Origin of the sequence: Pseudoduganella sp. UC29_71 (assembly GCF_042693265.1) — a bacterium.
In the GTDB taxonomy this organism is placed as follows: domain Bacteria; phylum Pseudomonadota; class Gammaproteobacteria; order Burkholderiales; family Burkholderiaceae_D; genus Rugamonas.
Genome location: NZ_CP170549.1, coordinates 3917478 through 4141406, shown reverse-complemented (window position 1 = coordinate 4141406; position 223929 = coordinate 3917478). Strand labels below are relative to the sequence as shown.

Annotated in this window: 205 protein-coding genes, 6 tRNA genes and 4 pseudogenes (2 of these 215 running past the window's edge); 122 read left to right on the top strand and 93 right to left on the bottom strand. The window is 65.3% G+C overall.

The window, feature by feature from the left end; all coding sequences use genetic code 11:
- Positions 1-556: the end of a rhamnogalacturonan lyase B N-terminal domain-containing protein gene (locus ACFJI2_RS18370; RefSeq protein ID WP_377701316.1), read on the top strand. It extends 1124 nt beyond the left edge of the window; the window shows 556 of its 1680 coding nt (coding positions 1125-1680); its start codon lies beyond the left edge, outside the window; it ends in the stop codon at positions 554-556.
- Positions 557-689: 133 nt separating this feature from the next.
- On the opposite strand, the gene uvrB is transcribed toward ACFJI2_RS18370, so the two are convergent.
- A complete protein-coding gene (gene uvrB, locus ACFJI2_RS18365) occupies positions 690-2762 on the bottom strand; it encodes an excinuclease ABC subunit UvrB (RefSeq protein ID WP_377701315.1) in 2073 nt (690 codons plus the stop codon).
- A 110-nt stretch (positions 2763-2872) separates the two neighbouring features.
- On the opposite strand from uvrB, the gene ACFJI2_RS18360 reads away from it, so the two are divergent.
- The 5 genes from ACFJI2_RS18360 to ACFJI2_RS18340 all read left to right on the top strand — a co-directional run bounded on the left by ACFJI2_RS18360 (position 2873) and on the right by ACFJI2_RS18340 (position 5918).
- Positions 2873-4075 carry an amino acid aminotransferase gene (locus ACFJI2_RS18360; protein ID WP_107871119.1) on the top strand — a complete coding sequence of 401 codons (1203 nt, stop codon included), beginning with the start codon at positions 2873-2875 and terminating at the stop codon, positions 4073-4075.
- Positions 4076-4117: 42 nt separating this feature from the next.
- Positions 4118-4193: transfer RNA gene (locus ACFJI2_RS18355), tRNA-Asn, on the top strand.
- Between the two features lie 114 nt (positions 4194-4307).
- Positions 4308-4383 (top strand) — tRNA-Asn (locus ACFJI2_RS18350).
- Positions 4384-4535: 152 nt separating this feature from the next.
- Positions 4536-4685, top strand: coding sequence for a prepilin-type N-terminal cleavage/methylation domain-containing protein (locus tag ACFJI2_RS18345; protein ID WP_377705867.1), 150 nt, complete (start codon positions 4536-4538; stop codon positions 4683-4685).
- Between the two features lie 378 nt (positions 4686-5063).
- Positions 5064-5918 (top strand): hypothetical protein, encoded by an 855-nt coding sequence (locus ACFJI2_RS18340; RefSeq protein ID WP_377701314.1) that lies wholly within the window; start codon positions 5064-5066, stop codon positions 5916-5918.
- Between the two features lie 928 nt (positions 5919-6846).
- On the opposite strand, the gene ACFJI2_RS18335 is transcribed toward ACFJI2_RS18340, so the two are convergent.
- The gene (locus tag ACFJI2_RS18335; protein ID WP_377701313.1) at positions 6847-7902 is read right to left on the bottom strand and encodes a tyrosine-type recombinase/integrase; all 1056 of its coding nucleotides are present in this window, start codon (positions 7900-7902) and stop codon (positions 6847-6849) included.
- A gap of 141 nt (positions 7903-8043) precedes the next feature.
- Positions 8044-8157 carry a DUF4224 domain-containing protein gene (locus ACFJI2_RS18330; RefSeq protein WP_377705866.1) on the bottom strand — a complete coding sequence of 38 codons (114 nt, stop codon included), beginning with the start codon at positions 8155-8157 and terminating at the stop codon, positions 8044-8046.
- Positions 8158-8289: 132 nt separating this feature from the next.
- On the opposite strand from ACFJI2_RS18330, the gene ACFJI2_RS18325 reads away from it, so the two are divergent.
- The gene (locus ACFJI2_RS18325) at positions 8290-8538 is read left to right on the top strand and encodes an XRE family transcriptional regulator (RefSeq protein WP_377701311.1); all 249 of its coding nucleotides are present in this window, start codon (positions 8290-8292) and stop codon (positions 8536-8538) included.
- 247 nt (positions 8539-8785) lie between these two features.
- Here ACFJI2_RS18325 and ACFJI2_RS18320 read toward each other — a convergent pair whose 3' ends face one another.
- Both ACFJI2_RS18320 and ACFJI2_RS18315 read right to left on the bottom strand, forming a co-directional pair.
- Positions 8786-9376, bottom strand: coding sequence for a hypothetical protein (locus ACFJI2_RS18320; RefSeq protein WP_377701310.1), 591 nt, complete (start codon positions 9374-9376; stop codon positions 8786-8788).
- A gap of 11 nt (positions 9377-9387) precedes the next feature.
- Positions 9388-13506: a HigA family addiction module antitoxin gene (locus ACFJI2_RS18315; protein ID WP_377701309.1), complete on the bottom strand. Its 4119-nt coding sequence runs from the start codon at positions 13504-13506 to the stop codon at positions 9388-9390.
- A 478-nt stretch (positions 13507-13984) separates the two neighbouring features.
- On the opposite strand from ACFJI2_RS18315, the gene tnpA (ACFJI2_RS18310) reads away from it, so the two are divergent.
- The 3 genes from tnpA (ACFJI2_RS18310) to tnpC (ACFJI2_RS18300) are packed head-to-tail and all read left to right on the top strand — an operon-like array spanning position 13985 to position 16286.
- Entirely contained in the window at positions 13985-14371 is a 387-nt protein-coding gene (gene tnpA, locus ACFJI2_RS18310; RefSeq protein ID WP_377700832.1) for an IS66-like element accessory protein TnpA, read from the top strand.
- Complete coding sequence (tnpB, locus tag ACFJI2_RS18305) at positions 14368-14715, top strand: IS66 family insertion sequence element accessory protein TnpB (RefSeq protein ID WP_377700833.1); 348 nt, start codon at positions 14368-14370, stop codon at positions 14713-14715. The genes tnpA (ACFJI2_RS18310) and tnpB (ACFJI2_RS18305) overlap by 4 nt, the downstream gene beginning before the upstream one ends.
- Positions 14716-14744: 29 nt before the next feature.
- Entirely contained in the window at positions 14745-16286 is a 1542-nt protein-coding gene (tnpC, locus tag ACFJI2_RS18300; protein WP_377700834.1) for an IS66 family transposase, read from the top strand.
- Between the two features lie 78 nt (positions 16287-16364).
- Here the strand turns inward: tnpC (ACFJI2_RS18300) and ACFJI2_RS18295 are convergent.
- From ACFJI2_RS18295 to ACFJI2_RS18270, 6 genes are all read right to left on the bottom strand, one after another.
- Positions 16365-17482, bottom strand: a protein-coding gene (locus ACFJI2_RS18295) for an IS3 family transposase (protein ID WP_377701308.1) whose coding sequence is annotated in 2 segments (ribosomal slippage) — positions 16365-17236 and positions 17236-17482 — 1119 coding nt in all. Because the reading frame shifts where the segments join, the coding sequence is not laid out codon by codon here.
- 73 nt (positions 17483-17555) lie between these two features.
- Positions 17556-17819 (bottom strand): AVAST type 1 anti-phage system protein Avs1c, encoded by a 264-nt coding sequence (gene avs1c, locus ACFJI2_RS18290; protein WP_377701307.1) that lies wholly within the window; start codon positions 17817-17819, stop codon positions 17556-17558.
- A gap of 16 nt (positions 17820-17835) precedes the next feature.
- Positions 17836-23637 (bottom strand): serine protease, encoded by a 5802-nt coding sequence (locus ACFJI2_RS18285; RefSeq protein WP_377701306.1) that lies wholly within the window; start codon positions 23635-23637, stop codon positions 17836-17838.
- The gene (gene avs1a / locus ACFJI2_RS18280; RefSeq protein WP_377701305.1) at positions 23624-24829 is read right to left on the bottom strand and encodes an AVAST type 1 anti-phage system MBL fold metallo-hydrolase Avs1a; all 1206 of its coding nucleotides are present in this window, start codon (positions 24827-24829) and stop codon (positions 23624-23626) included. The genes ACFJI2_RS18285 and avs1a overlap by 14 nt, the downstream gene beginning before the upstream one ends.
- A gap of 254 nt (positions 24830-25083) precedes the next feature.
- The gene (locus ACFJI2_RS18275; RefSeq protein ID WP_377701304.1) at positions 25084-25977 is read right to left on the bottom strand and encodes a hypothetical protein; all 894 of its coding nucleotides are present in this window, start codon (positions 25975-25977) and stop codon (positions 25084-25086) included.
- A gap of 5 nt (positions 25978-25982) precedes the next feature.
- Positions 25983-26585 (bottom strand): hypothetical protein, encoded by a 603-nt coding sequence (locus ACFJI2_RS18270; RefSeq protein ID WP_377701303.1) that lies wholly within the window; start codon positions 26583-26585, stop codon positions 25983-25985.
- Between the two features lie 246 nt (positions 26586-26831).
- Between ACFJI2_RS18270 and ACFJI2_RS18265 the strand changes: the two genes are divergently transcribed.
- The 4 genes from ACFJI2_RS18265 to ACFJI2_RS18250 all read left to right on the top strand — a co-directional run bounded on the left by ACFJI2_RS18265 (position 26832) and on the right by ACFJI2_RS18250 (position 29275).
- Positions 26832-26925: transfer RNA gene (locus ACFJI2_RS18265), tRNA-Asn, on the top strand.
- A gap of 68 nt (positions 26926-26993) precedes the next feature.
- On the top strand, positions 26994-27974 hold the full coding sequence (locus ACFJI2_RS18260) for a GlxA family transcriptional regulator (protein WP_377701302.1): 981 nt from the start codon (positions 26994-26996) through the stop codon (positions 27972-27974).
- Positions 27975-28083: 109 nt separating this feature from the next.
- The gene (locus ACFJI2_RS18255) at positions 28084-29049 is read left to right on the top strand and encodes an SLAC1 anion channel family protein (RefSeq protein ID WP_377701300.1); all 966 of its coding nucleotides are present in this window, start codon (positions 28084-28086) and stop codon (positions 29047-29049) included.
- A gap of 10 nt (positions 29050-29059) precedes the next feature.
- Positions 29060-29275, top strand: coding sequence for a DUF2783 domain-containing protein (locus ACFJI2_RS18250; protein WP_377701299.1), 216 nt, complete (start codon positions 29060-29062; stop codon positions 29273-29275).
- Between the two features lie 2 nt (positions 29276-29277).
- On the opposite strand, the gene ACFJI2_RS18245 is transcribed toward ACFJI2_RS18250, so the two are convergent.
- Both ACFJI2_RS18245 and ACFJI2_RS18240 read right to left on the bottom strand, forming a co-directional pair.
- Complete coding sequence (locus tag ACFJI2_RS18245) at positions 29278-30150, bottom strand: alpha/beta fold hydrolase (RefSeq protein ID WP_377701298.1); 873 nt, start codon at positions 30148-30150, stop codon at positions 29278-29280.
- 20 nt (positions 30151-30170) lie between these two features.
- A complete protein-coding gene (locus ACFJI2_RS18240) occupies positions 30171-30785 on the bottom strand; it encodes a TetR/AcrR family transcriptional regulator (RefSeq protein WP_377701297.1) in 615 nt (204 codons plus the stop codon).
- A gap of 161 nt (positions 30786-30946) precedes the next feature.
- Here ACFJI2_RS18240 and ACFJI2_RS18235 point away from each other — a divergent pair, with 161 nt between their 5' ends.
- Positions 30947-32029, top strand: coding sequence for a sensor histidine kinase (locus tag ACFJI2_RS18235; protein ID WP_377701296.1), 1083 nt, complete (start codon positions 30947-30949; stop codon positions 32027-32029).
- A 5-nt stretch (positions 32030-32034) separates the two neighbouring features.
- A complete protein-coding gene (locus ACFJI2_RS18230; RefSeq protein ID WP_377701295.1) occupies positions 32035-32844 on the top strand; it encodes a LytR/AlgR family response regulator transcription factor in 810 nt (269 codons plus the stop codon).
- Positions 32845-32855: 11 nt separating this feature from the next.
- Here ACFJI2_RS18230 and ACFJI2_RS18225 read toward each other — a convergent pair whose 3' ends face one another.
- The 6 genes from ACFJI2_RS18225 to ACFJI2_RS18200 form a co-directional block, all read right to left on the bottom strand.
- Positions 32856-33938, bottom strand: a complete 1083-nt coding sequence (locus tag ACFJI2_RS18225; RefSeq protein ID WP_377701294.1) for a hypothetical protein — start codon at positions 33936-33938, stop codon at positions 32856-32858.
- Entirely contained in the window at positions 33935-34675 is a 741-nt protein-coding gene (locus ACFJI2_RS18220; RefSeq protein ID WP_377701293.1) for an outer membrane lipoprotein-sorting protein, read from the bottom strand. Before ACFJI2_RS18220 ends, ACFJI2_RS18225 begins: the two co-directional genes overlap by 4 nt.
- Positions 34668-35909, bottom strand: a complete 1242-nt coding sequence (locus ACFJI2_RS18215; protein ID WP_377701292.1) for an ABC transporter permease — start codon at positions 35907-35909, stop codon at positions 34668-34670. Before ACFJI2_RS18215 ends, ACFJI2_RS18220 begins: the two co-directional genes overlap by 8 nt.
- Positions 35899-36600: an ABC transporter ATP-binding protein gene (locus ACFJI2_RS18210; RefSeq protein WP_377701291.1), complete on the bottom strand. Its 702-nt coding sequence runs from the start codon at positions 36598-36600 to the stop codon at positions 35899-35901. Before ACFJI2_RS18210 ends, ACFJI2_RS18215 begins: the two co-directional genes overlap by 11 nt.
- A complete protein-coding gene (locus ACFJI2_RS18205) occupies positions 36600-37247 on the bottom strand; it encodes a hypothetical protein (protein ID WP_377701290.1) in 648 nt (215 codons plus the stop codon). The genes ACFJI2_RS18210 and ACFJI2_RS18205 overlap by 1 nt, the downstream gene beginning before the upstream one ends.
- Before the next feature lie 120 nt (positions 37248-37367).
- The gene (locus ACFJI2_RS18200) at positions 37368-38003 is read right to left on the bottom strand and encodes a TetR/AcrR family transcriptional regulator C-terminal domain-containing protein (protein WP_377701289.1); all 636 of its coding nucleotides are present in this window, start codon (positions 38001-38003) and stop codon (positions 37368-37370) included.
- 69 nt (positions 38004-38072) lie between these two features.
- On the opposite strand from ACFJI2_RS18200, the gene ACFJI2_RS18195 reads away from it, so the two are divergent.
- Entirely contained in the window at positions 38073-39524 is a 1452-nt protein-coding gene (locus ACFJI2_RS18195; protein ID WP_377701288.1) for an FAD-dependent oxidoreductase, read from the top strand.
- 63 nt (positions 39525-39587) lie between these two features.
- A tRNA-Asn gene (locus ACFJI2_RS18190) sits at positions 39588-39663 on the top strand.
- 169 nt (positions 39664-39832) lie between these two features.
- Here ACFJI2_RS18190 and ACFJI2_RS18185 read toward each other — a convergent pair.
- Positions 39833-40000 carry a hypothetical protein gene (locus tag ACFJI2_RS18185; protein ID WP_377701286.1) on the bottom strand — a complete coding sequence of 56 codons (168 nt, stop codon included), beginning with the start codon at positions 39998-40000 and terminating at the stop codon, positions 39833-39835.
- Positions 39991-40428 (bottom strand): DJ-1/PfpI family protein, encoded by a 438-nt coding sequence (locus ACFJI2_RS18180; protein ID WP_377701285.1) that lies wholly within the window; start codon positions 40426-40428, stop codon positions 39991-39993. The genes ACFJI2_RS18185 and ACFJI2_RS18180 overlap by 10 nt, the downstream gene beginning before the upstream one ends.
- Before the next feature lie 82 nt (positions 40429-40510).
- Between ACFJI2_RS18180 and ACFJI2_RS18175 the strand changes: the two genes are divergently transcribed.
- Entirely contained in the window at positions 40511-41533 is a 1023-nt protein-coding gene (locus ACFJI2_RS18175) for a GlxA family transcriptional regulator (protein WP_377701284.1), read from the top strand.
- A gap of 200 nt (positions 41534-41733) precedes the next feature.
- Here ACFJI2_RS18175 and ACFJI2_RS18170 read toward each other — a convergent pair whose 3' ends face one another.
- Positions 41734-42063, bottom strand: a complete 330-nt coding sequence (locus ACFJI2_RS18170; RefSeq protein ID WP_107980485.1) for a DUF2322 family protein — start codon at positions 42061-42063, stop codon at positions 41734-41736.
- Positions 42064-42368: 305 nt separating this feature from the next.
- On the opposite strand from ACFJI2_RS18170, the gene ACFJI2_RS18165 reads away from it, so the two are divergent.
- Positions 42369-43052: a DUF3334 family protein gene (locus ACFJI2_RS18165; protein ID WP_377705864.1), complete on the top strand. Its 684-nt coding sequence runs from the start codon at positions 42369-42371 to the stop codon at positions 43050-43052.
- 17 nt (positions 43053-43069) lie between these two features.
- Here the strand turns inward: ACFJI2_RS18165 and ACFJI2_RS18160 are convergent, their stop codons facing one another.
- A complete protein-coding gene (locus ACFJI2_RS18160) occupies positions 43070-43987 on the bottom strand; it encodes a hypothetical protein (protein ID WP_377701282.1) in 918 nt (305 codons plus the stop codon).
- Between the two features lie 82 nt (positions 43988-44069).
- Here ACFJI2_RS18160 and ACFJI2_RS18155 point away from each other — a divergent pair, with 82 nt between their 5' ends.
- The 4 genes from ACFJI2_RS18155 (at position 44070) to ACFJI2_RS18140 (ending at position 52256) form a co-directional block, all read left to right on the top strand.
- Entirely contained in the window at positions 44070-47405 is a 3336-nt protein-coding gene (locus tag ACFJI2_RS18155; RefSeq protein ID WP_377701281.1) for a DUF748 domain-containing protein, read from the top strand.
- Positions 47406-47602: 197 nt separating this feature from the next.
- Entirely contained in the window at positions 47603-49822 is a 2220-nt protein-coding gene (locus ACFJI2_RS18150) for a TonB-dependent receptor (protein ID WP_377701280.1), read from the top strand.
- A 79-nt stretch (positions 49823-49901) separates the two neighbouring features.
- A tRNA-Asn gene (locus ACFJI2_RS18145) sits at positions 49902-49977 on the top strand.
- Between the two features lie 80 nt (positions 49978-50057).
- Positions 50058-52256, top strand: a complete 2199-nt coding sequence (locus tag ACFJI2_RS18140; RefSeq protein WP_377701279.1) for an OsmC domain/YcaO domain-containing protein — start codon at positions 50058-50060, stop codon at positions 52254-52256.
- A 15-nt stretch (positions 52257-52271) separates the two neighbouring features.
- On the opposite strand, the gene ACFJI2_RS18135 is transcribed toward ACFJI2_RS18140, so the two are convergent.
- The gene (locus ACFJI2_RS18135; protein ID WP_377701278.1) at positions 52272-52583 is read right to left on the bottom strand and encodes a hypothetical protein; all 312 of its coding nucleotides are present in this window, start codon (positions 52581-52583) and stop codon (positions 52272-52274) included.
- Positions 52584-52694: 111 nt separating this feature from the next.
- Here ACFJI2_RS18135 and ACFJI2_RS18130 point away from each other — a divergent pair, with 111 nt between their 5' ends.
- Entirely contained in the window at positions 52695-54212 is a 1518-nt protein-coding gene (locus ACFJI2_RS18130; RefSeq protein ID WP_377701277.1) for a S8 family serine peptidase, read from the top strand.
- Positions 54213-54276: 64 nt separating this feature from the next.
- A complete protein-coding gene (locus tag ACFJI2_RS18125) occupies positions 54277-54510 on the top strand; it encodes a hypothetical protein (RefSeq protein WP_377701275.1) in 234 nt (77 codons plus the stop codon).
- A gap of 9 nt (positions 54511-54519) precedes the next feature.
- Here ACFJI2_RS18125 and ACFJI2_RS18120 read toward each other — a convergent pair whose 3' ends face one another.
- Complete coding sequence (locus tag ACFJI2_RS18120) at positions 54520-55110, bottom strand: YdeI family protein (protein ID WP_377701274.1); 591 nt, start codon at positions 55108-55110, stop codon at positions 54520-54522.
- Positions 55111-55201: 91 nt separating this feature from the next.
- Between ACFJI2_RS18120 and ACFJI2_RS18115 the strand changes: the two genes are divergently transcribed.
- From ACFJI2_RS18115 to ACFJI2_RS18100, 4 genes are all read left to right on the top strand, one after another.
- Positions 55202-55990, top strand: coding sequence for a substrate-binding periplasmic protein (locus ACFJI2_RS18115; RefSeq protein ID WP_377701273.1), 789 nt, complete (start codon positions 55202-55204; stop codon positions 55988-55990).
- A gap of 41 nt (positions 55991-56031) precedes the next feature.
- Positions 56032-58008 (top strand): DUF6351 family protein, encoded by a 1977-nt coding sequence (locus tag ACFJI2_RS18110; RefSeq protein WP_377701272.1) that lies wholly within the window; start codon positions 56032-56034, stop codon positions 58006-58008.
- A gap of 93 nt (positions 58009-58101) precedes the next feature.
- Positions 58102-59733: a methyl-accepting chemotaxis protein gene (locus ACFJI2_RS18105; RefSeq protein WP_377701271.1), complete on the top strand. Its 1632-nt coding sequence runs from the start codon at positions 58102-58104 to the stop codon at positions 59731-59733.
- Between the two features lie 72 nt (positions 59734-59805).
- Complete coding sequence (locus ACFJI2_RS18100; RefSeq protein WP_377701270.1) at positions 59806-60609, top strand: ParA family protein; 804 nt, start codon at positions 59806-59808, stop codon at positions 60607-60609.
- 40 nt (positions 60610-60649) lie between these two features.
- On the opposite strand, the gene ACFJI2_RS18095 is transcribed toward ACFJI2_RS18100, so the two are convergent.
- The gene (locus ACFJI2_RS18095) at positions 60650-61210 is read right to left on the bottom strand and encodes a citrate/2-methylcitrate synthase (RefSeq protein ID WP_377701269.1); all 561 of its coding nucleotides are present in this window, start codon (positions 61208-61210) and stop codon (positions 60650-60652) included.
- The gene (locus ACFJI2_RS18090; protein WP_377701268.1) at positions 61152-61865 is read right to left on the bottom strand and encodes a citrate synthase; all 714 of its coding nucleotides are present in this window, start codon (positions 61863-61865) and stop codon (positions 61152-61154) included. The genes ACFJI2_RS18095 and ACFJI2_RS18090 overlap by 59 nt, the downstream gene beginning before the upstream one ends.
- Positions 61866-61937: 72 nt before the next feature.
- On the opposite strand from ACFJI2_RS18090, the gene ACFJI2_RS18085 reads away from it, so the two are divergent.
- Genes ACFJI2_RS18085 through ACFJI2_RS18075 form a run of 3 tightly spaced genes read left to right on the top strand, consistent with a single transcriptional unit; the run spans position 61938 to position 64393 of the window.
- Positions 61938-63218, top strand: coding sequence for an MFS transporter (locus ACFJI2_RS18085; RefSeq protein ID WP_377701267.1), 1281 nt, complete (start codon positions 61938-61940; stop codon positions 63216-63218).
- Positions 63219-63242: 24 nt separating this feature from the next.
- Positions 63243-64019, top strand: a complete 777-nt coding sequence (locus ACFJI2_RS18080; RefSeq protein WP_377701266.1) for an alpha/beta fold hydrolase — start codon at positions 63243-63245, stop codon at positions 64017-64019.
- On the top strand, positions 64016-64393 hold the full coding sequence (locus tag ACFJI2_RS18075; protein ID WP_377701265.1) for a VOC family protein: 378 nt from the start codon (positions 64016-64018) through the stop codon (positions 64391-64393). Before ACFJI2_RS18080 ends, ACFJI2_RS18075 begins: the two co-directional genes overlap by 4 nt.
- 33 nt (positions 64394-64426) lie before the next feature.
- Here the strand turns inward: ACFJI2_RS18075 and ACFJI2_RS18070 are convergent, their stop codons facing one another.
- Positions 64427-65260 (bottom strand): hypothetical protein, encoded by an 834-nt coding sequence (locus ACFJI2_RS18070; RefSeq protein ID WP_377701263.1) that lies wholly within the window; start codon positions 65258-65260, stop codon positions 64427-64429.
- 129 nt (positions 65261-65389) lie between these two features.
- On the opposite strand from ACFJI2_RS18070, the gene ACFJI2_RS18065 reads away from it, so the two are divergent.
- From ACFJI2_RS18065 to ACFJI2_RS18050, 4 genes are all read left to right on the top strand, one after another.
- The gene (locus tag ACFJI2_RS18065; protein ID WP_377701262.1) at positions 65390-66142 is read left to right on the top strand and encodes a M15 family metallopeptidase; all 753 of its coding nucleotides are present in this window, start codon (positions 65390-65392) and stop codon (positions 66140-66142) included.
- Between the two features lie 83 nt (positions 66143-66225).
- The gene (gene tssM, locus ACFJI2_RS18060) at positions 66226-70095 is read left to right on the top strand and encodes a type VI secretion system membrane subunit TssM (RefSeq protein WP_377705863.1); all 3870 of its coding nucleotides are present in this window, start codon (positions 66226-66228) and stop codon (positions 70093-70095) included.
- Positions 70092-71087 carry a type VI secretion system-associated protein TagF gene (tagF, locus tag ACFJI2_RS18055; RefSeq protein WP_377701261.1) on the top strand — a complete coding sequence of 332 codons (996 nt, stop codon included), beginning with the start codon at positions 70092-70094 and terminating at the stop codon, positions 71085-71087. Before tssM ends, tagF begins: the two co-directional genes overlap by 4 nt.
- Before the next feature lie 10 nt (positions 71088-71097).
- Complete coding sequence (locus tag ACFJI2_RS18050) at positions 71098-71895, top strand: OmpA family protein (RefSeq protein ID WP_377701260.1); 798 nt, start codon at positions 71098-71100, stop codon at positions 71893-71895.
- Between the two features lie 6 nt (positions 71896-71901).
- On the opposite strand, the gene icmH is transcribed toward ACFJI2_RS18050, so the two are convergent.
- The 3 genes from icmH to tssJ are packed head-to-tail and all read right to left on the bottom strand — an operon-like array spanning position 71902 to position 74593.
- Positions 71902-72681 (bottom strand): type IVB secretion system protein IcmH/DotU, encoded by a 780-nt coding sequence (gene icmH, locus ACFJI2_RS18045; RefSeq protein ID WP_377701259.1) that lies wholly within the window; start codon positions 72679-72681, stop codon positions 71902-71904.
- Positions 72678-74024, bottom strand: coding sequence for a type VI secretion system baseplate subunit TssK (gene tssK / locus ACFJI2_RS18040; RefSeq protein WP_377701258.1), 1347 nt, complete (start codon positions 74022-74024; stop codon positions 72678-72680). The genes icmH and tssK overlap by 4 nt, the downstream gene beginning before the upstream one ends.
- Before the next feature lie 20 nt (positions 74025-74044).
- A complete protein-coding gene (gene tssJ, locus ACFJI2_RS18035) occupies positions 74045-74593 on the bottom strand; it encodes a type VI secretion system lipoprotein TssJ (RefSeq protein WP_377701257.1) in 549 nt (182 codons plus the stop codon).
- A 180-nt stretch (positions 74594-74773) separates the two neighbouring features.
- Between tssJ and ACFJI2_RS18030 the strand changes: the two genes are divergently transcribed.
- From ACFJI2_RS18030 to ACFJI2_RS17990, 9 genes are all read left to right on the top strand, one after another.
- Positions 74774-75346: a tetratricopeptide repeat protein gene (locus tag ACFJI2_RS18030; RefSeq protein ID WP_377701255.1), complete on the top strand. Its 573-nt coding sequence runs from the start codon at positions 74774-74776 to the stop codon at positions 75344-75346.
- A gap of 18 nt (positions 75347-75364) precedes the next feature.
- Positions 75365-75868, top strand: coding sequence for a type VI secretion system contractile sheath small subunit (gene tssB, locus ACFJI2_RS18025; RefSeq protein WP_377701254.1), 504 nt, complete (start codon positions 75365-75367; stop codon positions 75866-75868).
- A gap of 1 nt (position 75869) precedes the next feature.
- Complete coding sequence (tssC, locus tag ACFJI2_RS18020) at positions 75870-77360, top strand: type VI secretion system contractile sheath large subunit (protein ID WP_377701253.1); 1491 nt, start codon at positions 75870-75872, stop codon at positions 77358-77360.
- Between the two features lie 20 nt (positions 77361-77380).
- The gene (locus ACFJI2_RS18015; RefSeq protein WP_377701252.1) at positions 77381-77872 is read left to right on the top strand and encodes an Hcp family type VI secretion system effector; all 492 of its coding nucleotides are present in this window, start codon (positions 77381-77383) and stop codon (positions 77870-77872) included.
- A 62-nt stretch (positions 77873-77934) separates the two neighbouring features.
- Positions 77935-78399, top strand: coding sequence for a type VI secretion system baseplate subunit TssE (tssE, locus tag ACFJI2_RS18010; RefSeq protein ID WP_377701251.1), 465 nt, complete (start codon positions 77935-77937; stop codon positions 78397-78399).
- Positions 78396-81011 (top strand): type VI secretion system ATPase TssH, encoded by a 2616-nt coding sequence (gene tssH, locus ACFJI2_RS18005; RefSeq protein WP_377701250.1) that lies wholly within the window; start codon positions 78396-78398, stop codon positions 81009-81011. The genes tssE and tssH overlap by 4 nt, the downstream gene beginning before the upstream one ends.
- Positions 81012-81022: 11 nt before the next feature.
- On the top strand, positions 81023-82096 hold the full coding sequence (tssA, locus tag ACFJI2_RS18000; RefSeq protein WP_377701249.1) for a type VI secretion system protein TssA: 1074 nt from the start codon (positions 81023-81025) through the stop codon (positions 82094-82096).
- Between the two features lie 90 nt (positions 82097-82186).
- Complete coding sequence (locus ACFJI2_RS17995; RefSeq protein WP_377701248.1) at positions 82187-83815, top strand: methyl-accepting chemotaxis protein; 1629 nt, start codon at positions 82187-82189, stop codon at positions 83813-83815.
- A 58-nt stretch (positions 83816-83873) separates the two neighbouring features.
- A complete protein-coding gene (locus ACFJI2_RS17990; protein ID WP_377701247.1) occupies positions 83874-84503 on the top strand; it encodes a tRNA-uridine aminocarboxypropyltransferase in 630 nt (209 codons plus the stop codon).
- Here the strand turns inward: ACFJI2_RS17990 and ACFJI2_RS17985 are convergent.
- From ACFJI2_RS17985 to ACFJI2_RS17965, 5 genes and pseudogenes are all read right to left on the bottom strand, one after another.
- The gene (locus tag ACFJI2_RS17985; protein WP_377701246.1) at positions 84496-87381 is read right to left on the bottom strand and encodes an Hsp70 family protein; all 2886 of its coding nucleotides are present in this window, start codon (positions 87379-87381) and stop codon (positions 84496-84498) included. The two genes, ACFJI2_RS17990 and ACFJI2_RS17985, sit on opposite strands and share 8 nt — an antisense overlap.
- Positions 87382-87397: 16 nt before the next feature.
- The gene (locus ACFJI2_RS17980; protein WP_377701245.1) at positions 87398-89314 is read right to left on the bottom strand and encodes an Hsp70 family protein; all 1917 of its coding nucleotides are present in this window, start codon (positions 89312-89314) and stop codon (positions 87398-87400) included.
- Positions 89311-89934, bottom strand: coding sequence for a DUF2760 domain-containing protein (locus ACFJI2_RS17975; protein WP_377701244.1), 624 nt, complete (start codon positions 89932-89934; stop codon positions 89311-89313). The genes ACFJI2_RS17980 and ACFJI2_RS17975 overlap by 4 nt, the downstream gene beginning before the upstream one ends.
- A 249-nt stretch (positions 89935-90183) precedes the next feature.
- The gene (locus ACFJI2_RS17970; protein WP_377705862.1) at positions 90184-91617 is read right to left on the bottom strand and encodes a methyl-accepting chemotaxis protein; all 1434 of its coding nucleotides are present in this window, start codon (positions 91615-91617) and stop codon (positions 90184-90186) included.
- A pseudogene (locus ACFJI2_RS17965) lies at positions 91600-92364 on the bottom strand (MCP four helix bundle domain-containing protein); the annotation flags it as partial. The gene ACFJI2_RS17970 and the pseudogene ACFJI2_RS17965, both read right to left, overlap by 18 nt.
- A 140-nt stretch (positions 92365-92504) precedes the next feature.
- Here ACFJI2_RS17965 and ACFJI2_RS17960 point away from each other — a divergent pair.
- Positions 92505-93593: pseudogene (locus tag ACFJI2_RS17960) on the top strand (PA0069 family radical SAM protein); the annotation flags it as partial.
- Between the two features lie 132 nt (positions 93594-93725).
- Here the strand turns inward: ACFJI2_RS17960 and ACFJI2_RS17955 are convergent.
- Together ACFJI2_RS17955 and ACFJI2_RS17950 are read right to left on the bottom strand one after the other, a co-directional pair.
- Entirely contained in the window at positions 93726-94316 is a 591-nt protein-coding gene (locus ACFJI2_RS17955; RefSeq protein ID WP_377705861.1) for a gamma-glutamylcyclotransferase, read from the bottom strand.
- Positions 94317-94365: 49 nt separating this feature from the next.
- Positions 94366-94980 carry an FMN-dependent NADH-azoreductase gene (locus ACFJI2_RS17950; protein ID WP_377701243.1) on the bottom strand — a complete coding sequence of 205 codons (615 nt, stop codon included), beginning with the start codon at positions 94978-94980 and terminating at the stop codon, positions 94366-94368.
- Between the two features lie 112 nt (positions 94981-95092).
- Here ACFJI2_RS17950 and ACFJI2_RS17945 point away from each other — a divergent pair, with 112 nt between their 5' ends.
- Positions 95093-96007 carry a LysR substrate-binding domain-containing protein gene (locus tag ACFJI2_RS17945; protein ID WP_107871009.1) on the top strand — a complete coding sequence of 305 codons (915 nt, stop codon included), beginning with the start codon at positions 95093-95095 and terminating at the stop codon, positions 96005-96007.
- A gap of 15 nt (positions 96008-96022) precedes the next feature.
- On the opposite strand, the gene ACFJI2_RS17940 is transcribed toward ACFJI2_RS17945, so the two are convergent.
- The gene (locus tag ACFJI2_RS17940; protein WP_377701242.1) at positions 96023-96916 is read right to left on the bottom strand and encodes a LysR family transcriptional regulator; all 894 of its coding nucleotides are present in this window, start codon (positions 96914-96916) and stop codon (positions 96023-96025) included.
- An 88-nt stretch (positions 96917-97004) separates the two neighbouring features.
- Between ACFJI2_RS17940 and ACFJI2_RS17935 the strand changes: the two genes are divergently transcribed.
- Genes ACFJI2_RS17935 through maiA form a run of 3 tightly spaced genes read left to right on the top strand, consistent with a single transcriptional unit; the run spans position 97005 to position 99220 of the window.
- Complete coding sequence (locus ACFJI2_RS17935) at positions 97005-97541, top strand: VOC family protein (RefSeq protein ID WP_377701241.1); 537 nt, start codon at positions 97005-97007, stop codon at positions 97539-97541.
- A 3-nt stretch (positions 97542-97544) separates the two neighbouring features.
- Positions 97545-98579 carry a fumarylacetoacetate hydrolase family protein gene (locus ACFJI2_RS17930; RefSeq protein ID WP_377701240.1) on the top strand — a complete coding sequence of 345 codons (1035 nt, stop codon included), beginning with the start codon at positions 97545-97547 and terminating at the stop codon, positions 98577-98579.
- Complete coding sequence (gene maiA, locus ACFJI2_RS17925; protein ID WP_377701239.1) at positions 98576-99220, top strand: maleylacetoacetate isomerase; 645 nt, start codon at positions 98576-98578, stop codon at positions 99218-99220. The genes ACFJI2_RS17930 and maiA overlap by 4 nt, the downstream gene beginning before the upstream one ends.
- 3 nt (positions 99221-99223) lie before the next feature.
- Here maiA and ACFJI2_RS17920 read toward each other — a convergent pair whose 3' ends face one another.
- From ACFJI2_RS17920 to ACFJI2_RS17895, 6 genes are all read right to left on the bottom strand, one after another.
- On the bottom strand, positions 99224-100810 hold the full coding sequence (locus ACFJI2_RS17920; RefSeq protein ID WP_377701238.1) for a diguanylate cyclase: 1587 nt from the start codon (positions 100808-100810) through the stop codon (positions 99224-99226).
- A 217-nt stretch (positions 100811-101027) separates the two neighbouring features.
- Positions 101028-102206, bottom strand: coding sequence for an ABC transporter permease (locus ACFJI2_RS17915; RefSeq protein WP_377701237.1), 1179 nt, complete (start codon positions 102204-102206; stop codon positions 101028-101030).
- Positions 102206-103363, bottom strand: a complete 1158-nt coding sequence (locus tag ACFJI2_RS17910) for an ABC transporter permease (RefSeq protein ID WP_377701236.1) — start codon at positions 103361-103363, stop codon at positions 102206-102208. Before ACFJI2_RS17910 ends, ACFJI2_RS17915 begins: the two co-directional genes overlap by 1 nt.
- 12 nt (positions 103364-103375) lie before the next feature.
- Positions 103376-104074 carry an ABC transporter ATP-binding protein gene (locus ACFJI2_RS17905; RefSeq protein WP_377701235.1) on the bottom strand — a complete coding sequence of 233 codons (699 nt, stop codon included), beginning with the start codon at positions 104072-104074 and terminating at the stop codon, positions 103376-103378.
- Positions 104071-105294 carry an efflux RND transporter periplasmic adaptor subunit gene (locus ACFJI2_RS17900; protein WP_377701234.1) on the bottom strand — a complete coding sequence of 408 codons (1224 nt, stop codon included), beginning with the start codon at positions 105292-105294 and terminating at the stop codon, positions 104071-104073. Before ACFJI2_RS17900 ends, ACFJI2_RS17905 begins: the two co-directional genes overlap by 4 nt.
- Positions 105295-105399: 105 nt before the next feature.
- A complete protein-coding gene (locus tag ACFJI2_RS17895) occupies positions 105400-106344 on the bottom strand; it encodes a LysR family transcriptional regulator ArgP (RefSeq protein ID WP_377701233.1) in 945 nt (314 codons plus the stop codon).
- A gap of 112 nt (positions 106345-106456) precedes the next feature.
- Here ACFJI2_RS17895 and ACFJI2_RS17890 point away from each other — a divergent pair, with 112 nt between their 5' ends.
- The 13 genes from ACFJI2_RS17890 to ACFJI2_RS17830 all read left to right on the top strand — a co-directional run bounded on the left by ACFJI2_RS17890 (position 106457) and on the right by ACFJI2_RS17830 (position 116212).
- Complete coding sequence (locus ACFJI2_RS17890) at positions 106457-107068, top strand: LysE/ArgO family amino acid transporter (protein ID WP_377701232.1); 612 nt, start codon at positions 106457-106459, stop codon at positions 107066-107068.
- A gap of 50 nt (positions 107069-107118) precedes the next feature.
- Complete coding sequence (locus ACFJI2_RS17885) at positions 107119-107895, top strand: uracil-DNA glycosylase family protein (RefSeq protein ID WP_377701231.1); 777 nt, start codon at positions 107119-107121, stop codon at positions 107893-107895.
- A 131-nt stretch (positions 107896-108026) separates the two neighbouring features.
- Positions 108027-108500, top strand: coding sequence for a Fe-S cluster assembly transcriptional regulator IscR (gene iscR / locus ACFJI2_RS17880; RefSeq protein ID WP_056405225.1), 474 nt, complete (start codon positions 108027-108029; stop codon positions 108498-108500).
- Positions 108501-108525: 25 nt separating this feature from the next.
- Positions 108526-109791: an IscS subfamily cysteine desulfurase gene (locus tag ACFJI2_RS17875; protein ID WP_107870983.1), complete on the top strand. Its 1266-nt coding sequence runs from the start codon at positions 108526-108528 to the stop codon at positions 109789-109791.
- A gap of 24 nt (positions 109792-109815) precedes the next feature.
- Positions 109816-110217 (top strand): Fe-S cluster assembly scaffold IscU, encoded by a 402-nt coding sequence (gene iscU, locus ACFJI2_RS17870; protein ID WP_107870981.1) that lies wholly within the window; start codon positions 109816-109818, stop codon positions 110215-110217.
- 15 nt (positions 110218-110232) lie between these two features.
- The gene (gene iscA, locus ACFJI2_RS17865) at positions 110233-110556 is read left to right on the top strand and encodes an iron-sulfur cluster assembly protein IscA (RefSeq protein ID WP_107870979.1); all 324 of its coding nucleotides are present in this window, start codon (positions 110233-110235) and stop codon (positions 110554-110556) included.
- A gap of 26 nt (positions 110557-110582) precedes the next feature.
- A complete protein-coding gene (hscB, locus tag ACFJI2_RS17860; protein WP_107870977.1) occupies positions 110583-111098 on the top strand; it encodes a Fe-S protein assembly co-chaperone HscB in 516 nt (171 codons plus the stop codon).
- 14 nt (positions 111099-111112) lie between these two features.
- Entirely contained in the window at positions 111113-112993 is a 1881-nt protein-coding gene (gene hscA / locus ACFJI2_RS17855) for a Fe-S protein assembly chaperone HscA (RefSeq protein ID WP_377701230.1), read from the top strand.
- A gap of 14 nt (positions 112994-113007) precedes the next feature.
- Positions 113008-113349, top strand: coding sequence for an ISC system 2Fe-2S type ferredoxin (gene fdx, locus ACFJI2_RS17850; protein WP_056405212.1), 342 nt, complete (start codon positions 113008-113010; stop codon positions 113347-113349).
- Positions 113350-113359: 10 nt separating this feature from the next.
- A complete protein-coding gene (gene iscX, locus ACFJI2_RS17845) occupies positions 113360-113554 on the top strand; it encodes a Fe-S cluster assembly protein IscX (RefSeq protein WP_377705860.1) in 195 nt (64 codons plus the stop codon).
- Entirely contained in the window at positions 113541-114449 is a 909-nt protein-coding gene (locus ACFJI2_RS17840) for a class I SAM-dependent methyltransferase (protein ID WP_377701229.1), read from the top strand. The genes iscX and ACFJI2_RS17840 overlap by 14 nt, the downstream gene beginning before the upstream one ends.
- Before the next feature lie 18 nt (positions 114450-114467).
- Entirely contained in the window at positions 114468-115487 is a 1020-nt protein-coding gene (ltaE, locus tag ACFJI2_RS17835; protein WP_377701228.1) for a low-specificity L-threonine aldolase, read from the top strand.
- Positions 115484-116212, top strand: coding sequence for an rRNA pseudouridine synthase (locus tag ACFJI2_RS17830; protein WP_377701227.1), 729 nt, complete (start codon positions 115484-115486; stop codon positions 116210-116212). The genes ltaE and ACFJI2_RS17830 overlap by 4 nt, the downstream gene beginning before the upstream one ends.
- 9 nt (positions 116213-116221) lie before the next feature.
- Here ACFJI2_RS17830 and ACFJI2_RS17825 read toward each other — a convergent pair whose 3' ends face one another.
- The 4 genes from ACFJI2_RS17825 to ACFJI2_RS17810 all read right to left on the bottom strand — a co-directional run bounded on the left by ACFJI2_RS17825 (position 116222) and on the right by ACFJI2_RS17810 (position 118445).
- Positions 116222-116764, bottom strand: coding sequence for an RDD family protein (locus tag ACFJI2_RS17825; RefSeq protein ID WP_377701226.1), 543 nt, complete (start codon positions 116762-116764; stop codon positions 116222-116224).
- Between the two features lie 150 nt (positions 116765-116914).
- Positions 116915-117475, bottom strand: coding sequence for a DUF3106 domain-containing protein (locus ACFJI2_RS17820; protein WP_377701225.1), 561 nt, complete (start codon positions 117473-117475; stop codon positions 116915-116917).
- A 2-nt stretch (positions 117476-117477) separates the two neighbouring features.
- Positions 117478-117879: a DUF3619 family protein gene (locus tag ACFJI2_RS17815; protein WP_377701224.1), complete on the bottom strand. Its 402-nt coding sequence runs from the start codon at positions 117877-117879 to the stop codon at positions 117478-117480.
- Positions 117876-118445 carry an RNA polymerase sigma factor gene (locus ACFJI2_RS17810; RefSeq protein ID WP_107980529.1) on the bottom strand — a complete coding sequence of 190 codons (570 nt, stop codon included), beginning with the start codon at positions 118443-118445 and terminating at the stop codon, positions 117876-117878. The genes ACFJI2_RS17815 and ACFJI2_RS17810 overlap by 4 nt, the downstream gene beginning before the upstream one ends.
- A 481-nt stretch (positions 118446-118926) precedes the next feature.
- Between ACFJI2_RS17810 and ACFJI2_RS17805 the strand changes: the two genes are divergently transcribed.
- The 4 genes from ACFJI2_RS17805 (at position 118927) to ACFJI2_RS17790 (ending at position 124363) form a co-directional block, all read left to right on the top strand.
- Positions 118927-120654: an acetolactate synthase 3 catalytic subunit gene (locus ACFJI2_RS17805; RefSeq protein ID WP_377701222.1), complete on the top strand. Its 1728-nt coding sequence runs from the start codon at positions 118927-118929 to the stop codon at positions 120652-120654.
- On the top strand, positions 120654-121145 hold the full coding sequence (ilvN, locus tag ACFJI2_RS17800; RefSeq protein ID WP_055935546.1) for an acetolactate synthase small subunit: 492 nt from the start codon (positions 120654-120656) through the stop codon (positions 121143-121145). The genes ACFJI2_RS17805 and ilvN overlap by 1 nt, the downstream gene beginning before the upstream one ends.
- Positions 121146-121194: 49 nt before the next feature.
- A complete protein-coding gene (gene ilvC, locus ACFJI2_RS17795; RefSeq protein WP_056405196.1) occupies positions 121195-122211 on the top strand; it encodes a ketol-acid reductoisomerase in 1017 nt (338 codons plus the stop codon).
- 349 nt (positions 122212-122560) lie between these two features.
- A complete protein-coding gene (locus ACFJI2_RS17790) occupies positions 122561-124363 on the top strand; it encodes a putative bifunctional diguanylate cyclase/phosphodiesterase (protein WP_377701221.1) in 1803 nt (600 codons plus the stop codon).
- On the opposite strand, the gene ACFJI2_RS17785 is transcribed toward ACFJI2_RS17790, so the two are convergent.
- The gene (locus tag ACFJI2_RS17785) at positions 124360-124776 is read right to left on the bottom strand and encodes a YidB family protein (RefSeq protein WP_377701219.1); all 417 of its coding nucleotides are present in this window, start codon (positions 124774-124776) and stop codon (positions 124360-124362) included. The two genes, ACFJI2_RS17790 and ACFJI2_RS17785, sit on opposite strands and share 4 nt — an antisense overlap.
- A gap of 148 nt (positions 124777-124924) precedes the next feature.
- Between ACFJI2_RS17785 and ACFJI2_RS17780 the strand changes: the two genes are divergently transcribed.
- The 3 genes from ACFJI2_RS17780 (at position 124925) to ACFJI2_RS17770 (ending at position 128242) form a co-directional block, all read left to right on the top strand.
- Entirely contained in the window at positions 124925-125686 is a 762-nt protein-coding gene (locus ACFJI2_RS17780; protein ID WP_107870951.1) for an SIMPL domain-containing protein, read from the top strand.
- An 85-nt stretch (positions 125687-125771) separates the two neighbouring features.
- Complete coding sequence (gene pssA, locus ACFJI2_RS17775) at positions 125772-126650, top strand: CDP-diacylglycerol--serine O-phosphatidyltransferase (RefSeq protein ID WP_377701218.1); 879 nt, start codon at positions 125772-125774, stop codon at positions 126648-126650.
- Positions 126651-126694: 44 nt separating this feature from the next.
- Entirely contained in the window at positions 126695-128242 is a 1548-nt protein-coding gene (locus ACFJI2_RS17770) for a 2-isopropylmalate synthase (protein ID WP_377701217.1), read from the top strand.
- A gap of 169 nt (positions 128243-128411) precedes the next feature.
- On the opposite strand, the gene bamE is transcribed toward ACFJI2_RS17770, so the two are convergent.
- On the bottom strand, positions 128412-128906 hold the full coding sequence (gene bamE / locus ACFJI2_RS17765; protein WP_377701216.1) for an outer membrane protein assembly factor BamE: 495 nt from the start codon (positions 128904-128906) through the stop codon (positions 128412-128414).
- A gap of 146 nt (positions 128907-129052) precedes the next feature.
- Between bamE and rpsO the strand changes: the two genes are divergently transcribed.
- Both rpsO and pnp read left to right on the top strand, forming a co-directional pair.
- Positions 129053-129322, top strand: a complete 270-nt coding sequence (gene rpsO / locus ACFJI2_RS17760) for a 30S ribosomal protein S15 (protein ID WP_093556317.1) — start codon at positions 129053-129055, stop codon at positions 129320-129322.
- 221 nt (positions 129323-129543) lie between these two features.
- Positions 129544-131670, top strand: a complete 2127-nt coding sequence (gene pnp / locus ACFJI2_RS17755; RefSeq protein WP_377701215.1) for a polyribonucleotide nucleotidyltransferase — start codon at positions 129544-129546, stop codon at positions 131668-131670.
- Between the two features lie 127 nt (positions 131671-131797).
- Here the strand turns inward: pnp and ACFJI2_RS17750 are convergent, their stop codons facing one another.
- Both ACFJI2_RS17750 and ACFJI2_RS17745 read right to left on the bottom strand, forming a co-directional pair.
- Positions 131798-131998: a YbdD/YjiX family protein gene (locus ACFJI2_RS17750; protein WP_056405157.1), complete on the bottom strand. Its 201-nt coding sequence runs from the start codon at positions 131996-131998 to the stop codon at positions 131798-131800.
- Entirely contained in the window at positions 131998-134058 is a 2061-nt protein-coding gene (locus ACFJI2_RS17745) for a carbon starvation CstA family protein (protein WP_107870941.1), read from the bottom strand. The genes ACFJI2_RS17750 and ACFJI2_RS17745 overlap by 1 nt, the downstream gene beginning before the upstream one ends.
- A 257-nt stretch (positions 134059-134315) precedes the next feature.
- On the opposite strand from ACFJI2_RS17745, the gene ACFJI2_RS17740 reads away from it, so the two are divergent.
- From ACFJI2_RS17740 to tnpC (ACFJI2_RS17700), 9 genes and pseudogenes are all read left to right on the top strand, one after another.
- Entirely contained in the window at positions 134316-135683 is a 1368-nt protein-coding gene (locus tag ACFJI2_RS17740) for a cache domain-containing protein (RefSeq protein WP_377701212.1), read from the top strand.
- 4 nt (positions 135684-135687) lie between these two features.
- Positions 135688-136308: a response regulator transcription factor gene (locus tag ACFJI2_RS17735; protein WP_377701211.1), complete on the top strand. Its 621-nt coding sequence runs from the start codon at positions 135688-135690 to the stop codon at positions 136306-136308.
- Positions 136309-136510: 202 nt separating this feature from the next.
- Positions 136511-137686 (top strand): EAL and HDOD domain-containing protein, encoded by a 1176-nt coding sequence (locus ACFJI2_RS17730; RefSeq protein WP_377701209.1) that lies wholly within the window; start codon positions 136511-136513, stop codon positions 137684-137686.
- A 2-nt stretch (positions 137687-137688) separates the two neighbouring features.
- A pseudogene (locus ACFJI2_RS17725) lies at positions 137689-139718 on the top strand (putative bifunctional diguanylate cyclase/phosphodiesterase).
- Positions 139719-139740: 22 nt separating this feature from the next.
- Positions 139741-139830 (top strand) — tRNA-Ser (locus tag ACFJI2_RS17720).
- 167 nt (positions 139831-139997) lie between these two features.
- Positions 139998-140345, top strand: coding sequence for an Arm DNA-binding domain-containing protein (locus ACFJI2_RS17715; RefSeq protein WP_377701208.1), 348 nt, complete (start codon positions 139998-140000; stop codon positions 140343-140345).
- A 39-nt stretch (positions 140346-140384) separates the two neighbouring features.
- Complete coding sequence (gene tnpA / locus ACFJI2_RS17710; RefSeq protein ID WP_377701207.1) at positions 140385-140678, top strand: IS66 family insertion sequence element accessory protein TnpA; 294 nt, start codon at positions 140385-140387, stop codon at positions 140676-140678.
- On the top strand, positions 140678-141019 hold the full coding sequence (gene tnpB, locus ACFJI2_RS17705; protein ID WP_228892417.1) for an IS66 family insertion sequence element accessory protein TnpB: 342 nt from the start codon (positions 140678-140680) through the stop codon (positions 141017-141019). The genes tnpA (ACFJI2_RS17710) and tnpB (ACFJI2_RS17705) overlap by 1 nt, the downstream gene beginning before the upstream one ends.
- Positions 141020-141049: 30 nt before the next feature.
- The gene (gene tnpC / locus ACFJI2_RS17700; protein ID WP_377701206.1) at positions 141050-142531 is read left to right on the top strand and encodes an IS66 family transposase; all 1482 of its coding nucleotides are present in this window, start codon (positions 141050-141052) and stop codon (positions 142529-142531) included.
- Positions 142532-142533: 2 nt separating this feature from the next.
- Here tnpC (ACFJI2_RS17700) and ACFJI2_RS17695 read toward each other — a convergent pair whose 3' ends face one another.
- The 4 genes from ACFJI2_RS17695 to ACFJI2_RS17680 all read right to left on the bottom strand — a co-directional run bounded on the left by ACFJI2_RS17695 (position 142534) and on the right by ACFJI2_RS17680 (position 147287).
- Entirely contained in the window at positions 142534-143697 is a 1164-nt protein-coding gene (locus tag ACFJI2_RS17695; protein WP_377701205.1) for an IS4 family transposase, read from the bottom strand.
- Positions 143698-143850: 153 nt separating this feature from the next.
- On the bottom strand, positions 143851-145884 hold the full coding sequence (locus ACFJI2_RS17690) for a hypothetical protein (protein ID WP_377701204.1): 2034 nt from the start codon (positions 145882-145884) through the stop codon (positions 143851-143853).
- Positions 145877-146269 carry a GtrA family protein gene (locus ACFJI2_RS17685; protein WP_377701203.1) on the bottom strand — a complete coding sequence of 131 codons (393 nt, stop codon included), beginning with the start codon at positions 146267-146269 and terminating at the stop codon, positions 145877-145879. Before ACFJI2_RS17685 ends, ACFJI2_RS17690 begins: the two co-directional genes overlap by 8 nt.
- The gene (locus ACFJI2_RS17680; protein WP_377701202.1) at positions 146259-147287 is read right to left on the bottom strand and encodes a glycosyltransferase; all 1029 of its coding nucleotides are present in this window, start codon (positions 147285-147287) and stop codon (positions 146259-146261) included. Before ACFJI2_RS17680 ends, ACFJI2_RS17685 begins: the two co-directional genes overlap by 11 nt.
- Positions 147288-147441: 154 nt before the next feature.
- Between ACFJI2_RS17680 and ACFJI2_RS17675 the strand changes: the two genes are divergently transcribed.
- Positions 147442-150072 carry a glycosyl hydrolase 115 family protein gene (locus ACFJI2_RS17675; protein WP_377701201.1) on the top strand — a complete coding sequence of 877 codons (2631 nt, stop codon included), beginning with the start codon at positions 147442-147444 and terminating at the stop codon, positions 150070-150072.
- Positions 149993-150409: a hypothetical protein gene (locus ACFJI2_RS17670; protein ID WP_377701200.1), complete on the top strand. Its 417-nt coding sequence runs from the start codon at positions 149993-149995 to the stop codon at positions 150407-150409. Before ACFJI2_RS17675 ends, ACFJI2_RS17670 begins: the two co-directional genes overlap by 80 nt.
- Before the next feature lie 81 nt (positions 150410-150490).
- On the opposite strand, the gene ACFJI2_RS17665 is transcribed toward ACFJI2_RS17670, so the two are convergent.
- Together ACFJI2_RS17665 and ACFJI2_RS17660 are read right to left on the bottom strand one after the other, a co-directional pair.
- Complete coding sequence (locus ACFJI2_RS17665; RefSeq protein ID WP_377701198.1) at positions 150491-151009, bottom strand: pyridoxamine 5'-phosphate oxidase family protein; 519 nt, start codon at positions 151007-151009, stop codon at positions 150491-150493.
- Between the two features lie 102 nt (positions 151010-151111).
- Positions 151112-151555 (bottom strand): hypothetical protein, encoded by a 444-nt coding sequence (locus ACFJI2_RS17660; RefSeq protein ID WP_377701197.1) that lies wholly within the window; start codon positions 151553-151555, stop codon positions 151112-151114.
- A 121-nt stretch (positions 151556-151676) separates the two neighbouring features.
- Between ACFJI2_RS17660 and ACFJI2_RS17655 the strand changes: the two genes are divergently transcribed.
- The 3 genes from ACFJI2_RS17655 (at position 151677) to ACFJI2_RS17645 (ending at position 155581) form a co-directional block, all read left to right on the top strand.
- Positions 151677-152681, top strand: a complete 1005-nt coding sequence (locus ACFJI2_RS17655) for a 2-hydroxyacid dehydrogenase (RefSeq protein WP_377701196.1) — start codon at positions 151677-151679, stop codon at positions 152679-152681.
- Positions 152682-152777: 96 nt separating this feature from the next.
- Positions 152778-153392 carry a biliverdin-producing heme oxygenase gene (locus ACFJI2_RS17650; RefSeq protein WP_377701195.1) on the top strand — a complete coding sequence of 205 codons (615 nt, stop codon included), beginning with the start codon at positions 152778-152780 and terminating at the stop codon, positions 153390-153392.
- Complete coding sequence (locus ACFJI2_RS17645; protein WP_377701194.1) at positions 153389-155581, top strand: ATP-binding protein; 2193 nt, start codon at positions 153389-153391, stop codon at positions 155579-155581. The genes ACFJI2_RS17650 and ACFJI2_RS17645 overlap by 4 nt, the downstream gene beginning before the upstream one ends.
- Before the next feature lie 49 nt (positions 155582-155630).
- Here the strand turns inward: ACFJI2_RS17645 and ACFJI2_RS17640 are convergent, their stop codons facing one another.
- Positions 155631-157646 (bottom strand): methyl-accepting chemotaxis protein, encoded by a 2016-nt coding sequence (locus ACFJI2_RS17640; RefSeq protein ID WP_377701193.1) that lies wholly within the window; start codon positions 157644-157646, stop codon positions 155631-155633.
- Positions 157647-157769: 123 nt separating this feature from the next.
- Positions 157770-158477: an XRE family transcriptional regulator gene (locus ACFJI2_RS17635; RefSeq protein ID WP_377701192.1), complete on the bottom strand. Its 708-nt coding sequence runs from the start codon at positions 158475-158477 to the stop codon at positions 157770-157772.
- A 162-nt stretch (positions 158478-158639) separates the two neighbouring features.
- Between ACFJI2_RS17635 and ACFJI2_RS17630 the strand changes: the two genes are divergently transcribed.
- Both ACFJI2_RS17630 and ACFJI2_RS17625 read left to right on the top strand, forming a co-directional pair.
- Positions 158640-158939, top strand: coding sequence for a hypothetical protein (locus tag ACFJI2_RS17630; RefSeq protein ID WP_377701191.1), 300 nt, complete (start codon positions 158640-158642; stop codon positions 158937-158939).
- Between the two features lie 181 nt (positions 158940-159120).
- A complete protein-coding gene (locus ACFJI2_RS17625) occupies positions 159121-159651 on the top strand; it encodes a hypothetical protein (RefSeq protein WP_377701189.1) in 531 nt (176 codons plus the stop codon).
- A 38-nt stretch (positions 159652-159689) separates the two neighbouring features.
- Here ACFJI2_RS17625 and ACFJI2_RS17620 read toward each other — a convergent pair whose 3' ends face one another.
- Positions 159690-160715, bottom strand: coding sequence for a zinc-binding alcohol dehydrogenase family protein (locus tag ACFJI2_RS17620; RefSeq protein ID WP_377701188.1), 1026 nt, complete (start codon positions 160713-160715; stop codon positions 159690-159692).
- 92 nt (positions 160716-160807) lie between these two features.
- Here ACFJI2_RS17620 and ACFJI2_RS17615 point away from each other — a divergent pair, with 92 nt between their 5' ends.
- Positions 160808-161716 (top strand): LysR family transcriptional regulator, encoded by a 909-nt coding sequence (locus tag ACFJI2_RS17615; protein ID WP_377701187.1) that lies wholly within the window; start codon positions 160808-160810, stop codon positions 161714-161716.
- On the opposite strand, the gene ACFJI2_RS17610 is transcribed toward ACFJI2_RS17615, so the two are convergent.
- Complete coding sequence (locus ACFJI2_RS17610; RefSeq protein ID WP_056405072.1) at positions 161717-161941, bottom strand: hypothetical protein; 225 nt, start codon at positions 161939-161941, stop codon at positions 161717-161719.
- A gap of 219 nt (positions 161942-162160) precedes the next feature.
- Here ACFJI2_RS17610 and ACFJI2_RS17605 point away from each other — a divergent pair, with 219 nt between their 5' ends.
- Genes ACFJI2_RS17605 through ACFJI2_RS17590 form a run of 4 tightly spaced genes read left to right on the top strand, consistent with a single transcriptional unit; the run spans position 162161 to position 165707 of the window.
- Complete coding sequence (locus tag ACFJI2_RS17605; RefSeq protein ID WP_377701186.1) at positions 162161-163225, top strand: catalase family protein; 1065 nt, start codon at positions 162161-162163, stop codon at positions 163223-163225.
- Entirely contained in the window at positions 163222-163965 is a 744-nt protein-coding gene (locus ACFJI2_RS17600) for a phosphatase PAP2 family protein (RefSeq protein WP_377701185.1), read from the top strand. The genes ACFJI2_RS17605 and ACFJI2_RS17600 overlap by 4 nt, the downstream gene beginning before the upstream one ends.
- Positions 163966-163967: 2 nt before the next feature.
- On the top strand, positions 163968-164870 hold the full coding sequence (locus ACFJI2_RS17595) for a diacylglycerol/lipid kinase family protein (RefSeq protein WP_377701184.1): 903 nt from the start codon (positions 163968-163970) through the stop codon (positions 164868-164870).
- 12 nt (positions 164871-164882) lie between these two features.
- Positions 164883-165707, top strand: coding sequence for a metallophosphoesterase family protein (locus tag ACFJI2_RS17590; protein ID WP_377701183.1), 825 nt, complete (start codon positions 164883-164885; stop codon positions 165705-165707).
- Between the two features lies 1 nt (position 165708).
- Here the strand turns inward: ACFJI2_RS17590 and ACFJI2_RS17585 are convergent, their stop codons facing one another.
- The gene (locus ACFJI2_RS17585; protein WP_377701181.1) at positions 165709-167859 is read right to left on the bottom strand and encodes a TonB-dependent receptor; all 2151 of its coding nucleotides are present in this window, start codon (positions 167857-167859) and stop codon (positions 165709-165711) included.
- A 202-nt stretch (positions 167860-168061) separates the two neighbouring features.
- Here ACFJI2_RS17585 and ACFJI2_RS17580 point away from each other — a divergent pair, with 202 nt between their 5' ends.
- Genes ACFJI2_RS17580 through ACFJI2_RS17555 form a run of 6 tightly spaced genes read left to right on the top strand, consistent with a single transcriptional unit; the run spans position 168062 to position 176413 of the window.
- Complete coding sequence (locus ACFJI2_RS17580; protein ID WP_377701180.1) at positions 168062-169270, top strand: acetyl-CoA carboxylase biotin carboxylase subunit family protein; 1209 nt, start codon at positions 168062-168064, stop codon at positions 169268-169270.
- Entirely contained in the window at positions 169267-171138 is a 1872-nt protein-coding gene (locus tag ACFJI2_RS17575; RefSeq protein ID WP_377701179.1) for an IucA/IucC family protein, read from the top strand. The genes ACFJI2_RS17580 and ACFJI2_RS17575 overlap by 4 nt, the downstream gene beginning before the upstream one ends.
- The gene (locus ACFJI2_RS17570) at positions 171135-172478 is read left to right on the top strand and encodes an MFS transporter (protein WP_377701178.1); all 1344 of its coding nucleotides are present in this window, start codon (positions 171135-171137) and stop codon (positions 172476-172478) included. The genes ACFJI2_RS17575 and ACFJI2_RS17570 overlap by 4 nt, the downstream gene beginning before the upstream one ends.
- A complete protein-coding gene (locus ACFJI2_RS17565; protein WP_377701177.1) occupies positions 172475-174364 on the top strand; it encodes an IucA/IucC family protein in 1890 nt (629 codons plus the stop codon). The genes ACFJI2_RS17570 and ACFJI2_RS17565 overlap by 4 nt, the downstream gene beginning before the upstream one ends.
- The gene (locus ACFJI2_RS17560) at positions 174355-175620 is read left to right on the top strand and encodes a type III PLP-dependent enzyme (RefSeq protein ID WP_377701176.1); all 1266 of its coding nucleotides are present in this window, start codon (positions 174355-174357) and stop codon (positions 175618-175620) included. Before ACFJI2_RS17565 ends, ACFJI2_RS17560 begins: the two co-directional genes overlap by 10 nt.
- Complete coding sequence (locus tag ACFJI2_RS17555) at positions 175607-176413, top strand: HpcH/HpaI aldolase/citrate lyase family protein (RefSeq protein ID WP_377701175.1); 807 nt, start codon at positions 175607-175609, stop codon at positions 176411-176413. Before ACFJI2_RS17560 ends, ACFJI2_RS17555 begins: the two co-directional genes overlap by 14 nt.
- Here ACFJI2_RS17555 and cls read toward each other — a convergent pair.
- The 3 genes and pseudogenes from cls to ACFJI2_RS17540 form a co-directional block, all read right to left on the bottom strand.
- On the bottom strand, positions 176401-177795 hold the full coding sequence (cls, locus tag ACFJI2_RS17550; RefSeq protein WP_377701173.1) for a cardiolipin synthase: 1395 nt from the start codon (positions 177793-177795) through the stop codon (positions 176401-176403). The genes ACFJI2_RS17555 and cls overlap by 13 nt on opposite strands.
- A 3-nt stretch (positions 177796-177798) precedes the next feature.
- A complete protein-coding gene (locus ACFJI2_RS17545) occupies positions 177799-179814 on the bottom strand; it encodes a site-specific recombinase (RefSeq protein WP_377701172.1) in 2016 nt (671 codons plus the stop codon).
- Between the two features lie 133 nt (positions 179815-179947).
- A pseudogene (locus tag ACFJI2_RS17540) lies at positions 179948-181247 on the bottom strand (acetyl-CoA hydrolase/transferase family protein).
- A 146-nt stretch (positions 181248-181393) separates the two neighbouring features.
- On the opposite strand from ACFJI2_RS17540, the gene ACFJI2_RS17535 reads away from it, so the two are divergent.
- Positions 181394-182467, top strand: a complete 1074-nt coding sequence (locus ACFJI2_RS17535; RefSeq protein ID WP_377701171.1) for a porin — start codon at positions 181394-181396, stop codon at positions 182465-182467.
- 51 nt (positions 182468-182518) lie between these two features.
- Complete coding sequence (locus tag ACFJI2_RS17530) at positions 182519-183355, top strand: branched-chain amino acid aminotransferase (RefSeq protein ID WP_377705859.1); 837 nt, start codon at positions 182519-182521, stop codon at positions 183353-183355.
- On the opposite strand, the gene ACFJI2_RS17525 is transcribed toward ACFJI2_RS17530, so the two are convergent.
- The 4 genes from ACFJI2_RS17525 to ACFJI2_RS17510 all read right to left on the bottom strand — a co-directional run bounded on the left by ACFJI2_RS17525 (position 183356) and on the right by ACFJI2_RS17510 (position 185597).
- Positions 183356-183904: a DUF3617 domain-containing protein gene (locus ACFJI2_RS17525; RefSeq protein ID WP_377701170.1), complete on the bottom strand. Its 549-nt coding sequence runs from the start codon at positions 183902-183904 to the stop codon at positions 183356-183358.
- Between the two features lie 37 nt (positions 183905-183941).
- Positions 183942-184583 (bottom strand): OmpA family protein, encoded by a 642-nt coding sequence (locus ACFJI2_RS17520; protein WP_377705858.1) that lies wholly within the window; start codon positions 184581-184583, stop codon positions 183942-183944.
- A 63-nt stretch (positions 184584-184646) separates the two neighbouring features.
- A complete protein-coding gene (locus tag ACFJI2_RS17515) occupies positions 184647-184793 on the bottom strand; it encodes a lmo0937 family membrane protein (RefSeq protein WP_107870886.1) in 147 nt (48 codons plus the stop codon).
- A gap of 102 nt (positions 184794-184895) precedes the next feature.
- Positions 184896-185597, bottom strand: a complete 702-nt coding sequence (locus tag ACFJI2_RS17510) for a glycine zipper 2TM domain-containing protein (RefSeq protein WP_377701169.1) — start codon at positions 185595-185597, stop codon at positions 184896-184898.
- Between the two features lie 142 nt (positions 185598-185739).
- Between ACFJI2_RS17510 and ACFJI2_RS17505 the strand changes: the two genes are divergently transcribed.
- On the top strand, positions 185740-186483 hold the full coding sequence (locus ACFJI2_RS17505; protein ID WP_377701168.1) for a Crp/Fnr family transcriptional regulator: 744 nt from the start codon (positions 185740-185742) through the stop codon (positions 186481-186483).
- 46 nt (positions 186484-186529) lie between these two features.
- Here ACFJI2_RS17505 and ACFJI2_RS17500 read toward each other — a convergent pair whose 3' ends face one another.
- The 3 genes from ACFJI2_RS17500 to ACFJI2_RS17490 form a co-directional block, all read right to left on the bottom strand.
- Positions 186530-186742 (bottom strand): glycine zipper 2TM domain-containing protein, encoded by a 213-nt coding sequence (locus ACFJI2_RS17500; RefSeq protein WP_377701166.1) that lies wholly within the window; start codon positions 186740-186742, stop codon positions 186530-186532.
- An 11-nt stretch (positions 186743-186753) separates the two neighbouring features.
- A complete protein-coding gene (locus ACFJI2_RS17495) occupies positions 186754-187065 on the bottom strand; it encodes a BON domain-containing protein (protein WP_377701165.1) in 312 nt (103 codons plus the stop codon).
- A 99-nt stretch (positions 187066-187164) separates the two neighbouring features.
- The gene (locus tag ACFJI2_RS17490) at positions 187165-189222 is read right to left on the bottom strand and encodes an AsmA family protein (RefSeq protein WP_377701164.1); all 2058 of its coding nucleotides are present in this window, start codon (positions 189220-189222) and stop codon (positions 187165-187167) included.
- A 132-nt stretch (positions 189223-189354) separates the two neighbouring features.
- Here ACFJI2_RS17490 and ACFJI2_RS17485 point away from each other — a divergent pair, with 132 nt between their 5' ends.
- Genes ACFJI2_RS17485 through ACFJI2_RS17460 form a run of 6 tightly spaced genes read left to right on the top strand, consistent with a single transcriptional unit; the run spans position 189355 to position 192464 of the window.
- On the top strand, positions 189355-189747 hold the full coding sequence (locus ACFJI2_RS17485) for a DUF4398 domain-containing protein (protein ID WP_377701163.1): 393 nt from the start codon (positions 189355-189357) through the stop codon (positions 189745-189747).
- A gap of 15 nt (positions 189748-189762) precedes the next feature.
- Positions 189763-190674 (top strand): OmpA family protein, encoded by a 912-nt coding sequence (locus ACFJI2_RS17480; protein WP_377701162.1) that lies wholly within the window; start codon positions 189763-189765, stop codon positions 190672-190674.
- A gap of 21 nt (positions 190675-190695) precedes the next feature.
- Positions 190696-191232 (top strand): ferritin-like domain-containing protein, encoded by a 537-nt coding sequence (locus ACFJI2_RS17475; protein WP_107980551.1) that lies wholly within the window; start codon positions 190696-190698, stop codon positions 191230-191232.
- A 55-nt stretch (positions 191233-191287) separates the two neighbouring features.
- Positions 191288-191590: a YqjD family protein gene (locus ACFJI2_RS17470; RefSeq protein ID WP_057155779.1), complete on the top strand. Its 303-nt coding sequence runs from the start codon at positions 191288-191290 to the stop codon at positions 191588-191590.
- A gap of 21 nt (positions 191591-191611) precedes the next feature.
- Entirely contained in the window at positions 191612-191992 is a 381-nt protein-coding gene (locus tag ACFJI2_RS17465) for a phage holin family protein (protein ID WP_377701161.1), read from the top strand.
- Between the two features lie 40 nt (positions 191993-192032).
- Positions 192033-192464 (top strand): hypothetical protein, encoded by a 432-nt coding sequence (locus tag ACFJI2_RS17460; RefSeq protein WP_377701159.1) that lies wholly within the window; start codon positions 192033-192035, stop codon positions 192462-192464.
- Positions 192465-192526: 62 nt separating this feature from the next.
- Here the strand turns inward: ACFJI2_RS17460 and ACFJI2_RS17455 are convergent, their stop codons facing one another.
- From ACFJI2_RS17455 to ACFJI2_RS17445, 3 genes are read right to left on the bottom strand one after another with little or no spacing between them, the layout of a single operon-like run.
- Entirely contained in the window at positions 192527-192877 is a 351-nt protein-coding gene (locus ACFJI2_RS17455) for a hypothetical protein (protein ID WP_377701158.1), read from the bottom strand.
- Positions 192878-192893: 16 nt separating this feature from the next.
- Entirely contained in the window at positions 192894-193046 is a 153-nt protein-coding gene (locus tag ACFJI2_RS17450; RefSeq protein ID WP_082551849.1) for a DUF3309 domain-containing protein, read from the bottom strand.
- Positions 193047-193094: 48 nt separating this feature from the next.
- A complete protein-coding gene (locus ACFJI2_RS17445) occupies positions 193095-193538 on the bottom strand; it encodes a glycine zipper 2TM domain-containing protein (RefSeq protein ID WP_107870865.1) in 444 nt (147 codons plus the stop codon).
- 205 nt (positions 193539-193743) lie between these two features.
- Here ACFJI2_RS17445 and ACFJI2_RS17440 point away from each other — a divergent pair, with 205 nt between their 5' ends.
- The 3 genes from ACFJI2_RS17440 (at position 193744) to ACFJI2_RS17430 (ending at position 196053) form a co-directional block, all read left to right on the top strand.
- Positions 193744-194058, top strand: a complete 315-nt coding sequence (locus ACFJI2_RS17440) for a BON domain-containing protein (RefSeq protein ID WP_107870863.1) — start codon at positions 193744-193746, stop codon at positions 194056-194058.
- A 54-nt stretch (positions 194059-194112) separates the two neighbouring features.
- On the top strand, positions 194113-195354 hold the full coding sequence (locus ACFJI2_RS17435) for an AI-2E family transporter (RefSeq protein ID WP_377701157.1): 1242 nt from the start codon (positions 194113-194115) through the stop codon (positions 195352-195354).
- Between the two features lie 180 nt (positions 195355-195534).
- A complete protein-coding gene (locus ACFJI2_RS17430) occupies positions 195535-196053 on the top strand; it encodes a hypothetical protein (protein WP_377701156.1) in 519 nt (172 codons plus the stop codon).
- Positions 196054-196064: 11 nt separating this feature from the next.
- Here the strand turns inward: ACFJI2_RS17430 and ACFJI2_RS17425 are convergent, their stop codons facing one another.
- The 3 genes from ACFJI2_RS17425 to ACFJI2_RS17415 form a co-directional block, all read right to left on the bottom strand.
- Positions 196065-196961, bottom strand: a complete 897-nt coding sequence (locus ACFJI2_RS17425; protein ID WP_377701155.1) for a YihY/virulence factor BrkB family protein — start codon at positions 196959-196961, stop codon at positions 196065-196067.
- Positions 196962-197035: 74 nt separating this feature from the next.
- Positions 197036-198079: an OmpA family protein gene (locus tag ACFJI2_RS17420; RefSeq protein ID WP_377701154.1), complete on the bottom strand. Its 1044-nt coding sequence runs from the start codon at positions 198077-198079 to the stop codon at positions 197036-197038.
- Between the two features lie 287 nt (positions 198080-198366).
- Entirely contained in the window at positions 198367-198621 is a 255-nt protein-coding gene (locus ACFJI2_RS17415; protein WP_377701153.1) for a hypothetical protein, read from the bottom strand.
- A gap of 246 nt (positions 198622-198867) precedes the next feature.
- Between ACFJI2_RS17415 and ACFJI2_RS17410 the strand changes: the two genes are divergently transcribed.
- The 3 genes from ACFJI2_RS17410 (at position 198868) to ACFJI2_RS17400 (ending at position 201934) form a co-directional block, all read left to right on the top strand.
- Positions 198868-199485, top strand: a complete 618-nt coding sequence (locus ACFJI2_RS17410) for a winged helix-turn-helix domain-containing protein (protein ID WP_377701152.1) — start codon at positions 198868-198870, stop codon at positions 199483-199485.
- Between the two features lie 151 nt (positions 199486-199636).
- Complete coding sequence (locus tag ACFJI2_RS17405; RefSeq protein WP_377701151.1) at positions 199637-200551, top strand: zinc-dependent peptidase; 915 nt, start codon at positions 199637-199639, stop codon at positions 200549-200551.
- Between the two features lie 99 nt (positions 200552-200650).
- Entirely contained in the window at positions 200651-201934 is a 1284-nt protein-coding gene (locus ACFJI2_RS17400; RefSeq protein ID WP_377701150.1) for an ATP-binding protein, read from the top strand.
- Between the two features lie 12 nt (positions 201935-201946).
- On the opposite strand, the gene ACFJI2_RS17395 is transcribed toward ACFJI2_RS17400, so the two are convergent.
- The 6 genes from ACFJI2_RS17395 to ACFJI2_RS17370 are packed head-to-tail and all read right to left on the bottom strand — an operon-like array spanning position 201947 to position 209020.
- Entirely contained in the window at positions 201947-202471 is a 525-nt protein-coding gene (locus tag ACFJI2_RS17395; RefSeq protein ID WP_377701149.1) for a response regulator, read from the bottom strand.
- Entirely contained in the window at positions 202468-203799 is a 1332-nt protein-coding gene (locus ACFJI2_RS17390) for an HD domain-containing phosphohydrolase (RefSeq protein ID WP_377701147.1), read from the bottom strand. The genes ACFJI2_RS17395 and ACFJI2_RS17390 overlap by 4 nt, the downstream gene beginning before the upstream one ends.
- A gap of 11 nt (positions 203800-203810) precedes the next feature.
- Entirely contained in the window at positions 203811-205274 is a 1464-nt protein-coding gene (locus tag ACFJI2_RS17385; RefSeq protein ID WP_377701146.1) for an ATP-binding protein, read from the bottom strand.
- A 22-nt stretch (positions 205275-205296) separates the two neighbouring features.
- Positions 205297-206136, bottom strand: a complete 840-nt coding sequence (locus ACFJI2_RS17380) for an HDOD domain-containing protein (protein WP_377701145.1) — start codon at positions 206134-206136, stop codon at positions 205297-205299.
- On the bottom strand, positions 206133-206465 hold the full coding sequence (locus ACFJI2_RS17375; RefSeq protein ID WP_377701144.1) for a hypothetical protein: 333 nt from the start codon (positions 206463-206465) through the stop codon (positions 206133-206135). Before ACFJI2_RS17375 ends, ACFJI2_RS17380 begins: the two co-directional genes overlap by 4 nt.
- Positions 206462-209020: an EAL domain-containing protein gene (locus ACFJI2_RS17370; RefSeq protein WP_377701143.1), complete on the bottom strand. Its 2559-nt coding sequence runs from the start codon at positions 209018-209020 to the stop codon at positions 206462-206464. The genes ACFJI2_RS17375 and ACFJI2_RS17370 overlap by 4 nt, the downstream gene beginning before the upstream one ends.
- Positions 209021-209421: 401 nt before the next feature.
- Between ACFJI2_RS17370 and ACFJI2_RS17365 the strand changes: the two genes are divergently transcribed.
- Entirely contained in the window at positions 209422-209781 is a 360-nt protein-coding gene (locus tag ACFJI2_RS17365) for a hypothetical protein (RefSeq protein WP_377701141.1), read from the top strand.
- A gap of 46 nt (positions 209782-209827) precedes the next feature.
- Here the strand turns inward: ACFJI2_RS17365 and ACFJI2_RS17360 are convergent, their stop codons facing one another.
- From ACFJI2_RS17360 to ACFJI2_RS17335, 6 genes are all read right to left on the bottom strand, one after another.
- Positions 209828-210709 (bottom strand): universal stress protein, encoded by an 882-nt coding sequence (locus ACFJI2_RS17360; protein WP_377701140.1) that lies wholly within the window; start codon positions 210707-210709, stop codon positions 209828-209830.
- 47 nt (positions 210710-210756) lie between these two features.
- Positions 210757-211314: a hypothetical protein gene (locus ACFJI2_RS17355; protein WP_377701139.1), complete on the bottom strand. Its 558-nt coding sequence runs from the start codon at positions 211312-211314 to the stop codon at positions 210757-210759.
- 10 nt (positions 211315-211324) lie between these two features.
- On the bottom strand, positions 211325-212209 hold the full coding sequence (locus ACFJI2_RS17350) for a hypothetical protein (RefSeq protein WP_377701138.1): 885 nt from the start codon (positions 212207-212209) through the stop codon (positions 211325-211327).
- 60 nt (positions 212210-212269) lie between these two features.
- Entirely contained in the window at positions 212270-213061 is a 792-nt protein-coding gene (gene hyi / locus ACFJI2_RS17345; protein WP_377701137.1) for a hydroxypyruvate isomerase, read from the bottom strand.
- A gap of 71 nt (positions 213062-213132) precedes the next feature.
- Positions 213133-214542: a DEAD/DEAH box helicase gene (locus ACFJI2_RS17340; protein WP_377701136.1), complete on the bottom strand. Its 1410-nt coding sequence runs from the start codon at positions 214540-214542 to the stop codon at positions 213133-213135.
- 229 nt (positions 214543-214771) lie between these two features.
- Complete coding sequence (locus tag ACFJI2_RS17335; protein WP_107870831.1) at positions 214772-215554, bottom strand: inositol monophosphatase family protein; 783 nt, start codon at positions 215552-215554, stop codon at positions 214772-214774.
- 169 nt (positions 215555-215723) lie between these two features.
- Here ACFJI2_RS17335 and ACFJI2_RS17330 point away from each other — a divergent pair, with 169 nt between their 5' ends.
- Positions 215724-216491 (top strand): RNA methyltransferase, encoded by a 768-nt coding sequence (locus ACFJI2_RS17330; RefSeq protein ID WP_377701135.1) that lies wholly within the window; start codon positions 215724-215726, stop codon positions 216489-216491.
- A 12-nt stretch (positions 216492-216503) separates the two neighbouring features.
- Here ACFJI2_RS17330 and ACFJI2_RS17325 read toward each other — a convergent pair whose 3' ends face one another.
- Entirely contained in the window at positions 216504-217202 is a 699-nt protein-coding gene (locus ACFJI2_RS17325) for a hypothetical protein (protein ID WP_377701134.1), read from the bottom strand.
- A gap of 167 nt (positions 217203-217369) precedes the next feature.
- Between ACFJI2_RS17325 and ACFJI2_RS17320 the strand changes: the two genes are divergently transcribed.
- From ACFJI2_RS17320 to ACFJI2_RS17300, 5 genes are all read left to right on the top strand, one after another.
- The gene (locus ACFJI2_RS17320; RefSeq protein ID WP_377701133.1) at positions 217370-217888 is read left to right on the top strand and encodes a hypothetical protein; all 519 of its coding nucleotides are present in this window, start codon (positions 217370-217372) and stop codon (positions 217886-217888) included.
- Positions 217888-219657 carry a GMC family oxidoreductase N-terminal domain-containing protein gene (locus ACFJI2_RS17315; protein ID WP_377701132.1) on the top strand — a complete coding sequence of 590 codons (1770 nt, stop codon included), beginning with the start codon at positions 217888-217890 and terminating at the stop codon, positions 219655-219657. Before ACFJI2_RS17320 ends, ACFJI2_RS17315 begins: the two co-directional genes overlap by 1 nt.
- Positions 219658-219664: 7 nt before the next feature.
- Positions 219665-220624: an esterase/lipase family protein gene (locus tag ACFJI2_RS17310; RefSeq protein WP_377701131.1), complete on the top strand. Its 960-nt coding sequence runs from the start codon at positions 219665-219667 to the stop codon at positions 220622-220624.
- An 83-nt stretch (positions 220625-220707) separates the two neighbouring features.
- Positions 220708-221889: an ATP-binding protein gene (locus ACFJI2_RS17305; RefSeq protein ID WP_377705857.1), complete on the top strand. Its 1182-nt coding sequence runs from the start codon at positions 220708-220710 to the stop codon at positions 221887-221889.
- A gap of 26 nt (positions 221890-221915) precedes the next feature.
- A protein-coding gene (locus tag ACFJI2_RS17300; RefSeq protein ID WP_377701129.1) for an EAL domain-containing protein crosses the window boundary here: on the top strand, positions 221916-223929 show its 5' portion. Its footprint extends 1622 nt past the window's final position; 2014 of the gene's 3636 nt are visible here — the first part of the coding sequence; it begins with the start codon at positions 221916-221918; its stop codon lies beyond the right edge, outside the window.

Sequence of the window (223929 nt, the reverse complement as noted above, 5' to 3'; positions counted from 1 at the left end):
CGCCGTCACCGGCGACCCGGCGGCCAAGACGGCGCTGTGGCGCATCGGGAAATGGGATGGTTCGCCCAAGGAGTTCCTGAACGGGGACAAGATCAACGCCATGCATCCGTCGGATACGCGCATGGCTTTCTGGACGCCGGCCGACTACATCGTCGGCACTTCGTCGGCGGCGACCGGCTTCCCGGCCTATCAGTGGAAGGGCGTGAATGGTGCGGTGAACGTGCGCTTCAACCTGACGGCGGCGCAGGTGGTGGCTAGCTCCACCTACCAGCTGCGAGTGGGCATTACGGCGGCGTATGCGGGCGCGCGGCCGCAGATTACGGTGAACGGATGGGTGTCGTCGGTGCCGGCGTCCTCGTCGCAGCCGGACAGCCGCAGCCTGACGGTGGGGACCTACCGGGGCAACAACGCGCTGTTCACCTACACGATACCGGTGGCGAACCTGGTGGTGGGGCAGAACATCCTGACGCTGGCGCCAGCCAGCGGCAGTTCGGGCACCACCTATCTCAGCCCGGGGTATGCATATGATGCGGTGGATTTGATCAAGACGCCGTGATGCTTGGCGGGTTACGCACTCCGTGCTAACCCGCCCTACGGGCCAACGATCCCCACGGCCCCTCCCGACGATTTCCACGATACCTGGAGGGGCTCGTAGGGCGGGTTAGGCGGCACGCCGTAACCCGCCGGCCTTACGCGACGTTGTCCGCGCCCGGCGCGCCGAACAGCTGCTGCTTGAGCACATGCAGCTGGTCGCGCACCTGCGCGGCTTTTTCGAACTCGAGGTTCTTCGCGTGGTCCAGCATGGCCTTCTCCAGGCGCTTGATCTCCTTGCTGACCTGCTTCTCGCTCATGGACTCGTACTTGGCCGCTTCCTGCGCCACTTCCAGCTGTTCGCGCGCGTCCTGCGGGCTGTAGACGCCGTCGATCATGTCCTTGATCACCTTGTGCACGCCGCGCGGCACGATGCCGTTGGCCGCGTTGAAGGCGATCTGCTTGTTGCGGCGGCGCTCGGTCTCGCCGATGGCGCGCTCCATCGAGTCGGTCATGCGGTCCGCATACAGCAGCGCCACGCCGTTCAGGTTACGCGCCGCCCGGCCTATGGTCTGGATCAGCGAGCGCTCGGAACGCAGGAAGCCTTCCTTGTCCGCGTCCAGGATGGCCACCAGCGACACCTCCGGCAAGTCCAGGCCCTCGCGCAGCAGGTTGATCCCGACCAGCACGTCGAAGGTGCCGATGCGCAGGTCGCGCAGGATTTCCACGCGCTCCACCGTCTCGATGTCGCTGTGCAGGTAGCGCACCTTGATGCCGTGGTCGCCCAAGTACTCGGTGAGCTGCTCGGCCATGCGCTTGGTCAGCGTGGTCACCAGCACGCGCTCGTTCTTGGCGATGCGGTCCTGGATCTCGGACATCAGGTCATCCACCTGCGTGCGGGCCGGGCGCACGATGACCATCGGGTCCACCAGGCCGGTCGGGCGCACCACCTGTTCCACCACCTGGTCGGCGCGCTTGTTTTCGTAGTCGGCCGGCGTGGCCGAGACGAACACGGTCTGCCGCATCTTCGATTCGAATTCCTCGAACTTCAGCGGCCGGTTGTCCAGCGCCGACGGCAGGCGGAAGCCGTAGTCCACCAGGTTGGTCTTGCGCGAGCGGTCGCCGTTGTACATCGCCGAGAGCTGGCCGATCAGCACGTGCGATTCGTCCAGGAACATCAGCGCGTCCGGCGGCAAATAGTCCACCAGCGTTGGCGGCGGCTGGCCGGGCAGGGCGCCGCTCAGGTGGCGCGAGTAGTTCTCGATGCCCTTGGTGAAGCCGATTTCGGCCATCATCTCCAGGTCGAAGCGGGTGCGCTGTTCCAGGCGCTGCTCTTCAATGAGCTTGTTCTCCTTGCGGAAGAATTCCAGGCGGTCGCGCAGCTCTTCCTTGATGGTCTCGATGGCGCGCAGCACGGTGGAGCGCGGCGTCACGTAGTGCGAACCCGGATAGACGGTGAAGCGCGGGATCTTCTGCCGCACGCGGCCGGTCAGCGGGTCGAACAGCTGGATCGATTCCAGCTCGTCGTCCCACATTTCCAGGCGCACCGCCAGCTCGGCGTGTTCGGCCGGGAAGATGTCGATGGTGTCGCCGCGCACGCGGAAGGTGCCGCGCCCGAAGTCCACTTCGTTGCGGGTGTACTGCATCTGGATCAGGCGCGCGATGATGTCGCGCTGGGCCACGCGGTCCTTCTGGCGCAGCGTCAAGATCATCTGGTGGTATTCGTTCGGATTACCGATACCGTAAATGGCCGACACGGTGGCCACGATGACCACGTCGCGCCGCTCCATCAGCGACTTGGTGCACGACAGGCGCATCTGCTCGATGTGCTCATTGATGGACGAGTCCTTTTCAATGAACAGGTCGCGCTGCGGCACATAGGCTTCCGGCTGGTAGTAATCGTAGTAGGACACGAAATACTCGACCGCGTTCTCGGGGAAAAATTCGCGGAACTCGCTGTAGAGCTGCGCGGCCAGCGTTTTGTTGGGCGCGAACACGATGGCGGGACGGCCCATGCGGGCGATCACGTTGGCCATGGTGTAGGTCTTGCCGGAACCGGTCACGCCGAGCAGCGTCTGGAAGAACAAACCGTCGCCGATGCCCTCGCACAAACTGTCGATCGCGGTCGGCTGGTCGCCTGCCGGAGGGAAGGGCTGGTGCAGCTTGAAGGGCGAATCCGGGAAGGTGACGACGGTGGGTGCTGCAGAATTATTAGGTTGCGTATCAGCCATGAGGTCAGACCTTTGATAGAATATGCGATTGTTGGCGCTTAAAACCGGATTTTGTTCGGGCGCTGACACGTATCCGCTGCGAACCGCTTCTAATCGAATCCAATCTTATCATGACGAACCCTTCCGTTTTCAGCGCCATCGAGATGGCCCCGCGCGACCCGATCCTCGGCATTACCGAGGCCTTCAATGCAGACACCAACCCCGCCAAGATCAACCTGGGCGTGGGCGTCTATTATGACAACAATGGCAAGGTTCCGCTGCTGTCGTGCGTGCAGAAGGCGGAAGCGGCGCTGATCCAGCAACCTGCTCCGCGCACCTATCTGCCGATCGAAGGCCTGGCCGCTTACGACAAGGCTGTGCAAGAGCTGGTATTTGGTGCCGACAGCGCCGTAATTCAAGAGAAGCGTGCCGTCACCGTGCAAGCCATCGGCGGCACCGGCGCGCTGAAAATCGGCGCCGACTTCCTGCAGCGCTTCGCGCCGGGCGCGCAAGTCTACATCAGCGATCCGAGCTGGGAAAACCACCGCGCGCTGTTCGAAAGCGCCGGCTTCAAGGTCAACAACTACACCTACTACGACGCGGGCACCCACGGCGTGAACTTCGCCGGCATGCTGGCCGACATCAAGGCCATGCCGGCCGGCTCCATCGTGCTGCTGCACGCCTGCTGCCACAACCCGACCGGTGCCGACCTGACCTCGGCCCAGTGGGACGAGATCATCGCCGTCGTCGCCGCCAACGGCCTGGTGCCGTTCCTGGACATGGCTTACCAGGGCTTCGGCTCCGGCATCGCCGAAGACGGCGCCGTGGTGCGCCGCTTCGCCGCCACCGGCGGTCCGCTGCTGGTGTCGAACTCCTTCTCCAAGTCGTTCTCGCTGTACGGCGAGCGCGTGGGGGCGCTGAGCGTGGTGGCCGCATCGGCCGACGAAGCCGCGCGCCTGATGTCGCAGCTCAAGCGCGTGGTGCGCACCAACTACTCCAACCCGCCAGTGCACGGCGGCAAGGTGGTGGCCACCGTGCTGACCACGCCGGAACTGCGCCAGCTGTGGGAAGACGAGCTGGCCGGCATGCGTGTGCGCATCAAGGAAATGCGTGATGCTTTCGTCAAGAAACTGAAGGAAAAAGCGCCCGCGCACGACTTCGAATTCGTGCGCGAGCAGGTGGGCATGTTCTCCTACTCGGGCCTGACCAAGGCGCAAGTGGACGCGCTGCGCGCCGAATCGATCTACGCCGTGGACACCGGCCGCATCTGCGTGGCCGCGCTGAACTCGACCAATATCGACAAGGTGGTTGACGCCATCGCCAAAGTCCTCTAAAATCTTGTTTCTTCGAGCTCAGCACCAGCTAGGCTCGATTGATCCCTGATAGCTCAGTCGGTAGAGCGACGGACTGTTAATCCGCAGGTCCCTGGTTCGAGTCCAGGTCGGGGAGCCAGAATACGAAAACCCAGTGAGCAATCACTGGGTTTTTTCATTTCCGCGCGTATGAAGGACGTTTCTCGCGGGCACTTGTGAGTTCCGCGCGGCGCGTATATAATCCTGCCTCTAATCCCTGATAGCTCAGTCGGTAGAGCGACGGACTGTTAATCCGCAGGTCCCTGGTTCGAGTCCAGGTCGGGGAGCCAGTATTCATACGGCCTCGTGAGAGATCACGGGGCCGTTTTAATTGGTTTATTCCCCAGATATTCCCCACGTGGGGAATATTCGTCCGAAAATCTCCCTGCGCTGCCCAGAGCTCCATACCAATTCCCTTGCCGTACCGCCCGTTCTGAGTACGATGTGTCGAATTAGTTTCGCCCCCTCCACCATGGTCACCCCAGTTCGCCCAGTCCGCCACGCCCGGACTTCCGCCTTCACTCTCGTCGAGCTCGTCGTCGTCATCGCGATCCTTGCCATACTCGGTACGATTGGATTCCTCTCGGTTTGAGGATATTCGAGCCGTGCCCGCGACTCGGGCCGCACGGCGGACGTCGCGCAACTCGCGAAGTCCCTCGATCTCGCGATCATATCGTCAGGGACCTACCCGCAGCCCGACAACTATTTCACCACAACCTATTCCGGTGCTGCCGTCTGGTACCAGGGAACGGCGAGTAACGGCGTCATCCAGAAGCTCCATACGAGCATCTCCGGCGGCGGGCTCGACAGTCGGCCGACGGACCCGCTCAGGGGAACGGACTTCGCATACTCCATCCTCGCGTTCGGCAAGGCCTACCAGATCAAGACGGACTACGAGGGCGATCCGCTCGCGTCGGGAGGATTCGTCCAGTCCGCGTATGCCGCACCGGGCAATCCGACCGTCGCCTACGTGCGCGGCAACTACGGCGGGCTCGCGGCGAAGACCCAGACCGGAGGGTGGACCTACGTCCTCGCGCTGCCCTCGATAGTGACGAACACGGGTTCCGCCGGGCAGTCCATCGAGATTTCCGCGAACCTTCTTTCCGGAACGCTGCTGTTCAACGGGAAGAACCTCACGGGGGCCAGCTCGTTCAATCCCAACGTAGTCGTCTTCTCGGGATCGGCGTTGCCGACGAGCGACAGCGGATCGGCGATCACGAACCTGGCGGGAAACCTGAAAGCCACGTATTCCGGTTCCGATCTCGCGGGCTACGGGCCGATACAGTCGCTCGTTTCCACTCCTTCTGGAGGACTCGGGAACATCGGTACGACGCTTATCACCGGGCAACTTGGAGGAACAGCCACCTCAAACGGTTCGGGCAACCAGAACGGCCCGGATACCACTCCCCCAGCCGGTGGGGATTTCACCATGCCTGGAATTTCGACTTCCACCAACATCACCCTCTCGATCACGTGTCCTACCGATGCTGCTGGGAGCGTGCCCATCCAGATGGCATACGGGAACTCGGGAAGCCCGACGAACTGGACATCGTGCAACAGCAGCGCCTCGCATACCCTCACCGCAGGCGACGGGACCAAAACGGTGTACGTTCGCTTTCGGGACAGCCTTTCCAACACGACTGCCGACATAAGCAAGACAACCACTCTCAATACTTTGCCAGTCGGCTCCAGCATCGGGGTGACTCTCGCAGTAGCCGCCTACCGGCAGTTCCAAACGGACAACGGTTACTCCACTACCGCCCAATGGTACAGTGGAACCTACACCACAAGCACCACGTACAGCGCCGGACAGGTCTGCAACTGACTCTACTGCTATACGGACGGCGGCGTCTGGCTTATCGGAAGCGCGAACTTCGTCTGCAAGGCCTGGGGATTCAAGGGGGCGATAACGGGCACCGAAGGCACCACACCGGCGAACACGACGTACCGCATCCCGAGCTCCAACCTCGACACTGCTGGGCAGTACCTGGATCAAACGGTCTGAATAACCACGAAAAACCTGAGTACCGTGACCTGCGTGCAGTAGCGGGAGACGACAAAGGCGGCGGTCTCCTTGTCCCTGCTTCCAATGGTGGAGGCAGAGGTCAAGGAGATCAACCGAGTTGAGTACGTTACTTTTCCCGCTCGGGCAGTGCTGCATCACGCCCGGAGCGCAGAGGAAGCTGGAGTCCATAAACGCCGTCCCGCTGGAGCTGCTCAGGCGGCACCAGTCCGGCGATTGGGCTGGGATGGACAGGAGCGACCAGGCAGCGAACCGTAGGGCCGTCAAGGACGGTTCCCGCGTGTTCTCCGCCTACCAGTTGACTGACGCCGTCCGCGTCTACGTCATTACCGAAGTCGACAGGTCGTCAACGACGATCCTGCTGCCGAGCGAGTACTGATGGAATTGCCGGCTCCTATGGGGCGGTTTTTGCGAAGGGCATTGACAATAATCAAGGCGCGCGCGATATGCCTCCAGCAGAATTGATACATGTCAAAAGGAGTGGGAATTGCCATCACAGGTAGCGCCAAGCGTCCAGGCCAGAGCATTGTCTGCAAGCGAGATGCGCGCGAGGATGATCGCGGTCGGACTCGCGTTGCGGGATACGCACGGAACCGCCTTCGCCGCCGAGTTCCTGGCCCAGAACGGATTGGACCGGGAATCCGCGCTGAGAGTACTGCGGTGCCCGGTCTGTTGCCAGTAGGCTTGCTTAGCAGCGTACCAAGCTCCTGAACTCCCGCACGAACCCGATTCACCTCGCGCTGGCAGCGACGGTTTCGATACCGGCTTTGCCGTCCGGGATCTCGCGCATGTTCGGCATCGCCACGTCCGGCAGGCGCGCCTTGATGTAGATTTCGGTAGTAGTCACGCTGTCGTGGCCCAGGAGGTGCTGGATACGTTCCAGAGGCACGCCCGCGCGGTACATGTCGGTCGCGCCCTTGCCCTTGATATCGTACAGGCCGAAGTCGGCGAGGCCGACCTTCTTCACGTACCGCCGGAACATGGCGGCGATGCCCGAGTACGTGTACTTCTTACCGGCGCGCGTGTGGACGAACGTGGGCCACACCGTGCTTTCGCGCAAGTGCTCGTCCACTACCGCCTCCAGGTCGCCCGCGAGCACGATGTCTACGGTCTTGCCGGTCTTGCCTTGGCTGACACGCAGCACGCGCACTTCGCGCCCTTCGTGCTGCACCTTTTTGATGTTGGAAATTCCCGCCTTCAGCAGGTCCTCCGGGCGCTGGCAGGTGCGGTAGATCAGCGTCATCATGCGCTTGACGGAAGGCTCGGCCTTCGCGAGGACCGTCTGGTACTCGTGGTCCTCGATCATTCGCTCGCGGGCTTTTTCCGCGTTGCGGCGCACTCCACGGCAGGGATTAAAATCTACCATGCCCTTTTCCATCGCTTTCGTGTAGACGTGCGACAGGAGGGCCTTCTCGCGGTTGGCGCGAACCGGAGCGTCCTTGCCCCTTGTATCGCGGTAGGTGGCGACGTGGTGGGGCTTCAGCTGCGAGTAGGGGATGTGTCCAAGCCCACGCTTGAGATACTCCGATTCCTTCTGGTTATCTGCGAACGTCCTTGGTGACTTATTTGGCGCGATGTTGACCATGTACCAGTCGATCAGGGAGCTTACGGTACCGAGCTCCTCAGCCGGTTTCACAATGGACGCCCACTTGCGCATTGCTTCGCCATAGTCGCGGCCGAGCGAAACCTTCTTCCCTTCGCGCGGCACGTACCGGAACGCCCCGTGGTGCTCATACACGCGGGGCGGGAGGTCATGCTTGCTGAATATTTTGCGGTGGCGTCCCATGTTCTGAAAACTAGTAATTATGGTTTCGTCGTAGTGCTTCTGTGTTGACCTGCCAATCGTCGCCCGCTGTCGGTTCCGGTTGCCCGGCGTTTCGCCGAGTACCAGCCGTCTCTCGAAGTAGGCGGTAGCGACTTTCGGAAGTCAGTCGGCCCCGATTTCGTACGACCATTTTTGGCGGTCGAGCCAGCGAATCTGCGCGGCAGGTTGGGTGCGACCCGTGAGGGAGGCCAGTTCGGTTGCGGTGAGTGTCAGCATGCTTAAGATGAAATTCATTTAAAGTGAAGTATATTCATTTTAAATGTGTTTGCAAATCAAAAACTCATCTTAGGTGAAGGTTTTTCATCTTGAATGAATTGACTTCGGGCACTGCGGCCTATAATGCGAGTCATGACCTACGACGAACTCCAACGACACATTGGCAAAGCGGGCCTCAAATCGAATGAGTTTGCGCGCCTGGTCGGAATGAATCCGATCTCAGTTAGCAACATGCGCAAGCGGAGCGAGGTCTCTCAGCACGTGGCCGTGGTTGCTGTGCTCCTCGGAGAGATGGCAGAGCGGGGGATCGACTTCCGCGAGGTACTGTCGCGCGCTGGAATTGCTCCGCTGGAAAAGAGCGATGTCGGGACCGGTGACTAGTGAAAAGGGCGCCATCTGCGTTTCGTATGCTGATTGCGCTTAACTAACCTACCACCGACCTTACATGGGCACCTATACCGACCTCGCCGTGGCTGGCTATTCGCTCTTGAGCAGCAAGAGCGCCGTAGTGGCGGAAGCGGTGACCGTCTTTCGCGAAAGCGACCGGAGGACCTTCCTGCGGCAGATGGGCGTTACGAAACCCGCAGCGAGCTCAGCTTTGGGGCGACGGTCTAGCCGGTGCTGGCGCTTAAGGCGCGGCAAGTTGGATCGAATAGACTTGTGCTTGTTTGCCGTTTTCGTAGCGCTCGATGTTCGCAATGCCTTGATGGGCATCTAGTTCTATATACATTCCAATCAAATATCCGCATACGTACGGCCGGACCGTCTGCTGTTCATCTAGAGCTTTGTCGGCTGGGCCTGTCATCGCGCAAAGTCGTCGTCGGTCGCTCTGCTTTTCATGATCTGGCCTGTCTGCTTTTTTCATCTCGATTGCGATCAGGTTGTCCTGATCTGGAATCGAACCTCGGCTGTGCAAGATCAGGTCACTGTGGATAAACGCTTCTTCTGCATTCCCAATGAGAATTCTTTTTCTATTCCCACCTGATTGACGGTTGTACTCCGCGTCGGCACGGTACCCAGTCAAACCTGCGTCATGCGCACGCCGTTCAAGATAGATCGAGAAACGCTGGCAGTTATTGCGCTCGCTGACTTGGTCGAGAATGGCTTCAGCTTCCATTTTGAAAAAGTCGCTTATCGACTGTTCGAGAACGAGATCGAGAGTTTCTTGGATTGTCATCATTTTGTAGGTGGGAAGGGTAAGGAATGCACTTTGCTGCAAGTTCCTTTTTGTTATCGTAGCCGTCGGTTGATTTTTTCCTCGGTATCTTCGCGCACGGCTTCCCTCTCGTATGTGTCCGTCAATTTCATGAGGAGCTCTGAGGCGACGTATGGGGATGACACTCTGATTTGGTGCGCCCACTTCCTGTACTTGTCTGCGATTTGGCGCTCCTGGTCGCCCCCCGGGCCTCGGGCATGAACGCCCCTCGAGTTGTACACACCGGTGTGAGCTCCGCTCATCATGTCCTCGGACTGGATGTCTTCCATGACAGCTCTGACGGGCTCGCATGGCCAGACTCCGTCCTTCCCGACCGGCGCACCCGCAAGAAGCTTTCCGATGACAATATCAGCAATCTCTCCTCGCGAAAGGTCGGAGCATGATTGGCGTACTGTCGCGGTCCACTTCGTAAGGCGCTTTACGTCGATTTCGCCGTCGTCGCCCGTGCCTGGAATGCGTTTGAGAGCCTCTATGAGCTTGTAGCCGCGCTCTGCCATCAATTTGGCATTGCCAGCTTCAATCTTGAATTCAGGCGGGTCCTCGCTCCTGTCCTTGCGTTTATAGGTCCATACGATGGCTTGGACCAGCACCTCCGGGTGGTCTTCGATGTAGCGCTCGAGATTTGGGATCGCGGATTCTGCGCGCCGATCCCATGCGCGGTCCAGTACCTCGATATATGCGAACTCGAGGCCTGCCTTCTGCTCCAGCGACAGCTCGGATGTATCGTTAATGCATTTGAAGGCCCGCTCGACGTAGTAATGCTCCAGCAGGTACTCGCCCGGCTTGTCATCCCCCTCCTGCGCCATCGCCGTTAGCAGTTGGAAAAGCGTTCGCACAGGCAGCTTCGAGGGGTGGTTCTTGGCGAGTGCGAATGCGGCACGTGGGCGTCGTGCCCTCATGAGCATGTCTACGGCTTTCGCCAACGCTGACGGTGAGTCGTGGATCCAGCCGGGTACTATGTCCTTCCAGTAGCGTTCTTCGGCTTCTTTGCCGAGCTTGCCGACGAGCGACCAGGTTGACTCGTTGAACGGCGCGAGCATCATGAGCTGGACAGCATTCTCGCTGCCAAGCACAGCAATGGCGGAATTCAGGAACGCTTCTCGTTTGGCATCATCGGGCACTGCCCCAAGAATGCCCTGGATTAGCCATTCCGCCGCACGAGCGGAAGGCTCGCTCTCCTTTCTGCGCTCGAAGGCCTGTGAGACGATGGTGAGCATCTCCTTTTCAGTCAATATTCCGTCGTTCAGAATTGCTCCTATGGTTCCCGCTGCGCCGCTGCGGATAGCAAGGTTCAGCAATCCTGCGATGTCCAGGTTTTCGTGGATTTCCTTTAGTGCTCCTGCTCGATTTGCTCGAATCCGCTTGTCGCGCTCTTCGTAGTCGGTGTTGTCGATGTCCTCTATTTCGTCGGCCGATTCTTCGATCCACGGCGCTCTGAACATCCACGCGTGCTTATCCAGGAGGTTGCTCGGCTCGAGCGCGTCGTAGACGTCTTTCGCCGCCGTTGCGAACCCAACGGTCTTACCGCTTTTCTTCGCGCGCAGCGCTGCTGAGCGCGACAGCGTTGAGACGCGGATCTTTTCGCGCAGAGAAACTTTGTCGCTGTCACTTGCCCCGACTGCCCATGCCTTAATCAGCTGCCATACGCGCTCTTGGTCTGCGTCGGGCAGGTCGTATAGCCGGTCAATAAGATCGCAGAGCATGGCTAAGGTGTATTCGTCTCTCGTCAGTGCGAGCTCGATCATTGCTCCAACAAATGCCATGACAGGTCCCCAGGTTTGAAATGGCTCTCCAAAACCATATCCGTCTGAACGCCAAGTCGGCTTGTGGCTGTGGTCGCCAACACGGTGCCGGTCCCCGAACTGGGATACGCAAAGCGTCCACGCAACGTCTGGGAACCGGTCGAAAAGGGTTCTTACCAAGCCGAGCCGCTCGTCGTGTCCCGCCGCAGTTTGAGGCATCCAGGAGCGGAAGATGGCGGCGAGTGAATGTGCAGGTTTGTTCACCCAGTTGTCGTTGATTTCGATCTGCGCGAGCCTCGCAAGGATCAACGCTGCGCGGGGCAGGGTGTCTGGGTTCCATGACAGGCCCTCCAGCGCCCAGAGGAGGCCGGTGCGGCTCGGACTGCCGAAGACGCCTGAACCCGCCGGACGAAGCAGCCCGAAAACAGCCGGTTCATCGGTCTTGAGGTCGCGTTCGATAACAGAGAGGAACTCGGTTGGTGCCGCTTCCGCGTAGAGAGGTAGGTCTCGGTCGTTCGCTTCAAGTGTGCGGGTGGTCAGCGGATCGCTGAGAAGTTCGCGTACTACAAGAGTTGCTTCGAGCTCAGTGTCTATTCCCAAGCGTCCTTTGAAGAGACTGACGCCGTGGACCGAAAGGAGGACGAGTGTTTCGCAGATGCCTTGGCGGAACGCAGCGGAGAATTCTCGCGTTTTGCCGTGGATGCTGGCGGCCCAGCGCTGCTCTTCATCCAGATCCAAGGACGGGTCATCCTCTCCGAGGACCATCCGTGCGACTTCGAAGTAGCGCTCCAGATCTTCGCGGGTCACGAATCGGGCGATTGCGTAGAGCAGGTCGATTTTGGATACGACGCCACGGTAGGTTCCGATGGACCAGAGCGGCGCGTCGTTCAGCTGGACAAGCCGTTGGCAGTCCTTTTCCAGTTCTTCGGGTTTGCGGTCGCCAGCCAGCAGGGAAAGGCCGATCTTATCGGTTTCGTTGGTTGAGTTCCACGCACCGACCAGCATGAACGCAACGAGGTTTTCAGGCGCATGCTGCTGCGTTGCCCAAACAGGCGTCCGCACGGCTTCGACTGTTGCGAGTCTGCGGCGCAGGACAGTCAGTGATCTGCCCGACTCGTTGGCAAGTCCCTTGACTTCGTCTTTGTTCCGGCCGGAGGCCTTGAGGGAGGATTCGAAAGTGTCGAAGCTTACCGGCTCAAGAACGATGTCCGGTTCTGCGTTGACTGAATTCCTTGGGTAGACGACGATGGAGTGCATTTGCTGCGCGTAGGTGGCGAATTCCAGTTCGACGTCCCGTGTATGAATGACCGGAATCAAGGCCCGCGCGCCCTCAGCCAATCTTGGCAGGACGCCTGGTCTGTCGAAAACCAAAGTCCTGAACCGGAACGCTTCCAGCTCCGCTCCTCCATCAGCGCCCAAGCACTGAGCAACAAAGGCAAGGGCTTCGTCCGTGGAATCCGCCGCGATTACGAGCGGTCCCGACGATTGCTTTGACAGGTATGAACTGAACTTCCGCTTCGCTTCCTCAATCGCAGAACTGAACAGCGAGCCTGGGAGCGGCGGATTCGCCACGTTCGCCCAGTCGGCCCAGCTCTTGTCCAGGGAGCGTACTTCATGGGCGGGGATTTTCGTTTCGTTCGCGAACCACGCCTGCGCCGGTATTGACTGTTCCAGCCACTGTTCCAGATTGTTCGCATCGTAAGCCCGGACGTCTTTCCAGTCTCCTGCGGCCCTTTTCTCGCCTACCCATTTGTCCTTGCCATCCCACCTGCGCGGAGTAACGAAGACGAATTCCATATTCGCGCGCTCGGCTGGGGCCGTCGCTTTGACGCTCTTCGTATAGTCCTTTTCGGCCTTGGCCCGGGGATCTTCATTGGTGCCGAACTCCCATCCGGAGTGCCCTGTCGGTACCCATGCCGTTCCTTCGCTCGCCCGGACAGTGCCGTCCCAGCCAGGGCGCTCAGCATCATCGTTGCCGGGGAAATCTACCAACGTAAGTCCGCTTCCAGTCGAATGAACCAGGGTCCTGAGGAGAACGGCGAACCTACTCCGAGCTGCGATGTTGTGGGTCGCCCAGTTCTCGATGTCGTTTGCCTTGATAGCGAGGAACGGCGGGACGTATGCCTTTGCGTTTGCTGGGGCGGCTTTCTGCTTAGCCTTAAAGGCGTCAAACTGCGCTTGCATCTCTAGCAGGTCCTTCCTTGGGTAACCGAAGGCCTTCTCAATTCGCGTCGCCATGTCGGCAGAAAGAGATGCTTTTCCGTTGAGCAGATTGGAGAGCGCAGGGCGACCGACGCCGATAAGCTCGGCAGCTTTGGTGACGGACATTTTCGCTGGGAAAACATCTTTTTTGATGCGCTCGCCAGGGTGGAGGACTTCGTTTGTGCTCATATTTGGAATCTTGGCTAAGTGATTTTGGTTGGCTAAGGCCAGCAAGTGGATGATACTGTATTGTGTAGCGCTACACAATACGAATTTTCAGCTTGAAATCAAGAAAATCTGAAAACACCAAAAATCTGATCGTCTGCGACCCTGGTTGCCATGCGGCAATGTGATACTCTGTCCGTCACTTTGATGACACTGAAAGGGTATGCGGACGTGGATACGGCACGCGACAAGGCGACTAGGGAATTCGTTGAGGCAGAAGAACTGTGGACCATAGATACCGTGGACAAGGACGGCTACATTTGCTTTGGCTGCGAAACGCAGGTTCACCTGAATCGCCACGACTCTGCTAGACACCCGCGAGCCGTTCAAAATACCTTCGCTCAAACTCTGCGTAAGCGTCTTCCCAGCGCCGTCTGGACTGCCTGACCAGCGTAATCCATGATCGAATTTTGGCACAGCGTTGTGCCCACAATTTTCGATTATGGACACAAATTTTCAACCGATCATTTCCAAGAATCCACGCGGCCACTACCGCCAGCACCCGCTCGAGTTCAAGCGCGCATTGGTGGCGCTGTCGCTGGAGCCGGGCGCTTCGGTCGCGCGCATCGCGCGCGAGCACGGCGTCAACGCTAACCAGGTGTTCAGCTGGCGCCGTCTCTATGAGCAAGGGCGCCTCGGCGTGCCTGCGTTAATGCGGGATGATGGCTTGTTGCCGGTGGTGCTGGCGCCAACGGCGCCTGCTCCGAATAACGACACCTCCGACGCCAGCGGCATTATCGTGTTGGAGTTGGGCCAGGTCCGCGTGCGGATCGAAGGCCAGCCCAATGCCGCTGCGCTGGCGCAAGTGTTGGATCGGGTTCTACGATGATCGGCCTGCCCGCTGGCACCAAGGTCTGGCTCGCCGCCGGCACCACCGACATGCGCTCCGGCTTCAATGGGCTGGCTGCCAAAGTGCAGACGGCGCTGGAGGAAGATCCGTTCAGCGGGCACGTTTTCGTGTTTCGTGGCCGGCGCGGCGATCTCATCAAATTACTGTGGTGGACCGGTGACGGGCTGTGCCTGCTGGCCAAGCGGCTGGAGCGTGGCCGCTTCATCTGGCCGCAGGCCAGCAACGGCTCGGTGGCGTTGACGCAGGCGCAGCTGTCGATGCTGCTCGAGGGCATAGACTGGCGGCGCCCCGAGCGAACTTGGAAACCAACCTCGGCCTTGTAAACGTGATACGCCTCGCGTAAACTCGGCGCATGCTCAGCCCAGCCGACCTGCCCAACGAAATCGCCGCCTTGAAGGCGCTGCTGCTCGCTCAAAACGAGGTGGTGGAAGGTCTGCGCGAACAACTGAACACGCGCGCCGTCGAGATCGAACACCTCAAGCTGCAGATCGCGAAGTTGCGGCGCATGCAGTTCGGCCGCAAGTCGGAAAAGCTGGACCACCAGATCGAGCAGCTGGAATTGCAACTGGAAGACCTGCAGGCCGACGAGGCCGAGGCGGCGCGCGAGATGCCGGCGGCCGACCAGGCGCCGCGCAAAAAATCGGTGCGTCGGCCTCTGCCCGATCACCTGCCGCGTGACGAGAAGGTCTATGCGCCAGCGGCCGACGCCTGCCCGGCCTGCGGTGGCGGCCTGCGGCCGCTGGGCGAAGACGTGGCCGAGCAACTGGATTTCGTGCCGGCCAGCTTCCGCGTGATCCGCCATGTGCGTCCCAAGCTTGCTTGTTCCTGCTGCGATGCGATCGTCCAGGCACCGGCACCGAGCCGGCCGATTGAGCGCGGCATTGCCGGTCCCGGCCTGCTGGCCCACATCCTGGTGGCGAAATTTGCCGATCACCTGCCGCTGTATCGCCAGTCGGTCATTTATGCCCGTGAGGGCGTCGACCTTGACCGCGCCCTGTTGGCGAGCTGGGTCGGTTCGGCCAGCGCACTGCTGCGTCCGTTAGTTGACGCCGTTCGGCGCCACGTGCTGGCAGCGTCGAAGCTGCATGCCGACGACACCCCGATCCCTGTGCTGGCGCCCGGCAACGGAAAAACCAAGACGGCGCGCTTGTGGACCTACGTGCGTGACGACCGGCCTTCGGGCGACACCGCACCGCCAGCAGTCTGGTTTGCGTACACGCCCGACCGCAAGGGCATTCATCCGCAGACCCACCTGGCCAAGTTCGAAGGCGTGCTGCAAGCCGATGCGTATGCTGGCTTCAATGCCTTGTTTGAAAATGGAACGATCCGCGAAGCCGCCTGCTGGGCGCACGCGCGACGCAAGTTCCATGACCTGCACGCGGCGCGACCGACGGCGCTGACCACCGAGGCATTGCGCCGGATCGCCGAGCTCTATGTGATCGAGGCAGATATCCGAGGCAAACCTCCCGACGAACGAAGGCAGGTTCGGCAAGCCCGCTCGCGCCCGCTACTCGATGACCTGGAACACTGGCTGCGCACCACGCTCGATACGCTGTCGCGCAAGTCCGACACTGCGGCGGCGATCCTGTACGCGCTCAAACTCTGGCCGGCGCTGCTGCGCTATTGCGATGACGGCGCCATCGAGATCGACAACTCGGCGGCCGAGCGCGCCTTGCGTGGCGTAGCGATAGGCCGCCGCAACTACCTGTTTGCCGGCGCCGACAGCGGCGGCGAGCGCGCTGCCGCGATCTACTCGTTGATCGGGACGGCCAAGCTGAACGGTGTCGACCCCGAAGCTTGGTTGCGCCATGTGCTGACGCATATCGCCGATCATCCCGTCAACCGGGTTGATGAATTCTTGCCGTGGAACTGCGGCCTGCCAGCAGCCCTCTGAGATTACGCCGCTTCCCAGCGGTGTGATGCCATCATCGATCAAATTGCCAAGGCACTCAAGACGGCGCTGAGCGGACGCTTACAACTCTGCCGGCGAAAGCTTGTCATTAAAGCCGTGACGGCGCTTCGGATTGTAGAACATCTCGATGTAGTCGAAGATATCCTGCTTAGCATCGTCCCTGGTCGCATAGATCTTGCGCTTGATGCGCTCGCGCTTCAATAGCTGGAAGAAGCTTTCAGCACAAGCATTGTCGTGACAGTTTCCACGCCGGCTCATGCTCGGCTCAAGCCGGTGCTCAGTCAAAAAGTCGCGCCAGTCTTTGCTGGTGAACTGCGTGCCCTGATCCGAATGAACCATCACAGGATCTGCGGGCTTACGCCGCCAAACCGCCATCAGCAGCGCATTCATCGCCAGCTCAGTATCAATCCGTGAACGCATCGACCACCCGACGACCTGACGTGAAAACAGGTCGAGTACCACTGCCAGGTATAGCCAGCCTTCATGGGTTCGAATGTAGGTTATGTCCGTCACCCAGACCCGGTTTGGCTCAAGCACGTCAAATTGCCGCTGCAGATGATTTGGCGCTACTACTGATGGCACGCCGCCACCTTTCCACTTGCGCTTGCCGTATCCGGTCTGCGAGCGCAAGCCCGCTGAGCGCATGATGCGGTGAACGCGATTGATCCCGCATCGTTCTCCCAAGTCTCGCAGATCCTCGGACACCTTGCGGTAGCCGTAGACCGCGCCGCTTTCCAGCCATGATTGTTTAATGTGACCGAGCAGGCGCTTGTCCTCCTTGGCCCGCTTGCTTTCCGGCTGAAGGCACCATGCATAGAAACCGCTGGGATGAACTCCCATCATCTTGCACAAGCGCCGCACCGGAAATTCGTCCTGTACTTCCTGAATGAAGGCGTACCTTACCCGGACGTCTTGGCAAAGTACACCGCGGCCTTTTTCAAGATGTCACGCTCCTCGGTCACGCGCTTCAGCTCGGCCTTGAGTCGCCGCATCTCGTCAGACTGCGCGTCTTGGGCTTTGCGCTCCACCTCTGGCACGCCATACCGTTTTGTCCACGCATAGATGCTGTGAATGCTGACGCCAAGCCTTTCAGCGACCTCGGCCGCTGGGTGCCCGCGCTCAACAACCTGCTTGATCGCAGCGACCTTAAATTCTTCCGTATACCGCTTCCCGCTCATTATTTCTCCTTTGCCTAAATTATGGCTCAGGAGTGTCTACAATGGTCGTGGCGATTCAAAACCAACTGCCGCACTACTCTTCGTCTGCTGATGCATCGGCATTTCCTGCCGGGTTGGCAAACTCTTCCTGGAATTGGACCATCATGTTTGCTTGCAAACGGGTAGATTCGTCCACGGACAGGAAGTCAATTCGTCCGTTCGGTAGCATCCGAACTCGTTGCAGACCATCAATACCGCGAACTACGTTCGATGAATAGTACATTTTTCCCTGCCGAAGCTGTTCTCGAAGCAGATGCAGTCTCCGTTCGAATTCGGCGCGCGTCTGTGGGGATTTCATTGGCTTAATCATGGTGCTAGTTTAACCTGTTCAAATTGTGGTCGATCACAAGGACAGGTTTATGATCGACCATTACGGTCCAGACTAGAGAGCTTCCAGTCGGAAGTTTTACGGCTTCTTTGCGGATCCCGAGCATGCATCCCTCGTTTTCAGGCTTGCCGACATCTTGGACCTCAAATGAGCGCCCGTTCCTCCAAATCTTTTGAATGATAGCGCTGCCAGCCGCGCCGACGATACTCATGAAGGAAGGTGAAGGGACTGCTGGCGGGAACGTGCCGAACAAGGCCTGCACCGGAATCGGCCTTAAGCAGGTCGGGCCAACGACATCGCCAAGTTCGTCAAGGTCGGGATCGTCCGTTGCATGGAATCTTGCGTGAACGGTGGCTGCGTAAGCGCGCTTCTTTTCGGACGCGTGCAAGATTAACGTAGCGAACACTTCGATCAATTGTGATGTGCCGTCGGTCGCATCAGCGACGAATTCGCAGTAGTTCAGGAAGTAGGTATCGCCACTGCCAATCAGGTCGCTGAGGTTTCCGCTTCCACTGGCCGCAGCTACAATCCGTTTTCCGAGCGAAGCAAATCCTACCTCCAACTTCCGTTCGGGGGCACTTGGACTGTAGATCCTTAGTATGGCTCCAATTTGCTCGATGTTGCGCTGTGAGGCATACGGGAACAGGGCGCACGCGAGCGCGTGACGAACCAGACCGGACCAGCGGTTGAGTACCCTCCGGTTCGGTTCGCGGAACGACAGGGACACCGCATTTTCCAATTCCCACGCTTCCTGAATTGACCGGGGGGCGCAGAAATGGCTGAGGAGCTCTTCTGTCCGCGCAAGCGTTTCGCCCGTCAATGCGCCGAGTTCTTCAAGTTCGCGCAACTCGATCCCCATGCATTGAGCCCAACCGGGAATGTAAGGGGACTGTCCCGTCTCGTCCAATTCCACCGCTCCCGGCCTGAGCCCCCCATTTATTGATTCCGCGACCTGCTTAGCGCTGCCGTCGCTTCCTGCGGCACGGGTGGCTAGCCTTAGCAGAACGGAGAGACGTCCGACGTGCTTGCAGCCGGATGCCGCTGCGAATATGTCGACGTTGTTCGACAATCGGTTCCAGATCTCCTGCGGGCTCCGCTTGGACATCACGTCAATCGCACCTGCAACGACGTCCCCTCGGTATCCGGGCGCCATGGAGAAGGCCTCCTTAGCGGCCAGCACGAAGAACCTGTCTTCTGCTTCCAAGAGCCAGAGCGTTGCGGCAGCGGCGCGCTCACGTCGAAGCCACTGGGGATGTTCTAGCGTCCACAGGAGCAATTCGAATAAGGCCTCGTCGGCATTCAGGCCATTCGCATTTGATAGGAATTCAAACAGCTTGGTTTCGTGCTCGGAGTCGCCAGCCAATATTCCGACATGCTGCAACGTGTTATTCCACAGCGAGGCGGCATTCGCAGTTGACAGGACTCTTCCGATTTTTTGGAGCAGGTGGTCTGCGATCTGCCATTTGTCCGCATGGCGTTCGTTCTCTATAAGCACTCCGTAGCTTCCGACCAGATCGGCCTCGCCCGCGTTTCCCGCGAACAGGATCTCTTCGGCGCGCGTAGCCGTTGCTGAAAGGTTTCCCCAAATCCCCCAATCGCCGTCCTGAAACTCCCGGAGTGTCGCCACCGCTTCTTTTCGCGCGGCGGTGAAATTCTTCCGTTTGACATGCCCTTCGGCTACTTCCAGCTTGGCTCGTGCGGACTGCATCGCCGACTGTCGGCCGAAAACTCCCGGCATGAAGAATTCTTCGGCCGCGTTGCTTCCGGTTTCTGGTGCCGCTTCGTGGACTTGGGCCACTTCGCCTTCCGGTTCGTTCTTTGCTTTATTTCCTAGAATTGAATCGATCTCTGCCTGGAATTCCGGACGGTCGCTTTGGGAGACATCAGTAGCTAAAATGAGGGCCAAGCGTTCGCGCATTTCGCCTTGTTCCGCCTCATCGGTCCCTTGCCTTATCGCGTTCGCGAATGCGGCTGCGTAATCCTTGATATGCCTCTTGTCGCCGCAAAGGAAGACCTGGAGTAGCGCGAATCGCAGACGCCAACCGGCAGCAGGTGAATTGTTCACGATGGAAAGCATGGACTGTTGCTCGTCAAGTGCTCCGCCCGGATGCCTTGATCCCAACTTGGCGCTGATTCTGTCAGCTACGCCCTGTTCCATATCCTGTAGGAGTTCGTCGGCGTTGCCACAAGACTGTCGTTGGAAGTACCGTCGGGCCAGATCATGCAGGTCGCGGCGACACAGTTCGCCAATGAATTCGGATTTGGCATGCCTAGCAAACCGTTGGAAGGTTAGCTCTCCTGAGGCGCGCTCCAGGAATCCAGCAACTTTGGGGAGCGCCAGCGTCTCGACGTCCGCTAGGGGAAGATGGCGAAGCGCGGTGGTGAGAAGGCCGAACTGGTCCTCCTTGTACCAGGTAGGGCCCATGGAAACTGAAAGGACGTGGCGGTATATTTGCTCGGCTTCTTCATGTGCCCCGACGCTTGCGAAGATCGGGATTAGCTTCAGCAACTCCGGCACGAGTTCGTGGCGGTTCTCGACGCCTGCGATCACGAAGTCTCGCAAGGCGAGCATGACTTCGTACCGAGCGTCACTTAAAGCCGCATTCGCGTCTTCCATCATCGAGCTGCGCAAGATTTCAGCGGTTGCTGCCCGAAAGCCCTCGGAGTAGAGGCCCAGTTGTTTCGACATTCGTGGCTGAAGGCCCAGTAGGAATGTCGGCAGCTCTTCTGGATAGCAGTCGCGCAGGATTATGGTTACGCGCTGGTATATGATTCCGAAGACGCTTTCAGGAATCGCGTAGCTGTTTTGCCACGTGACGCGTTCGCCGAGCGTGAAGTCCAGCTGGCCAACGACGTTCGACTTCATGATCGCCAGGACCTCTTCGGAAAGCGATTTGTCCGCGTCTGCAAGCGCTCTTCTGGCTTTTCCCTCGCATATGGCGACCGTGCGGATCAATCGGGACAGGCAATCGGCCCAGTCTTCAGTGCCAAACGGCCTAGCCAACGGAACGTCGGCATTCGTCTGCAAGAAGCCTCTTATCGTCCACTGGTTCAGCGCTAGGTGGATGGCGCTGAAATCGACATCAACGCCGTTGCTTTTCACGAAGGGAATTTCGGCTTCTTGATCGATGGATACCCGTTCCGACAATCGCAGTGCTAGGTCGGACGGTGCGCCGAGCTCGATCAGAACGCCCAGTGTCCCTTCGTGGTACTTGACGTCGGGTTCGACTTCGTCGAGAAGTTTGGAGAAGTCCTCGAATAGATTTCTTAGCGGTACGCTGCGTTCACGCGTTCCGAATTTTTCGGCGTACTCCCGGTAGTCGAGAAGTGCGAGTGCGAGAAGGGTAAGGTGCTCCCTGGGCGAGACGAGGGCGGGGTCGCGCGACTTCAACGTGTCAACCGAGGTGTACACGCCAGCGTGGTACAGGTATGCGCCAACCGGAACGGACCTGATCGTCGATAGGTAGAATTCCGTTGCCTCGACGTCCTCGCCGAGAACCGCTTCTATTTGCTCGGCCGCATGTCGCAGGATTCCTGCAAAGAGCTTTCCTCTGTGCGTGCCGTCGGACCAGTTCGCGTGAATCGGCATCAGGAGCTCAAGGCGCGTTTGCGTAACGAACTCCTCCAGAGTGAACCCCTCGGTTTTCGCGAATCGGTACTCCTGCAGGGCCTGGCTTAACGCCCTCAGTAGGTCGAATACTTCGTCTTGAAATCCGCCTTCAATGAGGAGGTAGGAGAGATGCAATCCTTCCTCGAGAGATATTATTGGCCTATTGAACCTGATCGCGTGCCCGATCGCATCCTGCGGCCTTTTGAGTGCGGTCATCGCCTCCGCAACGAGAAAGGCGCTCTTGGCAAAAAGAGTGTTGTAACGGAATTCCACTCGCTGCTGAAGCAGGAGTAGCCTGAAAACGTTTGGCGCGTCTGAAAGGGCGATTGCTGCGGAGAGGCAGTCCTTCAGGTCAAGCATTAGGGTGTCTGGATTTACTCCGATCTCGACGCAGTTGTCGATCCATTCCTGAGCGCATAGCGCAACGGCTTCGGACTTCAGTCTCTCTGCGGAACGAAGGAGGTGAAAGACCACGTTTGAAGCGCAGTATCTCAACCCCATGTTTTGCGTGCAGTACCGCCCGATCTTCTCGTGAACGCTGCTGTCTATGGCCGAGGTTTTCGCGCGGATGAAATCCGAAAACGAGGCATGGTAAATCTCAGTCGAGTCGGGAGCTGCGAGCAAGTGGCGAATCCTGCTCATCGTAGGGACGAACACTGCGTGCTCGGTCGGTGTCAGGGCATTTACGAGGTCTGCGCTTGGCATGCCCCACCGCAAGCGCGATACGAGTCCGAGCAAGTTCAGGGCGTCGGAGTCAGTCAGGAGCGAGCCCCAAAGCGATTCGTAGTACTCTTCAATCGCCCCTCGCAGCACGGGGAAATCCGATAGATCCTGATCGTCGCTTTCGTTTGCGAACTCGATCAAATACCTCAAATATAGAGGATGTCCATTAGACTTCTGGCAAATTGTCGAAATCAGCTTCGGCGTCCTACGCTCTTCTTTGAGAACTTTCCCGCAATAGCTTGCGCATTCGCCGTCGGTAAGCTTAGGCAGTTGAACGATCTTTTCCTGCCGGAGGTATCCAGTTAGCGGACCAGAAAGTTGGCTCGAATTCGGGGCGGTGAAGACGACCGTCAAGCCTGCGGGTAGTGAGCGTGGCAAAAGCCCGATTAGCTTTACCAGCGCGTCCCGATCAGCCAGTAGCCCTTCGTTCAATCCATCTATGAAAATTACGCCTGGCTTGCCGTGCCTCTTGCAGTGATCCGAAAATGCTTTCAGTAGCCTTCCCGTCTCCTCCACAAGTAGCGAGTAGCTTTTCTCCTCTATTCTCGATGGCCGCCCGCTAACCGCGCTTGAAATCGACGATGAGAGCCAATCGAAGAAATATTCGGGTTGCGCGAGTACCACGGGTGCTGGCCCTATCCCAGAATGCCCACCGAAGCTGTAGGTCCCTAGCGTGAGGAACCTGTCTGAGCGAGACTTGAACCTCTTGCAAAATGTGGATTTGCCGATCCCATGAGCGCCTTCCAAGAAAATGTATTGGCCAGGGGAGCTAGAGACAAGGTCCTCAAAGTCAGTTTGGAATTCACGACGCGCGGCAATCGCACCGATGCCTGGTTCGGTTGCGACAGAGTGTTCCGGTCCTGCCGTTGGAACTGAGTTCTCGGCAAAGAAAGATGTCAGAGCCTTGATACTGATCGCGCCGACTCCTCCACCTAGTCGCAGCCGGAGTACCCCTACGCACAAGCCATCGGCGACCACAGGCGCGCCTGAGAGGCCCTCGTAGGAATCGAGCTGGATCGCGGCAGATACGCCCAGGTCCAAGTCCATTTTAAGAGTCGGCGCGTCCAGGACCTGAACGATTTCACCCGAGGCGCGGTAGCCGACCGACCCTCTGATCAGTGGGAAGCCATAGCTTTGCCAGCCGCCACCCGCGCGCGGAAGTACGGAGGAAAGGTTCAATGCCGGTATGTCAGCTTTATCTGCGATAGACAGCAAGCAGGTATCGAGTTCCTCATTGACGGCCAAGATCTGGGCGGTCAGTTCCAGCTTTCCGGACGTTCTAGTGAACGCGACGGAAATGGCCGTTCCCAATTCAATCGCATCTACGACACAGTGCCTTGCGGTCAGGAGGACGGAATCGGCAACTAGAAATGCGGTCCCATATGTTTTTCCGCATGTTGTCTGGCAAGTGGCGTCTTTAATTTGAGTATCAATCATGGTCTTAGGTAATGCCAATATCTATCCAGCCATTGCTGTTTTCGTGCACGACGAACGCCGCGCCAGCCCGGGATCTATAGTTCGCGATTTGTCGGGACTCAGGCGTGGAATAGCTGAAATGTAGGTGCCGGACGAACGAGCATGGCCTGTCGACGATTTCGCGCAACAGGGGAAGGTCCGGGTGATTGTGCTTTGCCCCGTTCGTTGAAATCAGGTAGATTGGGGAATCGATCATGCCAAGCAGCTTGCAACTCGTGTTGCGCATGCTGCCGTGATGCGAGATTTTGATGGCGTCGAATACCTGCGGCAGCGCGGTTGGGGCACGCTTTTCAATGGCTTCCTCAATGTCCTCCGCCCAAGAATCTCCCAAGAACAAGATGTTCGACGTCGATGTTTCGATGCCCACGGCAATCGAACTCCCATTGTTGAGTGAATCGTCTGGAACGTAGGCTTCTTTCAAAGAATTGTCTGCGCTCCGCGAATGTCCAGTCTCAGTTAAGGTGGTCCGCATTGATGCTTTGTCTGCAGCGCTGAGGAACTCGAACGCATCGTCATACTTCTCTCCTTCGAGTACGTTTCCGATCAACCCAAGTCCTCGCAATTCAGTGATCCACTGTTCTCTCAGCGCCGAGAGGCGTTCTGGTTTGGGGGCAGGTACGCTAACTCGGGCATTTGATCTCAAAGCGAAATCGCTGGCGTTCGAATTAATGGCGTGGTGTCCGGCGGATCCGTTCCAGGAATAGCCGCCCTTCAAAAGCAGGGCGGCCAGCGAACTCCCTTGTCTTGCGCCAATTTCCTCATCGGGCCTAAGTGAGCCATTTGATAGCGCAAAGCCCCGCTTACAGATGTCATCGATTAGCTGGTCGTCATCTGTGGACAGATTTCTTTTCGTTCTGATCGACGGGGAAGGAATGGAGCGTAAGCTGTTATGCCACACCTGCTCGACTTTTATGATTTTTGGGGTTCCTGAAGGGCCGTTTTGCTCGAAGAATTTTATCAGCCCAGAAATGTGGTCGGCATCGATGTGCGTCGCGATAACCAGGTCCAGCGAACGGCCTTTTCTTGCCATCGCGATCAACTCAGTGCGGAGCTCGTTCTGGAAGGTGGAGGCAAACCCGCCGTCGATGAGAACTGCGAAGCCATCTGGATCCTCATCCCGTAGGAGGAACGCATCGCCGTAGGAAGCGGCGAACATTTTCAATTGTGGCATATGTGTCCGGAGATGAGTTGAGATAAGTGCAAGTTTTTGCGCGGTATGAGATTAACTAGCAGTTCACAAAAGTCGAGTCTTACATACTAATAACTATTTCGGAACAGAAACTCTCGAATGTACACAGTTAGCGTCGGAATGTGCAGATTGATCGCACCTGATTTCAAGTGCGATGATTCCGAGGCAAGAAGCGCAAGCCGGTTGCGCTAGGCGAGCGGAAATACTTCCGTGAAGAGATTCTTGGCTTCCGGAATTTAGATATTTATCTGTTCTTGCGGAAGTTCCGGAGGCGGTGGGACACTGAAGATGAACTGGAGGTGCGGTACTACAACTTCTGGCTTGGACTTGCAGCAACAGCCGAACTCGTTGCCTGATCCGCATGGGCAGCGGGCACTCGGCGGATGGTGCGACAGTGACGACTGCTGTATGGTCCGGGTCTGGTCTTCTGTGTACCAGCCGTGGTAGGGCGATGCCAGGCGGTCGATAGCGAATCTCGGATGAGCGTAATCGTAATGGTCCCTCGGCCCACTCCCGTTTTCGGACGCCAGGAACCCTACCGAATACTTTTGGACAGGGTTCTCCACGGCAGATATCGAGAGGAACTCGCACTTGGTGACGATGTGATAGCACTGCTCGCCGTCGTAGATCTGCCCCTTCTCGTGGCCGCACGGATTGCGCAGGGATACCTTGGTATCGCAAATACTGCACTCGACGCGCTGCTTGAGGATCTCCGGACTGAAGAAGATCTTGTACGGATAGAGTGACTGCCACCGCTCGACCATGTCGCGTATGTAACCGATGCGGTGCCGATCCGGCGGCCGCACGGCGAAGTGCCGTTCCAGCGAGGCAATCGTTATCTCGCATTCCTCAAGCTTGCACCAGGCATCGTAGAATCTGTGCTCTTTCATCAGCTCGAACGCATTTTCGAAGATGAGCTGGGAGTGGGAGATGGCCTCAGCTATCCAGAATCGCTTCGCCTCTTCCTGGTCGCCTGCCTCCACAGCGGCAGCTTTCGATTCCGCTATCCGCGACGCGAACCTGGGATTCCTTGCGGCGGGATTAGGCGTTTCCGGGCGTTCGAGCAGGCTGAGTGCCTCGCTCGCCGACAGGATCGAGTCGCGGGACATTGGAACGTTTTCGCTGTTCATGCTATCTACTGCTTCTTGCGGTCGTTCGAAGGAACCTGCCCGTTGGCGCTCGCCTTTGAGGATGCCGGAATACGCGGCGTGCTGTTTGCCTTAGTCGCAGGCCCCAGTGCAGCGCATTCTCGGGAAAGCTGTCCGACCTTGTCGGCCATCTGGTTGAAATCCTTGGCATCGCCTTTGAAGTTCACTTTCATCGAGCGGCATTGCTGATCTTCGACGATCAGGTTCATCTCCACACTGTCGCCAGGCTTGGCCTTGAGTACGTCGTATAGATAGTTCGTCAGCAAGCCAACCACCAGTGGAGCAATCAGGTAGCTGACGATGATCGTGCTGAAGCGGAATTCCGCGCTATGAAGCATCAGCTCGACGAACTCGTCGTCGTCGGCGAGCACTTCCAAGCTCGCTTTGCCAGATAGGGCCTTGCCGAGAAATCGCGCGACGGCAATGGTATCTTGGTGGAACGCGAATGGAATTCCTTCCCGGAAGTCCTTGAGGGGCACTATTAGAATATCTGCTGCCGCAACCTCGTCTGCGTTCTTGCTGGCGAGGCCCTGGCTCAGCCAGAATGGACGGTCTTGCTCGGAAGCGCTAATTTCAACAGGGCTTATCATTGAGATCTCTCTGGAATTTGCATTTTGGAAACGATTTCAACTCATAATAAGGACATGTGCTGGGATTTCAAGTGCTCGTTGGCTTGCGTCAGGCTCGGAACTCGACTTGCCTATGACGTTCTTGTAGTCCTTAACCGTGGCCGAGGCATTTTTTGGCAGCTATAGACGTGGGGAATATTCTGAGGGAAGCTTAGGATCTCCCGGGCAAGAAAATGCTAGAATTCGGAGAAATATTCCCCACGGATTTCGCTGAGAGCCAGCATTCATGCGGGTTTGCGGCGAAAAGGCTGGCGGACTGTTAATCCGCAGGTCCCTGGTTCGAGTCCAGGTCGGGGAGCCAGAATTCTTGCAAAGCCCAGCCCTTACCGGTTGGGCTTTTTGCATTGTTCCTTTCGTTGAGGGCAGCTGATGAAGATGACGCTGGTGGTGCTGGATGGCGTGCAGGCGCTGGACGTGGCGGGTCCGCTGGATGTGTTCGCCGAGGCGAACCGCCTGCTGCCGGAAAAAGATCATTACCAGATCACGCTGGTGGGCGGGCGCCCGGACAGCGTGCTGTGCTCCAGCGGCATAGAGTTCAAGGTCCATTGCGACTACCCGAACTTCAACGCCGACAGCGACCTGCTGCTGGTGGCCGGCGGCCCGCGCTATCCCGAGTACCAGCCCGAGCCGGCCTTCCTGGCATGGCTGAATGAGCGCGTGCGCAACGTGGGCCGCTTCGGCGCCGTGTGCAACGGCGTGTTCCTGCTGGCGCACGCCGGCTTGGTCGCGGGCCGCGAGATCACCACGCACTGGGACCACGCCGAACGCCTGTCCATGCAGTTCCCGGACGCGAACGTGAGGCCGGACAAGATCTTCGTCCGCGATGGCAACCTGTTCACGTGCGGCGGCGTCTCGGCCGGCATCGACCTGTGCCTGGCGCTGATCGCGGAGGACTGGGGCCACGAGCTGGCCATGAAAGTGGCCAAGCGCCTCATCGTCTACATCCGCCGTGACGGCGGGCAGTCGCAGTACAGCCCCTATCTTGCCGTCGGTCCGGACGAGGACTCGCTGGTGTCGAAGGTGCTGCGCTACGTGACCGACCATATCAGCGACGCGCTCACCATCGAGGACATCGCGGACGCGGTGGGCGTGAGCCGCCGCACCTTCTCGCGCGCCTTTGCCAAGCATGCCAATGTGACGCCGTCAGTGTTTGTGGACCAGGTGCGCATCGACTTCGCGCGCAAGCTGCTGGAGGAAACCGACGTGCCGCTCAAAACGGTGGCGTTCCGATGCGGTTTTCATAACGCCACGCAGATGCGGATGAGCTTTTCGCGCCAGATGGGCACCACGCCCAAGCAGTACCGCGAGCGTTTCCGCACCGGCGCCGACGAGGATGCGGCAGCCGAATAGCCGCTTTTGGGACAAGCGGTGCGGGTTTTGGGTCAACTGCGGCTACCCCTCATCCCGGGCCGCAATCGCTCATGCACAATGCCTCCACGTTATCTCAACTGGAGTCATCATGGAATCCGCCCAAGCACGTCCATCCATCCGATATTTACCCGTCAGCCTGTTCGGCTCAGTGATGAGCATCGCCGGCCTGTCGCTGGCCTGGCGCCTGGCCAGCAAGGCTTATGGCGCCGATATCGCCGTCTCGAATGCCATCGGCGCCGTTGCGCTGATCGTGTTCGTCGTATTGAGCCTCTCCTACCTGGGCAAGCTGCTTCGGCATCCCGAGCTGGTACGCGATGAGTTTGCGCATCCGGTAATCGGCAGCTTCTTTGGCACCGTCGGCATCAGCATCCTGCTGCTCTCCAGCGTGATCGGCGCGTACAGCGCGGACCTGCAACTGGTGGTGTGGGGCGTAGGCGCCGCGGTGACGCTGGCGCTGGCCGTGGTCATGATTTCGCGCCTCCTGAACGGCAACGCTGCGGCGGCAAGCGCCGTGCCCGCGTGGCTGATCGCCGGCGTGGGCAGCCTGGATATCGTCGTCACTGGCGGCGCCTTCACGTCCGAGTGGACGCACGAAGTGAACCTGCTGGCGGCAGCCGTGGGCGGCGTCAGCGCCGTGGTGTTTTTCATCCTGATCTTCTCGCGCCTGGTGCACCACTCGCCGCTGGCGGACGGCATGCGTCCGTCGAAGATGATCCTGGTGGCGCCGTTCGCCGTGGGCTTCATCGCCTACGTGAACCTGGTGCAAAAGGTGGACATGTTCGCGGCGCTGCTGTTCTATTTCGGCCTGTTCCTGTTCGTGATCGTCTGCTACCGCCTGGCCTCGAAACCGGCGCCGTTCTCGCCTTCGTGGTGGGCCATCGGCTTCCCGATGGCGGCGCTGTGCAACTCGGCGCTGATTTATTCCGGTTCGGCCGGCGGCAAGGGCCTCGGCGCCATCGCCATGGTGCTGCTGTTCTTGCTGACAGTGTCGGTTGCCGTGCTGGCTGTCCGCACCGTGTACGCGCTGGCCACCGGCCGCATCCTGACGGCGTGAGGCAGCGATGATGAACACACCTTTAACGCTGGGCTCCAATCTCGACAACTTCGACGACTTCTACGACATGCTGAGCGATTCGCACAACGGCCTGGATGAAGGCCAAAGCAAAATGCTGAACGCCCAGCTGATCCTGCTGCTGTCCAACCACATCGGCGACCTGGCCGTGCTGCGCCAGGCCTTCGCGATGGCGCGCATCAACGTGGAAAGGACGTTGCAGCGCTGAGCTTATGCGCATGCATCCGTTGTTGCCCGTTGCGCCAGCCATTCGCTCACCAGCGGCCACAGCGCCGTTTCCTGGTGCGGCTTGAAGAAGCCGAAGTGGCCGATGCGGCGCTGCCCGAACTGCTGCGGGGCGATGACGCGGTAATCCACTGGTGCCGTGCGGTAGGCGTCGTGCAGCATGCGCGAGCCGGCTTCGAGCAGCAGCTCGTCGTCGCTGAAGGTCAGGGCCAGCACCGGGTACGGCGCGCGGGCGTAGGCTTCGCGCGCGCCGGGTTCGCCGGTCAGCAGATAATCGGGCGTGAGGCACCAGCTGCGCCATTGCTCCATGGCGCCGCGCGGGATATCGCCGAGTATGCCGATGCGGCGGCCGGGGAAGTAGCCGAACAGGCGGCACAGCAGCGGCGTGAGCACATGCCACAGCAGCGGCGCCTGGCGCCGCACGGCGGGCTGGTTGTGCCGCACCGCGCCGCTGCCGACCGCGATGTTGACCAGGCCCGTCACCCGCGCCGCCGACGGCAGCAGCGGGGCGGTTTGGCCGCCCAGGCTGTGGCCCAGCACGAACAGCGGCAGGCCTTCCTGCGCACGGCTCGCATGCAGCACCACGGCGTCATAGTCGCGTGCCACCCAGTCCGAGATGTCCGCTTTGCAGCCGCGCATGGCGCCGTTGCGCGATTCGCCCATGCCCCGGTAATCGAAGGTCCAGGTGCGGTAGCCCTGGCGCGCGAGGAAAGCGGCAAAGTCCGCGTAGAAGGACTGCGGCACCGCCATCGCCGGTGCGATTACCACGGTGGCGCGGGGCGCCTGCTGCGGCTCGTGGCAGTAGGCGGCCAGCGCGTGGCCGTCGTGGGCTTGCAGGAGGTGGCGGGTGCGTGTCATGTGCGGTTCCGTGGTTTGGACTACCAGCTGCGGGAAGGCTCGGCGGCCAGGCTGCGCCAGGCGGCGCCGGCCAGTTCATCGATGGCGCTGCGCGGGTCCAGCTTCACGCGGCCGCTGAGCCAGTGGCGGGCCAGTTCCTGCGCGGGGCCAAGCAGCAGCGGGGCGTACAGTTCGTGCGGCAGGCGCCGCAGGATGCCTTGCTTGAACCAGGGCTTGAGCAGGTCGAGCAAGGTCTTGAAGTGGCCGGCGGTCAGTTCCCGCACGTCCTGTTCGTGCGCGGGCGCCACCGCCTGGCGCCGCGAGAACAGGAAGCGCGCCAGTTCCGGGTTGGCCGTTACCCATTCAAGATGGGTGGCGATCATGGCGTGGATGGCGCGCTCGGCGTCCTCCGCCTGCGCGGTGCGCTCGATGAGCTGCGCCCAGTAGTCGTCCAGTCCCTGCATGAACAGCGCGGCGGCGATGCCTTCCTTGGTGCCGAAATGGTGATAGATGCTGCCCACCGACGCCTGGCTGCGCTGGCGGATGTCGTCGATGGTCGCGGCCTCGATGCCTTTTTCGGCGAAGACGGCGAGGGCGGCGGACAGGATGGCCGACTTGCGCTCTGTTGCGGCGGTCATGGATGGAATGGTATTCATGGCTAGAATATTGTTCTAGAATTTAATTCTAGTCAAGCGCGGCGCTGTTTCGCTCCGGCCGTGCCGGGTTTCACGCCGCGCCAGGGCGTTTTCGTCGCACCGGGGTTGCCAATTGCGCAATGTGCCGGGACAATGCGCCATCGTCCCCAAGTTGCGCCGCCATGTCCACTACCGCCATTGCCGAAGTCAGGCCCGGTTTCCCGTTTCGCCGCCTGGCCACAGACTGCCTGTACGCGCAGGGCCTGAACCTGTTCTGCGGCCTGGCCACCACGTATTTGCTGGGCATGGGCGGCGGCCTCCTGGCCAACTGGCTGATCTCCGCCTGCATCGGCACCATTGCCTGCCTGATGATAGACGGCACGCGGCTGGCGCTGTGGGGCGAGCATCGGCGCCCGAAGTGGCTGCCGTTCCTGCTCGTGGTGGGCGTTTCCGTGCCGGTTGCGCAGACGCTGGGCCTGCGGCTGGGCGGCTGGCTGCTCGGCTATTCGATGGGCAGTTGGAGCAGCAGCATCGGCACCAGCTTGTCTGCCGGCTTGATGGTGTTCACCTTGCTGGCGGCAGCCGCCGCCACCGTCTTCTTTACGAGCCGCGACCGCGTGCTGCGCGCCGAAGCCGCGCTGGCGCAGGAGCGCGCCCGCGCCGAGACCGTGGCGCGCCAGGCGCTGCAGGCGCAGCTGCAATCGCTGCAGGCGCAGATCGAGCCGCACATGCTGTTCAACACGCTGGCCAACCTGCAGGGGCTGATCGCCATCGACCCGCCGCGTGCGCAGGAGATGCTGGAGCAGTTGATCCAGTATCTGCGCGCCACGCTCACGTCGTCGCGCGCCGAGAGCACCACGCTGGCGCAGGAGTTCGCGCTGATGGAGGCCTATCTCGGGCTGATGCGCATCCGCATGGGTGAGCGCCTGAGCTATGCATTCACGCTGCCGTCCGCGCTGCGGGACATGGCTGTGCCGCCCATGCTGCTGCAGCCGCTGGTGGAGAACGCCATCGCCCATGGCCTGGAGCCGAAGATTGAAGGCGGCCATCTGGCCGTGGCGGCGCAGCTGGACGCAGGCGTGCTGTCGCTGACGGTGCAGGACAATGGCCGTGGCCCGGACGCCGGCCCCGGCAAGGACGGCACCAACGTTGGCCTGGCCAACACGCGCGAGCGCCTGCACGCCCTGTACGGCGAGCGCGCCACGCTGACACTGGAACCTGCGGCGCCGCAAGGCGCCATTGCCCGTATTACTCTCCCTGCCTGATCACCATGACCATACGCGTACTCATCGCCGAAGACGAACCTATCCTGGCCGCCACGCTGGCGCATGCGCTGAAGCGCCTGTGGCCTGAAGCTGAACTGGTCGCCACTTGCCCGCACGGCGCGGATGCACTGGACAAGGCGCTGGCGCTGCAGCCGGACGTGCTGTTCCTCGACATAAAAATGCCGGGCAAGACCGGGCTGGAGGCGGCGGAGGAACTGGCGGAGCAGTGGACTGGCGCCAGGCCTTTTCCGCAGATCGTGTTCGTCACTGCCTACGATGAGTACGCGGTGCAGGCTTTCGAACGCGAGGCGGCCGATTACGTGCTGAAGCCGATCAGCGATGCGCGGCTGGGCAAGACCATCGAGCGTCTGAAGGGGCGGCTGGCGGCGCCGCAGCAGCAAGGCGGCATGGAAGCGCTGCTGGGGCAGATGCGGGCCTTGCTGCCGTCCTTGCAGGGCGGTGCGGCCGCAGCGCCGTCAGCGCCTGTCGAGCGCCTGAGCGTAATCCGCGCGGCCGTGGGCAACCAGGTGCGCATGATACCTGTCGGTGACGTGGTGTACTTCGAGGCGCTGGACAAGTACGTCAACGTGGTCACGCACGACAGCGAGGCGCTGATACGCATGAGCCTCAAGGAGCTGCTGCCGCAACTGGACGACAAGCTGTTCTGGCAGGTCCATCGCGGCACCATCGTCAATTCGGCCTGCGTGCTGAGCGCGGTGCGCGACGAGGCGGGCAAGCTGTCGCTGATGTTGAAGCATCGCGCCGAACGCGTGCGAGTCAGCCCGCTGTACGCGCACCTGTTCCGGCAGATGTAGGCAGCGCTGCATCAGTACGCATACTGCGCGGCCGCCACGGCGATGCTGCGCACCTTGCTGCCGGCGATGCCGCCGTAGCGGCGCACGCCCGCGCTGAACAGCCACGGGCCAGGCTTCCACGACACGCCCACGCTGGCGATCTTGCTGCCGTTCTGCGGCTGCCAGAGGACATCTGCCGATACGTCGAAGTCGCCGCTGTCTTGCGCGGCGCGCAACAGCAGATTTTGCTGCTGCTGCGCGCTCGCGGTGCGGTCCAGCCACGCTTCGCCCAGCACCGAGAATTTGGCTTCATTGGTCCAGGTAAAGCCGGCCAGCGCCTTGCCGCCGCCGTTGTTGCCGGCGCTGCGCTGCCAGTGCGGGGCAGCGGTGCGGCTGACAAGCCAGACGTCATGCCGCTGCTGGAGCAGGACAGAGCCATGCAGTTCGAATTCCGGCGAAGCGACCTGCGAGAACGAGACGCCGCCTTCCACGCCGTTGCGCGACGAGATTCGCAGCACCGCGTATTCGTCGCGCGCGCCGTGCTGGCGGTACAGGCGCACGGCCAGCGAACCGTCGTCGCGCGGCTGGTCCTGGCGGCTGCGGCCCGGGTTGGACAGGACTACCGTCAGGGCGCGGTCGGCGTCGAAGGCTTCCCATGCCAGCATGGGTACGCCTTCCAGCGTGACTGGATTGATTGCGCGCCGGTCTTCCTGCTGCACTACGTCCAGCGGGCGGAAGGCGTAACCCACGTCCCAGCTCATGACCTTTTTGCCGGCAGTGAGGAAGCCCGCGCCCAGCGGGCGCTCCAGCGACAGCTCGTTGATCGTGATGCCGCCTCCATTGCCGCCTCCGTTACCGCCGCCGCTGTCTTTGCGCGCGGTGAGCACGCCGCGCACGGCGGTCCGCCAGGGGGCGTTGTATTGCCAGCGCAGTTCGGCATGCTCGAATGTGCGGCCGCTGCGGCCGCTGCGGCCGATGTAATCATCGCCGGCGTCGAGCGACTCGGCTTGGACGCGCAGGTTCAGCGTGGCGCCTTCCTGTGCGGCGGCCGTGGCGGTGTACAGGCAAGCACTCGCGCATGCCGCCGCCAGCGTGCGTGCGAGTGCGCGCATCATGGCGCCACGTCGTTGCGGCTCAGGTACATGGGATTGAACAGTTCGTCGCCGAACTGGCGCGGCTTGTTGCTCTGCACGTGGACCTGCGTTTCGCGGCTGGTCTGGATCTCGTCGATCAACGTCATGCGCGTGACGGAGGTGCGGCCGTTGCGCGTTTCCACACCGTAGCGGGCCTGCTTGATCTTGCGGTCCGAGGCCGCGAACAGGTCGGCATGCACCGGCCGGTAGTCGCTCTTGGCCACGTGGAGCACCACGCGCTGGTAGCTGATGGATTTGCGCAGCGCCGCCAGGGCGAGTTCCAGGCACAGTACGCCGTCCACCTCCAGCTCGCGCACCACGGCGCCGCTGTAGTCCCCGGCCCAGGTCATGTTGGCAATGTCACCGGTGGACGCTTCGCCCAGCAGTTTTTGCATCGGCGTGATGCGCAGCGGACGCGCGCTGCCGGGAACCAGCAGCCAGAAGTCGTCGCCGGACATCAGCACCTTCTGGCCTGCTTCGCCGGGAGAGCGCGACAGCACCAGCGACTTGCCGCCGGGGCGCACCAGCACCTGGTAGCGTTTCTCCTTGTCCGGCTTGCCGTCCTTGAAGGTCTGCACCAGCGTGTCCAGCTGCGCCGAGGCGTCCGGCAGGCGGAAGGAATCTGCCTTCTTCAGTATGGCCTCCACGTCCGCCGCAGCGGCGTGGCTGGCGTGGCCGGCTGCTGCCAGCAGCGCGGCAATGATAAGTTGCTTAAACATGGGCGAGCGCCTCCACAACGGATTGACGTGCAGCCTTGCGGCTGATGAACCACGAGGCTGCAGCCGACAGCAGAGCGACCGCCAGCACCGTGCCCGCATACATGGACGCCGATACCGATACCATCAGCGGATAGCCGTTGCTGCGGCCGGGCGGCGGCGGCATCTGGATGCCGGCCAGCAGCAGGAACAGCGCCACGCCGCCGGCCAGCAGCATGCCTGCCAGTGCGCCGCCGCTGCCCAGTGCCAGCCCCTCCAGCGTGAACACGCGCATCACTTCGCCCGGCGTGGCGCCCATGGCGCGCAAGGTGCCGATTTCGCGCGTGCGCTCCAGCACAGCCATGGCCAGCGTGTTCGTGACGGAGAACAGCACGATCACCAGCACGATGGCGCCGAGGAAGCCGAAGATGCGGTCGTACAGGCCCTTCACGCTCTGGTAAAACACTGCCTGCTGCAGCCAGGTGCGCACTTCCAATGCACGGCCATTCCCGGCGCCGGCTTCGCGCAGGGCGGCGGCGCTGGCGTCCGTGAGCGCGATATCGTCCAGGTAGACGCTCAGCGTGCTCACCTTGTTGGTCAGCAGCAGCGCCTGCGCGGTAGCCAGGTCCACCATGGCCAGCCGCTTGTCGATGTCGGAGATGCCGGTGCTGACGATGCCGGTAACGTTCACGTCCACCGCATTCAGGCTGCCGTTCACGGTGGTGGCCATCAGCGTGAGCACGCTGCCCGGCCGTGCGTTCAGTATCCTGGCCAGGCCTTTGCCGATCACCATGCCCGGGCCTTTGCCGGGCGCCTGGTTGTCCAGCAGCTCGCCCGCTTCGCGCTTCATGAACGGGCCTTTCACCAGGAATTCCTGCGCAGCGTCCACGCCTGTGCCGAGGAAAATTTCGCTCTTGTCGCCATTGCTGACCAGCCCCGAAAACTGCAGGCGGGGCAGCACCCGCTTGACTTCCGGCCGCGCCAGCAAGCGATGCGTGAGCGCCGCGGCGTCCTGCAAGCCATGCTCCAGCGGCATGTTCTCCACGCCGTCGAAGTGGCCGCGCGCGGCCAGCACCAGGTGACCTGTGTCGCGTGCGCTGGCTTCGGCCAGCGACTCGTAGGTGTACAGCGCAAAGCCGCCACCCAGCAGCGCGGCCGCCGTGCCGGTGGCGGTGATGGCCAGTGTGACCAGCGAGCGGCGCCGGTTGCGCATGGCGTTCTTCAGCGCCATCGACAGCCATTTGAATTTAGTGAGCATGGCGGTCTCCTGGCAGCAGCACGCCGTCCGCCAGCGCCAGCGCGCGGTCGCAGTGGCGCATCATGCGTTCGTCGTGGGTGGCCACCAGGAAGGTGGTGCCGTGTTCGCGCGCCAGTTCCTTCATCAGGCCGACAATTTGCGCGGCGGTGGCTGCGTCCAGGTTGGCGGTGGGTTCGTCCGCGATAACGAGCTGCGGCTGCTTGACCACGGCGCGCGCAATCGCCACGCGCTGGCGCTGGCCGCCCGACAGCTGGTCCGGACGGTGCTTGCCCAGCCCATCCAGGCCCACGCGCGCCAGCGCGGCATGAACGCGGCGCGAACGCTCGACAGCGGGCACGCCCAGCAGGTACAGCGGGAAATCCACGTTGTCATAGGCGCTCATCACCGGCACCAGGTTAAAGCTTTGGAACACAAACCCTATGGTCTGGCGGCGCAACAGCGTTTTGCGTGCCTCGTCCGCTGCCAGCAGCGGCTGGCCCGCGTACAGCAGTTCGCCGCAGTCGGCCTGGTCCAGCAGGCCGCACAGGTTGAGCAGCGTGCTCTTGCCGCTGCCGGACGGGCCGGTGATGGCAGCGATTTCGCCGCGCACGACGGCCAGTTCCACGTTGCGCAGCGCATGCACCGTATTGCCGCCCAGGGTGTAGGACTTGCCTACGCCGCGTAGCGACATCAAGGGTTCGGAGGCGCGCATCACTGGCCCAGCTCTTTCAGGCGCGCAGCAGCCTTGGCCGCCTCCGGCGACTGCGGCGCGGCATCCGCCAGTTGGCGCAGATAGCCGGCTTCGTCGGCACTGCGTTTGTCGGCAGCGGCCTGTTTGGCGGCCAGCGCGAGCAGGCGTGCGCGCAGCGGGGCGGGGGACTGGGCGAACACGGGGGACTTCAGCGCCGCGTCCAGCGCGCGCAGGCCGCTGGCGCGGCGGTTCATGAAGTCCGGCAGGGCCAGCAGGGCGCTGGCGGCGACCAGGCGCGTTTCCACGCTTTCGGGCGCGCCGCCGAACAGCACCTCGTCATGCGCCGGCGTGAGCTGGGCCAGCGCCTTTTCGATGGCGTCCGCGCCGCTTTCGGCGAACTTCATCTTGTTCCAGGGAAGCAGCGCATCGCGTCCCTTGAGCGTGGTGGCGGCGCCGTCGTAGGCGGCCAGCAGCGGGTGGCCGGGATGGCTGGCGGCCAGGGACTGGAAGGCGGCTGCCGCCGCGTCGCGCGCGCCATTGTCGCCTGCGGCGCCGGCCTGGAACTGCTGGCGGGCCTGGACGAAGCCGGCGGGCGCCATTTCCTGGGGCGCGGCGGAAGCCAGCAGGCAGGCGCCGCCCAGCAGCATGGCGAGGATGGTTCGTTTCATGGTGTGCTCCGGTGGTTGATCGATAGCGTCAGGCTAAGGATCAATCGGAGCGGCAGCCACCGGCTTGCGACGAAACAGGGTTTGGCGGCGCCGAAACGGGCAGGGCGCGGCGCCGGATTGTCAGGCCTCGGCGGCGATGCGGGCGGTCAGGCCCGCGATCATGGTCTCCATGCCGAAGACGAAGCGGGCGTCGAAATCCGGATCGAAAATGTGTTCGCGCGCCCCTGTCAGGTGCGGGAACATGGCGTGCTTGCTGGCGAAGTCGGCGCCGCGCCGCAGCAGCTCCCTGGCGTCCATCTGTTCCGGCGACACGCCGCTTTCTTCAATCACGAAGCCGAGGATGAAGTACATGATGCCGAACGCGCCCCATGAGGCGGTGCGCGGATGGGCGCCGCCCTCGTGCAGGGGCGCCATCATGGCCTCGCCCACGCGCATCACGTTTTCGGACACCACATAGGTGCCGGCGAATACGCGCGCTCCGTCGCGCCGCGCCAGCAAGGCCCGCCGTACTTCACCCGCTACCGCCATGAGTCTCTGCTGCCAGTTCTCCGCGTTTGGCACGTTGCGCGCCACGTCCTGCATCAGCGCATCCGCCATGCCGTCCAGGAGCACCTGCTTGCTGGCGAAGTGCCAATACAGCGAGGCGGCCTTGATCTCCAGCGCATCCGCCAGGCGGCGCATCGTCAGGCCGTCCAGGCCCGTTTCATCCAGCAGGTCAAGCGCCTTGGCGATCACCGCGTTTTTTTGTATGGCCATTTTTTTCTTTACACCGTTTGTCTAACGGTGTTAGTTTACTATACCTAACGTTGTTAGATTGGAGAAAATATGAAGCTGGAGGCGGATGTGATCGTGGTGGGCGGCGGCCCTGTGGGGCTGACTCTGGCCTGCGAATTGCGGCTGGCGGGGCTGGACGTATTGCTGCTTGAGCGGCGCGCCGAGCGCGTGTCCAACTCGCGCGGCATGGGCATGCACGGGCGCACGCTGGAGATGCTGGGCTTGCGCGGGCTGGCGCCGCGCTTCCGTGAGCGCGCGCTCCCGTTCAGCATCGGCCATTTCGCCGTGCTGGACACGCGGCTGGATTTTTCCGTGCTGGACCCGCAGTACGGCGTGAACCTGGTGATACCGCAGTCGGTCACCGAAGAGCTGCTGGAGGCGCGCGCCGCGGAACTGGGCGTGCGCCTCCAGCGCGGCGCACTGGCGCGCGAGCTGTGGCAGGACGAGGATGGCGTATCCATTGCCGGCGACATCGGCGGCGCAGCCTTCACCGCGCGCGCCGCCTGGCTGGTGGGCGCGGACGGCGGCCGCAGCCTGGTGCGCCGGCAGGCCGGCATTGCATTCGAGGGCCACGCGGCCTCCGTGCACTCGATGCTGGGCGACGTGCGCCTCGGCGCGCCGTTGCCGGGCAAGGCCCACACGGTGGTCAACCAGGCCGGCGTGCTGATGGTGGTGCCGCTGGGCGACGGCGCCTACCACCGCCTCATCTTGATCGACGCGCAGCGCTGCCGCGAACCGTCGCAGCAACCCGCGACTCTGGAAGAGCTGGCCGAAGGCGCATGCCGCGTCGCCGGCTACGACCTGCAGTTGTCGGACGCGGTGTGGCTGTCGCGCTTTTCGGACGAGACGCGGCTGGCCGCGCAGTACCGCAAAGGCCGTGTGCTGCTGGCAGGCGACGCCGCGCACATCCACATGCCGGCCGGCGGTCAGGGTATGAATGTCGGCATGCAGGACGCGTTCAACCTGGGCTGGAAACTGGCCAGCGTGGCGAAAGGGGAGGCCGATGTGGCGCTGCTGGACAGCTACGACAGCGAACGCCGCGCCGTCGGCCAGCAGCTGCTCGCTAACACCATGGCCCAGACCGCGCTGCTGACAGCCTTCGACACGCGCGGCCTGGCGCTGCGCCAGCTGATGAACGGCCTGCTGCGCGATCCAGCGACGAACCGCGCGCTGGCGCTGGAAGTATCAGGCTTCGGCATTGCCTATCCGGCCAGCCTGTCCATGGCCCCGGGCGGCTGGCGCCTGCTGCAAGAATGGACCGGCGCGCGCGTGCCGGACTGGCCGCTGCAACTGGAGAGCGGCGAGCAAGTGCAACTGCACACGCGGCTGCATGGCGGCCGCTGGCTCTACTTGCGCCTGCGCGACGATGCCCCGGCCGGCGTGGACGTGCCGGGCAGCCTGCAAACGGTGCGCGCCGCGCTTGGCCAGCCGCTGCCCGGCCTGGACGGTGCAGCCGCGCTGCTGGTACGCCCGGACGGCTACGCCGACTACGCGCTGGCCTGATCGAAAAAATTTGGACCGGCTCTGGTCAATTCGAAATCCCGCGTATATAATTCGGGCCTCAATTCCCTGATAGCTCAGTCGGTAGAGCGACGGACTGTTAATCCGCAGGTCCCTGGTTCGAGTCCAGGTCGGGGAGCCAGAATACAAAAGGGTCCGTGTTTTTCACGGGCCCTTTTTTCATTGCCTCTGGCAATTGTGTCGTGCTCAAGTACCAGCGGCGCGTGACCAAGCTGACGCAAAGCACCGTGACGCTGCGCGAGCCGATCCCCGCCGCCCAGTTCGGAAGAAATGGTGCGGCACGGACGTTTTCATGGCTGACCCCAGTCGTAGTCCATGTGGCGCGCGGTGGCGAGCGCCAGCTCGCGTCCCGCCAGCCGCTCGACCAGGTGCAGCGACAGGTCGCCGCCGGCCGTGACACCGCCGGCGGCGACGATGGCGCCATTGTCGACCAGGAGCCGCTTACCCTCTATACGCAACTCGGGAAACGCGGGGGGGGCGCCCCGGCCGCGCGCTGCTGCGCTGGTACCTGCTGGCCGTCGAGCAGCCCGGCCTGCGTGAGCAGGAAGGCGCCGGTGCCGATTGCGGCAACCAGTTCGCAGTCGCGGGCGACGCGGGCGATCCAGGCGGTGACGTCGGGCCTGGCCAGTTCGGCGTCGATGACGCCGCCGGGAACGATCAGCAAGTCGATGTCGGCGCCGCCGAAGTCGGCCTCGGGGAAAATGGTCAGGCCGGCGCGTGCGCGCAACAGCGCCGACGTGCGGCCGATCGTGCGAACCCGGAACGGCGGCGCGTCCGGCTTCGTCTTGGCGCTGACGCGCGTGGCGCAGGTGAATACCTCATAGGGGCCGGTGACGTCGAGAACCTCGACGTTGTCATAAACATAGATGCCGATGGAGCGGGTCATGCGTGCCTCCTGAAACCAAAGGCGGTATCTTCCCATTTCCGCGCTTGACACACATGACATCGATGGTTGAATATCTGCCAATATGCACGCCGCTCAATATCCCAACCCAGATTCCGCCCCGGCGCCCGCCATCGACGTGTGGCTGCTGGTGCTGCCGCGCTTCGCGCTGCTCGACGCCACCGGCCCGGCGCAGGTGTTCTCCACCGCAAACGACGAGGCGCGCGACGCGGGCCTGGCCGCGCCGTACGCAATACGTATGGTGTCGCCCGGCGGCGGCCTTATCGCTTCCGCCGCCGGGGTAAGCGTGCTGACCGAGCCGCTGCCCACCGGCCGCCTGGCCGGATCGACTCTGATTATGGTGGGCGGACGCGGCCTGGAAGACGGCAGCAGCCCTGCGCTGACGCCGGACGTCGTGCGCTGGGTGGCCGACGCCGGCGGCGGGGCGAATGCCGTCGCGCGCTGCTGCTCGGTGTGCACCGGCGCCTTCCTGATGGCGCGCAGCGGATTGCTGGACGGGCGCCGCGCTGTCACCCACTGGCAGGACGCGGCGCAGCTGCAGGCCCAGTTCCCGGCCATCACCGTGCAGGAAGACGCCATCTATATTAAGGACGGCCCTATATATACGTCTGCTGGCATCGCCGCCGGCATCGATCTGGCGCTCAGCCTGGTCGGCGAGGACATGGGCCGCCCCTTCGCGCTGCGCGTGGCCAAGCGGATGGTGGTGTTTCTCAAACGCCCCGGCGGCCAGCGCCAGTTCAGCTCCGAATTGCTGGCGCAGGCCGATCCGCAGGGCTTGCACGGCCAGCTGACGGCGTGGTTGCGTCCGCGCCTGAAGCAGGCAATCGATGTCGACCAGATGGCCGCCGCGTTTGCGCTTTCGGTTCGCTCACTGCACCGCAAGCTGCAGCAGGAGGCGGGCGTGTCGCCGGCGCAGTTGCTGCTGCGGCTGCGCATGGAGCGCGCCTGCGCGCTGCTCGAGCAGGGCGGCATGACGGTCAAGCGGGCCGCCGGCCAAAGCGGCTTTGGCAGCGAATACAATCTGCGGCGCGCGTTCGCCGCGCAGCTGGGCGTGGTGCCCAGCGAATACCAGGCGCGCTTTGGTTGATACGGCAAGCGTGCGCATACGCCGTCGGCTGCTGCCGCTACTTGCTGCGGCTGTTCGGGGGCGCGGTCTTCGGCGACCGGGGCGTGCGCCTGGAGGGCAACAGGATCGATGCCGGGACAGATGGCCGCTGAACAAGCCGGAGCATCTGCTGCGATTGGGGAGGAGGAGCCGGCGGCAGGCGCCGGCTGCCAAGGCCTGGCTTACAGACTTTTCACCTGCAGGGTGTGCTCTGCCGTTTTAATGTTCAACAGGCGGTCGATGTTGGGATGGTTTCCCGGGTTGGCGCGGGCATCCAGGGTGTGCTCCGCGTAAATCTTCAGGCCCAGTTCCGCTGCTTCCGGGGTAATCGCGCCGAACGTTTCGCCCAGCCAGCGATAAACCCGGAGCGATCCCGCCTGGCCCGGTTTGTTTTCGATCTTTGCCACTGGCGTGCCCGACGGGTCGACAAGCTCGATTGCTGCAACCGCATCGCTTGCGGGAAGCAGGGAGAGGTTGTCGGAGAATTTATCGCTGAAGTTTGGTAGTTGCATAGGTACTCTTGCAAGGTTTGGTGTGGTTAAACCCGTATTGTCACAGGTTTTGGCGCCGGCGCACATTCCCCTAGACAACGCCGCCTTCCCCAGCCAGGTTGCCTGCTACATATTGACAATCGGAAATTCTACAAAAAAGTACTATTAATCAACTATTGCTGTGAGTTTCCCCTACGCCGTGCACATTATGGCAACGGCAATTGCCGCAGATGGCTGAATGAGGTGGACGGCTGCAGCACCGGCCAGTATCCTTGCGATATGTACACGCGGGCAGCGCCCGCGAATGGAAAACAAAAGGGATGAAGATGGTAACGGATGAGAAGGTTGTATATGGCACCGAGGACTTGCTGACCAGTCTGTGCGACTCGGTCACGCGCGTGCTGAACATCGCCACGCAGAGCACGGTGCACTATTCTGCGATGGTGCAGCGGATTACCAAAGTGGGCCTGAAGCCGGACATCGGCTGCTTCGTGCTGTTCGACGGCGGCTTTACCGGCCTGGTAGTGCTGAACTTCGGCAAGGATACGGCCATGGAGCTGTACGAGCGTTACATGCTGCACATGGGGATGCCCAAGTCCGAGCTGGCCGGCTCGCACACGTCGGACGAAGTGTCGAACATCCTGGGTGAGCTGATGAACCAGATCGTGGGCGACTTCACCGGCAAGATCCGCCGCGAGCTGCAGACCAACATCACGCAGAACCAGCCGAAAATGCTGGTGCTGACCAAGCAGGTGATGCTGAACGTGGACACGCCGCTGGACCGTCCCGAAATGCGCCGCGTGTCGTTCTACACCGAGAAGAACAATGTGTTCTACCTGGAGCTGGCGATCGACCGCACGGAGTTCATCCGCCTGCACGAATTCGACGCGATGGAAGCGCCGGACCCGGACGAGCTGATGGACATGGACCACTCCAGCCCATCTTCGGACAGCTCCTCGGCAGCGTCGCAGGAAGACAACGACGAGCTGCTCAAGTCTCTGGGCATGTAAGCTGCCAGGCTGCCGCCTCAGCGCGGCAGCAGCGCCGGGCAGAAGCCGTGGCGCGCTTCAAAGGGATTGAGCCACAATTCCTTGCGCCCGAACAGGGCGGGATCGAGCTGCCTGTTGGGCAGCTCGAAGCGTTTACGGGTGCACAGTTTGGCGCGCCGCAGGTCGTTGCGGTGGTAGTCCAGCACCAGCCGCTCCAGCGAGCCGTCCTTCAGCAACGCCTCCATGCCGGCCGTGATGCGGCGGTGCAGCCGCGTTTCGCCCGGCGCCACGAAGAACAGCGACGGAATCTGGTCGTGCAGCAGCAGGGTTTCTTCCACGGCCAGTGCGGGATAGTCCTGCTTGTGCGTGTCGTATTCGGCGAAGATTTCGTTCACGCCGCGCGGCAGGTAGTCGAAGCGGCCCGCCATCAGCATCTGGAACAGGCCGTTGTAGCTGCTGCCGGTCACCACGGACAGGTGCGCCTCCTTCAGCGATTCCAGCGTGGCCCAGGCGCTGCCGCTGCCCGCCCTCAGGCGGGCCAGCTGGCCCAGCGTGTGGGCGGCGCGCAGCGCGGGCTGGGTCTTGGCATCGATCAGGAAGATGCGCCAGGATTGCAGGCCCATGTCGATGGGGATGGGCACCGGCTTCAGTTCGCGCATCCAGTTGGCCGTTGCGGGATAGGCAGTGAGGTTGACCAGCTTGCCGTCCTTGAGCGCTTCGAACAGGCGCGGACGCTCCATGTGCACCGCTGCGTGGCGGATCTCGTAGGGACCGAATTCGGGCACCGTGCGCTGCAGGACGGCGTTCAACAGCGCATTCGCGTATTCTCGCCGCCGGTCTGCCTTGGACACCGGCTGGTCGAATATGACGATATCGGTGGCTGCAGCCTGGCCGGCCGCCAGCAGGGCTGCGGCCAGCGCGGCGCGAATGCAAAGGCGGGCTATCGGTTTCAACATGGCGCCAAGATACTGCATCATCGCGTGACCGTCCACAAATGCAAACTATCAATACCACAGCAGTTTGGCTAAACTAAGTTCTATGAAGAAAACAACATTAATTCGCGTCGTGCCGGCCGTTGCCGCCGGCGCCGTGGCGCTGTATGCCGGTATCGGCTTCCTGGCGCTGCCTGCCATTGTTAAAAGCCAGGCGCAGCAATTCACCGCCGACAAGCTGCACCGCCAGCTCACCATCGACGAGGTGAAGTTCAATCCCTTCACGCTGGCGATGGAGATACATGGCTTCAAACTGATGGAGCCGCACGGCGGCGCTGTCTTCGCCAGTTTCAATGCGCTGTCGCTGGATCTGGCGGGCGAGTCGATCTGGCGCATGGCGCCGGTGGTGCAGCAGGTGCGGCTGGATCAGCCATACGTGCACCTGGTGCGCACGGACGCCAATCACTACAGCATAGACGACATCATTGCGCTGGCCGCGAGCCAGCCGCCATCGCCGGAACCGGCGCGCTATGCGGTCAATAATATCCAGCTCGAAGGAGGGCGCATCGCCTTCGAGGACAGGCCGGCGCAAGCCACGCATGCGGTGGAGGGGCTGAAGCTGGGCGTGCCTTTCGTGTCGTCCATGCCGGCCGACGTGCAGGTGTTCGTCGAACCTTTGCTGAGTGCGAAGATCAATGGCGCGCCCTTGCTCCTGAAAGGCAAGGCACGTCCGTTCGGCGAGTCGAAGGAAGTGCTGGTGGAGCTGAACCTGGATGACGTGGCGCTGCCGCGCTATCTGGAGTATTTGCCGGGCAAGCCGAATTTCAAGCTGCCCAGTGCGTCGCTTAGCACGCGGCTGACGGCGAGCTTTGTGCAGCCCAAGGACAAGGCGGCTGCGCTGATCATACGCGGCGACGCCAGCCTGAAGAACCTGGCGCTGACGCAGCCGGACGGCAAGCCTATGCTGAAGCTGGCCGCGCTGGATGCCAAGCTGGCCAGTCTGGATATATTCGCGGGCCGCTACGATCTGGCGCGCGTGGCTTTCGATGGGCTGGACGTGGACGTGGCGCGCGACCGCAAGGGGCAGCTAAATGTTGGGCAGTTGATGCAGCCCGCCGCTGCGCCGGCCGTGGCGTCGGCCGCTGCGCCGGCACGCGCGCCGTCGGCCGCGCCGCCGGCGGCTGCAGCGACAGCTGCGACGAAGCCCGCGCCAGCGTCGGCGGGCACGCTGGTGTCGCTGAAAGAGCTGGAGCTCACCAATTCGTCGCTGCGGTATGCGGACGACACGCCGCAAGGCGCGACCAAGGCCGGCGTGGAAAAATTCGCCTTGTCAGTGCGCGGCATCGTGGCGGATACGGGCAAGAAAACCGTGGCCATCGGCGAAGTTGCATCGTCCAGCGCGAACATCGCTTACACGCAGGGCAAGCGCGTTGAAGCCGATGCTGCGCCAGCTGCCGCCAAACCCGCCGCGAAGGCAGCGGACGATGCGCCTTACCTGGTGACTGTCGGCCGCCTGAACGTCCAGGACTGGGCCGTGCGCGTGGAGGACCGCAGCCATGCCGAGCCTTCCATCTTTGCGCTCTCGCCGGTGAGCCTGGCGGTGGAGGGCTATTCCACGGCCCCGGCCAGCCGCAGCAAGCTGGATCTGAAAGCCGCTGTCAACAAGAACGGCCAGTTGGGCATCTCCGGTACGCTGGGGCTGGAGCCGTTCAACGCCGACCTGGCGCTGGACCTGAAAAATATCGGCATGCTGCCGCTGCAGCCTTACGCCACCGACTACGTGAACTTGCGCTTCACACAGGCGGCCGTCAGTACCAAGGGCAAGCTGTCGCTGGAGACCGGCAAGGACGGTGCGCTGAAGGGCGGCTTCAAAGGGGACGCCAGCGTGAACAACCTGGCCACGGTGGATAAGACCAGCTCCAATGACTTCCTGAGCTGGAAGGCGCTGTCCTTCGGCGGCATGGACGTGAAGCTGCAACCGTTCGCCATGAGCGTGGACAAGGTGGCGCTCAGCGACTTTTTCGCCCGTGTGATTATCGACCCCACCGGCCGGCTCAATGTGCAGGACATCAAGCGCAGCGCCGCCAATGAGGACCGCAGCCTGACCGAAGCCGGCTCGCGCGCGAAGGACGCCATCGCACAGGCCAAGGCGGCCAAGCTGGCCAAGGCGGACAAGGCGGACAAGGCCGCCGCGCGGCCCGCCGCCGGGGCAGGCGTTGCCGCCGGCCCGGCCGCGTCCGCCGTTGCCGCCGCACCGGCAGGCGATGCGGCGCCGCTGCCGCCTATCCGCATCGGCCAGCTTGTATTGTCCGGCGGGCGCGTGCGCTTCACGGACAACTTCATCAAGCCCAACTACACCGCCAACCTGAAAGGCATAGGCGGCACCGTCTCCGGCCTGTCGTCGGACGCGAACAGCAACGCCAATGTCTCCCTGCGCGGTGAAGTGAACAGCGCACCGCTGCTGATCTCCGGCCGCATCAACCCGCTCAAGCGTGACCTGTCGCTGGACCTGAAGGCGGAAGTGCGCGGCATGGAGCTGGCCTCCCTGTCCACTTATGCCGACAAATACGTCGGCTACGGTATCGAGAAAGGCAAGCTGACCTTCGAAGTGGCCTACCAGCTGGAAAACCGCGCCCTGAAAGCCGAAAACCGCCTGGTGCTGGACCAGCTCACCTTCGGCAGCGAAAGCACCAACCCGCAAGCGACCAAGCTGCCCGTGGGCCTGGCCGTGGCGCTGCTGAGCGACCGCAATGGCGTCATCGACATCAACGTGCCGATTGGCGGCTCGCTGGACGATCCCGAGTTCTCGGTTGGCGGCATCATCCTCAAGATCATTGGCAACGCCATCGTCAAGACGGTGACCGCGCCGTTCGCGCTCATCGGCTCCCTGTTCGGCGGCGGCGAGGAGCTATCCAAGCTGGACTTCGACGCCGGCCGCGCCAGCCTGCTGCCCGCCAGCGAAACGCGGCTGCGTTCCCTGTCCAAGGCGCTGACTGAGCGTCCCGGCCTCAAGCTCGACATCACCGGCCGCGTCGATCCTGCCGCCGACCTGGAAGCGCTCAAGCATGTCGTCATCGAACGCAAAGTGCGCCAGCTCAAAACGCGCGACCTGCAAGCGCGCGGCGCTTTGCCTGAAGGCGGCGTGGAAGTGAGCAAGGAGGAGTACCCGGCGCTGCTGGCGCGCGTGTACAAGGACGAGACCTTCGCCAAGCCGAAAAACGCCATCGGCCTGCAAAAAACGCTGCCGCCGGAAGAAATGGAAAAGCTCATGCTGGCCAATTCCACCGTCTCCGACGCCGACGTGCTGGCCCTGGGCGCGCGCCGCGCCCAAGCCGCCAAAGAGTGGCTCACCACCACTGGCGCGGTGCCGGCCGAACGCATATTCATCGTCACGGCGAAGGCGTCTCCGTCATTCTGCGGCGTGGATTTTGCCCTGCGTTGAAAATGGTGCATAACACATATCATGAAAAAAATGTTGTTCGCATCGATATAGGACATATATAATTCGCGCACTTTGATGCAAGGTGTTGGGGCCGCGCCACTAGCGCGGCCTTTTGCATTTTGCGCAACATAACACTCCCTACAAGGGAGGGGCGGAGGCACTCTCTCTAACCAAGCACGACCCAGACAGGAATGTGAATGATTAAGATGTCCAAGATGCAGAAGCGTTTTTCCCGCACCGGCGGCGCCGTACTGGCGCTGAGCGCACTGGTGCCAGCCGGTGCCGCCATGGCCCAATCGGCTGATGCACAGCCAGCGCAAGCCGGCCAGCTGGAGACGGTCACCGTCACCGCGCAGCGCCGTACCGAAAACATCCGCGACGTGCCGGTATCGGTGTCCTCGCTGAAGGATGAGAAACTGGACGTGATCCTGTCCGGCGGCCAGGACATCCGCGTGCTGGCAGGCAAGGTGCCCAGCCTGAACGTGGAATCGTCCACCGGCCGTGTGTTCCCGCGCTTCTACATCCGCGGCTATGGCAACGCCGACTTCAGCACCTTCGCATCGCAGCCCGTGTCGCTGATCTATGACGACGTGGTGCAGGAAAACCCTATCCTCAAGGGTTACCCCATGTTCGACCTGGCCAACGTGGAAGTGCTGCGCGGCCCGCAGGGCACGCTGTTCGGCCGCAACACCCCGGCCGGCGTGGTCAAGTTCGAATCCGCCAAGCCTAGCCTGAAAGGCATCGAAGGCTACTACAACCTGTCCTACGCCACCCACGGCACCACCAACGTGGAAGGCGCAGTCAACATCCCCCTGTCGAACGAATGGGCGGCGCGCGTATCCACGCTACGCCAACACCGCGACGACTACGTATCGAACGCCTTCACCGGCGAGAACGACTCGATGGAAGGCTACAACGAGCATGCCGAACGCGTGCAAGTGCTGTACAAGCCGAACGCCGACTTCAACGCGCTGTTCAATGTGCACCAGCGCGTGACCTCCGGCAGCTCGCGCCTGTTCCGCGCCAATATCATCAAGAAGGGCACCAACGACCTGGTTGATGGTTTCGACGCCGACAAGATCTACACCAACGGCCAGAACTTCCAGAACCTGAAAACCACCGGCGGCAATGTGCGCCTGAGCTGGGACCTGGGCGCCGTCAAGCTGTACTCGATCACCGGCTACGAAGCCATCAACGAATACCTGAGCCGTGGCGATATCGACGGCGGCAATCCGGGCAACGCGCCGGCCGTGCCGTTCCAGGTGGAGACCGCAGGCAGCATTCCGGACCTGAAGCAGTACTCGCAAGAGTTCCGCGTGGAGTCGAAAAACGCCGGCCCGCTGAACTGGCAGGCAGGCGTCTACTACTTCAATGAAGACGCCACCGGCGGCACCGACAACTTCAACACCGCCGGCGTGCGCACCACCCGCGTCACCAGCCAGCAGAAGAACACCGCCTGGGCAGCCTTCGGTTCCGTGAACTACGCGGTGAACGACCAGTTCACCGTGCGCGGCGGCGTGCGCTACACCAAGGACAAGAAGGACTTCAACACGCTGGAAGCAATCAACACCGTGCTGGTTGGCCCATCGTCGGTTGGCGTTAGCAAGGACAAGATCAACTGGGACCTGAGCGGCACCTACGCGCTGAACAAGGACGTGAGCGTCTATGGCCGCGTGGCCACCGGCTTCCGCGCTCCGAGTATCGCCGCCGCTTCGACCTCGGTGCCGATCACCGTGGCCGATGCTGAAACCATCACCTCGGTGGAAGCCGGCGTGAAGGCCGACCTGCTGAACCGCCGCGCGCGCGCTTCGCTGAGCGTGTACCAGTACGACGTGAAGAACCAGCAGCTGACCGTCGTTGGCGGCAACTCCAACGTCAATAAGCTGATCAACGCGGCCAAGACCAAGGGCCACGGCGTGGAAGGCGAGATCGAAGGCTTCATCACCAACCAGTTCAAGGTTGCGCTGAGCGGTTCGTACAACTTCACCGAGATCAACGATCCTTCGCTGTCGGTGAACAAGTGCGCGCAATGCACGGTGACCGATCCGATCAACGCCGCAGGCCGCGTGGTCATCGACGGCAACGCGCTGCCGCAAGCGCCGAAGTGGATCTTCAACGCCAGCGCGCGCTACAACTGGCCGCTGGCTGAAGGCAACCTGTTCGTGCTGACCGACTGGTCCTACCGCAGCAAGGTGAACTTCTTCCTGTACGAAGCCAAAGAGTTCACCGGCAAGCCGCTGACCGAAGGCGGCGTGCGCGTCGGCTACAACTGGGCGGGCGGCAAGTATGAAGTGGCAGCGTTCGGCCGCAACATCACCGACACCCAGCGCATCACCGGCGCCATCGACTTCAACAACCTGACCGGCTTCATCAACGAGCCGCGCCAGTGGGGCGTGCAGTTCAAGGGCAGCTTCTAAAGGGAGCGCCGGCGCCGGGGGAATATTTTCATCCGGCGCTGGACAGCCTGACCGAGGCTCACTATAATATGGCCTCTTTTCCCTGATAGCTCAGTCGGTAGAGCGACGGACTGTTAATCCGCAGGTCCCTGGTTCGAGTCCAGGTCGGGGAGCCAGAATGCAAAGGCCTTGTGCGCAATCACAAGGCCTTTTTTGCATGGTTAATCCATGCTGCCCCCTTATTTGGAACCATGCCATGGAAATCAAAGTCAACTTCCTGGACAAACTCCGCCTCGAAGCCAAGTTCGACGACTTCACCGTGATTGCCGATCAGCCCATCCGCTACAAGGGCGACGGCTCGGCGCCCGGCCCGTTCGACTATTTCCTGGCATCGTCCGCCCTGTGCGCGGCCTACTTCGTCAAGCTGTATTGCAACACTCGCAATATTCCGACCGAGAACATCCGCCTGTCGCAGAACAACATCGTCGACCCGGAAAACCGCTACCAGCAGATTTTCAAGATCCAGGTGGAGCTGCCGGAGGATATCTCGGAGAAGGACCGCCAGGGCATCCTGCGCTCCATCGACCGCTGCACGGTGAAGAAAGTGGTGCAGGCCGGACCCGAGTTCGTGATCGAGGAAGTGGCCAACCTGGACGCCGATGCGCAGGCGCTGCTGATGGTGAACCCATCGTCCGAAGCGAGCACCTACATCGTGGGCAAGGACCTGCCGCTGGAGCAGACCATCGCCAATATGTCGACCGTGCTGGCGAACCTGGGCATCAAGATTGAAATCGCCTCGTGGCGCAATATCGTGCCCAATGTGTGGTCGCTGCACATCCGCGACGCGCATTCGCCGATGTGCTTCACCAACGGCAAGGGCGCAACCAAGGAAAGCGCGCTGGCCTCGGCGCTGGGCGAGTACATCGAACGCCTGAACAACAACCACTTCTACGCCGGCGCGTACTGGGGTGAAGACATCGCCAACGCGGAGTTCGTGCATTACCCGAACGAGCGCTGGTTCAAGCCCGGCAAGAAGGACGCGCTGCCGGCCGAGATCCTGGATGAGTACTGCCTGGAGATCTACAATGCCGACCGCGAACTGCGCGGCTCGCATCTGTACGACACCAATTCCGGCAACACGGAGCGCGGCATCTGCTCGCTGCCGTACGTGCGCCTGTCGGACGGCGAGACGGTGTACTTCCCGTCCAACCTGGTGGAGAACCTCTTCGTCAGCAACGGCATGAGCGCCGGTAACACGCTGGCCGAAGCGCAGGTGCAGTGCCTGTCGGAGATCTTCGAGCGTGCCGTGAAGCGCGAAATCCTGGAAGGCGAAATCGCCCTGCCGGACGTGCCGCAGGAAGTGCTGGCGAAATACCCCGGCATCGTGGCCGGCATCCAGGGCCTGGAAGAGCAGGGTTTCCCGGTGCTGGTAAAGGATGCGTCGCTGGGCGGCGCCTATCCCGTCATGTGCGTAACCCTGATGAACCCGCGCACCGGCGGCGTGTTTGCTTCCTTCGGCGCACATCCAAGCTTCGAAGTGGCGCTGGAGCGCAGCCTGACCGAATTGCTGCAGGGCCGCAGCTTCGAAGGCCTGAACGATCTGCCCCAGCCTACCTTCGCCAGCAACGCGGTGACCGAGCCGAACAACTTCGTCGAGCACTTCATCGATTCCAGCGGCATCGTGTCGTGGCGCTTCTTCAGCGCCAAGGCGGACTACGATTTCGTGGAATGGGACTTCTCCGGCCAGGGCGAAAACTCCAATGCGGAAGAGGCGGCCACCTTGTTCGGCATCCTCGAAGCCATGGGCAAAGAGGCCTACATGGCCGTGTACGACCAGCTGGGCGCCATCGCCTGCCGCATCCTGGTGCCGGGCTATTCGGAAGTGTATCCGATAGAGGACCTGGTCTGGGACAACACCAACAAGGCGCTGCTGTTCCGCGCCGACATCCTGAACCTGCACCGCCTGGACGACGACAGCCTGGAATCCCTGTTGGACCGCCTGGAGAACAACGAGCTGGATGACTACGGCGACATCGCCACCCTGATCGGCGTGGAATTCGACGAGAACACGGAGTGGGGCCAGCTGACGGTGCTGGAACTGAAGCTGCTGATCAACCTCGCCCTGCAGCAGTTCGAAGAAGCGCACGAACTGGTGGGCGCCTTCCTGCAGTACAACGACAACACGGTCGAGCGCCGGCTGTTCTACCAGGCCCTGAACGTGGTGCTGGAAGTGGAGCTGGACGACGAGCTGGAACTGGAAGACTACGTAGGCAACTTCCGCCGCATGTTCGGCAACCCGCGCATGGACGCGGCGCTGGGCTCGATGGACGGCAGCGTGCGTTTCCACGGCCTGACGCCAACCAGCATGAAGCTGGAAGGCCTGGACCGCCACGAGCGCCTCATCGACAGCTACAAGAAGCTCCACGCCGCCCGTGCCAGGGCTGGTGCAAACTGAAGCCGCCGACAGGCCTTACTTGGCGGGCTTGGGCGGCGTGCGGGGCTTGCCGTCCACGTAGAGCGTGCGGGTGGCGCCTTTGATGACGTATTTGACTTCGGCATTGCGCGGCACGGGGCCATAGGACTGGCCGTTCACATAGACGACGCCGTCCTTCAATTCCACTTTGTCGTCCAGGACGGTGGCGATGGCTGCGCTGCCGCGCAAGGTGCCGACGGCCTGGCCGTCGGTGATGCTGACGGAGCTGCTGTTGCTGTCGGCCAGAGCGAAGGAAGGTTGCGTCAGCAATGCGGCCAGCAGGGGCAGGATGCGGAGGGTGTGTTGCATGGCTTTTCGGTCAAAGTGGCTATTGTGTCATCAACTATACACCAGGAAAGGTAATATTCGTGGAGCTCCAATCCACTGATTTCACCGATCCACTCAAGGGGGTATATCGCTATGGCTGTCAAACCGTCCAACGTCCAACGCTATGTGCTGATGCCGAAGCGCGGCTTGTATTCGCCGGCACTGAAGCTGACCGCGTCCAGCGAGGAGAAATTCGCCAACGCGCTGTTCGTGCGCACCGGGCTGTCCAGCAAAGCCAGGGCCGCCAGGCCGAAGGCCGTAAAGGTCGTGCATTCGCTTGCGGAGACGGGGCCGAAGCTGGTGGAGCTGAGCGACGCGGAGGCGACTGCGCTGAAAGCCAGCAATGCGGGCATCAAGCTGGTGCCGGAGGTACTCTACTATCCCGCGCGCAGCCCCAGATGGGAAATCCTGAAGCGCGCCAGCGGCAAGGCGGCGGTTGGCGCGGCCGCCGGCATTAGCCTCAAGGTGGCCGATGCGGTCAGCGGCAAGCCGGTGAAGGGCGCGACGGTGGTGGCGTTTACGGACTTTGCCGCCGGAGTGGGGCAGCAGGGCACGACGAATGCCAAAGGCGTGGTTAGCCTCAAATTCACGACGACCAGCAAGAAGCTGGAACTGTTGCTGATCTATGGGCCGGCCGGTTACTGGGGCTTGTGCGAACGCGCGGTGACGATCAGGACCGGCCAGGTAAAGAGGATCGCGGCAGTCGATCTGGGCGTGCCGGATTACCTGGACTCGCTGTACGGCGCCCACCAACGCAACGCGGGCGCCGGCGTGCGCGTCGGCGTTATCGACACCGGCGTCGATGGTGAGCATCCCGACCTGGAGGTGGCCGGCGGGGCGGCCTTTGTCGCCGACGAGAAGGACGCCGGAGGCTGGGGGCCGGCCGGGCAGGAGGGTGAACACGGCACGCACGTGGCCGGCATCGTCGGCGCGCGCGGCGAGCGGCCCCGCGGCAAGCAGGGCGTTGCGCCGGGCGTGACGCTGTTCAGCTACCGTGTGTTTCCGAATGCGGGCGGCGGCGCCAGCAACTACGATATCCTGCGCGCCATCGAGCAGGGCGTGGCGGACCAGTGCGACCTGCTGAACCTCAGCCTGGGCGGCGACACGCCCGACGAAGCGGTGCGCGACGCCATCAAGGCCGCGTTCGACCAGGGCACTTTATGCATCGTGGCGGCGGGGAACGATGGGCGCCAGCCGGTGTCCTATCCCGCCGCGTGGGGCGAGTCCGTCGCGGTGTCGGCCGCCGGCAGGCAGGGCACCTTCCCGGCCGGCTCAACGGAGCAATTGGATATTGCGCCGCCCGCTGCCACCAGCAACAAGGACGTCTTCATTGCGCAGTTTTCCAATATCGGCCCCGAAATAGACTTGACCGGGCCGGGCGTCGGCATCGTGTCCACGCTGCCGGGCAAGGGGTACGGCGTGATGAGCGGCACCTCGATGGCTTGCCCCGCTGCCACCGGCGCGGCCGCCGCGCTGCTCTCGGCTCAGCCGCAAGTGCTGGCGATGCCGCGCGATGGCCAGCGCACCACGGCCATGCTCGCGGTGATCAACGCGGCAGCCAAGCCGCTGGGCTTCCCCAAGGACCTCGAGGGGCTGGGCATGCTGCCCTGAGTTTGCCCTGAGCCTGCCGTGGGGCGTCGCCGGCGCCCTGCGGCGCGCGTGCTATATTGAAGCCATGAGCCAGGTGATATTCAGACGGACCAATGCTGCGGCGGTTTCCGCCGAGGAGGCGCTTGCCTTGCTCGGCGCCGTGCCGCAGGGGCGCGTCCTTCACCACAGCGGGAACAACATCCTGGCCGATATCGCGGACGAACACATGGCCGCGCTGCAGGAGAAACTGGCGGGCTGGATCGTGGCGCCGCAGAGGGAACGGATCGCCGTGCCGGACACCCGCCGGCACATCAGCTAACTCCCGGCGTCAATCCTTCAGGCCCTTGCCGGCCAGGATATGGGGTATGCATTGCTCCACCCGCGCGCTGCGGGTCCTGGATTGCTTGGCGCTGGCGAAGTGCAGCAGGTAGGCGCGCTGCCGTCCCGGCGTCAGCGCTTCGAACGCTTCCTGCAATTGCGGCAAGTCGTCCAGCTTTGCCTGGAATTCCTCGGGCATGTCGAAGTCCGCCGTCTCCTTGAACTCCACCTGCAGGCCGGCTTTTTCCACGCCGATGGCTTCCTGGATGTAGGCTTTCACCACGGCCTTCAACTCGTCCACCTGGCTGGCGCTGGTGAAACGGATCTGGCGCGCGGCCTGCACGTTTTTGGTCTGCTGGACCAGCACGCCTTCCTCATCCTTGAGCAGCGCGCCCTTGAAAAACAGGATGGCGCAGTATTCCTTGAACGTATGGAGCAGGACGATGTTGGCGTCGTTGAGGGTGTAGCAGGGCACGCCCCATTTCAGCTCTTCGTTCAGTTCGCAGTCCAGCGCAATGGCGCGCATGTTGCGCACGGCGGCCTGCCATGGGCCGGCTTTGTCCACGTACGCGTCTACCTTGGGATTCGTGTTTTTCTTCATAGTCAGCAGTCCTTTTGGAAAGCGATACAGCCAGCAGGAAAGGGTTGCCAATATAGCACAGCCAGGGGCTACCCAAGCATGTGGTTATGCTATGCTGGCGTATCAACAGACCGCCGCCCAGCCGATGAAATTCGTCCTGATATTCGTTCTCAGCAGCCTGATGGCGTACGCGGTGCAGGCGGCCGGGGTGACGCTCTGCGTCAGCGATCGTCCGGCCGCGCCGCTGACTTTCCCGGACCACGAAGGCCAGGCGCAATACCTGGCGCGGCAGGCCATGCGTGCGGCCGGCGTGGAGCCCAGCTTTGTGGTGCTGCCGTGGCGGCGCTGCATCGAGTCGGTGCGGGCGGGGCAGGTGGCCGGCGTGCTTGGCGTGCAGGCTTTTCAGACTTATAAGGACTTCGTCCGCTTCCCGCTCAGGAACGGCTTGCCGGACCGCGCCTTTTCCGTGGGCGTGGACACCTGGGTGGTGGTCACGCCCTCCGGTAGCGGCGTGCGCTGGGACGGCAAGGCATTGCATGGCGTGACGACGCCGATTTCCTATCCGGCCGGCGTCAACGTCGTCCGGCAGACGCTGGACGATCTCAACATCCGTAACGTGGACAGCGCCAGGACGGCGCTGCAGTTGATGCAGATGCTGAAGGCGCAGCGCCTGCAGGCTGTGGTGATGCGCGAATCGGACGCCAAGGGCTTCCTCGCGCAGGACGAGTTCAAGTCATTGCAGATCCTGGCGCCGGTGTTCCTGGTGTCGGATGCCTATCTGGTGTTCAGCAACGGCTATGCGCAGGCCTATCCCGGCCTGGTGGCGCAGGCCTGGGAAGCGATACGGCGCATCCGCGCCAGCCGCGAATGGGCGGAGCTGGCGCCGGCCCTGGCGAAATAGCGGGGGCTGGCGCAGCGCAGACAAGCGGAAGGAGGCAAGCCATGGCAGACCGGAAATGCTGGAGCACCCGCGCGGCGGCGAATGTGACAGCGCTGACAGCGCTGATGGTACTGATGGTACTGATGGTACTGATGGCGCTGACGGCGGCGCCGACGGCACTGGCTGCGGCAGGGCAGGCCTCGCCGCCGCAGCAGCAACCCTTCATTTGCCGCACCGAGGAAGCTGGCCTGGGCCAGCCGCTGGTGGACAACCAGCAGGGCATAGGCCATCCGGTATTCGACGCGGACCGCAAGCTGCTGGGCCACAGCCAGCACTGCAACGTCGCCACCCGCGTGCTGCACTTCTACTACAACGGCAGCCGCTTGAAGGCCTACGACGCGGCCGATCCGCCATCCGACCTGCGCACCATCACCGTGAACGGCGCCAAAGTGCCCTTCGTGGTGCGGGTGGAAGTGGGCAGCATCAACCGCTTCCTGTACACCATCGCCATGCTGGAACCGGCCGCGTGGAACCGCAAGCTGGTGTACTGGATGCGCGGCGGCGTCGGCATCGGCCACCAGCAGGGCATCCCGATGTGGGTGAACGAGCGCCTGAACAGCTCCGAGCGCGTGCTGATGCCCAAGCTGCTGGAGCAGGGCTACGCGGTGGCCAGTTCGTCCGGCAACGAGACAGGTGTGCACTACAACATGGTACTGGCGGCGCAGACCGCCTTGCTGACCAAGGCGCGCTTCATCGAGGCCTATGGCAAGCCGCAGTTCACCATCGGCATAGGCGGTTCCGGCGGCGCGGTGCAGCAATATATGTTCGCGCAAAACCAGCCCGGCCTGCTGGACGCAGGCATCGCCATCCAGTCCTATCCCGACATGGTGACGCAGACGATACCGATCTCCGACTGCCCGCTGCTGGGCCAGTACTTCAAGGAAGAGGTGGAACGCAATCCCGCCTCGATGTGGGCCAAGTGGCGCAACCAGGCGCTGATCGAAGGCATGAACGCCACCGACGCGTCCACCGAATGCATCGCGGGCTGGCGCATGGCGATGGCGACCGTGCTTAATCCCGTCTGGCGGGACCCGAAGTTCGACGCCGGGGCCAGGCAGTATGGCTATCCTTCCAATGTTTTCGCCAATGTGAAATGGACGCATTGGAACGACCTGGCCGACGTGTACGGCGCCGACGCCAACGGCTACGCGCCCATCCCGCTGGACAACGTGGGCGTGCAGTACGGCCTGGCCGCGCTGGCCCAGGGCCGCATCAGCGTGGATGAATTCTTGCGCATCAACGCCTGCGTGGGCGGCTGGAAGGAGCAGGCCGACTTCGTCACCTGGGACAAGGATGGCGACCCCTTCGACAGCCGCAACATGAAGCGCAGCGCCAGCTGCCGCGATCCGTCCGGCACGCCGTCGCCGCGCCGCGCGGGCGATGTAGCGGCCATGCACAAGGCATACGCATCCGGCCATGTGTTCACGGGCGAGCGCCTGGGCATGCCGGTGATCGACTTGCGGCCCTACCTGGAGCCCAAGCTGGACATGCACAACGCGCGCCAGTCCTTCTCGGTGCGCCAGCGCTTGCTGGACGCCAACCCGGCCGAGGCCAGGAAGCAGGTGATCTGGTTCACCAGGCTGGACGAAGACCTGAGCGCGCGCGTGATGGAAGCCTTGCCGGTGCTGGAGCGCCACCTTGCCGGCGGCGCCGCGCCGGCGGACTTCACGGACCGCTGCTACGACAGCGGCAATACGCTCATCGCCGCCGGCCCTTCTGTATGGGACGGCATCCTGGATGCGAAGCCGCCCGGCGCCTGCACCAGGGCTTACCCGATTTTCAGCAGTCCACGCATGGTGGCCGGCGGCTCCATCAAGGGAGACGTATTCAAGTGCGCGCTGAAGCCGGTGGAGGCGGCGCTGGCGGACGGCACCTACGCGGCGGGCGTGCAGTTCTCCACGGAGCAGGCGGCATGGCTGCGGCGCATCTTCCCGCAGGGCGTGTGCGACTACACGAGAAAGGACGCCGGGCGGCCGTGACCATCCCCCGCCCCGGGGATGTACCAAAGTACAGGTTACAAGGATTGCCAGCCTGCTTACAGTGTCCCTTTGGCCGTCCATAAGAGGGGATACATGAAACTCCATACTTTGTCGCTGAGGCGGACCATTTGCCTGTTCCTGGCGGTGATGGCGGTTCTCGCCTGCCTGACCTTGTGGGGGCTGCTGCAGGTAACGCGCGCGCAGGGCGACGTCAGTGCCGCCACGGCGGCGCGCTACCAGTCCTATCTGCTGGCCGACGAGCTGCGCCAAAGCTCGGACGACCTGACCCGGCTGGCGCGCACCTATGTGGTGACCGGCGACCCGTCGTTTGAACGGCAGTACGGCGAGATTCTCGACATCCGCAACGGCAGCAAGCCGCGCCCCAAGGACTACGAGCGCATCTACTGGGACTTCGTGGCGGCGGGCCAGCTTAAGCCCAGCCCGGACACGGCGGCCGTGCCTTTGCTCACGCTGATGAAGAAGGCCGGCTTTTCGGATCGGGAACTGGCCAAGCTCAGCGAGGCAGCCGCCAATTCGGACGAACTGGTGAAGGCGGAGACCGTGGCGATGAATGCGGTCAAGGGCCTGTATGACGACGGCGCCGGCCACTTCACGAAGAAGGGCGAACCCAATCCCGAACTGGCGCGCCGTCTGACGCATGACGCGGCTTACCACCAGAACAAGGCCAAGATCATGCGCCCGGTGAACGAGTTCCTGGCGCTGCTGGACCAGCGTACCGGCAACGCGGTGCGCGAGGCGGAAGCGGCGGCGAGCCGCGCGCTCGACATCACCCTGGGCTTGTTGGCGTTTTCGCTGCTGGTATCGGCGCTGGCCATGTATCTCCTGTACCACAGCCTGATGCGCCAGCTGGGCGGCGAGCCGGCCTACACGGCGGACATCGTGCGCGAGATCGCGGACGGCAACCTGGGCGTGACGATGAGCTTGCGCCGCGGCGACCGGGGCAGCCTGCTGCACGCCATGCAGGGCATGGTGGGCAAGCTGTCCAGCGTGCTGGGCGAGGTGTCGGGCAGCGCACAGGCGCTTACGCGGGCGTCGGAGGAGATCAGCGGCACTTCGCTGTCGCTGTCGCGCTCGGCCAGCCAGCAGGCCGCCAGCGTGGAGCAGACCAGCGCCTCGGTGGAGCAGATGACGGCGTCGGTGTCGCAGAACACGGAGAACGCCAAGGTGACCGATTCGATCGCGGCGCAAGCGGCCAAGGAAGCGGCCGAGGGCGGGCAGGCGGTCAAGTCCACCGTGGTGGCCATGAGGCAGATCGCGCAGAAGATCGTTATCATCGACGATATCGCCTACCAGACCAATCTGCTGGCCCTGAACGCGGCCATCGAGGCTGCGCGCGCCGGGGAGCATGGCAAGGGCTTCGCGGTGGTGGCGTCCGAGGTGCGCAAGCTGGCCGAGCGCAGCCAGGTGGCGGCGCAGGAGATCGGCGAGGTGGCGGCCAGCAGCGTGGCGCTGGCCGAGCGCGCGGGCAGCCTGCTGGACCAGATGGTGCCCAATATTAAGCGCACCTCGGACCTGGTGCAGGAGATCACGGCGGCGTCCGAAGAACAGAACGCCGGCCTGGCGCAGATCAACCAGGCGGTGGGCCAGCTGAGCGAAACCACGCAGCACAACGCTGCCGGTTCCGAGGAATTGGCCTCCACGGCGGAGGAGATGAGCGCGCGCGCAGAGGAGCTTCAGTCGGCGGTGGCATTCTTCAAGGTGTAGGTCCGGGGCTCCAAGTTGGCAATCTGCTAAAATTGTGTCATCCCCCTCGCAGACCCAACGTACGGAGCAGGAATGAAACGTGTGATATTCAACCAGAAGGGCGGCGTCGGGAAATCGACCATCGCCGTGAATCTCGCCGCCATTGCGGCGTACCATGGCAAGAAGACGCTGCTGATCGACATCGACCCGCAATGCAATTCGAGCCGCTATCTGCTGGGCGACGCGGCCAAGGAGATCGAGCCTACCGTGGCTGGCTACTTCGAGCAGACGCTGAACTTCATGGTGTTCTCGCTGTCGGCGCGCGGTTATGTGCATGAGACGCGCTTTGAGAACCTGTCGCTGATGCCTTCGCATCCCGAGATCGGCGAACTGCAGTCCAAGCTGGAGTCGCGCCACAAGATCTACAAGCTGCGCGACGCGCTCAATGAGCTGTCCAAGGAATTTGACGAGATCATCATCGATACGCCGCCAGCTTATAACTTCTTTACGCAATCGGCGCTGATTGCGGCGGACAGCTGCCTGATCCCGTTCGACTGCGACGACTTTTCACGCCAGGCCTTGTACACGCTGATGAACAACGTCAGCGAGATCAAGGCGGACCATAATCCGGCGCTGGAAATCGAAGGCATCATCGTGAACCAGTTCCAGCCGCGCGCCAATCTGCCGCAGCGCATGGTGGACGAGCTGCTGGCCGAAGGGCTGCCGGTGCTGCAGAACAAGCTGTCCAGCTCCATCAAGGTGCGCGAGTCGCACGAGCGCTGCCTGCCGATGATACACCTGGACAGCCGCCACAAGCTGTCGCAGGAGTTCCTTGCGCTGTACGAAGAGCTCGAATTCGCGCAACAGAACCAGGCCAAGGCGCGCAAGCGCGGCTGACCGGCGCCATGGCCGGCGCGGTGGCCGACGTCGGGCCGCGTCAGGCCGCGCCGAATTCGCCGATATAGCGGGCGCGCGGCCGTATCATGCCGCCGTCCGCCGCCTGTTCGGCCGCATGCGCCAGCCAGCCGGCCGAACGCGCCAGCGCGAACAGCACGATGCCGCTGTGCGGCGGCAGGTCCAGCGCCAGTTCCAGCGCCGCCAGCGCGAAGTCCGAATTCGGCTCGGCGCCTTCGATGGCTGCCGCGCGGGCGGCGAGCGCCAGCACGCCTGCGGCTTGCGGCATGGGGCTCATCATCTGCAGCAGCAGCGCGGCGCGCGGGTCGCCATGCGGATACAGCGGATGGCCGAAGCCGGGCCGCATCGGCTGCAGGGCCGGCGCGTCCGCGCCGTTCAACTGCGCCACGATGACTTCCTTGGCCAGCAGGTAATGGCCGCCGTGTTCGCGGCCCGACAGCGCGGCCAGTCCCGCGCACAGCACGGCGGGCAGCGCGGCGCCGGTGGAAGCCACGCAGCGAACCGTGAAGGCGGAGTTGTTCAGCTCATGGTCCGCCATCAGCACGAGCGCGGCGCGCAGCAGCTCCTTTCCCGGCCCGTCCACGCGCCATGCGCGCGCTACCTGCTCGTGCAGCGGGGCGTTCGTCACCTCGACGTCCAGCAGCAAGCCGGCGAGCATGCGCATCAGCTGCGCCGGCGGCACGGGCGGCATGGGCGGTACGGACCGCGTGCCTGCCAGGCCGCACCGGCTGCAGCGCCAGCACCGGCAGGAAGGCCATGGCGCGCTCCAGCGGCGGCATCTTGCTGGCCAGCGCCGCGGCGGCAGCGGGCAGCCGCGGCAGGCCGTCCGGCGCAGCCGCAGCCGCAGTAGCATCGGCAGCCGCGGCCGTATCCACAATCGCATCCGCAGGCACAGCGTCGCCCCACAGAATGGCAGCAGCCTGCTCCAGCGTGGCGCCGGCCGCCAGCACGCTGCTGTCGCGGCCCCGGTAGTACAGCTTCCCATCCGCAATCAGCGATATGCGCGACTCCAGCACCGGCACGCCCCAGCTCATGGCGGCGGCAACCGCGTGTCCCGCGCGCTTGCCGTCCGCCTTGCGTGCGGCCAGGCGCAGCACGTCCTCGCGCGCATAGCGCTTGCTGCGCGCCTTGCCGTCCGCAATGGAAGCAAGCAGGCCACGGCTGACGTAGGCATACAGCGTTGCCGCCGATACGCCCAGTATGGCCGCCGCTTCCTTGGACGAGAGTTCTTTCTTCATGCGCAGCTTTATTTATGTTGATTGCCGGAGTCAAGATTGACGCTGTTTGCATGCGCCGCATAGACTCATTGTATGCACAAGAACACACCACTCGCAATGCCGTCCGCGCCGCCGGCGCACCGCAAGGTTCCCATGCTGCAGCCGCTGCGGCACCGGCGATATCGCCAGCTCTGGCTGGCCAACCTGCTGTCCAACCTCGGTACATGGACGCAAACCTTCGCCGCCGCCTGGCTGGTGGCGACCATGGCGCCCTCCGCGCAGACATCGGCGCTGGTACCTGCTGCCAGCTACGCCCCGATGCTGCTATTCGGCCTGCTGGCCGGCGTGGTAGCGGACGCGGTGCCGCGTCCCAGGCTGCTGTTCGCGGCGAACCTTTTCATGGCGCTGGCGGCGGCCGGCATGGCGGCGCTGGCCGCCAGCGGCGCGGCTTCGCCGGCTGCGGTGCTGGCGCTGATCTTCATGATGGGCACCGGATCCGCCTTCATGTGGCCGGCGTGGCAGGCCGCCATGTCCGGGCTGGTGCAGCCGGAGGAAGTGGAAGCTGCGGCCACGCTGAATAACCTGAGCTTCAACTTTGCCGCCACGGCCGGCCCCGCGCTGGGCGGCGTGCTGTTCCTGTGGGTGGGCGCGGCGCCGCTGTTCCTGTTCAATGCCTTATCCTTCGGCGGCCTGCTGCTGGTGTACCTGGACTGGATGCGCGGCAAGCCGGAGGCTGCCCCGGCGCCGGCTGCTGCGCCGCGCGGCGGCATCAGCTGGCACGGTTTCCGCGCCGGCCTGGCGGCGGCATTCGGCTCGGCCGCTTACCGCCGCCTGCTGCGGCACACAGTCTGCGTCTTTGGCGCCGCCATTGCCTACACCGCGCTGCTGCCGCTATTTGTGCGCGACGTGCTGCGCCGCGAGGCGGGCGCATTTGGCACGCTGATGGCTTGCGTCGGCATCGGCGCGGTACTGGCCGCCTTCCTGCTGCCGGAGTTGCGGGCGCGCTTCGAGCGGCGCCATGTGCTGGCCGGCGCCGTGGCATGGTTCGGCGCCATACTGCTGGTGCTGCCGCACGTGCGGCTGTGGCCCGTGCTCATGGCGATGTCGGCGTTTGGCGGCGTGGCCTGGTCGGCCATGGTGACGACGCTGAACAGCACCGCGCAGTCGTCTTTCCCCAGCGAAGTGCGGGCGCGCACGCTGTCCGTCTACCTGATGACCATGGCGCTGGGGCAGACCGCGGGCAGCCTGCTGTGGGGCGCAGTCTCGGAACTGGCCGGCGTGCCGCGCGCGATGATGCTGGCCGGCGGCTGCCTGCTGTTGTACGCGCTGTTGCTCGCGCGCCGGCGCACCGGGGCGCAGCAGTGTAATCTGTAGGCTGACACAAGGAAGGAGAGGGCGATGGCAATGCTGGAACTGGCCGAAGGGGGCCAGCTGTATTACGAATGGATCGCCGCCGGCGGCGACGCTGCCCACAGGCCGGTGCTGGTGTTCCTGCACGAAGGGCTGGGCTGCGCCGCAATGTGGAAGGATTTTCCTGCGCGGCTATGCGCGCTCGCCGGCTGCGATGGCCTGGTCTACGACCGGCGCGGCTACGGCCAGTCTGATGCGTTGCGCGGCAGCCGCAGCGTGCACTACCTGCACCGCTACGCGCTGGAGGAACTGCCGCAGGTACTGGCGCTGCTGGAGCGGCGGCCCTACGTGCTGGTCGGCCATTCGGACGGTGGCAGCATCGCACTGATCCATGCGGCGGACGACCCGCCAGGCCTGCTGGGCGTGGCCACCGAGGCGGCGCACGTGTTCGTGGAGGACGTGACGCTGGCCGGCATCCGCGTGGCACGGGAAGTCTACGACGCGGGCAAGCTGCGTGGCCTGTCGCGCTACCACGGCGGGAAGACGGACCAGATTTTTGGTGCCTGGGCCGACACCTGGCTGCGGCCGGCGTTCAGCCGCTGGAATATCGAGTACCTGCTGCCGTCGATTGCCTGCCCGGTACTGGCCCTGCAGGGCAGCGGCGACCAGTACGGCACTGAAGCGCAGCTCGACGCCATCGCAGCGCAGGCGCCGCGTGCGCGCCGGTCCATGTTGCCGGACTGCGGCCACACGCCGCACCTGGAGCAGCCGGAGCTGGTACTCGGGGCGATATCGGAATTCCTGAAAGAGCTGGAGGTGACATGATAGACCGCCTGGACCATCTGGTGCTGACCACCCGCGAGCGTGAACGCTGCATCGATTTCTACACCCGCGTGCTGGGGATGCAGCTGGAGACTTTCGGCGCGGGCCGTGTGGCGTTCAAGTACGGGGTACAGAAAATCAACCTGCACGAGTACGGCAAGGAGTTCTTGCCGAAAGCCGCCCAGCCGACGCCTGGCTCGCTGGACCTGTGCTTTATCGCGTCGATTCCGCTCGATGAGGTGATCGCCCGGCTGCGACACCTTGGCGTGCCAATCGAAGAGGGACCGGTGGCGCGCACGGGCGCCAACTGGCCGATCCGTTCGGTGTACCTGCGCGACCCCGACCAGAACCTGATCGAGATTTCCGAACGCGCCTGACCATTGGCCTGACCATTGCGGCGCAGCCGGCCCTCAGTCGCTGACCGGCGAACGGCAGGCCGCTTCGTGCAGCCACAGCCCGTTGCAGATGCGCGCGCGGCACAATCCCGCCTCGGCGCCGCCCAGGCGCTGGCAGCGGCGCAGCAGCGCATCCGTGCTGTCGCCATCGGTGCGCTCCACCACGTCGCGGGTATGCAGGATGGCCGATGGCTGGGCGCCGCTGTGGGCCACCAGCGCTGCCAGCAGCGTCACGTCGCTGTCCTGCTGCGTGGCGGCGGCGACGCGGGTTGGTCCTGCCGCTGCGCGGAACACTGGACGCGGCCGCGCTTGCAAATTGCGTTCCGCATGCATTGCCGGACGCGCCTGTATGGAGGCTTGCGGCGCAGCAGCCACCCCCGTAGTCGTTGCCGCGAGTGCCGCCGCTGCCGGCGGCGCCTTGGCTTGGGCGGCGGGCGGCGCGGCGCCGACTTTGGCGTTTTGCGCCGGCACCGCGGCGATGTCCGAGGCGCTCTGTTTGTGCCGGGCTGCCGCGATGGCCGGCAATGGCTCATTGACGATGGCGGCCGCGCGCCGCTCAACTTCTTCCTGCTCGGCCACCAGCGGAAGCTGCGGTGCGCTTGGCGCCAACGGCTGGCTGTAGCGGGCCGGCGCCATGCCGACGTAGCTGATGCTGGCTATGCCCGCCGCAACAACGGCGGCCAAGGTCAATAGCAGCACAAGCTGGCCGGGACGCAGCCGCGCGAGGCGCGCTCCCGGCGTACTGGCCTTGCCGCTGAGTTCCAGGCTGGCCAGGATGCGCCGGCTGCCATCCGCCGGCTGCGCGGCGGAGAACAGTTCCGGCTTTTGCGGTGGCGTGGATTTGTTCAATCTATCCTCCCAAGGTTTGATCTGCTTCGGAACGGCGCGCCGGCGGGCGGCATACGATGGTGCGATTCCGGTACTGCACGCCATCCAGTGTGCGGCCAGCGGCCCGGCCACGCTTTGACGGAGCGCACTATGCTTGTCGTTTCCTTGTCGCTGTTGTTTTTGTTCGTCTGTGTGGGCGGATGGTTGCTCCTGTTCCCCGCCGGGCGCGATGCCTTGGCAGGCGTGGCCTGGCCGCGCTGCCGCGCCGTATTGCGCAAGCGGCAGGCATGGCTGCTGGCGGGCGGCGCGCTGCTGCTGGTCATGCCCGCCATGCTGGCGCTGGTGGCCAGCCGGCGCCTGGCCTTGCCGGCCTTCGAGGCCGACGGGCACGCGGTCAACGTCCAGGTGGCCGATCTGCTCAAGGGCGAGCAGCTGGTGCCGCCGCCATCCCTGCCGCCGCTGGCCTTCACCACCGTGGAAGTGATGCGCGTGCGGCCCTTGCTGGCCGGCGCCAGCCGCAGCTGGCAACTGCTCAATCCCGACTTCGAACAGCGGCTGCTGCTGGTGTTCCGCATCATGAAAGAGCGCCACGGCTACGATATGGCGCTGCTCGAGGGCTACCGCAGCCCGGAGCGCCAGGACCTGCTGGCCAGCGCCGGCGCCAGCGTCAGCAACGCGCGCGCCTTCCAGAGCTACCACCAGTTCGGCCTGGCCGCCGACTGCGCTTTCCTGCGCGACGGCATACTGGTGATCTCCGAAAAGGACCCCTGGGCCATGCGCGGCTACCGCCTGTACGGCGAGGCCGCCGAAGCCGCCGGCCTGACCTGGGGCGGCCGCTGGACCATGATGGACTTCGGCCACACCGAACTGCGCCTGCCGGGAGCGAGGCAACGCAAACGCTGAGGCTTGTTCTGCCTCAAGAATGCATTGCGGGGCCGGTGGCACCATAGTTCGGGTCTGCCGACTGGCGCCACGGAGCTATCATGATGCGACGAACCTGGCTGTTCCTGACCGACTCCCGCAACCTCACCATCGCCGGCTTTGTCGCCATGGCCGCGCTGTTCTATCTCGGCGCCGAGCTGTTGGAACTGGCGCTGGTCTGGGCCGTCGCGGCGCTGGCCGCCGCCGTGCTGGCGTGGCTGCTGGTGCGCTGGCTGCGCCGGCGCCACGCGGCGCGCGCTGCCGCCGGGCTGGAAGCGGCCATGGCGCCCACAACAGCGCCCAACGCAGCGCCCTACACAGCGTCGGCCGCCGACGGCGCCAGCAGGCACGAAGTGGAAGCCATCCGCAGCGGCATGCTGGCGGCCATTGCTACCATCAAGGGCTCGAAGCTCGGCCGCATGCCGGGCTCGCGCGCCCTGTACGAGCTGCCGTGGTACATGATCATCGGGAATCCGTCCGCCGGCAAGAGCAGCGCCATCACCAACTCCGGCCTGCAATTCCCGTTCGCCGATGCACGCGTCGTGCACGGCGTGGGCGGCACCCGCAACTGCGACTGGTTCTTCACCGCCGACGGCATTGTGCTGGACACCGCCGGCCGCTACGCGGTGGAGGACGAGCACCTGGACGAGTGGCGCGGTTTCCTGGACCTGCTGAAGAAGCACCGCAAGCGTGCGCCGGTGAACGGCATCATCGTGGCGGTCAGCATCGCGGAGCTGCGCAGCGATCCGGACGGGGCGCTGAAGCTGGCGCGCAGCCTGCGCAAGCGCGTGCAGGACCTGATCGAGCGGCTGGAAGTATTCGCGCCGGTGTATGTGCTTTTCACCAAGGCCGACCTGATCGCGGGTTTTGCCGACTTCTTCGGCCAGTGCGAACGCAGCGAGCGCGAACGCGTGTGGGGCGCCACCATGCCCTACAAGCGCAAGGCCGGCAGCGAGGAGCTGCTGGCCTTCTTCGACCAGGGCTTCGACGAGCTGCACGCGGGCCTGGTGGACATGAGCATGGCCAATATGGCGCAGCCGCGCCGCACCCGCATGGCGCCGGGCGTATTCACCTTCCCGATGGAGTTCGCCTCGATGCGCGCGCCGCTGCGGGCCTTCCTGGCCACGCTGTTCGAAGAAAACCCTTTCCAGTTCAAGCCCGTCTTCAGGGGCTTCTACTTCACCAGCGCCTTGCAGGAGGGGCAGCCGGTCAGCGCACAGTCGCAGCGCATTGCGGAGCGCTTCGAGCTGGCGCTCAAGCCCGAGCACGAGGCGGCGGCGCCCATGCCTTACGGCGCCGCTGGCGGCTACTTCTTGCTCAAGCTGTTTCGCGACGTGGTGTTCGCGGACAAGGCGCTGGTGTCGCAATACGCCAGCCGCACCAGCACGCAACTCAGATACGCGGCCTTCTTCGGCGCGGTGCTGCTTCTGGGCGGCGCGCTGGGCGGCTGGACCTGGTCCTACATGGGCAACCGCCAGCTGGCGGCCAATGTGCAGGCCGACCTGGACAAGGTGGTGAAGCTGCAGGACAAGCGGCTGGACCTGCAGTCGCGCCTCGAAGCGCTGGAGATCCTGCAAGACCGGATCGAACAGCTGGAGAAATTCGGGCGCGACCGCCCCTGGTCGCTGGGCATGGGCTTGTACCAGGGCGGCCTGCTCGAACGCAAACTGCGCGAGGAATACTACGCGGGCGTGAAGGAGGTGATGGTCAAGCCGGTGGCCGCCAGCCTGGAGGCGCTGCTGTTCGAAATGAATGCCAATGCGGACCAGCTTGCGCCTCCCGGCGCGGCTGGCGCGCCGCCCGCCCCCGCGCCGCGCCAGTACGCCGACGCCAACCCCCTCAACGTGGAAGACGCTTACAATGCCTTGAAGACCTACCTCATGCTGGCCGATACTTCGCGCGCCGAAGCCGGCCATCTGAACGACCAGCTCACGCGCTACTGGCGCGGCTGGCTGGAGGCGAACCGCGGCCCCATGCCGCGCGAGCAGATGATACGCAGCGCCGAGCGGCTGCTGACCTACTACCTGGCGCAGTCGGGCGATCCTTCCTGGCCGCGCATCGAACAGAAGCTCGCGCTGGTCGACCAGGCCCGCGAAAACCTGCGCCGCGTGGTGCGCGGCATGCCCGCCCGCGACCGCGTGTACGCCGACATCAAGGCCCGCGCCGGCACGCGCTTCCCGGCCATGACGGTAGTGCGCATCGTCGGCGAGCCGGACCAGGCGCTGCTGGCCGGCAGCCACGCCATTCCCGGCGCCTTCACCCGCGAAGCATGGGAAAAGTACGTGCAAGGCGCTTTCCGCGATGCCGCCAGCCGTGAACTGCAAAGCACCGACTGGGTGCTGAAGACGGCCAGCAGGGATGACCTGACATTGGAAGGCAGCCCGGAGCAAATCCAGAAAAACCTGGTCGAGATGTACAAGGCCGACTACGCCAAGGAATGGCAGAAGTTCGTGCAGGGCGTGGCCGTGGCGGAGCTGGGCGGTTTCAACGGCGCGGTGGCGGCCATGAACCGGCTGGGCGACCCGCAGTCCTCGCCCATCATCAAGCTGCTCCATACCATCAACGAGCAGACTTCCTGGGACAACCCCACGCTGGCGAACGCGGAAGCGGAGAAGGCGCAGCGCGGCTTTACCGAGTGGATCAAGCACACCTTGCTGCGCCGCTCGCCGGCGCCGGTGACGGTGCAGCTGGACCCGGCGCGCTTCGAGCGGCCCATGGGCGCGGTAGGCCGCGAGTTCGCTGCCGTGGCCAAGCTGGTGTCGGTCAAGGACAAGGATGCCACGCTGCTGCGCGGCTACATGGATACCCTGTCGCGCCTGCGCACGCGGCTCAACATGCTGAAGAACCAGGGCGACCCCGGCCCCGGCGCGCGCCAGCTCATGCAGCAGACGCTGGAAGGCACAGGCTCCGAACTGGCCGACGCGCTGCGCTTTGTGGACGAGCAGATGCTGACCGGGATGACGGATTCGCAAAAGCGCGCGATACGTCCCATCCTGGTGCGCCCGCTGATGCAGACTTTCGCCGTCATCATCGGCCCGGCCGAGGCCGAGATCAACAAGACCTGGATGGCGCAGGTCTATGAACCGTTCCAGCGCGCGCTGGCTGCCAAATACCCGTTCGCGCCAGCCGCGAAGATAGAGGCCAGCACTGCCGAGATAGGCCAGTTCTTCGGGCCGGACGGCCTGGTGGCCAAGTTCGTCAACTCCGCCATGGGGCCGCTGGTGGTGCGGCGCGGCGACGTACTGGCGCCGCGCACCTGGGCCGACATGGGCATTGCGCTGTCGCCGCAAGCCGTGGCCCGCTTCCCCGGCTGGATCGCGCCGCTGGGGGCGGGCGGCATTGCCACCGCGTCGGCCGCCGCGCAAACCGTGTTCCAGATCCAGCCGCAGCCGGCGCCTGGCACGCTGGAATACACCGTGGAGATAGACGGCCAGCAGCTGCGCTACCGGAACACGCCTGCGCAGTGGACCAGCATGGTCCATCCCAGCCCGCAGGGCGTGCCTGGCGCGCGCATTACCGCGGTGGCGTTCGATGGCCGCAGCGTGGAGCTGTTCAACGAACCGGGCCAGTTCGGCCTGAAGCGCATGATTGACGCCGCCGCGCGCAGGCGCAAGGAAGAGGGCGTGCACGAGCTGCGCTGGACCAGCGGCGGCATCAGCGTGGCGCTGGACCTGAAGATCACCAGCAGCCCGGAAGCCAGCGGCAGCGGCGCCGCGCCGCAGGACCAGGGATTCCGGGGCATGACGCTGCCGGAGTCCATCGTCGGCGGACCGCCTGCAGCGGGCGACCCGCCAGGGCTGCCGCGAGCACCGCAAGTGCCGCAAAATCCGCAAAATCCGCAAAATCCGCAAAATCCGCAAGTACCGCAAAATCCGCAAGTACCGCAGCGCGGCCAGGCGGCCCTGGCCGCGCTGCCGCAGGGAGCGGCGCGATGAACCGCGCGGCCGCAGGCGGCATGCCCCAGCTGGCGCGCGTGGGCTACTTCGGAAAGATCCCCGCGCGCAGCGACTTTATCAAGGCCGGCGACAACCACGCGCTGGCCGAACTGCTCGACGGCTGGCTGGCCGACACCATGACGGCGCTGACGGCCGAACCGCGCTGGAAGCTGCATTACGACGCCATGCGTCCGCTGCATTTCGCCTTCGTGGGCACCCGCAGCAAGCGCGCCATTGCCGGCCACCTGGTCGCCAGCAGCGACCAGTCGCAGCGGCGCTTCCCCTTCCTGGCCATGAGCGCGCTGGAGATCGACGACCCGGCCGCCTTCCTGAAGCACGGTCCGATCGCGCTGGCCCCGTTCTGGGCCGCGCTGGCCGGCAGCACGGCGGCGGTCACGCTGGCCATGCATCCGGCGCCGCAGCTGCATGCCCTGTCCAGCACCGCGCTGGAAATCGATCCGCATGATGCGGCACATGGTGCCGCGCTGGACGACTTCCTTGGCCGCACCACGCTGGCGGGACTGGAGGCCATGCTGGCGCAGGAAGGCAGCCGCATCTCGGTGCGCCAGGCCATACTGGCGGTGGGCCTGTTGCTGCAACCGTTCGGCTGGAGCGGCAGCACGCGCCTGGACCGCAGCCTGGCGCTGCCGCTGCCGCGCGATCCCTTGCACCGCCCGGCCGCCGCCGCGCTGTGGCTGTCGCTGGCGGAGCCCTTCCTGCGCCAGGCGGACGTGGAACTGGCCTTGCTGCTGTGCGAGCAGGCCGGCCGTCCCATGCTGGTGCTGGGCTTCGATGGCGCGTCGCCCGCCACGCTGCGCGGCGTCATCGATCCGCAGTTCGCTGACGCGCAGCAGATCACCTTTGACAGCACCGGCTGGGTGGACGACATGATCAGCGCCGACCACAAAGTGCTGCGCCTGTCGGCCTGCCTGGAGCAGGACCGGCTCACGCTGCAGTCGGCCTGCGCGCTGTTCCACGAAACCTTCCTGTGAGGAGCAAGCCATGCGTTATCTCAAGGCCGCATCGCAGTGCGCCGCCGGCGCCGTCATCGCCGTCACCGCAGTCACCGGCGCGCAGGCCCAGAATCCCATGCCGGCCACACCCAAGCCGGGCCAGGTGGTGGTCACCGGCACCGTGCCCGATGAGGCCAGCAAGGCCGCCATGCTGCACCGGCTGCGCGAGCTGTACGGCGCCGACCGCGTGGTGGACCAGATCGGCATCGGCAACGTAGCGCTGCCGCCCAACTGGAGCGGCTATGTGCAGAAGCTGCTCGGTCCCAACCTGAAGCTGATCAGCAAGGGCGAGCTGAAGGTGGAGGGCAACAACGTCACTTTGCGCGGCGAAGTGGCCAACGAGGCGCTGCGCCAGCAGATTGCCGGCGACGCCGCCACCAGCCTTAATCCCACCTACACGGTCAACAACGGCCTGCGCGTGAGTGCGGCCGAACAGGAGCTGCTGGACGCCACGCTGGCCAAGCGCATCATCGAATTCGAAAGCGGGCAGGCCGCGATAAGGCCGTCGGGCAAGGACATCCTGGACGAGATGGCCGCCGCGCTGCAGAAGGTGAAAGGCAAGAAGGTGGAAGTGATCGGCCACACGGACAACGTCGGCCTGCGCGACAGCAACGTGGCGCTCAGCCTGGCGCGCGCCGAGGCGGTGCGGGCCTACCTGGCGCAGAAGGGCATCAGCCCGGACATGATTTCCGTGTCCGGCCATGGACCGGACCGGCCGGTGGCCGACAACGCGGCCAGCGACGGCCGCGCGCGCAACCGCCGTATCGAGTTCCGCATCGCCCAGTAGCGCAGTTCACGGCAGCGTAACGCTGAGGCTGGCCGGGCGCGGCGCCAGCTGCACCAGGCCGGCGTAGCCCGCCATGCCTTGCCGGGTAGCGCTGTCCAGCGACGACTTCATGCCCACGTAGACGCTCAGCGCGGCCAGCGCGAACACGGCGGACAACGCCCATAGCGGCACGTCGCTGCGCAGCTTGTGCGCCACCTGGTCCGGCCGCTCGGCGCGCGGCGCGAAACCCCGGCTCTTGCCTTTGATGTGGGCGATCTCGTCGCCCAGGCGCGCGGTCAGGCAGGCCAGCCTGTCGCTGCTGTCCAGCGCATATTTGCCCTTGAAGCCGAGCAGCAGGCACAGATGAAACACCTGCAGCGCCTGCAGCCGCGCGCCGCCTTTGCCGCGCAGCTCGTCGAGCCGGTCGAAGAAGTGCTCCCCGGCGAGCTGGTCGCCAAATACGGTGAGCTGCAAGGGGCGGCGCTCCCACGGCTCGCGGATCGGAAAGCCGGACGCCAGGATGATCTCGTCCAGCGCGGCGCAGTAGGCGTACTTGGCCGCTTCGATATCCTCGCCGTGCGCGCGCAAGCGCCGCGCCTCGGCCTCGAAGCCGTTCAGGAAACCCGACACCTTCTCCGCGAACTCGTGCTCGCCCGGCGGCGCGGAGCCGTTCTTCAGCATGAATAGCACGTAAAAGCCTTCGTGCATCAGGTCCACCAGCGACTCGATGCGTGGACCGGCGGCGGGCGCGCCGGCGCGGTTGCCGAGCAGGGATGGCGCGGCGCGCCGTTCAATTTGCGCCGTCATGCCGTCACCGCGATCAGTTCGAGGCGCAGGTCGCGGATACCGGCCGGCACATAGATGGAAATCGACTGCGCTTTCAGCATCTGCTCGTACAGCACGCCCTTGTTCTCGAGGACGAAGTAGCAGGTGTCGGGCCGCACCGGGATGGCTGCGGGCACCTGCGGCGCATGCGACAGCTTCACGCCCGGCATGGCGGACAGCACGCACTGGTCCACGTCGTCCGGCGCGCCGGCCTTGATGCGCAGTGGCGCCACTTCCACCAGCTCCAGCGCCGGCATGGCCGCGCCGATGGCCAGGTAGAGCGTGGTCTTGTGGTCGATCTTGCCCGAGTCCAGCTTGCCCCTGTGATAGCAGGGTTTTTCCTCGGCCAGCGCTATCGAGAAGTAGCGCGCGGAGATCACGGTGTCCAGCAGTTCGCGCACGATGCCGTCCAGTTGCGCGAAGCAGGGGCCGGGCTGTTCGTGCTGGTAGGACGGCAGGTTGGCCAAGGTGTAGGCCTTGGAATAGGTCATCAGCGCACCGGCCAGGCCCAGCATGGCTTCGAACAGGCGCTCGGGATGCAGCGCAGGATGGCGCAGGTAGTGCATCAGCGTGGCGCTGGCGGTGCTGACGGTGTGCAGCAGCCAGAAGGCCGACACGTCGCCGGAGCGGAATTCGATCACGTTGCGGCTGGGTTCGCGCATATGCCCCAGCAGCGCGTTCACCTTGGCCTGCAGCGCATCCATCAGCTGCTCCAGCTGGGTCTTCAGGCGCGGCGCGCCCGCCACCGACAGGCTGGGCGGGATGAACGAGGGATCGGGCTCGAAACCGCCCGAGACGATGCGGCGCAGCCGTATCAGCGGGAAGCATTCGTAGCCGCCGCGCGGCTCCTGGTCGGACACCAGCCGCACCGCCTTGCGCAGATAACTCAACTCGGCAGGCGCCGCCTGGGTGTAGATGTCGGCGGTAGTGCGTTCGGCCTGCGCATAGCGCGCGCCGTGCTGCTGCGCGCCGGGCGGTGCGCAGTTGCTGCCGTCCGGCGCCAGCGAGGGCAGGGCGGCGTAGTAGGTGACTTCCTGCACGCTGGGCGGCAGCGCGCCCAGGTCCACCGCCGGCGGCAGCGGATCGCTGGCGGGAGCGTCGCTCAATTCGCCGTCGCGGAAAATCGCCGACAGCGCATGCAGGCGCAAGATATTGGCCTGCAGGGCCGGCATGTCCCACTCCACCGCCAGCACGCCCCACAGGTAGGGCTGCAGCGCCTGCGCGGTGAGCTGCAAGCGCGTTTCGTGGTAGCGGTCCTGCTGCTGGAAGTGCTGCGGGCGCAGGAACAGGCCTTCGCCCCAAAGTATCTTTGCCGCGGTACCCATGGGTTCTCCCTTTGATGAGGTTAAGGCTGGCAGCGCGTGCCGGCCAATGGCTGGCCCGGCACGCTGAGCGCGCAGGCGTGCAGGCCGATGGTGATGCCGTTCTTTTCCGCGTCGGCGGCGGAGAAGGCGGCGCGCCAGCGCTGCGGCGCCGGCTTGCGGAACAGCGCCACCACGCCGATATGCGTCGCCTCGCGGCTCACGCTCTCTACCGCCTCGTAGCGCTGGCCGGGGATCAGCTGGACTTCCTTGACTTCCACCAGGTCCGCGCCCAGCAGCTCGCGCTCGGTCTGCGGGTTGAGCAAGCCGCTGTAGCTGGCGCGCTCGAAGGCGGCGCTCTGGCGCAGCTTGTAGATGCGCGCCGACAGCGCCAGCGGCTGGCCGTCGCCGCCTGCGTTCAGGTTGCCGCTCGCATGCAGGCGTATCGCCACCTGGCGCGGCGGCTTCTGGAAGTCGGGAAGTTCGGGAGGCTTGCGCAGGCCGGCCAGCTCCATGGCGGCGCCGGCGATGCCGCCGGCTGCGCAGCCGGTCAGGGCGAGGGCGGACATCGTGGCAGCTGCAGCGTGCTTCATTGGCGGCTTCCTTGGCGTTGGAGTCCGTCCATTAAATCCAAGCGCCGCCTGCGCGTGTTTGAGGCGGCGCAAGCTGCGCGGCATGGCGCCGCCCGCGCAAGCGCGGGCTTTGCGGAATCGCAATCGCCGTTGTCAATCTTGCCTCAATAATGGCCTCCACCCGCACCGAAGGAGACCATCATGAAGCCCGCAACCTGTTTCCCCTGCCTTGCCTGCGCACTGCTGCTGTCTGGCTGCGCCACCGACGGACCGCTCGTGCGGCCCGAGAAGACCGCCACCATTTCGCTGGACAGCGCGCTGGCCGAGGCGAGCCGCGCGGCGGCGTCGGGCCAGCAGGACAAGGCCCTGACCCTGCTGCGCAGCGCGGCCAGCAGCTACCCGGCCGAGAAGGGGCCGTGGCTGTCGATGGCGCAGATGAAGTTCGACCGCGCCAGCTACGGCGAAGCCATCCTCCATGCGCAGGAAGCCTTGCAGCGCGATCCCGGCGACCAGGTCGGCAACAGCATCATCGCCGTGAGCGGCTTGCGCCTGTCGACCAAGGCGCTGGCGGACCTGAGCCAGCAGAACAACCTGAGCGGCTCGCTGCGCAGCGAAGCCAGGGACCTGGCGCGCGTGCTGCGCACCAGCATCGGCGAGGATGTGCTGGTGCCGACTGCGGCCGCGCCCAAGCCGGTCCGCCCGCGCGCCGCACCGGCCGCCAAAGCTGCCGCGTCGTCATCGTCTTCCACCGACCCGTTCGGCTCGCTCAAATAACCGTGAAGGAGTAACAAGATGGCCAGTGGCGACAGCGTCCAGAAACGGCTGGGCAAGGTGCGCGCACCGCGCGTGCAGATGAGCTATGACGTCGAGATCGGCGATGCCATGGAAAACAAGGAGCTGCCCTTCGTGGTCGGCGTGGTGGGTGACTTCGGCGGCAACGCGGAGACGGCGCACAAGCGCCTGAAGGACCGCAAGTTCGTCAACATCGACGGCGACAATTTCGACGAGGTGCTGGCCGGCGTGGCGCCGGTGGCGCGCTTCCAGGTGTCCAACGAGCTGGCCGGCGGCGGCGAGTTCCCGGTCGAACTGCAGTTCCGCGCCATGTCCGACTTCCGGCCCGAGTCGGTGGTGCGCCAGGTCGAGCCGCTCAGCCGCCTGCTGGACGCGCGCAGCAAGCTGGCCGACCTGCGCAACAAGCTGGCCGGCAACGACAGGCTGGAAGACATCCTGACCAATGTGCTCAACAACACGGCCCAGCTGACCAGCCTGGCCGCACCCGCGGACAAGGAGGACTGACATGTCGGCACAACTGGACCAACTGCAGACCGCACCGGCAGGCGCCGCACGGGCTGCCACCCTGCTCGATGAAATCGTCGAACAAAGCAAGGTGGCCAAGTCCAGCGTGGAGCATGAACGCGCCAAGGACATCATCGCCGAACTGGTGAACCAGGTACTGGAAGGCAGTATGCCGGTGTCGCACAACCTGAGCGGCACGCTGGACGCGCGCGTGGCGGAACTGGACGCGATGATCTCGAAGCAGCTCAGCGCCATCATGCACGCGCCGGCCTTCCAGAAACTGGAGCAGAGCTGGACCGGCCTGCACTACCTGGTGAAAAATTCCGGCACCGGCCAGAACCTGAAGATCCGCATGCTCAACGCCACCAAGCGCGAACTGGTGAAGGACTTCCAGAGCGCGCTGGAATTCGACCAGAGCACCATGTTCAAGAAGGTCTACGAGGAAGAATTCGGCACTTTCGGCGGCGCGCCGTACGCGGCCTTGCTGGGCGACTTCGAAATTTCGCGCCAGCCTGAGGACATGTACTTCGTCGAGCAGATGTCGCATGTGGCGGCCGCCGCGCACGCGCCCTTCATCAGCGCCGCCTCGCCCGAGCTGTTTGGCCTGGAAAGCTACGGCGAGCTGGGCAAGCCGCGCGACCTGGCCAAGGTGTTCGACACCGTGGAATACGCCAAGTGGAAGGCCTTCCGCGAATCGGAAGACTCGCGCTACGTCGGCCTGACCCTGCCGCGCTTCCTCGGCCGCCTGCCGTTCAACCCGGTGGACGGCAACACCGTCGAAGGCTTCAACTTCGTCGAGGAGGTGGACGGCACCGACCACCACAAGTACCTGTGGTGCAACGCCGCCTACGCCTTCGGCGCCAAGCTGACCAGGGCCTTTGGCGAGTACGGCTGGTGCGCGGCGATACGCGGCGTGGAGGGCGGCGGCCTGGTGGACGACCTGCCGACCCACACCTTCAAGACCGACGAGGGCGAAGTGGCGCTCAAGTGCCCCACCGAGGTGGCCATCACGGACCGCCGCGAAAAGGAGCTGAGCGACCTCGGCTTCATCTCCCTGGTCCATTGCAAGAACACCGCCTATGCCGCCTTCTTCGGCGCCCAGTCCGCGCAGAAGGCGCGCAAGTACAGCTCGGAGGCGGCCAACGCCAATGCCGTGCTGTCGTCCCAGCTGCAGTACATCTTCGCCGTCTCGCGCATCGCCCACTACATGAAGGCCATGATGCGCGACAAGGTGGGCAGTTTCGCCGCCGCCGCCAACGTCGAGGACTTCCTGAACCGCTGGCTGATGAAGTACGTGCTGCTGGACGATAACGCCAGCCAGGACCAGAAAGCGCGCTTCCCGCTGCGCGAAGCGTCGGTGCAGGTGCACGAGGTGCCGGGACGGCCGGGCGTGTACCGCGCCGTGTCCTTCCTGCGCCCGCACTTCCAGCTCGACGAACTCTCCGTTTCCCTCCGACTGGTCGCGGAGTTGCCTCAACCGACCAACTACTAAACCCAACCTAGGAGCATGCAATGGCAATCGACGTCTATCTGTACATTGATGGCATCAAGGGCGAATCGGCGGATGACCGCCACAAGGACTGGATCGAATGCAAATCGGTCAATTTCGGCGTGGAGCAACCCAAGTCCGCCACCGCCTCCACCGGCGGCGGCCACACGGCCGAACGCTGCGAGCACCGCGACATCGTTATCTCCAAGCTGGCCGACCTGGCCTCGCCCATCCTGCTGCAAACCTGCGCGGCCGGCCGCACCATCCCCAAGGCCAAGTTCGAATTCATGCGGGCCGACGCGCAGGGCGAGCGCGTGAAGTACTTCGAGATCGAAATCGAGAACGTGCTGATCGGCGCGGTGGCGCCGTCGGTGGAGGAGGGCGACATCCTCACCGAGGAAGTGGGGTTCAAGTTCTCCAAGGTGCGCTGGAAGTACACGCAGCAGAAGATCTCCGGCGGAGCGGGAGGCAACACCTCCGGCGGCTGGGACCTGTCCGCCAACCGCATCGCCTGATCCATTAGTGCGCAGCATGCCGCAGTGGGGCCACTGCGGTATTTTTTTTGAGAGGAGCAGCCATGAACGGTTTTGTTCCCGGCCTGATGGACCGCCTGCTGGGCGCGCGCAGCCAGGCCGGCGCGGGCTTGACCATCGCGCAGCTGAAAGACGCCGTCGCGCGCGACCTGGAAGATTTGCTGAACACGCGGACGGCACTGCCCGAGACGCTGCTGGCGGCCTATCCCGAGTGCGCCGGCTCCATTGTCAACTACGGCCTGGTGGACTTCGCCGGCATGTGCCTGAGCAGCAGCGAAGACCGCGCCCGCATCTGCGCCAGCCTGAAGGCGGCCATCGAGCGCCACGAGCCGCGCCTGCGGCAAGTGCAGGCCCGCATCGAGCAGCAGGCCGGCAGCATCAACCGCGTGAGCTTCGTCATCAGCGGCGTGCTGGCGGTCCTTTCCGCATTCGAACCCGTCAATTTCGACGCCGTACTGCAGCCGTCCACGCTGCACTACGCCATCCACCACAGCGGAGCACAGGCATGAGCATCAACCTGAAGACCCTGATCGCAAAACTGAACGACACCACGCGCCTGGCCGCCACGCGCGCCGCCAGCATCTGCGTCGGCCTGGGGCAATACGAGGTCGACGTCGAACACCTGTTCCTGGCGCTGCTGGAGCAGGAGCAGAGCGACTTCGTGCTGATCGCCCGCAAGTGCGGCATCAGCCTGGAGGCGCTGGACGGCGACCTGCGCAACGAGATCGCCCGCTTCAAGAACGGCAGTGCGCGCACGCCGGTATTCTCCCGGCATTTGCCGGTGCTGCTGGAGCACGCGTGGCTGATCGCCTCGCTGTCGCTGCCGCAGCCGGACCTGATACGCAGCGGCCACCTGCTGCTGGCCTTGCTCACCGAGCCGGACCTGTCGCAGCTGGCGGCGCGCGGCTCCAGGCTGTTCGCGCGCTTCCCGGTCGACGAGCTTAAACACAATATGGAGAAGTTCACGCGCGGCTCGCAGGAGGAGCACGCCGCCGCGGAGCCGGGCGTGCCCGACGGCGGCGATCCGGTGCAGCAGCTCGGCGTGAAGACGCCCGCGCTGGACCAGTACACCACTAGCCTCACCCGGCAGGCGCGCGAGGGCAAGCTCGACCCGGTGATCGGGCGCGAGACCGAAATCCGCCAGGCCATGGATATCCTGTTGCGGCGCCGCCAGAACAATCCCATCCTCACCGGCGAGGCCGGCGTGGGCAAGACCGCCGTGGTGGAGGGCCTGGCCTTGCGCATCGCGGCCGGCGCCGTGCCGGAGGTGCTGCGCGGCGTGGAGATCCACGCGCTGGACATGGGATTGCTGCAGGCCGGCGCCAGCGTCAAGGGCGAGTTCGAGAACCGGCTCAAGAACGTCATCGACGAAGTGCGCAAGAGCCCGCACGCCATCGTGCTGTTCATCGACGAAGCGCACACCATGATAGGCGCCGGCGGCCAGGCCGGCCAGAACGACGCGGCCAACCTGCTCAAGCCGGCCCTGGCGCGCGGCGAATTGCGCACCATCGCCGCCACCACCTGGAGCGAATACAAAAAGTACTTCGAGAAGGACGCCGCGCTGGCGCGCCGCTTCCAGGTGGTGAAGGTAGAGGAGCCCGGCGAGGAAATCGCCTGCGCCATGCTGCGCGCCATGGCGCCGCTGATGGAGAAGCATTTCGGCATCCGCATCAACGACGAGGCGGTGGTGGCGGCGGTTAGCCTGTCGCACCGCTACATCAGCGGCCGCCAGCTGCCGGACAAGGCGGTCAGCGTGCTCGATACCGCCTGCGCCCGGGTGGCGCTTGGCCGCAGCGCCGCGCCGCAGCTGGTGGAGCAGGCGCAAAAGCGCGTGGAACGCATCGGCTACGAGATTGCCGCGCTGGAGCGGGAGGAGGGCGGCGACGGCCGCCACGGCGCGCGGCTGCGCGAGCTGCGCGTGGCGCGCGAAACGCTGCAGCAGGAATACCGCAAGCACAGCGAGCGCTGGGAGCGCGAGAAGGCGCTGCACGCGGCCATGGAGGTGCAGCGCAACAGCTACCCGCCGGTGGGCGGCGGCGTCAGCATGGCGGCGCTCGAAGAGGAACTGGCCTCCTTGCAGGGTGGCGAACCGATGGTGACGCAGCTGGTGGATGCGCACACGGTGGCCGGCATCGTCTCCGGCTGGACCGGCATCCCGCTGGGAAAAATGGTGCGCGACGAGATCCGCGCCGTGCAGAAGCTGGAGGACGCGCTGCGGGCGCGCATCCTTGGCCAGCGGCATGCGGTGGCGGCCGTGGCCCAGCGCGTGCGCACCGCGCGCGCCAACCTGAACGACCCGGACAAGCCCAAGGGCGTGTTCCTGTTCACCGGCCCGTCCGGCGTGGGCAAGACGGAGATGGCGCTGGCCCTGGCCGACCTGCTGTACGGCGGCGAGCGCAAACTCATCACCATCAACATGAGCGAGTACCAGGAGGCGCACAGCGTCTCCGGCCTGAAAGGTTCGCCGCCCGGCTACGTCGGCTACGGCGAAGGCGGCGTGCTGACTGAGGCGGTGCGGCGCGCGCCCTACAGCGTGGTGCTGCTCGACGAAATCGAGAAGGCGCACCCGGACGTGGCCGAGCTGTTCTTCCAGGTGTTCGACAAGGGCGTGCTGGACGACGCCGAAGGGCGCGAGATCGACTTCCGTAACACCATCATCATCGCCACTTCGAACGTGGCGTCCGCCGCCATCATGCAGGCTTGCCTGAACAAGCCGGCCGCCGAGCGTCCGGCGCCGGCCGAGCTGGAGCAACTGGCCCGGCCGCAGCTGATGAAGCATTTCAAGCCCGCCTTCCTCGGGCGCATGCAGCTGGTGCCGTTCTATCCGCTCCCGGACGAGGTGCTGGCCCGCATCATCGCGCTCAAGCTGGACCGCATCGGCCAGCGCATCCGCGCCGCGCACCAGGCTGAATTCAGCTATGACGAGGCCCTGGTGACGGCGGTGCTGGCGCGCTGCACCGAGGTCGATTCCGGCGCCCGCAATGTGGACCACATCCTGAACGGCACCTTGCTGCCGGCGATCTCGGAGGCGGTCTTGGCGCGCATGGCGGACGGCGTGGCCATCGCCAGCATCAAGGCAGGCGCGAGCCGCCAGGGACAGTTCAAATACACCATTAAATAGGAGACGCGCCCATGTTCAATATCGCGCAACTGCTGCAGCCCATCAGCGCCTCGCATGCCTGCGGCGAAGACATTTCCTTCAGCAGCGAGGTCGATGAAATCGTCCGCGCGCGGCTGGCGGACGACCCCACGCTGGACCAGGGCGCGTGGGTGACGGCGCTGAAGGAGGCCGACTGGGCCTTCGTGGCGCAGCGCAGCGCCGCGCTGATCGAAGGCCGCAGCAAGGACCTGCGGCTGGCCGTGTGGCTGGCCGAGGCGCACACCCGGACGCGCGGCTTCCGTGGCCTGGGCGACGGCTACGCTTTGCTGGCGGGCCTGTGCGCACGCTATTGGGACGGACTGCATCCCGCCATCGAAGACGGCGACACCGAGCAGCGCGTCGGCAATCTGTACTGGCTGCTGGCGCGCACGCCGCGGCTGGTGAAGGAAATCGCGGTGACGGAGCGCGGCGCCGTCTCCATGGCCAGCTTCGATGCCGCGCGCCAGCGCCTGAATGCGGCCAGCGCGGCCGCCGCCGAGAACGCGGGCTGGGGCACGCAAGCCGTGGCGCCGGCGGAAGGGCCGGGGCTGGCCGAACTGGACGCCGAGCGGCGCCGCAACTCGCCCCAGTTCAACGACGGCCTGCTGGCAGACGCGCGCTACTGCTTGGCGTCGCTGCAGGAACTGGAGCGCGCGGTCGATGCGCACCTGGGGGCGGACGGGCCGGGCTTCGGCGCGGCGCGCGAAGCGCTGCTGAACGCCATCGACTTCATCGAACCGCTGGCCACGCCGCCCGGCGCGGACGAGGACGGGGCGCAGCGCACCGCGCAGGGCGACGGGGCGCTGGCGGACGAGGGCAACGCCGCCGGTGGCCGCCGCGCAACAGCCGGCCCGCTGCAGAATCGCGCGCAGGCGCTGGCCCAGTTGCGGCTGGTGGCGGAATTTTTCCGCCGCACCGAGCCTCACAGTCCGGTGGCTTATCTGGCCGAGAAGGCCGCAGGCTGGGGCGAACTGCCGCTGCACCTGTGGCTGCGTGCCGTGCTGAAGGAGCCCGGCGCCGTTGCGCAGATGGACGAATTGCTGGGGGTTGCCACGCCGGAGGCTTAAAATATTGCTTTCAGTAAATTCTTGCATTCCAATAGAATTGCGCTCAGACTGCCAAAAAAAGCATTAAAAATTCGGCACGAGGAGACCGGGATGAAGAATCTGAAGATCGGCGTCAGGCTGGGCCTGGGGTTTACCGTAGTGCTGTTGCTTTTGACGGCACTCACCATAATCGGCATCCTGCGCATGCAGCAAGCCAGCGCCATGACCGATGCGCTGCTGCGCGACCACGTGCGGGTGGAGCGGATGGTGGCCGAGTGGCAGAAGGTGGTGGAGGTGAATGCGGCGCGCACCACCGCCGCCTGGAAGGTGCAGGACCCGGCCGACCAGAAAGGCTTCGAGCAGCAGATGGCGCAGGCATCGGGCCGCGCCACCGAATTGCAGGACTCCCTCGGCACCATCCTGCAGGACCCGGACGGCAAGGCCGAGCACGCGGCCATCCTGGCGGCGCGCAAAGCCTATGTGGACGCGCGCAAGGCCGTCTTCAAGGCCAAGGCGGACGGCGACCTGGAAACGGGCAAGCGCATCTTCGAGAAGGACATGGAGGGCAACCGCGTGGTCTACCTCGCCGCGCTGCAGAAGCTGGCCGACACGCAGAAGCGCCAGCTCGATGAGATGGCGGCGAAAATCCAGCAGGGCTACGAGAGCGGACGCAATATGCTCATCATGCTGGGCCTGGCGGCGGTAGCGATGGGCGTCGGCTTTGCCTGGTACATCACGCACACCATCACGCGGCCGATCAGCGAGGCGGTGAAGGTCGCCGAATCGGTATCCTCGGGGGACCTGACCAGCGACATCGTGGTGCAGTCGTCGGACGAAACCGGCCAGCTGATGCACGCGCTGAAGAATATGAACACCAACCTGGTCAACATCGTCGGCCAGGTGCGGGGCGGCACCGACAACATGGCCGAGGCGTCCAGCGAGATCGCGGCCGGGAATATGGATCTGTCGGCGCGCACCGAGGAGCAGGCCAGTTCGCTGGAGGAGACCGCGTCGTCGATGGAGCAGCTGACGGCCACCGTCAAGATCAACGCCGAGAATGCGCGCCAGGCTTGCAAGCTGGCGGTGAACGCATCCGAAATCGCCAGCCAGGGCGGGGCGGTGGTGTCCGAAGTGGTGACGACCATGGGGTCGATCAACGACTCGTCGCGCAAGATTGTGGACATCATCAGCGTGATCGACGGTATCGCCTTCCAGACCAATATCCTGGCGCTGAACGCGGCGGTGGAGGCGGCACGCGCCGGCGAGCAGGGCAGGGGCTTTGCCGTGGTGGCGTCGGAAGTGCGCACGCTGGCGCAGCGTTCGGCGTCGGCGGCCAAGGAGATCAAGGCGCTGATCGACACCTCGGTGCACCAGGTGGAGGCGGGCACGGGACTGGTGGACAAGGCGGGGCGCACCATGAACGATATCGTGGCCAGCATTGCGAAGGTGTCCGGCATCATGACCGAGATTGCGGACGCCAGCGAGGAACAGCGCGTCGGCATCGAGCAGGTGAATTTCGCCATCACGCAGATGGACCAGGTGACGCAGCAGAATGCGGCGCTCGTGGAGCAGGCCGCCGCTGCGGCAGCGGCCATGCAGGAACAGTCGGCGCAGCTGGCGCAGTCGGTCAGCGTGTTCAAGCTGACCGAGATGCAGATGCGCGACTTGCCCGGCAAGGCGCTGCCCGGCCGGCCTGCGCGGCGCGCGGTGGCCGGACGCGAACTGGCGCGCCTCGCGTAGCGGGGCGTCTAGGCGCTGGCCGCTGGCGCCCCGGCCGCTGCTGCGGCTACAATCGTGCATGTCCCAACCTAACAAACGCCCTATGTGCGCGGCCTGCCTGCGGCCGCAGGCTAGCTGCATCTGCTGCTGGGCGGCGCCCATCGCCAGTGCTGCGGAAGTGCTGATACTCCAGCATCCCATGGAAGTGGCGAACGCCAAGAACAGCGCGCGGCTGCTGCATCTTTGCCTGCCGAACAGCCGCCTGGAAGTAGGAGAGTCGTTCGATCCTCAACGCCTGGAGGCCATGCTGGCCGGACCGCGCCGCCCGCTGCTGCTGTACCCTGACACGCCAGGCGACGCCTCCATGGGCATCGCGCCCGCGCCGCCGTTCGACCCGTCGTGCGCCGCCGAACCGTCCGCATTGCTTCTGGTCGTGCTGGACGCGACCTGGCGCAAGAGCCGCAAGATGCTGTACCTGAATCCCGCCTTGCAGCGCCTGCCACGCCTGCCGCTGCGCGATACGCCTGCGTCGCACTACCTGATCCGCAAGGCGCATGCGCCGGACCAGCTGTCCACGCTGGAGGCCACCACGTACGCGCTGGCCCAGCTGGAAGGCGATGCGGAAAAATTTGCGCCGCTGATTGCCGCTTTCGACGGCTTCGTGGCGCAGCAGCAGGGCTACGCGCGAGCAGGCCGCTCGCTCAGCTGAGCAGCTTCAGTCCCGGCGGCAGCGCCTCGCCCAGCATGCGCTTCTCCATCGCCTGGTCGAGCTGCACAACTTCCCGCACCATGGCGCTCCACGCGGCGGGCGCGCGCGACGCTTCCATGCGCTGCAGGACTTGCTGGCGCAAGTCTTCGCTGATGTCGCGCGTGCGGTCGCCCGTCATGCGCGCCAGGTGGGCGGCGGCGAAGCCTGCCGGTTCCACCTTCTTCCAGTCCAGCGCCAGTAGCACCGCCAGCCACCGTTCCACCGCCTCCACCGGCGCCACGTCGTGCGCGCTGCCGTGGAAGGGATGGCGCGCGCCCACGCGGCCCAGCGCCCACAGGAAGCGGCCCAGCGCCGCCTCGGCCTTGTCGGCCCTGACCGCCGTGGCGGGCGCGAGCTCCTGCACTTGCCCGAGCAGCCATTCGCCGATCTCGCCCTTGTAGGCGGAAGGAATGCGCTCCAGCGACGCGCCCAGGCGCAGCATGTCTTCCTCGCTGCCGTTGACCAGCGTGACGGGACGGCGCCCGCGCTCCTGCCCGTCGGCTTGCAGGTTGAAGGCAAAATCGTCCAGCAGGCGCAGTTGCTGCGTGGCGTCCAGGCCGCCGGACACGCGGCGCCACAAGGTCCACCATTCCGAGCAGGCCTGGCTGTCCTTGTGGTATTGCAGGCCGGTGTCGAACATGGCCCACAGCTGTTCGATGCGCCATTCATCCAGCGCGTGGCCGAAACCGGGGCGCAGGCAGTAGCCGGCCAGGTTCAGCCACGCGCGTTCGTGTTCGGCCGAGCGGCGCCGGCCCTTGGCGCGCTGCAGCAGCGCGTCGAACAGGTGGCGCAGCAGCGGCGTGGGCCACGACTCGCGCGCACCCAGCAAGTGGTCGAGCTGGCGGCCCAGCTGGCGCACTTCCTTGCTCTCCACCTGCTGCGCGCGGCTGCCGAAGATGCGGTCGATTTTCTCCAGCGCGTCCTTGTAGCGGGGCGGCAGGATGATTTCGTCGGCATCGTCTCCGGTGTCGGGGGCGCCGTGGTCGCGCAGCTGGAATTCGAGCAGCCAGCGTTGCGGCTTGCCGTCTTCGTTGGCCACGCAGTGCACTTCCAGCGTGCCCACTTCGCTCAGCGAAGCGGCCAGCTGCACAGGGATCTCCTTGCGCGCGGCCGTATCGCCGCTGTCGCGCAGGACGGCGGCGATGGGCGGCAGGCGCACGAAGGACGCGGGATCGAGTTCCACCAGCTCGCCGGCGCGCGGCGGGGTGCCGGCATCGGCGGTCGAGGAGACGATGTGGAAGCGCACGGGCCGGCCGAGGCGCAGCGCGAAAGTGCGTTCGGCAAGGCGGACTTCGCTGCCCGTTTCTGCGCCGCGCGGCAGGATGCAGACGGCGCGGCGGCCGCCTTGCCCGGCTTCGCCGTCCAGCAGCAGGTAGTAGGAGCGCGGGGAGCCGCCGCCGATGGTGGGCGCGCGGCCTTGCTTGCCGATGGCGTAGGCCACGCCGCCGCGCGCCACCGCCACGTCCGGGTTATCGTTGTGCAGCACCTGCACCGGCGCGCCGCGCCAGGCGGACAGCGTGGCTTCCAGGCGCTTGGCCAGCGCGTCGGCGCGGAACACGCCGCCGTTCAGCAGCAGCGTGTCCGGTACCGGGAGCGCGCCGCGCGGCAGATCGCCGCCAGCGAGGTCCGGGGCGGCGGACGCTGCTTCGCCCAGCGCTTCGCGGGCGGCCGCGGCGTGCTCGTGCAGGAAGCTGGACAGGTGGCGCGTGATGGCCGCGTCGCTGGCGTAGGGCAGGCCGAATTCCACGATGCCGCCGCGCGTGCGCTTGGCTTCCTCGTGCGCGCCACCCATCGGGAAGAAGCCGTCCACCACCATGCGCTCCACTTCGCCGCGCGTCAGTTCCACCGTGCGGGAGTCGCCGATCAGCTTCGATCCCGTGCCCAGCATGGTGACGGCCACGCTGTCCGGCGCGTCGGCCGCCAGCAGCTGCTCCTTGGCGGCGCGGCAGCGCTCGGTGAGCTGCGCCATGCGCGCCGCCGACAGGCGCACCGCAGGCGTGGCGCCCTCGTCGCTGCCCGCCAGCCGCGCTTCAACCAGGCGCGCCAGCGCCAGGTCCATATTGTCGCCGCCGAGGATCAGGTGGTTGCCCACGCCGATGCGCGTCAGCAGCGGGTCGCCGCCGCCGGCTGGCAGCTCCACCTTGATCAGGCTGAAGTCGGTGGTGCCGCCGCCCACGTCGCACACCAGCACCAGCCGCGTGCGCGCCAGGTCCTGCGCCAGCGTAGTGCGGTGCCGGTACAGCCAGTCGTAGAACGCGGCCTGCGGTTCCTCCAGCAGCCGCAGCTTTGGCAGGCCCGCCATGCGCGCCGCCTCCAGCGTGAGCGCGCGCGCGCCTTCGTCGAAAGACGCCGGGATTGTCAGCACGATCTGCTGCTGTTCCAGCGGATGCTTGGGGAAGCGCTGGTTCCACGCAGTCCGCAGATGCGCCAGGTAGCCGGCGCTGGCCGCCACCGGCGATACCTTGGCCACGTCGGCCTCCGCGCCCCATGGCAGGATGGCGGCCATGCGGTCCACGTTCGGATGCGACAGCCAGCTCTTGGCGCTGGCCACCAGCCGTCCCGGCACCTGCGCGCCCAGCTGGCGCGCCAGCCGGCCGCCCGCCACTTCGGCCACGCCAGCCACGTCCGGCTCGCGCCACGGCAGCTGCAATTCCCCGGCAGCCAGCTCGCCCTCGGCCGGGTGGTAGCGCAGCGACGGCAGCAATGGCGCCGTGCCCACTTCGCCCGGCGCCACCAGCTGGTCGATGTCGAACAGCCTGACGTCGTCCGAGCCGGGGGCGCAGTAAGCCAGCACCGTGTTGGTGGTGCCAAGGTCGATGCTGACGAGGTATTGCTTCATGCGGTGGTGCGGCGCGTTACCCGGCGGCGGCCGCGCGCACGTCGAACTCCACCTTCCAGCGCTGGCCGCCGTTTGGCCCACCCTCGTTGGAGACGGCCAGCAGCTCCAGCGTGCCCGATTCGGTGGCTTGCGCGTGCAGGCGCACCTGTACCACGTCGCCCGGCTGGCGGCCTTCCGGCGACAGCGTCATCTGGATCGCGTTCAGTTCCTGCAGTTCTTCCGGCGCCCAGAAGTCCAGCATGTCGCCGATCCGGTCCTGGCGGCGGGTGGAGGAACCGAAGAAGCGGAAGTCCACCGGCTCGCCGACCACCAGGCCGAACTCCTGGCCCGGCAGTTCCATCTCGCTGCCTTCTTCCATGCCGAACGGCGCCACGCACAGGGCCTGGATAGGCGGCTCCATGCCCGGAATGGCCGGCATGGACGACTCCACCGCCACGTAATACGAACGCGCCGTGCCGCCGCGAATGCGCACGCCGCTGCCACGGCGTACGTAGCTGTAGTACGCGGCGCCGCGCGCCACGGCCAGGTCCAGGTCCGCGCCGCCCAGCATGCGCGCAGCTTCCGCGCCTTCCAGGTACAGCCAGTCGTTGATGGTGTCCATCACGCGCTGGGCCAGCAGCTCGGACTTGAACACGCCGCCGTTGAACAGCACGGCGGTCGGATGCAGGAAGGTGACGTTGGCGTCTGCCACGTTTGCGTCCTGCTTGCCTTCGTAGCCTTGCAGCTCGCTGGTGGCGCCCAGCTGGCGCGCCAGGAAGGACGCCAGGTGGCGCGTCACGGCCGCGTCCTGCGCGTACGGCAGGCCAAGCTGCGTCAGGCCGGCACGGGTGCGCACGGCGGGGCGGGCCGACGCTTCCACTTGCGGGAAGAAGCCGTCCAGGATGAAGGTCGTCACCTCGGCGCGCGTCAGTTCGGTGCGGATGGAGCCGCCAATCAGCTTCGAGCCGCGGCTCGGCACCACGATGGGCCAGCTCTCCACGCTGGCGTCGGCCAGCAGGGCTTCCTTGGCGGCGCGGCAGCCGTAGGTCAGCGCGCGCAGTTGCCACGCATCGAGCTGCGTGCCATTGGCGGCCAGCTTGCGCGCCACCAGGTGGGCCAGCGCCAGGTCCATGTTGTCGCCGCCCAGCAGGATGTGGTCGCCCACGGCCACGCGGTGCGGTTCCAGCACGCCGTCGCGTTCCAGCACGGCGATCAGCGAAAAGTCGCTGGTGCCGCCGCCCACGTCCACCACCAGGATGATGTCGCCCGGCTTGACTTCCTTGCGCCAGCGGCCTTCGCTGCCCTGAATCCAGCTGTACAGCGCCGCTTGCGGTTCTTCCAGCAGCGTCAGGCCCTCATAGCCTGCGGCCCTGGCCGCGTCGGCGGTCAGCTCGCGCGCGGCCGGGTCGAAGGACGCGGGGATGGTCACCGTGACGGCTTGCTGCGTGAACGGCGCCTCCGGATGCGCGCTGTCCCAGGCCTGGCGCAGGTGCGACAGGTAGCGGGTCGATGCCTCCAGCGGCGAGACGCGCGTCACTTCTTCCGGCGCGTCGTTCGGCAGGATGGCGGCGCGGCGGTCCACGCCGGGGTGGCACAGCCAGCTCTTGGCGCTGGACACCAGGCGGATCGGCGTGGTGGCGCCGCGGCTGCGCGCCATTTCGCCGGCCACGGCGGATGGCTGCGACCCTTCGCCGCCGGCCTGCCAGGGCAGCGACAGCTGGCCGGGCGCCATTTCGTCCGGGTGCGGCAGGTACAGGAAGGACGGCAGCAGCGGCAGCTCTTCCACGGTGCCGGGTGCGGTCAGCTGCGGCACGCCAAGCACGGATTGCGCGGTTTTCTCGCCGTCGCTTGCCTGCAGGTCCACATAGGACAGCGCGCTGTGGGTGGTGCCAAGGTCGATGCCGATGGCGTAGCGCGGGGTGCTGCTCACCGGGTTGTTCAGATTATCGCTCACAGTTCCACCTCCGCCGGGGCCAGTACCTTGGCGTCATGCGCTTCGGCCAGTTTCGGCAGGCGCACGCTGGTGGCGCGCCAGCCGCGGTGGCTCAGGCTGCCCTTGAACGGGGCCTTGCCCACCACGTTGCCGGTCAGGCGCACGGCGGCCGCGTCGAAGCCTTCTTCCAGCGTCACACGCGTGCCTTCGGCTTCGGCGCGCACCGGCTCGATGGTGAAGTGCTCGCGCAGCACCTTGGCGCAGCCTTCGTGCACCACGCGCGCGGCGGCGCCGATGTCGGCGTCGGCGTAGGCGCTCAGGTTTTCCTGAGTGAAGTCGATCAGGCGCGCTTCGCGCTGCAGCAGGCTAAGCAGCTGCAGCGCGGCGTCCGGCGTGGCTTCGCGCAGGATCACCGGGGCCGGCGGCGCGGTCGGCGCGGCGGTCGGTGCCGGCGTAGGGGCGGCGGTCGGGGCCGCAGTGGGTGCCGAAGCCGGTGCCGCAGCGGCGGCGCCGGCCACGCGCGAATTGATGCGCTGCAGGCGGGCGGCGAACTGCGGGTCCGACAGCGTGCGGAAGAAGGTGCCGAAGGCGAGCGCGATGCGCGCGCCGAGCGAAGGCAGATTGTTGTTCGTATTGGTCATGATGTGGTCAATTCGGGTCAAAAAGCAGCCCGCCGCAGCAGGGAGCGCGGCCATGGGCTGGCGGTGTTGGTGACATCGGATAGCGTGCGCGGCGCGTGGGCGCCGGGCGCACGGCACCTGGGACAGTGCGCATGATACCAGTTAGCGGCCCGGCAGCGAAACTCCGCGCCGCCGCGCGCGACGCGGAAAGAGGGGAGACGCGGAAAGAGGGGGCGGGGCCGGCACAGGCATGCAGCCCCGGTGCGGCTCCTAGAAGCGCACGAACTCGGCCTCGTCCAGTTCCTCGCCGGCCGGGGCCGTCGCAGTGTAGACATCGCGGTTGCGCATCATCTTGACGGCCGCCGGCTTGCGCGCCGGCGGCGCCTGGGTGGGCCGCCGCTGCGGCGTGGCGTTCACCTTGAAGAAGCCCATGGTCTGCTGGAGCTGCTCGGCCTGGCTGCTCATTTCCTCTGCCGTGGCGGCCAGCTCCTCCGAGCTGCTGGCGTTCTGCTGGGTAGTCTGGCTGAGCTGGTTCACCGCCGAATTGATCTGCGCCACCCCGGCCGACTGCTCCTCGGACGCGGCCGCAATCTCCTGCACCAGTCCCGAAGTCTTCTTGATGTTGGGCACCATCTGTTCCAGCAGGATGCCGGCCCGCTCGGCCAGCTCCACGCTGCTGGTGGCCACTTCGCCGATCTCCTGCGCCGCCACCTGGCTGCGCTCGGCCAGCTTGCGCACCTCGGCCGCCACCACGGCAAAGCCCTTGCCGTGCTCGCCCGCGCGCGCCGCCTCGATGGCCGCGTTCAGCGCCAGCAGATTGGTCTGGTAGGCGATGTCGTCGATGATGCCGATCTTGCGCGCGATCTGCTTCATCGCCGCCACCGTCGCGTCCACCGCCTCGCCGCCCTCGGTGGCTTCCTGCGATGCCTTGGCCGCCATGCCGTCCGTGGCCTTGGCGTTGTCGGTATTCTGCGCGATGGAAGACGTCATCTGCTCGATGGACGCGCTGGTTTCCTCCACGCTGGCAGCCTGCTCGCTGGACGCCTGCGACAACGCCTGCGCCGTGGCGCTCACTTCTTCCGACGCGCTGGCCAGCGAATGGGCGCCGGAATTGACTTCCGTGACCACTTGCAGCAGCTTGGCCATGGTGTTGTTGGCGTATTCCTTCAGCTCCGCGAAGCTGCCTTCGTACTGCTTGTCGATGGTCTTGCTCAAGTCGCCTTCGGCCAGCGCACCCATCACGCGCACCACGTCCGCGATGCTGGCGCCGGTGGTGGCCATGAGCCGGTTCAGGCCTTCGCCCAGCGCCTGCTGGAAGCCTTGCAGCCCGGCCAGTTCCACGCGCGCTTCGAAGTCGCCCCGGTTGGCCGCCGCTACCACGCGCTGCTGGCCGTCTATCACCTGGCCCAGCTTCTCCACCGTGTTGTTGGCGTAGCGCTTCAGTTCGTCGAACGCGCCCTCGTAGGGCTTTGTGATGGTCTTGCTCAAGTCGCCTTCCGACAGCGCGCCCATCACCCGCACCACGTCGTCTATGCTGGCGCCGGTGGTGGCCATCAGCTGGTTTAGGCCTTCGCCCAGCTCCTTCTGGAAGCCGTGCAGCCCGTTCAGGTCGATGCGGCTGTCGAAGTTGCCGCGGTTGGCCGCTTCCACAGCCTTTTTCTGGCCGGTGATGACCTGGTTCAGCTTGGCCACCAGGTTGCGCATGGCGCGCAGCAGCTGGCCGGTTTCATCCTTCGAGCTGTCGTCGATGTCGATCGACAGGTCGCCCCCTTCCAGGCGCTCGGCCACTTGCACCGCTTGCCGGATGGGGCGCACGATGCTGAGCGTGATCCAGGCCGCGATGGCCACCGCCAGCACCATCGCCACTGCCGACAGCACGATCACCAGCCAGCGCGTGGACTCATAGGTGGCGGCGGCGTCGTCGGCGGCCTTGTCCATCAGTTCGCCCTGCGATTTGGCCAGCGCATCGAGCGCCAGCCAGAACGTGTCGTTGGTCGGCACGAAGTCGTTCTTCAGATAGTCGATGGCCGCCTTGCGGTCCGACTTCACCAGCGCGTAGAAGGGCTCGTATTTGGCGGCCACCAGGTCGCGCTTGTCGATGATGGTTTTGTACATCTGCTTGCCGGCATCCGTGCTCAGCAGTTTTTGCACCTTGCCCAGCCCTTCGGTCATTTCGTTGCGGTTGGCATCGACCAGGCGCCGGTATTTGTCCACTTCGGCATCGCTGGTGGAGAGCAGGATGTTGCGCATCTGGCGCGCGTTGTCCATGCTGTTCTTTAACACCTCGTTGATCAGCACGACCTTGGCGTAATGCTCCTCGTAGATAACGCGGGTGCTTTCGTTGATGGTGCCCATGCGCTGGACACTAATAATGGACAAAATGAGCAGCAGCACAACGACGCTGCCGAATCCTACACCGAGGCGGGTGGCGATCTTCAGGTTTTTCAGCATGGGAATTTCCTGTCGGATAATCGGGTGACCTGATGGATTATGCGCTGCCGGTTCGCGGACAATTCTCTCCAATAATCACTGTTGCGAAGATGCGCCATGAGGCTTAGAATACTGTATATGCGTACAGTATCGAGGTAGCCATGGACGACGACGATTTTGAAGGGCAAGCCATGCTGCCCCCGGCGCCGCTGCGCGCGCAGAAAGGGCGCGGCGCGGTCAGCAATTTGCAGGGCCGCTACGAGGTGCATGGCCGCGAGCAGTTCGACGACGGCTGGGAGCATGAGGAGGGCGATGAACCGCGCATGTGGAAAACCCACGTCACCGACGAACTCGCCAAGACCATTCTCACCCGCAACAGTTCGCCGGACATTCCGTTCGACGTGTCGCTCAATCCCTACCGGGGCTGCGAGCACGGCTGCATTTATTGCTTTGCGCGGCCCACGCACAGCTACCTGGGCCTGTCGCCCGGGATGGACTTCGAGAGCAAGATTTTCGCCAAGGTGAACGCGCCCGAGCTGCTGCGCCAGGAGCTGGCGCGGCCGTCCTACGTGCCCGAGCCGATCGCGCTCGGCGTCAATACGGATGCCTACCAGCCCTGCGAGCGCAGCCTGCGCATCACGCGGCGGGTGCTGGAAGTGCTGCACGAATGCCAGCATCCGGTCGGGCTGATCACCAAGTCCTCGCTGATCGAGCGCGACATCGACCTGCTGGCGGACATGGCGTCCCGCGGGCAAGCCTCGGCCGCCATCACCATCACCACGCTGGACCCGGCCATCGCGCGCACGCTGGAGCCGCGCGCGTCGGCCCCGGCGCGGCGGCTGCGCACCATCCGCATGCTGGCGGACGCAGGCATTCCGGTGGGCGTCAGCATTGCGCCGGTGATCCCCTTCGTCACCGAGCCGGACCTGGAGCGCGTCATGGAAGCGGCCTTCGAGGCGGGCGCCATGCACGCCAACTACATCGTGCTGCGGCTGCCGTGGGAAGTGAGCCCGCTGTTCCAGCAATGGCTGGAGGCGCACTTCCCGGACCGCGCCCAGCGCGTGATGAACCGCGTGCGCGACATGCGCGGCGGCAAGGACTATGACAGCGACTTCGGCAAGCGCATGAAAGGCGAGGGCGTGTGGGCCGACCTGATCCGCCAGCGCGCCGAAAAAGCCATCCGCCGCTTTGGCATGGAAAAGCGCGGCAGCCGCTTTCCGCCAGCTAGACGCCAGCCAGTTCAAGCGCCCCCTGGTCGTCCCGCCCCTCGGCGCCAAAGCCAAGGCCGCCGCAGCGGCAGGGCAGATGGATCTGTTCTGATTTCTGATGCCACTGCGGGCGGAGGCGGGCGGCGCGGTGTTTCCTGCTTCGTCCTCGATGCGCTAGATGGTTTTTTTGCCGCTGGCGAGCAGTTCGAGCAGGTATTGCTCGATAGTGAAGACGTGGGCGTCGTGCTTGCCGAGCTCGCGCAGGGCGATGGCCAGGTGGGTCAGGTAGTCGCTGTTGGGGCCGCTGGGGCCGGCGGAGCGGGCGATGTGGCGGGCGATTTCTTCTTCGCTCGCTTCGCCCAGGAAGGCTTCGTTGTCCTCGCGCGCCACGTACACCACGCCTTCGGCCGCGTCGCCGGCGATGTCGTCGAACGCCATGTCCACCGCCACCCGCAGGTAGCCGTTTTTTTCCCGGTAGTCCAGGTGCTCGAACACTTCCGGCGTGATCAGGTAGGCCATGCCGTGGCAGACGGCGCCCGCGTCCGGAATGATGGTGACCACGCGCCCCGGCGCGGCCGGCGTGCCGCGATGGTCGTGCGAACCTTGCCAGAAGCGCCGCGACCAGCCAACGATATTGGCCGGCCGCCGCTGCAGATAGGGGAAGTCCGCCTTGTAGATCAGCGAACCATAGCCGAACACCCACACGCTGTGGTGCCCGGCGAACTTGTCCATCTGCCGGTTGATCTCGATAGTGTTGGCTGACATGGCCGAATTATAGCGAACAGTGCCGCCCCGCTGCAGCGTTGTAGCGCTATCAGACCGCGCGCAGGCTGGCTGCCTGGCGCAGCGCGCCCTGGATCGCTTGCGCGCGCAGTTCGGCGCCCAGCGCAATGCCCTCGGCGCGCACCACGTCCACTTGCTCCACGCCCATGATGGCGAACACCGCCTTCAAATAGGCTTCCTGATGGTCGGCCAGCATCTCGTGCGGCTGCCCGCCGCGCGTGGACACCAGCACCACCCGCTTGCCTTTGGCCAGCCCCACTGTGCGGCCGTCCGCGTCCACGTCGAAAGTGCGGCCCTGCAGCAGCACGCGGTCCAGCCAGGCCTTCAGCGTCGATGGCACGGACAGGTTGAACATCGGCGCGCCCAGCACTAGCACGTCCGCCGCCAGGAACTCCGCCAGCAGCGACTCGGTCAGCAGCGCTTCCGCGCTGAGCTCGGCGTTCATTGGCAGCGCCGTGTTCCATTCCGAGCGCATCACTTGCATCAACGGCCCGTTCACGTGCGACAGCGGCGCGGCCGACAGGTCGCGGTAGACCACGCACGCGTCCGCGCTGCCTGTGCACAATGCCTCAACTGCGGCGGCGCTCAGTTGGCGGGAAGCGGAGTTATCGCCCAGGCAAGCGGAATCGATGTGCAAGATATTCATGATGAACGCAATAAAAAAACGGATGCGGGCAGGGTATACCTGCAACAATCGCCGCGGAAGAGGGGATAATGCAAATCACTTTTGCAAATTTAGAATAATCAGGCTTTACAAAATGGCAGCGGATAACCTCAACGACATGTATCTCTTCGCTAAAGTTGTCGAACATGGCGGCTACAGCGCGGCGGCAGTGGCCTTGGGCATGCAGGCGTCCAAGCTCAGCAGGCACATAGTTGCCCTAGAAAAAGACCTTGGCGTGCGTTTGCTGAACCGCACCACGCGTCGTATTTCCGTCACAGAAGCCGGCCAGACCTACTACCGGCACTGCGCCGCCGTGGTGGCCGAGGCGCAGGCGGCGCGCGACGCCATCGAACGCACCCGCTCCACGCCGCAGGGCCTGGTGCGCCTGAGTGCGCCGCTCGGCCTGCTGCAAAACGGCGTCGGCTGCATCATTGCCAAGTATCTGGCCGCCAATCCGCTGGTGCGCATCGCCATCGACGCCACCAACCGCCGGGTGGACGTGATCGAGGAAGGCATCGACATCGCGCTGCGGGTGCGCACGCCGCCGCTGGACGACAGCGACCTGGCCGTGCGCGTGCTGGCGCGGTCCGAGCCCATCCTGGTGGCCAGCCCGCGCCTGTTCGAGCAGCTGCCGCGCCCGGCGGACGCTGCGGCCCTGGCGCACATCCCGACGCTGGCCATGGCGCGCCCGGGCGACAAATTCGTGTGGAACTTCATCAATGTGGCCGGTGCCAGCGTCAGCGTCACGCACGCGCCGCGCATGGTGACGGACGACATGCCCACGCTTAAGCTGGCGGCCATCGACGGCCTGGGCGTGGCGCAGCTGCCGCAGGCGCAGGTCCAGGCCGACCTCGACAGCGGCCAGCTGGAACGCGTGCTGCCGCAGCTGAATTTCCCTTTCCGCCTGGTGCACGCGGTGTTCCCGTCGCGCCGTGGGCTGGTGCCGGCGGTGCGCGGCTTGCTGGACGAGCTGGTGCTGGGCTACCAGAACAACTGCTGCCTGGCCTGAGCCAGGCCGGGTTGATCAAGACTGCGGAATGTTCCACTCGTGCGCCTGCACGAACTGGAACAGGAAATCGGCAAAGCTCTGCGCCGCCGGCGACAGCGAGCGCGCGCTCTTGGTGTAGACGAAGAAGCGCCGCGTCAGCTCCGGTTCGCGCAGCAATCGCATCTGCAGGCCGTACAGCTTCACCATCGGCGCCGCGTAGGGCAGGCAGGCCGTCACGCCCAGGCCCGCGTTCACCATGGCCAGCGCGGTGGTCATGAAGGTCACTTCATTGTAGGGATTGAGCGCCACGTCGCGCAGCAGGCGCTCGGTGAACTGGCCCTGCAGCGCGATGAGCGGATGCTGGTTGACGTCGCCCCACGTCACGCTGTCCTTGCCCGCCAGCGGATGGCCCACCGGTAGCACCAGCACGAACGGCATCTCGAACAGCAGCTGCGCCGCGATCTCGGCCGCCGGATCGCGCTCGGGGCCGATGCCGAAGTCCACCTCGCCGCTGAACACGCGGCCGGACACGTTCTCCACCGGGCAGTCCACCAGCATCACCTGCACCGCCGGGTAGGCCGCGCGGTAAGCGGCGATCACCTCCGGCAGCAGGGTGCAGGCCATCATCTGCGGCGCCGCCACGCGCACCGTGCCCTTCTTCAGCGCCTTGCGGTTGGCGATATCGGCCATCGCGCCATCGAGGTCCTGCAGCATCTTGTCGAACAGCGGATACAGCTCGCGCCCCAGCTCGGACAGCTGCGCGCGCCGCGTGTTGCGCTCCACCACCTTCACGCCCAGCGTCTGCTCCAGCTCCTTGATCTGGCCGCTCAGCGACGATTGCGTCAGGTTCAGGTACTCGGCCGCCAGCGTGAAGCTGCCGGTCCTGGCGATGGCGACGAGGGCGCGCATCTGGCGCAATGTAGGACTCATAGGGAAATCCGATAAATCGATTGAAAAATACCGTTTGTATGATATCTGATTCTGGATTCTAATACCGTTATATCCTCGGGAGACCACCATGAAAATCAAGCAAATCCATCACGTCGCCTACCGCTGCAAGGACGCCAAGCAAACCGTCGAGTGGTACGTCAAGCACCTGAACATGGACTTCGTGCTGGCCATCGCCGAAGACGAGGTGCCGTCCACCAAGGCGCCGGACCCTTACATGCACGTGTTCCTGGACGCCGGCCACGGCAATGTGCTGGCCTTCTTCGAGCTGCCCACCCAGCCGGAAATGGACCGCGACCACAACACGCCGGCCTGGGTGCAGCACCTGGCCATGGAAGTGGACACCATGGACGAGCTGCTGGAGGCGAAGGCGCGCCTGAGCGCCGCCGGCATCGACGTGATCGGCCCCGTCAACCACACCATCTTCAAGTCGATCTACTTCTTCGACCCGAACGGCCACCGCCTGGAGCTGTCCGTCAACACCGGCACCCCGGAAATGATGCGCAAGCTGGACGAGGTCAAATGGGAAATGCTGGAAGAATGGTCGAAAACCAAAAAGGCGCCCAAGCACGCAGCCTGGATGCACGCCCCCGCCACCGGAGAATAAGCAATGAAATTAGCCACCCTGAAAAATGGCAGCCGTGACGGCACCCTGGTCGTCGTCAGCCGCAACCTGCAGCAGTGCGTCAGCGCGGCCGGCATCGCGCCCACCCTGCAAGCGGCGCTGGACAACTGGGACTTCAGCGCGCCGCAGCTGGCCGCGCTGTACGCCGCCCTGAACGAAGGCCGCGCGGCCGATGCGCAGCCCTTCGACCAAGCGGCCTGCCACTCGCCGCTGCCGCGCGCCTACCAGTGGGCTGATGGCTCGGCCTACATCAACCACGTGGAGCTGGTGCGCAAGGCGCGCAACGCCGACGTGCCGGCCTCCTTCTACACCGACCCGCTGATGTACCAGGGCGGCTCGGACAGCTTCGTCGGCCCGCGCGACGGTATCTACGCGCTGTCGGAAGACTGGGGTATCGACCTGGAAGCCGAAGTGGCGGTCATCACCGGCGACGTGAAGATGGGCGCCAGCGACGCCGACGCGGCGAAGGCCATCCGCCTGGTGATGCTGGTGAACGACGTATCGCTGCGCAACCTGATCCCCAACGAGCTGGCCAAGGGCTTCGGCTTCTTCAACTCCAAGCCGGCCAGCGCCTTCTCGCCGGTGGCCGTCACGCCGGACGAACTGGGCGCGCACTGGGCCGGCAACAAGCTGCACCTGCCGCTGACCGTGCACCTGAATGCGCAGCCGTTCGGCAAGCCGAACGCCGGCGAAGACATGACCTTCAGCTTCGCCCAGCTGGTGGCGCACGCCGCCAAGACGCGCGAGCTGGCGGCCGGCACCATCATCGGTTCCGGCACCGTTTCCAACAAGCAGGGCAGCCTGCACGGCTCCAGCATCGCCAACGGCGGCGTGGGCTACTGCTGCCTGGCCGAAGTGCGCATGTACGAAACCATCGAAGGCGGCAAGCCGGCCACCGGCTTCCTCAAGTTCGGCGACAGCGTGCGCATCGAGATGTTCGACGCGCACGGCGCCAGCATCTTCGGCGCCATCGACCAGACCGTGGCGCACTACAGCGAGCGCCGGGAGCAGGGCGCATGAAGCTCTATACCTACTTCCGCAGCTCGGCCGCCTACCGCGTCCGCATTGCGCTGAACCTGAAGGGGCTGCCGTACGAGGCGGTGCCGGTGCACCTGCTGCGCGGCGGCGGCGAGCAGCTGGGACAGGCTTACCGCGAAGTGAATCCGGGCGCGCTGCTGCCTGCGCTGGACGACGAGGGCACGCTGGTGACGCAGTCGCTGGCCATCATGGAATACCTGGAGGAGCAGCATCCGCAAGTGCCGTTGCTGCCCGCCGACGCGGCGGGGCGCGCCCGCGTGCGCGCGCTGGCCATGACCATCGCCTGCGACACGCATCCGCTCAGCAATCTGCGCGTGCTGAGGTACCTGGTGCACACGCTCAAGCTGGACGAGGCGGCCAAGCTGGACTGGATAAGGCACTGGATGCGCCTGGGCCTGGCCACGTTCGAGGCGCACCTGGCGCGCGACAGCGCCACCGGCCGCTTCTGCCACGGCGACACGCCGACCATCGCGGACTGCTGCCTGGTGCCGCAGGTGTTCAATGCGGAGCGCTTTGAAGTGGACCTGGAGCCGTACCCGAACGTCGCGCGCATCGCCGCCAATTGCGCCGCGCTGCCGGCGTTCCAGGCCGCGCACCCTGCGCAGCAGCCGGACGCGGAGTAGCCGTCACCCGGCCCCCAGCACCACCCGGTCCCTGCCTTCCTTCTTTGCCCGGTACAGCGCCTTGTCGGCCCGCACCAGCAAGGAGGAGGCCGAGTCCGGCGCATCCTGCGGATACGAAGCCGCCACCCCCACGCTGATGGTCATGGAAATCTGCAGCCCGCCATCGACTTCAATGCGCAACTGCGACACCGTCTCGCGCAGCCGCTCGGCCGCGCCGCCCGCCGTCTCCAGCGACGCCTCCGGCATCAGCAGCACGAACTCCTCACCGCCGAAGCGCGCCGCCAGGTCGATGCTGCGCATGCCCGCCGACAGCGCGCCCGCCACCGCCACGATGGCCTGGTCGCCCGCGTCGTGCCCGTAGGTGTCGTTGATGCGCTTGAAGTGGTCGATGTCCACCATCAGCAGCGCCAGCGGATGCTTGTAGCGGCGCGCGCGGTCCAGCTCCTTGGCGATCTGCTCGGTCATCCTGCGCCGGTTGGCGATGCCGGTCAGCGGGTCGGTGGTGGCCAGCTGTTCCAGCTTGGTGTTCACCATCAGCAGCTCCAGCGTGCGCTGCAGCACCCGGTCTTCCAGGTTGTTGCGTTCGTCGTTCAGCGCCGCCAGCGCGTTGCGGCGCGAGCGCAGCACGTGCACCAGCACCGTGATCAGTACGCCTTCCAGCAGGATCAGCGTGCCGCCCACGATGATCTGCCAGCGGTACAGCTCCCACACGCCCACCTCGCGGTTGCGCAGCAGCGCTTCGGACGGCAGGTTGCGCAGCTGGTGCCGCTCGGCGGTCGGGTAGTCGAAGATGTAGCGCTGCACGCCGCTCAGGTCGGCCGGCTGTCCGTGCAGGATGCGCGCGATCACGCGCCCGATGGCTTCGCCGCTCAGCACATAGCCGCCCACAATGCCCGGCAATACCAGCGATTCCACATGCGTGAAGATGGGGGCCGGCGACACGGCCGCCAGCTTGCGCGTCACGTCGGACGGAAAACCCTTGGCGCCGGTGCTGTCGCGGTAGGTGGCGAACAGCAGGATGGCGGTGTCGCCGCCCAGCATGCCGGCGCGCCGGTACAGGTCAGCGAAGCTCTGCTGGTCCCAGTAGTCGAAAGTGATCTGCTTGCTGTATGGACGCGACGCGGCGCGCACGCCGGCGATCCACTCCTGCACGCGCGGCGTCTGGTCGCCCACCACCACGATGCGCTTGACGTTGGGCGCCACCAGCGGTATCACGCCCAGCATGCGGCCGTAGTCCGGCGCCAGCTCCAGCGCCTCGCCGTCGCCCGGGCGCCAGTTGCGGCGGCCGTGGTTCACGTAATAGCGCGGCACGCCGGGGAACAGTTCCGGGTGGCTGTTCAGGAAGCCGGCCGCCAGGTAGTTTTCAGTAACGATGGCATCCAGCTTGACGTTGGCGTACTTGATGCGCAGATACGGCTCCATGCTGTCCAGGGAGGCCTGTTCGCCCACGCGGATCGAGTCGAAGCGCTCTTCGAAGATGTCGGGCACGTCGCCCCAGCGCTTGCTGGCCAGTTCGTCGTACAGGCCTTTATGCACCAGCTGCTGCCATACCGAGGCCGAGTCGGAGCCCAGCGAGTACAGCACCAGCACCTTGCGCGCCTCGGCTGCGCGGGCCGGGCCGGCGCCAAGCAGGCCTAGCAGGACAATCAGGCAGACGGCTAGCCATGCCGCCGGCGCGCTGGAACGGCGGCGTAATGGCAGAGGGAGGCCGGGAGCGGCATGACAGGATGGCTGCGAGTGCATAGGCTGGCGGCGGTGGTCGCGCCGAGTCTTTTCTTGTGACCAACATAGTGTGACACAAAGTAGCTTACGCTGCGCGCAAAGCGTCCACGATTTTCATGCGCGCGGCGCGTACGGCGGGCAGGAAACCGCCGATGAAACCCATCACCAGCGCGAACAGCAAGGTCTTGACGACGATGGCGCCGTTCAGGCGGAAGCCGAACGCCAGTTCCGAGAAGGACTGGAAGTTGGTGGTGGAGAAGGACAGGAACTGCATGAAGGAGGCGAACACCAGCCCCACGGCGCCGCCTGCCACCGCCAGCAGCATGGACTCGGCCAGGAAAGCGGCCAGGATGTTGCGTCGCTGGTAGCCCAGCGCGCGCAGCGTGCCGATTTCGCCGGTGCGGTTGGCCACGGACGCGTACATGGTGATGGCCGCGCCTATCATGGCGCCGATCGAAAAGATGATGGACAGGGTCAGCCCCAGGATGCTGATGAAGGTGGACAGCGCGCGCGACTGGTCTGAATAGAAGGTCTGCTCGCGCTTGGCCTCCAGCGTCAGGCGCTGGTCCGATTCGATCTCCTGCTTGAAGCGCTCGAACAGTGCGCTGTCGGCCAGGCGCAGCACCATGGACGAGTAGCCGTTGCGGCGGAAGGCCTGCATCAGCTGGTCCGCGTCGCCCCAGATCTCCGAATCGAAGCCGCTGTTGCCCGCGTCGAACAGGCCCACCACGGTCCATTCGCGCTGGCCGAAGCGCAGCTTCTCGCCGATGCCGGCGCCGGCGAAACGCTTGGCGATGCTGGCGCCGGCCACGATTTCGGACGCGCCGGGCCGGAACATGCGGCCGGCGCTCAGCTTCACCTGCGGCCGCAGCACCAGGCCGCGCTGGTCTATGCCGCGTATCACCACGTTGGACGGCTTGTCCGGGTTGCCTCTACTGTTGCGCTTGAGCAGCGAGATCAGCACCACCGTCTCCTTCGACAGCATGGGCTGGCCGTCCGCACCTGTCGCTATGGCCGCGTTGCTGGCGGCGATGTTGGCCTGCACGCGGTCCACGCCGCTCTGCACTTCGCTCTCCGCCGAGCGCCGTATCAGGATCACGTTGTCGTATTCGCCGGTGGTGACCAGCGTGGTGCGCAGGCCCTCGTCCAGCATCAGCACCGTGGCGAACACGAACACCACCAGCGCCAGCCCGCTGGCCGTCAGCACGGTGGTCAGGCGCCGCGCCCACAGGTTGCGCGCGATGTAGGAGAGGGGAATGCGCATTAGCCTATGCTCCTCAGCCCCTCGACGATGTTGACGCGCACCGCGCGGAGGGTGGGCGCGACACCGGCCACCAGGCCGATCAGCAAGGCCGCCAGCGCCTGCAGCAGCAGGGTGAGCGGCGCCACCTGGAACACCGGGAACATGGTGCCCATGGCGGAACCGATGATGGCAGCCAGCGGAAACAGCAGGGCAACGCCGAGCGCGGCGCCGAACAGGGACAGCAGCAGCGATTCGCCGAAGATCAGCGCCGCCAGGTAGCCGGGACCGAAGCCCAGCACCTTCAGCGTGGCGTATTCGCCCAGCCGTTCGCGTGCGCTCATGGCCATGGTGTTGGCCATCACCGCCATGATGATGACGATGACCACGAAGGACACGACCCGCACCGCCACCACGATGGCTTCGGACATCGACACGAAGCCGAGCTGGAAGGCCTTCTCGGTTTCAGTGAGCGTTTCGGCCAGCGAGTTGCGGAACTGGCTGTCGATCACATTGGAGACGGCGGCCGCGTCCTCGGCGCGCGCGATGCGCACAATGTACACGCCCACCTGGTTGGCGCGGCGCGGATAGAGCTTCTTCAGGCCTTCGTTCACATAGTCCCAGTGGAAGAACATGGTGGCGGTGTTGGTCGAGTCCTGCCTGCCGTCGTAGATGCCGCGTATCACGAAGTCCCACTGGCCCGGATAGATGGTGCCCTTGATGGGAATGGTGTCGCCCACTTTGAAGCCGTACTGCCTGGCCAGCTTGCGGCCGACGATGGCGCCCTTGCGGTCGCGCAGGAAGGCGGCGCGCTCCTCCTCGGGCAGCAGGTAGTCGGGGTAGATGTCCAGGTAGCTCTGGCCGGAGATGGCGAACTGCGCGAAGAAGTTCTTCGGGTCCTTGTACACGCCGCCGAACCAGTTGGCGTAGCCCACGCCGGTCACGCCCTCCACGGCGCGGATGCGGGCCTGGTAGGCCAGCGGCAGCGGGAACACCAGCGAGGTGGCGTTGCGCGTGACCAGCGTGGTGTTGGAGGCGCCCTCGGCGCCCGCGTACCACGCGTCCACCACCGTCTGCAGCAGGCCGAAGGACAGCGTGGCCACCACCAGGCCGAGCACCGTGAGCGCCGTGCGCAGCTTGTGGCGCAGGGCGTTCTTGGCAATCAGCTTGAGCAGGTACATGGCGCGTTTTGCCTAGGCCGGTGCGGCGATCAGCTCACCTTTTTCAAGGTGGATCAGCGTGCTCGCCTGCTGCGCCGCGTGCGCGTCGTGCGTGACCATGATGATGGTCTTGCCCAGTTCGCGGTTCAGCTGCTGCATCAGCGCCAGCACTTCGGCGGCGGACTGGCGGTCCAGGTCTCCGGTGGGTTCGTCGGCTACGATCAGCGTCGGGTCGGTGACGATGGCGCGCGCGATGGCCACGCGCTGCTGCTGGCCCCCGGACAGCTCGTTGGGCGTGTGATCCATGCGGTCCGACAGACCCACCATCGACAGCGTCAGCTCCACGCGCTCGCGCCGCTCGCGGCGGGACAGGGGCGTGAGCAGCAGCGGCAGCTCCACGTTTTCAAAGGCGGACAGCACCGGCATCAGGTTGTAGAACTGGAAGATGAAGCCGACGTTGGCCGCGCGCCAGTGCGCCAGGTCGGATTCCGACATGGACGCGATGTCCAGCCCGTCCACGCGCAGCAGGCCGGAGTCCGGCTTGTCGATCCCGGCGATCAGGTTCAGCAGGGTGCTCTTGCCGGAGCCGGATGGTCCCATCAGCGCCGTGAAATCGCCGGCCTGGATGTCGAGCGTGATGTCGGTCAGCACCGGCACGTGCTGGCCGCCGCGCTGGTAGGATTTGACCAGGTGCTCGATCTGCACCAGCGGTGCGCTGCCGGGCGCCGTCATTTCTTCGCCACGCTGACGGGCTGGCCGTCGTGCAGCCTGGCGTCCGGGTTGGACACCACCTTGTCGCCCGGCTTCACGCCTGTCACTTCCACCAGCTCGCCCACCTTGCGGCCGCTGGTCACGGGCGTCTGGCGCACTTTGCCGTCCGCCACCACGAACAGCACCGGCTTGCCGTCGCGCGTGGCGATGGCGCTGGGCTGCACGGCCGTCACCGGCGCCTTGTCCCCGGCCGGCACCGGCTTGGACAGGAAGGCCACCTTGGCGCTCATGTCGGGCAGCACGCGCGCGTCGCGCTCGACGAAGCGCACCTTGACCAGCAAGGTGGCCTTGCTGCGGTCCACGGTCGGCACCATGCGCGACACCACGCCGGCCAGGCGCAGCTCGGGGAAGGCGTCAAGCTGGATCTCGGCCGGCTGGTCCACCTTGATCTTCGACAGGCTCGATTCGGACACGTCCGCCTCCACCTCCAGCGTGTCCATGTCGGCGATGGTGACCACGGCGCCCTTGCTGTCGGCCGCCGAGGAGAACGGCGTGATGTTGTCGCCCACGTTCGCGCTCTTGGTGAGGATGACGCCGTCGAACGGGGCGCGGATCACCGTCTGGTCCAGTGCCACCTGGGCCGACTGCGCATTGGCCTGCGCGGCGGCGATGGCCGCGCGCTGCGCCGCGACAGCCGCCCTGGCCTTGTTGTAGCGCGCCTGCGCGGCGTCGTAGCTGGCCGCCGCGATGAACTTCTGCCCCAGCAGTTCGCCGGCGCGCTTGAAAGCCTGCTGCGCGTCCTGCAGCTCGGCCTGGCCCTGCTCGAGGTTGGCCTGCGCCACCTTGATGTTGGCCTGCGCCTGGCCCAGCGTGGCGCTCACGTCGCGGTTCTCCAGCCGGGCGACGACTTCGTCCTTTTTCACGCGCGAGCCTTCCAGCACGCCCAGCCACTCCAGCCGCCCGGTGGCCTTGGACGACAGCGCCGCCTTGCGCTGCGCCACCACGTAGCCGGTGGCGTTGAGCAGCGTGTAGTTCTGCGATGGCCAGGCCTGCGACACCGTCACCGTCTCCACCTCCGCCTTGCCGCCGGCCTGGCGGCTGACGACGGCAGCGGCGGCGGCCAGCGCCAGCACCGCCAGCCCGATCTTGATCCACTTGCGGCGGCGCGCGCGCTGCCCCGGCACTTGCGCCTGGGCGCCGCGCTCTATCTTCAGTCTGGAAAGGTCGGAAGGAGTGGACATTGCTTGCCTCGTCGGTCGAATTGTTGTCAGTATAGCCAGTTGGCGGCGGCGCGTGCCGGTATGCGCGTCGCAACGCCCGTACCGGGGCCGGGCAGCCGGCTGAGGCTAGGCGCGGGGCCGGGCTTGCTGGGCTGGTTGGGTGTGATGGCGCGCCGGCGGCGAGGATAGCAGGCTGCGCCGGCCGGCTTCCAGGATCGCCGCGCTGAGTCGTTCCAGCCGGGGCGATTGCACACGCCAGGTGTGCCAGTACAGCGCCACATCGGTGTGCTTGCCGGGCGCCAGATCGATCAGGGCGCCGCTGGCGAGGCGGTCGCCGAACTGCTGCTCGGCCACCATGCCGTAGCCCATGCCCAGGTCTATGCAGCGCAGGAAGCTTTCGTTGGCGGGAATGTAGTGGCAGGGATGGCTGCCCGGCAGCAGCCCGAATTCGCGCTGCATGAAGTTGGCCTGCAGCAGGTCCTTGCGGTCGAATACCATCATCGGCGCCTTCAGCGCGGCCTGGCGGCCCAGCCCGTCCGGGAACCAGCGCGCGGCGAACGCGGGCGTGGCCATCATGCGGTAGCGCATCACGCCCAGCGGCTGGGCCACGCAGCCGCGCATGGCTTGCGCCTCGGTGGAGATGGCCGCCAGCGCCTGGCCGCGCTCCATCAGCGTGTAGGTGTGGTCCTGGTCGTCCAGCGACAGGTCGAGCAGGATGTTTTCCGCGATCAGGAAAGGCGCCAGGCCGGGCAGCAGCCAGGTGCCCAGCGTGTCGTTGTTGACGGCCAGCGACACGCTGAGCGGGCGCGCGTCGTCTTCCTGCAGGCCAGACAGGAACTCCTCTTCCAGCAGCTTGCTGCGGCGCAGGTATTGCACCAGCCTCTGGCCGGCGCTGGTGGGGCGGCACGGCCGGCTGCGTATCACCAGCGGCGTGCCCAGCGCCACCTCCATCGCGCTGACCCGCTGCGACACGGCCGAGGCGGACACGTGCAGCAGCGCGGCGGCCTGCTCGAAGCTGCCGGTGTCGATGATGGCCAGCAGGGCTTCGGCCTGGCGGGTGTCGGGCAGCATGGCGTCCTCCAGATTAGCAATTCTTAAGTATCCTGAACAATATTAATCCAGCTTCATCTAATGCGGCAAGCCGGGGAAAATGGCCACATCTCCACTCAACAGCGAGCTTGCCATGTTCACTCCGCACGTCTTCCTCAACGGCATGGGCCTGGGCGCCAGCCTGATCATGGCCATCGGCGCCCAGAATGCCCATGTATTGCGGGTCGGCGTGCGGCGCCAGCACGTGGCGGCCACGGTCGCCATCTGCATCCTGATCGACGTGGTGCTGATCGCGGCCGGGGTGGCCGGCATGGGGGCGCTGATCCAGGAGTCGCCGCTGCTGATGGGCCTGGCGCGCTGGGGCGGGGCGGCCTTCCTCGTGTGGTACGGCTTGCGCAGCTGGGCCTCGATGCTGCGCGCGGATGCGCTGGAGGTGAAGCAGGGCGCTGTGCCGCCCAGCCTGCAGCGCGCGCTGGTCAGCGTGCTGGCCCTGTCGCTGCTCAACCCGCACGTCTACCTGGACACGCTGGTGCTGCTCGGCACGCTGGGCGGCAACTACCCGCAGCACCAGCGCGCCAGTTTCGCGGTCGGCGCCATGACAGCCTCGCTGCTGTGGTTCACAGCCCTGGGCTTTGGCGCCAGCCGCCTGTCCGAGGTGTTCCAGCGCCCGCTGGTATGGAAAGGCATCGAAGCGCTGACCGGGTTCATCATGCTGGCGCTGGCGGCGGGCTTGATCATGGGCTGAATCGGCCGGCCGCAAGCGCGGTTTGCGGCGCTGCGGTAAAATCTTGCCCCATGCCTAATACACCGCCCCTCCCAGCCCCGATACTGCAAGCGCTGGACCGTGCAGACGCCTCCTGGCGCCCGGTCCTGCTGCGCGGCCTGGCAGCGATGGCGGCGGCCGATCCGGCCTATCTGCCGGCCCTCGCCGAAGATCAGTACCTGCCCACCGAACTGCGCCTGTTTGCCGCCTTCCAGCTGCCGCTGGAGCAGGTGCGCTACGTGCTGGTGGGAGAGGGGCCATACCCGCGCGCGGAAAGCGCCACCGGCGTCTGCTTCATGGACGGCGCCGTCAAGGGGCTGTGGTCGGACGAGCAGGGCGGCGGCCTGTCCAAGCCGGTCAACAAGGCCACCTCGCTGCGCAATTTCATGAAAATGCTGCTGGTGGCGGATGGCCAGCTGACGGCCGACAATACCGCCGGCGCCGCCCTGGCGGCCGTGGCCGCGCAGTCGCGCCATGCCCCCGGCGCCACCCAGACGCTGGCTGAAATCCAGCACAAGCTCACCGCGCACGGCTTTTTGCTGCTGAACGCGTCGCTGGTGTTCCGCCCCCATGTTGCTCCCGCGAAAGACGCCAAGGCCTGGCTGCCCTTCTTCGAGACCGTGATTGCCGCCTTGCAGCCGTCCCGGCCGACGCTGGTGTTGTGGGGGAAGATCGCCGAGCAGCTGAACCGCTTGCCGGTGGTGCAGGCGTTGCCGCAGATCGTGGCCGAGCACCCGTATAACCTGTCATTTATCGGCAACCGCGATATGCACGCCCTGTTCGGGCCGCTGCGGCTGCTGCGCGCCTGAGGGGCAAGCAAGGTGCTTGCCAGGGGTGCCTGACAAAATTGGTCAAGTTTGGTATACTTGACTAAATCGTTCAACTAATCCGCGTTTTGATTGGTTGAAAGGAACGATATTTTAACCGAACCGAGGTTGTGATGCGTCTGACCACCAAAGGCCGTTTTGCAGTGACTGCGATGATCGATCTGGCTTTGCGCCAAGGCAAAGGCCCGGTCACGCTGTCCGGCATCTCGCAGCGCCAGGCGATTTCGCTGTCTTATCTGGAGCAGCTGTTCGGCAAGCTGCGCCGCCACGAGATCGTTGAATCGATCCGCGGCCCCGGCGGCGGCTACAGCCTGGCCCGCCGCGCCGACAAAGTGACGGTGGCCGACATCATCATCGCCGTCGACGAACCGCTGGACGCCACCCAGTGCGGCGGCAAGGAAAACTGCCACGGGGCGGACGCCGCCACCGGCGCGCGGTGCATGACCCACGAACTGTGGGCCACGCTGAATGAAAAAATGGTCGATTACCTGGACTCCGTATCGCTGCAGGATCTGGTCGATCAACAGAGACAAAAACATGCCGAGCAGGCCGTGGTGGTAATGCACCGCAACGCTGCAGTTGGTTAATAGATACGCAGATTGGAGTAATTAGATGAACGCCCCAGAAAAAAACGTCGCCCAGGTAGCACCGGTTGAATTCAAGACCGCGCCGCACTTCCCGATCTACATGGATTACTCGGCCACCACGCCGATCGACCCGCGCGTGGCCGACATGATGATCCCTTACCTGCGCGAGCAGTTCGGCAACCCCGCCTCCCGCAGCCATATGTACGGCTGGACCGCTGAAAAAGCGGTGGAAGAGGCGCGCGGCCACGTGGCGGCGCTGGTCAATGCCGACCCGCGCGAAATCATCTGGACTTCCGGCGCCACCGAGTCGAACAACCTGGCCATCAAGGGCGCGGCGCAGTTCTACAAGACCAAGGGCAAGCACATCATCACCGTCAAGACCGAGCACAAGGCTGTGCTGGACACGGTGCGCGAACTGGAACGCGTGGGCTTCGAGGCCACCTATCTGGAGCCGCAGGACAACGGCCTGATCACCATCGCCCAGCTGGAAGCGGCGATTCGCCCGGACACCATCCTGGTCTCGGTCATGCTGGTCAATAACGAAATCGGCGTGATCCAGCCTATCGACGAGATCGGCGCGCTGTGCCGCTCGAAAGGCATCATCTTCCACTGCGACGCCGCGCAAGCGACCGGCAAGGTGGCGATCGACCTGCAAAAGACCAAGGTCGACCTGATGACCTTCACCGCCCACAAGACCTACGGCCCGAAAGGCATCGGCGCGCTGTACGTCTGCCGCAAGCCGCGCGTGCGCATCGAAGCGCAAATGCACGGCGGCGGCCACGAGCGCGGCCTGCGCTCCGGCACCCTGCCTACCCACCAGATCGTCGGCATGGGCGAAGCGTTCCGCCTGGCCAAAGTGGAAATGGACAGCGAAATCGCCCGCATCAAGGCGCTGCGCGACCGCCTGGCCGCCGGCCTGCAGGAAATTGAAGAAACTTACATCAACGGCGACATGGAACACCGCGTGCCGCACAACCTGAACGTGAGTTTCAACTACGTGGAGGGCGAATCGCTGATCATGGCCGTGAAGGACCTGGCCGTGTCGTCCGGTTCGGCCTGCACCTCGGCATCGCTGGAGCCGTCCTACGTGCTGCGCGCCCTGGGCCGCAGCGACGAACTGGCGCACAGCTCGATCCGCTTTACCATCGGCCGTTTCACCACCGAGAAGGACATCGACTTTGCGGTGGAACTGATGAAGTCCAAGGTCGGCAAGCTGCGCGAACTGTCGCCGCTGTGGGACATGTTCAAGGAAGGGATCGACATCAATTCGATCCAATGGGCAGCGCACTAATTTAAAGATTACAGGAGCATCAAAATGGCATACTCGGAAAAAGTGTTGGACCACTACGAAAATCCACGCAACGTCGGCGCCTTTGAAAAGGGCGACGAATCGGTCGGCACCGGCATGGTCGGCGCGCCTGCCTGCGGCGACGTAATGAAGCTGCAGATCAAGGTCGGCGCCGATGGCCTGATCGAAGATGCGAAATTCAAGACCTACGGCTGCGGCTCGGCGATTGCCTCGTCGTCGCTGGTGACCGAATGGGTCAAGGGCAAGACCCTGGACGAGGCGCTGGCCATCAAGAACACCGCCATCGCCGAAGAACTGGCCCTGCCGCCGGTGAAGATCCACTGCTCCATCCTGGCCGAAGACGCCATCAAGGCGGCAGTGGAAGACTACAAGGCAAAACACTCGGCACCAGCGGCAGCAGCGGCCTAAGCGCCGGAGGACAGCATGGCAATTACCCTGACCGAAAAAGCGGCCAAGCACATCAACCGTTACATCGAACGCCGCGGCAAAGGCATCGGCCTGCGCTTCGGCGTGCGCACCACGGGCTGCTCCGGTCTGGCCTACAAGCTGGAATACGTGGACGAAGTGTCGGACGAGGACAGCGTGTTCGAGTCGCACGGCGTGAAGGTGTTCGTCGATCCGAAAAGCCTGCCGTACATCGACGGCACCGAGCTGGACTTCGCGCGCGAAGGCCTGAACGAGGGCTTCAAGTTCAATAACCCGAACGAAAAAGACGCTTGCGGCTGCGGCGAAAGCTTCCGTATCTAAACCCGCAGTTTTCTTAGTAATGCGCCGTGCAAAACCACTTCGAACTCTTCCACCTGCCGCAGCAGTTCGCCGTCGATACGGGGGCGCTTGACAGCGCCTACCGCGACGTCCAGAGCCGCGTCCACCCCGACCGTTTCATCAATGCCACCGACGCCGAAAAGCGCGTCGCCATGCAATGGGCCACGCGGGCCAACGAAGCCTACCAGACCCTGAAGAACCCGCAGAAGCGCGCGCAATACCTGTGCGAGCTCAATGGCGTGGACCTGCAGACCGAGTCGAACACGGCCATGCCGGCGGCCTTCCTCATGCAGCAGATGGAATGGCGCGAAGAGCTCGACGACGCGCGCAGCGGCAAGGACCTGGAACTGCTGGAAAAGCTCGACAGCCAGCTGCGCGCCGCGCGCAAGCAGCAGCTGCAGGCCATCGAAGCCCACATCACGGCAGGCGATTTCCACGCCGCCGCGCAAGGCGTGCGCGCGCTGATGTTCCTCGAAAAATTCGGCGAAGAAGTCCGCTTCGCCTTTGATGCGCTCGAAGCGTAAGAAGCAAATACAACATGGCACTACTGCAGATTTCCGAACCCGGCATGTCGACCGCGCCGCACCAGCACCGGCTGGCGGTGGGTATCGACCTGGGCACCACCAATTCACTGGTGGCCACCGTGCGCAACAGCATTCCCGAAGTGCTGAACGACGAAGACGGCCGCCCGCTGCTGCCGTCCGTGGTGCGCTACCTGCCGAACGGCCACGCCAACATCGGCTACAAGGCCCAGGCCGCGCAGACCACCGACCCGAAGAACACCATCGTGTCCGTCAAGCGCTTCATGGGCCGCGGCCTGAAGGACATCGCCTACGCCGAGAACCTGCCGTACGACTTCGTCGATGAGCCCGGCATGGTGCAGCTGCGTACCGTGGCCGGCGTGAAGTCGCCGGTGGAGACTTCGGCGCAAATCCTGGCCACGCTGCGCCAGCGCGCCGAAGACTCGCTGGGCGACGATCTGGTAGGGGCCGTGATCACCGTGCCAGCCTATTTCGACGACGCGCAGCGCCAGGCCACCAAGGACGCGGCCCAGCTGGCCGGCCTGAACGTGCTGCGCCTGCTGAGCGAGCCAACCGCCGCTGCCATCGCCTATGGCCTGGACAACGGCTCCGAAGGCATCTTCGCCGTGTACGATCTGGGCGGCGGCACCTTCGACATTTCTATCCTGAAGCTGTCCAAGGGCGTGTTCGAAGTGCTGTCCACCGGCGGCGACTCCGCGCTGGGCGGCGACGACTTCGACCACCGCCTGTTCTGCTGGATACACGAGCAGGAAAAGCTGGCCCCGCTGTCCGACGAGGACACCGCCGTGCTGATGGTGAAGGCGCGCGAAGCGAAGGAACTGCTGTCCACCAAGTCCGAAGTGACGGTGGACGCCATCCTCGGCTCGGGCGAGGAAGTGCACCTGAAAGTGACCGCCGAGACCTTCGCCGAGATCACCAAGCACCTGGTCGGCAAGACCATGAACGCCATCAAGAAAGCGCTGCGCGACGCCAATGTGGACGCGGACGACGTGGACGGCGTGGTGATGGTGGGCGGCGCAACCCGCATGCCGCACGTGCAGCGCGCCGTGAGCGAGTACTTCCACACCATCCCGCACGCGAACATCGACCCGGACAAGGTGGTGGCGCTGGGCGCCGCCATCCAGGCCAATCTGCTGGCCGGCAACCGCGCGCCGGGCGACGACTGGCTGCTGCTGGACGTGATCCCGCTGTCGCTGGGCATCGAGACCATGGGCGGCCTGGTCGAGAAGATCATCCCGCGCAACTCCACCATTCCCTGCGCCCGCGCGCAGGAGTTCACCACCTTCAAGGACGGCCAGACCGCCCTGGCCGTGCACGTGCTGCAGGGCGAGCGCGAGCTGGTGACGGACTGCCGTTCGCTGGCGCGCTTCGAGCTGCGCGGCATTCCGCCGATGGCGGCCGGCGCGGCGCGCATCCGCATCACCTACCAGGTCGATGCGGACGGCCTGCTGTCCGTGTCGGCGCGCGAGCTGCGCTCCGGCGTGGAAGCGTCGATCTCGGTCAAGCCCTCCTACGGCCTGGGCGACGACGACGTGGCGCGCATGCTGCAGGATTCCTACAAGTCCGCCGATGTGGACATGAAGGCCCGCGCGCTGCGTGAAGAACAGGTGGAAGCCGAGCGCATCCTGCTGGCCACGCAGTCCGCGCTGGATGAAGACGCCGCGCTGCTGGACGACGCCGAGCGCGCCGACGTGGATGCGCTGATGGCGCAGACCCGCGCTGTGCTGGAGCAGTCCGTGGCGGGCACGGTGGACCACCAGGCCGTCAAGCTGGCCGTGGAAGCCCTGGCGCGCGGCACCGAAGAATTCGCATCGCGCCGCATGGACCGCAGCGTGCGCAGCGCACTGGCCGGCAAGTCGCTGGACCAGGTAGTTTAAAGTTAAGGATCGCAATGCCTCAAATCGTATTCCTCCCCCACGCCAAGCTGTGCCCTGAAGGCGCCGTCGTCGAAGCTCCCGCCGGCAAAACCCTGTGCGACGTCATGCTGGAAAATGACATCCACATCGAACACGCCTGCGAGAAGAGCTGCGCCTGCACCACTTGCCACGTGCTGGTGCGCGAGGGCTTCAACTCGCTGAGCGAAGCCAGCGAAACCGAAGAAGACCTGCTGGACAAGGCCTGGGGCCTGGAAGCGGTGTCGCGCCTGTCGTGCCAGGCGGTGGTGGCGGACGAAGACCTGGTGGTCGAGATCCCGAAATACACCATCAACCACGCCAGCGAAGGCGGACACTGAGGAGCGCATGATGAAATGGAGTGACATCACGGCCATCGCCGAAGCGCTGTACGACAAATACCCCGAGATCGACCCGATCACCATCCGCTTCACCGACCTGCACAACTGGGTGGTGGACCTGGAAGGTTTCGACGACGACCACACCCGTGGCGGCGAAAAGGTGTTGGAAGCGATCCAGCAGGCGTGGATCGATGAAGCAGCCTAAGACCGCCAAGACGGCACCGCTGGGCGACACCGTCACGGCGGCGGCCAACCTGCCCGAGATCCGCGAAGGCCAGTCCGTCGCGCTGCTGCAGGAACTGCACATCCTCACGCGGGACGGCAAGCTGAACCAGGACAGCCGGCGCAAGCTCAAGCAGGTCTACCACCTGTACCAGTTCATCGAGCCGCTGCTGAAGGAAGTGCAGGCCCAGGAGGGGAAACTGCGTCCCGGCGTGTCGCTGGTTGACCACGGCGCCGGCAAGTCCTACCTCGGCTTCATCGTCTACGACCTGTTCTTCAAGCACCTTGACGACGGCTCGCACATCTACGGCATCGAAACGCGCGCCGAGCTGGTGGCGCGCTCGCAGGAACTGGCGGCCAAGTTCGGCTTCAAGGGCATGTCCTTCCTGCCGCTGTCCGTGGCCGAGTCGACCGAGTCGAAAGAGCTGCCCGAGCAGATCGACATCGTCACCGCGCTCCACGCCTGCAACACCGCCACCGACGACGCCATCGCCTTCGCGCTGAAGAAGAAGGCCAAGTTCATGGTGCTGGTGCCGTGCTGCCAGGCCGAAGTGGCCTCGGTGCTGAAGAAGAACAAGGCCAGGCAGCTGAAAAGCCCGCTGACCGAGATCTGGCGCCATCCGATCCACACGCGCGAATTCGGCAGCCAGGTCACCAATGTGCTGCGCTGTTTGCAGCTGGAGGCGCATGGCTACCACGTCAACGTGACGGAGCTGGTGGGCTGGGAGCACTCGATGAAGAATGAGCTCATCATCGCCAGCTACAAAAACCTGCCGCGCCGCCGTCCGACGGAGCGCTTGCAGGAGGTGATGGAGGCGCTGGGACTGGAAGAAATGGGCAATCGCTTCTTTGCGGAGCAGTTAGCCAAAGCTGAATAAACGGAAAAGGGCGGGAACATGAGTGAGCAGTGGATAGACCTGCGCAGTGACACCGTAACCCGCCCCAGCCCCGCCATGCTGGACGCGATGCGCGCCGCCGATACCGGCGACGACGTCTACGGCGACGACCCCACCGTCAACCTGCTGCAGGACACCGCCGCCGAGCTGTTCGGCTTCGAGGCGGCCCTGTACGCGCCGTCCGGCACCCAGTCCAATCTGATCGCACTGCTGGCCCATTGCGGGCGCGGCGACGAATACATCGTCGGCCAGGAAGCGCACACCTACCGCTACGAAGGCGGCGGCGCGGCGGTCCTCGGCAGCATCCAGCCGCAGCCCTTGCCCAACCAGGCCGACGGCAGCATCGCCATCGCCGACATCGAAGCCAACATCAAGCCGGACGACGTGCACTTCGCCCGTTCGCGCCTGCTGGCGCTGGAAAACACCATCGGCGGCCGCGTGCTGCCGGCGGACTACGTCGCGCGGGCCACCGCCTACGCGCACCAGCGCGGCCTGGCCACCCACCTGGACGGCGCCCGCATCTGCAACGCCGCCGTGCAGCAGGGCATCAGCCTGCGCGACGCGGTGCAGGGTTTCGACAGCGTGTCCGTCTGCCTTTCCAAAGGCCTGGGTGCGCCGGTCGGCTCGGTGCTGTGCGGCTCGCGCGCACTGGTCGAGCAGGGCAAGCGCTGGCGCAAGATGCTGGGCGGCGGCATGCGCCAGGCCGGCGTGATCGCCGCTGCGGGCCTGTACGCGCTGCGTCACAACGTCGAGCGCCTGGCGGACGACCACGCCAACGCCGCCTTCCTGGCCGCCGAACTGGCGAACATCCCCGGCCTGAAAGTCAGCACGCCGCAAACCAACATCTTCTACGTGGACGTGCCGCCGCAGCACACGGCTGGCCTGAACGCTGCCCTGGCGGCGGAGCAGATCCGCGTCTCCATGGCGCCGCGCCTGCGCCTCGTCACCCATCTCGATGCGCCGCGCGCCGGCCTCGAACGCACGGCCGCCGTTTTCGCGGCCTATTTCAGCAAGCTATGACAGAACAAGACAACACCGTCCGCCTCGCCAAGCGCGTGGCGGACATGCTCCCATGCTCGCGCCGCGAGGCCGAGCTGTATATCGAAGGCGCTTTCGTCCGCGTGGACGGCGAACTGGTTGAAGAACCCGGCGCGCGCGTGGCGCCGGAACAGACCGTGGAGCTGGCCAAGGACGCCACGCTGCTGGAGATCGCACCCGTCACCATCCTGCTGAACAAGCCGGCCGGCATCAGTGCCGGCATCGACAAGGACGGCCCTCCGGTATTCGGCCTGCTGAGCGAGGCCACGCGCACCGAGGCCGCGCGCGGCGAGCGCTTCCTCAAGCGCCACCTGGCGAACCTGTCGCTGGAGTCGCCGCTGGACACCATGGCCAGCGGCCTGGTGGTGCTGACGCAGGACTTCCGCATCACGCGCAAGCTGGGCGAAGGCCTGGAGCAGGAAATCATCGTGGAAGTGGAGGGCAGCATGGCCGACAACGGCCTGACCCTGCTGAACCACGGTCTGCCTTACAACGGCAAGCCGCTGCCGCCGATCAAGGTCAGCTGGCAAAACGAAAAGCGCCTGCGCTTCGCGCTGAAGTCGCCCAAGCCGGGCCAGATCCAGCACATGTGCAAACTGGTGGGCCTGAAGGTGGTGGCCATGAAGCGCATCCGCATCGGCCGCATCGCCATGTCCAGCCTGCCGGTCGGCGAATGGCGCTACCTGCAGGGCTTCGAACGTTTCTGACAGGCGCGGTTAGCCCGCTTGTACCGTGGCGGTCTTTTTCTCGGGCTTGGGCAGCTGGACCAGGCGGGTGCCGGCCAGGCGGTCGTGCAGGAACTGGCGGTCCTTGCCGAGGAAGGCCGTCAGCGCCCATGCCAGGATGCCGACGCCGATGGCGTTCAGCGCCTGCCAGCGGGTCAGGCCGAAGGCGTAGTCCACCACCAGCGCGGGCAGCACCCAGCCCCAGCTCAGCAGGTAGCGCAGCGCGGCGATTTTCGGCGGCACGTGGGCGTGGCCCGGCATCACCACCTTGATGCGCCAGGTGCGCATGGCCAGTGTCTGGCCCTCGCGCACCCATTGGTGGATGAAGTAGGCGCCCAGCACCAGGAAGGCCAGCATCTGGCGCATGTGCTCGGCCACCGGCGTGTGCGACGCGCCGGAGACGATTTCAAAAATCAGGAAGGGCAGGAACAGCACCGCGAACGCCAGCAGCAGTTCGTACACCATGGAGATCAGGCGGCGCTTGACCGTCGGTACCGGCTGGTCGGCCACGGCGGCCGTGGCGTTATTTGACATTGGCAGGCGCGGGCTGGCTGGACGGGGTGCTGCCGGGCGGAGAGGCCGGCGCGGCGGCGGGCACAGCGCCGGGCGCAACGTTCGATGCGCCGGGAACGGCTGCGGGCGCACCCGCTGCCGGTACGGCCGCGCCGGGGGCGGCGGCCGGAGTCACGCCGGGCGCGCCCGGTATCGCTGCCGTGCCGGGAGGACGGGACTTGACCGGCGCCACCACCGGCGCCTTGCTTTGCGTCGGCGTCGGCGGATTGGCGACCTGTTTCTTGGGCGCCTTGTCGGCCAGCTGTTTCTTCTTCTCTTCCGGCAGTTGCTGGTACTGCTCCCACTGGGCCGATTTCTGGCCCGGGTGATCTTCTGCGAGCGGGCGAAATTCTCGCGCACCTGGCGGCGCTGTTCCGGGGTCAGGCGCAGCCAGTCGCGCATGCGCTCGTGTACGCGCTGCTGCTCGTCCGGCTTCATGGAGGCGAAGCGGTTGGCGATTTCCAGCCATTTCTGCTTGCGCAGGCCTTCCAGCTTGTTCCACTCGCCCGACAGCGGCTCGAGCGCGCGCTGCTGCGCGGGCGTGAGGTCTTTCCATAGCGGTTTTTGCAGCGCGATGGGCGCGACGGCATGCTTGCCGGGGGCGGCGGCAGGGGCTGCGGCAGGCGCGCCGCCTTGCGCAGCGGCCAGCGCAGTCCAGCCTAGCAGGAGGGCGGAAACAATCTTACGCGCCATCCTTATTGCTCGCGATTCTCAAGATAAGCGTTGAAGCCATGGTCCAGGTAGGCCGACAGCGGCAGTTCGTCCGACAGCACGGCCGCGTCCAGCTCGGCCAGTTCGGCGATGCGCTGCTGTTCTTCGTACTGGTACACGCCCACCATGCCGGCCACCAGGATCAGCATCGGCACGGCCACGCGCATGCGGCCCAGCCAGCTGAACGGGCTGCTGAGGAAGCCGCCGGCGCCGGCCGTAGCCAGCTCGGACTGGGTCACGCGCACCGGCACGTGCGCCTTCTTGCGCGCCAGCGCGGCCTTGCGGGCGGCGGCCAGGCGGTCGGTGGTCGAAGCCGGCAGGTCGTCCAGCTTCTCGTTGAGTGCGTGGCGCACCCGATAGGCAAAGTTCAGATCGTCGGTATTCATAATTTAATTCCCTTGGCTTTGAGCGCTTCCGCGAGAGTGTGAGTTGCTCGTGAGCAATGTGTTTTCACGCTCCCTTCGGAACATCCCATCGCTTCGGCCGTCTCGGCCACGTCCAGATCATGTAAGTAACGCATAAGGAAGGCTTCCCGTTGACGCGCGGGCAGTTTTTGCACTTCATCATCGATGGCGCTCAGCACCTGCATGCGCTCGACCTTGTCGGCGCTCGACTCGGCCGCCTCGGTGCCCTGTTCGGCCTCGTAGGACTCCAGGATGTCGAAGTCCTCGTGCTCGTCGGCCGACGAACTCATGCCGGAAAACAGGCTGACCCAGGTGTTGCGCACCTTTTCGCGCCGGAAATAGTCGAGGATGGTGGTTTGCAGGATGCGCTGGAACAGCATCGGCAGCTCGGCGGCCGGCTTGTCGCCGTATTTTTCGGCCAGCTTGATCATCGCATCCTGCACGATGTCCAGGGCGCTCTCATCCTTGCGGACCGCGTAGACGGCTTGTTTAAAGGCGCGCCGCTCGACGTTTTCGAGAAAATCCGATAGTTCTTTGTCTGTTGCCATGCGTCGGGGAGCGTACTGCGGGGGAGATGAACAGGCTGCATCCTAGCAAAAAACGGGCCTTTCCGCTTGTTTTTGATATTTGCAAACAGGGAAATGCACCAGTTTGGCATCCAAATTGAATGTTACTCACAATTTTACTTGACCAATTTGGTGCGGCGCAGTAACGTATAGATCGCTTCGCACACCACGAAGCCCTTGGTTTTGTCCGGCAGCACACAACGCTGTCACCGACATCGCCCGCTTTCATTTGTCAGCAGTTTGCTCTAACCCGCGCCACAAGCGCGAGAGGTATGCACAACCGCGGCAGACACTCCGGCCAAACGAGTTGCGTTTAGCGCCACTTTGCACCGTATCTATGGGTACGGGAAGAAGTGCCGTGACCGCAGAAAGAAGGGACGCCAGGAGAACTGCCCCGCATTGCATAGCTTCGCCAGGAAAGAGCATCCGATCAATCTCCTATGGACCTTGAAAGGAATGTTTCATGAACACCGAAGCAAATGCACCCATCACGGGCGCAGAGATACTCGTTCGCTGTTTAGCTGAGGAAGGCGTAGAACACGTCTTTGGCTACCCAGGCGGCGCAGTGCTCTACATCTACGACGCCATCTTCAAGCAGGACAAATTCCAGCACGTTCTCGTCCGTCACGAGCAGGCCGCTATCCATGCCGCCGACGCGTATTCGCGTTGCTCGCAAAAAGTCGGCGTGGCGCTGGTAACTTCCGGCCCAGGTGTGACCAATGCCGTCACCGGCCTGTCCACCGCCTACATGGATTCCATTCCCATGGTCGTGATCTCGGGCCAGGTGCCCAGCCACGCCATCGGCCAGGACGCCTTCCAGGAATGCGACACCGTGGGCATCACCCGCCCCGTGGTCAAGCACAACTTCCTGGTCAAGGATGTGAAAGACCTGGCGGAAACCGTCAAGAAAGCATTCTTTATCGCCCGCACCGGCCGTCCCGGTCCCGTGCTGGTCGATATCCCGAAAGACATCAGCATGCACAAGGCGCCGTTCTCCTATCCCAAGGAGATCGAAATGCGCTCGTACAAGCCGGTGGACAAGGGCCACTCCGGCCAGATCCGCAAGGCCGTGCAACTGCTGCTGCAAGCCGAACGCCCGATGATCTACACCGGCGGCGGCGTGATCCTGGCCAATGCCGCACCGGAGCTGAACAAGCTGGTCGACAAGCTGGGCTTCCCGGTCACCAACACGCTGATGGGCCTGGGCGCCTACCGCGCCACCGATGAGAAATTCATCGGCATGCCCGGCATGCACGGCACCTACGAAGCGAACATGGCGATGCAGAACTGCGACGTGCTGATCGCCATCGGCGCCCGCTTCGACGACCGCGTGATCGGCAACCCGAAGCACTTCGCCACCAACCCGCGCAAGATCATCCACGTGGACATCGACCCCTCGTCGATCTCCAAGCGCGTCAAGGTCGATATTCCCATCGTCGGCAACGTCAAGGACGTGCTGGTCGAATTCCTGGCCCAGCTGGACGCCACCGACCAGAAGCCGAACCTGCCCGCCGTGAGCAACTGGTGGAAGCAGATCAATGAATGGCGCGGCAAGGACTGCCTGAAGTACAGCAGCTCGGACCTGGTCATCAAGCCGCAGGACGTGGTCGAGAAGCTGTGGCAAGTCACCGGCGGCGACGCCTACGTCACCTCCGACGTCGGCCAGCACCAGATGTGGGCTGCGCAGTACTACAAGTTCGACAAGCCGCGCCGCTGGATCAATTCCGGCGGCCTGGGCACCATGGGTGTGGGCCTGCCGTACGCCATGGGCGTGCAGATGGCCAATCCGGACGCCACCGTCGCCTGCATCACCGGCGAGGGCTCGATCCAGATGAACATCCAGGAACTGGCGACCTGCAAGCAGTACCACCTGACGCCGAAGATCATCCTGTTGAACAACCGCTTCCTGGGCATGGTGCGCCAGTGGCAGCAGATCGACTACGGTTCGCGCTACTCCGAGTCCTATATGGATTCGCTGCCGGACTTCGAGAAGCTGGCCGAGGCCTATGGCCACGTCGGCATGCGCATTGAAAAGCCGGGCGACGTCGAGAACGCGCTCAAGGATGCCTTCCGGATGAAGGACAAGCTGGTCTTCATGAATTTCATTACCGACCAGAGCGAAAATGTGTGGCCGATGGTGAAGGCAGGCAAAGGCCTCTCCGAAATGCTGCTGGGTTCGGAGGATCTGTAATGCGACATATTATTTCTGTACTGCTGGAAAACGAAGCCGGCGCGCTGTCCCGCGTGGTGGGCCTGTTCTCGGCCCGCGGCTACAACATCGAAACCCTGACCGTGGCGCCGACCGAGGACGCGACCCTGTCGCGCATGACCATCGTCACCACCGGCTCGGACGACATCATCGAGCAGATCACCAAGCACCTCAATCGCCTGATTGAAGTGGTCAAGGTGGTCGACCTGACCGAAGGCCAGCACATCGAGCGCGAGCTGATGCTGATCAAGGTGAGGGCGGTGGGCAAGGAGCGCGAGGAAATGAAGCGCACCGCCGATATTTTCCGTGGCCGCATCATCGACGTCACCGAAAAGACCTACACCATTGAGCTGACGGGCGCCAAGAGCAAGCTGGACGCCTTCATCGATGCCATCGACCGCACCTCGATCCTGGAAACCGTCCGTACCGGCGGCTCGGGCATCGGACGCGGCGAACGCATCCTCAAAGTTTAAATTTTTAGTATTACCGAATATTTACCGAATATCTCACCAAGGAATGACCATGAAAGTTTTCTACGACAAAGACGCCGACATCTCCCTGATCAAGGGCAAAAACGTAGCCATCATCGGCTACGGCTCGCAGGGCCATGCCCACGCGCAAAACCTGACCGACTCCGGCGTGAACGTCACCGTCGGCCTGCGCAAGGGCGGCGCCTCCTGGCAGAAAGTGGAAGCGGCCGGCATCAAGGTTGCTGAAGTAAACGACGCCGTCAAAGCGGCCGACGTCATCATGATTCTGCTGCCGGACGAAAACATCGCGCAGGTTTACAACGAAAACGTGGCGCCGCACGCCAAGCAGGGCGCCGTGCTGGCCTTCGCGCACGGCTTCAACGTGCACTACGGCCAAGTCGTGCCGCGCGCCGACCTGGACGTGATCATGGTTGCGCCCAAGGCCCCGGGCCACACCGTGCGCGGCACCTACCGCCAGGGTGGCGGCGTGCCGCACCTGATCGCCGTGTACCAGGACAAGTCCGGCAACGCGCGCGACATCGCCCTGTCCTACGCTTCGGCCAACGGCGGCGGCAAGGCCGGCATCATCGAAACCAACTTCCGCGAAGAGACCGAGACCGACCTGTTCGGTGAGCAGGCTGTCCTGTGCGGCGGCGCGGTCGAGCTGATCAAGGCCGGCTTCGAAACCCTGACCGAAGCGGGCTACGCGCCGGAAATGGCTTACTTCGAGTGCCTGCACGAGCTGAAGCTGATCGTCGACCTGATCTACGAAGGCGGCATCGCCAACATGAACTACTCGATCTCGAACAACGCCGAATACGGCGAGTACGTGACCGGCCCGAAAGTGGTGACCTCGGCCACCAAGGAAGCGATGCGCCAGTGCCTGAAGGACATCCAGACCGGCGAATACGCCAAGAGCTTCATCCTGGAAAACAAGGCCGGCGCACCGACCCTGATTTCCCGCCGCCGCCTGACCGCCGAGCACCCGATCGAAGAAGTGGGCGCCAAGCTGCGCGCGATGATGCCTTGGATTGCGAAAAACAAGCTGGTGGACCAGTCGAAAAACTAAAGCCAACGCGGGCGCGAGCCCGCGCGCTTCCAGCCCGCCCGCGCAAGCCGGCGGGCTTTTTTTTATGCTTGACGTCAGCGCCGCGCGCTGCAGTGCGCGCCGGCCTGGCGGCGCAGCTGGCCGGTACAACAAGTTCACCGCTGTCCTGCACAATTCGTCCTGGCTTCCGGGCGGATTGTGCTATGCTACTGTCAAGTAAGTCATCGTTCCTCCGAGCCTCACTCCCGCTCACGCTTGTTGATTTCCGTGCCGCCCCGGCACGCGCCAGTGCCCAGTCCCGCATTGCTCATATTGATTCCCCGCCCGCAGCCTTGCCGCGTGCGCCGTATCGACACTGACCGGACCAGCCATGCCCTTTTCCAATTCGAATAACGAGGCCAGCCGCCTCGACGCCCTGTACAAACTGAAACTGCTCGACACCCCGCCGAGCGAAGCCCTGGACCGCATCACGCGCATGGCCGCGCGCGTGTTCGGCCTGCCCATCGCGGCCGTGTCGCTGACCGACGTGGACCGCCAGTGGTTCAAGTCGCGCGTGGGCGTGGAGCACGAATCCATCCCGCGCATGAAAGCGCCGTGCGCCGAAGTGAGCGAGACCTCGGGCGTGCTGGTGATCGCCGACCTGCTGGAAGACCACTGCTACCGCGACAGCGTCCTGGCCGCCAGCGGCGTGCGCTACTACGCCGGCGCGCCGCTGATCACCGCCGACGGCCACTGCCTGGGCGCCATCTGCGTGCTGGGCCTGGCGCCGCGCGCCACCACGCAGGAAGAAATCGCCTACCTGTGCGACCTGGCCGCCATGGTGATGGCGCACATCGAACTGCGGCACGCGGTGGGCCGTGTCGACGCGCTCAGCGGCCTGCCCAACCGCAACCAGTTCATCGAGGATTTCGAGGACATGCAGCGCGACAGCCCGCCGGACGAATTGCGCCTGGCCGTGGTGGTCAACCTGGCCACCCCCGAGCAGCTGGACAGCGCGGCGCGCGTGAAAAGTTCGTCCTACCTGGACGAACTGGTGATGGAAGCGGCCAACTGGATGCGCGCCCAGATGGAGCCGGGCCGCCGCATCTACCACGTGGGCGACGCGCAGTTTGCGCTGTTCGCGCCCGCCTGCCTCACGGTCGAGGAATACCTGCCCAAGCTGCGCGAGAAGCTGCGCCGCGCGGCCGGCCTCGCCAGCTCCCGCCACATTGCCACGCCGTCGGTGGGCGTGGCGCCGTTCGTGCTGGGCGGCGCCAGTTGCCTGGACGTGCTGCGCACGGCGCAAAGCGCGGCGCACGACGCCATCGTCCAGCCCGACCGCATCGCCGTCTATTCGCGCAGCGAGGACGCGGCCTGCCAGCGCCGCTTCCTGCTGCTCAACGAATTTGGCGGTGCGCTGGAAAGCGGTGGCCAGCTGCGCCTGGTGTTCCAGCCGCGCGTGGACCTGGAAAGCGGCGCCTGCGTGGGCGCCGAGGCGTTGCTGCGCTGGACCCACCCGGAGCTGGGCACCCTGTCGCCGGGCGAATTCATCCCGGTGATCGAGCGCTCGGGCCTGGCGCAAGCGGCCACGGCCTGGGTGCTGAATGCGGCGCTGCGCCAGCAGCGGCTGTGGCGCCACGCCGGACTGGATCTGCAGCTGTCGGTCAACGTGTCGCCCGCCAACCTGCTGGAGCCGGACTTTGTGGCGCGGGTGGAGCACGGCTTGCACATGTACGATCTGCCGGCTTCCTGCCTGGAGCTGGAGATCACCGAAAGCGCCATCATGGCGCATCCCGAGCGCGCACACGCCACGCTGGAAGCCATCGCCGAGATCGGTGTGCGCCTTGCTATCGACGATTTCGGCACCGGCTACAGCAGCCTGTCCTATTTGCAGAGCATGCCGGCCGACGTGGTCAAGATCGACCAGTCCTTCATCATCGGACTGGAGGGCGACAAGCGCAAGCAGTCACTGGTGAGCACCATGATCTCGCTGACGCGCGACCTGGGCCACCGCGTGGTCGCCGAGGGCGTGGAGTGCGGCGAAGTGCACACCTTCCTGAAGCTGGCCGGCTGCGACGAAGCGCAAGGCTATCTGTTCGCGCGGCCGCTGGAGGCGGCCAGCTTCCAGGCCTGGTGCGGCGCCGGCGGCGCCACGTCCGCCAGCCAGCGCCGCATGCTGCGCGCGTTCGTTTAGCCGAACAGCTTGCCCTTCAGCAGGCTGATGCCTTGCGCCACCATGTCGTCCTGCGGCACGGCGCCGTGCGGCGTCAGCTGGTCGATGATTTGCGGCAGCAGCTGGGCCAGGCCGGTGCTGGCATGCTCCGGCGCCAGGCCGGCCTGCTGGGCGATCTGCGCCAGCTGATCGCTGCCCAGCGCATCGCTGATCTGGTTGCCGGACACGGCCTGGTTCTCGCCCGTGCCCACCCACGACGCCACCTGGTCGCCCAAGCCGCTGGCCTGCAGCTTCTGCAACAGGCCCTGCAGTCCGCCGGCCTGGTCGATCAGGCCGATGACGCTGCTGACCAGGTCGCCCTGCGGCACCGCGTCCTGTTTTTGCGCGCCCAATGAGCCGAGCACTTGTCCTGCGAGTTGATCGAGTAGTCCCATGTCGTTCTCCCGGTTGGCCGCGCAATCGCGTTGTTTATATTATCACGAAGAAAAAAGTCGGCCCTGTTACAAACGCTCACTTAGTTGTGCTGGGAGCATCGTCAATTTCGGTTAAAGTTGCTTCACGATTTAACCAAGGAGCAACAAAATGACCGCCAAGAAGACCATCCTCGCCGCCGCCATGCTGATCCTGGGCGCCGCCGCCCAGGCGCAAGCCCAGCAGACCCCGACCAGCGGCACCCTGGTCATCGTTCCGGCCCAGGGCGAAGTGCGCGCCAATAACGACCAGGCCGTCGCCACGCTGGCCATCGAAGAGCAGGACAAGGACAAGGCCGCCGCCGCCTCGCGCGTGAACCAGAAAATGAAGCAGGGCCTGGACATCGTGAAGAAGGAAGACCCGCAAGCCAGCCTGAAAACCCAGGGCTACTACACCTACCCGGTGTACCCGGAAGACCGTCCCATCGCCCCCGGCGCCGCACCCAAGCCGCGCGTGCCGACCGCCTGGCGCGTGGGCCAGTACCTGCAAGTGACCACCACCAACCTGGACAAGCTGCCGAAAACCGTGGCCGCCGCCCAGAAGGTGCTGACCCTGAACAACCTGAACTTCGGCCTGTCGCCGGCCGCCACCAGGAAGCTGGACGAGCAGCGCATCGCCGCGACGTACCAGAACCTGAACGAGCGCATCGCCGCCATCGCCAACGCCATGGGCCGCAAGGTGAGCGACGCCACGCTGGACACGGTGGACTTCGAAGGCTCCGGCGCCTACGCCCGCGAAGCCATGGCCGCGCCTGCGCCCATGATGATGATGCGCGGCAAAGCGATGGACAGCGCCGAAGTGTCCGAGCCGAGTTTCGAGCCGGGCGAGACCACGCTGGAAATGCGCGTGGTGGGCAAAGTGAAATTCAAGTAAGCGACACTTCATTTCTTTTGCTGCGGTGTCCCTTATATAATAGGGCCGAACATTGATATCACCGCAGCACTAGAAATGGAACCCAATGGCAAATTTCCCCCGTCGCAGACCTAAAACCGGCGTAGCACAGGCCAAGCCCAAGAACTCGCGTCTAGCCCGGTTCGCGCGCAAGGCCCGTGGCGAAAGCGAAGGCGGCGTTGCCCGCCCGCGTTCGCGCGGCATCTACCTGCTGCCCAACGCCTTCACGACGGGAGCGCTGTTCTGCGGTTTCTACGCCATCGTCATGGCCATGAACCAGCGTTTCGAGCACGCCGCCTGGGCCATCTTCATCGCCATGGTGCTGGATGGCCTGGACGGCCGCATCGCCCGCCTGACCAATACCCAAAGCGAGTTCGGCGCCCAGTACGACTCCCTGTCGGACATGGTGTCCTTCGGCGCCGCCCCGGCGCTGGTGATCTATGAATGGTCGCTGCGCGGCATGGGCAAGCTGGGCTGGATCGCCGCCTTCGTCTACTGCGCCGGCGCCGCGCTGCGCCTGGCGCGCTTCAACACCAATATCGAAGTGGTGGACAAGCGCTTCTTCCAGGGCTTGCCCAGCCCGGCCGCCGCCGCCATCGTGGGCGGCTTCGTGCTGCTGATGGTGGACCTGGAAGTGCCCGGCCTGCAGCTGGCCTGGACCTCGTTCGCCATCGCCCTGTTCGCCGGCCTGACCATGGTCACCAACGTGCCGTTCTACAGCTTCAAGGACGTCAACTTCCGCAAGTCCGTGCCCTTCATCGCCGTGTTCCTGATCGCACTGTTCTTCGCGCTGGTATCGATCGACCCGCCGAAAGTGCTGTTCCCGCTATTCATCGTGTACGGCCTGTCCGGCTACCTGGTGTTCTTCTGGCGCCTGGCCAAGGGCAAGCCGGTGAGCATCATCCAGACCGACGAAGAACCGGTCGACGAGAGCGAACGCCGCTAGCTAGCCCGGAGGCGGTTCCACCCCAGCCATAAGGAGATATCGTTATGAGCCTTAGCAACCGCCTCATCATTTTCGACACCACCCTGCGCGACGGCGAACAATCGCCGGGCGCCTCCATGACGCGCGAAGAGAAGCTGCGCATCGCCAAGCAGCTGGAACGGCTGAAGGTGGACGTCATTGAGGCCGGCTTCGCCGCCGCTTCGCAGGGCGACTTCGAATCCATCAAGGCCATCGCCTCGCACGTGCGCGAATCCACCGTGTGCTCGCTGTCGCGCGCCAACGACCGCGACATCGCCCGCGCCGCCGAGGCGCTGGCGCCGGCCGAGCGCAAGCGCATCCACACCTTCATCGCCACCTCGCCGCTGCACATGCAGATGAAGCTGCGCATGGAGCCCGAACAGGTGCTCGAGCAGGCCAAACTGGCCGTGCGCTACGCCCGCAACCACACCGACGACATTGAATTCAGCCCCGAGGATGGCAGCCGCTCGGAAGAAGACTTCCTGTGCCGCGTGCTGGAAGGCGTGATCGCCGAGGGCGCCACCACCATCAACTTCCCGGACACGGTGGGCTACGCCGTGCCGGAAATGTTCGGCGCCACCATCAAGCGGCTGCGCGAGCGCATCCCCAATTCGGACAAGGCCGTGTGGTCCGTGCACTGCCACAACGACCTCGGGCTGGCGGTAGCCAACTCGCTGGCCGGCGTGATGATAGGCGGCGCGCGCCAGATCGAATGCACCATCAACGGCCTGGGCGAGCGGGCCGGCAACACCGCGCTGGAAGAAGTCGTGATGGCGCTGCGCACGCGGCAAGCCTATTACAACCTGACGGTGGGCATCGACACCACGCAGATCGTGGCTGCCTCCAAGATGGTGTCGCAGATCACCGGCTTCGCGGTGCAGCCCAACAAGGCCGTGGTGGGCGCCAACGCCTTCGCGCACGCCTCCGGCATCCACCAGGACGGCATCCTGAAGGCGCGCGAAACCTACGAAATCATGCGCGCCGAAGACGTGGGCTGGACCGCCAACAAGATCGTGCTGGGCAAGCTGTCCGGCCGCAACGCCTTCAAGCAGCGGCTGCAGGAACTGGGCATCGAGATGGATTCCGAAGCCGAAGTGAACGCCGCCTTTGGCCGCTTCAAGGAGCTGGCCGACCGCAAATCCGAAATCTTCGACGAAGACATCATGGCGCTGGTGGCCGACGAGGAAGTGGCCCAGGAAAACGAATACTACCGCTACGTATCGCTGGCGCAGCGCTCCGAGACCGGCGAGACGCCGACCGCGAAGGTAGTGTTCTCCATGGACGGCAAGGAATACAGCTGCGACGGGCAGGGCGACGGGCCGGTGGACGCCATGGTCAACGCCATCGAAAGCCAGGCCAAGAGCGGCGCCGAGCTGGTGCTGTTCTCGATCAACGCCATCAGCACCGGCACCCAGTCGCAGGGCGAAGTGACGATGCGGCTCTCGAACGCCGGGCGCATCGTCAACGGCGTCGGCTCCGACCCCGACATCGTGGTCGCCTCGGCCAAGGCCTACCTGTCCGGCCTCAACAAGCTCCACTCCAAGATCGAGCGCGTCAACCCCCAAACCGAATAATATTGGGGTCAGGTCCGGCATCGCGCCATCTGTAACAATGGGGTCAGATCCGGCATCACGCCATTTGGCGCGATGCCGGATCTGACCCCGCGCGCTTTTGGCGTGATGCCGGACCTGACCCCGTAGGGTTGTAGGTGACCCCGTAGGGTTAGGACCTGACCCCGTAGGGTTAGCGGAAGAAGCGCGGCTTTTCTTCGTAGGCGGGATCGGGGCCGGCCATCATTTCGCGCACGATGCCGGCTTGGTCGAAATGTACGTGCATCATGGAGTTCCACACGCCGGACTGCTTGTAGCGGTAGGACCAGACCGTCAGGTCGCGCAGCGCCAGGTAGCTCGTTTCGGCCGGGTGGCCTATGGTGCGCAGCACGTCGTCGCGCGTGGCGATGCCCACTTTCAGCGTGGCGAACTTTTCGTCCGTCAGCACCTGCTCGTAGGATTTCAAGCCGCCGTCCGGCCCGAAGCGCGCCATGTACGCGTACTGGCCGAAGGGCTGGGTGGTGTATTCGAGCACCGTGTCGCCACCGGCGACGTAGACGGCGTTGGGCTGGCCCAGCTTGGCTTTGACCGCGTCCATGCGCTCGCCGAAGGCCGGCGGCGGGCCGCCCAGGCCGGCGCATGCTGCCAGCAGCAGCGGCAATATTGTTGCAATGATCAGTTTTTTCATCGTTCTCACCTGTGCTTGGGTAATTGTAGCCATGCCCGCCTAATTCCGTTATACTCGCGGGTCTGGTCTTTGGATCAGTATATTTTTAATCGTAATCACGGTGCGCAGGGTTCAGACTCCGCATACCGCATGTGAAAGGTAATATCATGACCGTAGAAAACATCAACAAAGCCGCGATCATCGCGGACAACGCACGTGGCCAGAACGACACCGGCTCCCCAGAAGTTCAAGTTGCGCTGCTGACCGCACGCATCAACGAACTGAACGGTCACTTCAAAGCCCACAGCAAAGATCACCACAGCCGTCGTGGCCTGATCATGATGGTTAACCGTCGTAAATCCCTGCTGGCTTACCTGAAAAACAAAGATGCAACCCGTTACCGCGATCTGATCGCTAAACTGGGCCTGCGTAAGTAATCTTTGTACGTCCCGGCTCGAGCCAAATGCCTGCGTCAGTTCTCTGCCGCGGGCATTTTGTCATTCTGAGCCGGACAAACGGCAATATTCGGGCAATCCGGCAGTACCTGCAACATGAGTAACAGCAATAAAAGCAGTAAAGGCGGCGGCCCCGGCCGCTGTCTGTGGTGAGGTGAACGACAGCTCCTGAAAATCTGTCGGCAAATAGAAAGGGATTACCCATGTTTAACAAAGTTACGAAAACCTTCCAGTACGGCCAACACACCGTGACCCTGGAAACCGGCGAGATCGCTCGCCAGGCATCCGGCGCGGTGATGGTGTCGATCGAAGACACCGTCGTGCTGGCAACCGTGGTGGCACGCAAAGATGCCAAGCCTGGCCAGGACTTCTTCCCGCTGACCGTTGACTACCTCGAAAAGACCTACGCAGCCGGTAAAATCCCGGGTGGCTTCTTCAAGCGCGAAGGCCGTCCTTCCGAAAAAGAAACGCTGACTTCCCGCCTGATCGACCGTCCTATCCGTCCGCTGTTCCCGGAAGGCTACATGAACGAAGTGCAGGTGATCATTCACGTGCTGTCGGTCAACCCTGAAATCGATCCTGACATCGCTTCGATGATCGGCGCCTCCGCTGCCCTGTGCGTAGCCGGCGTACCGTTCAACGGCCCGATTGGCGCGGCCCGCGTGGGTTACGCCAATGGCCAGTACATCCTGAACCCGACCACCACCCAGCTGAAGACCTCGCAGATGGACCTGGTTGTGGCCGGTACCGAAACCGCCGTGCTGATGGTGGAATCGGAAGCGCAGCAGCTGTCCGAAGAAATCATGCTGGGCGCCGTGGTCTATGGCCACACCGAAATGAAAGCCGTGATCGACGCGATCCACGAGCTGGTGCGCGACGGCGGCAAGCCGGAAGTCGAGTGGGCGCCTGCGCCGAAGAACGAAGCGCTGATCGCCAAGGTTGCGCAATTCGCTGAAGCGAAAATCCGCGCCGCCTACCAGACCAAGGACAAGCAAGCCCGTACCGACAAGCTGCGCGCCATGTCCGCTGAAGTGGTGGCCGACCTGGCTGCCGACGCGGCGGCCAACGGCGTGGATGCGCCGGACAGCGTCGAAGTGGGCAACATCCTGTTCGACATGGAAGCCAAGGTTGTGCGTTCGCAGATCCTGGAAGGCGAGCCACGCATTGACGGCCGCGATACCCGCACCGTGCGTCCGATCGCGATCCGCACCTCGGTGCTGCCGCGCACCCACGGTTCGGCGCTGTTCACCCGCGGCGAAACCCAGGCGCTGGTCGTCGCAACGCTGGGCACCGCCCGCGATTCGCAGAAGATCGACGCGCTGATGGGCGAGTACACCGACGACTTCATGCTGCACTACAACATGCCTCCGTTCGCCACCGGCGAAACCGGCCGCGTCGGTACGCCGAAGCGCCGCGAAGTGGGCCACGGCCGCCTGGCCAAGCGCGCGCTGATCGCCGCGCTGCCGGCAGCTGACGAGTTCAGCTACTCGGTGCGCCTGGTGTCCGAGATCACCGAATCGAACGGTTCCTCGTCGATGGCTTCCGTCTGCGGCGGCTGCCTGGCACTGATGGACGCCGGCGTGCCGATGAAAGCGCACGTGGCCGGTATCGCCATGGGCCTGATCAAGGAAGGCGGCCGTTTCGCCGTGCTGTCCGACATCCTGGGCGACGAAGACCACCTGGGCGACATGGACTTCAAGGTAGCCGGTACCGCCAATGGCATTACCGCGCTGCAGATGGACATCAAGATCCAGGGCATCACCAAGGAAATCATGCAAGTGGCGCTGGCGCAAGCCAAGGAAGGCCGCGAGCACATCCTGGGCGAAATGCAGAAGGCCATGCCGCACGTGAAGACCGAGCTGTCGGACTTCGCACCGCGCCTGATCACCATCAAGATCAACCCAGAGAAGATCCGTGACGTGATCGGCAAGGGCGGCGCCGTGATCCGCGCGCTGACCGAAGAAACCGGCACCCAGATCGACATCAGCGACGAAGGCGTGGTCACCATCGCTTCCGTTGACGCTGCCGCCGGCCAGGAAGCCAAGCGCCGCATCGAAGAGCTGACTGCGTCGGTCGAAGTGGGCAAGACCTACGACGGCACCGTGCTCAAGCTGCTGGACTTCGGCGCCATCGTCCAGGTCATGCCAGGCAAGGACGGCCTGCTGCACATCTCGCAGATCGCCAACGAGCGCGTGAACGCCGTTGCCGACTACCTGAAAGAAGGCCAGCAAGTGCGCGTCAAGGTTCTGGAAACCGACGACCGCGGCCGCCTGAAGCTGTCGATGAAAGCCGCCGCCGAAGAAGGCGCAGCGCCAGCCGCCGCGCAGTAATCGAGGTCTAGCTTCACCGAAAACCGCCAGCGCGCAAGCCTGGCGGTTTTTTTATGCCCGCTACCTTGACGACGCCCGGACGTAAAAAAGCCCCGTGGGGAGCACGGGGCTTTTGGGGGACGGAAGCTTAGCAGCAGCCGCCGCGCTTGCCGGCGCCGCCGTAGCGCGCTTCCTGGCGCTCGCGGAAGAACTCCTCGTAGCTCATCATGGGCAGATCCGGATGGGTCTTTTCATGGTGCGCCACGTAGGTGTCGTATTCGGGCAGGCCCACCATCAGGCGCATGCTCTGCCCGAGGTAGCGGCCGGCCTGGACCAGTTCCTGGAACATTATTGCACCGCTGGCATGAGCTGCACCGGGCTTTCCTGCACGGTGGGCTTGGCGTTGGCACGCGCGATCAGCGCGGTGCGCACGCCGAACACCAGCACGCTCAGCACCACGATCATGAAGAAGCCCGCCAGCGACGCGTCCAGATAGTCGTTGAAGACGATCTGCTGCATCTGCGCCATGGACTTGGCCGGCGCCAGCACCTTCTCGTCCGCGATGGCGGCCGAGTACTTCGCGGCGTGGGCCAGGAAGCCGATCTTCGGATTGGCGTCGAAGATCTTCTGCCAGCCGGCGGTCAGGGTGCACAGCAGCAGCCACACGGTCGGCACCATGGTCACCCAGGCGAAGCGGGCGCGCTTCATCTTGAACAGCACGCAGGTCGCCAGGATCAGCGCGATACCGGCCAGCATCTGGTTGGCGATGCCGAACAGCGGCCACAGGGTGTTGATGCCGCCCAGCGGATCGACCACGCCCTGGTACAGGAAGTAGCCCCATGCGGCCACGCACAGCGCGGTGGCCAGCAGGCCGGCGACCACGTTCTTGGAATCCTTCATCGACGGCACCATGGCGCCCAGCAAGTCCTGCAGCATGTAACGGCCGGCGCGGGTGCCCGCGTCCACGGCGGTCAGGATGAACAGCGCTTCGAACAGGATGGCGAAGTGGTACCAGAAGGCCATCATGGCCTTGCCGCCGATGACGTTTGACAGGATGTGGGCCATGCCCACGGCCAGCGTCGGCGCGCCGCCGGCACGCGAGATGATGGAGTGCTCGCCCACGTCCTTGGCGGTCTGCACCAGCACGTCCGGCGTGATGTGGAAGCCCCAGCCGGAGATCACGGCGGCGGCCGCTTCAGGCGTGGTGCCCAGCAGCGCGGCCGGCGCGTTCATGGCGAAGTAGATGCCCGGATCGATGGTGGACGCGGCCACCAGCGCCATGATGGCGACGAACGATTCCATCAGCATGGCGCCGTAGCCGATAAAGCGGGCGTGGGCTTCGTTCTCGATCATCTTCGGCGTGGTGCCGGACGAGATCAGCGCGTGGAAGCCGGACACGGCGCCGCAGGCGATGGTGATGAACAGGAAGGGGAACAGGTTGCCCGACCAGACCGGGCCGGTGCCGTCGATGAACTTGGTCACGGCGGGCATTTGCAGGTAAGGAGCGACGATCACGATACCCAGTGCCAGGCCGACGATGGTGCCGATCTTGAGGAAGGTGGACAGGTAGTCGCGCGGCGCCAGCAGCAGCCACACGGGCAGCACGGAGGCGATGAAGCCGTAGCCGATCAGCATCCAGGTCAGTTCGGTGCCGGTGTAGTTGAACATCGGCGCCAGGGCGGGGTTCTCCTGCACGTACTGGCCGCCGACGATGGCCAGCATCAGCAGCACGAAGCCGATGATGGACACTTCGCCGATGCGGCCCACGCGGATGTAGCGCGAATACACGCCCATGAACAGCGCGATAGGAATGGTGGCCATGACGGTGAAGCTGCCCCACGGCGAGCCGGTCAGCGCTTTCACCACGATCAGCGCCAGCACCGCCAGGATGATGACCATGATCATGAAGGTGCCCAGCAGCGCGATATTGCCCGGGATCGGGCCGAGCTCGGACTTGATCAGGTCGCCCAGCGAGCGGCCGTCGCGGCGCATGGAAATGAACAGCACCATGAAGTCCTGCACGGCGCCGGCGAACACCACGCCGGCCAGGATCCACAGCATGCCCGGCAGATAGCCCATCTGCGCGGCCAGCACGGGGCCGACCAGCGGGCCGGCGCCGGCGATGGCGGCGAAATGGTGGCCGAACAGCACGTATTTATTGGTGGGGACGTGGTCCAGGCCGTCGTTGAACTTGTAGGCCGGGGTCATGCGGTTCTTGTCCAGGCTCATCACTTCCTTGGCGATGAACAGGCTGTAGAAGCGGTAGGCGATCAGGTAGATGCAGACCGCCGCGATGACGATCCAGATGGCGCTGATGGCTTCGCCGCGCTTGAGCGCGACAACGCCGAGGGCGCCTGCGCCGGCCAGCGACAGAGCCGCCCAGCCGAGCTTGCGTAGGAGTGCTTGCATGGTTTTCCTCCGAGAAAATAACTATAGTTTTCGTAGGGCGGGTGAGCTTGCGTAACCCGCCATGAGCCGCCGAGACGCATGGCGGGTTACGGCTGTGCCTAACCCGCCCTACGATGCCTTTCCGGCTTATGGCTAGTATTCAGCAAGCGAATATCTGCCACAAGCGCAGCAATACGCAGATAGACTACGTATTACTACGGAGCGCGGAGCGGCGCGCGCCACGTACAATCCGCCTCATCCCACCTTGGAACCCAGACATGAAGCTGCGCCAAAAAGTCATTTTCCTGGCCATCACGCCGCTGATCCTGGCGCTGTGCGCCATTGCGCTGGCGGTGCGGCACCAGGCCAACGTGCTGGCCCAGCAGCAGCGCGACACCATCCAGCAAGCCTACCTGGCCAGCAAGGAGGCCGAGCTGGAACACTACGTGACGCTGGCCACGCACTCCATCTCGCGCCTGTACAAGGCCGGCGTGAAGGACCAGGCCAGCATGGACGAGGCCAAGCGCATCCTCGGCTCGCTCAGCTTCGGTGATGACGGTTATTTCTTCATCTATGATCTGAAAGGCAACTCCCTGATGCATCCGCGCCAGCCCGAGCTGGTGGGGCAGAACCTGTGGGAGCTGAAGGACCAGAACGGCACGCCCACCATCCAGCGCCTGCTCAAGCGTGCGCAGTCGGGCGGCGGCTACGAGCGCTACTACTGGGTCAAGCCGTCCAGCCACAAGCCGGCGCCCAAGCTGGGCTATGTGATCCTGCTGAAGGACTGGGGCTGGATGCTGGGCACCGGTATCTACCTGGACGATGTGGACCGCGCGCTGGAAAAAGTGGACACCCAGCAGCGCGCCAACATCCAGAACACCATGCTGTGGATTACCGGCATCGCCATTATGGCCGCGCTGGTGGTGGCGGGCGCGGGCGTGGCGCTGAACATCAGCGAGCTGCGCGTGGCCGACGCCAAGCTGAAGGCGCTGGCGCAGCGCGTGGTGGAGTCGCAGGAGGAGGAGCGGGCGCGCCTGTCGCGCGACCTGCACGACGGCATTTCGCAGTGGCTGGTGTCGATCAAGCTGCAGATCGAGGCCGGCATCATCCGGCTCGGCCACGTGCAGGCTCGGCCGGATCAGTGCGCGGCGGCGCAGGGCGTGTTCGAGCACGCCGCCGAGCAGCTCAACAACGTGCTGGGCGAGGTGCGCCGCATCTCGCACAACCTGCGCCCGGCGCTGCTGGACGACCTGGGCCTGGCCGCCGCCCTGAGCCACCTGGCCGAGGAATTCCGCCTCAGCAGCGAGGTGCCGATCGACTTCTCCGCCGAGGGCAGCACCGAGGACTTGCCGGAAGTGGCGAACACCGTGCTGTTCCGCATCGCCCAGGAAGCGCTGACCAATATCGAGCGGCATGCCGGCGCCAGCCATATTGACATCCGCCTGACCGGCGCCGAGCGCGCCGTCACCTTGCGCATCAGCGACAACGGCCACGGCTTCGACGCCGACGGCATTGCCGTCCACCCCAAGCGCGGCATCGGCTTACGCAATATGATGGAGCGCATGGAAGCGATCGGCGGCCAGTTTTCCATCTCCTCCTCGTCGGCAGGCACCGTGCTGCTGGCCCATGTTTCGAACGAAGGTTAATGCAATGACGATCAAGATCCTGCTGGTGGACGACCACCCCCTCGTGCGCGACGGCCTGCGCGCCCGCCTGGAAGCCATGCCGCAGTTCGAGGTGGTGGCCGAGGCGGGCGGCGCCCAGGAGGCGCTGGAGCAGGCGCGCCACTGCGACATCGACCTGGTGCTGATGGATATAAATATGCGCGGCGGCAACGGCATCGAAGCGACGGCGCAGTTCAGCGAGCAGTTCCCCGAGATTGCCGTGCTGATCCTGTCCATGCACGACAAGCTGGAGTACGTGTCGCAAGCCATCCAGGCCGGCGCGCGCGGCTACGTGCTCAAGGACGCGCCCGGCAAGGACATCGTGGTGGCCATCGAAACGGTGATGTCGGGAGGCATTTATTACAGCGCCGCGCTGGCCCGCCAGCTGGCCAAGCCGCAGAACCTGGACGCCCAGCTCACTTCGCGCGAGCACGAGGTACTGCTGCACATCGCCAACGGCCAGTCCAACAAGCAGATCGCGCGCGACCTGGACCTGTCGGTGCGCACCGTGGAAACCCACCGCCTCAATATCAAGCGCAAGCTCGGCATTGAAGGGCAGGCCGAACTCATACGCTACGCCGTGCAGTTTGCCAACGGCACGCCGTGACGCCAGGCCCTGTCGGGCCGGTGCAACAATGTCACGATCAGAGCGCGCACTCTAGCGTACAGGACGTGTCCAATCAGCAATTTCTGCTATATTCCTGCTCCCGAGCAACGGGAAATGCGAACTGTTGCTAATTGGCGTTATAGAATTGCTTTGAATCAATATTTGTTCTACTATTGCACGCACTACCCACGCCGAGATACTGATGTCCTTGTCTGAAGCAAGCCCATTTCCTCTGGTGGGCCTCACTGCGGTGTCCAACGCTCAAAATGAGTGGGTGGCCCTGTCGTTTCAAATTTCCGCCGTACCCAATGAGACCCAGCTGGCCACGCTGCAAAACGTGTTCAGCTATCCCGACATGGACGCCGCGCTGGCGCCGCTGGACTATCTCGTCAGCATAGACCGCCTTCAGCAATACGATCCCGGCCAACTGGCCTTCCTGCCCCCGGCGCGCACCGTGCTGCGCATACCGGCCGAGGCCTGCGCCGAGCCGGAAGTGCAGGCCAGGTGCAAGCAGCTGGCCGACGCCGGCTATCGCCTGATGGTGGACGGCGAAGCGGGCATGGACGCCGGCAAGTGCGCAATCCGCAGCCTGGCGTTCGACTGCCGCGAGACGCTGCCCAGCGAACTGACCATGCTCACCATGGCTGGCCCGCACCTGGCGCTGAACGTGGACACGCCGGCCCGGCTGCAAGGCTGCCGCGCGGCCGGCTTCACGCTGTTTTGCGGCGACTACGTGCGCCACCCGCAGCGCGAAAGCAGCGCCGCCGACGGCACTTCGCGCAAGCGCCTGCTGGCGCTGCTCGGCCTGCTGGCGCGCGACGCCGATTCGCGCGAACTGGAAATCCTGCTCAAGCAAGACCCGGCGCTGGCCTACCACCTGCTCAAGGTGGTGAACTCGGCCGCGTTCGCGCCCAAGGCGCCCATCCACAGCTTCGGCCAGGCCATCAACGTGCTGGGCCGGCGCCAGCTGCAGCGCTGGCTGCAGCTGCTGCTGTACGCGCGCCAGCAGGACGACGGCGGCGCCAACGCGCTGCTGCCGCTGGCGGCGGTGCGCGCGGCGCGCATGGAAGCGCTGGCCAAGGCGCGCGGCGGCGACCGCGACCAGCAGGACATGGCCTTCGTGGCCGGCGTGTTCTCGCTGCTGGACGTGCTGCTGGACATGCCGATGACGGAAATCGTCAGCGCGCTCAGCCTGGACCTGGACGTGGTGATGGCGCTGCTGGACCGCGCCGGTCCGATGGGCGACATGCTCAAGCTGGTGGAACAGGACATGCCCGACACCAGCGCGCTGCGCGACCTGGGCATCGACCACGAAACGCACTGGCGCAGCCTGCTGCAGGCCTGCCACTGGGCCATCCAGGTGAGCAGGAACCTATAGCCATGCTGGCCCACCCGGTCTCCGACTTCCTGGGCAGCAGTGCGGCCCTGTGCGACGCGGTGCTGCGCTTGCGCGGCGCGGCCCTGACGGAAGAACTGGGCCGCATCGCGCGCGGCGTGGTGCACTCGCCGCAAGGGCGCTACCTGCCGGCCGGCGTGGAAGGCGAGCCCTGGCCGGGCGGCCTGGTGCAGGAGATCCGCTTCGACAACCAGTACTTCGGCCGCTTTGAAGTGTCCGGCCGCGACGACTACACGGACGCCGAGCGCCAGCACCTGGCCAGCCTGGCCGCGCTGGCCGCCAGCGTGCTGCAAGTGCATTCCATCGCCCAGCGCAGCACGCACGCCTACGTGCAGGTGGAAGCGCAACTGCAGCACCAGGCCCAGATCCTCGACCAGATCCACGAATCCGTGCTGACGATGGACATGAACGGCTTCATCACCAGCTGGAACAAGGGCGCCGAGCGCCTGTTCGGCTACACGCCGGTGGAAGCGGTGGGGCGCAGCATCCTGTTCCTGTACGACGACGAGGACGTCGGCTTCGCCGACTCCTTCCTTGAGCATGGCGGGCGGCTGATGGAGGTGCGGCGCAAAAAGAAGTCCGGCGAGGTGTTCTGGGCCAGCCTGTCGTTATCCACGCTGCACGACATGGACGGCCGGGCCACCGGCATGATCGCCTACCTGACCGACATCACCGAACGCAAGCTGGCCGAAGAACGCATCCACCACCTGGCCTACTACGACGCGCTGACCGGCCTGCCCAACCGCACGCTGCTGACCAAGCTGGTGGACCAGGCGCTGACCGTGGCCCAGCGCAGCAAGCTGCACGGCTGCGTGCTGTTCATCGACCTGAACCGCTTCAAGCTGATCAACGACACGCTGGGCCGGCGCATCGGCGACGCGCTGCTGAAAGAAGCGGCCGCGCGTTTTCGCGTGGTGCTGCGCGACCAGGACCTGGTGGCGCGGCTGGGCGGGGACGAGTTCGCCGTCGGCCTGTTCGACATCGGCCAGCACTACGAAGCGAGCCGGGTGGCGCACAAGCTGCTGGCCGCGCTGAACGAACCGTTCCTGGTGGACGGGCACGATCTGCGGGTGGGCGCCAGCATCGGCATCAGCGTCTATCCGCAGGATGGCGCCGACGCCGAAACCCTGCTGCGCCTGGCCGACATCGCCATGTACCGCGCCAAGCAGGGCGGCGACTCGGACGCCGAGCACGTAGCCTTCTACAGCCGCGACATGAACCAGGGCATGCAGGAGCGCATGCGCATCGAATCCGGCCTGCGCCAGGCGCTGGGCAGCGGGCAGCTTGAGCTGCACTACCAGCCCAAGTTCTCCATCGCCGACAGCAAGATCATCGGCGCCGAAGCGCTGGTGCGCTGGCGCCATCCCGAGCGCGGCCTGGTGCCGCCGGCCGATTCATCCCGCTGGCCGAGGCCACCGGGCTGGTGGTGCAAGTAGGCGAATGGGTGCTGGAAGCGGCCTGCGCGCAAGCGCAAGCCTGGAAAGAGGCCGGCCTGCCGCCGATCCGCCTGGCCGTCAACGTCTCCGCGCGCGAATTCACGTCGGCCCTGCCGGGCCGCGTGAAAGAGACGCTGGCGCGCTACGGGCTTGAACCGTCCTGGCTGGAGCTGGAAATCACCGAAAGCACGCTGATGCACAACATCGACCGCGTGATCGGCATCATGGACCGCATTACCGCGCTGGGCGTAACCCTGTCGCTGGACGACTTCGGCACCGGCTACTCCAGCCTGTCCTACCTGAAGCGCTTCCCGATCGACACCCTGAAGATAGACCGCTCCTTCACCACCGGGATTCCGACCGACGCCAGCGACTGCGCCATCGCCAGCACCATCATCAGCATCGCCCAGCAGCTCAACCACAAAGTGATTGCCGAAGGCGTGGAGACGGTCGAGCAGCTCGCCTTCCTGAAGGACAGCGGCTGCGACGAAGTGCAAGGCTACCTGTTCTCCAAGCCGCTGCCAGCGGCCGAATTTGAAAAAGCGCTAAGGGAAGACTGGCTGGCGGAAGGGCCGTAATTCTGTATAATGCTGCCACTCAGGAAGCGTGGCCGAGTGGTTGAAGGCAGCAGTCTTGAAAACTGCCGACGGGTTAAACCGTTCGTGAGTTCGAATCTCACCGCTTCCGCCAAAAATAGGTATCGAGCAGTTCCAGCAAGTCCCGAAGCCCGCTGTTCTCACTATGAGTCAGCGGGTTTTTTCGTTCCGGGGCGTGCCATGAAGCACATTGACAGCCCGGATTTTTGGGGGGGCATCGTTGGGGGCATTATTTGATGCCCCCAAAACGGATGCCCCCAAATGCCAAAACTGATCGTTCCCCTGACTGATGTCCAGATCCGCAACGCGAAGCCGAAGGAAAAACCCTACAAGCTGTCGGACGGTGGCGGCCTGTACCTGGAGGTAATGCCGACAGGCGCCAAGTTGTGGCGCATGAAGGTCCGTCAGGCCAATGGTAAAGAGTCGCGGCTGTCGTTCGGAGCCTATCCGGAAGTGCCGCTATTGGATGCCAGGGGAGAGCGGACCAAGGCGAAGAAACAGCAGGCGGCAGGCGAAGACCCTGCGCAAAACAAGCGTATCGAGAAACTGCAGCGACGCACCGCGGCGGCCAATAGTAAGCGGCCAGCGCACCCACCTATGAATCCGTGAATCCCCAGTCCAAACTCCGTATTTTATTTGGAGATGAGGATGGTGAACACCGAACGAGAAGCAGTGTGGCAAGAGCGTGTTGCGCACTGGCGAGCAAGCGGTCTGTCGCAGCGCGCCTTCGCCCTGCGGGAGGGGTACCCAGTACGGCAAATGGGTTACTGGGTTCGCCGACTGCGCGGGTCGCCGGCCGCGCCCGGGCTGCTGCCGGTGCGAGTTGCGCCAGCGTCGCCGGTGCCCGTCGCGATCAGGCTGGTCAACGAGCGCGGTTGGACGCTGAGCTTGCCGAACGATGTGCCGTCCAGCTGGCTGGCCGAATTGCTGCGAGCGCTGTGATGGAACTGTCGGCCGATGCGATCTGGCTGGCGACGGCGGCGGTGGACATGCGCACCGGCATCGACGGCCTGTCCCTGCATGTGCAGCAGGCGCTGGGGCGCCCGCCGTGCGACGGCACGGCCTACGTGTTCGCCAATCGCCGCCGCACGCGCCTCAAGCTGGTGTGCTGGGACGGCACCGGTGTCTGGATGTGCCTGCGCCGCCTGCACCGTGGCCAGTTCGTCTGGCCGCAGGCGGACGACGCGTGCTGGCAGATGAGCGCCGAGCAATGGCGCTGGCTGGTCGCGGGCGTAGACTGGCAGCGCCTGTCGGCACCCGCGCCGGCCCAGTGGCGCTTGTAAACATAGGCCGCCGCCTGTAAACTGCGCAGCATGAACCCGCTCGACGACCTTGCCCGCACCGACATCGACCCAGCGCTGCTGGCGCAGGTGCAGGCGCTGTTCGCCCAGCAGCAGGCCAGGTTGGCGGAGAAGGACTTCAAGATCACCGCGCTGACGCACGAGCTGGCCTACTACCGGCGCATCCGCTTCGGCAAGGCCAGCGAGGCGCTTGTCGGCGAGCAGCGCCTGCTGTTCGAGGAAACGGTCGACATGGACCTGGCCGCCATCGAGGAAGAGCTCGAGGGGCAGGCGCCGGCCAAGCGGCAGCGCCAGCGCGCCGGCCGGCAGCCGTTGCCGCCCGAGCTGCCGCGCATCGAGCACCGCCATGAGCCGGCATCGTGCCAGTGCGGCCGGTGCGGGGCCGACCTGGTCAAGATCGGCGAGGACGTCAGCGAGCAACTGGACGTGGAACCCGCGCGCTTTTTCGTGCATCGCCACATCCGTCCCCAATATGCCTGCCGTCCCTGCGAGACCGTGACGGCAGCGCCGATCCCGGCCTGCTGGCGTGGATCGCGGCCTGCAAATACCTCGACCATTTGCCCCCTGTACCGGATCGAGCAGATCGCGGCCCGCCAGGGCGTGCCGTTGGCGCGCTCGACCCTGGCCGAGTGGATCGGCCGCGTCGGCGTGGCCTTGCAGCCGCTGGCCGACCGGCTCGCCGAACTGCTGCGGCAACAGGCCTGCCTGCATGCCGACGAGACGCCGGTGCGCCAACTCGACCCCGGCAGCGGCAAGACCCGGCACGCCTACCTGTGGGCCTACCGCTCCGGCGTGCACGACGCCGGTCCGCCCATCGTCGTGTTCGACTACCAGACCAGCCGGGCCGGCGCGCACGCGCGCGCCTTCCTGCACGGCTGGCGCGGCCACCTGATGGTGGACGACTATGTCGGCTACAAGGCGCTGTTCACCGACGGTCCAACTGAACTGGCCTGCCTGGCGCATATCCGGCGCAAGTTCTTTGACGTGCACGCCGCCAGCGGCAGCCCCGTCGCCGAGGAGGCGCTGGGCCGCATCGCGGCGCTGTACGCGATTGAGCAACAAGGCGCCGGACTCGATCCGCCGCAGCGGCTGGCGTTGCGCCAGCGCCAGGCCGTGCCGGCGCTGGGCGAGCTGCACGCCTGGTTGCTGGCGACCCAACGCAACGTCGCCGCCGGCAGCAGCACGGCCAAGGCCATCGACCACGCGCTCAAGCGCTGGCCGGCGCTGGTGCGCTACGCCGAGTCCGGCAGTCTGCCGATCGACAACAATCCGGTCGAGAACGCCATCCGTCCCATTGCCATCGGCAAGAAGAACTGGCTGTTCACCGGTTCGGAGCGGGCCGGCCGCCGCGCCGCCGCCATCCAGAGCTTGTTCGCCACCGCCAAGCTGAACGGACTCGATCCGTTGCGCTGGCTGTCCAGCGTACTGGAACGTCTCCCGACGTGCCCTAACAGCCAGCTCGATACGCTGCTGCCATTTCCGAACTCTACGTAGTCCTAAACCCGCTGAACAGGTGGGACGGCTGGATGCTTACTGATGAAGCTCACCTCCGATGGCTCGCACTTGGCGACTAGTGCCGCCTTGGCGATTTCCAGTCGAATCAGATTGTATGCAGTCAGCGTGCCCCATATTTCCTGATACACGCCTTCGACCGTCTTTGATCGCAAGGTGAACGCCGTGCCCAGCATGGTCTGTTTGAGCTCGCGGTAACTGGTTTCGATGCCCCAGCGTCGTTTATAGCAGGCCGCCATGTCGGCAGCGCGATAGCGCCGACGGTCGCGTAGCGAAGTAAGCAGGATCCTTTTGCGCGCCTGTTGGTCAACCACTGTGATGGCGCGCGCTTCCCAGAACTCCGGCAATGCCGGACACTTGACGCGCGCTTGTGGTGATACCCGCATGCGCACGATGGCGTCGTGCTCATCGCCCTCGATCACCTCCCACTTGGTGTTGGATTTGGCGGGGATGAGGAAATGGCGGTTCTCGGCCCCGGTCGTCACAGCGCACAGAATTTCGGCCGCCAGAAAGCCCTTGTCAAATATGGTGAGCGAATCAGCCGGAATATGGGGTACCAGCTCTTTAGCATAGACCATCTCGTTGCTTGCGTAAGGCCCAAACGCGGCGTTGCGAATCAAGTGGGTGGGGAGCGCGGTCAGCGTTACGCCGCGTACTTGCGGATAGCCGGCCACAGTGTCGCCGGCGTAATTTTGCGCACCGAAATGGACCCTGTTATCCGCTGTGTCGTGGGTGCGCAAGGTCGTGCCGTCCATAGCGAACAACTGGAGCCCCTTGAATACATAGGCCCGGCGATCTTGCTCGCACCAGGCTTGCGCCGAGCGCTCGAACAACCATTGCAGTGGCTCGGCCCCGAGGCGCTGACGCGCCTGGGCCGCCGCACTTTTACTCACAAAAGGCGCTTGCGCGTCCGGCAATGCCAAGCCCAAGTCGTCAAGTACCTCGCCTATGGATTTGTGCCGGTACAGCGCCAGAGCGATGATCAACCACACCACTTGCTCGGCTGGCAACCGACGCTGGCGGATGCTCACCGCGTGTGTGCAGACAACCGCTTCTTCGATCCAATCATAGGGTAAATGCTGCCCAAGCCGCCGCCAATCGGGGCACTCTAAACCATCGGCGAGGAAATGAACGGCGTCATCTAGCATTGCGACGCAGGTTAACAGCGATTTGCAATGTTTACAACCACAAAATAAAAATGCCGCTCAGTCTTAACTGAACGGCATTAGCCCACCGGGCGGTTTTTTTCATGGGCGGACGCGGTGAAATTCGAGCGCACCGCGCGCAGCGCCGTGCACCTGCTAGGGCAGGGCCGGCGGCGGGCAGTTGTCGCAGGCGTAGCGCGCGATACGCAATCCTTCAATGGCCAGCCTGGTTGTCGGATATGCCACGGTGCGGACCTCGAGGCGGCCCGGGACAGCGCCGCGTTCGATAGTGATGTTGCCGGTGACGCGCCCGCTCTTGTCGAGCGTACCCTTGATCGAGCCGCTGCCTAGGGTGCGCAGCTTGGCGGTGCTCAGGACCACGACTTCCCATTCGCCTACCGTCGTGCCCGGGGCTGCGCCGCCCCGGTAATCCAGCGCGAACAGGTATTTGCCGGGTGCGAGATCGACGTAGGGGCCGAAGGTCAGGAAGCCGGAACTGGCTTCTGCGCGGTTTTGAATGGCGCAGTCGGCGGTTTTCACTCCGGTCAGCGTGGACAGTTCGCAACCCTTCCAGCTGAAGTTGTTCGCCAGGGTGGCCCACACGGGCTTGCCGATCCAGATGCTCTCCTCGTCCATTGCATACAACCGGCGCCCGCCGTTGCGGGCCAGCGCGGCTTCGATGGCCTTGTCGGCCTTGTCACCCTTGAGGTAATACAGCACCTCATGACCGGGATTGAACAGACTCCTGCGCGACAGCCAATAGTCGGGCACCACGCTATCATTATCTTGCAGTACGAGGGTGCCGGCAGCGATGCCCGGTACGGTCGCGTTCAAGCTGTGCATGCGCCAGAAGTCGCCGCCGAACACTTCGTGGATTTTAAGCTGCTCCGCCAGCGCGCGCAGGTGACCATTGATAGGCGGTGCGATGCGCAGTTCGATCATGCGCGGACTCAGGCCGCGGAAATGGCTCAGCGTGGCGAACCAGAATGACGGCAGCAGCGCGGCAATGGCGAGCAGCGCCACCAGCCGCGCGCGCGTGCGCACGAACTTGCTGGCAAGGCCATAGACGAAGAGGATGAAGCTCAGGCGCAGCAGGGCGCCGGCCCAGAGGATATGGCGCGCGGTGTCCGGCTTGAGCGTGGCCACTGCGATGGAGCCGATAAGGACGCCGAGCAGGGCGATGGCCGCGGTGAAATCGTCAGCGGCGCCAGCAAGGCCGGCTGGCGCCTGGCGGACGCGCGCAAACAGCGCATTGGCGCGCCAGGCAGCGTAGCCGCATATGGCGAGCAGGTAGGCCAGGCCGGCGGCGTAGAGCAGGAAGCTCGCCGCGCGCAGCGGATTGGCGGCGAAGATATTCACCGACGAGATGGCGCCCAGCATTTCCAGGCTGATCTGCTGCAAGGTCAGGATGATGTCGCCGATGCTGCGGAAGGTCATCGTGCCCAGCAAGTTCAGGCCGAGCGGACGGCTGGCCATCAATGCGCGGTTGGTCACGACGCCGATAACGAGGGCCAGCAGCAGCAGGCCGGCGACGCGCCGGGCGGTCGCGGCGCCGCCATAGACAAACACGCCAATCGACAGCGGCAGCAAGACGAGCAGGGCGCGGATCGGCGCCTCGGCCGACATCAGGAAGATGCACAGCGCCGCCAGCGCCAGCGCGCCGGCCTGACGGCGCGTGCAATAGATTGCCGTCGCCAGGGCCGCGCCGGCGGAGAGCACGACGTTCGACAGGTGCGATTGCTGGCCGAGAATGTAGTCGTGGTCCCAGACGCCCATCGGTATCATGAACAGCACTGTGACCACGGATGCCTTGAGCCTGTCGTGCGTATAGGCGCGCAGCATTGCATAGAGCACCAGGCTCCAAAACGCGATCGACAGCGCCGAGCCGATGATGAAGGCCTGATAGCCGGCGGCGCCGCCGAGCAAGGCGAGCGCAATGAAGGGACTGGAGCGGAACAGGATCAGCTGGTTGCCGTAGCCGAAATCAGTAGGCAGCAGGCTGTGCTGGTCGATCATGGCCTTTGCCAGCACCTGCATGGCGGCCGCGTCGGCATGGAAGTCGCGCGCGAAGAACCAACGGTGATGGACGTAGCCGATGAGGAAGGTGATGAGAGCCACCAGGGTGGGAGCGATAAAACGGGAGGCGCGCGTGGCAGCAGCGGACATGAAGGGATGCATGGGTTCAGGCAAGGTCGTCGCCGCGACGGTCCGCGAACACGACATGTTTGTTAATGAGGTAGAAGGTGACCGTGTAGGCCGCCATGGCGCATAGCTGAGCGAGCTCGGCACGTAGGCCAAGCGCGCCGTGCGCCAGGCGCAGCACGCCGCTGTTGACGGCAAAGGCGACGGCGAAACCGGCAAAGAATTTGAGCGCGGCCGCGCGCGTAGGCACGCTGTCCTTGAACACGAAGGCGCGGTTGAGGACGAAGGCGACCACTAGGCCGGCCGCGTAGCTGAGCACATTGGCGACGGCGATGTCCAGGCCGGCCAGGCGCAGGGCGCCGAGGAAAACCAGGTAGCCGGTGAGGCTGTTGACGACACCGGCGATCAGGTAGCGTACCAGCTCAGCCGACACGCGTGGTCCCGGCGCCGGTAAGGCGTACCACCGGGCTGCGCGAGACCGTAGGGGGCGCCTCGTCGAATCCGATGTATTCGTTGGACACATACAGCGGGCGGTTCTTGATCTCATTGTAGATGCGGCCCACATATTCACCGAGCACGCCGACCGAGATGAGCTGCACGCCGCCGATGAACAGCACGGCGATCAAGGTTCCGGCCCAGCCGGCCACCCATTGGGTGGTCAGCAGGCGCACGCCAGCCACGTAAAACACGCCGGCTAGTGCCAGCAGAGCTGAGAAGAAGCCCAGGCCGATCGACAGCTGCAGCGGTTTGGTCGAGAAGGAGAGGATGCCGTCGACAGCAAAGCGCAACATCTTCAGCAATGGATACTTGCTGACCCCGGCGAAGCGCTCGGCCCGGCTGTACGGCAGCGAGGTCTGCTTGAAGCCGACCCAGCTGACCATGCCGCGCACGAAGCGGTCGCGTTCGGGCATGGCGCGCAGGGTATCGACCACCGCGCGGCTCATCAGGCGGAAGTCGCCGGTATCAACCGGAATCGGCGTGTCGGACAGTTTGTTGAGCACGCGGTAGAACGCGCGGGCCGTGGCCAGCTTGAAGGCTGATTCGCCCTGGCGCTCGGTGCGCGTGCCATAGACGACGTCATAGCCCTCGCGCCACTTGGCGATCATTTGATAGATCACTTCTGGCGGGTCCTGGAGGTCGGCGTCAATCAGCACAACCGCGTCGCCGCGCGCTGCGTCGATCCCGGCCGTGACCGCAATCTGGTGGCCGAAATTGCGTGCGAAACCGATGATTTTGAAGCGGCTGTCGTCCGCAGCCACATCCTTGAGCAGGGCACGGGTGGCGTCTCTACTGCCATCGTCGACGCAGATCAGTTCTACGTCCAGGTCGATCAAGTCCGCGCAGAACGCTTTCAGACGCGCGACGGTTTCGCCGATGACTTCCTCTTCGTTGTAGCAGGGAATAACAACGGAGAGCAGTTGGCGCTTGGGAATGGCGTGTCTGGAGTCCATGTGGTGATAGTTGAAAATTAACCATGTATACTAACACAGCAATATTTGCCCAGCGTTTACCCATGGCGGAAAGATTGACACCGCCACAATTGCGAACTAGGATGATTGCGCTACCAAAAAATGATAAAAAATGTTAGAGACAGAGGGGGACTCGATGAATGAACGAATCAGCGCGGCATCACGGCACCTACTTGCCACGCTCACGCGGTGGGCCACGCTGCAGCGCAATCGCGTGTCGCTGCTGGCAGCGCTGCTTTGCCTGCAGGCGGCAACCGGGGCCCAGGCCCTGGGCACCGGCAGCTTCGTGCGCATGGATGGCGGCGCCGGGGTCGTGTTGGCAGCTGACGGGCGCGCGGCCCCGCTCCTTGTGTCGTCTGGCGACTTCGCTGGCGTGCTGCGCGCGGCGCGCGACCTGCAGCGCGATATCGGCAAGGTCAGCGGCGCCACGCCAGCGTGGCGTACCGGTGCCGCGCCCATGGCGGGCGACGTCATCATCGCCGGCACGCTGGGCCGGCACCCGCTGATCGACCGGCTGTCGAAGGAAGGGAAAATCGACGCGGCCCACCTTGCCGGACAGTGGGAAGGCTTCCTGATCCAGGCCGTCGCCGACCCCATGCCCGGCGTCAAGCGCGCGCTGGTCATTGCCGGCAGCGACAAGCGCGGCACGATCTACGGCCTGTACACGCTGTCCGAACAGATCGGCGTCTCGCCGTGGCACTGGTGGGCGGACGTGCCGATCCCCAGCCACCGCGCCCTCAGCGTGCCGCTCGCCACGCGCGTGACGGACAAGCCGGTCGTCCAATACCGCGGCATTTTCCTGAACGACGAGGCGCCCGCGCTGACCAATTGGGCGAAGGAACGCTTTGGTGGTTTCAACCGGCAGTTCTACGAAAAACTGTTCGAGCTGATGTTGCGCTTGCGCGCCAACTACCTGTGGCCGGCGATGTGGTACTCGTCGTTCTATGACGACGACCAGGGCAACGGCGAACTGGCGGACATGATGGGCATCGTGATGGGCACGTCGCACCATGAGCCGATGATGCGTGCCCAGCAGGAGTGGCACCGTCATGGCAAGGGAGCCTGGGACTACCAGCACAATGGCGCGACGCTGCGCGAATTCTGGGCTGGCGGCTTGCGCAACACGCGCAACTATGAAAGCGTGATCACGATGGCCATGCGCGGCGATGGCGATGAGCCGATGTCGGAGAGCGCCAACGTGGGGCTGCTGGAACGCATCGTGTCCGACCAGCGCGACCTGATACGCCAAGAATGGCAGCGCGAGCCGGAAACGGTTCCCCAGCTGTGGGCCTTGTACAAGGAGGTGCAGGACTACTACGAAAAGGGCATGCGCGTGCCGGACGACATGCTGCTGCTCTGGTGCGACGACAACTGGGGCAATATCCGCCGCCTGCCGACGGCCGAGGAGCGCAAGCGCAGCGGCGGGGCCGGCGTGTACTATCACTTCGATTACGTGGGCGTGCCGCGCTCCTACAAGTGGCTGAATGTGACGCAGATCGGCAAGGTGTGGGAGCAGATGAACCTGGCCAACGAGTACGGTGCGAACCGCATGTGGATCGCCAACGTGGGCGACCTGAAGCCGATGGAAGTGCCGACCGAATTCTTCCTGGCCTATGCGTGGAATCCGGCGGCGTGGCCGGCCGAAGGGCTGCCCGGCTATCTGCGGCAGTGGGCCGCGCGCGAATTCGGTACGCAGCACGCCGACCGGATTGCCGCCATTGTCGACAGATACACCCGCTACAACGCCCGCCGCCGGCCGGAACAGCTGGCGGCGGATACGTACAGCCTCGTGAACTACGACGAGGCCGAAGGCGTGCTTGCCGACTACACCGCGCTGGCGGACGAGGCGCAGCGCATCGGGAAAGCGCTGCCGAAAGCGATGCGCGACGCGTACTTCCAGCTTGTCGAGTATCCGGTGCGTGCCTCGGCCAACGCGCTCGACCTGTACGTGTCGGCCGGCCGCAACCAGCTGTATGCGCGGCAGGGACGGGTCAGCACGAACGACATGGCGGCGCGGGTGCGCAGGCTGTTCCAGCACGACGCCGAGCTGGCGCGCCAGTACCAGCAAGGCATCAGCGGGGGCAAGTGGAACCACATGATGTCGCAGACGCGCTTCGGCTACACGAACTGGGATCAGCCCTACCGCGACGTCATGCCAGCCGTATCGGAACTGCGCATTCCCGAGCCGGGCCAGCTGGCGGCGCCAAACGGCATCCATCCGTCGGACCGCATGGGCGTGGCGGTGGACGGCAACCCTGTCGCGTGGCCTGTCTTTCCGATCCGCCAGCTGGTGCTGCCGGCGCTGGACCGCTACGAACGCAAGCCCAGGCATATCGAGCTGTTTAACCGCAGCGGCACGCCGTTCGACTACACGATCTCCACCAGCCAGCCGTGGCTGAAGATCAGCCACCCGGCCGGGCGGGTGAGCAAGGACCAGCGGATCGCCGTGGACGTGGACTGGGAGGCCGTGCCGCCCGGGGTCACGGAGGCCGAACTGACCGTGCGCGGCCCGGACAAGGCCAATGTCGTTGTCAAGGTGCCGGTGCATGCGCGCGCGGAGCGGGTGGCGGGCTATGTGGAAACAGGCGGCGTGGTCGCCATCGAAGCCGAGCACTACACCCGCGCGCTGGCGCCGGCGGGGGCGGCGCTGGCAGACAATTCCCGGCTACGGCCGCACGCTGTCCGGTGTGACGGCGATGCCAGGCGCGGCGCCGGCCCTCTCGCTACAGGACGGCATGCGCCTGGAGTACGACGTGCATCTGTTTAGCGCCGGCGAGGTGAAGCTCCATGCGGTCCTGTCGCCGACGCAGAAATTCCTGCCGGGCAGCGGCTTTCGCTATGCGGTGTCGATTGACGATGGGCCGCCGCAGGTAGTGAACGTACACGCGGACCAGAGCGAGGATTATTGGCGCCGCATCGTGTCGGACGGGGTGGCGGAGTTCGTCACCACGCACAAGCTTGAGCAGGCCGGCAAGCATACGGTGAAGTTCTGGTCGCTGGACCCCGGACTGGTGCTGCAGCGGCTCGTGGTCGACGCCGGAGGATTGCGGCCAAGTTATCTGGGGCCGCCGGAAAGTCCGCGGGTCGTGCCGGGCAAGACCTGAAGCGCGCGGCGCGAGAGCCTGCTGTACCGCTTCCTGCCGGAAGCCATCGCAGCCATCGCAGCCATCGAAACCCACCGCTGGCTACAGCCGTATCGTCCCTTCGATGGAGTCGTCCAGCGTTTGCCCGGTGACGGCGCCGAGCAGCATCTTGGCGCCGGCCACGGCGCCGCCGTGCTTGTTGTCCCAATAGTAGCCTGTCACCGGCCGCACCTGGATCACCGTGATGCGCGGGTCGTTCTCGCCTTCGGTGAACCAGGTCTTCAGCATGAAATTCCACAGTTCCTTGATCATCGCCGGGTCGCGCGAGATCACCGCATGGCCGTCGAAATACAGGAAGCCCGAATGGTGCGAGGCCTGAAAGTACAGCCGCACGGCAGGGTTGGCGGCGATGTCCTGGTTGTGGTGGCTGTCGTCGGCGCTGAGGAACCACAGGTTGCCCGCCTCGTCGACTTTTAGCGGGCTCATGGGGATGACGCGGTTGGCCGTGCAGAAGAAGCCAGCCTTGGCTTCCTCGGCAATGTCCTTGATGCGCTTGACGGCATCGCTGCCCGTCAGGTCTTGGCGGTTGTGTTCCGGCTGGTTGCGGTTGATACTGTCCATGGGATTCTCCTGAAAGCGCCGGGGCCGTATGCCTCGGCTGTTCAGGACAGATGCTAGGCGCGATTGCGCCGCGGGACTGTGTGCTGCCTAACCTTGCGCGGCTCAGTAATCGAACTTCGTGCTGCGCGCGTTCTTGTTCAGCTTGGCCGCGCGCGCCGCTTCGGCTTCGGCCTCGCGCGCCGCCTTTTCGGCCTGCTTGGCCTGGCGTGCTTCGTCCGCCTGCTGCTTGCGCACCGCATACTGCTCGTCCAGCCGGCGCTGGCTGCGCAGGCGCTCCAGGCAATCCTGGAAAAAGCTGATCCGCTGCAGCATGGCCACCAGCCACACGATGCCGATGACGATCAGCACCAGCGTATAGCCGCTTTGCCAGGCGGCGAAATTCTGGTCCAGCGCGGGGAAGATGGGGCGGGCACGTTCCAGGCACACCTGGCCGAACAGCGACAGGCAGGCGGCCAGCAGGCCCAGTACGACGGTTTGCGCGATCTGCCAGCCGGTGGTTTTCAGCCGCTGGTCCAGCATGGATTGGGTGTCTGATGCGTAAGTCATGGCGGGTGATTCGGTACTAAGATTGCTGCATACAGTGCAAGCGTGATTATCCCATTATTTTTCCTAAAAGAAAACTAAGTTGCCGTAATGAACTTAACAATTCACCGATCTGGAGCAATATATGAAAGTCGCCGTCTTCAGCGCGCAGCCCTACGACCGCCGTTTTCTGGATGAGGCATGGGCGCGCCGCCAAGCCGGCGCGTCGATAACACTGCAATATTTCACCGAGGCGCTGTCGCTGGCGTCGTACTCCCTGGCCCGGGAGTGCGGTGCCGTGTGCGTATTTGTCAACGATGTGCTGGATGCCGAGGTGCTGGCGGCGCTGGCAGGGCAGGGCGTGCGCGCCGTGCTGCTGCGTTGCGCCGGCTATAACAATGTGGACCTGGCGGCCGCTGCGCGGCTGGGCCTGTTCGTGGCGCGCGTGCCGGCGTACTCGCCGGAGGCGGTGGCCGAGTTCACGCTGGCGCTGGTGCTCACCCTGAACCGCCACACGCACCGCGCCTACGCCCGTGTGCGCGAGGGCAACTTCGCGCTGGACGGGCTGCTGGGCAGCAATCTGCACGGCAAGACCGTGGGCCTGGTGGGGCTGGGCAGGATCGGCCTGGCGGCCGCGCGCATCTTCCACGGCTTCGGCTGCCGCGTGCTGGGCCATGATCCGGCGCCGCCCGCTGCGTTCGGTGCGCTGGGCGTGCAGGCGGCGCTGCCGGCGCTGCTGGCCGACGCCGACATCGTGTCGCTGCACTGCCCGCTGCTGCCGTCCACGCATCACCTGATCGACGCGGCTGCCCTGGCGCGGATGAAGCCGGGGGCGATGCTGGTAAACACCTCGCGCGGCGGCCTGCTCGATACCTGCGCCGTCATCGACGCGCTCAAGTCGCGCCGCTTGGGCGCGCTGGCGATCGATGTCTACGAGCAGGAAAGCGAATTGTTCTTTCGTGACCACTCAGCCGAGATCATCGCCGACGACGTGTTCCAGCGGCTGCTGACTTTCCCCAATGTGCTGGTGACCGGCCATCAGGGTTTCTTCACTGCCGAGGCGCTGCGTGAAATCGCCGAGACCACGCTGGATAACCTCGATCGCTACATCCAGGGCAGCCCTTGCGCAAACGTCTGCTTGCCTGCCTGACGCCAGGCGTTAGCGAACTTCCGCAACCGGTGAGCCATTTAGTTGCCTGATCCACACGTGCTTCTACATTTCGCAGGCCTGCATTAAAATGAGGCAATGATTTCTTTACAAGATGATGTCCTGGCCGCCTTGCGAGGCGCGACGGCCAGCCGCCACGCGTTGCTGGACCAGGCAATGCCGCTGGCTCGGCCTGCGCCGACGCTGGGCGACTACCGTGAGCATCTGTGCCTGCTGCGGCCCTGGCTGGCGAGCATTGCGCACGCGGCCGGGCGTCACGGCGACGGTCCGCAGGACCCGCGCCTGCTGGCGCAGGTGGACCGCTTGCCTCCGATCGACGCCGATCTTGCCGACCTTGCCAACCTGGACGACGTGTCCGGCTGTGCAGTGCGCAGCACGCTCACGCGCGCGGTATTCCCGGGCCTGGACGGCGGCGCCCCATGGCGCTGGGGCGTGGCCTACGTGGCCGAAGGATCCCAGCTTGGCGGCGCCGTGCTGTACCGCCGCCTGGCCGCCAGCCTGGCGCCGCATCCGTTGCGCTATCTGCAGGGGGAGGGGCCGCCTGGGCCGCGCTGGCAACAGTTCCTGTCGCGCCTGCGCGCCGAAGTGTCCGCTGGCGCCGACATCGCACAGGCCTGCGCCGGCGCCTGCGCTGCGTTCGATGCATTGATCGCGCATTTGCCGCAGCAAGCCCGGCAAGAGGAGGCCGCTTGACGGCGCCTGTCGATCTGGCCAACTGCGCCAGTGAACCGATCCACATCCCCGGCAGCATCCAGCCGCAGGGCGCGCTGCTGGCTTTCGATCTGCAAGGCCGGCTGGCTGCCTGGAGCGCCAATGCCGCCGCGCTGCTGGGCGTGGCGCCTGCGGCCGGTGCGTCCTTCGCCAGCCTGGGCCTGGACGAGGCCGTGAACGCCTTGCTGCGCGCGGCCCTGGCCGACCAGGCCGACGGCGCCACGCCGCCCGCCATGGCCGACGTGGCCTGCGCCGGCCATACCTTCGACTGCGTGGTGCACGGCTATGGCCAGCGCGTGATTGCCGAATTCGAATTGCGCCACGCGCCCAGCAATGAAGTGGCCGCGTTTGCGCTGCGCGCGCATGCCGCCATCGGCCAATTGAAGCGCCAGAAGTCGCTGGTGGCGCTGATGCAGCTGGTGGCTGAGCAGGTGCGCGAGATCACCGGTTTCGACCGCGTCATGGGCTACCGCTTCCGCCATGACGACAGTGGCGACGTGGTGGCCGAAGCCGTACGCGGGGACTTGCCGCGCTACCTGGGCCAGCGCTACCCGGCCGGCGACATTCCGGCGCAGGCGCGCCGCCTGTACACCATCAACACGCTGCGCCTGATCGCGGACGTGGGCTATGAGCCGGTGCCGCTGCTCGGCGCCGGCGGCGCGGGCGCACAGGCGCCGCTGGACCTGAGCCACAGCATCCTGCGCAGCGTGTCGCCCATCCACATCGAGTACCTGCAGAACATGGGCGTGGGCGCCTCCATGAGCGTGTCCATCGTCGTCAACGGCCGCTTGTGGGGCCTGGTGGCCTGCCACCATATGGCGCCGCGCCAGGTGCCGTATTCGGTGCGCATGGCGTGCGACGTGCTGGCCCAGGTGCTGGCCGCGCACGTGCAGAGCACCGATGCGCGCGAGCGCAGCGATCTCACCGAGCGCGGCGCGGCCTTGCGCACGGAGCTGATCGAAACGCTGCTGCACGAAGACGACGTGCTGCTGGCGCTGCAGCGCCATGCACCGGCCTTGTGCGAGGTGCTGGAGGCGGGCGCGCTGGTGTTTGCGCAGCATGGCAAGATGCTGGTCTACAGCGGCGACGGCAATCCGGTCGACGAGGCGCTGGCCGCCCGCATGCTGGCCTCGCTGCCCCCGGAAGGCACGCAGCTGGTGCAGCGCAACGGCGTGGCCGACTGGCCGGATGAGCTGAGCGGCAAGACCGGCCGCTGGGTCGGCATGCTGGCGCTGCATTTCGATCCGGCGTCCGGCGGCTGGTTGCTGGCATTGCGCCCGGAACAGGTGCAGACGGTGCGCTGGGGCGGCCGTCCGGACAAGACGCTGAGCTTCGGTCCCAACGGCTTGCGCCTGACGCCGCGCGGGTCCTTCGATGAATGGGTGGACCTGGTGCATGGCAGCGCCGAGCCATGGCAGGACGGCCATTTGCTGGTGGCCGAACAGCTGCTGGCGGAAATGCACCGCGCCTGCATGGCGCGCCACGCCGAGCTGGAGCGCGCCCGCATGCAGCTGCTGGCGATGCTGGGGCACGACCTGCGCGACCCGCTGCAATCGATCACCATGGCGGCCAACGTGCTGCAGCAAGGCGCGCAGCCGCACCAGCTGGGCCAGCGCATCCAGCGCTCCAGCGGCCGCATGCAGCGCCTGATCAGCCAGGTGCTCGACATGAGCCGCCTCGATAGCGGCATGGGACTGGGCATGCGCCTGCGCGAAGCGGACCTGAGCCGCCTGCTGGAAGACTTGCTGGACGAGTCGCGCCTGGCCCATCCCGGCGTGCTCTACGAGGTGGACATTGCGCCGGCAGTGACGGCCGAAGTGGACGCCGACCGCCTGGAGCAGGTGGTCAGCAATTTGCTGAGCAACGCGCGCCACCACGGCATGGCCGGCATGCCGGTGCGCGTGGCCCTGGCGCTGGACGGCGAGCAGGTGACGATCTCGGTGCGCAACCATGGCGCGCAGCTGTCCGCGGAAACCGAGGCGCTGCTGTTCAATCCATTCAAGCGCATCTCGCTGCAGAACCCGAACAACCGCACCGGCATGGGGCTGGGCCTGTACATCGCCTCGCGCATCGCCGAGGAGCATCGCGGCAGCATTGCGTACCGCTACGAGGCGCCGCACGTGGTGTTCAGCGTCGGCTTGCCGCGCAAGGGCAGTACGCCGGCGGAGTAAGCCGCTGTTCAGGCCCGATTGCGGGCAGGAACAACGCGGTCCGCGACAATCAGACGGTCCTGGCGTGTTTGACCAGCGCCAGTTTGCGCGCAACCGGACGGGCGGACGTGCGCGGCGCGGGTGCCGCGTCGTGGTCATGCAGCGTAAATACCGACACCGCCTCGGACAGCGCGCCCGCCTGCTGCCGCAAGCTTTCCGACGCGGCGGCGGCTTGCTCCACCAGTGCCGCGTTCTGCTGCGTCATCTCGTCGATTTGCGTGATCGCCTGGTTCACCTGCTCGATGCCCGAACTCTGTTCCTGCGCCGCGTGCACGATGTCGGACATGATGGTGGTGATGCGCCGCACGCTGTCCACCACCTCGCTCATGGCCTTGCCGGCGTCCGCCGCCAGCGCGTTGCCCGCGTCCACCTTCTGCACGCTGTCGTTGATCAGGTCCTTGATCTCCCTGGCCGCGCTGGCGCTGCGCTGCGCCAGGTTGCGCACCTCGGACGCCACCACCGCAAAGCCGCGCCCTTGTTCGCCGGCGCGCGCCGCCTCCACGGCCGCGTTGAGCGCCAGGATATTGGTCTGGAAAGCGATGCCGTCGATGACGCCGATGATGTCGACGATCTTGCGCGAGCTGTCGTTGATCGCGCCCATGGTCTGCACGACCTCCGCCACCACCCGGCCGCCCTTGCTGGCCACGGCCGTGGCGCTGCTCACCAGCACGTCGGCCTGGCGCGCGTTGTCCGCGCTCTGGCGCACGGTGGAGGTGATCTGCTCCATGGAGGCGGCGGTTTCCTCCAGGTTGGAGGCCTGCGCCTCGGTGCGCGAGGACAGGTCGGAATTGCCGCTGGCGATGTCGTTCGATGCGTTGCCTATGGTGTCTATGCTGCCGCGTACCCGGCCCACGATGCCGACCAGGCTGTCGTTCATGTCCTTCAGCGCGCGCATCAGCTGCGCCGTTTCGCTGCGGCCTTCCAGCTTGAACTGCGCGGTCAGGTCGCCCTGCGCGATGCGCTGCGAGATCTGCACCGCCTCGTCGAGCGGCGCGCTGACGGAGCGCGCGACCATGCGCGCGATCAGGCCGGCCAGCAGGATCAGGCCCAGCATCGACCCTATCATGATCCAGCGCGTGCTGCGCAGGCTGGCCACCTTGGCCGCCAGCATCGCTTCCAGTTCTTTGCTGGCCACCTGGTTGGCTGTGAATTGCGCGTCGATGGCCCTGGTGGTCTGCGCGACGTAGTCGGTGCCGGGATAGCTGAGCGTTTCGGCGCGCACGATGTGTTCGGTGGCCAGCTGCATGGCCTGTTGCGCCAGCTCCTGGGCTTCTTTCCACTGCGCGCCCACCTTGCGCTGCACCTCCGGATTGGCCGCCACCGATTTGTTGAAGGCGGTGGCAGTCTGGGTCAGCCTGTCGTTGACGCGCGCGACAATGGCGGCCAGCGCCATGCGGTCTTCCGGCGCGGCCTCCTGCTTGGCCAGCAGGCCCGCGCCCTTGGCGCGCATCTTGCCGGTTTCCTCGGTCAGGTAGGGGAGCTGGTAATACATGGACTGGATCAGCTGGTAGCTGTCCAGGTCGGGGTCCAGGCTCAGGCCGAACTGGTCGCCGATCAGGTCGTTCACGATCAGCAGCTTGGGCACCAGCGCCGTGTGCGCGGCATAGCTGTCGGGCACCGAGATGCTGCGGTTCGCCACCTGCGCGCGCAGCGCGGTCCACTCGCGCCTGGGGGCGTCCCACGCCTGCTCGATGTTCTTGTTGTTGAGGCTGCGGATGATGGCGTCCATCCTGTCGTAAGCCTCGTCCGCTTCGCGCTGCTTGGCGTCGCGCTTCTCCTGCGATCCCGCCACGCCGCCCAGCACCAGCGCGGCCAGGCCGCGGTGCTGCTGCGTGGTCTGTATCACCTTCAGGATGGCGGCGGTGGGCGCCAGGCCGGCCGTTTCGGACAGCGCCGCATCGAGCGTCTTATCCGCTTCGCTCAGGTAGAGCGCGGTCGGTATGCCGGCGAGCAGCAGGGCGATTACGCTGAGGATGATGAATTTCTGCCAAAGCAGCAGCCTGTCGAGCCACGAATGAACGTTCACGATGTATCCCCCTACGGTATGCTGCTTTTTTAGGCGCAACTCTTTGAATTGATTCTATGCCTATTTCTTTAGGAAGACGAGCAAGGTGTTGTTTGTCTGGCTGACAGGTACGGTCAGGTACGGTCAGATACGGTCGCTCTCCTTGCGCACCACGCGCCCGATGATGATGCAATCGGTGCCGCGGCACACTTTGCGGTGGTATTTGCGCTGGTCCGGATTGTCGGAGGTCAGCCACCACTGGCCGGCATCGCGCGACAGGCGCTTGACCACAGGCTCGCCTTCGTAGTTCACCGCGAACACCACGCCATCCACCGGCTTGTTGTCGGCCGTGTTGATGATCACCAGGTCATCCTCGAACAGCGACGGTTCCATGCTCTCGCCGCGCACCTTGATGCCGATCAGCCGTTCCGGGTTGTAGCCGTTGCGGTCGGCCCAGTGGCGCGGCACGCTCAGCGTGCTGCCGTCGTGCGTTTCCGGCTCCACCGCGAAGCCGGTGATGCCGGCCGACAGGCGCAGCTTGACCTTCTGGATCTGGTAAAAGCGCGCGTCGTCCTCCGGCGCGACCACCACCGGCGTGTATTGCGCGGGCAGCACTCCGGCCGGCGGCGCGCCGCGCTCGCGCTGGCCGATGCCCTCGTGCAGCCATTCAAACGTGACGTTCAAGGCGGCCGCCAGCTGCACCAGCGTGTGCGCTTCCGGCCCCTTCTTGCCCACCCCGTTGAGGATGCGGTTGATGGTGGGTTGCGGCACGCCGGAAGCGCGCGCGAGCGCGCTCTGCGATTCGTAACCCGCTGCTTTCATGGCTGATTCCAGCCGGCTAGAGATATCCATGGTCACACTATACATCCGCGTATAGGTTGGCGCAATATTTATCCATTCGCGTATTGATGGCCTATCCATTCTCGTATATATTGGGTTCACTGAGCGGGCTGAGCAAAGAGTGTCGGGATGGGCTGAGCCAGGCTGGGTCAACTTCTCTTGAAAGGAATTTCTATGGCGGAACCCGTCATTTCAACCGCGTCGGTGGTGATCGCCGCCGGCACGATCACGCTGAGCGGTTCGGTATTCGGCGTGCAGTACGACGCTTTGCTGGCCGGCTTTATGGGTGGTCTGGTGTCGTTGTTGTACTTGCCGCCCATGTCGGCTTGGAAGATGGCGGGCAGTGTGGGCTGTTCGGCCCTGGTCGCCGGATTTTTCGCGCCCGTGATCGCAGTGGCGGCGCTCCATTATCTGCCGTGGCTGCATAGCGTGGGGACTTCATGCGCCTCGCCGGCGGCGCCGCGCTCGGGATAGCCGCGCAGGTGCTGATTCCAGCGGGCATGAAGCGCTTGCGGTCGTATGTGGGGGGGCAATGAACTGACAGCATGGCGTTTGCGCTGGATCAAAGCCGGCGGCGCGCCGGTCTCAAGTGCGCTGGCTATACTGGGTTCACTGGCGGGCGCGCGGGGCGCCGCCGTTTTCGGAGGCTGCCATCATGCGTCCGCACCCGGTGAACAACGGCATCTGGGCGATGCTGTCGAAAATCAAGAAGATGGAACAGCGGCTGCGCTCGGCGGGGCTGCCCATGGTGCTGGCGCGCCTGCCTTACTGGCTGCTGGCGCTGCAGTACTGCTACAGCATGCAGTCCAAGATGGCGCGCATCGAGAAGATCGCGCTGCGCATCCGCGCCTGGCTGGCGTCGGTGCAGGAGCTGTCCGCCAGGGAGGAGGCCAGGACCGAGCTGCTCGATGTCCGCCAGGACATGCGCGACGATATCGAATGCACCAAGCGCACCCTGTGGGATTTGCGCGAGATCTGCATCGACGTGACGCGGCTCTTCAGCACCGTGGGCTACAGCTCGCGGCGGCTGGCGCGGCTGCAGGAGCAGTTGGTCAAGCTGCTGTCGGATTCCTACGAGTCGGCCACGCAGCTGCAGCAGCTGCTGGCCGAGCATGACGCGGCGGCGCTGGCGCTGCTGCGCGAGATGCAGGCGCCGGAGCGGCGGGTTACGGCGCGGGGCGCCTAACCCGCCCTACGTAGCTCAGCCGTCTTTGTGCCGGACCGTCAGAACCCTTCCAGCACGATCTTGCCCTTGGCGCGGTTGCTTTCGATCAGGGCGTGCGCGCGCTTCAGGTTGGCGGCGTTGATGCTGCCGTAGCGCTCGCCCAGCGTGGTCTTCAGCACGCCGCTGTCCACCAGCTGCGACACGTCGTTCAGCAGGGCATGCTGCTGCGCCATGTCGTCGGTCTCGAACATCGCGCGGGTGAACATGAATTCCCAGTGCAGTGACACGCTCTTGCGCTTGAGCTTGCTCACATCCAGCTGGCCCGGGTCGTCGATCAGCCCCAGCTTGCCTTGCGGCGCAATCAGCTCGGCAATGGCGGCAAAGTGCTTGTCGGTCTGGTTCAGCGCGGCCACGTAGTTCACCGGCGGCAGGCCGAGGCGCTTGATTTCCTCGTCCAGCGGCTTGCTGTGGTCGATCACGTGGTGCGCACCCAGCTGTTTCACCCATTCGGCCGTGTCCGGGCGCGAGGCGGTGGCGATGATGGTCAGCCCGGTCAGCTGGCGCGCCAGCTGTACCAGGATGGAACCGACGCCGCCCGCCGCGCCGATCACCAGCAGCGATTTGCCGGCCGCGCTCTTGTCGCCGCCCAAGGCCCGGCTGACCCCAAGGCGCTCGAACAGCAGTTCCCACGCGGTGATGGCGGTCAGCGGCAGGGCGGCGGCCTTGCCGAAATCCAGATTCTTCGGCTTGTAGCCGACAATCCGCTCGTCCACCAGGTGCAGTTCGCTGTTGGTGCCGGCGCGGGTCAGCGAACCGGCGTACCAGACTTCGTCGCCGGGCTTGAACAAAGTTACGTCAGGTCCGACCGCCTTGACCACGCCGGCGGCGTCCCAGCCGATCACTTTCAATTCGCCGTCCGCCGGGGCCACGTTCTTGCGGATCTTGGTGTCGACCGGATTGACGGACACGGCCTTCACTTCGACCAGCAGATCGCGCCCGGTGGCCTTCGGTTCGGGGAGTTCAACGTCGATCAGCGCGTCGGCATGGTCGATGGGGTGGGAGGCGCGGTAGGCGACTGCTTTCATGGGGAAACTCCTGAATGGTTGTGCGATGGGAGTATCATCACTTATTTCGCTGGCGCGAAAAAGAGGGCTTTTCCTGAAACACTTTCAAAGGAATGAAGATAGTGCTGCGGCTCGATGATTTGACGGTATTCGTGCGCACGGCCGACGAGGGCAGCTTGTCGGCGGCGGCGCGCAGCCTGGAGATTTCGCCGGCGCTGGCCAGCGCCGGCCTGAAGCGGCTGGAAGGGGAACTGGGGTTGCGGCTGTTCGCGCGCACCACGCGCTCGCTGCGCCTCACCGACGAGGGCGAGCGCTACCTGGTGCATGCGCGCGAAGCGCTGCGGCTGCTGAAGGAGGGGCACGACACGCTGATGCAGGCCAAGGACGTTCCCGGCGGCACGCTGAAGATCGCCATGCCGTCCGACCTGGGCCGCAACATCCTGCTGTACTGGCTGGACAAGTTCCAGGCCCAGTATCCGGGCGTGCATTACCAGATCAGCGTGAGCGACCGCCAGGCCGATATGTACCGCCAGCCGGTGGACATCGCCATCCGCTACGGCAAGCAGGACGATTCCAGCCTGATCGCCATGCCCATCGCGCCGGATAACCGGCGCGTGCTGGTGGCGTCGCCGGACTATATCCGCAAGCACGGCCGGCTGGCCTCGCTGGACGAGCTGCAGCGCCACAACTGCCTGTGCTACGCGCTGGACGATGTCATCCACAACAACTGGACCTTCCACCCGCCCGGCAGCAAAAAGCCGGTGACCCTGGCCGTGCGCGGCAACCGCTGCGCCGACGACGCGGACCTGGTGCGGCGCTGGGCCGTGGCCGGGCAGGGCATTGCATATAAATCGAAGATGGATCTGTCGGAGGACTTGCGCAGCGGCAGGCTGCAAGTGCTGCTGCCCGACATCGTGGGCGAGCCCACGCCGCTGCATCTGGTGTGCATGCACCGTTCCCAGGTTACCCCGACGGTGCTGCAGCTGCGCGACTTCCTGCGCGCCCAGTACGAGCAGATGTGATCAGTGTGCCTTGGACAGGATCAGCAGCCAGCGGCGCAGCACCAGGATTTCCAGGTGGCCGGCCTGCACGCCGGTATCGCATTCCAGGATAGGGTTGACGGCATAGAAGCGTTTGCGGAAGTCGCGGCAAACCAGGATTTCACGTTTGCCGAAGCGGACCAGGAAAGACATCGGGGCATATTCCAGGCCGAAACGGGAGCCGAAACCGCTGTTCAATGTAGTCATGATTCTTCCTTTGCTTTATTGGTTGGAGGTCAATCGCGGAGGTCAATCGCGTGTCAGTGATGCCACTGTATCACAACTACTGTTGAAAAACACAGTACTGTATGAAAAATCAGTTATTTCTAATAACTGTTGTATTTTTGTGCAGCACCTTCGTGCGCCAGGGAACGGACGGCTGCGGCGCGGCGCAGCAGAATGGCGCAATCACACCTGGGAGCCGCCATGCAGCCACAGCCTTACCATCCGGACTACGAAGTTCCCGAAGACGACGAAGCCGAGGTCCATGCCCGCCTGCGCGACACGCTGCGGGGGATTTCCGAGAAAACCTGGGAGGACACGGGCCACGCCACGCGCAGCGTGCATGCCAAGAGCCATGGCCTGCTGGAGGGGCGGCTGCGCGTGCTGGACGGCCTGCCGCCGGAGCTGGCCCAGGGCCTGTTTGCGCGCGCGGCGGACTATCCGGTGGTGATGCGCCTGTCCACCACGCCGGGCGACGTGCTGGACGACAGCGTATCCACGCCGCGCGGCATGGCCGTGAAAGTGATCGGCGTTGAGGGCGGTCCCACGCAGGACTTCGTGCTGGTGAACGGCCCGGTATTCCTCAACAAGAACGCGAAGCAGTTCCTGGGTGGCCTGGAGCTGCTGGCCGCCACCACGGACAAGGCGCCTGGCCTGAAGAAGGCGCTGTCGGCGGTGCTGCGCGGCGCCGAGCAGGCCATAGAAGCGGTGGGCGGCGAAAGCGTTGCGCTGAAAGCCGTCGGCGGCCATCCGCTCACGCACCCGCTGGGGGAAACCTATTTCAGCCAGGTGCCGATACTGTACGGCCCTTACATGGCCAAGGTGTGCGTGGCGCCGGTGTCGCCGGAACTGGCGGCGCTGAAAGACGCCCGCGTGCACGTGCACGGCAAGCCGGACGCGCTGCGCGACGCAGTGACGGCGTTCTTCGCCGCGCATGGCGCCGAGTGGGAGCTGCGCGTGCAGCTGTGCACCAATATCGAAACCATGCCGGTCGAGGACCCGACGGTGGAATGGCCGCAAGACCAGAGTCCCTATGTCGCCGTGGCGCGCATCGTGGCGCAGCCGCAGCCGGCGTGGAGCGCGGCGCGTTCGCGCGTGGTGGACGAGGAGATGTCCTTCAGCCCCTGGCATTGCGTGCCCGCGCACCGGCCGCTGGGCGCCATCATGCGCGCGCGCAAAGCGGCCTATGAGATGTCCGCGCGCTACCGTGCGCAGCGCACGGGCGTTATCATGCGTGAACCCGACCATCTGGAGCCGCTGCCATCTTGAACCACACCGCCACATCCAAATTCATGCGCTTCGTGGAAGCGCGCCTGACCCCGGGCGGCGAGTTCGGCCTGCACCTGACCGCCGGCGCCGCCCTGATGATGGCGGCCGTGGCCGTTTTCGCCGAGGTGGCGGAGGACGTGGCCGAAAACGACGGCCTGGCCGCGTTCGACCAGCACGTATCGGCCTGGATGCATGTGAACGCGCAGGAGCCGTACACCAGCGCCATGTGGCTGTTTACGCACCTGCACAGCGTGGCCGGCATGTGCGTGCTGGTGGCATTGGCCGGCGTCTTCTTCTGGCGCAGCGTGGAGCGGCACGGCCGCTACTGGCTGCTGGCGCTGGCCTTGTCGGTACCGGGCGGCATGCTGCTGAACGTGGCGCTCAAGCATATTTACCAGCGCGCCCGGCCGGTGTTCGAGGAGCCCATGCTCACGCTGGCCACCTACAGCTTCCCCAGCGGGCACACGGTGGCCGCCACGCTGTTCTGGGGCCTGGTGGCGAGCTACGCGGTGATGTCGGCGCAGCGCTGGCGCGTGCGCTGCGCGCTGGTGGCCGGCGCCGTGCTGATGGCGGTGCTGACGGGCGTGAGCCGCATCTACCTCGGTGCCCATTATCCCAGCGATGTGCTGGCGGCGATGGCGGAGGGCTGCGGCTGGCTGGCAGTGTGCATCACCGCGTGTTCAACCCTGCGCCGCAGGCGCGCAGGCAAGGCCGCGCGCGGCATGAAGATGGAAGGATAACCATGGCAGGCGTGGTTCCCGTCATTATCAACGCAGGCGCGGGCCTGGGCTATTGCGGTGACTTCTCGCAGCAGCTGCTGGCCAAGTTCGCCGCGTACGGCTACGTGGCCGACATCACGCTGGCGCAAAGCGGCGAGGAAATGATCGCCGCCGCGAAGGCCGCAGTGCAGGCGGGCGCACGGCTGGTGGTGGCCGGCGGCGGCGACGGCACCATCAACGCCGTGGCCTCGGTGCTGGTGGGGACCGACGTGGCCTACGGCGTGCTGCCGCTCGGCACGCTGAATCACTTTGCCAAGGATTTGAAGATTCCATTGGACCTGGATCAGGCCATCGCCGCCATCGCCACCGGCGGCCACGTGCGGGTGGACGTGGGCGAGGTCAACGGCCGCATCTTCCTGAACAACTCCAGCCTGGGCCTGTATCCGGACATCGTGCGCGACCGCGAAAAGCAGCAGAGCCGCCTCGGACGCGGCAAGTGGCTGGCCTTCGCCTGGGCTGCGCTGACTGCGCTGCGGCGCTTTCCCTTCATGGATGTACGACTGAGCGTGAACGGCGAAGCGCACGCGCGGCGCACGCCCTTTGTCTTCATTGGCAACAACGAATACCGGATGCAAGGCTTGAACATCGGCGCGCGCGAGCGCATCGACAGCGGCATGCTAAGCCTGTACGTGGCGCAGCGGCCCAGCCGCCTGGGCCTGGTGCGCCTGGCCTGGCACGCGCTGCTCGGCACCCTGGCGCAGCAGCGCGACTTCGACGTGCTGCTGGCAACCGAGCTGAGGATAGAAACACGCAAGACCCGCAACACGCTGATCCGCGTGGCCACGGACGGTGAAGTGACCGTGATGCAGGCGCCGCTGTCCTATCGCATGCGCGCGGGCGCGCTGACCGTGGTGGTGCCCAAATAAAAGGAGATAGCCATGCGTACCCTGGTGCATTTGTCGGATTTGCATTTCGGCCGTGTCGACGAGGCCCTGCTGGCGCCGCTGAGGGCGCGCGTGGAGGCCTTGCGCCCGGATGTGGTGGTGGTGTCGGGCGACCTGACGCAGCGCGCCCGCAGCGCGCAGTTCAAGGAAGCGCGGGCCTGGCTGGACACCTTGCCGGAGCCGCAGATCGTGGTGCCGGGCAATCACGATATCCCGCTCTACAACGTGGCGGCGCGCTTTTTCACGCCGCTGGTGAAGTACCGCCGCCACATCACCGCCAACCTGGCGCCGGAATACGTGGACGATGAAATCGCCGTGCTGGGCATGAACACGGCGCGTTCGCTTACTTTCAAGGACGGCCGCGTGAACCGCGAGCAGGTGGGGCGGCTGCGCGAACGCTTCAACGCGCTGCCGGAGGGGCTGACGCACGTCGTCGTCACGCATCACCCCTTCGACTTGCCGGAGAGTTTTGACGAGGACGACCTGGTTGACCGCGCGCCCATGGCCATGGAAGCCTTCGCCCAATGCGGCGTGGACCTGCTGCTGGCCGGCCACCTGCATTCCAGCCATGCCGGCAACAGTTCGCACCGCTACAAGATCGCCGGCTACGCGGCGCTGGTGGTGCAGGCCGGCACGGCCACGTCCACGCGCAAGCGCGGCGAGGAAAATTCCTTCAACGCCATCCGTGTGGAGCCGGACCGGCTGACCGTGGAGCGCTACAGCTGGCAGGAGCCGCTGGGCAGCTTCGAGCTGGCCAGCACCGAGGTGTTTTGCCGCAACGGCGACGTGTGGGAATCCACCCGCCCCGCAGCGGCGTAGTTCAAAAGCGGTAGCGCACCGTCAGCTGCGCCGAGCGCGGCGCACCGGGCAGGCTGAGGAACTTGCTGGAGCCGTGGCCGGACACGATGTAGTCGCGGTCCAGCAGGTTCATCACGTTGAGCTGCACTTCCAGCGCCCTGGCGCGGTAGTAGGCCATGGCGTCCACCGTGGTGTAGCCGGCCAGCGTGACGGTGTTGCCCGGATTGGCGAAGCGCTCGCCCACGTAATTCAGGCCCGCGCCTGCGCCCCAGTTGCTGTTGAAGGCTTTGCTGAGCCACAGGTTCATGCTGTGGCGCGGCGTCAGCGTGGCGCGCTTACCCTGCACGAACTGGCCGTCGTCCTTGGCGATGGAGGCGATCATGGTGGCGTCCAGCCACGAGTAGCCGGACCATGCCTTCCAGCCCTGGCCCAGGTCGCCCGCGAAGGTCAGCTCCACGCCGTCGGTGCGCTGGGTGCCCATCGGGATGATCTTGCTGGTGGCCGGGTCGGTGGCCTTGATATGGTCGCGCTGCAGGCGGAACACGGCGGCGGTCAGCGAGGCGCGGCCGCCCAGCAGGTCGAACTTGGCGCCCAGTTCCTTGCTCTGCGTCTCCTCCGGCGCCATGTCCGCATTGTTGGCGGCCAGCGCGAAGGTTTCGCCGGACGGCTGGTAGGACTTGCTGAACGAGGCGTAGTAGGACTGCTGCGTGTTTTGACCGCTCGGCTGGTACACCAGGCCGGCGCGCGGGCTCCAGGTGCTGTCGGTGCGGGCCAGGTTGGGCTGGTTCGGGCGGCGCTCGATGGTGTTCTGCTCGAAACGGTCGTAGCGCACGCCGGCCAGCGCCTTCCAGTTGGCGGCCAGCGTCACCTGGTCCTGCACGTAGCCGCTGCTCACGTCGAACCTGGACAGGTTGTTGGCGCTCGGATTGCCGCCGGCGGTGAACGGCACGGCCGGCGCCACGGGGTTGAACAAGGATACCGTGGCCACGTTGGCCTGCGAGCGGTTGAGCACTTCCTTGTCCTGCTTGCCGAACTCCACGCCGTACAGGATCTGGTGCGCCATGCCGGCCAGTTCGGCCTTCTGCACCAATTCGGTCTGGTTGAAGTAGCCGTCCTCGGCGCGATACACATTGCCGCGCGTGAGCGAGGCGGTCCTGGCCGTCTCGTTGACCGAGCCGACCAGCGTGTTGTTGCGGTCCAGCGTGTAGTCGTAGTAGCGCAAGGCGTTGCGCAGCTTGAGCGTGCCGCTGAAAGCGTGTTCCAGCACGAAGCCGGCCGCTTTCACGCGCGCTTCGCTGAAGTCGTTGTCCCTGGCATTGGCGGCGCCGTAGTAGGTGCCGGGCGCCACGTCCACCACGCGGCCCTGATAGGAAGGGATGCCGAAGTCGGTCACGCGCTTGTCGTGCAGGTATTCGGCTTGCACCAGCAGGGTGGTGGCCGCGCCCAGCTTGAACAGCACCGACGGCGCCAGCGCCTGGCGTTCCAGGAACTGCTGGTCGCGGTAGCTGTTGGCGTCTTCCACGGCGCCGGTGACGCGGAAGGACACGCCCGTGCCTGCGCCCGCTTCGCCCAGGTTGCGGCCCAGATCGAACTCGCCGCGTTTTTGCGCCCAGCTGCCAACTTGCAGCGAGACTTCGCTGATGTCCACGCCCGGCTTCTTGGTCACGCGGTTGACCAGGCCACCCGAGGAGCCGCGTCCGTACAGCACGGCGGCCGGGCCTTTCACCACTTCCAGCTGCTCGATGTTGGACAGGTCGCGGAAATAGAGCGCGTCGTCGCGCATGCCGTCGATGAACTGGTCGGCGATGGCGGAGAAGCCGCGGATGGTCACCTGGTCGCGCTGGCCGTCGCCGTGCGACATACCAACGCCGGGGACGGCCTTGAGTGCGTCCTGCAGCGAACGCACGCCCTGGTCGCGCAGCAGCGCTTGCGGGATCACGTTCACGGTCTGCGGAATGTCGCGCAGCGGCGCGTCGGTCTTGGTCGCGCTGGACGATTTGGCCGCGTTGTAGCCTTCGGCCTCGGCGCTGCCGACCACGGTGACGGTCTGCATCACCGGTTCAGCGGCGACGGCAGCAACGGCGGCGCCGCCGGCGTCGCTGATCTGGGCCTGGGAGAGGGCGGGAAAACTCAGTGCCAGCAGCAATGCCAGCGGGGTCTTTTTGAGTGCCATGCGGAGTCCTGTAAGTTGTGGATTCGGCTGGCGGCGGCTGGCTGAATGGAAATGATTCTCAATATCATATTGCAATGTAGTACTAAATGCAAGATTTTAATTGATAATGATTCTCATTCATCGTATGATGCACTCCCTGAGCCAGCCAGCTTCCCTTCGTGGAGGCAAGCAAGTCATCCGTCTCCACTGAATGAGGAACACGATGCAAGACTTGATCATCCTGGCCCATGTGCCTACCGATTCCGTCAACCTGGGCTTCCTGCCCGCAGCCAAGGCCCTGGGCCTGAACGTGGTGCTGCTCAGCGACCATGCGGACGCCCACCGCAAGCATTTCAACCAGGCCTGCCTGCCCGCCTATCCCGCCGAAATCGTCGCCTGCGACGTATTCAATCCGCTGGCCGTGATCGACGCGCTCAGCGCGCGCGCCAGCGCTCCGGCCGCGCTGTTTTCAAACAGCGACCACCTGCAAACCAGCACCGCCGTGGCGGCCGACTATTTCGGCCTGCCGCACAAGGACTGGCACGTGACCTACCGCGCCAAGAACAAGGCGCAAATGCGCGAGCATCTGAAGGAGGAGGGGCTGGACCCGCTGTGGTTCGGCCTGGCCTGCGGCCCGCAGGACCTGGACCGTCTCGCGGACGACGTGCTGTATCCGTGCATCGTCAAGCCGCGCGAAGGCGTGGCCAGCCAGCAGGTGACACTGGCCGCCACTGAGGACGAGCTGCGCGCGCAGTGCGCCGCCATCTGGCAATCGCAATCGGGCGCGCCGCTGCTGCTGGAGGAATACATCCCAGGTCCGTTGTACACGCTGGAGACGCTGGGCGACGGCGAGCGCCTGTGCGTGCTGGGCGGCTTCCAGGTCAGCCTGTCGCCACCGCCGTACTTCGTGGAGCTGGAGGCGCGCTGGGGCACCGGGCTGACGGCGCAGCAGGAGGCGCAGGTGGTGCGCATGATAGAACGCTTCGGGATCGGCTTCGGCGCCTGCCATACGGAGTTCGTGCTCAGTCCCACCGGGCCGCGCCTGATCGAGATCAACTACCGCAACATCGGCGACTACCGTGAGTTCCTGCTGCAGGACACGCTGGACATCCCGCTGTTCGAGACCGTGTTGCGGCTGTACCTGGGCCAGCCGCTGCCGGATTTGAAGCCGGCGCAGAATGCGGCGCTGATACGCTACTTCACCGCATCCGAAGAGGGCCGGCTGGCCGCGTCGCCGTCCGCCTTCCGCGCCGGCAGCGACGGCGTGCAGTGGCACTATCAGCCGCTGCGCGAACAGGGCGAACAGATCCGCCTCAGCAACTCGAACAAGGACTACCTGGGCGTCTTGCGCGGCACGGGCAGCGACGCCCACAGCCTGGCGGCAGCCATGGACCGCGTCAGCGCTGGCCTGGCGTGGGAGATCGCAGCGTGAAGCGCGGCAGTGCATTGCGCGCGCTGAGCGCGGCCGTGAATATGCGGGAGGAAGAGAGCTATATCCGCCAGCGCGTGCTGGACGCGCTGCTGCGCGAGGACGTGCGCGGCTGCGTCAGCCAGGCCACGCTGGCCGGTGCCGAGCAACTGGCCGGCTATCCGGGCGCCTGGAGCCGGCCGGCCGGCGCGCAGTGGCTGCGGCTGCCCCATTTGCAGGGCGGCGTGCTGTGGATACCGGTACAGCCGGCGCGCTTCATGCAGCAGTGGCGCAGCACGGCCGCGCCGCTGCTGTGGCAGGAGGGCGTGGGCTACACCGAGCTGCTGGCGCTGGACGGCATCCTGGATTGCTTCGCGCGCGGCCTGGCGCCGCAAGCGCAGGAACTGTTCTTGTCGTTCGCAGCCGAGTGCAGCCTGGCGGTGGAGCACCGCCGCATTGCGGACACCGAGCGCGAACGCTGGTTCGGCACGCTGCGCACGCACAAGCCGGACGTGCAGCAACTGCACTGGAGCGCGTCGCTGCTGCATTACGACAGGGTAGCGGCCTTCCACGACCATCCACTGTATCCCACGGCGCGCGCCAAGCTGGGCTTCGACCGCGCCGCGCTGGAAGCCTACGGGCCGGAGTGCCAGCAGCCGTTCCAGTTGCGCTGGCTGGCGCTGCCGCGCGAGCTGGTGTTTGCGGAAGGCGCGGCCGCGTCGGGGGAGCGGGGTGCGGCGGGAGAGCGAGGTTGCGGCTGGCCCGCCGCATGGCCGCGCTTTGCCGATGTCGGCCTGGCGCCGGAGCTGGCGGACAGCCACGCGCTGCTGCCGGTCCATCCCTTCGTCTGGGGCGAACAGCTGGACGCCATGCTGGAAGGCTGTGGCCTGGCCACGCAGGCCGTCCTTGCGCCGTTGCCGTGGCTGACGGTAGCGCCCACGCTGTCGGTCCGCACCGTCATGCTGCTGGATGCGCCGGAGTGGCATCTGAAAGTGCCGCTGACCATACGCACGCTGGGCGCCAGGAACATCCGCACCATCAAGCCCAGCACCATCCGCGACGGCCACAGCATCCAGACGCTGCTGGGCGCCATCGCCGCGCGCGAGCCGGCCTATGCGCAGCGCTTGCTGCTGACGGACGAGCAGGCCGGCGCGCATGCGGATCACCGCATGTTCCTCGGCTACATACTGCGGCGCTATCCGGACGCCACGCTGCAAGGCTGCGCCGTGGTAGCCGTCGCCGCGCTCACCGCCGCCGCGCCGCAGGGCGGCATCGTGGCGCAGGAACTGGCGCAGCGCTATTACGGCGGCGACCTGCGGACCTTCTTCGATGATTACCTGGACCTGACACTGGGCCTGCACCTGACGCTGTGGCTGCGCTACGGCGTGGCGCTGGAATCGAACCAGCAGAATTCCGTGCTTGTGCTGGGCAAGGAGGAGCAGCGCCTGCGCCTGCTGCTGAAGGACAACGACGCCGCCCGCATCCACACCGGCGAGCTGGCGCGGCGCTGGCCGGAACTGGCCGTGCACGTTGAGGGCTTGCAGGACAAGCGCATCGCGGTGGACGACGCCTTGCCGCTGGCGCAGATGTTCATCACCATCACGTTGCAGCTGAATATCGCCGTGCTGGCGGAACGTTACGCGGAAGCGCTCAAGGTAGAACCGGCCGCGCTGCACCGGCGCGTGCGCGCCTGCGTTGAGCGCGTGCTGGCGCAGCTGGAAGCCGAGGGCGAGGATGCATCGCTGGCGCGGCGCGTGCTGCTGGAGGACGAACAGCTGTACCTGAAATGCCTGCTGGTGGCCGCCACGCTGTCGGACAAGAGCGAGACCGGCGCGGCGGACGTGAACAAGTACTACGGCCGCAGCGCGCCCAACTTCCTGAGGGCGGCATGAGCGGAGCGGTAGACGCGGGCGGCACGCGCCCGCAGCTGGTAGTCGGCACCGTCATGCTGTGCCACTTTGTAGCGGCGTTTGCAGCGCTCGGCATGCCGCCGTTTTTCGCGCTGATCCTGGAAGGGGCGTTGCACAGCGGCCAGCCATTCCTCGCCGGCTGGCTGTACGTGGTGCCGACCTTTTTCACGGCGCTCAGCAGCCCATGGTGGGGCAAGCTGGCGGACCGCTACGGCAAGAAGCGCCTGCTGCTGCGCGCCCAGCTTGGGCTGGCCGCGAGCTTCCTGCTGGCCAGCTTTGCGCCCAGTGTGGAGTGGTTCGTCGCGGCCCTGGTGCTGCAAGGGCTGCTGGGCGGGACGTTCTCGGCCTCCAACGCCTACCTCGCCACAGTGGTGAGCGGCGCGGCCCTGATGCGCAGCCTGACGCTGATGCAATGGTCGGCCCGCGCCGCGCTGGTGATTGCGCCGCTGGGACTGGGCTGGCTGCTGATGCAGACCGGCTCGCCGCTGGTGCTGTACCGCTGGCTGGCTACCTTGCCGCTGCTCGCCGCGCTCGGCATCTGGCTGCTGCCTGCCAGCGGCGGCGCAGCGACGAGGGCTGCCAACGCTGCCCAGGCAGCAAGGTCTGGCGCTGCGGATAGGTCAGGTACGGCAGGAGCGGCAGGTGCGGCAGGTACGGCGGCAGGTACGGCGCCAGTCGCCGCCACGCCGCGCCAGGTCTACCTGCTGCAATGGCTGTTCGTGTTTGCCACCGTCGCCACCATGCCGTACTTCGTCAGCTACGTGAACGCCGGCGCGGGCGCTGCCGCTCCGATCGCTGCTGCCTCCGCTGCTACGTCCGGTGCTGGCCTGCATGCGGCGGGCGGCGCCACGCCTGCCGCCGCCGGGCTGCTGTTTGGCTTGCCACACCTGGTCTACCTGCTGTGCGCAGTGCCGTTGAGCCGCTGGCTGGGGCGCAGCCACCTGCTGGCGACGATGGCAGGCGCCTGCTTGCTGTTGTCGCTGGCGCTGGCCGGACAGGCCTGGAGCGGCGGCGCGCATTGGCAGCTGCTGGGCGCATGGCGCCTGCTGATGGGCTTCGGCATGACGCTGGCCTATCTGGCCCTGCATGGGCTGATCGCCAGCCTGGTCCAGCGTGACAACGCCGGCCATACCTTCGGCTGGTTCGAAAGCAGTTCCAAATGGGGCGCCGTCGCGGCCGGCCTCGCCGCCGGCTTGCTGGTGCAGCAAGCCGGCCTGCGCGCGCCCTTCATCGTGGGCGCTGCCGTCATGCTCGCATGCGGCATGTACGCCGCCGCACTGGCCAGCGTACCCACTCAAAAATACGCATTGGAGAAACCATGAAAGTGATTACCGTGAACGCGCAGCAGGACGCACAATTGGACGCGGCGCGCCGCGCGATGGAAACCCTGTTGAACTGCTACTGCCGCGAAGTGGCGGCGCCCGGCGGACACCTTGCCGTCGGCCTGCCCGGCGCACAGGACGATTGGCCACAGTCGCTGCGCATGGCGCTGCGTGCCGCCGTGGCCGGTACGGCGGCACCTGCGGATGCTGCGGGCGCGCTTGGCGTGGCCGCAGGCCCCGGCGTGCTGCACATCTCGCTGCCGCACAGCCGTGCGCGGCTGCTGGTGGCCGTCGCCGCGCCGTCGGAGACGGGAAATTTCAGCTACACCTCGGCGTTCTACGCCAAGATCGACGGCAAGCCGTGGGCGATACTGGATTGGGAAGCGCTGGCCGCCACGCTGCTGCGCGAACTGGGCCAGCAGACAGGCACCGGCCATAACGAGGAGCTGATGCAGCAGATGCGCGACAGCGTTGGCGTGACGGCGGCCGTGCTGGCGGTGGCCGATCCCGGCCCGTTCGCTGCGCAGCCGGCGGAGGCCTTCATCGCCTCCGAGCAGTCGCTGCTGTTCGGCCATCCCTTCCACCCCGCACCCAAAAGCCGCCAGGCCGTCACCCACGCCGACATGCTGCGCTATTCGCCCGAAACCGGCGCGCGCTTCCCGCTGCACTACTTCGCCGTGCAGCGCGAGCACCTGATGCAGCGCTCGCTGCTGGACCGCAGCTGCGACGAGATCGTGGCCGCGCAGGCGCCTGCCGGCCTGGCGCCGGACGACAGCTATGCGCTATTGCCGGTGCATCCGTGGCAGGCCAGCCATCTGCTGGAGCATCCGCTCGTGACGGCGGCGCTGGAGCAGGGCAGGCTGCGTTACCTCGGCCCGCAGGGCGCCGAGTATTTCCCCACCTCGTCCATCCGTACGCTGTACCACCCGGACCAGGAGTATTTCTACAAGTGTTCGCTGAACATCCGCATCACCAATTGCGTGCGCAAGAACGCGCACTACGAGCTGGAAGGCGCTTTGCAGGTGAGCGAGATCATGCGCGGGCTGATGCCGGACTTGAAGCAGCGCTTCGCCGGGCTGGAAGTGCTGGAGGAGCCGGCCTTCATGAGCGTGGACCTGAACTCCGGCGACGCGGCCGGCGACCGCGAAGTGAGCGAAGCATTCGGCATGATCTTGCGGCGCGGCTGGCAGGACTTCCTGCGTCCCGGCGCCGTGCCGCTGCTGGCAGGCGCGCTGTTCGGCAACCATGTGCACGGCGCCGCGCGGCTGCGGGAACTGGTGGCGCAGGCGCGCGGCGGCGCGGCGGTGGCCACCGGCGCGGGCGATACCGCGATGGCGGAGCGCTGGTTCTCGCACTATGTGGAAGAGCTGATGTATCCGGTTCTGTATTGCTACTTCGCACATGGCGTGATCTTCGAGCCGCATTTGCAGAACGTGCTGGTGGGCGTGGCGGACGGCATGCCGTGCCAGGTCTTCCTGCGCGACTTCGAAGGCGTGAAGCTGACCCGCGAGCGCTACAGCGCGGGCGACCTGCACGGCGTCAGCGAGGCGGCGCGCACGGCGCTGTGGTACAGCGCGGACCTGGGCTGGAACCGCGTTGCCTATTGCCTGTTCGTGAACAACTTCTGCGAGGCCGTGGACCAGCTGGCCGGCAGCGACGCCTTGCTGCGCAAGCGCTTGTGGGCCGTGGTGCGGCAGCATGTCGAGCGCTACCAGAAGCTGCATGGCGACGCCCAGTCGGCCGTGCGCCTCGGCGAACTGCTGGCCGGCGCGCCCTTGCCGGGTAAGACCAATCTGCTGAACCGCTTCTTCAAGCGGGCGGACCGCGCCACCACCTATGTCCCCGTCGGCAACCCGATGGCGGTGCGGGAGGCGGCATGGAGTTGAGGATGGATGCGGTGTTCAACCGCCTGCGCGCCGGGCTGGAAGGGGCGCAGGCGGCGCGCGAGCCGCTGTGCGCCTATGTGTACGACATGGTGGCGCTGCGCGCGCATGCGAAGAGGACCGTCGCTGCGCTGCCGCACCAGTGCGAACTGTTTTACGCCATCAAGGCGAACTCGGAGCTGCCGGTGCTGCGCACGCTGGCGCCGCTGGTGCACGGCTTCGAGGTGTCGTCCGGCGGCGAGCTGGCGTGGGTGAGGGAACATTTCCCACACACGCCGGTGATCTTCAGCGGGCCGGGCAAGCTGGATAGCGAACTGCAGTCGGTGCTGGAGCTGGGTGTGGACGGCGTACACCTCGAAAGCCTGCACGAGATCGAGCGGCTGGGCAGCCTGGCGGCACGGTACGCGCAGCCGACGCTGGGGCAGGGGCAGGGGCAGGGCGCCGCAGCGGGCGGCCGCGTGCCGGTGCTGTTGCGGATTAACCTGGCGCTGGACGGCCTGACTGAGACGCGCCTGATGATGGGCGGGAAGCCGACGCCCTTCGGCATCCCCGCCGCCGATCTGCCGGCCGCGCTGGCGCGGCTGCGCGACTATCCGCAGCTGGAACTGCGCGGCTTTCACTTCCACCTGCTGTCGCACCAGCTGGACGCGGACGCGCACCTGAAGCTGATGGCCAGCTATCTGCGCCAGGTGCGCCAGTGGTGCGAACAGTACCGCCTGAAAATCGGCCACATCAACGTCGGAGGCGGCATCGGCGTCAACTACCGCGAGGGGCAGGCGCAGTTCGACTGGGACGGCTTCTGCGGCGAGCTGGCGCGCCTGATGCAGCGGGAAGCCATGCCGGGCGTGAAGCTGCGCTTCGAGCTGGGACGCTATATGACCGCCTGCTGCGGCTACTACGCCATGGAAGTCATCGACATCAAGCAAAGCTACGGCAAGACTTTCGTGGTCGGGCGCGGCGGCACGCACCACTTCCGCACGCCGCCGGCGCAAGGCCACAGCCATCCCTTCCACGTGATGCCGGTGGAAGCGTGGCCCTACCCGTACGCGCGGCCGCAGGCGCACGACACGGCGGTCAGCGTGGTGGGCCAGCTGTGCACGCCGAAAGACGTGCTGGCCTTCGATGCGCCGGTGGTGCGCGTTCGCTGTGGGGACGTGCTGGTATTCCCGCTGGCCGGCGCCTACGCCTGGCATATCTCGCACCACGACTTCCTGCGCCACCAGCATCCGCAGCAATGGTATCTCCATGCTGAAGCCTAACCGCCTGAAGCAGAAACTGGCCGAAGGCGCCGTCGTGCACGGGCTGCTGAATTCCATGCCGTCGGCGCTGATGGTGGAGATGATAGGCCACGCGGGCTATGACTTCGTCATCCTCGACATGGAGCATGCCTGCGTCAACCCGGAGACGCTGGAGCACATGCTGCGGGCGGCCGAGTGCGCGGGCCTGCCGGCGTTGGTGCGGGTGCCCGGAGGTGGTGCAGGAAGCGGAAGAGGAAGCGCAGGCGGTGCGGCCTGCACGGCGGCGGCCATCACGCGCGTGCTGGACGCCGGCGCCCTGGGCGTGGTGGTGCCGCATGTGTGCACCGCGGACGATGCGCGCGCGGCCGTGCAGGCCAGCCGCTACCATCCGCTGGGCCAGCGCGGCATCAGCGGCGGCCGTACCACCGGCTTTGGCGCCATTCCGCTGACCGACTATTTCGAGCTGGCCAACCGCGAAATCATGGTGGTGGCGATGATAGAGGACGCGCAGGGCGTGGAGAACATCGATGCGATCCTGTCCGTGCCCGGCATCGGCATGGTGCTGGAAGGCGCCATCGATCTGTCGCAATCGCTGGGCTTTCCCGGCCAGGCGCAGCATCCGCAGGTGCAGGCCGCCATCGGCCGCGTGGCAGACGCGTGCAGGGAGCGCAAGGTGCCGTTCTGCGCCATCCCGCGCGAAGGCGGCCAGCATGCGGCGTGGCTGGTGCGCGGCGTGCACGCCTTCCTGCTGGGTGACGACAGGGGCGTGAGTTTCCGCGCGCTCAAGGCGCACGTTGCCGCCTACAGCCAGTAATCCATGAAGCGCGCCGACCACTCTTTCATGCGCATGCTCCATGGACGGTGGCGCCACTGATCCAGCTTGATCTCGGTGGAGTTGCGCAAGTCCTCCTGGAAGGCGCGCTCCATTTCGGCGCCGAAGGAGTCGCCCATCACGATCACGCTCACTTCGCTATTGTGGAGGAAGCTGCGGGTGTCCAGGTTGGTGGAGCCGACCGTGGACCAGACGCCGTCGATAACGGCCGTCTTCGCGTGCAGCACGGCCAGTTTCAGTTCGTGGATCTTCACGCCGGCTTCCAGCAGCTCGTCGTACTTGGCGCGCCCCGCGTGCCATACCAGGCCGCTGTCGGACACGCTGGGCAGCACCAGGCGCACGTCCACGCCGCGCCGGGCCGCATCGGTCAAGGCGCTCATGGTCTGCTCGTCCGGCACGAAATAGGCCATGGTGATGTGGATGGATTTTTTCGCCTCCTGCATCGCTAGCAGGTAGGCCTTGAAGATTTCGAACTTGCCGCCCGGCGCGCTGCCCAGCACGCGCACGATGCGGTCGCCCGCGATCACCGGCGTCGGGAAGTAGTCGGCCTCGCGCAGGTCGTCCGTATCCTGCGCGGTCCACGCGCGGATGAATAGCCACTGGAACGCCGCCACGGCCGGGCCTTCGATCTTCACGTGCGTGTCGCGCCAGCCGACCTGGGACTTGTCGGTGGGCTTGGTCTTGGAGCGGAACGGCGAGCTTTTCGAGTAGGTGTCGCTGATGTTGATGCCGCCGGTGAAGGCGATCTTGCCGTCCACGATGAGGATTTTGCGATGATCGCGGTTGTTTACCTTCCAGCCGTTGCCGCGCACCTTGGCCGGGTTCACCGGGTTGAACGCCACCAGCTTGATGCCGCCGGCGCGCATGCGGTCGAAGAAGGCTTGCGGCACGCCCAGGGTACCCACGCTGTCGTAGATGATGTTGACGGTGACGCCCTCGGCCTGCTTCTTCAGCAGCAGGTCCGCAAACTGGTTGCCCAGTTCATCCTCGTCGAAGATATAGGTTTCGAAGTTGATGTTGTTCTTGGCCCCGTCGATGGCCTTCATCATCTCCTTCATGGTGGCCGGGCCGTCGAACAGCAGCTGCACCTTGTTGCCGGCAATGAGCGGCACGCCGGTGGCCGCTTCTTCCAGCGCCGCCTGCTGCGCCAGGTCCAGCGCGCCCTTGGCCCAGCGCTTTTTCAGCAGCGCCTCGCTGTTGTTGGAGGACAGCTTGCCGTTGGCGGTCTCGATGCGCGGCGCGGCGCTCGCGGCAGCCTTGGCCTTGGCGTCGTCCACCTCCACCGTCGGCAGCGAAGCGCAGGCCACCAGGGACCAGCAAGTCAGGATGGCAGCCAGCCAGCAGCGCGCGCTTCGCAGTGTCATGATCTATCTCTTCATCGTTGTCTCATCCGGCAATATGGGGGCCGTATCCCTGGCCCCAAGGAAGAAATCGACCGGCGCCGCGATGAAGCGGCGTCCCAGCGCTTTCAGCAGGGCAAAGCCATGCTTGAAGCGCACCTGCCGGGAGCGCAGCGCCACCCACAGTGCCAGCGCGAAGCTGACCAGCAGGTTGACTGCGCCGATAGCGAGGAAACCCGAGACGGACTTCAACACCAGTTGCCAGCTGACATTGTGATCCAGTCCGACAATTGCTGTCGCGAAGTTGGCAGAGGAGAAAGTTACGTGGCGGATGTCCAGTGGCAGGCCCAGCAGGAAGCCCAGCGTGCCGATGGTGCCCAGCAGGATGCCGAAGTAGAAATTGCCCATCAGGCCGCCCAGGTTGTTCTCCAGGTAGACCGCCAGGCGGTCCAGGCGCTTCTGGCCGATCAGGCGGCCCAGGCCGCGCCGCTGCGAGATGCGCTGCGCAAAGCGCGTGTACAGCGCCTTGTTGTCGTAATAGCCCGAGATCAGGCCGGCCAGGAACAGGCATACGCCGGCCACGGCCGCGTACAGCAGGGCCGGACTGCCGACTGGGTCGATGTCGTGCAGCAGGTGCATGGCTTTTTCCGGCGTCACCAGGTGGTGGCCGGTAATGCGCTGCCAGCCCCAGGCGATCAGCCAGGCGGTGGGCACGGCGGTGGCCAGGTTGCCCAGCACGGCCCACACCTGGGTGCGGAATACCTTGTTGACCAGCTCGGCCATGCTGTCGATGTCGAGGTACTTGCCGTCGCGACTCTGCAGGCCGGTGGCGATGCGCGAGGCCGTCATGGCCGGCTGCTTGGTGGCCACCGTGAAGTGCAGCAGGTGGATGAACATGAAGCCCAGCGAATAGTTCATGCTGAACAGGAAGGCTTCCACCAGCGGCGCGGCGCGCAGGTAGGACATCAGGATCTTGAACAGCGCCATGAAGCCGATGATGAGGCCGGCGCCGGCCGAGGACAGGAACATGCCGCCCAGCTGGCCGCGGTTGTCGGCCACGTAGTGCTCGCCGGTGCGGCTGGCATTCTCGGTGACGTTGCGCGCCAACAGGTGGATATTGTCGGCCAGCAAGTCGCGCACGGTGTACTTCTTGTTGTGCGCCTCGATCAGCTCCAGCATCAGGGCAACGCCGGCGGCGCGGCGCTCGCTGGCCGGCGCGTCCAGCAGGCCGCCGGAGGTGTCGACCAGGAACAGCAGCTTGCGCAGGCGGTCGATGCTTTGCGTGAGCGTCACCAGCAGATAGGTCAGCGCGATGCTGGTGCCCTGCGCCAGCGCCTTCTTGCGGATCTTGGCGACGACGGCATCGCACTGGTCCAGCATCACCAGCAGGTGGGCCGCATCCTCCACCTGTTCGGTTTCGCCGGCCAGCAGGCGCGCGTAGCCTTCCAGGTAGGCGTTCACTTCGCGGTTCTGTTCGGTGAACGGCGAATCGAAGACTTCGATTTCGGTGTGGAAGTTGGTCAGCTTCGGTTCCAGGCCGATGGCGGCCACGCGGTAGGACAGGGTGCGCACCGCGTCCAGCAGGCCGGCCAGCATCACGTTGCGCATGCCGGGCACGGCGGTGAAGATGGTGTCGAACAGGTCCAGCCAGTCGGCAGCCGGGATGGCGCTGATCCAGATGTAATCGGTTTCCTCGTGGGCCAGCTGGTCGAGGGCGTCGCTCAGGTACTCGTCGCCCAGCGCGGGCGGCAGCAGGCGGTAGGCGATGCGGCGCTTCAGTTCGGTAAAGAAGCCATCGTTCGACAGCACGCCGATCTCGGTGTACAGGCTGGAGTGGCGGCGCGCGTTCAGCAGGCGCAGCACATAATCGCGCAGCGCCTGCGCGTGGGCCGGATCGGCTTTCAGCAAGCGGGTCAGGGTGCGGACATTGGCAATCGCCTGCGCCGCGTCGGCAGGGCGCCTGGGGCGCAGCGTATTGAATAGTTTGACCAGCGTATCGATGCTGGTGGTCGCATCGGAGATGCTTTCAAGAATATTAAGCATCCCCATAGTCTACCCGAAATGCTGCAACCGCACATTTCCCCAGCGCAAAGTTACCCCGAAAATGGGGTCAGGGTTAATTAATTTTCCTGGAAAATTAATTAACCCTGACCCCATTTTCGGGGATGGAGGGGACTCAGCAGAGGTTGATCTTGGCGGCGGCCTGGCGCAGCTCGGCGCGGAAGTCGGGGTGGGCGATGCTGATCAGCTCGTCGGCCCGCTGGCGCGCGGATTTGCCGCGCAGCTGGGCCACGCCGTATTCGGTCACCACGTAGTTGATGTCGTTCTTGCCGGTGGTGACGTGGGTGCCGGGCGTGAGCGTGGGGACGATGCGCGAGATGGTGCCGTCCTTGGCCGTGGAGGGCAGCACGATGAAGGCTTTGCCGCCGCGCGAGCGGTTGGCGGCGCGCACGAAATCGACCTGCCCGCCGGTGCCGGAGTAGGGCAGGTGGGCGATGCTTTCGGAGCCGCACTGGCCAAGCAGGTCAACCTGCAGGCTGGCATTGATGGCGACCAGCTTGTCGTTCTGGCCGGCGATGTAGGGGTCGTTGGTGGTGTTGACCCGGGTGCATCTCGAGCATGGGGTTGTGGTGCATGTAGTCGTACAGGCGCTTGGAGCCGAGCGCGAAGGTGGCCACCATCTTGTTCGGCAGCCAGGTCTTCCTGCGGTTGGTGACCACGCCGGCTTCCACCAGGTTGAGGATGCCGTCGCCTATCATTTCGGTGTGGATGCCGAGGTCGCGCTTGGACGTCAGCTGCATCACCACGGCGTCGGGGATGCCGCCGTAGCCGATCTGCAGGGTGGAGCCGTCCTCTATCATGTCGGCCACGTATTTGCCGATGGCTTCCTGCACCGGGCCGATTTTCGGCAGGCCCACTTCGAAGATCGGGTCGCTGCTTTCCACCAGCGCCGCCACTTGCGAGATGTGGACGTGGCACTGGCCGTGCGCGAAAGGCACGTTGGGGTTGACTTCGAGCACCACGGCGCGCGCTTTCTGCACGGCGGCCATGGTGTAGTCGGCGCCCAGGCTGAGCGAGAACCAGCCTTGCTCGTTCATCGGCGAGGCCATGGAGAACACCACGTCGGACGGGATGTGCTCGCGCTCGATCAGGCTGGGCAGCTCGGAGAAGTAGGCCGGGATGAAGTCGGCCCAGCCGGCCTGGCCGGCCGCGCGCGAGGCGCCGCCGAAGAACAGCGCGACATGGCGCACGTGCTGCACGGTGTCGCAGTCGAAATAGGCGTATTTGCGAAGGGCGAGAATCTGCGAAACCTTGACGTCGCGGAAGCGCCGCCGCTGTTCGGACAGCTCGGTCAGCAAGGTGGGCGGCTCGCCGGCGCCCGACGGCACGATGATGAAGTCGCCGTCACGGACTTGTTGGACGGCATCGCTGGCGGACATGCGCTTGCTGGCGTATTGGGCTGCTACGGTATTCATGGTGTGTCTCCGGGCTTATAGTGAGTAGTTTTTTCTAAACTATACCTCTCCCGCCATGATGTATATCAACCGGACGACAATTGACCGGTTTGAATGTGAGCGTCCGCACAGAAACCGGACAGGCCGGGGCGTACGCTGTAGTCATCATGAAAACCGTATTTTGCACCCTTGCCCTGGTTTCTCCGCTGGCCGTGCTGGCGCAGGAGCAGTCGTCCGTCACCGTGTATGGCGTGCTGGACGCGGGCCTGGTGGCCGAGCGGGGCTGCGGCGCGGCGTGCGCGAAGACCAAGGTCAGCAGCGGCGTGGCCAGCGGTTCGCGGCTGGGCGTGACGGGCAAGGAGGACCTGGGCGGCGACGTGCGCGCCGTGTACACGCTGGAAGCGGGCGTGGGCGCCGATACCGGCCAGTCGGAGGAGGGCCGGCTGTTCGGGCGCCAGGCTTTTGTCGGCGTGGAGAGCCGCTGGGGCGCCATCACGCTGGGCCGGCAGTACAACCTGCAGTATGAAACGCTGATCGACGTGGCGGACCCGTTCCGCGGCGGCATGGCGGGCACGGCGACCAACCTGGCCGGCTATACCACCAAGCGCTACGATAACACCGTCAAGTACGCCACGCCGCAGGTGCGCGGCTGGAGCGCCAGCGCCATCTACAGTTTCGGCGAATCGCCGTACAGCACGCGCTACAACCGGGCCTACGGCGCCACCATAGGCTATGAGCACGGGCCGTTCATGCTGCGCGTGGCGCACCAGCGCAAGAACAATCTGTCGGACGCCACCGGCGTGGTGCCGGCAGTCGATTACTCGTCGCGCAATACGCTGGTGGCGGCCAATTTCAACCTGAAGGCGGCCACGCTGTACGCGGCCTACGGGGTGAACCGGGGCATCGGCAGCTCGCCGTGGGATGCGAACAATCCCTATGGCGCGCTGGTGGCGCCCACGCCGTCCACCGACAGCCACGACATCCTGGCCGGCATTGCCGTGCCGCGCGGGGCGGCGACCTTCATGGTGTCCTATATTCACAAGAACGACCGCACGCTGGCCAACCAGGACGCGGACCAGGTCGCGGCCGGCATGACCTATGCGCTGTCCAAGCGCACCAGCCTGTATGCGGCCTACGCCAGGATCAAGAACAAGAACGGCGCCGGCTACACGGTGGGCAACGCCACCGACCGGGGCAAGGGCAACAGCGGCATCAACCTGGGCCTGCGCCACTCGTTCTGACCGGCTGTGCTACAGTCGAAGACTGTGATCAACAACCGTTCGGACTTCTTCATGTATCTCACCTATTTCAACGGCCAGTGGAGCGAGGGTAACGCGCCGCTGTTCGGCGCCATGGACCATAGCGTCTGGCTCGGCTCTTCCGTTTTCGATGGCGCGCGCTCGGTGCGCGGCCATATGCCGGACCTGCGCCCGCACCTGGAGCGCGTGATCCGCTCGTCCACCAGCGTCGGCCTGGTCTGTCCGCTGAGCGTCGATGAGATGGAGCAGCTGGTGCGCGAGGGCGTGGCCAGGTTCCCGGCCGATGCGGAGCTGTATATCCGTCCGCTGGTGTTCGGCACCGACGGCTTGCTGATCCCGGTGGCGGAAAAATCGGCGTTCGCGCTGACCCTGTTCGATGCGCCCATGCCGCCGTTCACCGGCTTCTCGGCCTGTTTGTCCACCTTGCGCCGCCCGGACGCGGACATGGCGGTGGCCGATGCAAAGGCGTCCGCGCTGTACGCCAACTCGACCAAGGCGCTGCGCCTGGCCAAGGAGCGCGGCTACGACAATGCGGTGATGGTGGACAGCCAGGGCAACGTGGCGGAGTTCGCCACGGCCAACCTGTTCTTCGTCACGCCCGAAGGCAAGGTGGTGACGCCGGTGCCGAACGGCACTTTCCTGTCCGGCATTACCCGCGCGCGCGTGATCAAGCTGCTGGGCGAGGCGGGCGTGGCGGTGGAAGAGCGCTCGGTGAAGCCGGAGGAATTGCTGACGGCGGTGGAAATCTTCAATACCGGCAACTACGGCAAGGTGACGCCGTGCGTACGCTACGAAGACCGCGCGCTGCCGGTCGGCCCGGTGGCCACGCAGGCGCGCGATCTGTACTTCGCCTTCATGGACGCCAACTGATCAGTTTTTGGGCGTGCACACAGGGCTGAGCAGGCGGCCGGTGCTGTCCACCGTCATGCTCTCCTGCTGGCCCTGCATCGTGCCGGTCACGTTCATGCGCATGGTGTAGGCGCTGTCGCCCTGGAACAGCACCTGGCCGGTGCCGCTGGACGGCGGTCGGGTGCAGGTGAAACTGATGTTCATGCCGCCCGGGATGGGCGTCTGGCTGGTCTTGCAGTCCCCTTGCTGTCCGGCGGGCAGTTCCTTTTTCTCCGCCATTTCCCTGGTCACGCAGTAGGTCAGCTTCATGCCGCCGTCGGCGCCGGCGGACAGGGCCACGCCTTGCCTGGCCATCATGGCTTCCACCATCTGGCGCTGCTCGGGCGGCAGGTTGGCCAGCTGCTTTTGCGCTGCGGCCAGGGCACTGGCGTTGCCGCCCTTGGCGCTGTGGATTTTGTTGGTGATCTCCCACAGGCCGGGGCGGATGGTCTGCGCGGCGGCGGGGGAAATGAAAACGGCCGCAAGTGCTGCGGCCGGGATGAGGCGGAGAAGAGGACAGATGGCAGGCATGGCGGCTCCCGGTTGCGTAGCCGCCAGCATACCCCAATCAGCCCCGGCTTTGCGGTTCCGCGACGAAGATCTCCACGCGGCGGTTGCGGGCGCGGCCCGCATCGTCGTTGTTGGAGGCGATCGGCTCGCGCGAACCCTTGCCTTCCACCACGATGCGGGTCGGCGAGACGCCGCGCGCAGCCAGGTAGTCGCGCGTGTGCGATGCGCGGTCCACCGACAAGGGCTGGTTGATGGCGTCGCTGCCGGTGCTGTCGGTGTGGCCGATGATGCTGACCGTGGCGGCAGGATTCTCGTTCAGCGTGGTGGCGAAGCGGTCCAGGATGGGACGGAAGTTGGACTTGATGTCGGCGCGGCCGGTGTCGAAGGAGATATCGCTTGGAATCTCCAGGCGCAGGCGGTTGTCGTCGGTCTTGCTGACTTGCACGCCGGTGCCTTGCGTGGCCTGCTCCATGGCGCGCTTCTGGTTCTCCATGCGGGTGGACCAGATGTTGCCGATGACCGCGCCGGCCGCCGCGCCGATCAGGGCGCCGCCCGCCGTGCGGCCACTGCTGTGGCTGCCCGTGGTGCCGCCGATCAGGGCGCCCAGCGCCGCGCCCGCCCCGGCCCCGGTGGCCGTGCCGCGCTGGGTAGCGGACATGTCGGCGCAGCCGGTGCTGGCGAAGGCGATGGCCAGCGCCATCGCGCCCGCCAGGGCTTTTTTACTGCCGTTGATGCTGATTGGATTCATAGCCTTTCCTTATCGCTAAATGCCGCGTCCGCTTATCAGGCGCAGCAGGATCATGATGATCGCCACTACCAGCAGAATGTGGATAAAGCCGCCGACGGTATAAGAAGTCACCAGGCCCAGCAGCCAGAGGATAATGAGTACTACAGCAATAGTGTATAGCATGATAGTGGTCCTCTCGTCTCAATGTTGATTTAGGAGTTGTCAGTATCGGCGGATGCGGCTGGCCGATCTGTACGGTGCCGTACATAAAGTCTTATTTATTTCTCATCCATGGCGCAGCTCGCCTTTCACCACGCGCACGCGTTCGCCTTGCTGCCAGCCCGGGGCGCTGCGGTGGAAGGTACGGTAGCTGCCGTCGTCCATGCGCACCTTGATGGTGTAGCTGCGCGTGGCTTTCATATTGCCTTCGACCTGGTTGCCGACCACGGCGCCGCCCACGGCACCGGCCACGGTGGCCAGCTGGCGGCCGTGGCCGCCGCCGATCTGGTGGCCCAGCAGGCCGCCGACCACGGCGCCGGCGCCGGCGCCCAGGCCGCTGCCTTGCGCGCGGGTGGTCACTTCACGCACCGATTCCACCACGCCGCAGCTCTTGCAGACGGCGGGCGCGGCCGGTTCGGCCTGCGCCACGCGCTGCGGCTCGGGGGCGCGCTCGGGGGCGCGTTCATAGCCGCGCCCGGCAATGCGCTCGGGCTCGGTGCTGGCATAGGCGTTGCCGGCCGGCGGTGGCACCGGGGTCAGGCTGGAGCCTGGGCCGGGACCGGGATGGTAGCCGGGATAGGAGGCGGGCGCGTCGCTGGCGGGCTGCGGCGCCAGGGGCGCGGCGGCCAGCGCCTGCGGCGCAGGACTGCTGTTCGAATTGGGCAGCCAGCCCATCAGCGCTGCGATGCCGACGCTGCAAAACAGGATGACGGCGATGGCGGCGGTCAGCAGCAGCGGGTGGTTGGTGCGGATGGCGTTGGTGTTCATGGTTGTTGTCCTTATCAGTCTGATGCACGGGATTTTCGCCGCACCGGGCTGGTAGTTCAGTGCGTCAGCGTACATACATGGGAATTCAATGCCGTTACCCTTGATTTCATGATGAAGAAAAGCTAACTGTTCCGCCGAACCCATGGACCTGACCCTTGCCACCGCCCACAGCAGCATGCCGCCGCCCGATTTTGGCAACCGGCTGCTGGCCAGCCTGCCCGAAGACGATTTGCTGCACCTGGAATCATTTTTCGAGCAGGTGCATGCGGACGTGGGCGACGTGCTGTACGAGCCGGGCCAGGCCATCCAGTACATCTACTTTCCCAGCGATAGCCTGATTTCGCTGCTGGCCGTGGCCGAAGGCCGCATGACGCTGGAGGTGGGTTCGGTCGGGCGCGAGGGCATGATAGGGTCGTCGGTGGCGCTGGGCCACGAGCTGGCGCAGGTGCGCGCGGTGGTGCAGCGGGCCGGACACGCCAGCCGCATCCACGCGGCCGATTTCTGCGCCGAGTTCGCGCGCATGGAGTCGCTGCAGCGCCTGCTGTACCGCTACACCGACACCCTGCTGGCGCAGGCCATCCAGATCGCCGTGTGCAGCCGCTTCCATGTGCTGGAGGCGCGCCTGGCGCGTTCGCTGCTGATCACGCGCGACCGCCTGCAATCCGAAAAATTCCACCTGACGCACGAGTTCCTGGCGCACGCGCTGGGCGTGCGCCGCGTCGGCGTGACCAAGGCGGCCAGCGCGCTGCAAAACCAGAAGCTGATCACCTACAGCCGCGGCAATATCGAGATCCTCGATTCGGCCGGGCTGGAGGCGGTGTCCTGCCGCTGCTACGAAATGGTGAAGGACACCGGCAGCATCGGCATGGCCAACGTGTTCCTGTAAAAAAAAAGGACTTCCAAGGAAGTCCTTTTTGCTTGCCTGCTGCGGATTAGCGCGGCGGCTTGCTGACCTGGTTGCCGATCACGCCGCCCACGGCCGCGCCGCCGACGGTGCCGACAGTGCTGCCGCCGGTCAGGACCGAACCGGCCACGCCGCCCACGGCTGCGCCGACGGCGGTGTTCTTATCTTGCTGGGACATGCCCGCGCAAGCACTCAGGGACAGGATGGCGGCAACGGCCGCGAGATGTTTAACATAGTTCATGATGTTCTCCTTTATTTGAGGCGCATGTCGTTGGTAACGCTTTTGACGCCGTTGATGCTGCGTGCTGCTGCCACTGCCTTGTCAATGTCCGCCTGCGAGGAGACGAAGCCGCTTAGCTGCACCGTGCCCTTGTAAGTTTCCACATTGATTTCGGAAGCGTTCAGTTCCGGCTGGTTCACCATGGCGGCTTTGACGTTGGCGGTCAAGACCGTGTCGTCGATGTATTCGCCGGTGCTTTCCGCCGTCGGCGTCGATGCGCAGCCAACCATGGCGGCCAGCATCAGCGCAGAAAGCAAGGCGGGTACTGATTGCAGAGTTCTCATCGTGTGCTCCTTGTAAGATTGCGCCTGTCAATTGGCGCTTCCGACATGGTCAGAATAGCCTTTCTGCGATGAATGTTCTGTTCGCCACTTCACGCTGAGTCATTGTTTGCGCGCCGCCGCTTTTTTCATCGTTTTGCCCGGCGGCGGCGCCACCGGCTTGGCGCGCGCCTGCGCCAGCAGCTTGCCGCATTCGCTGTCCTTGCCGGGGCCGGTGTTAATCAGCGGCAGCAGCGCCGCCACCGGGGCGGCCGCCATTGCCAGCGCCACCGCGCCGCCGGCCTTCAGGGCCAGCACGCCCTTGTCCACGCTCACGTTGGGCTGCTTGAAGGTGCCGGTCACGTACAGCGGCGAACGCAGCGTGATGATGCGCAAGCCCTTGCTGTCGGGCTTGAGCGTGAGGTTGAGCTGCTCGCTGGCCAGGTTCACGCTGCCGTTCACGCTGATCACGGCGTCGTCGGTGTCGACGATGAATTCGCGCGTCTGCGCCAGGCCGTTGGTGACCACGAAATCGGCCGCCAGGCAGTTGAGCTTGACCTGCCGGTCGCCGGACAGCGTGGTCAGCACCACATTGCCCAGGTTCAGGCCCATCTGTTCCAGCAGCAGCTTGCTGATGCTGCCCTGGTCGATCAGCGCCTTGACTTCGCCGTTCGAGGCGGCCAGCAAGGTGGCCACCGAATTGCCGGTGGCGCTGAGCGAGGCGTCGCCGTTGACTTCGCCCACGCTGGCCTTCAGGCCGTCCAGCGTGGGGAACAGTTCCTTGAGTTTCAGGTGGCGCGCGCTGGCCTTGAGCTGGGCGCGGATGGCGTCCTTGTCGGTGCGCCCGCTGCCGTCGAGCTTGACGTTCGAGGTCAGCTTGCCGCCGGCCCAGTCGAAGTTGAGCGGGGTGAGCGCGATCACGCCGTCCTTCATGTGGATGTCGGTGACCAGGTTGGCGATCGGCAGCTGCTTCTCGCGCACGATGCGGTCGGCCTTGAACTTCACGTCGGCGTCGATGCTGGTCCAGCGCTCGGTGCGGAATTTTTCCACCGGGAGTACCTTGCCGCTGGGCTGCACGGCGGGCAGGCCGCGCGCCGCCTTGCTGGCGTTGGAGTCGGCGCCCACCAGCGGTCCCAGGTCGGCGAACTGCAGCAGGTGCGACTGCACGTTGCCGCTCAGGTAGCCGCGCGGCGCCTTCTGCTGGTATTCCATGTGGCCGCCGATGTCGCTGGAGCCAACCTTGCCGGTGAACTTGTCGTAGATGTAGTGGCCACTGTCCTTGCCTAGCGTGGCGCTCAGGTGGCCGGAGGTGGTGAAGGGCGGCGTTTCGGGCAGCACGATGCCGGTCAGGGTGTACAGGCGCGCCATGCTGGGGCCGGACAGCGTGAGCTTCATGTCGAGCGCGGCCAGCGCGGTGGGTTTGGTCAGCGTGCCTTCGACCGCGATGCGGGTGCCGCCCAGGTTCACGTCGGCCGCGACCGGAAAGGGCGTGGTCTGCTGCTGCAGGGACAGCACGGCGCCGGCCTTGCCGCCGCCGGTCACGGGCGCGCCGCGCCACTGGCCCTTGAGCTTCCACGACACGCCGTACACGGGGTCGGCGTTGATGGTGTCGACTTCGGCGGTGGCGTCGGCCTTGGCGACGGCGTCCTTGTAGTGCACGGTGCCCTTGGTGAATACCACGCGCTGCAGGTCCAGGTGCCACGGCGAGGGCTTGTCCTTCTTCTGGAAGGTCCAGTTGTTCCGGCCGTCCTCGCCCCGCTGCAGCAGCACGGTGGGCGCCTCAAAGCGCAGCACGGGGATGGAGATCTCCTTGCTCAGCAGCGCGAAAGGATTGAGCGAGAACGAGAACTCGCCCACGCTGGCCATTTCGGCCGGCTGCATGCCGTCCGGGTTGCCGAGGTGGACGTCCTGCGCCACCAGGTGCGGCCACGGCAGGTGGTCGCGCCAGCTGCGCTCGCGTTCGGGCACGATCTGTTTTTCCCACGTCAGCGCCAGCTTGCCCTTGATGGCGAACGGGCGGCCGATGGCTTCGCTGGTCTTCTCGCTGAGCCAGGGACGGGCGCGGTTCCAGTCGTAGTTGAGCAGCACGATCAGCGCCACGGCGGGAATGGCGATCAGCGTGCCTGCGGTGGCGAGGGCGATTTTTGTTCTGCGCGGCATGGACATGATAGGGCCTTTCATGGTGACTTTCATTCTCGTCTAAGGCACCAGCCTACACCACGCGTGGCGGGTGCAATGTGCGGCACCGTACTGAAGAAGTTCCCCGGAGCGCTTATAACGTCGGTACCCCTCATACATTCAAGGAGAAAAACAATGAGCACTCCGCTGCGTATGCAATCCACCTCCGCCATTTGCGGCCTGGCCCTGCTGGTGCTGGCAGGCTGTGCCAGCCAGAAGACGCCCGCCACCGCCGATGTCGCCGTTTCGCGCGCGGCGGTCGACAGTGCCACCTCGGCCGGCGCGGCCGAACTGGCTCCGGCCGAAATGACGTCGGCGCGCGAGAAAATGCTGCGCGCCAACCAGGCGCTGGCGGCCAAGGATTACCAGGCCGCGCGCGACCTGGCCAACCAGGCCCAGGCCGATGCCCGCCTAGCCCAGAGCAAGGCCAACTCGGCCAAGGCCACGGCCGCCGCCGACGCGCTGCAGGAGAACATCCGCGTGCTGCGCGAAGAGCTGGACCGCGCCAACACCACCACCGTCAAATAAGCCAGGGAGACCACCATGAAAATGCTATTCAAACCTGCCGCGCTGGCGCTGGCCATCGCGCTGAGCGCCTGCAGCTCCGCCCCCACCACCACCAGCCTGCTGGACCAGACCCGCGGCGACTACATGGCCGCGCAGAACAATCCTGCCGTGGCCCAGTATGCGCCGGTGGAATTCCGCCAGGCCACGGCCGCGCTGGACCGCGCCAACGAAGCGGCCGCCCGCAAGGCGGACGCGGCCGAGGTCGACAAGCTGGCCTACATCGCCAAGCAGCGCATCGGCGTGGCGCAGGAAGTGGCGAAACAGAAGGGCGCCGAAGCGCAGGTGGCCGATGCGGCGCGCCAGCGCGACCAGATCCGCCTCGACGCGCGCACCGCCGAGGCCGAGGCGGCCAAGCGCAATGCCGAACAAGCCCAGGCGAAGGCCGAGGCGGCGCGCAGCCAGGCCGACGCGGCCCGCATGGCCACCGAAGCCCAGGCCGCCGCCACGCGCGATGCGCAGGCCAAGGCCGACGCGCTGGCGGCCCAGCTGGCCGACCTGCAGGCCAAGCAGACCGAGCGCGGCATCGTCATCACCTTCGGCGACGTGCTGTTCAATACCGACCAGGCCGTGCTGACCGAAGGCGGCCAGCGCACCTTGCGCAAGCTGGCCGACGTGCTGAACCAGAACCCGGACCGCAGCGTGATGGTGGAAGGCTTCACCGACAGCACCGGCACCTCGGCGCACAACCTGGAACTGTCGCAGCGCCGCGCCGAAGCCGTGCGCAGCGCCCTGATGGCCATGGGCATCGAAGGCACCCGTATCGCCACGCGCGGCTACGGCGAAGCCTATCCCGTGGCCGGCAACGACTCGGCCGGCAACCGCCAGCTGAACCGCCGCGTGGAAATCGTGCTGTCCGATGCGGGCCGCCCGGTCAACGCGCGCCGCTGAACCATTTGAAAAGGAATTGTCATGGCTGAATCCACACTATCCCCACCCGCCGGCATCGATACGGCAGCCATCCGCGCCGCGGCGCAGAATCTGTCGGACGGCCCGGTCACGGCCGGCTACAAGGGCGACCGCGAGGCCGTCATCAAGATGCTGAACGGGGCGCTGGCCACCGAGCTGGTCTGCATCCTGCGCTACAAGCGCCACTACTACACGGTGGCCGGGCGCGACAACGCCGGCGTCAAGGCCGAGTTCCTGGAGCATGCCACCCAGGAGCAGGAACACGCGGATTGGCTGGCTGAGCGTATCATTCAGTTAAACGGCCAACCCGATTTCAATCCGGCAACGTTGCTCGATCGCAGCCATGCCGAGTATGATGAGTCAGGCGAGGTGCAATCGATGGTGCGCGCCAACCTGATTGCCGAACGGGTGGCCATCGAGTCCTACCGCCAGATGATCGAGCAGATCGGCGATTCGGACCCGACGACCAAGCAATTGTTGATCAAAATCATGGCCGTCGAAGAGGAACACGCGGACGATATGCGGGACCTGCTCGAATAAGGATGCGCTTTTTTGCAAGACCGTTTTTTACCCACCATAACAACAGGAGTCCATCATGCTTGAAAATAACATCAGTACCGTGAACAACGACGTGAAAACCCTGGTCAAGGACGCCCAGGCGCTGTTCACCGCAGCCACCGCGCTGACTGGCGAGAAGGCCGAAGAACTGCGCGGCCGCGGCATGCGCGCGCTGGACACGGCGCTGGCCAAGGCCCACGAGGCGCAGCAAAGCGCGGTCGCGGCCGGCAAGCAAATGGCCCAGTCGACGGACGCCTATGTCAAGGAAAACCCGTGGCGCTCGATCGCGCTGGCGGCCGGGGTCGGCCTGCTGGTGGGCGTCATCCTGGGCCGCAAGTAATTGCGCCAGCCAGGAGCTGACATGGAGCAGCCTGCAGCGCCTGCCCCTGGCTTGATCGGCTCGCTAGCCGGCGTGTTCCGCAACTCGGCGCGGCTGATGCTGTCGCGCATCGAGCTGGCGGCACTGGAGCTGTCCGAGGTGCGCGAGCACCTGGTGCAGCTGTCGGTGGTGTTCGCGCTGGCGCTGGTGGCCGGCTGGTTCGCGGTGGCCTTCACCACGGCCACCGTGGTCTATCTGGCGTGGGAAGCGATCGGCTGGAAGATCCTGCTGATCCTGGCCGCCGGCTTCATCGTCCTCACCGTGTGGCTGGTGATGATGGCGCGCGGCCTGCTGCGGCAGAACAAGCTGGGCTTGCCGATGACGATGGCGGAGCTGCAAGGCGACCGCGATATGCTGTTGTGATGCGTGTTGCGATGCATATTGCCATGATGCGGGAGACGCCATGAACAAGGAAGAACGCGCAGCCCTCGCGGCTGCGAAAGAGAAGCTGGTGCTGGAAGGCCAGCTGTACCGGGTCAGCGTGGTGCACGCCAAGGCCCAGGTGGCCCACGCGCTGCGCCCGGACGCCATCGTGCACAGCGCCATCGAACATGCGCTGGGCGTGGTGCAGCAGCGCCTTGCGGGGCTGTTCGGCGGTGCCGGCAGCAAGGGCCGCGAGGCGCAGGGCGGCGAGGGCGCATCTGCCGGCTTGGGCGGCCTGGCCAGCCTGGCCGGCATCATCGGCCTGGTCAAGGGCATGGGGCTGACGCGGGCGCTGCCGATTGCGCTGCGGGTCGGCTCCTTCGTGGCGCGGCGCCGCCTGGTCAAGCCGGCGCTGATTGCCGGCGCTGCGGCGGTCGCTGCGGGCTTATGGCTGTCGCGCCGCAAACCCTGAGGCCAAGCCAGCGCAATAAAAAACGCCGCGAACTTCGCGGCGTTTTTCATGGTGCGGCTGCGTCACTGCCCGCTGGTGTCGTACGCCCCCTGGCGCGGGTTGTTGGCGTTGGCGATCTGCTCGCGCATATTGCTGATGTCGGCGATATAGGTCGCTTGCGCCTCCTTCATGCATTCGCTGCGTTCGTCCCTGGGCAGCTGCTTGCAGCCTGCCTTGGCCTCGGCCAGCGCGGCATTGATTTCCTTGCGCAGCGTGGCCATTTGCTGCGCCTGCGTGCGGTCCGGCTTGCTCCAGCGGGCTGGATCGCCGTGCCTGAGTTCCTGTTTCTGGTGAACCGCCACCTCGGGCGGGGTGACTTGCGCCTGCGCGCCGCAACAGGCGGCGAGCAGCGCTATGGCTAGTGTGCGTTTCATCATGTTCTCCTATGGCTCAAAGTCGGCCGGTAAACAACATGAACAGCAGGATCAATACAATTACGGCCGTGACGCCACTGGGCGCATATCCCCAGTTGCGGCTGTGCGGCCAGGCAGGCAGCGCGCCTATCAGTAACAGGACCAGTACGATGAGGATGATGGTGCCCATGGCGTTACTCCTTTGTTTGTTGTGTAGTTAGCGTAGTTGCTTGTGGTCTTAGTAGCGATAGACGCGGCCGTCGACCATGCGCACGCGGTTGCCCACGCGCAGGTCGTAGACACTGTCCTGGTTGACGGTGCGGTAGTCGCCGTTGTCAAGCCGGACCGTTATCTGGTAGGCGTCGTAGGGCTGGTTGCGGTTGCGCTCCACGTTGTTGCCCACCAGTGCGCCGCCGATGGCGCCGGCCGCGGTGGCCGCCGTGCGGCCGCTGCCGGAGCCGACCTGGTTGCCGACCAGTGCGCCCACCAGGCCGCCGGTGACGGCGCCAACTCCACTGGTGGCGGGATCGATACGGACAATCTGGATCGAATCGATAACGCCATAAGTGGAGTCGTTGCTGGCAGTGGAGTAATTGGTGGACTGCATCGGGGTGCTGGAGCAGCCGGTGATCAGTGCGGAAGCTGCGATCATCAGTGCCGCAAGGGTTTGTGTCGTCTTCATGTCGATCTCCTGAAAAGTGTGCTTACAGCATAGTCAGCTTGCCGGCAAGGGTCTGTGCGATGACGCACGAAGTCCTGCGCGCACAGGGTTTGTTGCAAACGTAGAAAATTTGTCATCGTGTGTACGCTAGCGTACAGATGGCGTGCCGCAACTGCGGGAAACTGCAGACTGCTCAGTTGAGCACTCGCCAACCAAGGAGAAAACCATGAAGATCGCTCAAAAAATTGCAACCGCCGTATTTACCGCCGCTACCGTGTTTGCCGTTGTCGGCTGCGCATCCAGCCCAACCAAGGAAGGCACCGGCGAATACGTCGACGACGCCGTGCTGACCACCAAGGTCAAAGCCAGCATCTTCAACGAGCCTACGCTGAAATCGACCGAAATCAATGTCGAGACCTTCAAAGGCACCGTGCAGCTGAGCGGCTTCGTCGCCCAGCCAGGCGACATCACCAAAGCCGGTGAAATCGCGCGCGGCGTGGCCGGCGTGAAGTCGGTCAAGAACGACATCCGCGTGAAGTAAGCATGCGACCGGCGCCGTCCCTGCGGGGATGGCACCGGCAAGCGAAAGAACAAAATGCACCTCGACGACGCAGCACACCGCCCGCTGGATGCTGCGGCGCCGCCCGCGCCGGCGCCCACGCCTGCCCCCGTGGCCGAACCCGCAGCCCCTGCCGCGGACGCCCCGGACCTGCCGCAAGACACTCCCCTGATTCCGCCCGAGGCCACCGCCCGCCTGCCGCTGCACGTGAACGCGCGCGGCCTGGCGCTCGGCATCATCGCCACCGTGGCCTTCCTGTACGCGCTGCAATGGGCCAAGCATTTCCTGGTGCCGCTGCTGCTCGGCATCTTCATCGCCTATACGCTGAACCCGCTGGTATGCTGGCTGGAGCGCATCCGCGTCCCACGGCCGGTGGGCGCCACGCTGGTAACGATGGCCATCCTGCTCGGCTCGGGCGCCATTGCCGACAAGCTGCATGGCGAATTCCAGAACATTGTTGAAGAACTGCCCACGGTGACGCATAAGCTGTCGCGCCTGCTGTCCGACAAGCTGGGCAAAGGCCCGAGCACGCTGGAGCGCATCCAGGCGGTGGCCACCGAGATAGAACAGGCCGCCTCCGGCGGGGCCAAGCGCACGGTGCGCAAGGCCGTGCCCGCCGAGCAGGGCGGGATCAAGGTGATCGACTGGGTCTGGGCCGGCTCGATGGGCGTGGCCGGCTTCATCAGCCAGGCCGCGATGGTGATCTTCCTGGTGTTCTTCCTGCTGCTGGCCGGCGACACCTTCAAGCGCAAGCTGGTCAAGCTGACCGGGCCGTCGCTGAGCAAGAAGAAAGTCACGGTGCACATCCTCGAAGACATCAACAGCAGCATCCAGAGCTATATGTTCATGCTGCTGGTGACCAATGTGCTGCTGGCGCTGCTGATGTGGATGGCCTTGCGCGCCATCGGCCTGGAAAATGCGGGGGCCTGGGCCATCGTGGCCGGCCTGCTGCACCTGATGCCGTACTTCGGCCCCTTGCTGATCACCAGCGCCACCGGCGTGGTGGCCTTCCTGCAATTCGAATCGCTGCAGATGGTGCTGCTGGTGACCGGCGCCTCGCTGGCCATCGCCACCCTGGTGGGCACCTTCGTCACCACCTGGATGACCGGCCGCATTGCGCGCATGAACGCCGCCGCCGTGTTCGTCAGCCTGCTGTTCTGGGGCTGGCTGTGGGGCGTGTGGGGCCTGCTGCTGGGCGTGCCGGTCATCGTTATCATCAAGGTGGTGGCCGAGCGTGTCGAAGGCATGGAAGTGGTGGCCGAGCTGCTGGGCGAATAGCCAGCGACACAGCCCGCTACATGGCCAGCTAAATTTAGCCCGCCAGGCGGTTGAATTTCTCCGGGCACCGGCGTATAAAAACAGATGCGTCCAACCACCGGAGAACAAGATGGCTATTCATGCTGAAGGCATTCCTGGCAGTACCGAACGCACGGCTCTGCCGTTCCCCCTGAAGATAAATTGCTGGCGCTGGCCGACTGCGACGGTCGCGCGCTGCCGGTGGAGCGGCCCGCACCGCAAGTGTCGCGCGCGGTCCTGGCAGCCTTGCAGGGCAGTGCGCTGGGGCTGGAATTTGACGAGAGCAACTTCCTGTGCCTGCGCCATAAGGACGCCGTGCACGTGGTGTGCGTGTCGCGCCAGGCGGCGCAGCGCGGCGCCAGCGACAGCCTGCCCAGGCAGCGGACCGTGCTGGGGGCAGTAGCGACCCGCACGCAGGGTGAAGAGGGCTACCGCGTCGACCATCTGCTGCTGGCCGAGCCGGTGGCGGGCCTGGCTTGCAGCGTGCACGTGATGGTGCAGCAGCGTTCCGGCGAGATCGTGATGGCGGGCTGGGGCGAGCTGGCGCATGGCCAGCTGCTGTTCCATCTGCATGCGGTGGACCGCCCCGGCGCCGTGCCGCTCGCGGTCGCCGGCTGCCTGGGCAGCGGGCGCCTCGATATCACCCACGCGGCGGCGGCCATGCCACCAGCCATGCACTAGCACGCCGCATACTAGAACTTCAAATTGCCCTGCTCGTCGCGCGGATGGTGGCGCAAGCTGCCCAGCTGCAGCGCGTACTGGCGCGCGAACTCGGCGCCGAGAAAGAAGATCTGCGCCGAGTAGTACACCCACAGCAGCAGCGCGATCAGCGAGCCGGCCGCGCCGAAGCTGTTGGCCACGCCGCTGTTGCCGATATAGGCGCCAATGGCGTATTTGCCCAGCGTGAACAGCGCCGCCGTGCCGAGCGCGCCGATGATCACGTCGCGCCAGGACAGGGCGATGCGCGGCAGCAGCTTGTAGATCACGCCGAACATGGCGGCAATCACCAGGAAGCCGATAATCCAGTTAATCACGCTCAGCGCCAGCGCCGCGTTGCTCCATAGTCCGTTCCAGTATTTCTCCAGCAGCGCCAGCGCCGCGCTCACCACCAGCGACACCATCAGCAGAAAGCCCAGCACCAGCACCATGCCGAAGGACAGCAGCCGGGTGCGCACGGTGTCCCAGACCGTGCCTTGCGTGAGCGGCGGCAGCTGCCAGATTTCGTCCAGGCTGGCTTTCAGCTCGGCAAACACGGTGGTGGCGCCGAACAGCAGCAGGGCGCCCGCCACCAAGGTGGCCAGCCTGCCTTCTTCGTGGTTGCGGGCGCCGGCCAGCACCGCCTGCAGCGCTTCGGCGCCCTGCGGGCCGACCAGGCCGCGCAACTGTCCGAACAGCTCGCCCTGCGCCGCCTGTTCGCCGTAGAAGGCGCCGGCGATGGCGATCACCAGCACCAGGATGGGCGCGATGGAAAACATGGTGTAGAAGGCCAGCGCCGCGCCCTTGCTGCTGGCGCGGTGCTCCAGCCACTCGGTGACGGTGCAGACAGCCACGCTGCGCAGCGTCTTGACCTTGGGCGGAATATGTCTCATGGCAATACCTCCTTCCGAAAAGGAAAAAGGGGCCGAAGCCCCTTTCCCTTGCAGTCAGATGACCAGCCGTGCGATTAGTTCACGCGGCGTTCGATGGTCACTTGGTCGACTTCAACGCGGCGGTTCGGCTCCAGGCACTTGATCAGGTCGGCGCGCTTCTTGTTGTCGCACTGAACCACTGGCTGGGACTCGCCCTTGCCAACAGCATTCAGGCGCTCAGCGGCCACGCCTTTGCCGGTCAGGTAAGCCTTGACCGCGTTGGCGCGCTGTTCCGACAGCTTCTGGTTGTACTTGTCCGAACCCAGGCGGTCGGTGTGGCCGGTGATGGTCACATTGCCGACGGATGGGTTGTTGTTCAGCAGCGTGGCCAGTTCGTCCAGCTTAGGCTGGTTCGGGTTCAGCTTGGCGCTGTCGAAGGCGAACAGTTCGGTCGCCGACATGGTGACCTTCTCGAAACGCGGTGCTGGCGGCGGTGGAGGAGGTGCAACCGGTGCCGGTGCCGGCGCGGCCACTGGTTCCGGTGCCGGTGCCGGGGCTGGTGCCGGTGGCACAGGCTTGGCGCCCAGGGCGTAGTTCAGGCCCACGGTCAGGTACACGTTGTTGCTCTTGCCCACTTCCGGGAAGGCGGAACCGCGCAGGAAGCCGTGCACATTGCGCAGGTCGGCTTGCATGGCCCAGCGGTCGTTGATGTCGGCCTGGAAGCCCAGGCCGGCGCTGATGTACGGCGAGCTCTTGCGAACTTCGCTGCGCAGCGGCTGGTTCTGGGTGTCGCGCTCGGCGCCGGCGCCGATCAGCAGGAACGGACGGAACGATTTGCGGGAGAACAGGTACAGGCCGTCAACGCCCAGGGTTTCTTGCTGATAGCGCAGCGCGTCGTCCTTGGCGCGGGCATAGGTGTAGCCCATCTGCAGGTCCCAGTTCGGGGACACGGCCTTGCCGAATTTCAGGCCGGCGCCGTAGGCGCTCTTGTCGGTCACGAAGCCGGAATCAGGCTTGAAAGCGCTGATGCTGGGCTGGATGTACCAGTTAGGGTTGATTACGGCTTCCTGCGCCAGGACGGCGGTCGACGACAGCGACAGCAGGGCGGCAATGATAGCGATCTTGTTGGTCTTTTTCACAAGTAACTCCCGTTTTTATTTGAGGGTGGTGCTGCCTACACAGCGAGGTTTCCAGCTTTGATGCCAAGCTGTTGGACTGGACTGTATGGACATTCGTTCAACAACTCCGTGCGCTACCGCACAAAACCTTGCGCAAAATCAAAAGTGTTGTCGAATTGTGACGGTCCAGCCTGTGAACTGTCTGCGTTTTGCGCAGTCCAATGGAAACCGCGCCGTCACCAAGAATGGTGCGGCGCGGTAGGTATTGTAGCAGAGTAACAAGCTTGGTGACTTGGCCAGCCTGCAAATTAGCGGCTAGGCGGAGGCGGAGCCGGCTCCTCGGCAGGTTTGGCGGCGTCGGGCACCACGATCACGGTATCGCCGGCTTTGCCGGGTTCGCCCGGGGCGCCTTGCGGTCCCGGTGGGCCGGGAACGGGTACCGGCACCGCAGCTGGGGCCGGGGCCGGCGTTTCGACCGCCGGCGGGTTGTTAACAGTGGTTTTTTCGCAAGCACTCAGGGCGAGTGCGGCAGCTGCAGTGGCCAACAGGATGGAAAGTTTCATGATGAGTCCTCTCTTTGGTAAAGATGGTCCCAGCTTAGCCGCGTGCGGCGCGTTGCTCTGTTCGCAAACGCACCAAGCGGCACCCGGGGGCCAAATTGGTCTATTGCTCACTTATGTTCGTTGCCGCACAGACCGAAAGTGGGCCGGGCGGCATCCTAGAGCCCGAAGTAGACGAAAGCGTGGCCTTCACAAGGCAGTCGGGCCCCTGGCCGCGCAATCCTGGCTATCGTTATAAGGAGTGTTGAAATGCATGCAATCAGAGAAAACCAAAATTCCGGCCACGCCCTGCAGGAGCCCATCAAGGCTGCTGACAAACCACGGCTGACCCTGGTAGAACGTCCCGGTCCCATTCCTGAACGCAAGGCCTTGTCGCTCGCGCCCATCGAGCGGGTGCGTTCGACTTCGGCTACGCTGCGCCGCATTGAAAACATGCAAAAGCTGATCGCCGAGCTGCAGCAGCACGAGATGCTGGCCGACGAGATTGCATGGTTCCTCAAGTTTTCGCCTTCCGGCGCCCGCAAATACATCCGCGACCTGCGCGACGCGGGCGTGATCGAGCTGGCGCGCTATATTGAAGGCACTGCCACCTACCTGGGCAAGGCTGTGTACCAGCTCACGCCCGACCCCGAGCGCGTCAAGCAATTCCTGGCCGCCATTGTGCAGCCCAAGCGCGAAGGCGCGCCGCCGCGCAAGGAACGCCCCAGCCTGCGCGAGCAAGCCATGGCCGGCGCCGGCCGCCACTTCCATATCCTGGCCGACGACACCCATTATGCGATTCGCGTGAACCGCGGTCCCGTGACCCGCGACCCGCTGGTGGCGGCGCTGTTCGGCGCCCCGACTTCGCTGCAAAAAGCGCAGCCATAACCGCGCCCGTGGCCGCAGCGCGGCCACGACGCTGCAGCGAAGCGCCAGATTTGCTACATTGATACAGCCGGAATGCGTTCCGGCTGTTGTGCATTGAATTGTCGGAAAGGAACCCCACCTGAGGCGGACGAGTTTCCTTATGGATGGCATTATGGACGGATTGTTGTGGCTCCCCGTGGTGGCGCTGGCCTTGGCCGCGCCGCTGCTCTACCCGCGCTGGACCTTGCGCCGCGCGCTGGCCCGGCCCTTGCCGGCCGCAGCGCACGCCATCCTGCAGCGCAACATTCCCGTCTACGCCAGCATGGGCGCCGAACTGCAGCAGCAGCTGCAGCAGCTGGTCAAGCAATTCCTGCACACGAAAAAATTCGTCGGCTGCGAGGGGCTGGAGGTGGACGATGAAATGCGCTACACCATCGCCGGCCAGGCCTGCCTGCTGTTGCTGAACCGGCCCAGCAAGGTCTACCGCGCGCTGCACACCATCCTGGTTTATCCCAGCGCTTTCCTGGTGCCGCGCCAGCAGATGGAGGCGGGCGGCGTGGTCACGGCCCACAAGCAGACCTTGCTCGGCGAGTCCTGGGACGACGGCCGCGTGGTGCTGTCCTGGGCCGACGTCAAGCGCGGCTACCGCGACTGGACCGACGGCCACAATGTGGTGCTGCACGAGTTCGCGCACCAGCTCGACAGCGAATCGGGCAGCACCAACGGCGCGCCTTACCTGGGCAGCCAGGATAGCTACCGCAGCTGGTCCGCCGTGCTGTCGCGCGACTACGACAACCTGCGCTACGACGCCTACTACGGGCGCCAGGACAGCGTGCTCGATCACTACGGCGCCACCAGCCCGGCCGAGTTCTTCGCCGTGGCCACCGAAACCTTTTTCGAGAAGCCCTGGCAGATGGCCGAACGGCACGCCGCGCTGTACGACGAGTTCATGAAATACTACCGGGTCGATCCGCGCGGCTGGCTGGCGCCGCCGGCGCCGCCCGAGCCGCAGATGCCGCCGACGCCGCCGGTGATGGCGGCCCCGCCCGGCGCGCCCGGCCGTTCCTACGCTATTGCAAGCTGGTAGGCTGGTTGCGGGCCGTGCACAGTGCGCGTAAATTGCGCGCTTTACTATGAGGAAAAGCGCATAATTCCAGCATGTCCCGTGCCAGGCGAAGGGTGCAACATGCAATTCGAGGAATTCGATTTTTTCACGCAAGCCCCAGCGGCACCGGCCGCCGCGGCGGAGGCCGCGTCACCGCTGGTGCGGCTGCAATACCTGGTCGACAACACGCCTGCCATCATCTATTGCACCGTGCCCAGCGGCGACTTCAAGATGACTTTCGTCAGCAACAACGCCCTCAATGTGCTGGGCTACCGGCCGGAGGACATGGTGGCCGACCCCAATTTCTGGTTCGACCATATCCACCCGGACGACGCGCCCAATATCTTCTCCAGCCTGGCCAGCATCTTCACCGAAGGGCAGCGCGCCTATGAATACCGCTTCCGCACCGCCGACGGCACCTATCTGTGGATGCACGACAGCCTGCGCCTGATCCGCGACGAGCACGGCGCGCCGCTGGAGGTGATCGGCTCGCTCACCGACATCACCGTGCGCAAGCGCATGGAGCAGGCCCAGCACGACCTGATCGCCAAGCTGCGCGAGGCGCATGAGCAGTTGCTGCAGTCGGAGAAGATGGCCTCCATCGGCCAGCTGGCGGCCGGCATTGCGCACGAGATCAACAACCCGGTCGGCTTCGTCAATTCCAATATGGGCACCTTGCGCAATTACGTGGCCACGCTGTTCGGCGTGGTGGACGCCTACGACCAGGCGCTGGCGGCGCAGCCGCTGCCGGCGGCGCTGGCCGCGCGCCTGGCCGCCGCGCGCCAGGCGGCCGACCTGGAATTCCTGCGCGAGGACGTGACCGAGCTGGTGAAGGAATCGATGGACGGCCTCAAGCGCGTGAAGGACATCGTGCAGGCGCTCAAGGACTTCTCGCACGTGGGCGAAACCGAATGGCAGGTGGCCGACCTGCACCACGGCCTGGACAGCACCCTGAACATCGTCGCCAACGAGATCAAGTACAAGTGCACGGTGGAGAAGCACTACGGCGTGCTGCCGCAGGTCGAGTGCCTGGCCTCGCAGCTGAACCAGGTGTTCATGAATTTGCTGGTCAATGCCGGCCACGCGATCAAGGAGCGCGGCACCATCACCTTGCGCACCGGCGCTGAAAACGGCTGGGTCTGGATTGAAGTGGGCGACACCGGCTGCGGCATCCCGCCGGAAAACCTGAACCGCATCTTCGAACCGTTTTTCACCACCAAGCCGGTCGGCAGCGGCACCGGGCTGGGATTGTCGCTGTCCTACGGCATCGTCAACAAGCACGGCGGCCGCATCGAGGTCGCGTCCGAGGTGGGCAAGGGCACGCGCTTCACGATACGGCTGCCGGTGCACCCGCCCAAGGCCTGAGGCGCTCCGGCATTACAGGATGATGGAGCCGTCCGGCGCCCGCCTGACCTTCAGGATGCCGGGCTCCTCGGCTTCCAGGCGCTGCGCTTCCAGCTCCTGCGGCGTCAGCTGCGCGGGGGGCGCGGCCGGTGCGGGCCGGCCATGTTCGGCCAGCAGGCTGTCGCGCAGGGCCAGCGCGTCGCCGATGGTGCTGCGCAGGTCTTCCAGCTGCCAGGGCTTGGGAATGAAGCGGAACACGTGCGCTTCGTTGATGGCGCTGATGGCCGTTTCGAATTCGGTGGACGCGGTCAGCATCATGCGCACGGTGTGCGGGGCCACGTCCTTCAGCGCCTGCAGGAAGGCCACGCCGCTCATCTGCGGCATGTGGTAGTCCGAGATGGCCACGTCGAAGTCGCACACGCACACGCGCTCCAGCGCCTCGAAGGGATTGGTGAAAATTTCCGCCTGCAGGTCGGGAATCTTGAGCTGGCTGCGCATCGACCGCTGCAGCGCCAGCAGCACATTCATTTCGTCGTCCAGCAGCAGGATGCGTCTCATGGCTGTTTCCCCTTCGCGGGCCGGATCCGGATCGACAGCCGGCCCCCGCTCTTGGCTTCAAAGTCCTGCACTTGCTGGATCATGCGCGCGTCCAGCACGTGGTCGGCGGCCAGCAGCATCAGCCCGTCGCGGCTGACCAGGTCGCGCGCCAGCACCATGCCGGGCACCAGCTCGCCGGACAGCATTTCCACGCCGTAGGCGTCGTCGCCGGCGCCGCCGTCCACCACCTGGCGGAAGGCGTTCACCACGTTGGGATCGTAGCGCTTGCCGCTGGCGTTGACAATCAGCGACTTGGCCTCGTCGGCGCGCAAATGGCGCTGCACCATGGCTCCTTGCTGCAGGTTGAAATAATCGGCCGCCAGCGCCAGGATGCGCGCCCCCAGCGGGATGGCCAGGCCGGCCAGGCCGTCCGGGAAGCCGTTGCCGTCGAAGCGTTCGAGCTGGGCGCGCAGGATGGCGGCGCTGCCGCGCAAGTCTTCCAGCGGCATCAGCAGCTGCTCGGCGCGCAGCGGGTGCTTGCGGAACAGGCCCAGGTCCTCGCCGTGCAGCATGGTCAGCGGCGTGGCCAGCATGTCGTCGCTATAGCCTATCTTGCCCAGGTCGTGCAGCAGGCCGGCCACGAACACGTCCTGGGTTTCGCGCGCGTCCAGATTGAGCTTGACGGCGATCTTGCGCGCCAGGTCGGCCACCTGCCGCGCGTGGCCGGACAGCGCGCCGCCGCGCATCTCCAGCATGCTGGAGATGACCTTGATGGTGGTGACGAAGTTGTGCTTGAGCTTGTCGTTCGCGGCCACCGCCGCGTCGCGCGACAGCTGCAGCTGCAGGGTGCGCGCTTCGACCTTGGCTTCCAGGCTCTGGTTGAGCTGCTTGAGTTCCTCGTTCTGGCGCAGCGTGAGCGCTTCCAGGCGCTGCTTTTCCTGCTCCAGCGCGCGCCGTTCCAGCGCGTGGCGCACCACCAGCAGCATGTCGTTGTCGTCCCAGGGCTTGGTGATGTAGCGGTAGATTTCGCCGCAGTTGATGGCGTCCTGGATGGACTGGATGTCGGAGTAGCCGGTCAGCAGCAGGCGCACGGTGTCCGGCCAGCGCTGCTTCACTTGCGCCAGGAAGCGCGCGCCGTCCATTTCCGGCATGCGCATGTCGGAAATGACCAGGTCCACGGCTTCGCCTTCCAGCACGCGCAGGCCTTCGGCGCCGCTTTCGGCCAGCAGCACGCGGTAGCCCTTGGCGCGGAACAGGCGCCGCAGCGCCGACAGGATGTTCGGTTCGTCGTCCACGCACAGCAGCACGGGCGGCGGCGCGGCGTCGCCGGCCAGGGGCTGGAGGGGCATCTCGGCTGGCTTCATGGCTGGACGGCTCCCTGGGTGGCCGGCGCTTCCTCATGGCGCACCGGCAGCAGCACGCGGAAGGTGGTGCCCGCGCCGACGGTGGACTGCACGGTGATGCTGCCGTTGTGCTTGCGCACGATGCCGTAGGCCATGGACAGCCCCAGGCCGGTGCCCTTGCCGACCGGCTTGGTGGTGAAGAAAGGATCGAAAATGCGCGACAGGTTGTCCGGCGCGATGCCGCCGCCGTTGTCCTGCACTTCCAGCCAGACCTGCTCCTGGTCTTCGGTCCCGGTGCGCACGGTGATGGTGCCGCGCTCGGCGCCGATGGCGTGCGCCGCGTTCACCACCAGGTTCATCACCACCTGGTTCAGCTGCAGCGGCAGGCACTGGATGTCCGGGATGGGGCCGTATTCCTTGACCACGTCGGCCTTGTACTTGACCTCGTTGCTGACGATGTTGAGCGTGGAGTCGATGCCCTGGTGCAGATTGGCCCACACCCATTCCTGGTTGGCGTCCACCCGCGAAAAATCCTTCAAGTCCTGCACGATGTGGCGCACGCGCACGATGCCTTCCTTCGATTCGTTCATCAGCGAGGGGATGTCTTCGCGCAGGAAGTCCAGGTCCAGCTCTTCGCGCATGGCGCGCAGGCGCGCGGCCACGGCCGGGTCGGCCACATGGGCCTCGGCCTCGCGGTAGGCTTGCAGGGCGTCGAACAGGCTGCCCAGGTAGCTTTGCAGGGTGCCGAAGTTGGAAAAGATGTAGCCGATCGGGTTGTTGATCTCGTGCGCCACGCCGGCCGCCAGCTGGCCGATGGAGGCCAGCTTTTCGGACTGCAGCAGCTGCTGCTGGGTCATGCCGAGCTGCTCGTTCAGCGCGGTCAGCTCGATGTTGCGGCGCCGCAGTTCGGCGTCGGCCAGCTCGCGCTCGCGGATGTCGTCCTCCAGCCGCTGGTTCGCTTCGGCCAGCTGCGCGGTGCGCTTTTCCACCAGGTGTTCCAGGCTGTCGTGCGCCTTGCGCAGCGCGTTCTCGGCCACGCGCCGCTCGGTCACGTCGCGCAGGGTCTGGATGGCGCCCACCACCCGGCCGGCGCCGTCGCGCAGCGGCGCGGCCGTGAAGTGCAGCCAGTGGCCGCTGGCGCCGATGTTGGGGAAAAAGTCCTCGTCCTCGTAGGCGCCGGGGATGAGCGCCGAGCGCTTGTGCTTTTCGCGGTAGTGCTCGCTGGCCGCCGGGTCCACGCCGGACACGATCAGGTCGGCCAGCAGCGCGCGCTGCTTGGGGTAGAAGGCTTGCCAGTGGTTTTGCGTGCCCACCATTTCGGCCGTGCTCCAGCCCAGCAGGTGCTCGCAGGCCTTGTTCCAGTGCGTGATGGTGTGCGTGGTGTCGAGTACGAAGGTGGCCACCGGGTGGCCGTCCAGGAAGGCCGACAAGTCGATCGCGGGCGGGACGGCGCTGGGGGCGCAGGCGGTGCTTGGGGGCATGGCGGTTCCGTTCATGGCCGGTTCAGTTGACCAGGATCTGGACCAGATCGTGGAAGGTGCGCTCGGACTCGGCGCACACTGCCAGGCAGGTGGCGTCGCTGAGCGCCGCGGCGCGCCAGGCCGGCCAGCCCAGCGGCGGCACCAGCTCGTCGGCGCGGCCGGAAAAATTCAGGCCGTGCGCGAAGGCGTCGGCCAGGTGCACGGTCAGGGCCAGCGAGGGCGCGTCCAGCTCGTCCATCTCGTGGTGGCTGGCCACGGCCTGCTGGATCTGCTGCGGGAATTGCCAGCGCGCGGCCAGCGCGCCGCCGATGCCGGCATGGTCGAAGCCGAACACGGCGCGCTCGGCCTCGGCCTGGTAGCAGTCGTGCTCGCGGCGGTAGGCTTCCATGGCCGCGTACTCGCCGGGGTAGCGGGTGGCCAGCACCAGGGTGCCGAGGTCGTGCAGCAGGCCGGCGATGAAGGCGGTGTCCGGATTCTGGCGCAGCGGCCGCGCCAGCGCGCGCGCGCAGGCGGCCGCGCCCACCGAATGGCGCCAGAAGCCGGGCAGGTCGAAATTGCTGTCGGCCGCGCCGTGGAAGCTGCCGGTGATGGAGCATGCCGTCACCAGGGTGCGGATGTTGTGCACGCCCAGCACGGCCACCGCCTGCTGGATGGTGGTCACGCGCGAAGGCATGCCGTAGAACGAGGAATTGGCCAGGCGCAGGGTCTTGGCCGACAGCGACTGGTCCAGCGCGAGCTTGCCGGCCAGCACCTGCATGTCCAGCCCTTCCTGGCCCACGCAGGCCAGCAGGTCCACCACCACGGCAGGCAGCGAGGGCAGGTCTTGCACGCGGCGGGCGACGTCTTCCATGGTAGGCATCATAGGCTCCTGCTGCGGTAGTCGGCCAGCAGGCGCAGCAGCTCGCCGCCGGCGCCGCCGCTGTCGATGCCGTCGCGCGCGCTGCGGCGGAACAGATGCTGCAGCCGCTGCAGCGCCTGCTGGCGGCGCGCCTCGGCCAGCGCGGGGTCTTCCACCGGTTCGGGCGCCAGCACGCTGCAGCCGGCCACGCCGCGCCGGCGCAGCGAGGCCAGGGTGGCGTCGCTGAGCACGGCGCCCTGCGGCAACAGCACGGCGCCGTGCGCGTCCAGCAGGGCTTCGGCCAGCACCATGCCGGCGCTGGCGTCGTCCAGATCGACCAGGATGCTGCTCATGTTTTTTCCTCCGTACGGCTCAGGGTGATCAGGCTGCCGCGCGAGGTCGAGCTGGCGCCCATGGGATAGACGTCGACCGCGTAGCGTGCGCCTTCTATCTCGGCCTCGTGCGTGCCGGGCGCGCGGCGGCCGCCGGCGCTCATGGCGCGGAAGCCGTCCTCGGCCGGGAACAGTTCGGGCAGCACCACGCAGGCCTCGTTGCCGAGCAGGGCGCCGCCGCGCCGGAACAGATGGTCGGCGGCGGCGTTGACGAAGGCGATCATGCCCTGGTCGTCCATGCCGATCACCGGCAGCGGCAAGTACTGCAGCAGTTCGCGCGCCACGTTCAGGCTGATCTCGTCGCGGCTGATCTGCTGCTGCTTCTGGCGCAGCACCTCCTCCAGGCGGCGGTTGGCCGAGGCCAGCTCGTGGTTGACGGTGCGCAGCTCCAGGTTCAGGCGCTCGTTCTCGTCGGCGATCTCCTTCAGGCGGAACGCTTCGGCGATGTGGCCGCGCAGCTGCTCGTCCTCCCACGGCTTGGTGAGGAATTTGTAGATGGCGCCTTCGTTGACGGCGTCCGTCACCGACTGCAGCTCGGTGTAGCCGGACAGCATGATGCGCACCGTGTCCGGGTACAGTTCCTTGGCCTTGCGCAGGAAGTCCGCCCCCAGCATGCCCGGCATGCGCTGGTCGGACACGATCACGTCCACGGCGTGCCGCGCCAGCACGTCCAGGCCCTCCGCGCCGCTGTTGGCGGTGTGGATCTGGTAGTCGTCGCGGCGCAGCAGGCGCTTGAGCGCGGACACGATGTTCTGCTCGTCGTCCACCAGCAGCAAGGTGCGCTGCTGCTTTTGCACCCGCAGCAGGTGCGGCGGCAGGCGCCGGTCCTCGCGCAGCAGCGCCTGCACCTCGTCCGGCGCGAGCGGGGCGGCAAAGAAATAGCCCTGGATCAGGTCGCAGCTGTGGCGGCGCAGGAAGTCGCACTGCGCCTCGCTTTCCACGCCCTCGGCCACCACCTGCATGCCCAGCAGGTGGGCCATGGAGATGATGGTCTTGGACAGCGCGGCGTCGCCGCTGTCGCTGACGATGTCGCGGATGAAGGCGCAGTCGATCTTGACGGCGTCGAAGGGATAGCGCTTCAGGTTGCTCAGCGAAGAGTAGCCGGTGCCGAAGTCGTCCAGCACCAGCGGCACGCCCAGCGCCCTGAGCGGTTCGAGCAGCTGCAGCTGCTCCGGGCCGGCGGCGGCGTCCTGCGGCAGCGCGGCCTCGGTGATCTCGAGCGCCAGCGCCGACGGCGGCAGGCCGAACTCGTCCAGCGTGGCGGCCAGCTGGGCGGTGAACTGGCGGTCGCGGCACTGCTTGGGCGACACATTGATGGCCACCCGCAGCGGCGCCAGCCCGGCATCGAGCCAGGTGCGCATGTCGTGGCAGGCGCGGCGCAGCACCCAGGCGCCGATCGCGCCGATCAGCCCGGCTTCCTCGGCCACCGGCACGAAGCGCTGCGCGGGGATCAGGCCCAGCGCCGGGTGCTGCCAGCGCACCAGGGCCTCCAGGCTGGCCACGGCGCCGCTGCGCAGGTCGGCCAGCGGCTGGTAGCGCAGCTGCAGCTCGTCGCGGAACACGGCCAGCCGCAGCGCCGCCTCCATGCCGATGCGCTCCAGCGTGCGGTGGTTCATCTCCGAGGCGAAGAACTGGTAGTGCGCGCCGCCCAGTTCACGCGCGCGGGTGAGCGCCATGTCGGCGTAGCGCAGCAGCGTGGCGCCGTCGCGCCCGTCCTGCGGGCTGAACACGATGCCGATGCTGGCGCTGGCATGCACCTGCTGGCCCTGCAGCGTGAACGCCGGGGCCAGCGCGGCAAAGATGGTTTCGCACACGGCCACCGCGTCGGACGGGCTGGACACGGCGCTCAGGATGACGACGAACTCGTTGCCGCCCAACAGGGCCACGGTGTCGTCGTCGCGCACGCTGGCGCGCAGGCGCTCGGCGGCGCCGGCCAGCAGCTGGTCGCCGCCGGCGTGGCCCAGGCTTTCGTTGACGAAGGCGTAATTGTCGATGCCGATGCACAGCAGGGCCAGCTGGCCGCCGTGGCGCTGCGCCTGCAGCAGGGCCTGCTGCAACCGGTCGGTGAACAGGGTGCGGTTGGGCAGGCCGGTGAGCTTGTCGTGCGTGCTGTGGAAGGCCAGCCGCTCCTCGCGCTCTTTCAGTTCCGTGATGTCGTTGACGATGCCGATGTAGTGCGCCAGTGCGCCATCCTGGTCCGGCACCGGCGACAGGAACAGGTCGTTCCAGAACAGCGAGCCGTCCTTGCGGTAGTTGCGCAGCACCACGTGCGCGTCCTCGCCGCGCGCGATGGCCTGGCGCAGCACGGCCACGGCGGCCTGCTCGCGGTCCTCGCCCTGCAGGAAGCGGCAATTGCGGCCCAGCAGCTCATCCAGGGTGTAGCCTGTCATGCGGCAGAAGGCGGGATTGGCGTACACGATGGGGCAGGAAGGCTGGCGCGCATCGGCGATCAGCACGCCGTTCGAACTGGCGGCCAGGGCGCGGGCGGACAACTGCGGCATGGCATCCAATTCCATCGGCTTTCCTATCAGTGAGCGGCAGACTAAGGCTGGCGATGAAAACGATTATACGGCGGGTGCAGCGCCGTGTGCGCGGGCGTACGATAGCAGTGTGGCCAGGCGTGCGATCCGGGCCGCGCCATAGCGCACGGCGGCAGGCGCGCCACAGGCGCGCGGCGTGAAAGCGCTGCATTCCCGGTTGCAAGACGAAACCGACTTCCCGCCCGCGCAGTGTTGCGGGCGAACAACCGGCGCAAGATTTTATATGCCGCGCTGGTGGCGGCTTATATAGTTGCTACAATAAAAATACTGATACGCGGTCCGCAAGCCCCATGCTAGACATGGATCATGGCAAAGTTACCCAAGCCGGTACATTATTCGCCAGAAGAATGTTAACGAGTTGAGAAGGGGGAACGTCAATGACACAGGCATGGGTAGTGCTGACCCGTCCGGACGGGCGCGACGTGGCCGCGCCGACCGAATCCCAGCTGGCCGCGGCGCTGGCGGAGGTCTACAGCGGCGCCGCGCATGGACCGGACGGCGGCCCCGGCAGCGCGGTGCTGCGCTTTGGCTACGACGACGGCCTGATGTACGAGGTGGAAGTGGCCAGCGGCGGCGACATCTGTTTCGCCGAATGGTCCGACCGCGACTGCGAAATCGCATTGGCCAGCCCGCGCCGCATGGCCGGCGCGCCGCAGGCGGACGCGCTGCAGCTGTGGAAATGGCTGGCGCAGCGCCAGGTGGCCAAGATCCGCAGCCAGTCCTGGTCGGAAGGCTAGCGCCGCCCCGGCGCCCAGTTGCCCCCTTGCCCGGTGCGTCCGCGCCTCAGTGCGCCATCAGCACCGGCACCGTCATCGCTTCCAGCACCGTGCGGGTGACGCCGCCCAGCAGCGTTTCGCGGAAGCGCGAGTGGCCGTAGGCGCCCAGCACCAGCAAATCGCAGTTTTCCTCCGCCACCAGCGACAGCAGCGCCTCGCCGGTGCCGGTGGGCCGTTTCAGCAGGCCGGCCCGCGGCGACTGGCGCACCAGGAGGTCCGCCTCCACGCCGTGCCGCGCCAGGTAGTGCAGCAGGTCCGCGCCGGGCGGTTCGCCCAGCAGCGCGCGCTGGCTGTCCGCATCGAACACGGCGATCTGCACGCGTTCGGCGCGCCGCAGCAGCGGCAGCGCTTCGTGCACCGCGCGCGCGGCCTCCTTGCTGGCGTTCCACGCCACCATGATGCGCCGCGCCGGCCCGGCCTGGCCGGAAGCCGGTTGCGGCAAGCCGGCGTAGGGCACCACCAGCACCGGGCGGCCGGAATGGGTCAGTACCTGGGCCGGAAAGTCGCTGCCGGCCGAGGTGGAAACGTGTTCGGGATCGGCCTGGCCTATAACCACCAGGTCGGTGTGGCGGCCCATCAGGCTCAGGCCCGCGCCGGGGTCGTCGTCCACCACGCGCTGCGCGAAATCCTGCAGGCCGAGGCGCTGCACCAGCGGGGCGAACTGCTCCAGCGCCCGGTTGGCGCGCTCCCTGAGAAAATTGAGGTGCAGGGCGAGGTTGGGGTCCTGCTCGTCGACGATGGCGTTCTGGTACAGGGCGCGGGCGATGCCTGTCATCGCCACGCCCAGCAGGTGGCCGTCGTCCTGCAGCGCCAGTTCCGCCGCCATGCGGATACGCTCGGCCACGCGCGGCGCCTCGTCCACGTGCACCAGGATGCTTTTGTAAGACATGCTGCGCTCCTCAGCGTGGGCATGTCCTGATTATAGGCCGCTGCGCGCTAGCCGGCGCGGTCTTCCTTCAGCTGTGCGTAGCGCTCCTTGATGCTCTCCACCACCGTGGGCAGGTGCTCGGGCCTGCCGGCCGCGATGGCGGCGGCCAGGCCCAGCATGTCGGCGGTGATGCCGATCACGTCCTTCAGCAGGCTGGCGTGGCGGATGCGGCGGCGCGCCACCGCCACCAGGTCCAGCAGCACGCGCTGCGGCGCGCCCAGGCCGGCCACGGCCAGCACGGCGGCGTCCACGTACAGGCTGTTGGCGCGCTGGCGCAGCGCCACCTCGTTCTCGAACAGCGCCTGCGCCGCGCCGTGCGAGATGCCCTGTTCCAGGTTGCCGTTGATGGGGATGGTGGCGACTTGCTCCGCCGGCGCCGAGGCAGGGCGGGGCGGCTGGCCGCTCAGCGCGGCCGGCGTGGTGGGATCGTGCTGCGGCTCGCGCGCCGGACCGCCGGGCGGATTGCGGCGGATGGCTTTCATGATGCGCAAATGCAGTTCGTCGGCGCAGGCGGACAGGCTGTCGGCCAGGTCTTCAAAATCGGCCGCGGTGCTGGGCAGGGTCATGGCGTTCTCCTTAATCGTTGGCCGCTTCGGTGGCTGGTGCGGCAATCCCGGTGGCGCCGGTGCGCAGGGCCGCGCCGCTCCCGGCCCGGGCGCTGCGCGCGGCCGGGCTGTCCGGCTGCGCCATGCGCGCCACCAGCGTCTTGTGGGCCGCCGCGATGGCCGCCACATGCTTGGCCGCCAGCGTGTGGCGCAGGCCGATCAGCCGGTATTCGTTGCGCTTGGCGAGCCGGTGCGACTTGGCCAGCGCCGCCAGCAGGCGGTCGCGCGGCGTATCGGCGAACGGGATTTCCACCTCCAGCATGCCAAGCACGATGTCGCGCTCGTTGTCGCTGCTCTTGTTGTAGTAGCGCAGCAGGCTTTGCATCGCCTCCAACAAGGCCTGCAGCTCCTGGTCGCCGTCGCGCACCATGGCTTGCACGGCGCGCTCCTGGTAAGGATTGGTGGCGGCGCGCGCCAGCAGCTGCGCCAGGCCGCTGTAGGCGTTCACATGGCGGTCCGTCAGGCCGGTGTCGGGCCAAGCCTTGATGCCGGCACCCATGGCCTTGACCGGCTCCTTCAGGTCGAACGCTTCGCCGTCGGCCAGCTTGCCCAGGGTCTGCATGTATAGCTGCACCGCTTCGTGGATGGCCATCAGGTCCGGGTAGGCGGCACGGCGGCGCGCGTCGGCCGCGCGCTCGCGCTGCTCGGCGGCGGGCGACAGATAAGGCTGTTCGCGCAGATAGGTGTCGCGGAAGCGCTGGGTCAGGTCGGCGTAGCCGCCCAGCTTGCCGGATTCGGCAGCGAATTCGCGCGCCTCGTGCAGGCGGGGATTGCCGGCGCAGCCGCCGAGTGCCAGCGCGGCCGACAAGATGGCAAGTATGGCAAGCACGCTTGCCGGAATGCGGGGCAGTGTCATCGGTCCTCTCCGTGGAAGCTAAGGACCTATCTTGCTCCGTGTAAAGAACCAAGTTTTGCGCTAGCGCAAAGGTGCATCAGCTAGGCTGGCCAGCCAGCCCAGGCCTTCGGCGGTGCCGGCCAGCGGCGTGTACTCGCAGCCCAGCCAGCCATCGTAGCCAAGCTCGTCGAGCTGGCGGAACAGGAAGGGGAAATTGATCTCGCCGGTGCCCGGCTCGTGGCGGCCAGGCACATCGGCCAGCTGCATATGGCCGATGTGCGGCAGGCAGGCGCGGATGGTGTTGGCCAGCTCGCCCTCCATGCGCTGCATGTGGTAAATGTCGTACTGCAGGAAAATATTTGGCCGCCCGCAAGCGGCAATCAGCCCCAGCGCCTGGCGGCTGTAGTTCAGGAAGTAGCCGGGGATATCGTAGGTGTTGATGGGTTCGATCAGCAGCTGGATGCCGTACTCGTGGCAGCGGTCCGCCGCGTATTGCAGGTTGCCCAGCAGCGTTTCGTGGGCACGCTCAGGCGCCAGGCCGCCGGGCAGGATGCCGGACATGCAGTGCAGCTTGGACACTTCCAGTTCGGTGGCGAATTCGATGGCTTGCTGCACGCCGTCGCGGAATTCATCGCTGCGGCGCGGATCGCAGGCCATGCCGCGGTCGCCCGCCTGCCAGTCGCCGGGCGGCATATTGTGCAGCACCAGCTTGAGCTGGTGGCGGTGCAGCCGCTCGTTGAGCTGGTCCGGATCATACGCATACGGAAACAAGAACTCCACCGCATCGAAGCCCGCCTTGCGCGCCGCAGCGAAGCGGTCCAGGAAGGGCAGTTCGGTAAACAGCATCGACAAATTGGCAGCAAACTTCGGCATAAAAAAATGGGGTCAGGGTTAATTAAGTATAGCTTAATTAACCCTGACCCCATTTTCGGGGTGGCCGGATTTTAGCGGCCGCGGCCGCCGGAGCGGTGCGGCGGTGCGGCGCGCGGGGCGCTGCGGCCGCTGCCCGGGGCTGCCGGGGCGCGGCCGCCGCCGGCGTTGCCGCCACCGCCTGCACCTGCCGAGCGCGGCTTGCCTGCGCCGCCGGCGCCAGCGCTTGCGGCCGGCTTGTTGCGGCCGTTGCCGCCGCCGCCCTGGCGCGGTGCGTTGCGGTGGTGGCCGGCGCCGCTGCGCAGCTGGATAGGCTGGGCGCGCGCGGTCGGGTCCGGCTCGAAGCCAGGGATGACTTCACGCGGCAGCGTCTGCTTGATGAGCTTTTCGATGTCTTTCAGCATCACGTGTTCGTCCACGCACACCAGCGACACGGCTTCGCCGGTGGCGCCGGCGCGGCCGGTGCGGCCGATGCGGTGCACATAGTCTTCAGGCACGTTGGGCAGGTCGTAGTTCACCACGTGCGGCAGCTGGTCGATGTCGATGCCGCGCGCGGCGATGTCGGTGGCCACCAGCACTTGCAGCGTGCCGTCCTTGAACTCGGCCAGCGCGCGGGTGCGCGCCGCCTGGCTCTTGTTGCCGTGGATGGCCATGGCGCCGATGCCGTCGTTGCCGAGCTGTTCGACCAGCTTGTTGGCGCCGTGCTTGGTGCGCGTGAACACCAGCACCTGGGTCCATTTGTGGGTGCGGATCAGGTAGGACAGCATCGGATGCTTCTTGTCGCGGTCGACCGGGTGGATCTTTTGCGCGATCACTTCCACGGTGGAGTTGCGGCGCGCCACTTCGATGGTGGCCGGGCTGTCCAGCAGGTTGTCGGCCAGGGCCTTGATCTCGTCCGAGAACGTGGCCGAGAACAGCAGGTTCTGGCGCTTCGGCGGCAGGGCGGCCAGCACTTTCTTGATGTCGCGGATGAAGCCCATGTCCAGCATGCGGTCGGCTTCGTCCAGGATCAGGATCTCGACCTTGCTCAGGTCGATGGTCTTTTGCATCATGTGGTCCAGCAGGCGGCCCGGGGTGGCGACCAGGATGTCGACGCCGTGCTTGAGCTGCTTGATCTGCGGATTGATGCTGACGCCGCCGAAAATGACGGCGGAGTTCAAGTTGGTGTACTTGCCGTACACGCGCACGCTTTCCTCGACCTGGGCCGCCAGTTCGCGGGTCGGGGTCAGGATCAGTGCGCGGATCGGGCGCGCGGCGGTGCGGTTGGCCTGCTTGGCGCCGTTGATGTCGGTAGACAGACGGTGCAGGATGGGCAGGGTGAAGCCGGCGGTCTTGCCGGTGCCGGTCTGTGCGCCGGCCAGCAGGTCGCCGCCGTTCAGTACAGCCGGAATCGCTTGGGTCTGGATCGGAGTCGGCGTGGTGTAACCGGTTTCGGCAACGGCGCGGACGATGGCGTCAGACAGACCAAGGGTAGAAAATGACATGATGACTTTTAGTTAAGATCGGCTCGTCGCCTTATGGGCGCCAGTCAGAGGCAATCAATTTTTACTCGGGGTGGCGGCCGTGGACTGGTTGAGGTGCCGCACCGCCGAGTATAACAGCTAGTTGTCGTTCAAGTTGCGTTACGGAAATGGAAAAGGGGCCGTAGCCCCTTTTATTTTGTAACAAAGTTACTTAAATTGTGACAATATTAAGTAATTTCAGCCAAATCGCTTAAGCGAACTCAGCCAGCAGGCCGACCATCTGGCCGAAAACCTTCGGGCTGCCGGCAATAATGTTGCCCTTGTGCAGGTAATCGGACTCGCCGTTGAACTCGGCGATGATGCCGCCCGCTTCCGACACCAGCAGTGCGCCGGCGGCGATATCCCAAGGCTTCAGGCCTTTTTCGTAGAAGCCGTCCAGGCGGCCGCAGGCCACGTAGGCCAGGTCCAGCGCGGCCGAGCCGGCGCGGCGCACGCCGTGGCTGCGCTCGGCCATGATGCCGTACATTTTCAGGTATTCGGTCAGCGCGGCAGGGTTGCCTGCCTGGTAGCCGGTGCCCAGCAGGGCCTTGGCGATGCGGTCCAGCTTGCCCACGCGGATGCGCTTGTCGTTCAGGAAGGCGCCCGAGCCTTTTTCAGCGGTGAACAGGTCGTTGCGGACCGGATCGTACACCAGGGCCAGCGTGATCACGCCGCGGTGCTGCAGGGCGATGGAAATGGCGTACTGGGGGAAGCCGTGCATGAAGTTGGTGGTGCCGTCCAGCGGATCGATGATCCACAGGTACTCAGTCTCGTCGTTCACATTGGCGGAGGCGCCGGACTCTTCGGCCAGGAAGCCGTGCTCGGGGTAGGCTTTGCTCAGCACCTCGATGATGGCCTGTTCAGCAGCGGTGTCGACGTCGGTGACGAAGTCGTTGTGTTGCTTCTCGTTGACGATAACGCGGTCGAGGTCGAAACTGGCGCGGTTGATGACGGCGGCGCCGCGACGTGCGGCTTTGATAGCCGTATTAAGCATTGGGTGCATGTAAGCTTCCGTGAAAAAAACGCTGCTGCCCGCCGGGCGCGACGCATCCAGGCAGGGTTGGCATGTGAACAAGTATGAGAAAGAGCGATGCGGGAACAGGCTGGAATGGTTAGAATGCCACCGAAATCCATCTTGAACGCGCGTAATGGCGCTATTTTAAATGAAGCAGCCCGAAAACACAGCGACTCTTTTTCAACGCCTGCGAATAATTCTGGTGGAAACTAGTCGTCCTGGCAACATCGGCTCGGTGGCGCGCGCCATGAAAACCATGGGTTTTGGCGAGCTGGTGCTGGTCACGCCGCGCTTCGAGGGCATGCTGGAGCACGAGGAGGCGGTGGCCTTTGCCAGCGGCGCGCAGGACATCCTGGCGTCGGCACGCATCGTGGGTAGCATGGCCGAGGCGCTGGAGGGCATCAATTTCGCGGCGGCCGTGTCGGCGCGGCTGCGCGAGTATTCGCCGCCGGTGCTGGCGCCGCGCCAGTTCGCCGAGCAGGCGGCGGCCGGCGCCGAGCTGAACGCGGCGCTGATCTTCGGCAACGAGCGTTTCGGCCTGCCCAACGAGATCGTGGAAAAGTGCAATGCACTGATCAATATCCCGGCCAATCCGGACTATTCCTCGCTCAACCTGGCGCAGGCGGCGCAGGTGCTGGTGTATGAGTGCAGGATGGCGGCCCTGGCCGCCGCCGAGGCTGCGCCATCTGCCGAGACCGGCATCGGCTTCCAGGGCGAGGCGGCCAGCCTGGCGCAGATCGACGGCATGTATGCCCACCTGGAGCAGGCGCTGGTGGCGATCGGGTTCCTGGATGCGAACAATCCGCGCAAGCTGATGCCGCGCCTGAAGCGCATGTTTTCTCGCACCCAGCTGGAAACCGAGGAAGTGAACATCCTGCGCGGCATCGCCCGTAAGATCACGGACAAGTTCAAATAACGTCAAATAGCGTCAGATAACGTCAAATGGCGCCGGGTGGCCGGCGTACAGCCGCTGCATGATGGCGCGCTCGCGCCCGGTGACGGCGGCGACGAAGTCGCGCGGCTTGCGCATGCGCTTGAAGGCTGAAAACCCCCGTTCCAGGAATTGCTGCAGCTTGCCCAGTCCGGCCAGCCGGGCTGGGCCGCGCATCAGCACCAGCGTGCCGCTCAGCATGGGTATGCGCACCAGCTGGCTCAGCGAATCGCCCAGCGCCTGCACCAGGTCCAGCTGCCGCTCGCGCTCGGCCGGGGTGAGGGCGCGGCGGTAGGCGTCCATATAGTCGGCTTCGCTGAATTGCGCACCCAACAGCTGGGCCATGGCCGTGTCCAGCCGTTCGGCCAGCGCGTCCAGCTGCATCGCTTCGGTGATGGTTTGCAGCGCGTCGGCCGGCAGCACGCGCTGCATGGTGGGGGCGATGCGCTCCAGGTCGGTATCGCGCTGGCTCAGGTCGTGGGCGCCGTACAGCTCTTCGAGGAAGAATTCGGCGGCCTGGCGGGTGTCGGGCGCGGCCAGCAGGTCGGCGTGGGTGCGCGCGAGGCGCGCGGCCTGGAAGGATTTCAGCGCGCCGCGCGCCGCGTGCAGGGCCGGATCGCGTCCGGCGGCCTGGCGCTCCAGCCGGGCGGCGCGCAGCTGCTGTTCCAGCGGGCTCAGGGTGTGTTCGTTCGTCATAGGCGATTTTTTACCAGAAGCGAATAGATGTGTGGCTCTATTTTTGCTGGCTCGGGCTTGGGGGGCTTTGGCGTACACTCGGTCTTGGCGGCTTACGCGCCTGCGGCGCTAAGCCGCCCTACGCACGCCCTACGCGCCCTATGAGAATATTGACGATGGCCTGAGACATGCTGAACCGCAGAACTTTTTTGAAGACCGGCGTGCTGGGGACGCTGGCGCTGGCTGCCGGCGGTGCGCTGTACCGCACCGTGCAGGGCGCTGCGCCGCTGCAGCGCTATGTGCTGGACGGCGAGGCGCGGGCGGTGCTGGTGGCCATCATTCCGGCCATTGTCGGCCCCATGCTGCCGCAAGGGGAGGCCGCGTGCGCGGCGGCCATTGCGCGCACCACGGACGGCGTGCAAACGGCGGTGTCGAGCTTGCCTCTCAGCACGCAGAAGGAAGTGCACGATCTGTTCGGCCTGCTGGCGCTGGCGCCCGCGCGGCGCTTGCTGGCGGGCGTGCCGGCCTGGAGCGAAACGACGCCGGAGCAGGCCGCCGCATTCCTGCGCGGCTGGCGCCTGCACCGCCTGCAGATGCTGCAGACGGCGTATCATGCGCTGCATGACCTGGTGCTGGGCGCCTGGTATGCCGATCCGGCCAGCTGGGCGGCCACCGGCTATCCGGGGCCGATCAAGGAGCTGAGCTGATGAGCGCCTCGCACAATCTGATTCCGGACCCGATCCGCGCCGGCCTGGCCGCCGGCTGGAACGTCATCGACGGCGCCACGCTGGAGCGCGACCGCACGCTGGAGGCGGACGTGGTGGTGGTGGGCAGCGGCGCCGGCGGCGGCGTGACGGCCGAGCTGCTGGCGCTGGCCGGGTTGAAGGTGCTGATCCTGGAAGAGGGCGCGCTGAAGTCGTCCAGCGATTTCAAGATGCGCGAAGCCGATGCCTATCCGGCGCTGTACCAGGAATCGGGTGCGCGCAAGACGCGCGACAAGGCCATCAACATCCTGCAGGGCCGCACGGTGGGCGGCTCCACCACGGTGAACTGGACGTCCAGCTTCCGCACGCCGTCCTCCACGCTGGACTACTGGCGGCGCCATTTCGGCCTGGCGGACTACACGCAGGAAGCGCTGGCGCCGTGGTTCGCCATGATGGAGCAGCGCCTGCACATCGGCGCCTGGGACGTGCCGCCCAACGAGAACAACGACCTGCTGCGGCGGGGCGCCGAGAAGCTGGGCATCCCGACCGCGTCGATCAAGCGCAATGTGAACGGCTGCTGGAACCTGGGCTACTGCGGCATGGGTTGCCCGACCAACGCCAAGCAGTCGATGCTGGTGACCACCATTCCGTCCGCGCTGGACCGGGGCGCCACCTTGCTGACGCGGGTGCGCGCCGCGCAGCTGGTGTTCCGCAACGGCGCGGTGGACCATCTGCTGGCCGCGGCGCTCACGGCGGACGGCCTGACGCCCACCGGCAAGCGGGTGACGGTGAAGGCGCGCCACTACGTGGTGGCGGGCGGCGCCATCAACACGCCGGGCCTGCTGCTGCGCTCCGGCGCGCCGGACCCGCACGGCCTGCTGGGCAAGCGCACTTTCCTGCACCCGACCATCATCTCGTCCGGCCTGTTCGAACAGCGCGTGGACGGCTACGCAGGCGCGCCGCAGTCGATTTATTCGGACCATTTCCTGCAAGCGCAAGCCATCGACGGCGCCATCGGCTACAAGCTGGAGGCGCCGCCGCTGCATCCGCTGCTGCTGTCGACCACCATGGCCGGTTTCGGCGAGGAGCACGCGGCCATGATGCGCCAGTTCCCGCACGTGCAGGGGCTGCTGGCGCTGCTGCGCGACGGCTTCCATCCGGAGGCGCCGGGCGGCAGCGTGGCGCTGGACAGCCACGGCGCGCCGGTGCTGGACTACCGCATCACGCCTTTCGTGTGGGACGGCGCGCGGCGCGCGCTGCTGTCCATGGCCGAGATCCAGTTCGCGGCCGGGGCGCGCAGCGTGCTGCCGGTGCACGAGATGGCGCAGAGCTACACCAGCTGGCAGCAGGCCAGGGACGCCATCAACGGCCTGCCGTTCAAGAATCTGCTGATGCGCGTGGTGTCGGCGCACGTGATGGGCGGCTGCGCCATGGCGGCCGACGCGCGCCACGGCGTGGTGGACGGCCATGGCCGCTATCACGGCGTGGCCAACCTGTCGGTGCATGACGGCTCGCTGTTCCCGACTTCGATCGGCGCCAATCCGCAGCTGTCGATCTACGGCATTACCGCGCGCCTGGCCAGCGGGCTGGCAGAGCAGCTGACCGGCAAGCCGGCGCCGCGCTTTGCGGCCGGGCCGGATGCCGGCTACCCTGCCGGGCAGGACGCCGGCCCGGCGGGCGCTCCGCGGCAACAAGCTGCCGGCGGCGCGCATCCGCGCCGGGCCGGCGCCGCGTTGGCCGGCCATGCCGTCCCGCTGGTGCGGACCGCCTGAGGCTATCATGGCCCGCCGCCTGCTCTTCGCCATCCTGCTGCTGCAGCTGTGCTTCGCGCTGGCGGTGGCGGGGCTGGCCGTGTGGCTGGGCGGGCTGTGGGGCTGGTCCGGTCCCGGCTGGCCTGCCGCGCTGCTGCTGGGCCTGGCCAGCGTGGTGCTGGTGCGCCTGGTGATTTCTGGTAACAATTTCCGCATGGCGCGCCGCGCCGGCGGCGCGATGCTGCCGCAGCACAGGCTCACTGCCCCCGCTTTCCTGCGCATGTTCGCCGCCGAGTTCGCCGCTTCCATGACGCTGCAGTCGTGGACGGTGTTGCGTCCGCGCACCAAATTCCATCTCTCCGGCAAGGATGCCGCCACGCCTGTGCTGCCGGTGCTGCTGGTGCACGGCTACGGCTGCGATGGCGCCTACTGGAGCCGCCTGGCGCGACTGCTGCGGCAAGCCGGCGCCAGTTACATGACGGTGGACCTGGAACCGATGTTCGGCGGCATAGACGACTACGCGCCGCAGATCGAGGCCGCGCTGCAGCAACTGTGCGCCGCCACCGGCAAGCCGCAAGCCATCGTGGTGGGCCACAGCATGGGCGGGCTGGCGGCGCGCGCCCATTTGCGCGCTTTCGGCAGCGCGCGCGTGGCGCGCGTCATCACGGTCGGCACGCCGCACCACGGCACCGCGCTGGCCGGCTTCGGCCCCGGCCTGAACGCGCGCCAGATGCAGCGCAATTCCGAATGGCTGGCGGCGCTGGCCGCCTCCGAGCAGCCGGCCACGCGCGCGCTGATCGTCTCCCTGTGGTCGCATCACGACAACATCGTGGCGCCGCAGGATTCGGCCCGCCTGCCGGGCGCCGGCAATGTGGAATTGGCCGGCATCGGCCACGTGGCGCTCGGTTCCCACACCGACGCGACGCGTTTTGTGCTGGACGAAATTTGCCGGATTTCCCACTCCTTTGTTGTTACAGAAACAAAATAGACAGTCCGGTCCGCCTTAGGTAGACTGCATTGAGAAGCGGCAATTCATAGCGTCCCCTGCCACTGTAGCGATTGTTACTATTGGTGAGAATCCACGCGTGCGGTTGCTGTATGGTTATGCATGCATGCCCAGCACAAGGCAAGACGATGCCAGTTGACTTTGCTAAGCTGATCCTGGAGGAGTTGCCCGAAGCCGTCATCGTGACGAAGCCGGGCGGGGAAGTGGTATGCTGGACGCGCCGCGCGCAGGCCCTGTTTGGCTACGCGCAGCAACAGGCGATGGGGCGGCGCCTCGACCAGTTGGTGCTGGCGCCCGGACAGGAAGATGATGGCCATGCCATCGAGCAGCACATTATCGAACACGGCCACGCGCGCTACGAGGCGTTGTGGCAGCATCAGGATGGCACGCCGCTGCCGGTGGATTGCGCGGCCAAAGTCATCACCGCGGAAGGGCGCACACTGCTGTTGTGCACCGTGCGCTGCCAGCGCAACCGCCAGCGCCACGACCTCGCGCTGCAGGAAAAGCATACCGAAATGAATAATGCGCAGCGCGCGGCGGACCTGTTCCTGGCCAGCATGTCGCATGAGTTGCGCACGCCGCTCAACAACATCATCGGCTTTGCCGGGACCTTGCTGATGAAGTTGCCCGGCCCGGTGACGCAGGAGCAGGAGCGCCAGCTGCGTACCATCCAGGCCAGCGCGCGCCAGCTGCTGGGACAGATTAACGATTTGATTGACCTGAGCAAGATCGCTTCGGGTAAAGTGGAGTTGAGGCTGGAACCGCTGGAATGCCACGCGCTGATCGCGGAGCTACTTCCAGTATTTCAGCCGCAAGCGCATCAGAAGGGACTGCGATTTGAATTCCACGCGCCGCATGACGACGTGCACGTGCACTGCGACCGCCGCGCCATGCAGCAGATCGTGAGCAAGCTGGTCAACAATGCCATCAAGTTCACCGACAGCGGCGCGGTGCGCATCGAACTCGACACGGCCGACGTGAACGGACGCGCATGCGCCACGGTCAGCGTCAGCGATACCGGCATCGGCATCGCGCCGGACCATCAGCACATGCTGTCGCGGGCGTTCAGCCGGCTGGGCGGGAGCGCCGGCGCGGCCGGGACGTTCGAGGGCACGGGCCTGGGATTGCAGTTGAGCTTGCAACTGGCGCAATTATTGAACGGGCAGCTCAGTGTGGCGAGCCAAGCGGGGCGGGGCAGCGTGTTCACGCTTGCCGTGCCGCTGGAAGCGGCGCACGATGCCATATAAAAGTATGACTTAACCGGGAGCGCAACGTGTCCGCACGCATCCTTATCATAGAAGACAATCCGACCAATATGGAGTTGATGGTGTACCTGCTCAACGCCTTCGGCTATACGCCGCTGATGGCGCATGACGGGGAGGAGGGCGTGGCCACCGCGCGGCGCGAGCTGCCCGACCTGATCATCTGCGACGTGCACCTGCCCAAGCTGGACGGCTACGGCGTGGTGGCGCAGCTCAAGCAGGACCCGGCGCTGCGGCCCATCCCGGCGCTGGCCGTGACGGCGCTGGCCATGGTGGGCGACCGCGAGCGGCTGCTGGCGGCCGGCTTCGACGGCTACATCGGCAAGCCCATCGAGCCGGACACCTTCGTGGCGCAGATCGAGTCTTTCTTGCCGGGGGAAGTGTCACCCCCGGTTAAAAACGACATTGCCACCATCCTCATCGTGGACGACCATGTGCTCAACCGCGAGTTCCTGATGACCTTGCTGGGCTACGGCGGCCACCGGCTGCTGGAGGCTTCCAACGGCGCCGAGGGGCTGAAGATGGTGAGCGCCGAGCGGCCGGACCTGGTCATTTCGGACATCCTGATGCCGAACATGGACGGCTACGAGTTCGTCACCCGCATGCACAGCAACCCGGATACGGCGCACGTGCCCATCATCTTCTACACCGCCACCTACCGCGAGCGCGAAGCCGTCGCCGTGGCCGAGGCCTGCGGCGTGCGCTGGGTGCTGCCCAAGCCATCGGACCCGGACGTGATCCTGCGCACGGTGCGCGAAGCGCTGGGCGTGGCGCCCGACGTGGAAGACGTGGTGCCGCAATTCTCGCCCGAACCGCCCAGCGGCGGGCGCTTCCTGGACATCGACCACAAGGTGGCCGAATACCTGGGCGAGCTGGAATCGAGCAGCGCGCTGCTGTCGCAGATCGCCAGCCACGGCGACGCGCCCGACACCGCCGGCAGCGAGCACCTGACGTCGATGACCGAGCGCCTGTCGCGCTCCCTGTCCAGCTTGCAGGCGGTGAGCCTGCGCCTGACCGCGCTGATCGAGCTGGGCATCGAGCTAGGCGCCGAGCGCGATCCGCAGGCGCTGATCGAAGTGGGCTGCCGCGTGGCGCAGAATATCTGCGTGTCGAAATACGCCTGCATCGGCGTGCTGGAATCGGGCGCGCAGGAGCTGAGCCACTTCGCCGCCTGCGGCGTGGGCCAGCAGGCGCGCCTGATCGCTTCCACGCCGCGCGCCGGCGTGCTGGGCGGACTGCTGGAGCAGCGCCTGCCGGTGCGCATCGATGCGCTGCCCGGCGACCCCACCGCCATCGGCCTGCCGGAAAGCCATCCGCCGGTGCATTCCTTCCTCGGCGTGCCGATCGCCTCGCGCGAGCGCACCCACGGCTGGCTGTACCTGGCCGACAAGCTGGGCGCGGACAGCTTCAGCGAAGTGGACGAGCGCGTGGCCGCCACGGTGGCCGCGCAGATCTCGGTGGCGTACGAAAACCTGCTGCTGTACGACGAGATCCGCCGCCACCATGCGCAGCTGCAGCTGGACATGAACGCCCGCATCCGCCTGGACGAGGACCTGCGCCGCTTCCGCCTGGCGATGGACGCCACGGCCGACGCCATCTTCCTGGTGGACCGAGCCGGCATGTGCTTCGTGGACGTGAACGCGACCGCATGCCGCATGCTGGGCTATCTGCGCGAGGACTTCCTGAAGGTGGGGCCGAACAAGTCCATCGACGGCGACCTGCGCCGCCTGGAAGACCTGTACGACAAGCTGCTGGCCGGCGACCAGAGCGGCGCCATGGCCGAGCTCCTGCTGACGCGCAAGGACGGCTCGCCGCTGTCGGTGGAAGTGCAGCGCCGCACGCTGCGCTCGGGCCAGAACTGGATACTGGTGGCGGTGGCGCGTGACATCACCGAGCGCAAGGAAGCCGAACAGCGCCTGCTCAAGCTGGCCCACTTCGACACCCTGACCGGCCTGCCCAACCGCAGCCAGTTCTACGACTCGCTGAGCCATTCGCTGCAGCAGGCGGCCGAGCACAAATGGGCGC

Excerpts from the sequence above, each read along its gene's own strand:
- uvrB (WP_377701315.1), bottom strand. The coding sequence starts at position 2,762 with ATGGCTGATACGCAACCTAATAATTCTGCAGCACCCACCGTCGTCACC.
- ACFJI2_RS18360 (WP_107871119.1), top strand. The coding sequence starts at position 2,873 with ATGACGAACCCTTCCGTTTTCAGCGCCATCGAGATGGCCCCGCGCGAC.
- ACFJI2_RS18345 (WP_377705867.1), top strand. The coding sequence starts at position 4,536 with ATGTGTCGAATTAGTTTCGCCCCCTCCACCATGGTCACCCCAGTTCGC.
- ACFJI2_RS18335 (WP_377701313.1), bottom strand. The coding sequence starts at position 7,902 with ATGGGACGCCACCGCAAAATATTCAGCAAGCATGACCTCCCGCCCCGC.
- ACFJI2_RS18330 (WP_377705866.1), bottom strand. The coding sequence starts at position 8,157 with ATGCTGACACTCACCGCAACCGAACTGGCCTCCCTCACGGGTCGCACC.
- ACFJI2_RS18325 (WP_377701311.1), top strand. The coding sequence starts at position 8,290 with ATGACCTACGACGAACTCCAACGACACATTGGCAAAGCGGGCCTCAAA.
- ACFJI2_RS18315 (WP_377701309.1), bottom strand. The coding sequence starts at position 13,506 with ATGAGCACAAACGAAGTCCTCCACCCTGGCGAGCGCATCAAAAAAGAT.
- tnpA (WP_377700832.1), top strand. The coding sequence starts at position 13,985 with ATGGACACAAATTTTCAACCGATCATTTCCAAGAATCCACGCGGCCAC.
- tnpB (WP_377700833.1), top strand. The coding sequence starts at position 14,368 with ATGATCGGCCTGCCCGCTGGCACCAAGGTCTGGCTCGCCGCCGGCACC.
- tnpC (WP_377700834.1), top strand. The coding sequence starts at position 14,745 with ATGCTCAGCCCAGCCGACCTGCCCAACGAAATCGCCGCCTTGAAGGCG.
- avs1c (WP_377701307.1), bottom strand. The coding sequence starts at position 17,819 with ATGAAATCCCCACAGACGCGCGCCGAATTCGAACGGAGACTGCATCTG.
- avs1a (WP_377701305.1), bottom strand. The coding sequence starts at position 24,829 with ATGCCACAATTGAAAATGTTCGCCGCTTCCTACGGCGATGCGTTCCTC.
- ACFJI2_RS18275 (WP_377701304.1), bottom strand. The coding sequence starts at position 25,977 with ATGAACAGCGAAAACGTTCCAATGTCCCGCGACTCGATCCTGTCGGCG.
- ACFJI2_RS18270 (WP_377701303.1), bottom strand. The coding sequence starts at position 26,585 with ATGATAAGCCCTGTTGAAATTAGCGCTTCCGAGCAAGACCGTCCATTC.
- ACFJI2_RS18260 (WP_377701302.1), top strand. The coding sequence starts at position 26,994 with ATGAAGATGACGCTGGTGGTGCTGGATGGCGTGCAGGCGCTGGACGTG.
- ACFJI2_RS18255 (WP_377701300.1), top strand. The coding sequence starts at position 28,084 with ATGGAATCCGCCCAAGCACGTCCATCCATCCGATATTTACCCGTCAGC.
- ACFJI2_RS18250 (WP_377701299.1), top strand. The coding sequence starts at position 29,060 with ATGAACACACCTTTAACGCTGGGCTCCAATCTCGACAACTTCGACGAC.
- ACFJI2_RS18245 (WP_377701298.1), bottom strand. The coding sequence starts at position 30,150 with ATGACACGCACCCGCCACCTCCTGCAAGCCCACGACGGCCACGCGCTG.
- ACFJI2_RS18240 (WP_377701297.1), bottom strand. The coding sequence starts at position 30,785 with ATGAATACCATTCCATCCATGACCGCCGCAACAGAGCGCAAGTCGGCC.
- ACFJI2_RS18235 (WP_377701296.1), top strand. The coding sequence starts at position 30,947 with ATGTCCACTACCGCCATTGCCGAAGTCAGGCCCGGTTTCCCGTTTCGC.
- ACFJI2_RS18230 (WP_377701295.1), top strand. The coding sequence starts at position 32,035 with ATGACCATACGCGTACTCATCGCCGAAGACGAACCTATCCTGGCCGCC.
- ACFJI2_RS18225 (WP_377701294.1), bottom strand. The coding sequence starts at position 33,938 with ATGATGCGCGCACTCGCACGCACGCTGGCGGCGGCATGCGCGAGTGCT.
- ACFJI2_RS18220 (WP_377701293.1), bottom strand. The coding sequence starts at position 34,675 with ATGTTTAAGCAACTTATCATTGCCGCGCTGCTGGCAGCAGCCGGCCAC.
- ACFJI2_RS18215 (WP_377701292.1), bottom strand. The coding sequence starts at position 35,909 with ATGCTCACTAAATTCAAATGGCTGTCGATGGCGCTGAAGAACGCCATG.
- ACFJI2_RS18210 (WP_377701291.1), bottom strand. The coding sequence starts at position 36,600 with ATGCGCGCCTCCGAACCCTTGATGTCGCTACGCGGCGTAGGCAAGTCC.
- ACFJI2_RS18205 (WP_377701290.1), bottom strand. The coding sequence starts at position 37,247 with ATGAAACGAACCATCCTCGCCATGCTGCTGGGCGGCGCCTGCCTGCTG.
- ACFJI2_RS18200 (WP_377701289.1), bottom strand. The coding sequence starts at position 38,003 with ATGGCCATACAAAAAAACGCGGTGATCGCCAAGGCGCTTGACCTGCTG.
- ACFJI2_RS18195 (WP_377701288.1), top strand. The coding sequence starts at position 38,073 with ATGAAGCTGGAGGCGGATGTGATCGTGGTGGGCGGCGGCCCTGTGGGG.
- ACFJI2_RS18180 (WP_377701285.1), bottom strand. The coding sequence starts at position 40,428 with ATGACCCGCTCCATCGGCATCTATGTTTATGACAACGTCGAGGTTCTC.
- ACFJI2_RS18175 (WP_377701284.1), top strand. The coding sequence starts at position 40,511 with ATGCACGCCGCTCAATATCCCAACCCAGATTCCGCCCCGGCGCCCGCC.
- ACFJI2_RS18170 (WP_107980485.1), bottom strand. The coding sequence starts at position 42,063 with ATGCAACTACCAAACTTCAGCGATAAATTCTCCGACAACCTCTCCCTG.
- ACFJI2_RS18165 (WP_377705864.1), top strand. The coding sequence starts at position 42,369 with ATGGTAACGGATGAGAAGGTTGTATATGGCACCGAGGACTTGCTGACC.
- ACFJI2_RS18160 (WP_377701282.1), bottom strand. The coding sequence starts at position 43,987 with ATGTTGAAACCGATAGCCCGCCTTTGCATTCGCGCCGCGCTGGCCGCA.
- ACFJI2_RS18155 (WP_377701281.1), top strand. The coding sequence starts at position 44,070 with ATGAAGAAAACAACATTAATTCGCGTCGTGCCGGCCGTTGCCGCCGGC.
- ACFJI2_RS18150 (WP_377701280.1), top strand. The coding sequence starts at position 47,603 with ATGATTAAGATGTCCAAGATGCAGAAGCGTTTTTCCCGCACCGGCGGC.
- ACFJI2_RS18140 (WP_377701279.1), top strand. The coding sequence starts at position 50,058 with ATGGAAATCAAAGTCAACTTCCTGGACAAACTCCGCCTCGAAGCCAAG.
- ACFJI2_RS18135 (WP_377701278.1), bottom strand. The coding sequence starts at position 52,583 with ATGCAACACACCCTCCGCATCCTGCCCCTGCTGGCCGCATTGCTGACG.
- ACFJI2_RS18130 (WP_377701277.1), top strand. The coding sequence starts at position 52,695 with ATGGCTGTCAAACCGTCCAACGTCCAACGCTATGTGCTGATGCCGAAG.
- ACFJI2_RS18125 (WP_377701275.1), top strand. The coding sequence starts at position 54,277 with ATGAGCCAGGTGATATTCAGACGGACCAATGCTGCGGCGGTTTCCGCC.
- ACFJI2_RS18120 (WP_377701274.1), bottom strand. The coding sequence starts at position 55,110 with ATGAAGAAAAACACGAATCCCAAGGTAGACGCGTACGTGGACAAAGCC.
- ACFJI2_RS18115 (WP_377701273.1), top strand. The coding sequence starts at position 55,202 with ATGCTGGCGTATCAACAGACCGCCGCCCAGCCGATGAAATTCGTCCTG.
- ACFJI2_RS18110 (WP_377701272.1), top strand. The coding sequence starts at position 56,032 with ATGGCAGACCGGAAATGCTGGAGCACCCGCGCGGCGGCGAATGTGACA.
- ACFJI2_RS18105 (WP_377701271.1), top strand. The coding sequence starts at position 58,102 with ATGAAACTCCATACTTTGTCGCTGAGGCGGACCATTTGCCTGTTCCTG.
- ACFJI2_RS18100 (WP_377701270.1), top strand. The coding sequence starts at position 59,806 with ATGAAACGTGTGATATTCAACCAGAAGGGCGGCGTCGGGAAATCGACC.
- ACFJI2_RS18090 (WP_377701268.1), bottom strand. The coding sequence starts at position 61,865 with ATGAAGAAAGAACTCTCGTCCAAGGAAGCGGCGGCCATACTGGGCGTA.
- ACFJI2_RS18085 (WP_377701267.1), top strand. The coding sequence starts at position 61,938 with ATGCACAAGAACACACCACTCGCAATGCCGTCCGCGCCGCCGGCGCAC.
- ACFJI2_RS18080 (WP_377701266.1), top strand. The coding sequence starts at position 63,243 with ATGGCAATGCTGGAACTGGCCGAAGGGGGCCAGCTGTATTACGAATGG.
- ACFJI2_RS18075 (WP_377701265.1), top strand. The coding sequence starts at position 64,016 with ATGATAGACCGCCTGGACCATCTGGTGCTGACCACCCGCGAGCGTGAA.
- ACFJI2_RS18065 (WP_377701262.1), top strand. The coding sequence starts at position 65,390 with ATGCTTGTCGTTTCCTTGTCGCTGTTGTTTTTGTTCGTCTGTGTGGGC.
- tssM (WP_377705863.1), top strand. The coding sequence starts at position 66,226 with ATGCGACGAACCTGGCTGTTCCTGACCGACTCCCGCAACCTCACCATC.
- tagF (WP_377701261.1), top strand. The coding sequence starts at position 70,092 with ATGAACCGCGCGGCCGCAGGCGGCATGCCCCAGCTGGCGCGCGTGGGC.
- ACFJI2_RS18050 (WP_377701260.1), top strand. The coding sequence starts at position 71,098 with ATGCGTTATCTCAAGGCCGCATCGCAGTGCGCCGCCGGCGCCGTCATC.
- icmH (WP_377701259.1), bottom strand. The coding sequence starts at position 72,681 with ATGACGGCGCAAATTGAACGGCGCGCCGCGCCATCCCTGCTCGGCAAC.
- tssK (WP_377701258.1), bottom strand. The coding sequence starts at position 74,024 with ATGGGTACCGCGGCAAAGATACTTTGGGGCGAAGGCCTGTTCCTGCGC.
- tssJ (WP_377701257.1), bottom strand. The coding sequence starts at position 74,593 with ATGAAGCACGCTGCAGCTGCCACGATGTCCGCCCTCGCCCTGACCGGC.
- ACFJI2_RS18030 (WP_377701255.1), top strand. The coding sequence starts at position 74,774 with ATGAAGCCCGCAACCTGTTTCCCCTGCCTTGCCTGCGCACTGCTGCTG.
- tssB (WP_377701254.1), top strand. The coding sequence starts at position 75,365 with ATGGCCAGTGGCGACAGCGTCCAGAAACGGCTGGGCAAGGTGCGCGCA.
- tssC (WP_377701253.1), top strand. The coding sequence starts at position 75,870 with ATGTCGGCACAACTGGACCAACTGCAGACCGCACCGGCAGGCGCCGCA.
- ACFJI2_RS18015 (WP_377701252.1), top strand. The coding sequence starts at position 77,381 with ATGGCAATCGACGTCTATCTGTACATTGATGGCATCAAGGGCGAATCG.
- tssE (WP_377701251.1), top strand. The coding sequence starts at position 77,935 with ATGAACGGTTTTGTTCCCGGCCTGATGGACCGCCTGCTGGGCGCGCGC.
- tssH (WP_377701250.1), top strand. The coding sequence starts at position 78,396 with ATGAGCATCAACCTGAAGACCCTGATCGCAAAACTGAACGACACCACG.
- tssA (WP_377701249.1), top strand. The coding sequence starts at position 81,023 with ATGTTCAATATCGCGCAACTGCTGCAGCCCATCAGCGCCTCGCATGCC.
- ACFJI2_RS17995 (WP_377701248.1), top strand. The coding sequence starts at position 82,187 with ATGAAGAATCTGAAGATCGGCGTCAGGCTGGGCCTGGGGTTTACCGTA.
- ACFJI2_RS17990 (WP_377701247.1), top strand. The coding sequence starts at position 83,874 with ATGTCCCAACCTAACAAACGCCCTATGTGCGCGGCCTGCCTGCGGCCG.
- ACFJI2_RS17985 (WP_377701246.1), bottom strand. The coding sequence starts at position 87,381 with ATGAAGCAATACCTCGTCAGCATCGACCTTGGCACCACCAACACGGTG.
- ACFJI2_RS17975 (WP_377701244.1), bottom strand. The coding sequence starts at position 89,934 with ATGACCAATACGAACAACAATCTGCCTTCGCTCGGCGCGCGCATCGCG.
- ACFJI2_RS17970 (WP_377705862.1), bottom strand. The coding sequence starts at position 91,617 with ATGCGCAACCTGGTGGCCAAGCTGAACCAGGTCATCACCGGCCAGAAA.
- ACFJI2_RS17955 (WP_377705861.1), bottom strand. The coding sequence starts at position 94,316 with ATGTCAGCCAACACTATCGAGATCAACCGGCAGATGGACAAGTTCGCC.
- ACFJI2_RS17950 (WP_377701243.1), bottom strand. The coding sequence starts at position 94,980 with ATGAATATCTTGCACATCGATTCCGCTTGCCTGGGCGATAACTCCGCT.
- ACFJI2_RS17945 (WP_107871009.1), top strand. The coding sequence starts at position 95,093 with ATGGCAGCGGATAACCTCAACGACATGTATCTCTTCGCTAAAGTTGTC.
- ACFJI2_RS17940 (WP_377701242.1), bottom strand. The coding sequence starts at position 96,916 with ATGAGTCCTACATTGCGCCAGATGCGCGCCCTCGTCGCCATCGCCAGG.
- ACFJI2_RS17935 (WP_377701241.1), top strand. The coding sequence starts at position 97,005 with ATGAAAATCAAGCAAATCCATCACGTCGCCTACCGCTGCAAGGACGCC.
- ACFJI2_RS17930 (WP_377701240.1), top strand. The coding sequence starts at position 97,545 with ATGAAATTAGCCACCCTGAAAAATGGCAGCCGTGACGGCACCCTGGTC.
- maiA (WP_377701239.1), top strand. The coding sequence starts at position 98,576 with ATGAAGCTCTATACCTACTTCCGCAGCTCGGCCGCCTACCGCGTCCGC.
- ACFJI2_RS17915 (WP_377701237.1), bottom strand. The coding sequence starts at position 102,206 with ATGCGCATTCCCCTCTCCTACATCGCGCGCAACCTGTGGGCGCGGCGC.
- ACFJI2_RS17910 (WP_377701236.1), bottom strand. The coding sequence starts at position 103,363 with ATGTACCTGCTCAAGCTGATTGCCAAGAACGCCCTGCGCCACAAGCTG.
- ACFJI2_RS17905 (WP_377701235.1), bottom strand. The coding sequence starts at position 104,074 with ATGACGGCGCCCGGCAGCGCACCGCTGGTGCAGATCGAGCACCTGGTC.
- ACFJI2_RS17900 (WP_377701234.1), bottom strand. The coding sequence starts at position 105,294 with ATGTCCACTCCTTCCGACCTTTCCAGACTGAAGATAGAGCGCGGCGCC.
- ACFJI2_RS17895 (WP_377701233.1), bottom strand. The coding sequence starts at position 106,344 with ATGCTGCCCGACACCCGCCAGGCCGAAGCCCTGCTGGCCATCATCGAC.
- ACFJI2_RS17890 (WP_377701232.1), top strand. The coding sequence starts at position 106,457 with ATGTTCACTCCGCACGTCTTCCTCAACGGCATGGGCCTGGGCGCCAGC.
- ACFJI2_RS17885 (WP_377701231.1), top strand. The coding sequence starts at position 107,119 with ATGCCTAATACACCGCCCCTCCCAGCCCCGATACTGCAAGCGCTGGAC.
- iscR (WP_056405225.1), top strand. The coding sequence starts at position 108,027 with ATGCGTCTGACCACCAAAGGCCGTTTTGCAGTGACTGCGATGATCGAT.
- ACFJI2_RS17875 (WP_107870983.1), top strand. The coding sequence starts at position 108,526 with ATGAACGCCCCAGAAAAAAACGTCGCCCAGGTAGCACCGGTTGAATTC.
- iscU (WP_107870981.1), top strand. The coding sequence starts at position 109,816 with ATGGCATACTCGGAAAAAGTGTTGGACCACTACGAAAATCCACGCAAC.
- iscA (WP_107870979.1), top strand. The coding sequence starts at position 110,233 with ATGGCAATTACCCTGACCGAAAAAGCGGCCAAGCACATCAACCGTTAC.
- hscA (WP_377701230.1), top strand. The coding sequence starts at position 111,113 with ATGGCACTACTGCAGATTTCCGAACCCGGCATGTCGACCGCGCCGCAC.
- fdx (WP_056405212.1), top strand. The coding sequence starts at position 113,008 with ATGCCTCAAATCGTATTCCTCCCCCACGCCAAGCTGTGCCCTGAAGGC.
- iscX (WP_377705860.1), top strand. The coding sequence starts at position 113,360 with ATGAAATGGAGTGACATCACGGCCATCGCCGAAGCGCTGTACGACAAA.
- ACFJI2_RS17840 (WP_377701229.1), top strand. The coding sequence starts at position 113,541 with ATGAAGCAGCCTAAGACCGCCAAGACGGCACCGCTGGGCGACACCGTC.
- ltaE (WP_377701228.1), top strand. The coding sequence starts at position 114,468 with ATGAGTGAGCAGTGGATAGACCTGCGCAGTGACACCGTAACCCGCCCC.
- ACFJI2_RS17830 (WP_377701227.1), top strand. The coding sequence starts at position 115,484 with ATGACAGAACAAGACAACACCGTCCGCCTCGCCAAGCGCGTGGCGGAC.
- ACFJI2_RS17825 (WP_377701226.1), bottom strand. The coding sequence starts at position 116,764 with ATGTCAAATAACGCCACGGCCGCCGTGGCCGACCAGCCGGTACCGACG.
- ACFJI2_RS17820 (WP_377701225.1), bottom strand. The coding sequence starts at position 117,475 with ATGGCGCGTAAGATTGTTTCCGCCCTCCTGCTAGGCTGGACTGCGCTG.
- ACFJI2_RS17815 (WP_377701224.1), bottom strand. The coding sequence starts at position 117,879 with ATGAATACCGACGATCTGAACTTTGCCTATCGGGTGCGCCACGCACTC.
- ACFJI2_RS17810 (WP_107980529.1), bottom strand. The coding sequence starts at position 118,445 with ATGGCAACAGACAAAGAACTATCGGATTTTCTCGAAAACGTCGAGCGG.
- ACFJI2_RS17805 (WP_377701222.1), top strand. The coding sequence starts at position 118,927 with ATGAACACCGAAGCAAATGCACCCATCACGGGCGCAGAGATACTCGTT.
- ilvN (WP_055935546.1), top strand. The coding sequence starts at position 120,654 with ATGCGACATATTATTTCTGTACTGCTGGAAAACGAAGCCGGCGCGCTG.
- ilvC (WP_056405196.1), top strand. The coding sequence starts at position 121,195 with ATGAAAGTTTTCTACGACAAAGACGCCGACATCTCCCTGATCAAGGGC.
- ACFJI2_RS17790 (WP_377701221.1), top strand. The coding sequence starts at position 122,561 with ATGCCCTTTTCCAATTCGAATAACGAGGCCAGCCGCCTCGACGCCCTG.
- ACFJI2_RS17785 (WP_377701219.1), bottom strand. The coding sequence starts at position 124,776 with ATGGGACTACTCGATCAACTCGCAGGACAAGTGCTCGGCTCATTGGGC.
- ACFJI2_RS17780 (WP_107870951.1), top strand. The coding sequence starts at position 124,925 with ATGACCGCCAAGAAGACCATCCTCGCCGCCGCCATGCTGATCCTGGGC.
- pssA (WP_377701218.1), top strand. The coding sequence starts at position 125,772 with ATGGCAAATTTCCCCCGTCGCAGACCTAAAACCGGCGTAGCACAGGCC.
- ACFJI2_RS17770 (WP_377701217.1), top strand. The coding sequence starts at position 126,695 with ATGAGCCTTAGCAACCGCCTCATCATTTTCGACACCACCCTGCGCGAC.
- bamE (WP_377701216.1), bottom strand. The coding sequence starts at position 128,906 with ATGAAAAAACTGATCATTGCAACAATATTGCCGCTGCTGCTGGCAGCA.
- rpsO (WP_093556317.1), top strand. The coding sequence starts at position 129,053 with ATGACCGTAGAAAACATCAACAAAGCCGCGATCATCGCGGACAACGCA.
- pnp (WP_377701215.1), top strand. The coding sequence starts at position 129,544 with ATGTTTAACAAAGTTACGAAAACCTTCCAGTACGGCCAACACACCGTG.
- ACFJI2_RS17750 (WP_056405157.1), bottom strand. The coding sequence starts at position 131,998 with ATGTTCCAGGAACTGGTCCAGGCCGGCCGCTACCTCGGGCAGAGCATG.
- ACFJI2_RS17745 (WP_107870941.1), bottom strand. The coding sequence starts at position 134,058 with ATGCAAGCACTCCTACGCAAGCTCGGCTGGGCGGCTCTGTCGCTGGCC.
- ACFJI2_RS17740 (WP_377701212.1), top strand. The coding sequence starts at position 134,316 with ATGAAGCTGCGCCAAAAAGTCATTTTCCTGGCCATCACGCCGCTGATC.
- ACFJI2_RS17735 (WP_377701211.1), top strand. The coding sequence starts at position 135,688 with ATGACGATCAAGATCCTGCTGGTGGACGACCACCCCCTCGTGCGCGAC.
- ACFJI2_RS17730 (WP_377701209.1), top strand. The coding sequence starts at position 136,511 with ATGTCCTTGTCTGAAGCAAGCCCATTTCCTCTGGTGGGCCTCACTGCG.
- ACFJI2_RS17715 (WP_377701208.1), top strand. The coding sequence starts at position 139,998 with ATGCCAAAACTGATCGTTCCCCTGACTGATGTCCAGATCCGCAACGCG.
- tnpA (WP_377701207.1), top strand. The coding sequence starts at position 140,385 with ATGGTGAACACCGAACGAGAAGCAGTGTGGCAAGAGCGTGTTGCGCAC.
- tnpB (WP_228892417.1), top strand. The coding sequence starts at position 140,678 with ATGGAACTGTCGGCCGATGCGATCTGGCTGGCGACGGCGGCGGTGGAC.
- tnpC (WP_377701206.1), top strand. The coding sequence starts at position 141,050 with ATGAACCCGCTCGACGACCTTGCCCGCACCGACATCGACCCAGCGCTG.
- ACFJI2_RS17695 (WP_377701205.1), bottom strand. The coding sequence starts at position 143,697 with ATGCTAGATGACGCCGTTCATTTCCTCGCCGATGGTTTAGAGTGCCCC.
- ACFJI2_RS17680 (WP_377701202.1), bottom strand. The coding sequence starts at position 147,287 with ATGGACTCCAGACACGCCATTCCCAAGCGCCAACTGCTCTCCGTTGTT.
- ACFJI2_RS17675 (WP_377701201.1), top strand. The coding sequence starts at position 147,442 with ATGAATGAACGAATCAGCGCGGCATCACGGCACCTACTTGCCACGCTC.
- ACFJI2_RS17665 (WP_377701198.1), bottom strand. The coding sequence starts at position 151,009 with ATGGACAGTATCAACCGCAACCAGCCGGAACACAACCGCCAAGACCTG.
- ACFJI2_RS17660 (WP_377701197.1), bottom strand. The coding sequence starts at position 151,555 with ATGACTTACGCATCAGACACCCAATCCATGCTGGACCAGCGGCTGAAA.
- ACFJI2_RS17655 (WP_377701196.1), top strand. The coding sequence starts at position 151,677 with ATGAAAGTCGCCGTCTTCAGCGCGCAGCCCTACGACCGCCGTTTTCTG.
- ACFJI2_RS17650 (WP_377701195.1), top strand. The coding sequence starts at position 152,778 with ATGATTTCTTTACAAGATGATGTCCTGGCCGCCTTGCGAGGCGCGACG.
- ACFJI2_RS17635 (WP_377701192.1), bottom strand. The coding sequence starts at position 158,477 with ATGGATATCTCTAGCCGGCTGGAATCAGCCATGAAAGCAGCGGGTTAC.
- ACFJI2_RS17630 (WP_377701191.1), top strand. The coding sequence starts at position 158,640 with ATGGCGGAACCCGTCATTTCAACCGCGTCGGTGGTGATCGCCGCCGGC.
- ACFJI2_RS17625 (WP_377701189.1), top strand. The coding sequence starts at position 159,121 with ATGCGTCCGCACCCGGTGAACAACGGCATCTGGGCGATGCTGTCGAAA.
- ACFJI2_RS17620 (WP_377701188.1), bottom strand. The coding sequence starts at position 160,715 with ATGAAAGCAGTCGCCTACCGCGCCTCCCACCCCATCGACCATGCCGAC.
- ACFJI2_RS17615 (WP_377701187.1), top strand. The coding sequence starts at position 160,808 with ATGAAGATAGTGCTGCGGCTCGATGATTTGACGGTATTCGTGCGCACG.
- ACFJI2_RS17610 (WP_056405072.1), bottom strand. The coding sequence starts at position 161,941 with ATGACTACATTGAACAGCGGTTTCGGCTCCCGTTTCGGCCTGGAATAT.
- ACFJI2_RS17605 (WP_377701186.1), top strand. The coding sequence starts at position 162,161 with ATGCAGCCACAGCCTTACCATCCGGACTACGAAGTTCCCGAAGACGAC.
- ACFJI2_RS17595 (WP_377701184.1), top strand. The coding sequence starts at position 163,968 with ATGGCAGGCGTGGTTCCCGTCATTATCAACGCAGGCGCGGGCCTGGGC.
- ACFJI2_RS17590 (WP_377701183.1), top strand. The coding sequence starts at position 164,883 with ATGCGTACCCTGGTGCATTTGTCGGATTTGCATTTCGGCCGTGTCGAC.
- ACFJI2_RS17585 (WP_377701181.1), bottom strand. The coding sequence starts at position 167,859 with ATGGCACTCAAAAAGACCCCGCTGGCATTGCTGCTGGCACTGAGTTTT.
- ACFJI2_RS17580 (WP_377701180.1), top strand. The coding sequence starts at position 168,062 with ATGCAAGACTTGATCATCCTGGCCCATGTGCCTACCGATTCCGTCAAC.
- ACFJI2_RS17570 (WP_377701178.1), top strand. The coding sequence starts at position 171,135 with ATGAGCGGAGCGGTAGACGCGGGCGGCACGCGCCCGCAGCTGGTAGTC.
- ACFJI2_RS17565 (WP_377701177.1), top strand. The coding sequence starts at position 172,475 with ATGAAAGTGATTACCGTGAACGCGCAGCAGGACGCACAATTGGACGCG.
- ACFJI2_RS17560 (WP_377701176.1), top strand. The coding sequence starts at position 174,355 with ATGGAGTTGAGGATGGATGCGGTGTTCAACCGCCTGCGCGCCGGGCTG.
- ACFJI2_RS17555 (WP_377701175.1), top strand. The coding sequence starts at position 175,607 with ATGCTGAAGCCTAACCGCCTGAAGCAGAAACTGGCCGAAGGCGCCGTC.
- cls (WP_377701173.1), bottom strand. The coding sequence starts at position 177,795 with ATGACACTGCGAAGCGCGCGCTGCTGGCTGGCTGCCATCCTGACTTGC.
- ACFJI2_RS17545 (WP_377701172.1), bottom strand. The coding sequence starts at position 179,814 with ATGCTTAATATTCTTGAAAGCATCTCCGATGCGACCACCAGCATCGAT.
- ACFJI2_RS17535 (WP_377701171.1), top strand. The coding sequence starts at position 181,394 with ATGAAAACCGTATTTTGCACCCTTGCCCTGGTTTCTCCGCTGGCCGTG.
- ACFJI2_RS17530 (WP_377705859.1), top strand. The coding sequence starts at position 182,519 with ATGTATCTCACCTATTTCAACGGCCAGTGGAGCGAGGGTAACGCGCCG.
- ACFJI2_RS17525 (WP_377701170.1), bottom strand. The coding sequence starts at position 183,904 with ATGCCTGCCATCTGTCCTCTTCTCCGCCTCATCCCGGCCGCAGCACTT.
- ACFJI2_RS17520 (WP_377705858.1), bottom strand. The coding sequence starts at position 184,583 with ATGGCGCTGGCCATCGCCTTCGCCAGCACCGGCTGCGCCGACATGTCC.
- ACFJI2_RS17515 (WP_107870886.1), bottom strand. The coding sequence starts at position 184,793 with ATGCTATACACTATTGCTGTAGTACTCATTATCCTCTGGCTGCTGGGC.
- ACFJI2_RS17510 (WP_377701169.1), bottom strand. The coding sequence starts at position 185,597 with ATGAACACCAACGCCATCCGCACCAACCACCCGCTGCTGCTGACCGCC.
- ACFJI2_RS17505 (WP_377701168.1), top strand. The coding sequence starts at position 185,740 with ATGGACCTGACCCTTGCCACCGCCCACAGCAGCATGCCGCCGCCCGAT.
- ACFJI2_RS17500 (WP_377701166.1), bottom strand. The coding sequence starts at position 186,742 with ATGAACTATGTTAAACATCTCGCGGCCGTTGCCGCCATCCTGTCCCTG.
- ACFJI2_RS17495 (WP_377701165.1), bottom strand. The coding sequence starts at position 187,065 with ATGAGAACTCTGCAATCAGTACCCGCCTTGCTTTCTGCGCTGATGCTG.
- ACFJI2_RS17490 (WP_377701164.1), bottom strand. The coding sequence starts at position 189,222 with ATGAAAGGCCCTATCATGTCCATGCCGCGCAGAACAAAAATCGCCCTC.
- ACFJI2_RS17485 (WP_377701163.1), top strand. The coding sequence starts at position 189,355 with ATGAGCACTCCGCTGCGTATGCAATCCACCTCCGCCATTTGCGGCCTG.
- ACFJI2_RS17480 (WP_377701162.1), top strand. The coding sequence starts at position 189,763 with ATGAAAATGCTATTCAAACCTGCCGCGCTGGCGCTGGCCATCGCGCTG.
- ACFJI2_RS17475 (WP_107980551.1), top strand. The coding sequence starts at position 190,696 with ATGGCTGAATCCACACTATCCCCACCCGCCGGCATCGATACGGCAGCC.
- ACFJI2_RS17470 (WP_057155779.1), top strand. The coding sequence starts at position 191,288 with ATGCTTGAAAATAACATCAGTACCGTGAACAACGACGTGAAAACCCTG.
- ACFJI2_RS17465 (WP_377701161.1), top strand. The coding sequence starts at position 191,612 with ATGGAGCAGCCTGCAGCGCCTGCCCCTGGCTTGATCGGCTCGCTAGCC.
- ACFJI2_RS17460 (WP_377701159.1), top strand. The coding sequence starts at position 192,033 with ATGAACAAGGAAGAACGCGCAGCCCTCGCGGCTGCGAAAGAGAAGCTG.
- ACFJI2_RS17455 (WP_377701158.1), bottom strand. The coding sequence starts at position 192,877 with ATGAAACGCACACTAGCCATAGCGCTGCTCGCCGCCTGTTGCGGCGCG.
- ACFJI2_RS17450 (WP_082551849.1), bottom strand. The coding sequence starts at position 193,046 with ATGGGCACCATCATCCTCATCGTACTGGTCCTGTTACTGATAGGCGCG.
- ACFJI2_RS17445 (WP_107870865.1), bottom strand. The coding sequence starts at position 193,538 with ATGAAGACGACACAAACCCTTGCGGCACTGATGATCGCAGCTTCCGCA.
- ACFJI2_RS17440 (WP_107870863.1), top strand. The coding sequence starts at position 193,744 with ATGAAGATCGCTCAAAAAATTGCAACCGCCGTATTTACCGCCGCTACC.
- ACFJI2_RS17435 (WP_377701157.1), top strand. The coding sequence starts at position 194,113 with ATGCACCTCGACGACGCAGCACACCGCCCGCTGGATGCTGCGGCGCCG.
- ACFJI2_RS17425 (WP_377701155.1), bottom strand. The coding sequence starts at position 196,961 with ATGAGACATATTCCGCCCAAGGTCAAGACGCTGCGCAGCGTGGCTGTC.
- ACFJI2_RS17415 (WP_377701153.1), bottom strand. The coding sequence starts at position 198,621 with ATGAAACTTTCCATCCTGTTGGCCACTGCAGCTGCCGCACTCGCCCTG.
- ACFJI2_RS17410 (WP_377701152.1), top strand. The coding sequence starts at position 198,868 with ATGCATGCAATCAGAGAAAACCAAAATTCCGGCCACGCCCTGCAGGAG.
- ACFJI2_RS17405 (WP_377701151.1), top strand. The coding sequence starts at position 199,637 with ATGGACGGATTGTTGTGGCTCCCCGTGGTGGCGCTGGCCTTGGCCGCG.
- ACFJI2_RS17400 (WP_377701150.1), top strand. The coding sequence starts at position 200,651 with ATGCAATTCGAGGAATTCGATTTTTTCACGCAAGCCCCAGCGGCACCG.
- ACFJI2_RS17395 (WP_377701149.1), bottom strand. The coding sequence starts at position 202,471 with ATGAGACGCATCCTGCTGCTGGACGACGAAATGAATGTGCTGCTGGCG.
- ACFJI2_RS17390 (WP_377701147.1), bottom strand. The coding sequence starts at position 203,799 with ATGCCCCTCCAGCCCCTGGCCGGCGACGCCGCGCCGCCGCCCGTGCTG.
- ACFJI2_RS17385 (WP_377701146.1), bottom strand. The coding sequence starts at position 205,274 with ATGCCCCCAAGCACCGCCTGCGCCCCCAGCGCCGTCCCGCCCGCGATC.
- ACFJI2_RS17380 (WP_377701145.1), bottom strand. The coding sequence starts at position 206,136 with ATGATGCCTACCATGGAAGACGTCGCCCGCCGCGTGCAAGACCTGCCC.
- ACFJI2_RS17375 (WP_377701144.1), bottom strand. The coding sequence starts at position 206,465 with ATGAGCAGCATCCTGGTCGATCTGGACGACGCCAGCGCCGGCATGGTG.
- ACFJI2_RS17370 (WP_377701143.1), bottom strand. The coding sequence starts at position 209,020 with ATGGAATTGGATGCCATGCCGCAGTTGTCCGCCCGCGCCCTGGCCGCC.
- ACFJI2_RS17365 (WP_377701141.1), top strand. The coding sequence starts at position 209,422 with ATGACACAGGCATGGGTAGTGCTGACCCGTCCGGACGGGCGCGACGTG.
- ACFJI2_RS17360 (WP_377701140.1), bottom strand. The coding sequence starts at position 210,709 with ATGTCTTACAAAAGCATCCTGGTGCACGTGGACGAGGCGCCGCGCGTG.
- ACFJI2_RS17355 (WP_377701139.1), bottom strand. The coding sequence starts at position 211,314 with ATGACCCTGCCCAGCACCGCGGCCGATTTTGAAGACCTGGCCGACAGC.
- ACFJI2_RS17350 (WP_377701138.1), bottom strand. The coding sequence starts at position 212,209 with ATGACACTGCCCCGCATTCCGGCAAGCGTGCTTGCCATACTTGCCATC.
- hyi (WP_377701137.1), bottom strand. The coding sequence starts at position 213,061 with ATGCCGAAGTTTGCTGCCAATTTGTCGATGCTGTTTACCGAACTGCCC.
- ACFJI2_RS17340 (WP_377701136.1), bottom strand. The coding sequence starts at position 214,542 with ATGTCATTTTCTACCCTTGGTCTGTCTGACGCCATCGTCCGCGCCGTT.
- ACFJI2_RS17335 (WP_107870831.1), bottom strand. The coding sequence starts at position 215,554 with ATGCTTAATACGGCTATCAAAGCCGCACGTCGCGGCGCCGCCGTCATC.
- ACFJI2_RS17330 (WP_377701135.1), top strand. The coding sequence starts at position 215,724 with ATGAAGCAGCCCGAAAACACAGCGACTCTTTTTCAACGCCTGCGAATA.
- ACFJI2_RS17325 (WP_377701134.1), bottom strand. The coding sequence starts at position 217,202 with ATGACGAACGAACACACCCTGAGCCCGCTGGAACAGCAGCTGCGCGCC.
- ACFJI2_RS17320 (WP_377701133.1), top strand. The coding sequence starts at position 217,370 with ATGCTGAACCGCAGAACTTTTTTGAAGACCGGCGTGCTGGGGACGCTG.
- ACFJI2_RS17315 (WP_377701132.1), top strand. The coding sequence starts at position 217,888 with ATGAGCGCCTCGCACAATCTGATTCCGGACCCGATCCGCGCCGGCCTG.
- ACFJI2_RS17310 (WP_377701131.1), top strand. The coding sequence starts at position 219,665 with ATGGCCCGCCGCCTGCTCTTCGCCATCCTGCTGCTGCAGCTGTGCTTC.